This window comes from Gemmatimonadota bacterium (assembly GCA_016713785.1).
Taxonomy (GTDB): domain Bacteria; phylum Gemmatimonadota; class Gemmatimonadetes; order Gemmatimonadales; family GWC2-71-9; genus JADJOM01.
Genome location: JADJOM010000003.1, coordinates 2,490,433 through 2,677,858, shown reverse-complemented (window position 1 = coordinate 2,677,858; position 187,426 = coordinate 2,490,433). Strand labels below are relative to the sequence as shown.

Sequence of the window (187,426 nt, the reverse complement as noted above, 5' to 3'; positions counted from 1 at the left end):
CTTCGCCTACGACTCAACGGCAACCGCACCAGCCTCACCACCGCCCTGGGGACGGTGAGCAACAGCTACGACGCCCAGGACCGGCTCACCGGAGCGCCACCAGCGGCGGGGTGGTGACGCTCTACGCCTACCGGCTCGAACGGGGAACTCAGACCAAGACCGACTCCGCCACCGGCGCCCAGACCCGCTACCAGTACGACGCCCTGGGCAACCTCCTCCGGAAGGTGGTACTGCCGACCGGCGACAGCGTCGAGTACCGGATCGACGGCCAGAACCGCCGCGTCGGGCGGAAGCTGAACGGGGTGGTGACCCACCGCTGGCTGTACCAGAACCAGCTCAACCCCATCGCGGAACTCCGACAGCGCCGGCGCGCCCGTGAGCCGGTTCGTGTCCGGCAGCCGGGCCAACGTGCCGGACTACCTGGTCCGGGGCGGAGCGGTGTATCGTCTGGTGACCGACCATCTGGGGAGCGTCCGGGCGGTGGTGGACACCGCCACCGGCGCGGTGGCGCAGTGGACCACCTACGATGCCTGGGGGAATGTCCTCGCCGACAGCGGGGCGGGCTTCCAGCCGTTCGGGTTCGCGGGCGGGCTCACCGGACGCGGCGACGGGGTTGGTGCGGTTCGGGGCGCGGGACTATGATCCCGCGGTGGGGCGTGGACGGCGAAGGATCCGGTCGGGTTCTCAGGTGGTGAATCGGGGACATATGCTCTATTCGGCGAATGACCCAGTGGATCTTCAGGATCCATCGGGTGCGGTTGTCCCGATTGTACTTGTTGGGATGGTGGCCGCGTTCATCGCGATCGACATCGCCTGGCAACAGTTCAGGAATGGCTACCAGCTCGCCTGCCTGAACCTGGGGGAGGCTGCCCTTGCTGGGGCGGCGTTGGGCCTCGGGGCCGGGTGCTCGGCGCCAGCTGCAACGGCGTCGAGCCAGCCGACCGTGTCCGTTGGAGCCGCTGGTGGTACACAACTACCCGCTTCGATTAGGCCAATGCGGGCCACGTGTTCCGTAACGCGAGCGGGCACGTCAATCCAACGACCGTGTCCTCAATGCAGCGGTATGCCAGGTCTCTTCGAGCGCGTCGCAGGCGATCCCGCGAACGCCAATCCCGGTCTCCTTGCAGCCCCTGCGCTTCGCGCCGGTGTCAGGATTCAGTCAGGCATTTCGCAGCGGGCAAGTTTGGGTCGAGGTTGGGTCCAAGCGGGAATGATCCGAAATGCAGGTGTTAACCTCCCAGGAGCATTCAGGTGACGCTCAGTGCGGCGCGTGCGTTCGATCGTCAAGATGCGCCCGTCCAAGCCATCGCGGCCCTACGAAAACGCCATCGCGGCGGGCGAGTATGATCTCGCCGTCCTGCTGGATCTCGTGGCGCTCTACTTCACTGTGCTGGACCCCGGCTATGCGGCGGCGAAGGGGTGTCAGGACCCCCTCCGCGACGGTGGCTTCCCGCGGTTGCAGGAGCTTCTCCGGGCTTGCGCAGGCCAGTATGGCAGACGCGAGGGAAGTCGAGTTCTGGCATTTGTTCTCGAGGGAGCGTGTTCTGGCTCAGGAGATAAGAACCGTCTCAGTATCTGGCTCTCATCCGCGAGGATTTCCTATGGCCGTGCCTTCCGCTCCGTAAAGGGGCGGGGGGCGCGATGGGTTGACGAGATGACGCGACTGATCCGCGATGCCGATAAGCGCGACTGCTCGCGGCAGACTGCTATAGCTACCTGCCATTGCGGGAATTTCCACCCAGGCGCGAGTGACAGGCTCATGCCTGTAGTGTTCCCACCAAGGGCCGGGAGGCCCGGCCTCACCCGACCGTTCGCCCACTGCTTCGCGGCCTTCTGGTGGAACGTGAAGGGGGGCGCACGCAGCTGGGCTCCCTGCAATAGGGGCCCCACTGGAGCCATCGTCTCGCGGTAGATGCCGGACAGGGTGGGCCCCGGTCAGGCCTGGAATGGACCAGCCCGATAAGGGCGGGTTGCTCCAATCGGGGGGCTGCTGACCAGCGGCAGCCCGGTGCCTGTGCCCCGCACCGACTCCCTCCAGCTCGGCACAGGCACCAACTGCAGGAGCTGCGGCCGGCTCATCGCGCTGATCGCCAAGAAGGCTCGCAGGTTACTCTACTCCGACAGTGCGAAAGCATGGACGGCGGGCCGTGATGGCGCCCTAGAGGTGTCTCATGGAATGGAGCCCGCACCTTCGTCCTTTTCCATTCATCGGTCACGGTGCGAATCGGGCGCCCTGCTCTCTTGACATCCCCTGTCGCGGCTAACACCCTCCCGCGCAATCAGGTCGTGGCACTCCTTGCACAGTGGCTTGCCACCTGTGCCTTCGCGCAAATTCTCCCGTTCAATGTTGTTGCCAGTGTTGCAGTTGCTGCAGACATGGTGGTGCTCTGCTTGACCGAGTGCCACGGGTTCTTCCGCATCGGTAGGCCCTTCTTGGAGGTTGATCGCGTTCCTCAGACGACAACTAGGGTGCGTGGGCACCGGCGAAAGCGCCACTAGGGCGAACCCTGGCCGCGTCGGCAGTCTCATCAATAGGGCGCCCGCCGCCCTTCAGGCGGGGCGGTGTATCGTCTGGTGACCGACCACCTGGGAGCGTCCGGGCGGTGGTGGACACCGCCATCGGCGCGGTGGTGCAGTGGGCCAGCTACGACGCCTGGGGCAACGTCCTCGCGGACAGCGGGGCGGGGTTCCAGCCGTTCGGGTTCGCGGGCGGGCTCACGGACGGCGCGACGGGCTTCGGTGCGGTTCGGGGCGCGGGATTACGATCCGACCATAGGGCGGTGGACGGCGAAGGATCCGGTTGGGTTCGCCGGGGTTATGGTTCCGCTCTATTCGTATGTCGGATCCAGCCCAGTTGGACGGACAGACATCACCGGGGGCTCTGCATCTGGGATGGATGCCTTGTCGAGTTCATTGGGCTTTCAGTCGCGGCAGCAGCTGCAATCCAAGCTGGATTCCGAAGCGCTCTGCGGCGGCGACCCTACGCGGGGACAATCGCTGGGGCAAAGACTGGTTTGGCACTATCAACGATCGCTGCCTCTGGCGTTCTCGGTGCTGGTGCGCCCTGCCGCTGGCCCTTGGTCCCAGCGTGTCTGCCGATCACATTGTCCTGGGTCTCGCGGAGCATGGCCTTGCAGACGTGGCGGCTTGGTTGGCGGTCGGAGATTGGGTGCCAGAGTTCATTCCAGAGTTGCAGCGAGCATTGCTGAATCCCGCTGCCTCGGGATTACCGCTGAGCGTTGAAGGGATGTCGGGGAGGGACCATCCACATGACCAGGTCATGGGGGCGGCGTGGGGCCTGTCTCAATCCGGCCGATTCACCGACTTTGAAATGGGAATGCTCTATCAGGCCGGTAAGGCTATCACAGGTCACATTCGTGAACCGTGGTGGACAGGTGCTCCTCAATCCCTTTGCGCCGTGAACCGGCTGCCCAACCAACTACGGGATAGGGACCCGCTGCGCCACGGCCGCTCAGGAGCATACCAATGACGGGCGGCTCGTGGGACATTGCTTCAAGTCATGAGTGGGGTGCCCGCCTGAAGTGGGATCGCCCATTCCAAGTGTGGTCCTATTCGGTAAGTCACCGGCTGCTATTGCTTAGAGCACAGCATCTGAAAAGCCGGCCAGGTCGATGTACTATTCGAGGATGTCCGTGCGTTAGCGCTACCAACCAGCCTCCTTGGTCTGGAGATTGAGTTGAGTCGATTGCAAGAGTCTCGTCTCCGGGCCTTGGTGTGCGGAAGCGGTCAAGGGCTTCCCCGTCCGCGCCGGAGACGCTGAAGGCTACGTCATCCGCCCGTCAAGTGCGATCTCGCGCGGGGGAGCGGGGGTACTTCATCGCAGCCCTCATGCCGAATACGCACGCGCCTCTGAAGGGCGGCACACGTTGCGAGGCTTGGACCGCCCGCGGAAGTGTCCTCCCCTCCCTTGGGTACGGGCCGCGAGCGTGGGGCGGTTGGTGCTGCGCCGCCGGTCGCCCGCGCGGTCGTCCTGGTTGCGCTCCCTCCCTGCTACTACGGTTGGTGCTGCCGTTGTTGGCGCCCTGACGAGGGACGCTCTTCCTCGAGCGCGCAGGAGCGCGTTGGCGTCCTTTGGTGGGTCACGTCGGAGGGGCAGTGGGAGTGGGCGGTGGAGAAGGTAGACTCACTCCTTGTCCATGGCGCGCCAGGGCACAAGTACCTGACCGACGAGGGGGTCGACGACGCGCTGATAGAACTCTCGTTCGGTGACAATCCGCTCGGGTGACTCATTCGCCGCGCTGCCCCGGCTGGACCCCGCGACTCGCTCGACGGAACGCTGCACCAGGCCTTCGCCTACGACTCCAACGGCAACCGCACCAGCCTGACCACCGCCCTGGGCACGGTCAGCTCCAGCTACGACGCCCAGGACCGCCTCACCCGGAGCGCCACCAGCGGCGGGGTGGTGACGCTCTACGCCTACGGCTCGAACGGGGAACTCCAGACCAAGACCGACTCCGCCACCGGCGCCCCGACCCGCTACCAGTACGACGCCCTGGGCAACCTCCTCACGGTGGTACTGCCGACCGGCGACAGCGTCGAGTACCTGATCGACGGCCAGAACCGCCGCGTCGGGCGGAAGCTCAACGGGGCGGTGACCCACCGCTGGCTGTACCAGAACCAGCTCAACCCCATCGCGGAGCTCGACAGCGCCGGCGCGCTGGTGAGCCGCTTCGTCTACGGCAGCCGGGCCAACGTGCCGGACTACCTGGTCCGGGGCGGGGCGGTGTATCGTCTGGTGACCGACCATTTGGGGAGCGTCCGGGCGGTGGTGGACACCGCCACCGGCGCGGTGGCGCAGTGGACCGCCTACGACGCCTGGGGCAACGTCCTCGCGGACAGTGGGGCGGGCTTCCAGCCGTTCGGGTTCGCGGGCGGGCTCACGGACAGTGCGACGGGGTTGGTGCGGTTCGGGGCGCGGGACTATGATCCCGCGGTGGGGCGGTGGACGGCGAAGGATCCGATTGGTCTGCTTCCCCCGGACCTCGCCCTGTACGCGCATGTTGGCGGTGACCCGGTGAACCGGATTGACCCGACCGGTTTGTCGTGGTTCCTCCCGCGAGATGGTGAAGCCGCTCTCAACTACTACCGCTCGGTCTTTTGTGATCCATCGGCCTCGGGTCTGCAGCGCGCGGCGGCGTTGGGCGGAGGGCTATTCGCGGCGCTGTGGACGCCGGATACGTGGTGGAAGACCAGCCTTGCCCTTGGTGGTGGGTGGGTTGCCGGTGAGCTTAGCGCGGCCAGATCGGCCACGTCATTCTTCGAGGGCACCAGCTACTCACCCGAGGTCCTGGCAAAGAACCTCAGGGACCCCATCCAACATGGCTTCAGCGAGAGCGTGCATGCGTTTGAGTCAGCCGGTCGGGTATCAACGTTCATTGGAGGTGATGGCGCCGCCTACACGAGCCTGGAAATCCCCGGTGGACTCCGTGTGGGTGGACGGGCGATAGAGGGAGTGTTCCAGTTCTACAAGGATTTCAATGGGGTCATCACCCACCGCTATTTCAACCCCTTCTGAGAGGGTCGGCACCGTGGTCCGGCAACTGTGGGCGTTTCCCAAGAGCTTCGACGCCGCACCAGCCTCACTTCCCAGCGGTGCGGTCGACGAGCCAAGGTACTACTTCCCTGGCGGGTCCAGTGCGACCGGGCACGATGGGATGATCGTGCGCGTCTCGCCGGTCGGCGGTAGGTCCTGGCTTGGCGTGTTCGCGTTCGGATCACCAACCGGAGATGCCTTGGACTTGGTGGCCAGTACCCCTCATCTGCACAGGCTATTGGTTGTGTCCAAGGGATTGGCGGTCGCTGTTCGCACTGACATGCCCCGCGACTGGTTCGAGGTTCCCATCTCCCCGGTTTGTGAGGTCCTCCCTGCTCCGGAGCAGAAAGTCCTTGTGTTGACAGGGTACACCCAACTGGCTGGATTGGGCGAGCAGGGGATACGTTGGGTCAGCGAACGAGTCTCAATCGACGGAATCCGCATCTTGGGCATCCGAGGGAACCACCTCGCCGGTGAGGCTTCCGATCCTACTGGTGGGACCGTCGTACCGTTCTCCGTCGACCTGGCTACTGGCAGGCACCAGGGTGGCTCGGGTGGGCGGTATCAGTAGGGCATGGATTGGGGTACCTGACATCACGTAGGCATCGCCCCATCCGCAGCATCCGATTAGGACGAGAGCAAATGGCCGGGACTACCGAGTTGGACAGGATACTGGAGACGCTCACGACGCTCGGCGCAAGGGACCTCCGCGGCGCCACGGGGAGGCGGGCCGCGGAAGGGGCGATCCATTCTCTTTTGGAAGTGGTGAATGGGCGCGATGACATCCTTCGCGAGAAAGTCAGGAGTCGCATGAACGCTAACATGTCGGCGTTGTTGCTCTGGTTCGCCAAAGAGCGGGCTGCCAGAGCCATAGGATTGCGGTCGTCGGAGGAATTGCAGCAAGGTTTCGCTGCCCTTGCCCTGGAGGACTTCAGTCAAGATCTGCGGGATAGTCTCACGCCACTCGCGCTGTTGTGTCACGCGGCTGCGCGGCTCGACGTGGATCCAGTCTCGGCATTGCGCTCCATAGAGCATTTGGCCTCCCCGGCGGCGGCCCGCCAGATAGTGGCATTCATCAATCGGCCAGCTGAGTTAAGGAGGATCGAGGCATTTGACTACAAAGAAGGTGATGGTTCTCAGCCCTTCGAGTTCGTCCCGTCACGATCGGACTAGCGACGTCTCGCAGGGGAGACAGGGACAGCATCGTCCGGCCCGACTCCATCGCCGTGCGCTTCGGCTACGACACCGCCGGGCGGCCGAGCACCGTGCAGTTCGACCGCGGGACGCTCGGGTTCAGCTACAGCGCCGCCAGCGGCAACCTGACCCGGATCACCGCGCCGGGGAACGACACGCTCAAGTTTGCCTATGACGGCAGCCTCCCCACCAAGGTGACCTGGGCCGGCCCGCTCCGGGACAGCGTCCAGGTGGCCTACGACAGCGCCTTCCGGGTCAAGACCCAGACGGTCCACGGCACGAGCACCGTGAGCTTCAGCTACGACCGCGACGGGCTGCTGGTGGCGGCGGGGGCGCTCCGCCTGGGCCGCAGTGGCACCCATGGCCTGTTGCTGGCCGATACCCTGGGCCCCGTCCGGGGGAGCTACAGCTACACCAGTCGCGGGGAGCTGGCCGGCCTCCACCAGGCCCGGAGCGGCACCACCCTCCTCGGCACCGGTTACGTGCGGGACAGCCTGGGCCGGATCACCCAGCTCACCGACTCGGCCCGGGAGGCCGGGGGCACGCTCCAGGTGCGGCGCTGGAGCTACGTCTATGACGGGGTGGGCCGCCTGCTCCGCGACTCGCTCGACGGGGCGCTGCACCAGGCCTTCGCCTACGACTCCAACGGCAACCGCACCAGCCTCACCACCGCCCTGGGGACGGTCAGCTCCAGCTACGACGCCCAGGACCGGCTCACCCGGAGCGCCACCAGCGGCGGGGTGGTCACCCTCTACGCCTACGGCTCGAACGGGGAACTCCAGACCAAGACCGACTCGGCCAGCGGCGCCCAGACCCGCTACCAGTACGACGCGCTGGGCAACCTCCTCAAGGTGGTGCTGCCGACCGGCGACAGCGTCGAGTACCTGATCGACGGCCAGAACCGGCGGGTGGGCCGGAAGTGGAACGGCGCGGTCACCCACCGCTGGCTGTACCAGAACCAGCTCAACCCCATCGCGGAGCTCGACAGCACCGGCGCCATGGTGAGCCGCTTCGTCTACGGCAGCCGGGGCAACGTGCCGGACTACCTGGTCCGGGGCGGGGCGGTGTATCGTCTGGTGACCGACCATTTGGGGAGCGTCCGGGCGGTGGTGGACACCGCCACCGGCGCGGTGGCGCAGTGGACCACCTACGATGCCTGGGGGAATGTCCTCGCCGACAGCGGGGCGGGCTTCCAGCCGTTCGGGTTCGCGGGCGGGCTCACGGACGCGGCGACGGGGTTGGTGCGGTTCGGGGCGCGGGACTATGATCCGGCAGCGGGGCGGTGGACGGCGAAGGATCCGGTGGGGTTCCTTGCCGGCGGAACAAACCTTGTCGCGTATGCCGCACAAGATCCCATCGATCTCCTCGATCCCTCGGGCACCGAGTGGCAGTTCTCTGGCGGCAGCTCCGGGCTTATCGGCGGGCTTGCGCTGATTCCTGGGCCATTTGTCGGGGGCGGCGTCACCGGCGGGTTTACCTCGTCGGGCCAGTTGTTCGTCACCTTCACAGCGTCAGCTTCATATGGTGGTGGAGCGTTCGCTGGTGTAGGTGCAACAGGGGGCCTCTCCAGCTCAAGCGGTGACCTGCCCGTTGGAATCAGTGAGGCGAGCGCGGTCGTTGCTCAAGCAAACGCTGGGCTTGGGTGGAGCGGGGGCATTGCCGCCACTCGTGATGAGAATGGTGACTATGGGCTGGGCTCCGGGGTATTTCCGAGGTTTGGGGCGGGAATCGGGGTGCAGGCATCGATTGGAGTACAGAAGGCCACCACGATTGCCTCACCGCCAATTTTCAGGGTCCTGCGCGATCTGTGGAGGCGGTTCTTCGGACGCCGCCCCACGATTATTGGTGGGCTCTGTCTCACCTAACTCGCGGTCAGTCGCGTTGTCGGTTGTTGCCAACGCTGGGAGGAATAGGTATGCGTGTGCTAGGCCGTCCGCTTCCCGACCCCCGTTCCGCAGGCATGATGAGTGGGGCCTTCTATGCTCTCAGTACGGTCATTGCAGCGCTGGTCGGAGTCGGTGGCTATTTCCTCGGCTGTGAGTTGCTACTACTGGCCTCCGCCCCGTTTGTGTTGTGCGGTGTCTTGGGAACCTGGATCTGGATTGGCGCCTCGTTGTACAGGTGGCTTATGAAGACGGCGCACAGGCCGTTCCGGGGATCGAGACGTCCAAAGGAGTGACCCATTGCTCGATGGAGGCGTCGCCCACAGGGGCTGGTGACCTTTCCCCCGTTTCAGGGCCGCTCAGGATCGGAGCCTCGGAGCTGAGGGCGGACCTCCCCGAACTAGGACCACTAGGAAGCGCAGACCGGCAAGCGGTTCGGGCCTGGGATGTCGTGCCCCCCATGCAGCGCGGCGGCCGGCGCTGGTCCGGCACCCGCTAGTCCTCCCGCACCTCCGCGCCCGCCGGCGCCACCGCCACTGGGCGCGCGGGTGGGGTCGGCACCGCCACCGCCGGCTGCCCCCCGGTGACCCGCCCGGCACGGGTGGCCGGAAGCGCGGCCGCCGCCGCGCGGAGCGCCTGCCAGTCCTTCCCATGGAGCATCCGGCGCCACCAGGCGGGGCGCGGCTCGATCCCCTGCAGCGTCGCGCTCGCCGGGCCCCGCGCCGGGTGGACCGCCACCACCAGGGCAAACGCGCGCCGCCCCACCAGGCGACCAAGCCCCGCGGCGTGCCGGGCCAGGAACTCCGCCGCGGCGATGGTGCCGGCGTCGCCCAGGCCGGTGACCAGCAGGTAGCTCCGCCGCACCCCGGTCCGCTCTCCCTTGTAGATCAGCCCGAAGTCGAGTCCCTCCCGCGCCTCGAACACCGTGCCCGACCCCAGCAGCCGCACCGATGCCGATGGACGGACGCTGGCCAGCCGCGGGGCGCAGCCATCAAGGACCTGGTAGGCGAGGTGGTGCGGTCCCACGATGATCCCGTGCTCACCCCACGCCGGACGGCCCGGCTCACCAGCCTCGAGGGTGGGCACCACGCGGGGACAGGCCGCGGCCAGGAGGCGCAGCAGCGTCGTCGCCGCCTGCACGTCGGCCGCCGCATGCACCCCATCCACCCGCGCCCACTTGTGGACGGTCAGCCCCCCCGCGGGATGGCGCGGGTCCTCCGGGGCCCGGCTGTAATACTCGTGGCCCGGCACGAACAGCCCCCGCAGGTAGATCGCGAGCCGCCCGTCGGCGCCCGCCAGCGGATGCAGCAGCGCCCGCACCGATCGGTGCGCCAGCCGCGCCCGGGCCACCCCCGCCAGGAGGGCCAGGGCCAGGCCGGCGACGATGCCGGCCACGAGCATCCAGGGGATGGAACCGTCCGCCAGGAGCACGTGCATGACCGCCATGGATGGGGGACAGGCGCAGGGATCTCCGCAATAGAGCGCCCGGGACCGCCCGCCGCGCGGTCACCCGTCACAGCGCGCCCTCCGCGACTGCCGCGGCGGCCGTGCCACACTCGCCCGCGCCGGCCCGGTGCGCCGCCGCAATCGCTTGTGCCGCCCGGCGTTCCCGTCCCGGGCCGGATTCCGGGCCGCGGCGTCGGCACGCTCGCAGAATGCAAGCGCTCGCCTGTGATCCAGCCCACCGGTGTCCACACGTCCTTCGCCGTACTCTGTGGGTCCGCGTCGGCAGCCGCCGGCCGGTCTCCCGTGCCGCCCGATCCCCGAGGACTCCAGACCCATGTCCACCTTTCTCAAGACCCTGCGCGGCGGTGCCTCCGCCGAAGAGCTGGCCCAGCTCGCGCAACTCGTCAGCCGCCTCGACACCCAGCGGGCCAGCCTCGAGCAGCTGGTGCAGCACGCCGATCGCTCGATCGGCCAGCTGCAGCGGCTGAGCACGCTCGGCGAGCGGGTGAGCACCATCGAGCGGCAGCTGGCGGGGGTCGAGGAGCTGGCGGGACGCTTCGGCGCGGCGGAACGGCAGCTCGCCACCCTGGTGGGCACCCGCAACCAGCTCGAGTCGGACCTGGCGGACATCGGCCGCGGGATCGAGCGCACCCGCGGCGAGGCCGCGCTGGTGCAGGAGCAGGTGGCGCGCACCATGGCGCTCAAGGACGACCTCGCCGGCTTCCTGGCGCTCGAGGGCCCCTTCCGCCAGCTGCGGGGCGAGATGGACACCCTCTCCTCCCAGGGCGAGGCCTTCCGCGGCGAGCTGGCCCGGCTGCGCGAGCAGCACGAGAAGACGCTGGGCCAGTACAAGGCGGCCAGCGGCCGGATCGAGTCCTTCGACGGCGACTGGCAGCGCATCGCCCGGACGCTGGGCGAGACCGAGCATCGCATCGCCGGCATGGAGCAGCTGCTCGCCGACCTCGGCCCGATGGCGGAGTCGGTGGCCCAGACCCGGCGCCAGCTCGCCGGCGTGCGCGCCACCGCCGACCAGGTGGGCCAGAAGGTGGCGCTGCTCGACCAGCAGCGGGACCAGATCGACCGCGCCACCGCCAAGCTCGAGCACCTCACCAGCCTCATGCAGCGCGCCGACCAGGGCCTGGAGCGCCAGGCCGACATCACCCGCACCCTGGGCGACCTCCGCGCCGAGCTCGACCAGCTGGCCGAGCACCACTCGGGGATGCACGACCGCACCCTGCAGGTGGCCGAGCGGCTGGACCGGATCGAGTCGGGGCAGTCGGGCGCCGATCGCTCGCTCGCGCTGCTGCGCGAGGCGCTCGAGCAGCACGCCGAACGGATCCAGCTCGAGAGCCGCGGGATGGAAGGGGTGTCGCAGCGGGTGGGCGACCTGCGCCGCAACCTCAATGAGTGGGAAGGCCGCTTCTCCGCCCTCGCCGCCGGCGCGGAGGCGATCACCGGCGCCGCGGCACGGGCCGACGCGCTCACCGCGCAGGTCGGCGAGCTGGGCGGCGAGCTGGGCCGCATCACGGAGCTGGGCGCGCGGGCCCGCGCCGGGCTCAGCGACCTGGAGCGGCTGGAGGAGAACATCGGCGGGCTCACCGAGCGCACCTGCCGCCTCGAGGAATCCCGGCCGGTGCTGGAGCGCACCGTCCGCGACCTGCAGTCCCTCTCCGCTACCGGGGAGGCCATCCGCGACGCGCTGGAGCAGCTGCGCACCGCGCGGCAGGAGATGACCGACACCCGCGGCCGCGTGGAGGGCACCCGCACCTGGCTCGGCGAGGCCGAACGCCAGATGGCCGCCCTCAAGGGCGACCTCACCGGCCTGGACCGCCAGCGCACCCTGCTCGACACCCTGCGGCGCGAGGTGGACCAGCTGGCCGCGTCGCTCAACGTGGTCGAGACCCGGCGCGGCCTGGTGGAGGAGGTGCAGCAGCAGCTGGGTGGCGTGTCGCAGCTCGGCGCGTCGATCGAGGAGCGGGCCCGCGCGCTCACCGAGCGCCTGGCCGGCGCCGAGGACCGGCTCGACACCATGGGGCCGCGGCTCGACGAGGTGAACCGCACCGGAAACCAGCTGGTGAGCGTGAGCGCGGAGCTGCGCGAGATGGAGCAGCGGGTGCGCGAGGTCGAAGGCACGGTGAGCGGGGTGGAGCACAAGGCGAAGGGTCTCACCCAGCTCTCCGACAAGATGCACGACCTGGCCCGCGAGGTGGACCAGCGGCAGGCGGCGCTGGCCCGCGCGGCCGAGCACCTGGAGCGGGCCACCACCCTTCGGCAGGAGGCGGCGGAGGCGGCGCAGCTCCTCGCCACCCGCACCCACGAGATGGACGAGGTGCTCACCCGGGCGGGCGAGCGGCTGCAGGCCACCGAGGTCCTGGCCCGCGAGCTCGATGGCCGGGTGGCGTCGCTCTCCACCATGCAGGAGCGGCTCAACGGCTTCGAGGCCCGCCTGGCCGAGTGGCGGGGCGCGGAGCAGCAGCTGGCGCAGGCCATGGAGCAGGCCTCGGTGCGGCAGGCCACCATCGGCGCGCTCCAGGGCGAGATCCGGGCGCTGTTCGAGGTGGCGGAGCGCACCCAGGCCGACGCGCGCGCGGTGGTGGAGGCCCATCCGCAGCTGGCGCGCACCCGCGCCGAGCTCGACGGGCTGCTGGAGCGCCTCGGCGACGCCGGCGGGATGCTGCGCACGCTCGAGGAGCGCCGCCGGCAGCTGGACCGCACCGAGGAGCGGCTGGCCCACGCCGAGACCCTGGTGATCGACGTCCGCGGCGCGCTGGAGACGCTGCTGGCCCAGAAGGCCCAGGTGGACCACTTCCTGGAGAAGGCCGCGGCACTCGCGCTGGAGACCCGCCGCGCGGAGGGGCTGCTGGAGACCCTGCGCGAGGAGCGGCGGATGACCGACCGGATCCAGGCCTCGCTGGCCGACCTCCGGCGCCGGGACGAGGGGGCGGTGGCGCCGGTGGCGTAGCAACAACGGGGGGAAGCGGGAAGCGGGAAGCGGGAAGCGGTGGCGTGGGGATATGTTCCCTGCACCGGTTCCCGCTTCCCTTTTCCCTTTTCCCGTTTCCCGTCAGTTCACATGACCCCTGCTGATCTTCGGGCCCTCCAGGCCCCCCTCAAGGACCGCTACCGCCACGACCCCGCCACGGCGCGGGTCACCTCGCGGGCCACCGCCACCCTGGTCCCGGGCACGGTGAGCTGCGACGTGACGATGGGCGGGCAGGTGGTCCGCGCCGGCCTCCATCCCGCCACCGGTGGCGACGGCACCCTGCGCTGCTCCGGGGACATCGTCCTCGAGGCGCTGGCGGCCTGCGCCGGGGTCACGCTGAGCGCCGTGGCAATGGCCATGGGGATCCCGATCCGCGCCGGCGCCATCCATGCGGAAGGGGACTGGGACGCGCGGGGCACCCTCGGCGTGAGCCGGGAGGTGCCCGTCGGGCTCACGGCCGTCCGGCTCCGGGTGGAGCTGGACAGCGATGCCACGCCCGAGCAGCGGCAGAAGCTGCTGGAACTCACCGAGCGCTACTGCGTGGTGGCGCAGACGCTGACCCACGGAGTCCAGGTCGGGATCAGCTGAGGAACGTGGGAAACGGGAAGCGGGAGGTGGGCCTGGTTCCCGTTTCCCTTTTCCCGTTTCCCTTTTCCCTTTTCCCTTCTCCCGCTTCCCGTTTTCTTCCGGCATGCGCACCCGCTTCGCCCCCGCTCCCACCGGCTACCTCCATCTCGGGCACGTCGCCAACGCGCTGACCGTGTGGGGTGAGGCGCGGGCCCGCGGCGCCGAGGTGCTGCTGCGGATCGAGGATCATGATCGGCAGCGCTGCCGGCCCGGGTACGAGGCCGCGCTGCTCGAGGACCTCGAGTGGCTGGGCTTCGTGCCGGACATCGCGCCGCCGGCGGTCTTCCGTCGCGGCCCGACACCCTATCGCCAGAGCGACAACGGCCCCGCCTACCTGGCGGCGCTGGCGCAGCTCGAGGCGGCCGGGCATCGGGTGTACGCCTGCGACTGCTCCCGCCAGGACGTGATGGCGCGCGCACCCGCCGTGGTCAGTGCCGACATCGAGGTTCCCTATGACGGCTATTGTCGAGATCGTGGCCTGAGTCACGGACCGGGCCGCGCCACGCGAGTACTGTTGCGTCCCGGTGTGGTGCGCTTCCATGATCTCCGACTGGGGACGCAACACCAGGAACCGGCCGCCCAGTGTGGCGACCTCACGCTCCGGGATCGCCTGGGCAACTGGACCTACCAGTTCGCGGTGGTGGTGGACGACCGGGACCAGGGCGTGGACCTCGTCATCCGCGGGATGGACCTGCTGGCCTCGACCGGACGGCAGCGTGCCCTGGCCCGGCTGCTCGGCGTCGCGAACCCGCCGCGTGTCCTGCATCACCCGCTCCTCCGCAAGCCCGGCGGCGCCAAGCTGAGCAAGTCGGATCACGACACCAGCGTGCGCGACCTGCGGGAGCAGGGCCGGTCACCCGCCGACCTCTTCGGCCTCGCGCTGCACGGACTGGGCAGGCCCGGCCCCGGTGCCCTTCCGCTCGAGGACGCCCTGGGCCTCTTTTCACCACCCGCCTGACCGGTGTGCATGGACTGAAGCGCAACGCGGGGCGGGGAGCACCTGGCTCCCCGCCCCGCATCGTGCCGGCTCCCGCGCCGGCCGTCGGTGCCTGCCCGGTCAGTTCCCGGTGCTTCCGGTGAAGATGCCGTGCCGGATGCGCTGGGCCTTGGCGCTCGCGTCCGGGTCGAGGACCAGGCGCTGCTGGGTGAGCACCACCAGGCGGACGGTGCCCGTCAGGGTGAGTTCCTGGTCGCCGCGGCGTACCCGGATCGGCAGGCTGGCCCCGTCCTTGTCGCCGTAGGTGGCGCGGAACTGCTGGAAGGACGGCTCCCCGGTGATCGCGATGTCGCCGAGCGCGAGCAGGATGTCGCCCGCCTGCACGCCCGCGGCCCCGGCGGCGCCGTCGGGGGCCACCGCCATCACGCGGGTGCCGGTGGAATCGGTGCTGGTGTTGATGCCGAGCCGCGCCGAACGCATGCTGTCGGTCACGAGCCGGAGCCCGGCGAGGGGCAGCACCGTGTCGTACGGGAACGGCTCGCGGCCGTCGATGTAGCGGTCGTTGAAGCCGTCGAAGCTCCGGCCCCCGGCGGCCCGGCGCACCGCGCCCCACCACTCCGCCGCCCCGAAGCCCTTCCCCTTCTTGAAGGTGCCGCCGTAGGTCTCGCGCATCACGGCGTCGAGGCTCTGCCGGTTGTCGCTGGCGTCGCGGATGATGATGTCGAGCAGGAACCCGGCGAGCGAGCCCTTGGGGTAGTACAGGTAGCCGGTGCCATCGGTGGGGTGGATCCAGGTGGAGAGCGACGCATCCTCCAGCGCCACCGCCGGGGACTGGTTCACCTGGGCGATCTTGCCGCCGGTGGTGGCGAGGAACCCCGCGGAGTCGATCACGCCGGCCCGCACCATCGTGAGGTCGGCGTAGTAGTCGGTGATCCCCTCGCTGACCCACAGCCAGACCGTCGGCTGCGACACGTCGTAGCGGTAGGGCACCATCTCCGCCGGCCGCAGGCGCTTCACGTTGAAGGCGTGGAACATCTCGTGGGCGGTGACCGAGGCCACCCACTCCTGCCCGATCCCCTCGGGGGTGTAGATGCCGAGGTGGCTGTTCTGGTGCTCCAGGGCGGAGCCGCCGCCGAAATCCTTCGGGAACACCATGAGGGTGGTGTAGCTGTCGTACGGGGTCTCGCCGAACACCCGGACCTGGGGCGCGAACAGCGGCCGGTACTGGTCCCAGAAGGCGCTGCGCGCGGCACCCGCGAGCGTGCCGGCGGGGTAGGTCGCGAGCCGCACGGTCAGGCCGTTGACGGTGGCGCTGTCGAGGTCGAAGCGGCCCACGAAGAACGGCATGTCCACCAGGTCGTGGTAGCTGCGCTCGCCGTAGCTGCCGTCGGGGCGGCGGTGCATCCCGGTGGCCACCAGCCACTCCGACTCGGTGCGGATGCGCACCGTGGCCGGGAACTCGAGGCTGCGACCCTCGGGGTACGGGAAGAGGTTGGTGCCGTTGAAGAACGCGAAGTCCTCGCGGCTCCAGGCCATGGCGTTGTCGAGCGAGTCGGCGTACACCATGAAGCGCACCGACACCTGTCGGGCGCCGCCGGTGCGGATGCGCCAGGTGTCGTAGTCCACCTTGTCCCAGCGCAGCGCCTGGCCGCCGGCCACGGCGCTGAACTCCGACACCCAGCGGGCGAAGTTGGTCACCTCGTAGGCGCCCGGGGTCCAGGTGGGGAGCGAGAGCAGCACGTCGCCGCTGCCCGAGACGTCGAACCGCATGCCGACCTCGAGGCTGCGCCGGGCGGCGGTCTCGCGGGTGAAGCTGACGTCGTAGGTGATGTTGGTGATCGGGGCGCTGACGGCCGGCGCCCCGGTGGCGAGGGCAAGCAGGGCAAGACTGGCAAGCATGACGCGGGAATCCTGGGATGGGGGACGCCCCCTAGACGGCCGGGGGCGGGATTTGGTTGCAGAGGTGAAACGTGCGCGGGGCCCCCCGGGGGGGGGGCCGGGGGCCCCGCCGCCGGGCCCGGCGCCCCTAGTGGCCGGCCGCCGGGGTCGCCGCCGCCACGGCCGGGGGAGCCGGCGGGCCCCACTCGCCTTCCCACTTGGCCATGGCCGCGGAGGCCAGGCAGTTGCCGAGCAGGTTGACGGAGGTCCGGGCCATGTCCATCAGGGCGTCCACGCCGAGGATGACGGCGATGCCCTCGAGCGGCAGCTGGAAGTGGGTCAGGGTGCCGGCCAGGATCACCAGCGAGGCCCGGGGCACCGCGGCCACCCCTTTGCTGGTGAGCATGAGGGTCAGCATCATGAGGATCTGGGTGCCGATCGGCATGTCCACCCCGGCCGCCTGCGCCACGAACACCGAGGCCACCGCCAGGTACAGGGTGGAGCCGTCGAGGTTGAACGAGTACCCGGTGGGGAGCACGAACGACACGATCCGCTTCGGGACCCCGAACTTCTCCATGTTCTCCAGGGCCAGCGGCAGCGCGGCCTCCGAGGAGGCGGTCGAGAAGGCGATGAGCCACGGCTCCTTGGCCCAGCGCCAGAACTCGCGGATGGGAATCTTGAAGAGCAGCGCCACCGGGATGAGCGCCACCAGCACGAACACGATCAGCGCGCCGTAGAGCGTGCCCACCAGCTGGGCCAGGTTGCCCAGCACGCCCAGGCCGTTCCGCCCCACGGTCACCGCCACGGCGGCCCCGATGCCGATCGGCGCGAACAGCATCACCACCCCGGTGAACTTGAACATCACCTCCGACACCCCCTCGAGGAATGAGAGGACGGTGTGCTTGTGGGGGCTCTTCACCTGCGCCAGGCCGATGGCGAACAGGATCGCGAAGAACACGATCTGCAGCACCTCGTTCTTGGCCGCGGCCTCGAAGAAGCTGGCCGGCACCGTGTGCTCCAGCACGCTGGCCAGGGTCGGGGTGTTGCTGGTGAACTGCTGCACCTGGGTGGAGTCGACCTGGACGTTGAGGTCGATGCCGACGCCGGGGCGGGTGTAGTTGACCGCGATCAGGCCGATGGCCAGCGCGATGGTCGTGACCACCTCGAAGTACACCAGCGAACGGAAGGCCAGCCGGCCCACCCGCTTGAGGTCGTCGCCGTGCCCCGCGATGCCCACCACCAGGCTCGCGAAGACCAGCGGGGCGACGATCGACTTGATCATCCGCAGGAAGATCGAGGAGAAGGGCTGCAGCCAGGGCGTGAGGTCGGTGGCGGTCCAGACCGAATGGTCGAAGTGGCCGATGACCACGCCCACGACCATGGAGATGATGATCCACCACGTCAGGGAGATGCGCCGGAGGAAGGCGAACATGAGCCCGGGAGGGTAAGGGGAATTGGCCAGAGGGCAACGGGAAGCGGGAAACGGGAAACGGGAAACCGGCCCACGGGGCCGACTGCCCTCCCCGCCTCGCCGAACGTAAGATGTCACCTGACGTTCCCGGCCGCCACCGTGCCGATCGTCGGCAAGCCGCTTCCCGCTTCCCGCTTCCCGCTTCCCTTTCCCCGCTTCCCTTTTCCCACTTCCCGCGTCCCCCCTATTCTCCATCCAACCCGTTGCCGGGACGCCCATGCCCATCGACTACCTCCGCAGGAGCCTCAACGCCCGCGTCTATGACGTGGCCATCGAGAGCCCGCTCGAGGCCGCGCCGGCGCTGAGTGCCCGGCTGGGCCACCGGGTGCTGCTCAAGCGGGAGGACATGCAGCCGGTGTTCTCCTTCAAGCTGCGTGGCGCCTACAACAAGATGGCCGGCCTGGCCCCCGCCGCCCTCCGCCGCGGCGTCATCGCCGCGTCCGCCGGCAACCACGCCCAGGGGGTGGCCCTCGCCGCGCAGCGGCTCGGCTGCCGCGCGGTGATCGTCATGCCCGTGACCACCCCGCGGATCAAGGTGGAGGCGGTCCGCGCCCGCGGGGCCCGGGTGGTGCTGCATGGCGATACCTACGACGAGGCCGCGGCCGAGGCGCGGCGGCTGGAGCGGGCCAAGGGGTACGCCTTCGTGCACCCCTATGATGATCCCGACGTGATCGCGGGGCAGGGCACCGTGGGGCTCGAGATCCTGCGGCAGGCCCCGGCCGACCTCCACGCGGTGTTCGTGGCGGTGGGCGGCGGCGGGCTGATCGCGGGCGTGGGCGCCTGCGTGAAGGCGGTGCGGCCGGGGGTGCGGGTGATCGGGGTGGAGCCGGTCGACGCCGACGCCATGGCCCGCTCGCTTCGGGCCGGCCGGCGGGTGACCCTGGACCAGGTGGGGCTCTTCGCCGACGGGGTGGCGGTGAAGCGGGTGGGGGCGGAGCCGTTCCGGCTGGCCCGCCAGGTGGTGGACGAGATGATCCTGGTCGACACCGACGCGATCTGCGCCGCCATCAAGGACGTCTTCGAGGAGACCCGCAGCATCCTCGAGCCGGCGGGCGCGCTGGCCATCGCGGGGGCCAAGGCCTGGGCGGCGCGGCATCGCGGGCCGGCGCGGACCGTGGTGGCGATCGCCTGCGGCGCCAACACCAACTTCGACCGGCTGCGCTTCGTGGCCGAGCGGGCCGAGGTGGGCGAGGCGCGCGAGGCCATCCTGGCGGTGACCATCCCCGAGCGCCCCGGCAGCTTCCGGCGCTTCTGCGCCGCCATCGGCCCGCGCAGCATCACCGAGTTCAATTACCGCATGGGCGATCCCGACCGCGCCCACGTCTTCGTCGGGCTCGAGGTGCAGGGCCGGCCCGAGGCGCGGCGCATCGCCGCCACGCTCCGCCGCCGCGGCTTCCCCACCCTCGACCTGAGCGCCAACGAGATGGCCAAGCTGCACCTGCGCCACCTGGTGGGCGGGCACGCGCCCGGCGCCCGGCACGAGGTGCTCTACCGCTTCGAGTTCCCGGAACGGCCCGGCGCGCTGCTGCGCTTCCTCGACGCCATGCGCTCCGACTGGAACATCAGCCTGTTCCACTACCGGAACCACGGGGCCGACTCGGGGCGGGTGCTGGTGGGGATGCAGGTGCCGCCCGCCGAGGCCCGCGCCTTCCGGCGGTTCCTCGACGAGCTGGGCTATCCGTGGGTGGAGGAGACGCGGAACCCGGCGGCGCGGCTGTTCCTGGGCTAGACCAGGACCGCGGCCTTCTTCTCGATCACGGCGAGCAGCGACGCGAACGACGCCGCGAACGAGCTCACCCCCTCGGACTCGAGGATCGGGGTGATGTGCTCGAGGTTGATGCCCTGCCGCGCCAGGTCGGCGAGCACGGCGGGCGCGGTGGCGACGGCCTCGTGGATGCGCCGGGCCGGCTGGCCATGGTCGCGGTAGGCGGCGAAGGTGGCCGGCGGCAGGGTGTTCACGGTGCGGTCGCCCACCAGCGCCTCCACGTAGTACACGTCGGGAAGGCTCGGGTCCTTGGCGCTGGTGGAGGCCCACAGCGGCCGCTGCACCATGGCGCCCACCGCCGCGAGCCCCTGCCACCGCGGCGTGGCGAACAGCTCCTCGAACGCCTGGTAGGCCAGCGCCGCGTTGGCGATCGCCGCCTTGAACCCCGGCACCTTGCCGTCCACCCGGCTCACGAAGAAGCTCGCCACCGACGCGATGGCGCCGATCGGCCGCCCCGCGCGGTGCCGCTGCTCCAGCCCGCCCATGAACGCCTCGACCACCTCGCGATAGCGCTGCACCCCGAACAGCAGGGTGACGTTCACGTTGATGCCCTGCGCCAGGCAGTGGGTGATCGCCGGGAGCCCCTCGCGGGTGCCCGGGATCTTGATCATCACGTTGGCCCGCTCCACCCGGTGCCACAGCCGCTCGGCCTCGCGGATGGTGCCCTCGGTGTCGTGCGCCAGCGTGGGCGAGACCTCGATCGAGACCAGCCCGTCGAGCCCCCCCGACGCCTCGTACACCTCGCGGAAGAGGTCGCACGCGGCCTGCACGTCGGCCACCGCCAGCGCCTCGAAGATCTCGGCCGGGGTGCGCCCCTCCGCCGCCAGGCGGCGGATGTCGGCGTCGTAGAGGTCGCTCCCCGCGATGGCCTTCTCGAAGATCGTGGGGTTGGTGGTCATGCCCCGCAGGCCGTCCTCGCGGATCAGCCGCCCCAGCTCGCCCGAGGCGATGAGGTCGCGGGTGATGAAGTCGTACCAGGGGCTCTGGCCGTGGGCGCCGAGCTGGCGGAGGGGATTGGTCATGAAAGCACCCGTGTGACCGCGGCAACGATGCCGTCGGCGGTGAACCCGAATTCCTTGAACAGGCGGTCCGCCGGGGCGGACGCGCCGAAGTGGTCGATCCCGACGACTTCGCCCCGCTCCCCCACCCACCGGTGCCAGCCGAAGCTGGTCGCCGCCTCGACGGCCACCCGCGCACGCACCGCCGCCGGGAGCACCGCCTCACGATAGGCGGCGGGCTGCGCCGCGAACAGTTCCCACGACGGCAGCGACACCAGCCGCGCCGCCACCCCCGACGCCTGCAGCCGTTCCACCGCCGCCAGCGCCAGGTGCACCTCCGCCCCGGTGGCCATGACGATGGCCGCGGGGGTGCCGCCGGGGGCGTCGAGCAGCACGTATCCGCCCCGCGCCGCGCCCTCCGCCGGCGCGTACCGGGTCCGGTCGAGGATCGGCAGCTTCTGCCGCGAGAGCACCAGCACGGTGGGCCCGTCGGCGCGACGCACCGCGGCCTTCCAGGCCTCGACCGTCTCGTTCGCGTCGGCCGGCCGGATCACGGTGACGTTCGGCGTGGACCGCAGCATCGCGAGCTGCTCGATCGGCTGGTGCGTCGGGCCGTCCTCGCCCAGGCCGATGGAGTCGTGGGTGCCGATGTAGACCACCGGCAGCTGCATCAGCCCCGCGAGGCGGATCGACGGCTTGCAGTAGTCGGTGAAGATCAGGAAGGTGCTGCCGAAGGGGCGGATGCCGCCGTGCGCCGCCATCCCGTTGAGGCAGGCGCCCATGCCGTGCTCGCGCACGCCCCAGTGGACGTTCCGGCCGGTGCCGGTGGCCGAGAAGCTGCCGCCGCCCTTGATGTCCGTGCCGGTGCTCTCGGCCAGGTCGGCCGAGCCGCCCATGAGGTTCGGGAGCTTTGCCGCCAGCGCGTTGAGCACCTTGGCGGAGGCCTGCCGGGTGGCCAGCTGGCCGTCGGCGGGGGTGAAGCCGGGGAGCCCGTCGTCCCAGCCCGCGGGGAGCGCACCCGAGAGCCACTGCTCCAGCTCGGCGGCGAGCGCGGGGTGGGCGGCGCGGTAAGCCGCGAAGCGGGCGGACCAGTCCGCGTGCGCGGCGGCACCCCGCCGCCGGGCGGCATCGCGCCAGGCCACGGTCTCGGGCGCCACGTGGAACGGGGTCTCGGGCCAGCCGAGGATGGCCTTGGTCTTCGCCACCTCGTCCTTGCCGAGGGGCGCGCCGTGGGCGGCGGAGGTGTTCCCCTTGGTGGGCGCGGGGTCGCCGATCTTCGTGCGCAGGACCACCAGCGTCGGCCTGGCCGCCTCGGCGCGGGCCGCGGCGAGCGCCGCCGCGATCGCGGCCAGGTCGTTGCCATCGGCCACCCGCAGCACGTGCCAGCCGTAGGCCTCGAAGCGGCGCCCCACGTCCTCGGTGAAGCTGAGCGCGGTGTCACCGTCGATGGTGATGTGGTTGTCGTCGAAGATCAGGGTCAGGCGCCCCAGCCCCAGGTGCCCGGCGAGCGAGGCGGCCTCGCTCGCCACGCCTTCCATGAGGTCGCCGTCGCTCACGAAGCCCCAGACCCGGTGGTCGATCACCTCGTGGCCCGGGCGGTTGAAGCGCTCGCGCAGCACCCGCTCGGCGATGGCCATGCCCACCGCGTTCCCCACGCCCTGGCCCAGCGGGCCGGTGGTGGTCTCCACGCCGACGGTGTGGCCGCGCTCCGGGTGCCCCGGCGTCTTCGATCCCCACTGCCGGAACTGGCGCAGGTCCTCGAGCGTGAGCTCATACCCGCTCAGGTGCAGCAGCCCGTAGAGGAGCATCGAGGCGTGGCCGCAGGAGAGCACGAAGCGGTCGCGGTCGGGCCAGGCGGGGGCGGCGGGATCGAACCGGAGGCACTGTTCCCAGAGGACGATCGCCGCCGGGGCGAGGGCCATCGGGGTGCCGGGATGGCCCGACTGGGACTGTTCCACGGCGTCCATGGCGAGGACGCGGAGGGAGTTGATGACCTGCCAGGTGGCGTCGGACGAGGCGGCCTCGGTGGCCGGACGGGTCCGCGTCGCGGGGGTGCTCAGGACTGGGCTCCGGTAAAGACGGCCAAACATAGCGGGTGCTGGCGGGACCGTGTGAGGGGGCGCTATACTTGTTCAACGATTTTTGTGATAACCTTGAACAAACAAACGCCCCCGACGCCATGACCGCCATCGCGCCCAACCGCACCTACGAGATTCACGAAGTCGCCGAGCTCACCGGCCTGCAGACCGCGCGGCTGCGCGCGTGGGAACGGCGCTATGAAGTGGTCCGGCCCCGCCGCCTGCCCAACCGCTATCGGGTCTACACCAGCGAGCAGGTGGCGCTGCTGCGCGCCTTCGGGCGCCTGTGCGCGGCGGGGGAGCGCATCGGCGACCTGGTCCGGGAGGCACGCGAGTCGGTCATCGCCCGGGCCGAGGGGCGGGCCACCGACGGCTCGCCGCTTTCGCTCATGCTCGAGGCCATCCGCCGGCTCGACCGGGAGCAGCTCACCCAGCTGCTGCAGGAGCAGCGCCAGCGGCTCGGCGGGCTCCGCTTCGGGCGGGAGATCGTCCTCCCCCTGAGCGAGGTGATCGGTGATCTCTGGGCCCTCGGCAAGCTCAACGTGGCGGCCGAGCACCTCGCCAGCGAGGTCGTGGTGCAGCAGCTCAAGCAGGAACTCGCCGGCGGCCCGGCCACCGGCCCGGTGCTGCTGGCCGCGTGCATGCCGGGCGAGCACCATGAGTGGGGCTTCCTGGTGACGCTGGTCGAGATGCGGCAGGCCGGCTGGCGGGTGCAGTACCTCGGCGCCGACCTGCCGCTCAAGGATCTGACCGACGCGGCGTGGACGGTGGTCCCCGCCGTGGTGGCCATCTCCGCCGTCAATCCGGACAACGTGCTCGCCCGGCTGGTGGAGCTGCGCCGGTTGCCGCGGCTGCTCCCGCCCGGGACCCGGGTGGTGCTGGGTGGGGCGGGCGCGGATGCCAACGGCGCGCGGTTGCGCCGGGCGGGGCTCAAGGTGGGCGCGGGCGCGATCCCGGCGCCGGGCGCGGCGCCGACGCCCCTGCGGGTGGTGCTGGCGTGAGCGCGCTGGGGACATCGCCGTGATCCTCGATCCGCTGGAACGGAGCTACGCCGAGGCGGAAGCGCTCACGGCCACCTGGGCCAAGAGCTTTCACTTTGCCAGCCGGTTCCTGCCCGCGGCCAAGCGCCGTGCCGTGTGCGCGCTCTATGCCTATTGCCGCCACGCCGACAACCTGGTCGACGACCGCGGCGACCGGCCGGAGGCGCAGGCCCGCGCCGACCTCGCCGCACTCGCGGCGCAGGTCCGGGCCATGCACGCGGGCACCCCGCCGACCGACGACCGCTGGCTGGCGTTGCACGACACCCTGCGGCGCTATCCCGTACCGCTGGACCCGCTGCTCGAGCTGCTGGAGGGCGTGGCCCTGGATCTCGAGCCGGTGGCCATCCCCGACGTCGCGGCGCTCGAGCGCTATTGCCGCCAGGTGGCCGGGGGGGTGGGGCTCGCGGTGGCGCCGATCCTCGGCGCCCAGCCGGGGGAGGAGGCTGCCGGGCTGCAGCTCGGGCTCGCCATGCAGCTCACCAACATCCTGCGCGACGTGCGCGAGGACCTGGACCGCGGCCGGCTCTACTTTCCCGCCACCGAACTCGCCGCGTGGGGAATCAGCCGGGCGGATCTGGAGCGGCGCACGATGACGCCGCGGCTCCGGCTGTACGTGGCCTTCCAGATCTGCCGGGCCCGGGAGTACTTCGCGGCGGCGGAACCGGCGATCGACCGCTTTCCGGACGACGGCTCCCGCCTCACCGTGCGGCTCATGCAGCGCACCTACGCCGGGATTCTCGATGAGATCGAGCGGATGGACGGTGACGTCTTCCGCGCCCGGGCGCACGTCCCCTTCCGGCGGAAGCTGGTGATCCTGGGACGCGCCATGCTGTCCCGCGGGCCGCGCCAGTCGCTGCTCGACACCACCCCGGCCTGAGGCCTCGCGCCGGCGACCATCTGGCCGGTCGCCGCGTGGGCAGCGTACCTTTCCGCGATGGACCTGCACCTGCCCGGCACGCCCCCGCTCACCCCGCGCCCGGCCCCGGCGCGCCGCCCGCCTGCCCGGCGGCGTGGCCCGACCGAGGCCCGCCATGGTTGACTACCTCGTCATCAAGTCGCTCCACCTGCTGGGCGCGGTGCTGCTGCTCGGCAACGTGACCGTCACGGGCGTGTGGTCCTACTACCTCTACCGTCATTGGCGTGACGGCACGGTGCCGTTCCGCCCGATCGCGCGGGCCATCCTCTGGACCGACCTGGCCTTCACCGCCGGGGGCGGGGCGGCGCTCACGGTGAGCGGGGTCTGGATGATTCTCCGCATGGACTACCCGGTGCTGGCCACGCCGTGGCTGCTCAAGGGCATCGTGGCGCTCTCCCTCAGCACGCTCTCGTGGCTGGTGGTGCTGCTCCCCGACCAGGTGCGGCTCGAGAAAAGCGACGACCCGGCGGTGATCCGGCGGCTGTTCCAGCGCTGGTCGGTGGTGGGCTGGGCCTCGACGGCGCTGCTGTTCTACGCGTTGTGGGTGATGGTCACCAAGCGCTGACCATGGCATCGTGCCGCTGGGCCCACATGCTGGCACTGCTCACGGCCGCGCCGCTGGCGGCCCAGGCCCAGCCCGGGTGGTCGCTGGCCCAGGCCGCAAAGAACGGCTTCGCCGACCTCTGGGACGCCAGCGTGGCCGACCGTCGGGAGTATGTGGCCTGCCTCGGCGGGTGGCTGGAGGGGGATACCGTCCACGTGACGGACGTCCTCCCGCTCGAGGTGGCGCAGGCCGACAGCCTCACTGCGGAAGCGCAGGCGTCGATCGAGCGCTGCGGCCCGCCCGGGTGGATCGGGACCATTCACACCCACATCCGCTCCACCGACGACGAGCGTCCCTCCGGGTTCTTCAGCCCGTCCGACCGGGCCGTGATGTCGGCCTGGGTGAGCCGCTGGGGGCAGCAAGGCGCCTTCTGCCTGCTCCACAGCGACCGGGCCGCCAAGTGCGAGGTGTACCCGCCGGGGCTCCCGCTCCGCCCCCGCCGGGAGTAGCCGGGCGCCCCCCCGTTCCCCCATGCTGCATCAGGGTTTATCTTGCCCCTCCCCAAGAACAGACCGTCGCCAGTCGGAGAACGAGCCGTGTCAGACGAGCCGGAGTACCTGAAGGCCCTCAAGCGGAACCAGGAAAAGCAGAAGGCGGGCAGCGCGGCCAAGTCCGCGACCGTCACCAAGGGCGGGACCCCCTCCCCTGCCGAGCGGGAAGCCACCCGCTGGGCCCGCGAGGTGGGCGGCAAGGAAGTGCGGATCGCCCCGTCGGTGACGGGGGCCAAGGTGGCGCTGCTGGTCCGGCCCATCACGCCGTTCGGCACCCCGGCGGTGACCCTCGAGGGTCTCGGCAGCCGGGAGGCGCTGGGGGAGCGGGTCAAGGCGGCGGCGGGCGCGGGCGAGGAGGTCCTCGGCTGCTTCGAGCTGACCACGGGGCGCCCCCTGACGGTCGAGGTGCAGGACGGCAAGGCGGTCATCACCGCCGGCGCCCCGCGCCAGATCATGAAGGCGGAGAGCCCGGAGCGGATGATCCGGCTGGCCGCCAAGCAGGCCGAGGAGCTGGCCAAGACCCGCAAGCTCGACGACCGCGACAACAAGGGCGGCCGCGGCCGGCGCTAGCCGCCACGCGGGGCGTGTCATGAAGGCCGGGATCCTCGGATCCCGGCCTTCGTTGTTGCGGGGGATTACTCGGGCAGCGGCGTGCCGGGCCGCCAATCCTGGGCGTAGAGCCGCTCCAGGAGGGCGATCACGCGGCCGCGCTCGGCGTGGGTGGGGAGCACCAGCAGGTCGCCGGGACGGGCCCAGGCGAGCGCGGCGCGCACCGCGAGCAGCTCGGTGGGGTGGCGCTCGACGCTTGCCGGGTCGGCACCGAGGGCCTGAAGCTCCGCGGCCAGGAGGTCGCTGGCCTCGCCGGGCTGCCGGCCCCGCAGGTAGTGCTCCATCTCCTTCAGCAGCACCCGGTCGGGGCGCAGCGCCCAGGCGCTGCGCGCCAGCTGGCGGATGGCGTCGTCGTCGCGGTCGCCGGCCTGCCCCAGGATTACCAGGCGGCGGGCGGCGGGGAGGGCGCGCGCCAGCGCAATCAGCGCGTCCATGCCGTGCGGGTTGTGGGCGAAGTCCACGATGGCCGTGGCGCCGCCCAGCTGGTAGAGGTTGAGGCGGCCCGGGTTGTCGTGGCTGGTGCCGTGGAACTGGCGCAGGCCGGCGCGGATCGCGTCGAGTGGCAGGCCGGCGACGGCCGCGAGCGCCACCGCGCCGAGGGCGTTGTAGACGTTGTGCCGCGCCGCGCCGCCGATGGTCATCGGCGCGTCCGCCACCGGCAGCACCTCGGTGCGCGCGCCGCCCTGCGCCAGCACGATCATCCCGTCTTCCACCCAGCAGGCATCGCCTCCCGTGGCCCGGTGCGCGGCGAGGACCGGCGCGCCCGGATCGAGGGAGGTCCACAGGATCGGGGCGCGGGCCAGCGGCGCCACCGCCACCAGGTGCGCGTCGTCGGCGTTGAGCACCAGGCGGCCGCCGGGCAGCACGGCGCGCCCCACCACCAGCTTGGTCTCGGCCAGGGTGCGCAGGTCGCCGACGCCCCACTCGCCCACGTGGTCCTCGGCGATGTTGGTGACCATGGCCGCCACGGCGCGGGTGGCGGCCAGGCCGCGGCGGAGGATCCCGCCCCGCGCGGTCTCGAGCACGGCGAATTCCACCCGGCGATCACGCAGCACGAAGCGCGCGCCGGCGGGGCCGGCCCAGTCGCCGCGGTCCATCACCTCGCCGCCGATGGTCACGGTATCAGTGCAGCTCAGCCCCGTGAGGCGCCCGGCGGCGGTGGCCATGGCCGCGAGCAGCCGGACGGTGGTGGTCTTGCCGTTGGAGCCGGTCACGAGCACCACGGGGATGTCATGGATGCCGGCCCAGTCCACCTGCGCCGGTGCCGGGAGGGCGCCGACCGCCCAGGTGCGGGAGCCGGTGCCGGCGCCCACCGAGACCTCGTCGGGATCGTGCAGGCAGGTGAGGCCGCGGGCGGTGGCCTCCCGGTAGAGCGCCAGCAGGGCGGGGCGGGCCTCGGCGCGCATCCGCTCCCGCAGGTCGGCGGCGGCCACCGCCTCGATGGGGGCCGCCGGGCCGCCGAGGTGCTCGGTGGCCGCGGCGATGGCCCACTCGTTGATCTCGGTCGCGGTGAAGAGGAGGTCGATCGGGGCGCTCACGGCCACGCTGGCGCCGTGCGCAAAGCGGCGGGCCGTGAGCGCCTCCGTGGTCCAGCCGAGCCGGTCGAGCATGCGCCGCGCCGCCTCCCGCCAGGCGGCGAGGAAGCCGTCGAGCAGCTCATCGGGGCAGGTGACCTCCGCCACGGCCCCGGGGCGGTCCCAGAGGAGGCCCGGTCCGGGCACGCGGCGCGAGTCGGCGAGGGTGATCGCCGGCGCGCCGGTGGGCGTGGTGGGGGGGGTCACGGCCGGCTCAGTCGTCCCGCTCCTCGCGCGCCAGCCGGACGCCGCGCGCGTCACGGACCACCTGGTCGCTGTCGAGCAGCACCGGCTCCGCCAGGGGCGGCGCCTCGACGTACGCCGGGCGGCTCGGCTCGGGGCGGGGGGCGGCGTCGGGCTGGAACTGGACCACCTGCTTCCAGCTGCGGGTGATCTGGTCCACGAAGATGAGCAGCACGTCGCCGGGCTGGCCCCAGCGGAGCGCGGCCTCGATGGCCTCGGTCTCCTCCGGGACGCAGGCCACCTGCGCCGCGGGTACCCCGTGGGCGAGCAGCGCGTCACGCAGCAGCGCGGGCACCTCGTCGGGCCCCCGGCCACGGGTGCGGTCGTCGCGGCGGCAGATATAGTGATCGAAGTGCCCGGCGCAGATCCGGCCGATCTCCCGGATGTCCTCGTCGCGGCGGTCGCCCGGGGCGGCCACGACCACCAGGCGGCGGCCCGGCGGCTCCAGCCGTTCCACCAGGGTGACCATCGCCTCGACGGCGGAGGGGTTGTGGCCGTAGTCGAGGATCACCTTGAACGGGTGGTCGTCGTACACGTTCATCCGGCCGGGCGCCTGGAAGAACGTGGTGTCGAAGGTGCGCAGGCCGTGCCGGATGTCCTCCAGCTTCACCCCCATGCTGAAGGCCATCGCCGCGGCGAACATCGCGTTCTGGACGTTGTGGGTGGCCTTCCCCTCGAGGGTGGCGGGGATGAGGTGGCTCCACAGGAGCGGGATGTGGGTGCCGCGGTCGTACAGCGTGATCATCTGGCCGTTGATGCCGGTCTCGAGGCAGGCGGCCCGCCCGCCGGCGCGGATGTGCTCGCGCACCAGCGGGTGGGAGGGGTGCATGGTGACGTAGCAGAGGTTCTTCGCGTCGGTGTAGTCGGCCATGCGGAGCACCAGCGGGTCGTCGGCGTTGAGCACCGCGGTGTCCTGGGCCACCTCCACCGGGATCCGCTTCACGGCGGCGAGCTGCTCCAGGGTGTCGATGCCCTTGAGGCCGAGGTGGTCGGACTGGACGTTGAGCACGGCGCCGACGTCGATGAAGCGGGTGCCCATCCCGGCGCGGAGCAGGCCGCCCCGCGCCACCTCCAGCACCGCCACCTCCACGTGCGGGTCCTTGAGCACCATCCGGGTGGCCACCGGGCCGGTCATGTCACCCTTCACGGTGCACTGCCCGTCGATGTACACCCCGTCGGTGGTGGTCAGCCCGACGCACTTGCCCGAGAGCTTGTGGATGTGGGCCAGCATGCGCGCGGTGGTGGTCTTGCCGTTGGTGCCCGTCACCGCCGCGATGGGAATGCGCGAGGGGGCCCCCGCCGGGAACAGCATGTCGATCACCGCCCCGGCCACGTCGCGCGGCTTCCCCTCGCTCGGCGCCACGTGCATCCGGAAGCCCGGCGCCGCGTTGATCTCGCAGATGCCGGCGCCGTTCTCCTTGTAGCTCACCGCGATGTCCGGGCTCAGGAAGTCCACCCCGCCCACGTCGAGGCCGATCGCCTTCACCGCGCGCACCGCCATCTCCTCGTTGTCGGGGTGCACCAGGTCGGTGACGTCGATCGCGGTGCCGCCGGTGGAGAGGTTGCCGGTGCTGCGGAGGTAGACCACCTCGCCCGCGGCGGGCACGGTGGCGCGGCCGTAGCCGCGCTTGGCCAGCAGCGTGTCGGCCTGGTGGTCGAACTCGAGCCGGGTGAGCACCTTCTCGTGCCCCACGCCGCGGCGCGGGTCGGCGTTGACCCGCTCCACCAGCTGCTCGATGGTCCGCGCGCCGTCGCCCACCACGTGCCCCGGCACCCGCTTGGCCACCGCCACCAGCCGCCCGTTCACCACCAGCATGCGATGGTCGTCGCCGGTGAGGTAGGTCTCCACGATCACGCTGCGGCTGTGCTGCTGCGCCACCCCGAACGCCACCTGCACCTGCGCGTCGTCGGTCAGGTGGATCGAGACGCCCCGCCCGTGGTTGCCGTTGTACGGCTTGAGCACCACGGGGTAGCCGATCTCGCGCGCGGCCCGCACCGCCTCGCCCTCCGACTGGACCAGCCGCTGCCGGGGCACCGGCAGGCCCAGCGTGCCGAGGATCCGGTTGGTCTCTTCCTTGTCGGAGGCCAGCTCCACCGCGATGTGCGGGGTGTGGCTGGTGACGGTGGCCTGGATCCGCTGCTGCCAGCGGCCGTGCCCGAACTGCACCAGGCTGTACTCGTTGAGCCGGATCCACGGGATGCCGCGGTCCTGCGCCACCCGCACCAGCGACGCGGTGCTCGGCCCGAGGTCGCGCCGCTGCGCGAAGCGGATGAAGCTCTCGCGCGCCCGGGTGAAGTCGAAGCCCTCCGGCACCGCGCCGGGATCGCGCAGCTCCGGCGGCAGCAGCGACTGCAGCAGCGTGAGCCCGAGGTTTGCCGCCTCGAGGCCCACGGTCTCTTCCTCGTACTGGAACACCACCTGGTACCACCCCGGCAGGTCCAGCGAGCGGGTCTTGCCGAAGGTCACCTGCCGGCCGCTCGCCTGCTGCAGCTCGATGACCACGTGCTCCAGCACGTGGCCCAGCCAGGTCCCCTCGTCCTCCCGGCAGCGGCGCAGGAAGCCACCGGGCTCGCCGTAGGAACAGCCGTGCTCCGCCAGGCCGGGCAGCGCCTGGACCAGCGCGTCGGTGAACGCGGGGCCCAGGCGCGCCGTGGGCCACGCCTCCAGCGCGCCGAGGTCCACCTCGAGGCGGATCACGGGGAAGTGGGCGTACAGGCTGGGACCGATGTAGACGGAGCGGTCTGCGATGCGCATCGTGGGACTCGGGGGCGGGCCGACGGGCGACGGAAAGCCCGCGGAGGTCCGCGGGCCGTGAACACCGTAGCGATAGGCTACCGCGCGAACGGGATGCGCGGAAGGGCTGTCTAGCCTTTCACCGTCGCGACGCTCCCGGGCAGGGCCGCCCGAGTATGAAGATTGAACGTGGCGCCCCGGACAAGAATGTGCAGCCGGACCCCCAGCAGGCACACCGGCTCGTCCCGGCTGGCCTGGTCCATCGAGGAGAATTCGATCTCCGAGGGGTCCACCACGGTCACGCCGCCCGAGCCCATCACTTCGACAATTTCGTCGGGCCCGATGAAGGCGGCCGTATCCTCGTCCAGCCCGAGTCCCACGGCAAAGGGGTTGTAAGCCAGCGCGGTGAGCAGCCGGCCCAGCCGGTCGCGCTGCCGGAAGTGCTGGTCGATCACCACCCGGTTGGTCAGCCCCAGCCCCGGCGAGAGCGTCACGCTCCCGGCACGGGGGCTCGCCCCCTCCTCGCCGAAGGCGATCATGTGCTCGGACAGGAACGCCGCGCCGGCCGAGGTGCCCGCCACGTGCACCCCGCGGGCGTTGAGGATGCGGATGGTCTTCGCGATCGGGGTGCCCCCGAGGTGCGTGGCCAGCCGGAGCTGGTTGCCCCCCGTGAGGAACACGCCCGTGGCGCGCTCCAGCTGCTCCAGGGTGTCGGCGTCCTCGCAGTCGGTGCGGCTCTCCAGCGGCAGGGCCACCGCGGACCGCACCCCGAGGTCGTCGAACAGCGCCTCGTAACGCCGGCCCGTGTCGGAGGCCAGCGAGGCGGTCGGGATGATCGCGATCCGCGCCTCCCGCCCGCCGCACAGCTTGGCGAACCGCTTGAGGATCGCGGGATCGTGGATCTTCTCTTCCGCGCCGCCGATCGGGATGATGTACCCGCGCGGGTCGTCGCCGCTGGGGCGTGAGGGACTCATGCCTCTGCTCCTTCAAAGGTTCCACGCACCGCCGGCACGCCGTCCACCACCTGCCAGCGGCCCCGCGCCATCACGTCGGTGACGCCGCCCCGCGGGTCGAGCACCACGAGGTCCGCGTCCGCCCCCACCGCCAGCCGGCCCTTGCCGGCCAGGCGCAGCAGCCGCGCCACGTTGCTGGTAAATGGCGGCAGCGCAGCGGCCAGCGGCCTGCCGCGCTCCACCAGCTCCCGCAGGGTGTCGGCCAGCGCCCCGGGGCGTCCCACGTCCATCGCCTCGACCCGCCCCTCGGCATCGAACACCGGCAGGCACCCGCCCCCGTCCGAGCTCACCGTGATCCGCTCCGCCGGCAGGCCGGCGGCGAGGTAGCGGTCCACCGCCTCCGCGGCGGACCAGGCATCCTCGCCCTCCGCCACCGGGAAGGCGGTCACGTCGATGGTGGGGCCCCGGGCCACCAGGGCGCAGGCCTCGGTGAACAGCGCCCGCCGCCGGTTGACGTGGGTCGGATTGTAGACCCGGGCGGGAATCTCCGCCGTGTCGAGCGCCTGCCCGATCAGCGCCAGCCCGCGGGGGCCATCCCCCACGTGCAGGTGCACGATGCCCGCCTTGCCGGTCATCATCCCGCCCACGTGCGCCTCGCCCGCGAGCTTCACCAGCTCCTCCAGCGTGAGCTGGCTGGAGCGGTGGTCGCTGATGGCGATCTCGCCCACGCCGATCACCCGGTCGAGGTGGACGATGTCGCCCCGCACCGAGCCGGTCACCGTCACCGGCGGGTAGTGATAGCCGCCGGTGTGGCACCAGGCGGAGAGGCCTTCGGCCTCGAGCCCGCGGGCGGTGGCCACCAGGCCGCCGGGGGTGCGGGTCACGTCGTCGGTGCCGAGCACGCCCACCACCGAGGTGATCCCGGCGGTGGTGAAGCGGGTGAGCGGCACCGGCGGCACCCGCGTCTCGTACCCCGCCTCGCCCCCGCCGCCGGTGAGGTGCACGTGGGCGTCGATCAGCCCGGGGATCACCCGCTGCCCGTGCAGGTCGCGAACCGTGACGCCCAGGCTCCCATCCAGCATCGGCCGCTCCCCGCCGATCCAGAGGATCCGGCCGCCGCCCAGGAGCAGGTGCCGGCGGCCCAGGGAATCCGGGGCGTACAGGTCGGCGTTGAGCAGGAGGGTGAGCATTGCCGCGGGAAAGGTAGCGACCGCCCGGGGGCGGCTCCAGCCGGTCCGCGGGAAGAAGCCTTCATGTGGCGTTGACATCGGCCGGGCAGGCTGGCATCCTGACCCCATGGCCAACCCCAAGACTCCCCGCAAGCGCTTCACCCGGAAGACGATCGTCGCCCTGCTGCTGTTCCTCGCGGTGCTGGGCGGCCTGGCCTGGGACGGCAGCCCCCTCGGCAGCCTGGCGCTGCGGCAGGCGGTGCGGCTCAAGTTCCGTGACGTGCGGCAGGTGTCGCCGACGGAGCTGGTCCAGTGGACCCGCGATCCCAACCGGCCCCCGCCGCTGCTGGTCGATGCCCGGCCCGCGGCGGCCTTCGCGCTGAGCCACATCGAGGGGGCGGTGAACATCGATCCTGCCCAGCCCGACCTGGCGCCGCTGGCGCACGTGCCCCGCGACCAGCCCATCGTGGTCTACGACGGTCCCGGGGTGGTGAGCGCGGCGATGGTCGTGGGGATGAGCCAGGCCGAGTTCACCCGGCTCTCCTCGCTCGAGGGGGGGCTGTTCCGCTGGGTGAATGAGGGGCACCCCGTCGTCGACGCGCGCGGGCCCGCCACGGCCGTCGAGCCCCTGAGCTGGGCCTGGGGTCGCCTGCTCAAGTCGCGCTTCCATCCGTGAGCGCCGGCCGCTGGGCCGCCGGCCTCACGCTCCTCGCCCTCACCGGCGTGAGCCTGGTCCGGCCCGGCCCCGCGCCCCGGCTGGGTCCACTGCTCGATCCCGTCCACGGGATCTGGAGCGTGGCCGCGAGCGCCGATCCCCCGGCCAGCGCCCTGGTGCGCATCCCCGGGCTGGTCGCCCCGGTGCAGGTGGCCTTCGACGACCGCGCCGTCCCCCACATCTTTGCCCGCAATGAGCTGGACGCCCTCCGCGCCCTGGGCTACGTGGTGGCGCGCGACCGGCTGTTCCAGCTCGAGCTGCAGTGGCGGGCGGGCGCGGGTCGCCTGACCGAACTGGTGGGCGCGGCGGCGCTGCCGGTGGACCGCGAGAGCCGCGGCCTCGGGCTCCCCGACGCCGCCCGCGCGCGCTACGCGGCGCTCCCCCCGCAGGCGCGCGACCGCCGGCTCCTGGAGGCGTTCAGCGAGGGGGTGAATGCGCGGATCACCGGGCTCACCGCGCGCGAGATCCCGCTCGAATACCACCTGCTCGATCGCCGGCCGGCCCCCTGGGAGCCGGTGGATTCCTACTACCTGCTGGCGCGGATGGGGTGGACCCTCGCGTACAGCGACCTCGAGGACACCCGCGCCCGCGCCGCCGCGCTGGTGGGCGATGCCGCCGCCGACGCCCTCTACCCCCGCGAGAGTCCGATCCAGGAGCCGATCCAGCCCAACGGGGCCGGGGCGCCGCGCTTCGACCTGCCGCCGCTGCCCCCGCCGGGTCTGCCCAGCGTGACACGCGCCGCGACGCCGCCGCCGCTGCTCGCGGCGGCGCGCCGACGGCCCGACGGCCTCGAGGCCGATGCCATCGGCTCCAACAACTGGGCGGTGGCCCCCATCCGCAGCGCCGATGGCAACGCGCTGCTCGCCGGCGACCCGCACCTCGAGCTCACCCTGCCCTCGATCTGGTACGAGGCGCACCTGGTGGTGCCCGATTCGCTCGATGTGTACGGGGTGACCATCCCCGGCGCCACCGGCATCGTGATCGGGTTTACCCGCGCGCTGGCGTGGACCTTCACGAACGCCGAGGCCGATGTCCTCGACCGCTACGCCGAGGTGGTGGACGCGCCCGACGCGCCGACGCGCTACCGGGTGGACGGCGCCTGGCGACCGCTGCGGGTGGTCACCGAGGAGTACCGCGACCGGCGCGGCGCGCTGCTCCGCGCCGACACGCTGCGCTACACCCATCGTGGCCCGCTGCTCCGGGCCGCCGACGGGTGGCAGTCGCTCCGCTGGACCGTGCTCGAGGCCGGCGGGGAGCAGGGGATCTTCGGCCGGGCGGCGCGCGCGGCCGATGCGCGTGCCTGGCTCGACTCCATGGCCGGCTACCGCGCCCCCGCGCAGAACATGCTGGTGGCGGATCGCGGCGGGAGCATCGCCATCCGGTCCACCGGCCACTTCCCCCTCCGGCCCGGCGACCGCGGCGACCTGGTGCTCCCCGGCGACACCAGCGCCAGCGACTGGACCGGGGAGTGGTCGGCGGGCGAGATGCCCCAGGCCATCGCCCCCGCGCAGGGGTACCTCGCCTCGGCCAACCAGCAGCCGGTGGATCCGCGGGCCGACCCGCGCTACCTGGGCGCCAACTGGTACTCTCCCTGGCGGGCCCTGCGCATCAATGCGCTGCTGCGCGCCGACAGCGCGGTCACCCCGGACGCCATGCGGCGCTACCAGACCGACCCCGGAAGCGCGGCCGCCGACCTCTTCGTGCCGGCCCTCCTGGCCGCGGCCGCGCGCAACCCGGGACGCGACTCCGTGGCGCTCGCCGCGCGGCTGCTCGAGGAATGGGACCGTCGGTACACCCGCGACAACACCCGCGCCATCCTGTACGAGACGGTGCTGCGCGAGCTGGGCGACCGCCTCTGGGATGAACTGGAGCCGTCCCGCGCGCGCGGCGAGCTGCCCAGCCCCGGCTATGCCGTGGTGCTCGGCCTGCTGCGCGACTCGACCAGCGCCTGGTGGGACGATCGCCGCACCGCGACGGTGGTGGAGCAGCGGGATCACATCATCGCCGACGCCCTGGCCGCCGCCCTGCACGAGGTGAGCGACCGCTACGGCAACCCCGAGGGCGACGGCTGGCGCTGGGATCGCGTCCGGCACGCCCGGATCAATCACCTGCTGTACCTGCCGGCCCTCTCGGCGCCCGGCATCCCGGTGCAGGGGGGGCAGTCGACGCTCAGCCCCACCAGCGGCTCGGGGAGCTTCGGGGCCAGCTGGCGGATGGTGGTGGAGCTGGGACCGCAGGTGCGGGCCTGGGGCACCTACCCCGGTGGACAGTCGGGCAACCCGGCCAGCGCCCGCTACGACGACCGCATCCGGCAGTGGAGTGAGGGGCAGCTGGATACCCTGCTCGTACCCGCCACCGTGGACCAGGTGCCGGGTTCGGGAGCACGCATTCGGTTCGACGTAATGGGCAACGACTGATGGCGCGCGCCGCGCTGCAGCTCCTGCTGCTCGCGCTCCTCGGCGCCGCGGGCACCTGGTTCGGCGGCTGGTGGGCGCTGCCGATCATCGGCGGCGTCTACGGCTGGCGCGGCGGCCGACCCCTGCTGGCGGGGCTGGGGGCGGCGCTGGCGTGGGGCGCGCTCTTCCTGATGCTCCCGGCCGCACCCGTGGGCCGGCTGCTCACCCGCCTCGGCGCGCTGGCCCACCTGCCGGGCCCCGCGCTCATCGCCCTGACGCTCCTCTTCGCGGGCCTGCTCGGCTGGAGCGCCGCCCGCCTGGTGGCCCCGGAGACCCGACCGTCGCGCTGACTACTCCGCGGGCCTGGGCATCGCGAAGGTCACCAGCGCCCCGCTCGGCTCGCGGACGGTGAACTCCTCCATCCCGTAAAACGTGACGTGCCGCGCCACCGCCCGCGGCACCCCCGCCAGCGCGCGATCCACCGCGCCGATGTCGTCCACCTCGATGAACAGGGTGATGGAGTGCCCCGTGGGGCCTGCGGCCAGCTCCGGATGCTCCGCCTTGAGCGCGGCCCAGGTCTGGTACATCACCTCGATCCCGTCCTTGACCAGCAGGACAAACTGCGGCTGGCCATCGGGGCCGGGCACCTCGGCGACGTTGGCGAAGCCGAGCTGCTCCACCCAGAAGGGGAGGCAGGGGGCGATCCGGTCCACGAAGAGGACCGGCGTGAGCTTGCGGACGGTGGCGGACATGGGGGGCCTCCGGGCGGGGGCGGCGCCGCCGAGAAGGCAGAGCGCCAGCAGGCAAAGGGTACGACGGGTCATGGGATTAGTCTCGATTGGACTAGACACTAGTATAAACGAGACTATATTGAGCGTCAAGATGCCGACCGCGCTGACCCTCCCCGATCTCGTGGTGATGACCCTGCTGGCCGAGCGGCCGATGCACGGCTACGAGCTCGACCAGGAGCTGGAGCGCCGGGACGCGCGCGACTGGGCCGGGATCTCGCGGCCGCAGGTCTACTATTCGCTCAAGAAGCTGGCCGCGAGCGGCCACTTGGCACGGGCGGCCGCCGGGCAGCGGGGCGGCGCCGGGCCGGAGCGGCAGGTCTGGCGGCTGGCGGCGTCGGGTCGGCGGGCGCTCACCGAGGCGCTGGCGCGGCCCGATTGGGCGGAGCAGCGCCCGCCGGCGCCGTTCCTGACCTGGCTGGCGCTGTCGGCCTTTGCCGAACCGGCAGCCCGTGCCAGCCTGATCGACCGGCGACAGGCCTTCCTGGAGGCAGAACTGGCCCGGGAACGGGCCACCCTGGCCGCTATCCGGGCCGATACCGGGGCCATGGTCCCGGCTGCCGAGTTGATGGTGGAGCTGGTCATCCGCCAGTGGGAGTTGGAGTTGGCGTGGCTGGCGGAGGTCCGGGCGCGGCTGGTGCCGGCCGGGGGCCCGTAAATCGGCCGGCGGGGCCCCAAAGTTGCTAGGCAAGGGGCATGGGTCTAGGTTTGAAGGGCCCTACAACCGCGGAGGAACCCCTGTTCTTCGCTGCACCCTGCTTTCTGAAGGAATAGTTTGTGTCACGAGCTGATCGTCGTCGTCCGTCCTCCCGTCCGACCACCAAGGACCGCAGCCTCGGTCGCCGCTCGATGGATGCCCATCGTCGCTGGCTGATTGACCAGTACGGCTCCGTCTGCGCCTACTGCGGGGTCGAGATCCCCGAGGACCGTACCACCCTGGACCATGTCTATCCCCGCAAGGGACAGACGGCCTATGACCGGCCCGACAACCTGGTCATCGCCTGCCAGCCCTGCAACTCCGCCAAGGCCGACACCCCGTTCGTCGCGTTCATCGCCCAGCGCCGCGCCCGCGGCGTGTTCCTGCTGCACTACGGCGAGCATCTCTCCGACTGGGTGAAGGACCTGGTGCGCCAGACCTCGGAGCGGGACCTGCTCCCGCCCGCCCGGCCCCAGTTCGTGCACCACAACGGGCACGGCAACGGCAACGGCAAGCACTAGCGGCAGGCGAGTAGGTGAGACGAGCAAGGGCCGGATTCTCCTAGGGGAGTCCGGCCCTTCATCGTTCGGCTCGGCGGCTCGGCCTGCCCGCCTTACCGCCTTACCGCCTTACCGCCCTACCCCAGCGCTTCCGCCACGATCCGCTTCTGCTCCGCCGCGTGCGCCGTGGCGTAGCCTTCCGCAGGACTGGCCCGGTCGGGGCGGCCGGCGTAGCGGAGGGTGAGCCCAGGGCCGAGCAGCGCCCGGAGCCTCGGCTCGACGTAGGTCCAGGCGCCCATGTTGCCGGGTTCCTCCTGGGTCCAGACCAGCTCGGTGGCGTGGGGGTAGCCAGCCAGCATGGCCCGGAGCTCCTCCTCGGGGAAGCTGTAGAGCTGTTCCAGCCGCACCAGGGCCAGGCGGGAGCGGTCCATCCCCGCCGCGCCGGCAAGCAGGTCGTAGGCCACCTTGCCGGAGCAGAGCACCACCCGGCGGACGGCGTCACGGTGCTCCCGCGCCACCGGGTCGTCGAGGACCGGGAGCCAGTAGCCGCTGGCCAGCTCCTCGAGGCGGCTGGTGGCCTGCGGCAGCCGCAGCAGGCTCTTCGGCGTCATGACCACCAGCGGGCGCTGCCGGCTGCGCTTGGCCTGGCGCCGCAGCAGGTGGAAGTACTGGGCGGGCGTGGTGGGATTGGCCACCCGGATGTTGCCCTCGGCGCAGAGCTGGAGGAACCGCTCCAGGCGCGCGCTCGAGTGCTCCGGTCCCTGGCCCTCGTAGCCATGCGGGAGCAGCAGCGTGAGCCGGGTGGTGAGCCCCCACTTGGACAGGCCCGAGACGATGAACTGGTCGATGATGACCTGCGCGCCGTTGACGAAGTCGCCGAACTGGCCTTCCCACATCACCAGCGTCTCGGGGGCGGCGGCGCTGTAGCCGTACTCGAAGCCGAGCGTGGCCAGCTCGGAGAGCGGACTGTTGTGCAGCTCGAGGCTGGCCAGCGCGCCGGGGAGCTGCTTCATCGGCGTATGGGCCACCCCGCTCACCGCGTCGTGCAGCACGGTGTGCCGCTGGCTGAAGGTGCCGCGCTCGGTGTCCTGCCCGGTCATGCGGATGGGCACGCCTTCCACCAGCAGCGCGGCCAGGGAGAGCGCCTCGGCGTGGCCCCAATCGATCCCTCCCTCGGGGCCGAGCGCGGAGCGCCGCCGCTCCAGCTGCTTGACCAGCTTGGGGTTGACCGTGAAGCCCTCGGGCCACGCGAGCAGCTGCTCATTGAGGGCGCGGAGCAGGTCGGCCGGCACGGCGGTCTCCGGTTCCACGCCGGAGGAGCGGTCGGGGGCGCGGGCGTGCTCCTTGGCCACCTGGCCCAGGTTGGCCTTGAACGCCTGCTGGATGTCCACCAGCCGCTGGTAGCCCGCTTCGTACAGCTGCTCCGCCTCGCCGGGCGCCACCGCGCCGCGCTGCTCCAGCAGCCGGGCGTACTGCTGCCGCACGGTCGGCAGGTGCTTGATCCGCTCGTACATCTGCGGCTGGGTGTACGACGGCTCGTCGCCCTCGTTGTGCCCGTGCCGCCGGTAGCCCACCAGGTCGATCAGCACGTCCTCGTGGAACTTCTCCCGGTAGGCCATCGCCAGGCGCACCGCGGAGAGGCAGGCCTCGGCGTCGTCGGCGTTGACGTGGATGATCGGGACGTCGAAGCCCTTGGCCAGGTCGCTCGCGTGCCGGGTGGACCGGCTGTCGAACATGTCGGTGGTGAAGCCGACCTGGTTGTTGGTGATGAGGTGCACCGTGCCGCCGGTGCGGTACCCCTTGAGCGCGCCGAGGTTGAACGTCTCGGCCACGACGCCCTGGCCGGCAAAGGCGGCGTCGCCGTGGATGATCACCGGCACCGCGGCGGTCGGGTCATGATGCGCCTCCCGCCCCTTGCGCGTGGTCTGCTCGGCGCGGGCGCGGCCATCGACCACCGGTCCCACGAACTCGAGGTGGCTCGGGTTGGGCGACAGCGTCACGGTGACGACCTTGCCGCTGCGCGACTTGTACGCCCCCTCCGCGCCGTGGTGGTACTTCACGTCGCCGGTGCCGCCATCGGGCCGGCTGAGCCCCACGTCGGCGTTCTTGGCCCCCTCGAACTCGGCGAAGATGGTCTCGTACGGCCGTCCCACGGTGTGGGCCAGCACGTTGAGCCGTCCCCGGTGCGCCATGCCGATCACCACCTCGCGCGCGCCCTGCTGCGCCGACAGCTCGATGACCAGGTCGAGCATCGGCACCAGCATGTCCACGCCCTCGATCGAGAAGCGCTTCTGGCCCAGGTAGGCCTTGTGCAGGAAGCGCTCGAACGCCTCGACGTCGATCAGCCGCTGGTACAGCCAGCGCGCCTCCTCCGGCGCGATGGTCTGCCGGTGGTACCCGGTCTCGATCATCTGCCGGAACCAGACCCGCTCGCCGTGGTTGGAGATGTGCTCCAGCTCGTAGGCCATGGTGCCGCAGTAGGCGTCCTGCAGCCGGGGCAGCGCCTCGGCGAGGCTCTGCCCGGGGGTGTTGATCCGCAGCACCGCGGTGGGGATGGTGTGCATCACGTCGGGGGTGAGCCCGAGCGGCTGCGGGTCGAGCGCCGGGTCGCCGACCGGCACGCTGCCGAGCGGGTCGAGCCGGGCGGCCAGGTGGCCGTGGGTCCGGTGGGCCTTCACCAGCGCCATCGCGGCGGCCACGTGATAGAGGTCGGCCTGGGACTCGACCACCGGGATCGAGCCGCGGCTGGGGCGGCCCGAGGGCGGGGGCGGGGGCGCCTCCGCGCCCGGTGCGGCCAGCCCCAGGCTGGCAAACGCCTCCTCGTAGAACCGGTCCTCGCCCTGCAGCAGCTGGTCGACGGTGCGCAGGAACTCGCCCGACTCCGCCCCCTGGATCACCCGGTGATCGTAGGTGCTGGTGACGGTCATGACCTTCGAGACGCCGAGCTCGCGCAGCCGGTCGTCGCTGACCTCGCTGAAGGCGGGCGGGTAGTCGATGGCGCCGACCGCGATGATGCTCCCCTGGCCCGGCATCAGGCGGGGCACCGAGGCCACCGTGCCGAGTCCCCCGGGATTGGTCAGGGTCAGGGTGGCGCCGGCAAAGGCGTCGGGCAGCAGCTTGTTGCCGCGCGCCTTCTCGACCAGCGATTCGTACACCTGGTGGAACTCGGCGAACGACTTGGCGGCGGCCTCGTGGATCACCGGCACCACCAGCCCGCGGGTACCATCCTTCCGTTCCACGTCCACGGCGATCCCGAGGTGCACCCGGCCGCCCGGCAGCTTGTGCGGGGCGCCCGGGACGTCCACGAACACGGTGGTGAGGGCGGGGTGCTTCTGGGCGGCGCGCGCAATGGCGTGGCCGATCAGGTGGGTGAACGAGACCTTCTCGCCCCGGCCCGCGGCGCGCAGGGCGGCGTTGAGTTCCCGGCGCCGGGTCTCGAGGGTGGCCACCGACAGCTCGCGGAAGCTGGTCGCGGTCGGGATCGACCGGCTGTCGTTCATGTTGGCCACCAGCTTGGCGGCCGGGCCGGTGATCGGCACGGCGCCGGGCGGCACCGGCGCCGGGGCGCCATCGGCGGCGCGGGCGGGGGCCGGGGGCGCCGCAGGGGTGGGGGCGGCCGGGGCCGCGCCCTGGGCTGGCCGCGCATCGTGCACCGAGGGGTGGTGCCCGTTGCCCTGTTCCGGCGTCAGGCCCGCGTTCCCGGTCTGGAAGTAGCGGCGCCACTCCTCCGACACCGCCGCCGGGTCACGCAGGAACTCCTCGTACATGATCTGGGCGAAGCCGGCGTTCGCGGTCTCGAACACGTTCGGTTCCACGGATCGTTCGCAGCCTTTCCACTGATGGGTGGTGCCCCGGGTCGCCCCGGTCTCACGGCAAGATAACCAGCGGGCCGGGGGTCCGGTGAGGCGGTGTGTCCCCGCAGGCTTGTGCGGACGTCCCTACGACGTAGGATACACCGGTTTCCCACCCCCTCACCCTCTCGGCCCCCCGCCCGGACCTCCCCGCGGGCGCCGAGACCTTTCGGAGGTTGCATGCGAAGGACAGCCTGGCAGGGCGCGCTGCTGGGAGTAGCCGCGGCGCTCATCGCCGCGTGTGGCGGCAGCGGTGGCGGCGGCAGCGGCAACAATCCCACCCTCACGATCGCCAAGGCCGCCGTGGCCAACGGCGACAACCAGGTGGCGGCGGTCGGCACCGCCCTGGCCAACAACATCCGCGTGGTGGTGACCGATGACGGCGACCCGGTGGAGGGCCAGGTGATCACCTGGGCCACCGGCAACGGCTCGGTGACCCCCACCCAGAGCACCACCGACCAGAACGGCATCGCCACCACCAACTGGACCCTGGGGAACATCGCCGGCGCCCAGTCGCTGTCGGCTTCGCTCAGCGGGGCGGTCAATTCCCCCCTGGCCTTTGCCGCCACCGGGACGCCCGGCGCCATCAGCACGTTCTCCGCGATCAGCGGGTCGGAGCAGTTCGCGGCGGTCAGCACGGCCTTCGGCCAGCAGGCCACGGTGAAGGTCGCGGACCAGTTCGGCAACGGCATCCAGGGCGTGGTGGTGACGTGGGCCGTGGGCAGCGGCAGCCTCACCCCCTCGGTGGGCTTCAACAGCACCGGCACCAATGGCCAGGCCTCAGTGACGGTGGTGGCGGGCGCGTCGGCGGGTCCGGCGCTGCTCAACGCCACCATCACGGCGCTCGCCACGGTGATCCCCTTCACCCTCACCGTGGTGCCCACCGCCCGGCAGGTGAACGTGGGCAGCGACTTCTTCACCAGCGTGACCAACGGGACCTCCGATCCCGCGGTGGACACCCTGGTGGTCGGGCAGTCGATGCAGTGGAACCTGGTCGGCGGCACCCACACGGTGCACTCGATCGGGCAGGGGTTCACCAGCAGCGGGAACCTCACGGGGGCGGGCTACACCGTGCAGTTCACCAACGCGGGCACGTTCACCTACGACTGCGCCATCCACGGGGCCCAGATGACCGGGACCATCGTGGTGCAGTAGCCGGCCGGCGGTGTCGATGGGGCAGGGCAGCCGCCGGCGCTCGGATGCGCCGGCGGTTTGCGTTGCGGACCTACGCGGACGGGAGCGGGTCGGTGGCCATGGCGTGGTAGCGGAGCCGTTCCTTCTCGATCCGTTCCGCGCTCCACCCCAGCTCCGCGCCGAGCAGCTCGGCGGTGCGGCCCGCCGCGCCCGCGCCCCGGTCGGTGGTCTCGTAGTAGAGGTGCAGCCGCCGCACCAGGACGTCCTCGACCAGCCGGGCGAACTCCCGCCGCGCCACGTGCACCACCTCCGCCCCGATGGCGGGGTGATCCGGGCTGAGCGGCGCCGCCAGGCCGCGCTCCTCCCGGACCAGGTTGAAGACCGCGGCGCACTCGGTGCCGAAGGTGCGCACGATGTGATCCACCGCGGCGATCGGCAGCCCGAGCTCCAGCCCCGCCTGGCCCAGCGGCTCGAGGTCGGGCACCTCGCCGCCGGGGAGCGGCTCGCGGTCGGTGGCGGGGCGCGGGGCACGGGGGCGGCCGTCGAGCGCGTGCAGCGCGGCGGTCACCTCGTCCACCAGCTCCGCCGCCATGGTGCGATAGGTGGTGAGCTTGCCGCCGGCGATCGACAGCATCCCCCCGGGCCCGGTGACGATGACGTGCTCCCGCGGGATCTGGGAGGCGCCGACCCGGTCCGGCGGGGCGATCAGGGGCCGGAGCCCGGCCCAGGTGGCGATCACGTCGCGCGCGTCGAGGTGGGCATTGGGGAAGGCGGCGTTGGCGGAGCGGAGGAGGTACACCACGTCGTCCGCCGTGGCGCGCACCGCGTCGGGGCCCTCGGTGGTGTCGGTGTCCGTGGTGCCGATGTACGAGAACTCCCCCCAGGGGAGCACGAACATCACCCGGCCGTCGATGGGGCTGGTGAGGGTCACCGCCGCCTCATGGCCCAGGCGGTTCCGGCGGACCACCACGTGGGTCCCCTTGGTGGGGCGGAGCAGCGGGGTGGCGGCGGGATCCTCGAGCCGCCGCAGCTGGTCGCACCAGGGGCCCGTGGCGTTCACCACCACGTGGGCCTGGATAGTGCCGGTGGCGCCGGTCAGGCGGTCCCGGATGCGGGCGCCCCGGACCCGGCCGTCGGCCTTCAGTAACTCCTCTACTGCCATGTAGTTCGCCACCTGGGCGCCGTGCCGGATGGCGCTCCGCGCCGTGGCCACCACCAGGCGGGCGTCATCGCACTGGGCATCGTAGTAGCGGGCGCCGCCCTGCAGGCCCTTGTCCCGCAGCATCGGCTCCAGCTGCAGCAGTCCGCGCTTGCCGAGGAAGCGGTGGCGCTTCACATTGCGGAAGGCGGCCAGCAGGTCGTACAGCCAGATGCCCGCCCAGATCTGCCACAGCGGCACCCGGTCGCCCTGGTGCACCGGGAAGACGAACGGCAGCCGATGCACCAGGTGGGGCGCGATGGTGAGCAGCACCTTCCGCTCCGCCAGCGCCTCGAAGACCAGCTTGAGGTCCCCCTCCTCGAGGTAGCGCAGCCCGCCGTGAATCAGGCGGCTGGAGCGCGAGCTGGTGCCGAAGGCCAGGTCGTGCTGTTCCACGAGGATGGTGGACAGGCCGCGCATCGCCGCATCCCGCGCGATGCCGGCGCCGGTGATGCCGCCGCCGATGATGAGCAGGTCCACCGGCGACGCGCTCAGTCGCTCGATCGAGGGTCGATGCCAGATCTCACCCGCGGGGCGCCCCCGCCCGTCCTGTACCTTCCCCGGCCCAGCACCTGGCTCGTGTGGCACGACTACCTCATCCGTCCGGGGATGCGGGTGCTCGACCTGGCCTGCGGGGAGGGCCGGCACGCGCTCAAGGCGGCGCAGTGGGGCGCCACGGTCACGGCGCTGGACCACGACGACGTCAAGCTGGAGACGGGCCGCGAGGCGGCCGTCCGGCTGGGCGTGCAGGTGGACTTCCAGGCGGTGGATCTCACGGGCGAGTGGCCGGCGCTCGGGCGCTTTGAGGTGGTGCTGCTGTTCAACTATCTTGACCGCGAACGGATGGAGGACGTCCAGGAACTGGTGGCGCCCGGAGGGCTCCTGATCATGGAGACCTACCTGGACTGGCAGCGGGCCCTCGGCTGGGGCCCGACCAGCGACGACCACCTGCTGCAGCCGGGGGAACTGGCCCGGCTGGTGAGCCCGTTCGAATCCCTCCACGGCCGGGAGGTCTTCGAGCCCATCGAGGGCAACAAGGTCCGCGCCGTCGCCTCGATCGTGGCCCAGCGGGCATAGCATAAGCGCGCACCGCGGTGCGCGGCAACGGTGCCGGCTCCCGGGCCGGCGCCCCGAGTACCCCGAGAACCTGCCATGGCTTCCCCCCGTCGTCCCGCGATCGTCTCCGGCCTGCGCACGCCCTTCGCCCGGAGCGGCACCGTCTTCAAGGATGTCACCGCGGTGCAGCTGGCCCGCCGCGTCACCCAGGAGCTGCTCGCGCGCACCGCGCTCGACGGCGCCCTGGTCGATGAGGTGGCCTTCGGGCAGGTGGTGGCCTCGGTCCTCGCCCCCAACGTGGCGCGCGAGGTGAGCCTGCTGCCGCAGCTGCCGCGCACCGTCCCCGCCTTCTCCATGAACCGCGCCTGCGCCTCCGCCGGCCAGGCCATCACCTACGCCGCGGACCAGATCACCCTCGGGCACGCCGACGTGGTGCTGGCGGGCGGGGTCGAGTCGCTCTCCGACATCCCCATCCTGCACAGCAAGCGGATGACCCAGATCCTGCTCGAGGCGAGCAAGGCGAAGACCCTGGGCCAGCGGGTGGGGACCTTCCTCAAGATCCGGCCCCGGGACCTCATCCCGGTCTCCCCCGCCATCGCCGAACCCTCCACCGGCGAGTCGATGGGGCAGTCGGCGGAGAAGATGGCCAAGGAGAACGGCATCACCCGTGAGGCGCAGGACCGCCTGGCGCTGCTGAGCCACCAGCGCGCCGCCGCCGCCACCCAGAGCGGACGCCTGGCGCAGGAGATCGCGCCCTGGTTCGGCGGCCGCGGGATGGACGAGGTGGTCACCACCGACAACCTGGTCCGCGGCGACACCTCGCTGGAGCAGCTGGCCAAGCTCAAGCCGGTGTTCGACCGCCGCTATGGCTCGGTCACCGCCGGCAACGCCTCGGCGCTCACCGATGGCGCCGCGGTGGTCCTGATGATGAACGAGGAGAAGGCCCGCGCCCTCGGCTACCGGCCGCTGGCGGTGGTGCGGAGCTACGCGGTGGCCGCCGTGGATCCCGGGTGGCAGCTCCTGATGGGGCCGGCCTACGCCGTCCCGAAGGCGCTCGACCGCGCCGGGATCACCTGGAAGGAACTCGGCCTGGTGGAGATCCACGAGGCGTTCGCCAGTCAGGTGCTCTCCAACGCCCAGGCCTGGGCCAGCCCGGCGTGGGCCACGAAGCTGGGCCGCAGCGGGCCGGTGGGCGAGGTCGACTGGGAGCGGACCAACGTCCATGGCGGCTCCCTCGCGATCGGCCATCCCTTCGGCGCCACCGGCGCCCGCATCGCCACCACGCTCGCCAACGAGATGGTGCACCGCGACGTGCAGTTCGGCCTCATCTCCATCTGCGCCCAGGGCGGGATGGGCTTCGCCATGGTGCTGGAGCGCGTATGACCGCCCTGACCCTCCGGACCCACGGCCGCGTCGCCGTCCTCACGCTCGACCTGCCGGGCGAGCCCGTCAACAAGCTCAACGCCCAGGTCAAGCAGGAGTTCGAGGCGGCGCTGGAGCAGGTGCGCGGCGACGCCGCGGTGCAGGCGCTGGTGATCACCTCCGGCAAGCCCGACAGCTTCATCGCCGGCGCCGACATCGAGGAATTCACCCGGCTCGCGGGCCAGGAGGCGTTCACCCGCCTCTCCCGCGAGGGCCAGGCGATGCTGCAGCGGCTGGACGACTTCCCCAAGCCGGTGGTCTGCGCCATCCACGGCGCCTGCCTCGGCGGCGGCTACGAGCTGGCGCTGGCCTGCGACTGGCGCGTGGCCACCGACCACCCCCGGACCCAGATCGGCCTCCCCGAGGTGCAGCTGGGGCTGCTGCCCGGCGCGGGCGGTTGCGTGCGGCTCCCCCGCCTGATCGGGCTCTCCGCCGCGCTCGGGATCATCATGCCCGGCAAGACCGAGGGCGGGTCCAAGGCCTTCAAGCTCGGCATGGTGGACGAGCTGGTGCCGAAGGCCATCCTGCTCGACACCGCGCTCGCGGCGGCGGAGCGGCTGCTGGCCGCCGGCGTCCCCGCGCGGCCGGCCAGCCGGCCCGCCCGCGGCGGGCTCATGGGGGCGATCTTCGACCGCAGCATCCCCGGGCGGATGTTCGTCTATCACAAGGCGCGCAAGGACACCCTCAAGAAGAGCGGCGGTCATTACCCCGCGCCCCTCGCGGCGCTGGCGGCGGTGAAGGCCGGCCTCGAGGGCGGGCTCGCGCGCGGGTTCGCGGTGGAGCACCAGAAGTTCGGCGAGCTCGCCGCCACCGACGTCTCCCGCAAGCTGATCGGGATCTTCTTCGCCACCACCGCGCTCAAGAAGGACGATGGCCTCCCCGAGGGCGTGACGGCCACCCCGCGCACGGTGGAGCGCCTGGCGGTGATCGGGTCCGGATTCATGGGGGCGGGCATCGCGGGGACGGCGGTGAGCAGCGCCGGCGTCGACGTGCGGGTCAGGGACACCGAGCTGGCCCGGGTGGGGAAGGGGCTCAAGGCCGCCACCGACATCCTCCACGGCCGGCTCAAGCGGAAGCGGATCACCCGGTTCGAGTACGAGCGTCTCGCGGCGCTGCTCTCGGGCGGCACCGACTTCACCAGCTTCCCGCGCGCCGACCTGGTGATCGAGGCGGTGTTCGAGGACCTCGACGTCAAGCGCACGGTGCTGGCCGAGACCGAGGCGGCCACCCCGGCCACGACGATCTTCGCCACCAACACCTCGACCATTCCCATCGCCGACATCGCGGCCCGGGCGGCGCGGCCGGCGAGCGTGCTCGGGATGCACTTCTTCTCGCCGGTGGACCGGATGCCGCTGCTCGAGGTCATCCCCACCGACCGCACCAGTCCCGACGCCATCGCCACCGCGGTGCAGTTCGGCCGCAAGATCGGCAAGACCGTGATCGTGGTCCGCGACCGGCCCGGCTTCTGGGTGAACCGGATCCTGATCCCCTACATGAACGAGGCCGGCCACCTCTTCAGCGAAGGGGTGCCGATGGAGCTGCTCGACCGGCTGATGACCCGCTTCGGCTTCCCGGTCGGGCCCATCACCCTGCTCGACGAGGTGGGCCTCGACGTGGGCGCCAAGGCAGGCACGGTGATGCACGCCGCCTACGGCGACCGGCTCAAGCCCTCGGAGCTCATCGGCAAGCTGCTCGCCGACCAGCGGCTCGGGCGCAAGAACGGCAAGGGGTTCTACCACTACCACAAGGGACAGAAGACCGGCCCCGACGAGTCGGTCTACGACCTCCTCGGCCTCAAGCCGCGCGCCCCCGCCGCCACCACCGACGCCGAGCAGCGCCTGGTCTACAGCATGCTCAACGAGGCCGCGATGGCCATGGGCGAGGGGGTGGTCCGCAGTCCGCGCGACGGCGACATCGGCGCCATCTTCGGGATCGGGTACCCGCCGTTCCGCGGCGGCCCGCTCCGCTACATCGACGACCTCGGCGCGCCACGGGTGGTGGAAGTGCTCCGCGCGCTCGCCGCCGTCCACGGCCCGCGCTTCACGCCCTGCGACACCCTGGTGCGGATGGCGGAGGCGGGCGGGAGGTTCTACCCGGCGTGAGCCGCGGCGACGACCCCTCCGCCGCCGACCCGCACGACTCGCTGGAGGCGCTGCGCGCGGCGCTGGCCGGCCGGTACGACCTCGAGGCCCCGATCGGGCACGGCGGGATGGCGGTCGTGCTCCGCGCCCAGGACCGCCGCCACGGCCGGCCCGTCGCCATCAAGGCGATCCGGGCCGGCCTGCTCGCGTCAGGGGAGTCGGCCGACCGCTTCCTGCGCGAGATCCGTTACGCCGCCCAGCTGGGCCATCCCCACATCCTGCCGCTGTACGACTCGGGCGAGCTGCCCGGCCCGGGCGGCGCCGCGCTGCTGTTCTACGTGATGCCGCTGGTGGCGGGCGGTTCGCTGCGCGACCTGCTCCGCGCCGAGGGCCGCCTCCCGGTGGGCCAGGCCATCCGCCTGGTGCGCGCGGTCGGGGCGGCGCTCGACTACGCCCACCGCCGCGGCATCCTGCATCGCGACATCAAGCCGGAGAACATCCTGCTGCAGGAGGGGGAGCCGGTGGTGGCCGACTTCGGCGTGGCGCGCGGCCTGTGCGACGCCTGCGAGCCGGCCGGTTCGGTCACGGCGCCGGGCATGGCGGTCGGCACCCCGGACTACATGAGCCCCGAGCAGGCCAGCGGCGACCCGGTGCTCGATGCGCGCAGCGACCAGTACGCGCTGGCCTGCGTGCTGTACGAGCTGCTCACCGGCCTGCCGCCGTTCACCGGCTCGGGGCCGCGCGCCACGATGGCCCGCCACGCCACCGAGCCGCCCCCGCCGCCGCGGGCCCGCCGGCCTGAGGTCCCGGCGCCGGTGGAGCAGGCGCTGCTCCGCGCCCTGGCCAAGGAGCCGGCCGACCGCTTCGCGACCGTCGCGGAGTTCTGCGAGGCGCTGGTGACCCCGCTCTCCGGGCTGCCGGACTACGCCAGCGCCGCCGCGCGGCGCGCCATCGCCGTGCTGCCGTTCACCAACGCGAGCCCGGACCCCGACAACGAGTACGTGAGCGACGGGCTCACCGAGGAGCTCATCCACGCCCTCGGCGCCGTGGAGGGGCTGCGGGTGGCGCCCCGCAGTTCGGTCTTCGCCATCAAGGGACGGCACCAGGATGTGCGCGCCATCGGCGCGCTGCTCGGGGTGTCGATCGTGCTCGAGGGGAGCGTCCGCCGCGTGGCCGACCGCTTCCGCGTCACCGCCCAGCTCTCCGATGCCACCGACGGCCGCCTGCTCTGGTCGGAGCGCTTCGACCGCGAAGGCCGCGACATCCTGGCGCTCGAGGATGAGCTGGCCCGTTCCATCGTCGGCACGCTCCGCACCCAGCTCGGCCTGGTGGGCGACCCCGGGCGCCGGCGCGCCGCCACCAGCCCGCGCGCCTTCCACCTCTACCTCCGCGGCCGCCACGCCTGGAACCAGCGCACCGGTGCCGGGATGGAGCAGGCGGTGCGGTACTTCGAGCAGGCCATCGCGGAAGACCCCGGCTTTGCCCTGGCGTACACCGGGCTGGCCGACGCCTACGCCCAGCACGTGGACTACCGCAACATGCCCGTGGCCGAGGGGCTGGGCCGGGCGCGGCGCGAGGCGCGGAAGGCCATCGAGCTGGACGACACCCTGGCGGAGGCGCACACCTCGCTCGCGTGGGTGCTGTTCATCCATGACTGGGACTGGCCCGCCGCGGAGCGGGAGTTCCGCCGCGCCATCGCGCTCGATCCGCGCTACGCCTCGGCCCGGCAGTGGTACTCCTGGTACCTCGCCGCCCTGGGGCGCACCCGGGAGGCGATCCTTGAGGGGCAGCGCGCGGTGGAGCTGGACCCGACCTCGGTCTCCATCCGGCGCAGCTGCGGCTGGCTCTACTACTACGACCGCACCCCCGAGGCCGGCGTGCCCTACCTGCAGCAGGCGCTGGTGATGAACCCGGAACAGTCGGACACCTACCTCAACCTGGCCGTGCTGCTCACGCTGGCGCGCCGGGTCGACGAGGCCGGCGAGGCCATCCAGAGCTGCCTCGACCTGAGCCCCGACGACGCGCAGGCGCTGCAGACGCAGGCCCAGATCGACCTGCTGCGCGGACGGGAGGCCGCCGCCCACGCCACGTGGGAGCGCTTCGGCGCGCTGGCCACGGAGCGGTATGTCTCGCCCACCAACTGGGCCCGGCTGGCGCTCACCCTGGGCCGCACCGACGACGCCTTCCACTGGCTGGAACAGGCCCGGGCCGAGCGGCGCGGCTGGCTCACCTACCTGCGGGTGGACCCGCTGTTCGACCCGGTCCGCGCCGACCCGCGCTTCCGCGCGCTGCTCGAACACCTCAAGCTCGCGTGATCCGCGCCCTGCTCCTGGTGCTCGGCGTGGCTGCCGCCGGCTATGTCGCCATCCTCGTCTGGCTGGTGGGAAACGAGGACCGGATCGTCTTCCAGCCCGAGCCGGGACCGGTGCCGGTGCCCGCGCTCGACGACGGGACCGTGATCGAGGCGGTGCAGTTCCCCAGCGGCGATGGCACCCCGCTCACGGCGTGGAGGCTGGCCCCGTCGCCGGCCGCTCCCGCCGGGCGCTGGGTCCTGGTGCTGCACGGCAACGCCGGAAACCTGGCCACGCCGGGCCGCCCCGAGCACGACCAGCAGCTCCACGGGCTCGGCCTCGGGGTGCTGGCGCTGGACTACCGGGGCTATGGCCTGAGCGGCGGCGTGCCCAGCGAGGCGGGGCTCTACGCCGACGCCACCGCGGCGTACCAGTATCTGCGCGACACCCTCCGGGTGCCGCCGGCGCGGATCCTGATCTATGGGCACTCGCTCGGCAGCGGGGTGGCGGTGGAGCTCGCCACGCGGGTGGAGGCGGCCGGGCTCATCCTCGAGGGGGCGTTCACCTCGGTTCCGGATCGCGCGGCGGAGGTCTATCCCTGGCTCCCGGTGCGGTGGATCGGGCACAACCGGTTTCCATCGCTGGCGCGGATCGGCGCGGTGCGGATGCCGGTGCTCATCATCCACGGCCGCGACGACCAGACCATTCCCATCGGTCACGGGCGCCGCCTCCATCAGGCGGCCCGGGCGCCCCGGACCTTCCTGGAGGTGGCCGGCGGGCACGACGACGCCTTCGAAACCGGGGCCCGGGAGTATGAGGCGGGCATCCGGCACTTCCTCGCGGGGCTGCCCTGAGCCTTTCCGGGGCACCGCTGCGGGTTCCGATCTGCCAGCCCTCCAAGCACTTAGCGCGGACTGTGACGGGACCGCTTGTTTCCGGCGTTCCCGGGGTCGAGCTTGGGGCGTCCGCCCCCCGGCCCGGGGGCGGCTTTCCGTCACCCCCGGGGGAGCGACACCGCGTGTCCGTACCGAGCGAGATGCCGATCCGGCAGTTCCCGCGCCCGCTGCGCACCCAGGTGCGGGTGGCGTACGCCGTGGCGTGGGAGGCGCTGGTGGCCAGCCACACCGAGCAGGCGCTGCAGTTCGTGGGGGAATTTTCGAGCCGCGTGTCGCCGCTGGAGGCGCTGGAGCTCTACCTGACGGTGGTGCCCGTCTCGGCGATGATGCACGAGCCGATCCGGACCCGGACGCTGGCGGCGCTGGAGCTCGACCACCTGCCCGCGCAGGCCGCCCTGCCGACGCTCCGGGGGTGGCGCGTGCTCCGGCTCGACCTGGTGGTGAAGCTCATCCGCTACCGGCGGGCCTACCAGGAGCGGACGCTCGAGCTGGCGCGGATGGTGGGGGCGCGGGCGTCGGAGGCGGTGACCGCCACCCACATCCGCAACGCGCAGGCCTTCGCGGAGCTGCTGGCGGGGCACCTGCCGGTGGGCCGCGCGGTGGTGGAGTACGTGCGCGCCTTCCACATGTCGCTCGGGGCGGGGCAGGTGGTGATGCAGCGGGTGAAGGCGGCGGCGGCGGGGAGCGAGCTGGCGCTCGAATACACCAGCCCCGCGCAGCCGGACGCCGACCTGCTGGAGGCGGCGCCCGAGGGCGAGCTCAGTCTACCTGCGCCACCAGCTCCGCATTCGTCGCCGAGCGCCGCATCAGCGTGAGCACCTGTTGCATGGCGTCCACCGGAGTCATCGGCGCGGTGCGGCTGCGCAGGGTGGTGGCCACGGCGAGGAGCGGCGGCGGGAGCAGCAGCTCCTCGCGCCGGGTGCCGCTGGCCTTGAGGTCGATGGCGGGGAAGATCCGTCGCTCGGCCAGCTCGCGACTCAGGGTGAGCTCGCTGTTGCCGGTGCCCTTGAACTCCTCGTAGATCACCTGGTCCATCTTGGACCCGGTGTCGATCAGCGCCGTGCCGATGATCGTGAGCGAGCCGCCGCCCCTGGATTCGTCGATGCGGCGCGCGCTGCCGAGGAAGCGCTTGGGCTTCTCGAGGGCCGAGGAGTCGAGCCCGCCCGTCATGGTGCGCCCGGTGCCCCGCTCCACCGTGTTGTAGGCCCGGGCCAGCCGGGTGATCGAGTCCAGGATCAGCACCACGTCCTCGCCCATCTCCACCCGCCGCCGGGCCCGCTCCAGCGTGAGCTCCGCCACCGCCACGTGCCGCTCGGCGGGGAAGTCGAAGCTGGAGCTCACCACCTCGCCGAAGCCGATCATCTCCATCTCGGTGACCTCCTCGGGCCGCTCATCCACCAGCAGGATGAGGAGGAGGGCGTTGGGGTGGTTCTTGGCGATCCCCTCCGCCACCGCCTGGAGCACCATCGTCTTGCCCGCCTTGGCGGGGGCCACGATCAGGGCGCGCTGCCCCTTGCCGAAGGGGCAGAGCAGGTCGATCACCCGGTTGGTGTAGTCGGGCTGGCCGTAGCGGCGCAGGCCGCAGTCGAGCCGGAGCGGGGCGTCGGGGTGGATCGCGCCGAGGCTGCCGAAGGCGGGCCGGCGGCGCATCTCGTCGGGAGGCCGGCCATTGACCAGCGAGAGGGACTCGACCGGCGCGGCCTTGCCGCGGCCGGGGGAGCGACCCAGCTCCCCCCAGAGCTCATCGCCGGTCCGCAGGCCGTACTGGCCCACCAGGCGGGGGGGGACGTAGTAGTCGCCGTCTTCGGGGAGGTAGCTGCACTGCCGCCGCCGGACGAAGCCGGCGCCGCGGTCGCTCAGCTCCAGGATGCCAAGTGATGGGGGGGTGGTCATGGGATGGCGCAATATACCAGTTTGGGTGTCATGCGGACGTCATTCGCGCGTCTTCAAGGCACCCTTCACCCCTGGGACCCGCCCATGACCCCGGCACCAGACCTGATGTTCTACGATGGCGGCTGCGGACTCTGTCACCGGTCGGTGAAGTTCGTGCTGGCGCGGGACCTCGAGGGCACCCGGTTCCGCTACGCCCCGCTCCAGGGGAGCACCTTCCAGGCGGCCTACGACCCGGCGCGCCGGGGCGAACTCCCAGACAGCGTCATCGTGCGCACTGCCGACGGGCGGACCCTGGTCCGGTCGCGGGCGGCGCTCCATATCGCGGAGCGGCTGGGCGGCGGGTGGCGGGTGCTGGCCCGGATCCTGGGGCTGCTCCCCACCTGGCTGCTCGACGGGGGCTACGACGGCATCGCGCGGGTGCGCGGGCGGCTCTTTGCCCGGCCGGAAGGCTCCTGCCCGATGCTGCCCCCGGAGCTGCGGGGGCGGTTTCTCCCCTAGCCGCCGGCCCGGGCCCTCAGCCCGCCACCACCGTGCCCTCGCGGCCGGTGAGTTCCCGGAACAGGGCGGCGAGCCGCTCGGTGATCGGGCCCACCGTGCCCGCACCGATCCTCCGGCCGTCGATCGTCGTCACCGCGGCGAGCTCCCCCATGGTGCCGGAGCAGAAGGCCTCGTCGGCGCGGTAGGCCTCGGTGAGCGAGAGGTCGGTGATCTCGAGCGGGAGGCCGTGCTCCTGGCAGAGTTCGATCACCGTGGCGCGGGTGATCCCCTCGGGGCAGGCCACCGTGCGCGGGGTGCGGACCCGGCCGCCCTCCACGAAGAACAGGTGGGTGGCGTTGGTCTCCGCGATGAAGCCGCGGGTGTCGAGCATCAGGGCGTCGTCGGCCCCGGCGACGTTGGCCTCGATCTTGGCCAGGATGGACTGCAGCAGATTGTTGTGGTGGATCTTGGGATCGAGGCAGTCGGGCGGAAAGCGCCGGATCGAGGCGGTCACCAGGCTGAGCCCCGAGGTGGCATAGACCGGCGGCTTGTGCTCCGCCAGGACGATGAGCGTGGGGCCGGCCTGGTTGAGCCGCGGGTCCATGCCGCTGGTCACCTTGATCCCGCGGGTGAGCGTGAGCCGGATGTGGACCCCGTCGGTCATGCCGTTGGCGGCGAGGGTCTTCCGGATCTCCTCGGTGATGGCGGCCGCGGCGGGGATCTGGGTGAAGGCGAGCGCCAGCGCCGAGTGCCGCAGCCGCTCGAGATGCTCGGTGAGGCGGAAGATCCGCCCCTGGTAGAGCCGCAGCCCCTCCCATACGGCATCGCCCCCCTGGACCACGGAGTCGAAGGGGCTCACCCCCGCCTGGTCGCGGTGCATCAGGGCGCCGTTGATGTTGACGAGGAGGTCGCGATTGCGGGGGTCGAAGCGCTGTTGCATGGGTCGCGGGGTTGGGGGGTGGAGGATGTTCCCGTGAGGTGGATCGGGGCGCAAGTGGCCGGTCTCCGGGCAGAACCCGCCATAGCCGATTGACAGCCTCGGCATTCCGCCGTATGATGAACCCGTGCCAAATTCACCTGAGAATCGTTCTCAATGTCCCATCCCCAAGACGGGGCGTCGCTGGATGACCGCGGCGTTCCTGTTCTTCCTGATCAAGGGGCTGCTCTGGCTCGCCGCCGGCACGGGACTCACGCTCTTCGCCTGGAATCGCTGATGACCACCACCGCCGCCGTTTCCATCATGGATCAGCTCCGCGAAACCACCGCCGTGGCGCACCGGGCCGCGGAGGCCCGCCCCCTGATGCGGTCGATCGGGCGCGGGACCATCGCGCGGGCCCCGTATGTCGCCAACCTCGAGCAGCTCCTGCTGGTGCATCGGGTGCTCGAGGCGGCCCTGGTGCGCGCCGCCGCCGCCCACCCGGCCTGGGCCGGGCTCGAGGTCGCGTCCCGCCTCCGGGTGCCCGACCTGGAGGCGGACCTGACCCATTTCGGCGGCTCGCTCCGGCCCGAGCCGCTCCCGGCGACCCTCCTCGCCCACGCCTGGATTGCGCAGGCGACGCCCGAGGAACTGCTCGGCGCGTTCTACGTGACCGAGGGCAGCACCAACGGCGGGCGGTTCCTGGTGAAGATGGTGGCGCGTGGGCTCGAACTCCCGGAGGGCAGCCGGGCCGGGCTGCAGTCGCTGGACCCGTATGGGACGGTGCAGCCCGAGCGCTGGGCGGCCTACAAGCAGGCCATGAACGGCCTGTCGCTGGCGGCCCCGGCGCGCGAGGCAGTGGTGGCGGCGGCCCAGGCGATGTTCGCGCACCTGGGTGCGGTCGCCGATCAGGTCGCGGCGCAGCACGCCATGTGATCGCCGCCCTCCCGGGGGCCGGCCCTCAGGCGCCGGCCCCCAGGCGGTGCCGGTACAGCTCCTCGTAGAGCGGCAGGCACTCCGCCAGCAGCGGCTCCAGCTCCGGTCCCACCTGCCGGGGCCGCGCCTGCCAGGGCTCGAACCCGGTGGAGCGCTCCACCGCCTCGTACCAGTGCCGGGCCCAGATGCCGTCGGTGGCGCGGCGTCCCGCCGGCCACGCCAGCATCCGCTCGCTGAACGGCACCTCCATTCGAGCGCAGAACTCCCCCAGCAGCCCGCGCGGGTCCCGGAGCACGTCCTCGGCGTCGAGCACCGGCGGGGTGACGCCGGTGCGGGCCCGGACAAAGCGGAACAGCTCCAGCTGCTGCGGCAGCCCGGTATCGCGCAGGATGGGGAGCCCCATCTTGGCGCTCAGCGACGGCAGCATCTCTGCCGGATGACGGATGAGGAAGGCGTTCCGGAGCGCCAGCAGCCACTCGCCCTGCAGGTGGGGGAGCCAGTGGTGCGCCATGTGCTTCTGGTAGTAGATGGCCCGGCCGTGGGGGATGGGCCCGGTGAGGCCGGCGACCACCAGGCGCCAGTCGGTCTCGTGGTGGCCGATGACCTCGTCCACGCCCGGGTGCGCCACCGCAACCTGGGTCAGGTAGTGGGCGTAGAGGGGTTCGTCCACCACCCAGGCATCGGGGCGGTTCTCCCACGCGCGCATCATGGCGGTGGAGATGTTGCGCGGGCCGGACCACATCGCGATCCGGACGGGGTCAGCGCGCATGATTATTCATCGCTTGTAGGCGTCGCGGCCGCCGGATATCGTTCTGCCCCCATGCACGCCCCCTCGAGGATGTCCTGACATGATGCGCACCGGCCTACTCTGGCTCTCGGAGCAGCCGCAGGTGTTCCGCTTTGTCCGCAGCAACCCGCTGGCCCGGAAGTTCGCCTCGCGCTTCGTGGCGGGGGAGACCGTGGACACCGCGGTGGAGGCGGCCCGTGAGCTCAACCGGCGGAAGATCACCGCGACGCTCGACCTTCTGGGCGAGAGCATCACCCGGGAGTCGGAGGCCGCCCAGGCCCGGGACACCTACCTCCAGATGCTCGACCGGATCGGCGAGACCGGGGTCGATTCCAACGTCTCGGTGAAGCTCACCCAGATGGGCTTCGACATCAGCGCCGACGCCTGCCTGGCCAATATGACGGCGATCCTCGAGCGGGCCAAGGCGCGCGGCAGCTTCGTCCGGCTGGACATGGAAGGCTCCGCCTACACCCAGCGGACGCTCGACTTCTTCTACCAGAAGGTCTATCCTGCCTTCGGGCCGCACGTGGGGGTGGTCATCCAGTCGTGCCTGCGGCGCTCCACCGAGGACGTGGCGCGCCTGGTCGAGGCGAAGGCACGGGTGCGGCTCTGCAAGGGCGCGTACCTCGAGCCGCCCGAGGTGGCCTTTCCCGACAAGGCCGACGTGGACCGGCACTACGTGACCCTGATGGAGCAGCTGATGCTCCGGGGCAACTACCCGGGCCTGGCCACCCACGACGCCGCGATCATCGCCCATGCGCGGAGCTTTGCGAAGGCGCAGGGGATCGACCCGGCGCGGTTCGAGTTCCAGATGCTCTACGGGGTCCGCCGGGACCTGCAGGACGAGCTGCGGGGCGCCGGGTTCAACGTGCGGGTCTATGTTCCGTTCGGGACGCAGTGGTATCCCTACCTGATGCGTCGCCTGGCCGAGCGGCCGGCGAACATCGCATTCATCCTGGGCAACGTGATGCGCGAGGCGGTGCGGCACTAGCGATGTCCGAAGCCACCCTGGGCGGCTACATGGACCGGCACGGGCGGGCCGCCGCGTTCACCGGGCACGACGGCCAGCCCTACTCGGTCGGCATCTACGTGGACGACGCGCCGGACGAGCTGGGCCGGCACGGCGCCTCCCTCCTCTTCGTGCGCTGGTCCGAGGCCGGTGACCGGCCCAGCGGGCATGTCGAGACCGGCATCCTCGCCTGGGGCCGCAGCGCCCCCGAGGCCGAGGAGCGGATCCGCGCCCTCTCCCTCTACGACGTGAAGGCCGCCCTGGACGACGCCATCGGTCGCGATCCCGGCACGTGGTAAGCGGGACGGTGCTCGAGCGCGACGGCGCCGCGTACCGGGTGCTCACCGCGGACGGCGAAGTCCGCGCGGTGCTCCGGGGCAAGGTGAAGCGGGACACCCCGCGGGTGGTGGTCGGCGACCGGGTGGGCCTGGACCTCGAGGGCGAGGGCGGCATGATGGGCATCGCCGTGGTAGAGGAGCGCCGGAGCCTGCTGGCGCGCCGGGTGCCCGAGGGGCGCGGCACCCGCCCGGTGGCGGCCAACATCGACCAGGTCCTGGTGGTCACGGCGACCATCGACCCGGTGCCCATCCCGCAGCTGATTGACCGCCTGCTCGTGGTGGCCGAATCCAACGACCTTCCCGCCGCGGTGATCCTCAACAAGACGGACCTCGAGCCCGGCACGGTGCTCGCCACGCGGCTGGAGGGCGCGGGGTACCGGGTCTTCCGCACCAGCGTGCGGACCGGCGAGGGTCTCGAGGCGCTGCGCGCCGCCCTCGCTGGCCGCGTCAGCGTGGTGACGGGGCCGAGCGGGGCGGGGAAGTCGAGCCTGCTCAATGCGCTCGAGCCGGGGCTCGGGCTGCGGACCGGGGAGATCAGCGAGCGCATCCGCCGGGGCAAGAACACCACGGTAAGCGCGGTGATGGTGCCGCTCGAGGCGGGCGGCTTCCTGGTGGACACGCCGGGGTTCAGCGAGGTGGGGCTGTGGGGGCTCGCGCCGCGCGACCTGGCGCACTGCTTCCCCGAGTTCCGCCCCCGGGTGGACGGGTGCAAGTACGCCGACTGCAGCCACACCCACGAGCCGGGGTGCGCGGTCCTTGGCGCGGTGGCGGCCGGCGCCATCGATCCCGGCCGTCACGAGAGTTACCGGGTGCTGCTGGCCGAGCTCCAGAGCGCCCCGGCCGACTGGGAGTAGCGCCGGCCTACTTCGGCTCGCCCGTCACCCGCGACAACGCGTCCTTCACCTCTGCCACCCGGGGCGCGAGCGCCGGGTCGGCCTTGTCCCACATCGCCAGGAACTGGGCGTATGCCTCGGCCGCCGCCGGGCGGTTGCCGGCGGCCTCTTCGGCGCGCCCCAGCGCGTACGTGGCGAGCGGCGCGAGGCCGAGATCGGTGACGAAGCCGTGGCGGAGCAGGCGACGCCCCGCGTCGCGCGTCTCGGGCCGGAGCGCCATGGCGGCGGCCATCTGCAGCCGCAGCGGGGCGGTCATGAAGCTGTTCCATCCGGCGCCCACGTCCTCGAGGGCGCTCCGCATCGTCGCGAGGCCGCCGACGGTGTCCCCCGCCATCATGGCCGCCCATCCCCGCGTGGCCCGCAGCACGTCGTAGATCTTCGGCGGCATCTTCGGATCGCGGTGCGCCAGGAGGCTGTCGAGCAGCCGGGTCCCCTCGGTCCGCTCGCCCAGGTTGAGCGCGACCGCCGCCTGGTAGTACACCTGGAACGGGTTCTGGCGCGGCGCGGCCAGCATGCGCTGCCGCACCTCGGGAGCGTAGTCTGCGGGGGCAAAGCCCTGCAGCAGCGGGAAGAGCAGGATGCCGTACGCCTGGTCCTGGTTGGTGGTCCGGACGGTGTCGAAGTCCGCCCGTGCCGCCGCGAGCTGGCCCAGGCTGGCGCGGAGCAATCCCCGGCCGGTGTAGTACTGGACCATCCCGAGCCCGCTGACCGACACGAACTGCCGTATGGACTCGAACCGGGCCAGCAGGCTGTCCGAGGAAGGGTCGCCCTGCTGGATGCTGAGCTGGGCGGCCCCGATGCTTGCGGCATAGCGCAGCATGGCGCGCGCGGTGGCGCTGTCCACCAGGCCATCCCCGAACACCAGGCGGCCGGCTCCCGCATAGGCCTGGTTCTCCACCGCATTGTCCGAGCTCTGGAGCACCCGCAGGTAGGTCTCGTAGCGCGGGCGGTCGCGGGTGGAGAGCGCCGTCTCCACCAGGTGGATGGACGCCGGGGTGAGCGAGGAGTCGCGGGCCAGCACGCTGTCGAACGGGGCCCGCAGCTGGTCGGGGCTGTACCCGACGAGCTGGCGGGAGTGGAACTGCGTCTCGCCGAGGAGGAACCAGCCGTCGACGTCATCGGGGTACTTGGCGACGTAGGCCCGGGCGGAATCGATGGCTTCCAGCCGCTGGTGGGAGAACAGGTTGTAGGCGATGACCAGGGAGTGCTCGCGCGGGGGGAGGCGGTTGCCGAAGCGGCGCGCGGCGTCGCTGGCCTCGAGCCCGGCCGCCACCCCGATCCCGCCCGACCAGCCGAGGGTGGCGGCGAGCCGGTAGTGGGCCAGCGCGAAGGTCGAGTCCTGCTCGATGGCGCGGCGGAAGGCCGCCGCCGCGGAATCCCAGGCGGAGCGCCGGTAGTGCTGCTCGCCGGCGAGGTATTCCCGCATGGCGGCGAGGGAGCCGGTGGTGAGCCCGCTGACCCGGACCGAGGGCACCGGCTCGTTGGAGCGCCAGATCTCGCGCACCAGGCGCAGGCTCAGGCTGTCGACGAGGGCGAGCACGCTGTCGCTGGAGCCATCCACCTGGGCGCGGGCGAGGCTCTTCCCGCCGGACCCGTACAGGTCGGCGCTGAGGCGCACCTGGGCGCCAGTGGCCACGATGCTGCCGAGGATCACGGCCTGGGCCTTCACGCTGCGCCCTACGGCGAGCGCGCCCTCGAGGTCGGAGGCGTCGGTCCCGCGCTTCCGCCAGGCGGCCAGCACGGCCCGAGGCTCCGCGGCCTGGATGCCACCGACCGCGTTCAGGTTGGTGGTGAGCAGGTCCACCATGCCCTCGCCCATCAGCTCCACGCCGGCGCCGGAGGCGTGGAACGGCAGCACCGCGATCCGTTCCGCCCCCTCCACCACCACGCCCCCGCGGGGCACGAAGAACCAGGCCACGGCCGCCACCGCCGCCACCGCCAGCGGCAGCCCCACCACCAGGCGGCGGAGGCGCCGACGCTCGGCCATGCCCCCCGCGCCGCCGCCCGCCGCCTGCTCGAGCGCGGCGGCGAAGCTGGTGACGGAGTCGAAGCGCTTCGCGGGGTCGGCGTCGAGGGCGCGCGCCACCGGGGCGTCGGCGTCGGCCGGGGCCTCGCGGTTCACCTTGCTGAGCTTCGGCCGGGGCCCGGTCAGGCTCTTGGCCAGGACGGCCTGCACCGTCTGGCCGGCGAAGGGCATGGCGCCGGTCACCATCTCGTAGAACACGCAGGCCAGGGCGTACTGGTCGCTGCGGCCGTCCACCTCGCTGGCCGTGGCCTGCTCGGGACTCATGTACGCGGGGGTGCCGATAGCGAAGCCGATGCCGGTCAGGTTGCCGCCGCCCCCCTGCTGGGCGGCGCTGAGCGCGCGGGCGATGCCGAAGTCGGCCACCACCGCGTGCCCGCCGGAGAGCATGATGTTCTCGGGCTTGATGTCGCGGTGGACGATGCCGCGCTGGTGGGCGTAGGCCAGGGCGCTCGCCGTCTCGCGCGCCAGGGTCACCGCCTCGGCGAAGGGGAGGCGCCGCTCCCGGGTGAGCCGGTCGCGCAGCGATTCGCCCTCGACGAAGGGCATCACGTAGTAGAGGATGCCGTCCGCCTCGCCCGAATCGTAGAGCGGGACGATGTGGGGGTGCTGCAGCCGGGCGGAGACCTCGATCTCCTGCAGGAAGCGCGGCCCGCCGATGGCGGCAGAGAGCTCGGCCCGCAGCACCTTGATGGCCACGGCGCGGTCGTGCTTGAGGTCCCGGGCGCGATAGACGGTGGCCATGCCCCCCTGGCCGGCCTGGCCCTCGATCCGGTAGCGGTCGCCGAGCGCGGCGGCGAGGCGTTGTGCGAGCGGGTCCATCGCGGGCTACTCCTGGGCCGGGGCGGGGTGGCCGCCCTTCCGGGTCCAGCGGGTGGTGTCGCGCTGCTCCACCTTGGCCATCATGCGGCCGAAGGCCGCCTCGAGGTCAATCCCCTCGCGGTTGGCCATGCAGATGAGCACGAACAGGATGTCGGCCATCTCCATGGCCAGGTCGCCCGGCGCCTCGTCGGCCTTCTTGGTCTTCTGGCCGAAGCGGTGGTTCACCTCCCGGGCCAGCTCGCCCACCTCTTCCGTCAGGCGGCAGAGGTTGGTGAGGGGGTGGAAGTACCCCTCCTCGAACTGGCTGATCCAGGCGTCCACGCGGCGCTGGTGGTCGGTGAGCGGCATCGGGGTCCGGGGCGGAAGGTGGTGCTGGGTCAGTGCTGGGCGCGGAGCGCCGTGAGGAAGGCGCGCATGAAGTGGCCCAGGTCGGCCGGGGTGCGGGAGGAGATCAGGTTGCCGTCGACCACCACGGGGGCGTCCTCCCAGGTCATGCCGGCGTTGACCAGGTCGTCGCGGATGGCGCCGACGCTGGTGCCGCGGCGACCGCGCACGATGCCGGCCGAGATGGGCACCCACCCCGCGTGGCAGATGAAGCCGACGGGCTCACCGGCCGCGAAGATCTCCCGGGTGAGGCTCAGGACCTTGGCGTGCCGCCGCAGGATGTCGGGAGCGTAGCCGCCGGGGATGATGAGGCCGTCGAACTCCCGGCTGCTCAGCTCGTCGACGTGGGCGTCGACAGTCACCGGGTACGCGCCACGCTTGCCGAGGCAGGTCTTCTCCCCGACGCCCGCCACCACGGTGGTGACCCCTTCCTCTTCCAGCCGGATCTTGGGGTACCAGAGCTCGAGCTCCTCGTAGTGGCTCGCCGCGAAGATGAGGACCTTCCTGCCGGACAGCGTCACGTGCCCTTCCGTTCCTGGAACCAGCGGGTGAGATGGGTGACCAGCCACCGCGGCGACAGCCTGCCGGCGAGGATGGTGAGCTGCATGACCAGGCCGGGAATCACCACCGGGCGCCCGCGCCGCATGGCGCGGTACCCGGCGCGGGCCACGGCGGCGGCGTCGAGCGCGCCGGGCAGGGCCTGCAGGTTGACGCCCTGCATCCCGGCGGCCTCGCCGAACCCCGTGGCCACGGGGCCGGGGCAGAGCGCGGTGACCGTCACCCCGGTGCCCCGCAGCTCGTTGTGGATGGCCTCGGAGAAGTGAATGACGTACGACTTGGTGGCAAAGTACACCGCCATGAGCGGTCCCGGGGCAAAGCCGCCCGCCGAGGCCACGTTGAGCACCCGGCCGCGATGGCGGCTCACCATCCCGGGGAGCGCCAGCCGGGTCAGGTGGGTGAGGCTGGTCAGGTTGAGCTGGATCAGGTCGAGCACCTGCTGCATGTCCTGCCGGCCGAAGAGCCCCCAGAGGCCCACGCCGGCGTTGTTCACCAGCACGTCCACCACCAGGCCCCGGCGGCCCACCTCCTCCATGATGGCCACCGGCGCCTCGGCGTCGCGCAGGTCGGCCACGATCACCTCGGCCCGGACGCCGTACATCCCGGCGAGGTACTTCGCGGCCTCCTCGAGCTTCTCGGCGGTCCGCGCCACCAGGACCACGTCGTGCCCGTCCTTGGCGCAGAGCCGCGCCAGCTCGAGCCCGATGCCCCCCGAGGCGCCGGTGATGAGCGCGGCGGGGCGGGGGGTGGCGGGTGCGGTCACCGGATCCGCCCGGCGCGGCGCAGCAGTGCCAGCACCTGGTCGGTGGGGAGGGCGTGCACCCGGAAGCCGTCGCTGCCGGTCATCGTCTCGGCCGCCACCATGGCGTTGACGATCGCCTCCTCGGTGGCGTCCACCGCCGCCTCGAAGACGGGGTTGATGGCGTCGTTGGGAATGAAGCGCGCCGTCGCCAGGGAGTCGACGCCGCCCGCGGCCGCGTTGGCCGTGGAGAAGGCGATGAAGATGTCGCCTGAGGAATCGCCGCCGATGCCGCCCATGCGGCCGATGCCGAGCGCGATCCGCCGCGCCACCCGCTTGAGCTGGTGCGGCAGCAGCGGCGCGTCGGTGGCGAGCACCACGATGATCGAACCGAGCTCCTCCCGGACGGTGGCGGCCGGGCCGTCGCCCCGCGCTGCGCCGCAGCGCGGCACCTCGCGCAGCCAGGATTCCGCCGGGTCGGGCAGGGTGAGGCAGGGCTCGAACCCCTGGATCTCCGGGCCCACCGGCACCCCGGCGATCGAGAGCCGGCGCCGCCCGCCGTAGTTGCACTGCACCAGCACGCCGACGGTGTACCCGCCCTCGAGCACCGTGAAGCGGCGGGAGGACGTGCCGATGCCGCCCTTGAACTGGTGGCACACCATCCCGGTGCCGCCGCCCACGTTGCCCTCGGCCACCGGGCCGGTGGTGGCGCCATCGAGCGCCTGGAACGCGTGCTCGCGGGTGACGTGCATCCCCTTGATGTCGTTGAGGCCGCCATCGTAGGTCTCGGCCACCACCGGCAGGGCCCACAGGAAGTCGTCGTAGCTCCGCGCCACCGCCCAGCTGATCACCGCGTCGCGGACCACGCCCACGCTCAGGGTGTTGGTGATCATCACCGGGCCCCACAGGAAGCCCGATTCCTCGAGCCAGGTGGTGCCGGTCATCTCGCCGTTGCCGTTGAGGGTCCACCAGGCCGCCATGACCGGGACGCTCGACTTGCCGCGCGGCAGCACCGCCGTCACGCCGGTGCGCACCGGGCCGTTGCCCACCCGCAGGCGGCCCTCCCCGCGGATCAGCGTGACCTGGCCCACCTCCACCCCCGCCACGTCGGTGATGGCGTTGAGCGGACCGGGGGTACCGGTGAAGGGGATGCCCAGGGCCCGGGCGCGCGGCTTCTGGGCGGCGAGGCCGCCGGCGAGGACGACCGGCAGGAGGAGCAGGAGGGGCAGGCGCATGGTGGCAGCGGGGGAAAGGTTGCTGTAAGCTACACCCCACCGCACGTCACGCTAACCTCCACGGCCGAGCCGCCGAGCCGCCGAGCCGCCGAGCCGCCCCCTGCCCATGCGCTCCCGAGACCAGATCCTCGCCAACCTCGAAACGGCCTACCGCGAGCAGTATGAGCGCGCTCGGGCCGACCAGCAGGCCCGCCGCATGGAGGAGCTCGATGCCGGGTACCTCCGCGACCAGCTGATGCTCGAGGTCCTGATGGATATCCGCGACCTGCTTGCCAACCCGCGCCCCCGCGCCTGAGGGTCCTGCCCATGCTCCGCCGCCCCGGTGTCACGCTCCTCCTCCTGCTGGCCGCCGCCTGCGCCCCGGGCACCCCGCCCGCCGACCTCGTGGTCTTCGGGAAGGTGTGGACCGGGGATTCCGCCCATCCGCTCGCCGCCGCGGTGGCGACCCGGGGCGATACCGTGGTCGCCGTCGGCGACAGCGCTACCGTGGCGCGCCTGGTGGGGGACAGCACCCGGGTGCTCCATAACCCCGGCGGCCTCGTGGTGCCCGGCTTCATGGATGACCACGTCCACTTCCTCGATGGCGGCTTCCAGCTGGCCAGCGTGGACCTGCGCGACGCGAGCAGCCCCGAGGAGTTCACCCGCCGGCTCCAGGCGTTCGCGCTGGAGCGCCGGCCGGGCGAGTGGATCCTGGGCGGCGACTGGGATCACGAGAAGTGGCCCGGCACGCCGCTGCCCCGGAAGGAGTGGATCGACTCGGTTACCCCGAACAACCCGGTGTTCGTGTCGCGGCTGGACGGCCACATGGGACTGGCCAACAGCCTGGCGCTCAAGGCGGCGGGCATCGCCAGGGGAACGAAGGACATCCCCGGCGGCACGATCGTGCGCGACCGGCGCGGCGAGCCCACCGGCGTGCTCAAGGACGAGGCGATGAGCCCTGTCTTCGGCGTGGTGCCCGAGCCCAGCGAGGCGCAGGTCGACGCCGCCCTCGGCCGGGCGATGCAGCACGCCGCCTCGCGCGGGGTCACGGCGGTGGCATCGGTGAGCGCGGGGTGGGGCCAGTTCGCGGGGCTGCTCCGGGCCCGGGAGCGCGGGGCCCTCACCCTGCGCGTGACGCTCTTTCCGGGGCTGGCGGGCTGGCGCCGCGTGGCCGACACAGTGGCCGCGCGCGGCCCGGGCGACGACTGGATCCGGCTGGCCGGCGTGAAGGGCTTCGTGGACGGCTCGCTCGGCTCGACCACCGCGCTCTTCTTCGAGCCCTACGCCGATGACCCGTCCACCAGCGGCCTGCTGGTGACGCCGGAGGAGTCGCTCCGGGCCCAGATCGGCGGCGCCGACTCGGCCGGCCTGCAGGTGGTGGTGCACGCCATCGGCGAGCGGGCCAACGCGCTCGTCCTCGACATCTTCGACAGCGTGGCGCAGGCCCACGGCCCCCGCGACCGCCGCTTCCGGATCGAGCATGCGCAGCACCTCCGCCAGGCCGAGGTGGAGCGCATGGCCGCGCAGGGCGTGGTGGCGTCGATGCAGCCCTATCACGCCGCCGACGACGGCCGCTGGGCGGGCAAGCGCCTCGGCGACCGGGTGGGCGACAGCTACGTGTTCCGCTCCCTGCTCGACGCGAAGGCCCACCTGGTCTTCGGCTCCGACTGGACCGTGGCCCCGATCGACCCGCTGCTCGGGATCTGGGCCGCGGTGACCCGGCGGACGCTCGACGGCAGGAACCCCGGCGGCTGGCTGCCGGAGCAGAGGATCACGGTGGAGGAGGCGCTGCGCGCCTACACCAGCGAGAACGCCTGGGCGGTGTTCGCGGAGGGCACCCGCGGGAAGCTCGCGCCGGGGTACCGCGCCGACCTGGTGCTGCTCGACCATGACCTGCTCACCATCGCACCCGAGACGCTGGACCAGGCCACGGTGCGGGCCACGGTGGCCGGGGGCCGGGTGGTGTACCAGGCGCCGTAGCCCCGACTGGCGCCCCGCACCCCTCGGCGGCATACTGAGGCCATCCCATCCGGACCTGGCCGCCCCGATGGCCGTACCGATTGCAGCACTGCGCTGGATCCCCTGCGCCCCGCTCCTCGCGGGAGTGCTGGCCGTGCGCGGCCTCCCTGCCCAGCAGTCCCCTCCCCATGTCCCAACCTTGTCCCGCGCATCCTGCGCCGGTGCCGCCGGCCGCCACCCCCGCGCTCAGCGCCTGGCCCGGCTGCCCTGACGAGTGGAGTCCCGATGCGCGTCCTGACCCCGTGCTGCCTGCTCGCCCTGGCCCTGCTGTCCGCGCCGCTCGCCGCCCAGCGGGTGCGGATGGTGGTGCCGCTCAACGCGCTGGTGGAACGGGCCCGGGTGGACTCCAACGACGCCCCGACCCACTACGAGGTGGCCCTCGGCTACTGGCTCGCCAAGCGCTACGACGAGGCGGAGTTCCACCTGCGGCGCGCGATCGCCATCGAGCCCGCCACGGCCGCGGCCTACCTGGCGCTGTCGTACCTGCCCTACGCGCGGCGCAACAAGCTCTGGAACGAGGAGGCGGAGGGGAAGGTGCCGGCCGAGTGGCAGCCCAGGGTGGAGGAGGCCTCTGCCTTCCGCCGCCGGGCCTTCCTGCTCGACCCGCTGGTGGACCTCAAGCCGCTGGCGCTCATGATCCCGCCCGCCGGGGTCTTCGGGCTCAAGGGCAACGCCGAGGCGGTCTACACCTACCTGATGAACGGCTTCGGGAGCTTCTGGGACGGGCAGTACGCCAACGCCTACGCCTTCTTCCGGGAACTCGCCGGGGCGGCCACCGACCAGGACCGGCGGGAGAAGTTCGGCAGCTGGTTCCTCTGGTACGAGGCGCTCGCGGCGGCGCACACCAACGACTTCCCGCGGGCCACCGCCAACCTGCGCCTCCTGCTGGCGCGGGCCGAGGCGACCGCGGCCCTGGGCGGCGGCGCCACCCTCGCCTTCACCGACGCCACGCACTATCGCTACACCCTGGCCTGCATCCTGGACCTGGCGGGGGAGAGCCGCGAGGCGGTGACGCTGCTGCAGCAGGCGCTCACCGATGACGTGGGGCTCTACCCCGCGCACGTGCGGCTGGCCCGGATCTACGAGGACCAGCATCGAACCAACCCGGCGCTCGAGGAGCGCCGTCGCGCCGTGGCGTCCAATCCGGACGACCCGTCCCTGCTGTTCGACCTGGGCGAGTCGCTGGCCCGCGCCGGGGAGCTGGTGGAGGCGCACGGGGTGCTCCGCCAGGCGGTGGCCGCCAACCCGCGCAGCCACCGCGCGCTGTACGTGCTGGGGTTCGTGGCGCAGCAGGTGGGCAGCACGGAGGAGGCCCGTGCCGCCTACACGACGTTCCTGGCGCTGGCCCCGAGCCGCTTCAATGACCAGAAGACCGAAGCCCGCCGCCGGCTCGCGGCGCTCAACTGACCCGGAGGATCCGCATGCCTTGCTGTCGTCTGCTGCCGCTCGCCGTGCTGCTGGCCGCCGCGCCGCTCGCCGGGCAGCGGCTCAAGATCTCGGTCCGCCTGCCCGAGCTGGAGCAGCGGGTCAAGGCCGACTCCAACGACGCCGCGGCGCACTACAACGTGGCGCTCGGCTACTGGCAGGAGAAGCGCTTCGACGACGCCGAGCGGGCGCTCCGGACCTCCGTGCGGATCGAGCCGCGCTTCGCGCCGGCGCACCTGGCGCTGGCCTACCTCCCGTTCGCCCGGCGGCCGAAGCTGTGGGACGAGATCGTCAACGACGAGGTGCCGGCCGACCAGGTGGCCGCCCTCAAGGAGTCCGACCGGGAGTACCGGCACGCCTTCCTGATCGACCCGATGGTGGACCTCCGGATCCTCGGCGCCGCCGAGTGGAAGAAGCCCGATTTCGGCGACGCCCGGGACTACCTCGGCGAGGCGTGGGCGCTGTTCTTCCAGGGGTTCGCCGACTGCCAGGAGGGGCACTATGAGGAGTGCCACGGGCGCTTCGCCAGCCTGATCCGCGAGATCGACGGCGACCGGTACGCCGACCGGATCCCCACCTCGGTGCTGTGGTACAAGGGCATCGCGGCCGCGCACCTGAACAAGAATGACATCGCCGCCACCCACTTCCGGACCTTGCTGACCCGCGAGCACGCGCGGGCCGATTCGGCGGAGCGGAAGGGGGAGTTCTCCCGCGTGCCGCTCAAGGAGAACGAGTACCGCTACGTCCTGGCCACGATCCTGCAGGCCGACGGCAAGACCGGCGAGGCCATCACGATGTTCCGCCAGGTGCTCAGCGAGGACGTCGGGTACTACATGGCGAACGTGCGGCTGGCCAACATCTACGAGGCCCAGCGCGACTTCCCCAGCGCGGTCGCGCAGCGCCAGTTCGCCGTGAACATCAATCCCGACGACGCGAGCCTCCTGCTCGACCTCGGCGTCACGCTCGGCAAGGCGGGGATGATGCCCGAGGCCGAGGCGAAGCTGCAGGCGGCGGTGGACGCCAACCCCCGCGACACCCGGGCCTGGTACTGGCTGGGCGTGGCCCAGCAGGCGGAGGGCAAGCGGGCGGAGGCGAAGGCCACGTTCGAACGGTTCGTGGCGCTCGCGCCCAGCCGCTACGGCCCCCAGATCGCGATGGCAAGGGAACGCCTCGCCCAACTGCAGTAGGAGCCCCGGTGCCCCATCTCCGGCTGTCCCGACCCGCCGCCCGCCGGGCCTCCCTGCTCCTGGCGGCGGCGCTGCTGCTCCCCGCGCCGGCCCGGGCGCAGGGCGCCTCCTACGAGCAGCTGCAGACCTTCTCCAGCCTGCTCAACCAGATCCGGATCAACTACGTCGACTCGGTGAGCTACGCCCAGCTGGTGCGGGCGGCCATCGACGGCGTGCTGGGCTCCCTCGACCCGCACAGCCGCTTCCTCCGCCACGCCGATGGCGAGCGTGAGATGGCCTACCAGGCCGGCCTGCTGGCCGGCCTCGGCATCACCTTCGACGAGGTCGACGCCCAGCTGGTGGTGGTGACCGTCTACCCCGGCGGCCCCGCCGCGCGGAAGAGCATCGCCCCCGGCGACCGGCTCATCACCATCAACGACACCTCGGTGGCCGGGCTGTCGCCCGCGGACGCGGGGCTCCGCCTGCTGGGCGAGAAGGGCAGCAAGGTCCGCCTGCTGCTGGAGCGCGGCTCGCGGTTCGAGCCCGAGAGCGTGGCGGTCACGCTCAAGTACGACTTCATCCAGCCCCGGTCGGTGGTGGGCAGCTACCTGCTCGACGCCACCACCGGGTACGTGCGGCTGGCCGAGTTCTTCGTCAAGGCGGGTGACGAGACCGAGCGCGCCATCAAGGACCTCAAGGGCAAGGGGGCCCGGCGGGTCATCCTCGACCTCCGCGGCAATCCCGGCGGCGCCGTGGTGGGGGCCTCGGACGTGGCCGGGCTCTTCCTGCCCAAGGGGACGCTGGTGTTCCGCACCGTGGGGCGGCGGCGGGTGATGACCGACCAGGTGCTTACGACCCGCGACGGGCCGTTCCGCGACCTGCCGCTCATCGCCCTGGTCGACGAGGGCAGCGCCAGCGCCTCCGAGGCGCTGGTGGGCTCGCTGCAGGACCACGACCGGGCGCTGGTGATCGGCCGGCGCAGCTTCGGCAAGGCGCTGATCATGTATCCGCTGGAGATCCCGCCGCAGGGCGACATGGTGATGCTCGTCGTGGGGCGGGTGGTGACGCCCAGCGGGCGCATCATCCAGCGGGCCTATCATGGCATGAAGGCGGAGCAGTACTACGATTTCGCCGGCACGGCCGGGGCCGGCCAGGATACCCTCGCGGTGTTCCGCACCGGCAACGGCCGCGAGGTGCGCGGCGGCGGGGGGATCGCCCCCGACGTGACGCTGCCGGAGGGCGTTCGCATCCCGGCCTGGTTCAGCACCGCCGCCGACAGCGGCTGGATCGAGGCGGTCAGTGACAGCGTGGCGGCGCTGCTGCCCAGGGAGCCCGCCGGCCGCCAGGCGTGGCTGGCCGCGCCGGCCGAATGGCAGACCCGGCTGGTCGAGCCCTTGCTGGCCCGGGTCACGGCGCGCCTCCAGATGACCCGCCCACCGGACGAGGCGATCCGGGCGCGGATCGGCCGGGTGCTGGCGTATCGTGCCGCGGAGGTGCGCTGGGGGCCGGAGGTGGCGGACGAGCTCTGGCTGCGCAGCGACGCGGGCCTCGCCACCGCGATGGGCTACTGGGACCAGCTGCCGCGGCTCCTGACCAGTCACTGACCTCCCGGCGGAACCCCGCCGGGCCTGGTCCCGTAGGTGGCGCACCCCTCCCGCGGAGCCATCCATGCAGCTGTCCGACCGCACCGGGCTGACCGCCCTGCGCGTCCTTGTGGCCACCCAGCTCGTCATCCACGGCAGCTACCGTACCCTGGCGGGTGGGGTGGTGCCCTTCGGCGGCTGGCTGGCGGAGCAGGGCGTGCCCTTCGGACCCCTGGCGGCCGGCCTGCTGACCGCCATCGAGGTGCTGGGGGGGCTCGCGCTGATGTCCGGCCGCCTGGTCCGTCCGCTGGCGGCCTGGTTTGCGCTCCAGCTGCTGCTGGGCATCGTCATGGTGCACTGGCCCGAGGGCTGGTTCGTGGTGGGGGGCGGGCGGAACGGGATGGAGTACAGCGTGGTGCTCATCGGCGGGCTCGGCATCGTGGGGCTGACCGCGCCGCCGGCGCCACGGCCGCGCGGCTCGGGCGGCGCATGAGCCGTGAACGGGCCCGGCCCTACCGCCGGGCCCCCCCGGACACGATCTTTGGCCCATGGCCTCCCGCACCCGCAGCGCCCCGAAGACGGCCCGAACGCTCGCCAAGGCCGATCTGCTCGACCTCTACCGCATCATCCTGCTGTCCCGCCGCATTGACGATCGCGAGATCCAGCTCAAGCGCCAGAACAAGATCTTCTTCCAGATCTCCGGCGCGGGGCACGAGGCGCTGCTCGCCGCGGCCGCGAAGGTGTTCAAGCCCGGCTACGACTGGTTCTACACCTACTATCGCGACCGCGCCCTCTGCCTCGGCCTCGGGATGACCGCCACCGAGATGCTCTTCTCGGCGGTGGCGGCGGCCGACGACCCGAACTCCGGCGGGCGGCAGATGCCCTCGCACTTCGGGCACAAGGACCTGAACATCGTCAGCGCCTCGAGCCCCACCGGCACGCAGTTCCTGCAGGCGGTCGGCTGCGCCGAGGCGTGGCTGCGCTACTCGAAGGTGCAGGGCATGGCCGATGGCGTGACCGGCCCCCACGGCGACGAGGTGGTGTTCGTCTCCTCGGGCGACGGCACCACGAGCGAGGGCGAGTTCTGGGAGGCGATCAGCAGCGCCAGCAACCTCCGGCTGCCGGTGGTCTTCGTGATCGAGGACAACGGCTACGCCATCTCGGTGCCGGTGGAGGTGAACACCCCCGGCGGCTCCATCTCGAAGCTCGTGACCGGCTTCCCGGGGCTCTACATCCAGGAGGTCGATGGCTGCGACCCGGTGGCGTCGTTCGAGGTGCTGCAGAAGGCGGTGGACTACTGCCGGGCCCGGAAGGGGCCGGCGCTGGTGCACGCGCACGTGATCCGGCCCTACAGCCACTCGCTCTCCGACGACGAGGTGCTCTACCGTCCCGCGTCCGAGCGCCAGGCCGACGCCGAGCGCGACCCGGTGACCCGCTTCCCGCTGGCGCTGGTGGAGCGGGGCATCGCCACCGCGGCGGAGATCGAGGCCATCAAGGCGGAGGTGGAGGAGGAGCTCACCGTCGCCACCGAGACGGCGCTCGCCGCGCCGCAGCCCGCCACCGACACGATCTACGACTTCGTGTACTCCCCGACGGTGGACCCCACCGCGGCGGCGTTCGACACCGAGGACGCGCCGCGCTTCACCGGCGACCCGACCACGATGGTGGACCTGCTCAACGCCTGCATGAAGGACGAGATGGCGCGCGACCCGCGCATCGTGGTCTTCGGCGAGGACGTGGCCGACGCGAGCCGGGAGGAGGTCCTGGAGCAGGTGAAGGGCAAGGGCGGGGTCTTCAAGGTGACCTGGGGGCTGCAGCGCGCCTTCGGTGGCGACCGAGTGTACAACAGCCCGCTGGCCGAGGCCAACATCGTGGGACGCGCCATCGGGCTGGCCACCCGCGGCATCAAGCCGGTGGTCGAGATCCAGTTCTTCGACTACATCTGGCCGGCGTACATGCAGCTGCGCAACGAGCTCGCCCTGATGCGCTGGCGCTCCAACAACGCCTTCGCCTGCCCGGTGGTGGTGCGGGTGACGTACGGCGGCTACCTCAAGGGCGGGGCGGTCTACCACTCGCAGACCGGCGCCGCCGTGTTCACCGGCGTGCCGGGCCTCCGCGTGGTGTGCCCGTCCACCGCGCTCGACGCCAACGGCCTGCTGCGCACCGCCATCCGCTGCGAGGACCCGGTGCTGGTGCTGGAGCACAAGCACCTCTACCGCCAGACCTACAACAAGGCCCAGAACCCGGGCCCCGACTTCATGATCCCCTTCGGCAAGGCGCGCACGGTGCGCGAGGGGAGCGACCTGACGGTCATCACCTACGGCGCGGTGGTGCAGCGCGCCCTGGTGGCGGCCAAGGAGCTGGAGGAGAGCACCGGCACGTCGGTCGAGGTGATCGACCTGCGCTCGCTCTCGCCGGTGGACTGGGAGGCCATCTACGCCTCGGTCCGGAAGACCAGCCGGGTGCTGGTGGCGTACGAGGATTCGCTGTCGTGGGGCTACGGGTCGGAGATCGCGGCGCGCATCGCCGACGAGGCGTTCGAGTGGCTCGACGCGCCGGTCCGGCGGCTCGCCGCCACCGACACCTTCGTGGCCTACGCCCCCGAGCTCGAGGACGTGATCCTGCCGCAGGTGCACCACCTCCGCGCCGCGATGGCGGAGCTGGCGGCGTACTAGGGGCGGTGGGTGCCCCTCAGCGCGACGCGGGGCCGGCCTCCGGGCCGGCCCCGTGTGCGTCCCGGGGCGGGATGCCGTCCACCGGGTAGCCCAGTTCCTCCCCGAGCCGGCCATACGCGAAGCCGGCGATGAGGTCGTAGAGCAGGTGCACCGCCATCGCCACGTACAGCGAGCCCGCCAGCAGCACCAGCCCCTGCAGCCCGAGCGAGATCGCCCCGATGGCGAGCACGCCGCGTGCGCCCTGCACCGCGTGCGCGGCGCCGAACAGCGCGGCGGTGGCCACCGCCGCGGTGAGTGGATCGTGGGTGAGTCGCAGCAGCAGCGCGTACATCACGCCGCGATAGGTGACCTCCTCGCTGACCGCCGCCGCCAGCGACACCCCCACCCACAGCCGCCGCTCCCCGGCATCCCGCGGCATCACGAAGTGCACCCGGGGCTCCCGCCGCGCCACCGCCTCCCGCCACCGGGGCCGCAGCGCCACGGTGCAGCCCACCACCATCACCGCGCCGAGTCCCAGGGCCAAGGGGGGCGGGACGGTGCGCGGGAACAGCGCGATGCCCTCCACCGCCGCCACCCGGAGCGAGATGAGCAGCGCTACGCCCTGCACCACGAGCACGGAACGAAAGTGGCCCTTGCGGGGGCGCTGCGATACCGAAGGCAGGGCCCGGGCGCTGCGGGTGGCGAGCCAGGGCAGGACGACCCCGAAGACGGCCAGGTGCAGCCAGCCCGACGAGCCGATCGCGTGGGGGGTGCTAGGCATGGGGCCGGACGGGATCCGGTGCGGTGCTGGATGGGTCGGACGCCCCCTCGCCCGTGCGCTTGACCAGGGGGGGCCGGGCCGAGGTCAGTCCCGGCCCAGCGCTTCGCGAATCTCCGCGGCGGCGACGATGGCGTTGTCGACGTCGCGGGAGAGGGCCCGGGCCTGCTGGGTGGCCATGGTGAGGTCGCCCAGGGCGGCGGCCGCGTCCGCGGAGCGCAGGCGCAGCAGGTCGAAGCGGACGTTCTGCATGGCGAGGATGCAGCTCTCGAGCTGGCTGGCAATCTGGTCCCGCCGGCCGCGGAGGTCCTCCAGCGTCTTCTTCTGCCGCTCGAGCAGCCCCAGCCGGCGCGCCCGCTCGTCGTCCTCCGGCTCGCGCTCCAGGGCCTTCATGCGCTGGTCCAGCCGGTCGAGCCCCTGACGGTCGAGGTTAGAGTCCATCGAGTGCAGCGTCTTGGCCAGGTCGGTGGCCCGCTGGTACAGCCCGTCCACGGTGGCCTGCACGTCGTCGGGGAGCATCTGCCGCTCCGCCGCCGACATGCGCTCCATCAGCTTGAGGATGGCCAGCCGGTCGGCGTGGGCCTGGTTGATCAGGCCGAGCTGCTGCCCGTACTCGTCGGACCGCGGGGCGGGGAGGGCGCGCGCCATCTTGCCGCCCTTGCCGCTGGGCACCAGCACCGCGTCCGGTGCGGCGGGGCGGCTGAGCACGTCGCGCCAGGTGTAACCGGCCTGCCAGAGCTTGGCGTAGCTGTTCACCAGCCCGAAGCCCATGCCGGCCATCGGGAAGAGGAACCAGGGCTCACCGATGCCGGTGGCCAGGTTGATCATGAACAGGCCGCCGGAGACCGCCGCCCACCGCGCGAACTGCGCCCGGGTCTTCTGCACGATCATCGGCTCGCCGGTGTCGGGCACCGGGAGCGGCGTGTCGGCGCCCTTGCCGCTGCGCCGGTCCATCTGGCGGCTGGCCCGGTCCATGTGCCGGTCGAGCCGGCCCCGCCAGTCCTCGCTCCCCGGCCGGCGCGCCAGCGGGCGCGGCGGGGACGGCGGACCGCCCTGGTCGCCGGCCGCCCCGGTACCGGTGGAGCGGCGCGGCGCGGGCGCCCCGCCCAGCGTGCCGCGGCCACCCGCCCGGGTCTGCCCGGTGGGACGGTAGCCGGTCACCACCCGCGACTCGAGCGCCCGCCGCAGCGCGTCGGCGGAGGGCCAGCGGTTCTCGGGGTCCTTCTCCAGGCAGCGGGTCACCGCCAGCGCCAGGTCCTCGGGGCAGTCGGGCCGCCTGTCGGCCACCGGCGGGGGCAGCTCGGTGATCTGCTTCATCAGGATCCCGGCCACCGTCGGCGCGGTGAAGGGCAGCTCGCCCGTCAGCATCTGGTAGCTCAGGATCCCGAGGCTGTAGAGGTCGCTCCGCCCGTCGATCTCCTTCTCGCCCGCCGCCTGCTCGGGGCTCATGTACTGCGGCGTGCCGATGGCCACCCCGGCGCTGGTCAGGGTGCCGCCCGAGCCGCCGGACATCGCCTTGGCGATGCCGAAGTCGGTGACCATCACCCGGCCCCGGGTGCCGTCGAGCAGGATGTTGTCGGGCTTGATGTCGCGGTGGATGACCGACATCGCGTGGGCGGCGCTCAGCGCGTCGGCGGTCTCCTTCATGATGCGCCGGACTTCCTCCACCGGCAGCTTGCCGCGGCGCTTGAGCCGCCCGCCGACCGACTCGCCGTCGACGTAGCCCATCACGAAGTACACCAGCCCGTTGCCCTCGCCGACGGTGTAGATCGGGACGATGTGCGGATGGGAGAGGCGGGCGGCGGTCTCCGCCTCCCGCGTGAAGCGGGCGCGGATCTCCTGCTGGAAGGCGAGCTCCGGCGGCAGCACCTTGATGGCCACGCGGCGCTTGAGCTTCTCGTCCCGCGCGCGATAGACCACGCCCATGCCCCCACGACCGATCTCGCCCTCGATAGTGAAGGCGCTACCAAGGGCTTCGCTGAGGCGTGGCGCGAGGGGACTCGTCGGTTCGGTCATCGGTTATCCGGAGAAGCGTCATAGATTTAGCGACCTCGGACGGGGGGGACAAGGAGGGTCCTGTCCCGGCCCCGCTGACCGTCCCGACAGAACGGCAGTCGGGCTGCGACCCCCGGACGAAGTGGCAGCCGCCCGTGTTTCGATTCGGGACGCGCTCCCGAGCGCGGCGGGTCGCACTCCCCCATCTTCCCCTCGGGAGGGACGCCGCGCCCCGGGCCCGCCGCGAGTGGCATGTCCGGTGCACCCAGTAGCGCCACACGCTGGCCCCTCTGCCATTTCGCCAGCCGAACCGGAGTGTACCGCCATGACTGAGCGTTCCGAACGCCTCGTGCTTCCCGTGCTGCCCCTCCGGGAAGTCGTCCTCTTTCCCGGGACCACCGCGCCGATCGGCGCCGGCCGTCCCGGCACCCTGCGCGCCATCGAAGCCGCGCTCAACACCCCCGACCGCCTGATCTTCGCCGTCTCGCAGCGGCAGAACGTGGAGCAGGTGACCCCCGAAGGACTCTTCACCATCGGCACCATCGCCCGCATCGGGCAGATGCAGCGCGGCCTGGCCGGGATGCAGCTGCTGCTGCACGGCGAGCGGCGCGGCATCGCCATGCACGTGGGCGAGAAAAACGGCTTCCTGGAGAGCATCGTCCGCGAGGCCGAGGAGATGGCCCCCCTCGACCCCGAGGACGCGGCCTTCGTGGCGCTGCACCGCGAGGCGCGCACCCGCGCCGGCGAGCTGGGCCAGAAGAGCGGCCTCCCCGAGGAGGTGGTGCAGCAGGTGCTCGCCGGCGTGCACGACCCCGGCAAGTTCGCCGACCTGGTGGCGGGCTACCTCGACATCGCCCCGCCCGACCGGCAGGCGCTGCTGGAGACGCTCTCGGTCGAGGAGCGGCTGCGCCGGGTGCTGGTGCACATGCAGCGCCAGATCAGCGTCCTGGACGCGCAGGAAGACATCAAGTCGCAGGTCCAGGAGGAGCTGGGCGAGCGGCAGCGCGAGATGTTCCTGCGCGAGCAGCTCAAGCAGATCCGCCGCGAGCTGGGCGAGGATGACGAGCGGGGCGACCAGGAGGAGCTGCGCGAGACGCTCGAGCTGCTCGAGCTGCCGCCCGAGGCGCGCAAGGAAGTCGATCGCGAGCTGGCCCGCCTGGAGCGGATCAGCAAGGAGTCGATGGAGGCCCAGGTGGTGCGGACCTTCCTCGAGACGGTGGCCGAGCTGCCCTGGAACGAGCGCAGCGAGGAGTCGCTCGACCTGGTGCGGGCCCAGGCCATCCTCGACGAGGATCACTACGCCCTGGGCGACGTGAAGGACCGGGTGCTGGAGTTCCTGGCGGTGCGGCAGCTCAAGGCGGAGACCGCCCGGCGGCCCGGCGACCCGGCGTCGGACGAAGCCGCCGCCCCGGAGCTGACGGCGAGCGCCGGAGGTGCGCCAGCGGGACTGCCGAGCCGTCCCGCCGTCGAGCCGCCCAAGGGCAACCCCGACGAGAAGGCCACCAAGGGCCCGATCCTGCTCTTCGTGGGCCCGCCCGGCGTGGGCAAGACCTCGGTGGCCAAGTCGATCGCCCGCGCCATGGGCCGGAAGTACGTGCGCATCTCCCTGGGCGGCGCCCGCGACGAGGCCGACATCCGGGGCCACCGGCGCACCTACGTCGGCGCCATGCCCGGGCGCATCATCCAGGGGATGAAGCAGGCCGGCACCCGCAACCCCGTCTTCCTGCTCGACGAGGTGGACAAGCTCGGCGTCTCCTTTCAGGGCGACCCCGCCAGCGCGCTGCTCGAGGTGCTCGACCCGGCCCAGAACGACAGCTTCGTCGACCACTACCTCGGCGTGCCGTTCGACCTGAGCGAGGTGCTGTTCATCTGCACCGCCAACTTCCTGCAGAACATCCCGGCCCCGCTGCTGGACCGGATGGAGACGGTGGACTTCGCCGGGTACACCGAGCGCGAGAAGCTGATGATCGCCCGGAACTACCTGGTGCCGCGCCAGCTCACCGAGCACGGCCTCGACGTGGCGCAGATCGCGCTGCCGGACGAGGCCGTGGCGGAGGTCATCGCGAGCTACACCCGCGAGGCCGGGGTGCGCCAGCTGGAGCGCGAGATCGGGAAGCTGTGCCGCAAGGTGGCCCGCAAGATCGCCACCCGCGAGGTGGAGCGCCTGACGATCACGCGGGACATGGTCGACGACCTCCTCGGCCGCCCCAAGGTCCACCCGGAGCGCGCCGCCCGCGAGGACCAGATCGGCGTGGCCACGGGGATGTACTACACCCCCGTCGGCGGCGACATCATGTTCGTCGAGGCCAGCGTGATGAAGGGCAAGGGCGAGCTGCTGCTCACCGGCCAGCTCGGCGACGTGATGAAGGAATCCGCCCGCGCCGCGCTGACCTACGCCCGCTCCCACGCCGCCGGGCTGCACATCCGCGAGGATGTCTTCGGTGAGCATGACGTGCACGTGCACGTCCCCGCCGGCGCCATCCCCAAGGACGGGCCGTCGGCGGGCGTGACCATGGCTACCGCCCTGGTCTCGGTGCTCTCCGGCCGGCCGGTGCGCAACGACATCGCCATGACCGGCGAGATCACCCTCCGGGGCGAGGTGCTGCCGATCGGCGGGGTGAAGGAGAAGGTCCTCGGCGCCGTGCGCGCCGGCATCGGGCGGATCATCCTGCCCAAGAAGAACGAGCCGGACCTCGAGGACCTCCCCGAGGAGGTCCGCACGACCATCGAGATCTACCCGGTGGAGAACCTGGGCCAGGTGCTCGCCCTGGCGCTCCGCGGCGCCACCTTCCGCGAAGGCCGCCTGCTCTTCGGCGACCAGGTCCCCGGCGACGTGGCCCCGCTGCAGGCGTTTCACCACTAGCGGTAAAGGCGGTAGAGGCGGTAAGGGCGGTACCGCCTTTGCCGCCTTTACCGCCCTTACCGCCCTTACCGTCCTACCGCGTCTTCAGGTACGCCCACACCGCGCTGATCTCCTCGTCGGTCATGAGCCGGGTCAGGCGCCAGGGCATGAACGGGTTGATCACGCTCCCGTCGGGCCGCACCCCCTCCCGCAGCGCCTTCCGGAAATCCTCCTCGCTCCAGCTTCCCATCTTCCCCGCCGGCGTCAGGTCGGCGGAGGCGGGGACCTCGGGCGGGCCCTCGTGGATGCCGCCCTTGAGGTCCGCCCCATGGCAGGAGGTACAGCCACCGATCTCCGTCAGGTACCGGCCGTACTCCGCGGTGGGCCCGGCGGGGATGGCGTCGGGGAACGGTGCGGCATGATCGATCGCCGACGCGGCCAGGAGCTTCTCCGGCGTCCGGGCCAGCACCAGCCGCGCGATCGGGCCGAGCCGGGTGGGCGGCAGCACCGTGTCCACCGGCGGGACCGACTTGAGGTAGGCGATGAGCGCGCCGAGGTCGGCCTCGGTCATGGGGTGGTAGGCCAACGACGGCATGAACACCAGCGGGCGCCCGCCCGCGCCGACACCATGCCGGATGGTGCGCACCCACTCGGCGTCGCTGCGCGCCGGGCTGCCGCCCCGGCCGGTGGTGAGGTTGGGCGGGGAGAAGGTCCCGAAGGGCCCCATGTCCATCACGGTGCCGCCCAGGTTCTCCCCGTGACAGTCCACGCACTTGCCGATGGCGGTGGCGAGGTGGCGCCCCCGCGCCAGCGCGGCGGAGTCGGTGGGGATGGTGATCGGTGCCGCCGTGACGTCGTACCGGCGCGCCAGCGCCCGGTTGCTCAGCAGCCAGAGGGTGCCCGTCGCGAGCACGACCAGCGCCACGAGGGCGGCGCCGATCCTGAGGACCCAACGCATGAGGAGACTCCGAGGGGTGAGGGGAGGAGTATCGCGCAACGTGTGCGACTCTCGAGCCGCCGAGCTACCAGCTCGCGCCGCGCACCACCAGCTCTGCCGCCTGGTCCCGCCAGGCCTGGGGATCGCCCCAGCGGCGGGTGATGGGATGCACCGCGAAATAGCCCAGCATCAGCAGCAGCGCCAGTCGGGCATGGGCCTCGGCATCGACGTCATCGCGGAAGAAGCCGGTGGCCTGGCCGTCGCGCAGCAGCTCCACCACCGGGCGCACCGCCTGGTCGGCCCAGGTGCCCGCGTCGTCGGCCTGCACCAGCACCGCGGTGTGGTCGGGGTGGGCCAGGAAGAAGTCGAACTGCCCCCGGACCAGGCGCCGCAACCGCTCCACCGCGGTGAGGCCCACCAGCGGCAGCCGCGCCAGGGCGCCCGCCACCGCCTGGGCGGCATGGTCGAGGACGGCGGTGTAGAGCCCGCCCTTGGTCCGGTAGTAATAGTGGATGAGCTGCTTGTTGACGCCAGCGAGGGTGGCGATGCGCTGGGTGCGGGCACCGGCGCGGCCCGCCGCGGCGAACTCCCGGAGCGCGGCCTCGAGCAGCCGGTCAGGGGCGGCGGGGCCACGGTGACTCAAGCCGACTGGGCCCGAATCTCCCGGGTGTACTCGATCCGGTCGCGGCCGGCCGCCTTGGCGCGGTACAGCGCGGCGTCGGCCAGCTGGGCCAGCTCGCCCGCGGTGCCGGCATCATCGGGGTAGGCCGCGATCCCGATGCACACGCGCACCGGGATCAATTCGCCCGCGGCGATCAGCGCCGGCTGCTCCGCGAGCGCCTGGCGGAGCTTCTGCGCCAGGATCCCCGCGCCCGCCCGGTCGGTGCGCCGCAGGATCATCCCGAACTCCTCCCCGCCGTAGCGGCCGATCAGGTCGCTGGCGCGCGCGGTGGTCTGGAACACCCGCGCCACGTGCAGCAGCACCTGGTCCCCCGCGATGTGCCCGTAGCGGTCGTTGACCCGCTTGAAGTGATCGACGTCGATCATCAGGAACGCGAAGGTCTCGCCGTGCCGCCGCGCGTACTCCACGGCGTGCTCCAGCTCGGCCATGAGCGTGGCGTGGTTGAGCAGCCCGGTGAGCCCGTCACGGTGCACCATCTCCCGCAGCCGCCGCCCCCGCTCCGCGCGGTTCACCACCAGGTGGGTGAGCAGCTCCCGGTCCACCGGCTCGATCAGGAAGTGGTCGGCCCCGGCGGAGAGCGCCTCGATCTGCTCCGCCACGGTGTCGTTCGAGGTCAGGAACACGATCGGCGTGAGGCTGAAGCGCGAGTCCTGCCGGACCAGCCGGGCGAGCGAGAAGCCGTCGAGCCCGGGCAGCCGCGTGTCCATCAGGATCAGGTCCGGGGTTTCCTTGATCATGGCTTCCCGGGCCGCGTGGCCGTCCGCGCAGTGGGTCACCTTGGCGTTGGCCTGCTCCAGCCAGCCGCAGATGAGCTCCGTCTGCGCGGGGTCCGCCTCCACGAACAGGACCCGGGGCGGCGGGCTGCCGATGCGGGCCAGGGTCTTGGCGTAGGTCGGGAGGTCCACCGTCACGCGGCCGGCCGGGATGACGGTGTCGATCCCGCTGGCGAGCGCGCGCACCCGGTCGGCCGAGTCGCGCTGGGTCACGAGGACGATGGCGCGGGGCCGCACCGGGCCGGCGCCGGCCCACGCGGTGGCCGTCGCGAAGGCGTCGGCGCCGGCCGGGTGCTCGATCACCACCAGCAGGTCGGGCCGCTCCGAGAGCTTGATCTCGCGCGGCTCGCCGGCGCCGCTCTCCGTCCGCACCAGGAAGCCGGTGTTCACCAGCGCGGCGGACACCTCCTGCCGCAGCGGGTGCTCCGGGCCGATCACCAGCGCCCGCCAGCCGAACTCGGTCACCGCCGGCCCGCGCGGCGGGAGGCCCAGCTCCCGCGCCGCCGCATCGAACGCGGCGGCCAGCCGGTCCACCAGCTCCTCCAGCCGCCGCGCGTTCACCTCGGTGGGCGCCGGTTGCTCCGTGGTGAGCCAGCGCTCCCCCCCGCGGGCGATCTCGCCGATCTCGGGGAAGCCGTAGGAACCCCCGGAGCCCGCCAGGCGGTGGAACCGCCCGACCAGCGAGGCGACCGCGTCGGTCTCGCCGGCGCGGAAGGCCGCCACGTCCTTGCGCAGCTCGGCCAGGCGGCCAGGGGCGTCGAACAGGTATTCGCGCCGCAGCTCGGCGAGCGCGTCGTTCAGGGCGTCGGTCATGTTGGGTTCCGCAGGCGTTCGAACGTGAGTCGCGCCGCAGCCACGAAGGGCGGCGCGCTGCTCCAGTGCCCCTCGACCTCCGCACCCTGCCGGCCCGCGATCACCGCGCTGCGGTCATCGATCACGGCCACCAGCGGGACCCCCGGCCACGCATGCCCGTCGGGGGCCATCTCCACCCCCGCGAAGGGCAGGGTGACCACGCCCGGCGAGACCAGCGCCAGCGCGAGTCCGGCGCTCGCGGCCCGGCGCAGCACCGGCGCCAGCAGCGGATACGCCTCCACCGGGGCATAGAGCCGCACCGAACGCTCCGCCCGCCCGATCTCGTGACTGAGCAGTTGCAGCATTCCCTTGGGGCTGGTCAGCTCCACCACCCGCGGCGAGGCCGGCGCGCCGAAGCCGTCCAGCGCCCGCGTCAGCCGCTCCAGCGCCTCGCCCTGGTGGTTGGCGATCCGCGCCAGCACCCCCGCCGGCGGCTCCGCCCGGAACACCTTGGGCTGCCCCTCATCCGCCCGCGCCGCTCCCTTGGCCACCAGCCCCTCGAGCGCGCTGTACGCGTTGGCCCGGGCCAGCCCGGCGCTGCGCGCCACGGCGTAGCCCGTGCCGGGCCCCCCGGTCAGGAGGACCTCGTAGACCTTGCTCTCGGTCGGGGTGAAGCCGAAGGGGGTGAGGTCGAGTTCGGCCATGGTAGTAGTATCGGATACTGAGGCGCCCAACGCAACCGGGCACCACGGAAAACGGAAAACGGGGAACGGGCCCTGGCCCGTTCCCCGTTCCGCCTGCCCTGGCGCTCGCTACTCAGACGTACTCGATGCTCCATCCCAGGGTCCTGGCGATCAGGGCCAGCCGGAAGGTCACGTCCACCTGCCGGTACTCGGCCGCCTTGGTTTCGGCGTCGAGCGGAAAGCTGTGGTAGCTCATCTTGTTCACCGCCTTGGGCAGGACGCGGATCCCCTTGGGGGCCCACACCCCCTGCGTGTCGCAATCCTTGAGCAGTCGCGTCAGCACCTTGGTGGCCGGCGGCGAGGCCGCGAGGCCGCCGGTGCGGGCCAGCAGCTCGAGGAAGTGCAGCGCGAGCGGGATGTCCTTCGGCAGCCCCTTGCTGTCGGCCTCGATCGGGTCGCCGAGCAGCAGGTGGCCGGGCTTCACCTTCTTCTTGCCGGCCGCGATGGCGTAGGCCTTCTTGGGCTGCGGCTGGGCCAGGTAGTGGTTCAGCCGCTCGGTGAAGCCGGCCCGCTCCCGCTGCAGGTTCGGCATCGCGGCCATGATCGCGAGGGTGTACCAGGTAGGCGGATTGGCCTCGGGATGCAGCACCGCGCCGGTGCCCGCGCGCACCAAGGGCTTCTCCGCGAGCGGGCTGCGCAGGAACTCGGAGACATCCGACGCGATCTTGTGCGCGGCGCCCCGCACCCGCGGGTCCTCGATCTGGCCCGCCTCGGCCAGGGCCGCGGTGGCGGCCTCCCGGACCAGCGCGCGGGCCCAGAGGGTGTAGCCCTCATCGCCCTTGGCCGGCTTCTGGTACTCGAAGAGCAGCGCCGGATCCTCGTCCCGGGAGAGCAGCCGGAACAGGAGCCGGTCGGCGAGCTTGTAGGGCCGGGCCGCCGTGGGCAGGCCGAGCTGCAGCAGGCGACGGTACTGGGGGATGGTGCCGACGTCCTTGATGCCCTGCGCCGCCGCGGGGGCCACGCCGAGCAGGTTGCCGCCCCAGGTGCCGGTGTCCTTCTGCTTCTTGATGACCGCCTGCGTGGCCTTGGAAGCCTCGATGCTGCCACGGGCGTGTTCGATGGTTTCCGACGCCACCGTGCCGGCAGGCGACAGTTCGGAAAAGACCCGGAACCGGACGGACTCGCCCCCATGGGCGAGGAGCCATCCGAGCGGGATTCGGTGAGTGTTCGGGAGATCCAGGTGCGCCCCCGTCAGCGGAGTGTGTCGACCGGAAAATTCGGGCGCAATAATAGTTGCGGGTGACGGGTTCCGCTACGTCGGCGTGACGTGCAATATCCAAAGCATTGCAAGGCAACGACTTGACCATTTCAGCCTGGACCGCTCAGGCTCCGGGTGAGCCCTCCCCGTCTTCGTCGATGATCTCGCAGGCCTCCAGCCGGTTCCCGTCGGGGTCATAAAACGAGAAGAACCGCACGCCGCCCCCCTCCTGGATCGGGTCCACCCGGGCCCCGCGCTCCAGCAGGATGGCGTACGCCGCCCCGGCGTTGCGGGTGGCGAAGATGGGGAACGGCCCCGCGGCTGTGGCGGCGGCGGGCTGCTCCTCCGCCGAGAGGGTGTAGAGAGTGATGCTGGTGCCGTGTCCGAGCCCCAGGACGGCCAGTTCATCCTCCGGGTCCTCGAAGACCACCGGCAGCCCGAGCACCCGCCGGTACCACTTGAGGGCGGCATCGAGGTGCCGTACCCGAAGGATGATCGTGTCGAGGCGATCGAACAGGGCGGTCATCGGCGGCGGGCCTCGCCGGCGGCGCGGAACTCGGAGCCGGTGTTCCAGGTGGGCTGCGCCGGCGCGGTGGCGGCGGCCACCGCCGTCCGCAGGATCACCCGCAGCTGCTGCAGCGCGCCGTCCATGGAGAACCAGGGGAGCAGCTCGTCCTGGGGCTGGTGGTACCGGTGCGCGGTGTACTCCTCGCGCTGTTCCTCCCCCCAGCCGGCGGGCCGGCCCACGAAGTCGCTGCCGCTCTCGAGCGAGAGCGCCGGGACGCCGGCCCGCGCAAACGGGAAGTGGTCGGAGCGGAAGAAGCTCCCGCGGATGAGCGAACCCGAGTCGGTCACCACGCGCAGCCCCTCCGCCGCGGCCGCGGCGGTGAACACCCCGCCCAGGCTCGACTGATCGGTACCCAGGGCGGCGATGTCGCGGGTGCGCCCATACAGGTTCATCACGTCGAGGTTGAGCACCGCCGCGATGTTCCTGAGCGGCACGGTCGGCGCCGCGGCGTACGCCTGCGAGCCGAGCAGCCCGCTCTCCTCCGCGCCGAACGCCATGAACAGGATCGCGCGCGGGGTCTCCACCCGGCTCTGCACGAACGCCTCCGCCGCGGCGATCACCGCGGCGGTGCCGGAAGCGTTGTCCTCGGCGCCGTTGTAGATCGAGTCGCCGTTGACCGGGGTGCGGATGCCGAAGTGGTCGTAGTGCCCGCCGATCAGGATCGCCTCGTTCGCCAGCCGCCCGTGCCCGGGGAGCCGGCCCACCACGTTCGAGGTGGCGGAGCGGCGCAGGGTGCTCTGCACCGAGGCCTCCAGGCCAAAGGGCAGCGCCAGGCCGCGGAAGCCGGCCCGCCCGGCCTGCTGCAGCAGCGCGGACAGGTCGAGGCCGGCGCCCTGCACCAGCGGCGCCAGCGTCTCGTCGCGCATCCAGCCCGCCACCACCAGCGAGCTCGGCGCGCGTTCGATCCGCACCTGCTCCCCCGTCCACGACCCGGTGACGGTGGTCCACGGATAGGTGGCGCTCTCGGTGGTATGCACCAGGATGATGCCCGCCGCGCCCTGCCGCTCGGCTTCCTCGATCTTGTAGGTCCAGCGGCCATAGTAGGTCAGGATGCGGCCGCGGAAGATCGCCGGGTCGTGCAGGCCGGGGTCGTTCACCAGGCAGAGCACGATCTTGCCCCGCACGTCGAGCCCGGCGTAGTCGTCCCAGTTCCACTCCGGGGCCACGATGCCGTAGCCCACGAACACCACCGGCGCGGCCACGTTGACCTGGGTCTCGTTGCGCATGGACCAGAGCACGTAGTCGTCGCGGTAGCGCAGCACCGCCGGGGCGGGGCCCGTCACCCGGAGCGTCGGCTCGGGGGTGTGGGCGATGATCGGTACCCGGTGATAGTAGGTGCCGCTGTCCCCCGCCGGCTCCAGGCCGAGCCGCCGGAACTGGGTGGCGATGTACTCTGCCGCGAGGCGCCCGCCCCGGGTGGCGCTGCCGCGGCCCTCGAGCAGGTCGCTCGCCAGCAGGCCGAGGTGCGCCTCGTAAGCCGCGGCGTTCGCCGCGCGGGCCACCCGGGTGGCGGGGCTCAGGGTCTGCGCGGTGAGGGGGGCGAGCGGGCCGGCGGCCAGCAGCAGGAGCGCGAGCGCCCGGGGAGCGGCGCGGCCGGCGGAGCATGCGGGGAGCATCACCAACTCCGGGAGGACGAAGAAGAGAGACAACTTACCACGATTTGGCGCTTCCGATACGTGGTGCCGGCGCCCGGATCCGGCCCGGCTAGGGGCAGGCCGGACGGGCCAGGAAGCGGGTCATCTCCGCGGCCACGGTATCGGGCAGGGTCTGGTGGGGGCGGTGCAGCGCGGCGAGGCTCACGAAGCGCCGGCAGGGCAGCCGGGCGGCCACGGCCTCGCCGATGGTGTACGGGATGGTCGGGTCCTGCTTGCCCCAGATCAGGAGCACGGGCTGGTGTACCTCGCGGAACCGATCGCCGATGGCCGCGAAGTCGAACTGGGCCAGCACGGCGCGGGCGGTGCGCGCGACGGCGGTATCGCCACCGTCCGGGGCCTCGCCCTCCGCGTCCCGGAGCCAGGCGCTGTCGTGCACCGGCAGCACGAAGCTCAGGGCGGAGGCCACCCACGCGGTGGCCGGCGAGGCGACGCCGCCGGTGTCGGTGAGCATCGGGTTGATGCCGTCGCCCGCCGGGGCGATGAGCACCAGCGCCCGCACCCGATCGGGCCGGGCCAGGGCCACGCCCGTGGCGAGCTGCCCGCCCATCGAATGCCCCACCAGCACCACCGGCCCGCGGGTTGCCTGGTCCAGGAGGTGGGCCAGGCGCTCCACCAGGGCGGGGTAGTCGTAGGGACCGTCGGGCCGGTCACTCAGGCCGTGGCCCGGGAGGTCCACCGCCAGCACCCGGTATCGGGGGGTGAAGCGGTCGAGCAGCAGCCGCCACGCCATCAGCGACTCGCCATACCCGTGCAGGAAGACCAGCGTGGTGTCGCCGTGGCCGCCCTGCAGCGCGCGCAGCCGGAGCCCATCCACGGTGACCCAGCTGGCGCGGTGGGGCGGGCGGGGCCGCGCGGGGTTGCCGAGCCCGACCCACAGCAGCACGGCGGCGCCGAACGCCACCAGGAACCGGCGCACCAGGCGGCCCAGCCGCCCGCGCCCGCCGCTAGCCGTCACAGCGGACGATATGGATGGGGCCCGGCGCACCGCGCGGGCCGGCCTCGCTGGTGAGCAGCAGCCGCCGGTCGTCGAGCCATTCGACGCCCTCGCCCTGCCGCTCGAGGCCCGCGACGTTGCAGATCACCGGGGTGCCGAGCCGCCCCGCTGGCAGCTGCGGGAAGAGGTAGAGCTCGGTGTAGGTCCGGATGGCCACCCGCCGGCCATCGGGGGCGCGCGCGGCGTCGGTGACCCACCGGCCCAGCGACTGGTCCGGCGCGATCGGCAGGACCTGGAGCAGCTGTGCGTCGACGCCGCCGGCCGCGCCGAAGCCGCTGGCCGGCACCCGGAAGAGGCGCACCCCGCCGCTCCGCCCCTTGGAGACCAGGGCCACGCTGCCATCGGCCTCCACCCACATCGCCTCGACGTCGTGCGGGCCGTCGGGGTAGCGCACCACGGCGGAGTCGAGTCCCAGCGGCGCCGGGTCGGCGGCGCCCCGGAAGCGCTCGAACCGCGCCGGCTCGCGCAGGCGATACAGCACCACCCGCGCGCGCCGCTCGTCGTTGTCGCCGGTATCCCCGATGAACAGGCACGAGCCACCGGGGCAGGGGCCGATGCTGAGGGCCTCCCAGTCGCGGTTGGTCAGGCCCGGCACCCGCCACGAGCCGAGCGGCCGCCCGCTCGAGTCGAAGGCGAATACCTGCGGGGCATTCCCGGAATCGTTGATGGTGAAGAGCACCCGCGGCAGGATCCGGCTGCGGATGACGCCGGAGCTCTCGGTGAGGTCCGGGTCCTGGAAGCTCCCGGTCCGGTCCGCCTGGACCGGGCGCGGGGCCAGCGTCTGCGCCCCCAGCGCGGCGGGCAGCAGGAGGGCAGCGAGGAGCGGGCGCATGCCGAATGGTAGCCGCGGCCGGAGGGGCCGCGCCATCACCGCCCGGTCAGCGCTGCCCGCGGCGCCCCTCGAGCAGGGCGGCCCGCGAGGGCGGGGCCGAAACCGCGACCTGGACCGGCACCGCCGGCTCGCCGTGGCCGAAGATCCGCGCGTCGTACGCCGACCGGGGGTTCCACAGCACCCAGCTCTGGATGCCGAGGTCGGCGGCGGCGCGGATCTGCTCGCGCACGTGCTCGGGGGTGTAGCGCGGCCGGCCCAGGGTGAAGGCCTGCAGGTAGGGCCGGATCTCGGCGGTGGAGCCACCGAGCTCGCGCCCCCGGCGCAGGCCATCGGCGAGCGCGCCCTTCACCACTCGGTAGGGCTCATCATTGGGGCGGGCGGCGCCGTAGATCGCCTGGTAATAGTGGCTGGGGTAGACCATCGGCAGCACCACGTCGGCGGTGGTCACCAGGTCCTCCCAGACCTGCCCGATGCCCAGGTCCACGTCCGCGTTGGTGGTCATGCCGAAGACGTCGATGGTGAACGGCACGCCGAGCGGCTTCACCCGGTCGCGCAGCAGGCGGAGGTTGCGGCTGACCCCGTCGCGCACCGACTCGGTGCCGCGCCGGCTGGGAAAGATGGCGTACGCCATCCGCGCCTTCGGCTCGTCGGGGAAGCGGACGTAGTCGAACTGCACCTCGTTGAAGCCCAGGCGCACCGCTTCCGCCGCGAGGTCGGCGGCGTAGACCCAGACCGAGTCGTTGAAGGCGTCGACCCAGGCGAAGTCCAGCCGGTCCCGCCACAGTCCGCCCCGCCGGTCCTGTACCGACCAGGCGCCCTTCCGGCTGGCGAGCAGCGGGTCCTTGGCCACCACGATCCGCGCGATGGCGTGGATGCCGCGGGCGTGCAGCGCGCGCAGCCGGGCCTGGGTATCCCGGGCGCGCAGCTGGTTGTTGGCCCCGATGGCCACCGCCGTGGGCACCGCCGACCGGTAGGTCAGGTAGCCGGTGTCGTCCTTCACGTCGATGACGAAGCTGTTCACCTCGGTGCTGTCGGCCAGGCGGACCAGGTCCCAGAATCGGGCACCGCCGAAGGCCCAGGCATTCACGTAGAGCGCCCGAACATGCGCCGGGGGGCGCCGGATCGGGGGTGCGGGCCAGTCGAGCGGTTCGGAGAGCCGTGGACCGATGGCCAGCAGGCGTTCCGGGGAGGGCGCGGGCGCAAGTTCGTCGCCCCAGGCGGCCGCCCGGGTCTGGGCGGCGAGCGGGCTGGTCAGGATGAACGCGGCAATCATGGCGCGGCGCATGGCGGATTTCCCCCCAGAACGGTATCGGGGCGGGTCGTGGGACCCGCCCCGATACGGAAGGGCAATCCGCGTGCTATGCGGGGTGTCTAGGGATTGCGGGTGACGCGGATTTCGACGCGGCGGTTGGTGGTCCGGGCGGCTTCCGTGGTGTCGGCCACCAGCAGGGTCTGGGAGCCGCGGCCCACGGCGGTGACCCGGGTCACCGGGACGCCGCGGGCGATGATGTAGTTCCGCACCGCCTCCGCCCGCCGCTGGGAGAGCCGGGTGTTGTCGGCCGGGACCAGCCGGTCGTGGGCAAAGCCATTCACCTCCGCGGTGACGGCCGGGTCGGCCTGCAGCGCCAGCGCCAGCGAATCGAGGACCGGGAAGGCCTCGGGGCTGAGGACCGCCTGCCGGAAGTTCCACACCTCGCCGGGCAGCACCACCGGCCGCTCCGCCGTGGAATCGACGGGGGCGGGTTCCGGCTCGGTGGCGCAGCCGGTGGCATCCACCGTGGCGCCGCGGCGGGTGTCGGGGCACCGGTCGAGGCCGTCGAAGACAACGTCGCCGTCGGCGTCGCCGGGGCAGCCCAGCTGGTCGACGGTGGCGCCCGCGGGGGTCTGCGGGCAACGGTCCAGGCCGTCGAGCACCGCGTCCGCATCCTCGTCACTCGGGCAGCCGGTGCCATCGACCACGGCGCCGGTCGGGGTGTCGGAGCACTGGTCGAGGCCGTCGAGGTAACCGTCGCCATCGGTATCGGTGCTGCAGCCGGCCGGGTCCGGGGTGGCCCCGGCCTGGGTATTGGGGCAGCGGTCGAGACCGTCCGGCACGCCGTCGCTGTCGCGGTCGGTGGGGCAGCCGCGACCGTCCACCAGCGCGCCGAGGCGGGTTCCCTCGCAGGCGTCGTGGCGGTCGAAGACGCCGTCGCCGTCGCCGTCGAGCAGCGGCTGGCTGCCGAGCATCAGGCTCACGCCGCCCTGCAGGCTCAGGTTGGTGAACTTGCGCGTGGTGGTGCTGCGCTGGACCACGCCCTCGTAGCGCATGAAGAGCGTGGGGCCCAGCGCAATGCGCACCCCGGCGCCGCCCTGCACCACGTCGGCAGCGCCGCACGGTCCGGCGCCCGGCACCGAGACGCCGGGGCAGGTGCCGAAACCGAGGTGGCCGTACCCGGCCTTGACCATGGCGAAGGTGCGGGCGCCGAGCGCGAAGTTGCCCACCGCCCACGCGCCAAGCTGCGTGGTGGAGACGGCCTTGTCGAGGCTGGTATTGGTGCGCGGCCGGGCGACGCCGCCCTCGATCTCGATGGAGAGCGGGCCGTAGACCCAGTAGCCCGCGCGCAGGACGCCACCGACCGTGGAGCCGAGCTCGAGCGTGCGGTCGTACTGCTGCCAGGCGCCGGCGGCGCTGACCTCCAGCCGGTAGAGGCGCTGGGCGGCGAGCGGGGCGGCGGGGAGTGCCACGGCCAGGAGCAGCAGCGCGGCGCGGAGGCGGCGGAGGAGCGGGTTCGCGTTCACGGCAGGGATTCTGCGGGTCCTCCTTGGGGCCCGCAAGGGGGCGGCTAGGGCGATGGGGTGGGGTCCATTAGCTTCCCGTCAGTCCGAGCCTTGTCCACCCCCTCTCCCGGCCGAGCGCATGCAGATCCGCATCGAATACTGCGTCGTCTGAAACTACGAGCCCCGCGCCGCCGGTCTGGCGGCGGAGCTGCAACGTGAGGTGCCGGAGGCCATGGTCCAGCTGGTCAAGTCCTCCGGTGGCGTGTTCGAGGTCAGCGTCGACGGCGTGACGCTGTTCTCGAAGAAGGCGACCGGGCGCCACGCGCTCCCGGGCGAGGTGCTCGGGCTGCTGCGCCAGCGGCCGCGATAGTCGTCCCCGACCTCGGTCCTCGAGGACCCTGCATGCGCATTGCGATCAGCACCGGCGGCGGCGACGCTCCCGGCCTCAACGCCGTCATCCGCGCCATCGTCCTCGCCGCGCACACCCGCGGCTGGCAGACCTACGGCATCCGCCGCGGCTACAATGGGCTGCTGGGCGACGACGGCATCATGACGCTCACCCCCGACAAGGTGCGCGGCATCACCCACCTGGGCGGCACCATCCTCGGCACCACCAACCGCGGCAACCCGTTCCGCTGGGTGGTGACCGACGCCGCGGGCCAGGCCACCGAGGTGGACCGCTCCGATGACCTCATCGCCGCCTTCAACGCCAGCGGCTTCGACGCCCTGATCACCATCGGCGGCGACGGCAGCCTGAAGATCGGCTACGACCTCTACCGGAAGGGCCTCCCGGTCGTCGGGGTGCCCAAGACCATCGACAACGACGTCACCGGCACCCTCGCCACCTTCGGCTTCGACACCGCGGTGAGCACCGCCACCGAGGCCATCGACAAGCTGCACTCCACCACCGAGAGTCACGAGCGGGTCATGGTGGTGGAGCTCATGGGTCGCGACGCCGGCTGGATCGCGCTGCACAGCGGCATCGCCGCCAGCGCCGACGTGATCCTGCTGCCCGAGCTGCCGTTCGACATCGACAAGGTGTGCGCCAAGATCACGGCGCGGGAGCAGTCGGGCCGGCACTTCAGCATCGTGGTCGTGGGCGAGGGCGCCCGGCCGCTCGGCGGCGACACCCCGCTGCTGGAGCGGCGCGCCGCCGGCACCGTGGACCGGCTCGGCGGCATCGGCTCGCTGGTGGCCCGCGCCATCAGCGAGCGCACCGGCAAGGAGACCCGCAGCCTGGTCCTCGGCCACCTGCAGCGTGGCGGCTCGCCCACCACCTTCGACCGCCTCCTCGGCCTGCGCTTCGGCGCCGCCGCCGTGCGCGCCGTGGCCGACAAGGCCTTCGGCGTCATGATCGGCTACAACCCGCCCGAGCTCGCGCGGGTGCCGCTCGAGGACGTCATCGGCCGCTCCAAGCACGTGCCCCTCGACTCCGACACGGTGCTCACCGCGCGCCAGCTCGGCATCAGCCTGGGCGACTGAGCCGGCGCGGGCACACCGGTGTCCAAGGGGCGTGGCGCACTGGTGGACCGTTGGCGCTTCATCGGTGGCGCACCGGGGATTCCGTCGCGGCCGCTTTCGCAGTAGCATAGGTGGCCTGCCGTCCCTCCCCTCCCCGCCACGCGCGAGGTCCCACCCGCCATGAGCGCATCGTCGTCCACACCCACCCCGGTGGACATGTCGCATCCCAGCCGGTGGCTCGCGGTGCTGCGGGTCCTCGTCGGCCTGTGGTTCCTCAAGGCACTGACCACCAAGATGGCGTTCATCCTGGCCGGCGGGGTGGTCCCGTTCCTCGGCGTGCAGCAGCGGTGGATCGAGACGATGCCGACGATCATCGCCCGGCAGATGGCGGAGAACCCGATCGTGTGGTATCGCGGCTTCGTGGAGGGCACCGTGCTCGCGAACGTGCCGCTGTTCGCCGTCCTGACCGCGTGGGGCGAGGTGCTGGTGGGGCTGTCGCTGACCCTGGGGCTGGCCGCGGGGCTCGGGGCGCTGGGCGGGTTGTGGCTGAGCATCAACTACGGGCTGGCCACCTGGCACATGGCGCCGGCCTCGCAGGGCTTCCACTACATGCTGGTGATCACGCTGCTGGTGCTGTTCCTGGCTCGCAGCGGGCGGGCGTGGGGGCTCGACGCGTGGATCGCGTGGCGCTGGCCGGGCTCGCCGCTCACCTGGCGGCCGATCGCGTAGGTCGGCGGCCTACCGCCTTACCGCCTTACCGCCCTACCACCTTAGGGCTTCGGCCCGATTGCCACGCCCCACGGGATGGTGCCGGCCGGAATCCGCTTGCGGACGGTCATGGTCTCGGTGTCGAGGACCGTGACGTCGTTCCCGGGACCGTTGGCGGTGTACAGCTTCCGGCCGTCACTCGAGAGCGCGATCCCCCACGGCCGCACTCCCACCTCGACCGTCGCGGTCACCGCGTCGGTGGCGGGATCGATCGCCGAGATGGTCTTGCCGCGCCCGTTGGAGATGTAGATCCGCCGGCCATCCGGGGTCACCACGATGCTCATCGGCCGGCTGTCCGCCGGCATGGTGATCTGCCGCAGGGTCTTCCGCGCCACCATGTCCACCACCGACACCGTGCTGCTCATCTCGTTGGTCACGTAGGCGCGTGAGCCATCGGGCAGGAAGCCGATGGAACGCGGGCGCTGGCCCAGCACGTCGATCCGGGCCACGATGGCGCCGGTGGCGGCGTCGAAGCCGGTGATGTCGTGGTCGGTCTCGCCGGTCACCCAGACGGTCTTCCCATCCGGCGCCACCGTCACGCCCTCCGGTTCATCTCCAACCTTGACGTTGGCCACCGGGCGCCCGCTGGCCAGGTCCACGATCGAGGCGCTGTCGGCGTCCTCGTTGGACACGAACAGCCGGGTGCCGTCGGCGGAGATGTCGAACTCCTCCGGGTCGGAGCCGGCGGGGATGGTCTTGATCGTGGTCCGGGTGGCCACGTCGACGATGGCGACGCCGTCCTTGGACTTGTCCGAGGCCAGCTTCTCGCACTCCTCGTCGGGCATGGTGGGCGGGCACTTGGGGGAACCGGTGAGCGCCACGTACACCGTGCGGCCGTCCGGGCTCACCTCCACGCCGCGGGGCCGGGTGCCCACCGGGATGGTGGCCACCACGCTGTCGGTGGCGGCGTCGATGACGGTGAGGTCGCGGGAGTCCTCGTTGGTCACGTAGACCAGCTCGCCCGACGCCCCCGCGCCCGCGCTGAGCGTGGGCGGCTGGTCGGTCGCGGGCTCCCCCTTGGGGCCGCAGGCGCCCAGCGCCACGGTGAGCAGGGTCAGGCAGGCGGCGGATCGCATCCGGGTCATGGCAGGTCTCCTTGGGTCGTTCATGGTCAACGGTCGAACACCGCCCGGTCCCGGCGGCGGGCCTGGTCCAGGCCGCGCAGGGTCGAGACCCCCCGGGCTCCCAGGAAGCTGGCGCCGTCCAGGTCGGCGAAGGCCAGCTGCACATCAGTGACGTCGGCCCGGGCCAGGTCGGCCTGCACCAGGTCCGCGTTCCGGAGGTCCGCCCCGGTCAGCGTGGCGCCGACCAGGGAGGCATACGAGAGGTCGGCCTTGTAGAGGTTGGCGCCACTCAGGTCAGCGCCGCTCAAGTCCGCCCCGACGAACTGCGCCCGCATCACGCCCATCGACTGGTTCCCCGGATCCGCGCCGATGTTGGCGCCGGTCAGGATGGCGCCCGCCAGGTTCGCCTTGCGCAGATAGCCGATGATCCGGGTCTCGCGCAGGTCGGCCTCGCGGAGGTCGGTGGCCTCGACGATCGTGGCGAAGAGGCTCGCCCGGTGCAGGCGGGCCCGCCGGAGGTCTGCCCGCCGCAAGGTCGTGCCGTCGAGGTTGGCCCCCACCGCGCTCAGGTCCGGCGCCACGGCGTCGGTGAGGTCGCACGCAAAGAGGTCCGCGCCATCGAGCATGGCGCCGGCCAGCCGGGCGCCCACCAGGCTGGCCTTGCGGAAGTCCACGCCCCGCAGGTCGAGCCCGGAGAGGTCGAGCCCGGAGAGGTCCGGCGTCGCGGTGGCCTCGACGCCGGCCAGGTACGCCTTCACCTGGCTGGCGGTCCGCAGCGAATCGGCCGACGGGCGGCCTGCGGCGACGGCGGACGGCGCCACCACGGGCGGCATGGCCGGATCCTGTGCGGCCACCGGGGCCGCGGGCCCCAGCCAGCTGATCATCGCCAGCGAAAGCAGTACGCGCATCGACGCTCCACGTCACGGGGTGCCCGGGGGAGCCGGACCGGGCCCGAAAGGATTCACCCCTGGCGTGGGAAGGGAAGGGGGGAACGACAGCGGGGCCGCGGCGTCGCGCCACGGCCCCGCTGTTGCGTGAGACATCCCCGAGATTCGGGGGACTAGGAGTTCTCGCGGACCGCCGGCCGCCCCGGGCCGATCTTCCCGTCCGCGCGTCCCTTCACGTACAGGTACATGCGCTGGATCTTGTCGATCTCGAGGCCCAGCGCGCACCAGGCGGGCATCCCCTTGTCGGGGCGGCCGGCGCACACGGTGGTGAGGAAGGACTCGGCCGTCGGGATGGTCCCGCCCTCACGCAGGGAGACGATGAGCGCCGGGGCAAAGGAGCTGCCCACCGCATACTCCCCGTGGCAGCGGGAGCAGTTGAGCTCGTACTGCTTCCACCCCTGGTAGGTGTCGTTGTCCACCGTGTCGCGGGGGGCGGGGTGGTATTCGTCGCGAACCTGTGCGGTCACCGAGCCCGCACCCAGCACCAGGGCGGCGGCTACCAGAATCCACGTCTTCATCGCTGTGCGCTTTCCTTTCCGAGTGTAGTCGGCCGATCGCATCCTGCGCCGGCCCGGTGTCGAGATGCAGCTAGCGTGCCGGGCCCGCGGGGCTCCCCCGACCGGTATCGGCCGGGATCGGCAGCAGTGGAATCCCGAACTGGTCGAGGATGGCCCGGATTTCGGCCCCCTTGGTATCGATGAACCCCTGCAGGCTGTCGCGGAAGGCGCGGTCGGCGCGACGGGTGGCCATGCCCATGCTGTAGGCGAACAGCATGCCGCTCACGCTGTCGCGCTCGATGGGGCGGAGCACCAGGTCGGCGCCGAGCTGCCGGGTGTAGTAGCCCGCGATGGGGCCCCAGACGATCGCCACGTCGATGGAATCGGACACCACCGCCTTGATGATGTCCTCGGGCCGGTTCATGCCGCCCGTGTACGTGGTGCTGAACCCGACCAGGTTGCCCACCACGCCGTGCCTGGAGAGGGCCATGGCCGGCGGGGTGTTCTCGCCGTCGGCCGCGAAGAGGTGCACCCCGATCCGCATGGTCTTGAGCGCGGGATCGTCGAGGCTGGTGACCGGGTGCGCCGCGGTGCGGCGCTGCACGATCACGTAGCTGGTGCGGAAGTAGGGGCGGGTGACGCCCGCCATGTCGGAGAGCACCGGCATCTGGAGCCAGACGTCGCAGTAGCGCCCGTTGAGCATCCGCATCATGCCCCGCGGGGCGGCCCAGTAGATGTACTCGAGCCGGGAATTCCAGGTGCTGGCCAGCAGCTCGGCCAGCTTGTTCTCGACCCCTTCGCCCGCCCGGTTGGACATCGGCAGGTTGTCCGGGTCCACGCAGACCCGGAGCACGCCGGGGAGCATGGGGCCGGGTCGCTGGGCCATCGCCGGCGCGCTGACGAGCAGGGCGAGGGCGAGGCCGAGACCGGTGCAGCGGGCGGAGGGCGTAGGCATGGTCTTCCAGTATACCCACCCGGACGGGGTGGTGTTCAGGGATCGGGTCAATTCCGGGATGGTGCACCGGGAATCGCCCGTTGCCGGACAGGACAAGGGCGGGTCCGCGAGCGACCCGCCCCTGTCGATCCCGCTGCCGCCAGCGACCTGGACGGGTCCGGAGACCCGTCCAGGCCGTGGAGGGAACTAGAGCCCGAAGACGGTGAGGACGCCGCCCTGGGTGGAGAACTGGCCCGCATCGCCGAAGGCGCCGAGGGCGCCCAGGCCGGCGGTCGGATCTTCAGCGCCGATGCCCGCGGCGACGCCGATGCCCGCCCAGCCGCCGATGCCGGAGAGGACGGCCACGTACTGCTTGCCATCCGGCCCACGGTAGCTCATCGGGTTGCCGATGATGCCCGACGGGGTCTTGAACTTCCACAGGAGCTTGCCGGTCTTCTGGTCAAGCGCCTTGAGCCAGCCTTCCATGGTGCCGTAGAAGACCAGGCCACCCGCGGTGGTCATCGCGCCGCCGTAGGCGGCGAGGTTTTCCTTCTGGTCCCAGACGACCTTGCCGGCCATCGGGTCCCAGGCGAAGAAGCGGCCACGGTGACCGCCCGGGCCGGGGAACATCCGCACGATCGCGCCGACGTACGGCTGACCGCGGGTGTACTTGACCTCGACGCCCTCGTAGTCCATGCAGATGTGGTTCGCGGGGACGTAGAAGAGGCCGGTGATCGGGGAGTACGCGGCGGGCTGCTGGTCCTTGAAGCCGATGGCGGCCGGGCAGATGCCCTCGCCGTTCTTCTTCGAGGAGGTGCCGTAGCGCGGATCCTTGACCGGGACGCCGGTGGAGACGATGCCCTCGACCGGGGTGCCCGTGCCGGCGTTCTTGGCCCAGTTGATCGGACCGAAGGCGTTGCCGACGATGACCTTGCCGTTGGTGCGGTCGACGGTGTAGCCGATGCCGTTCCGGTCGAAGTGGGCCAGCAGCTTCTGGCCGCCCTTCTCGAACAGGACGTTCTCGTTCACGCCGTCATAGTCCCACTCGTCGTGCGGGGTCATCTGGTAGATCCACTTCGCCTTGCCCGTGGTCGGGTTGCGGGCGAAGATCGACATCGACCACTTGTTGTCGCCGGGGCGCTGGTCGGGGTTCCACGAGCCCGGGTTGCCGACGCTGTAGTAGAACAGGTCGAGTTCCGGATCGTAGGTGTACCAGCCCCAGGTCGTCCCGCCGCCACGCTTCCACTCGTCTCCCTGCCAGGTGCTGATGCCGAGGTCCTTGCCCTTGTGCGAGGGGTAGTTGGCGTTGGCATCGCCCTCGAGCAGCACTTCGCTGTCCGGGCCGGTGGAGTAGCCGGTCCACAGGTGCTTGCCGGTCGCCACGTCGAACGCCGAGACGCGGCCACGGACGCCGAACTCACCACCGGAAATGCCGGTGATGACGATGTCCTTGATCACGATCGGGGCCACGGTGATGGTCGCGCCATCCTTGTAGTCCTGGGCCTCGACCTGGGTCGGGGAGGACTTCGGATGCCGGGCCTTCCACAGCTCCTTGCCGGTCTTCGCGTCGAGCGCGATCAGGTCGCCCTGGAGCGCGTTGATGAAGATCTTGCCGCTCTGGTGATACGCGGTGCCGCGGTTCACCAGGTCGCAGCACGCGATCGGGATCGCGTCGGCGGACTGATTCGGCACGTACTTCCAGATCTGCGGCGCGCCTTCCTTGGACAGGTCGAGCGCGTACACGATGTTCGGGAAGGACGTGTGCACGTACATCACGTTGCCGATGACGAGGGGATTGCCCTCGTGGCCACGCAGGGTACCCGTCGAGAACGACCACGAAGCCTTGAGGTTCGCGACGTTCGACGTGTTGATCTGGGCCAGCGGGCTGAAGCGCTGCATCGAGTAGTCGCGCCCGGGCATCTGCCAGTCGCCTTCCGGGGCGTTACGCGTCCACGCCCCCGAACGCGCCTGGGCATGGGCCGACACCGCGAGGAGCGAAAGCCCCGCGCACAGCCCGCCAGACAACATCTTGCGGGTAATACGGTTCATATGATGACCTCATGATGAAGGGTGACAGCAGCCCTCACGGGTTGCTGACTGCGCGGGAGGCCGCTGGGGCGATCGCGCCGGCGTTCGCGAGCGTGTCCCAGATTTCCCCCGAATCCACTTGCTGCACCTGCATCCTGCCTGAAAACTCCAACGGCCACCCGGGAACCGAATCCCGAATGGCCGTGCATGCTATGCCGTCGCGGCGTACTCCCGATTGTGCCAATTAGTCCCATTCTGGAACGTGCTGTCGGCGCGCCACGCCCAGTCACGCCAAAGGCCCGCGCCCGGCCGCAGCCGGGAAACGGAGACACCACACCCACGGATGGTCATGCTGGAACCGGAGAATCCCACGGCAATCCTCACATCGGCACGACACCAAGCCCCGGAAAACCGGAGCCACGGTGAGGTCGGCATGTGGATGATTGAAGCGGGCTTGTTATCGGTCGGGGAGGGGAGCCCCGACTGTTGCGGCCCCACCGAACTAGCTGGTAGTACCGTTCATCCGCCCCGAAGTTCCCGGACCGGAAACCCGGCGGAAAGCGGAGGGTCAGTATACAGCCAGCCGAATAACCTGTCAATCAGTTTGGAACCCCGGCCAGCCTAGGCCCCGACCCCCGTCCACTCGCTGCTGACCAGCGCCCCCCGCTCGGAGAATGGGGTCTCCAGCACCGTCCCCCGCCCCCCCAACCAGGCGCGAACGCGCTGCCCCAGGTCCTGGGCCGCCTCCTCCTGCGGCACCAGCCCGTACACCGTCGGGCCCCAGGAGCTCTGGCCCACCCCGGCCGCGCCAAACGCCGCCATCCGCTCCACCAGCGCCTCGGTGGGCCCCGGCGAGAACGCCCCCCCCTGGGCCGGGGCGAACCACCCCCCGGTGATCCGCTGGACCTCCGTCAGCGCCGACCCGAAGGCCGTCAGGTCGGCGTCGGCCAGCGCGGGGAGCAACTGCATCAGGACCAGGTGGGCCACCCGCTCCACCTCCCGCTCCGACGGCGGGGGCAGGTCCCGGAAGGCGGCCGCCTCGGCACTGCCGGACAGCCCCGGGTGTCCCTCCGGGATGGCAATGACACAGCGCCAGCTGGGTGGCATCGGCAGGCGGGAGATCAGCGGCGCCACGTCGCCCCCGGCGCGGCGCCCCCCTTCGAGTACAAACCCGCCCAGCGCAAAGGTCCAGGTGCCGATGGCCGAGCGCTGGCCCCGGCCCACGGCCCGGGCCAGGGTGAGGGGGTCGGACGGCAGCCCGAACAGCTCCGCCAGCGCCCGGGCGACCGTGAGGGCCATCTGGGTGCCGGAGCCGAGTCCGGCATGTGCCGGGATGGCGCGCAGGACCCGGAGGTGGGCGCCGGCCGTGATCCCGGTGGCGGCCAGGTACCGCTGGGCGAACTCCAGCGCCCGTCCGGCGTCTGGCCCCTCGGCGGTCAGCCGGTCGTGCCGCGTGGCCTCGAGCACCAGGCTTGGCGAGGGGACGGCGGCGCCGATCCCGCCGAAGCGCCGCCCGCGGTGACCTCGCAGGTCGAGGATGCCGAAATGGAGCCGGGCCGGGGCCTCGACGGTGACCCGGACGGGCAGGCCAGGGGGGCGGGTCATCGGACCGGGGTCCCCACGCCCCGCTCGGCTACCCAGGCGGTGAGCAGCGCCATCGCCTCGCGCTCCCGGGGGCCCGCGGTCTTGTCCACGATCACCTGCAGCCGGGCGTACTCCGCCGCGATCTCTTCTGCCGGGAGCAGGTGGGTCCGCGTGGCCAGGATCGCGGCCTCAAGCACGGCGTGGCGGGCGCGGTGGAAGCCCAGGAACTCCCGCCGGCTCCCCCGGTGCACCACGCGGGTGGTGATCCGGCTGCGGGGCGGGGTGTCGTCGAGGGCCGTCACCTCCACCTCCCGCCAGCTGCACGCCGCCTCCAGCACCCGCCCGGCGATGCGCGCCGCCGGCACCGTCGGCGGGGCGTCGGCGGCGGGATGGTGGATCACCGCCTGGGCAAAGAGCAGCGCGTCATCGGTCAGGTGCACCACCGCGGCCCGCGTGGCGGCGAGGTTCCGGAAGGTGGCGGTCTCGAGGAACGGCCTGATCACCAGCGTCTCCTCCCCCCACTCCACGCCCATCGGGGCGACGTTCAGCGTCCCGGCGGCGTCCTGGGTGGTGAGCAGGGTCTCGATGATCATCGACGCTCCGGCGGGGTCAGGGCAGCGCGGCGCCGAGGAGGTGGCGGCGCAGGAAGTCCACGGTGGCGTAGAACTGGAAGTCCACGTTGGCCTTCTTGCGGAAGCCGTGGCCCTCGTCGCGGGCCAGAAGATACCAGACCGGGCCGCCATTCCGCTCCACCGCGGCCACCATCTGCTCCGCCTCGCTGCGCGGCACCCGCGGGTCGTTGCCGCCCTGGATGACGAATAGCGGCCGCGTGATCCGGTCGGCGCGGTGCAGCGGCGCGATCGACTCGAGGTAGGCCCGCATGGCGGGGTCGCGCTCGTCACCGTACTCCACCCGGCGCAGGTCGCGCCGGTAGCGCTCGGTGTTGGCCAGGAAGCTCACGAAGTTGGAGATCCCCACCACGTCCACCGCCCCGCGGATCCGGTCGTCGTACAGCGTGGCCACGGCGAGCGTCATGTAGCCGCCGTAGCTGCCGCCGGTGACCATCACCCGGTCCGCGTCCAGCTCGGGCCGGGTGCCGATCCAGTCGAGCAGGGCGCCGATATCGCGCACCGACTCCTCGCGCCGCATGCCGTTGTCGCGCTTGACGAAGGTCTTGCCGTACCCGGTGGAGCCGCGGACGTTGGGCAGCAGGATCGCGACGCCGAGCTCCATCAGGAAGTAGTTGGCCCGGCCGAGGAAGCCGGGCGTGGACTGGCCCTCGGGGCCGCCGTGAATGGAGATGAGCACCGGGCGCGGGCCGGCGAAGCGGGCCGGCGGGCGGTACAGGAAGCCCGAGATCTCGAGCCCGTCGAAGCTCGTCCAGCGCACCAGCTCCGGTTCCGGCAGCGCCGCCACGTCGAGGCCGCCGGTCTCGCTCTCGGTCCAGCGCGTGAGGGCCCCCGTCGCGGTGACGAGGCTGTACGCATCGGCGGCGGTGCGGGCGCCGCTCAGCGTGAAGGCCAGCTCGCCGCCCTGGGGCCGCCACTCGAGGCCGCCGACCAGGCCCACCGGCAGCCCGGGCACGGCGCGGAGCCGGCCGCTTGGGGTGTCGAGCAGGGAGAGTCGCGAGCGCCCCGCCTCGTTGGCCACCAGGGCCACCGTCCGGCCGTCGGGCGACAGCGCAAATTCGGTGATGTCCCACGGGATCGCCGGCGTGAGCACCGTGACCCGCCCGCTGGCGAGCTCCTGCCGCACCAGCTGCAGGAACTCGCTCCCCGCGTCGGTGGTGTAGTAGATGGCGCGCCCCTCCGGGCTCCAGCGGGCGCCGCCGCGGGCCACGGTGTCGCCCGGCGCATCGGGGGTGAGCAGGGTCCGCGCGCCGGTGGCCAGGTCCAGGCGCCACAGCTGCGCCTGGTTGACCGAGCGGCCCTCCCGGATCAGCAGCGCCCCGCCGTCGGGCGACCAGTCCTGCACGCTCCAGCCGCCGCCCTGCACCTCGAGGACGCGGTGATCGGTCGCGGGATCGCGCGGGTCCATCACGTACAGGTCGCGGTCCGCGCCGTTGCGGCGGGTGGAGCCGTAGGCGATGCGGTCGCCCGTCCGGGACCACCGCACCCCGCCGTTCTGGGCCGCGCCGTCGGTCAGGAGCGTCACCCCTCCCCCCGGGACCTCCTGCCGGTAGAGCTGGGTGAACTCGTTCCCCCCCGCGTCGCGCCCCAGGACGAGGAACCGGCCATCCGGCGACCAGCTCCCGGCGCCCACCGGCTCGTCGAAGAAGGTGAGCTGCGAGCGGTCCCCGCCCGGCCGCGCCACCCGGTGCAGCTGCGCGGTGTTGCCGAACCGGGTGCTGATCAGCAGTTCGCGCCGCAGCGGATGCCAGTCCACCACCGCCGCGCTGCGGAACTCGGTGTAGCGGCGCACCGCCTCGCGCAGCGCCGCCGGCAGCGCGGGGATGCCGCGCAGCACCAGGTGCTCCGCGGGCACGATCGTGTCCGGGCGCTGGGCCGACAGCGGCATCGCGAGGAGCAGCGCCGCGGCCGGGGCGAGGGCGCGGAGCTTCATGGCGCGAGCACCTGCACCTGCACGTGCGAGGGATGCCGCGTGCTCCGGTACACCCGGTGGGTCTGCGCCCGGAACGCGGTGGCGGGCGCCTCGAAGATGTTGGGCACCCAGGTCTGCGGGTTGCGATCGTACACCGGGAACCAGGTGCTCTGCACCTGGACCATGATCCGGTGGCCCTTCCGGAAGGTGTAGGCCTGCTGGTGCAGGTCCACCGTGAACGGGGTCACCCGGTTGGGCACCAGCGGGGCGGGGCGGTCCCAGCCGGCGCGGTAGCGGCCGCGCAGGATGTCGCCGGTCACCATCAGCTGGAACCCGCCCATGCGGGGCGCCAGGTAGCGCGCCGAATCGGGGTAGACGTCGATCAGCTTCACCACCCAGTCGGCGTCCTGCCCCGTGGTCGAGGCGAACAGGTGCGCCACCACGTCCCCGGCGATGGTCAGGTCGGCGTCGAGCGGCTCGGTCTCCCACGACAGCACGTCGGGGCGGTTGTGCGCCAGCCGCTGGTCCTCCACCTGCCAGGCGGACCAGCTCGAGCCGCGGGGATGGTAGGTCTGCTGGATGGGCCGCGCCCGGTAGGGGACGGGGTGCGCCGGGTCGGAGACGAACGGATCGAACGCGGCGGCCGCCCCGCTCGGCGGCTCGAATGACAGGCGGCCATCCGCGCGGAAGTAGAGCTGCCGTACCGGGGCCTCGGCCCGGGGCGGCCAGTGGTCGAACGCCTTCCAGTCGTTGCGGCCCGCCACGAAGAGCAGCGCCTCGGGCAGCGGCAGCCGGCCCCGGTCCTTGAGCCAGTACGCGAACCAGGGCGCCTGCACCTGCTCGCGGAAGTAGGTCCCGGTGGAATCGGCGAAGCTGATCTTGCCCAGGCTGTCGCCGGCGCCCTGCCACCCGCCGTGATTCCAGGGTCCCATCACCAGGTAGTTGATCCCCGCGGTGTCGAGCTTCTCCAGCGCCGCGTAGGTGGCCAGCGCGCCATAGAAGTCTTCCTGGTCCCACCAGCCGCCGACGGTGAGCGTCGGCACCGACAGCCGCGTCAGGTAGGTGGGGAGCGAGCGCGCCTTCCAGAACGCGTCGTAGGTGGGATGGCGGGTGAAGTTGGTCCAGGTCGGCACCTTGCCGGCCAACAGCGTGGTCAGGTTGCGGAGCGGGCCCTGCGCCAGGTACCAGTCGTAGGTGTCGTAGCGGGTGATCGGCAGCGGCACCGAGCCATCGTTGGAGAGCTCCATGTCGGCGGCGTACTCGAAGCCGTACGACAGGCGGAACGCTCCCTGGTGGAAGAAGTCGTCTCCGATCCAGGTGTCGGTCATGGGCGCCTGGGGCGAGACCGCCTTCACCGCGGGGTGGGGGTTGATCCCGGCCATCGCGGCCAGCCACCCGGGGTAGCTGATGCCGAGCACCCCGACCCGGCCGTTGTTGTTCGGCACCTGATCGAGCAGCCACTCCACCGTGTCCCAGGTGTCGGTGCTTTCGTCCACGCCCTTCGGGTCCCCGGCGTCGTGCAGCGGCCGGTTCATGACGAACGTGCCTTCCGAGCCGTAGCGGCCCCGGATGTCCTGCAGCACCATCACGTACCCGTCGGCTGCCAGCTCCTTGAGGTAGGCCTGGAAGTAGCGCCCCGCCCGGCCGGTGATCCCGTAGGGTGTCCGCACCATCAGGAACGGCAGCGCCTCGTCGTGGCCCGCGGGGCGGTAGATGAGCGTGTGGAGCCGCGCCCCGTCCCGGGTGGGGATCATCGCCTCGCGAACCGCGTAGCCCGCGACGGAGTCGGCGGCGGTCTGGGCCCCGAGTGGGGCCGCGAGGAGGAGCAGCAGCAGGGTGAACGCGCGACGCATGTGGGGATTCCCTCGTGGAGTGACTTACCGCCTTACCGCCTTACCGCCCTATCGCACCAGCTCCGATGACGGCGGCGCGCTCGAGAGGTCCGGCGCCTCACCGGTCGGCGGCACCGAGGCGCCATCGGCGCGATCCGGCACCCGGCTGCCTCGTCCGCCGGTGAGGAACCAGTCGAGCATCCGGTACCCGTACTCGGTCAGCACCGACTCGGGGTGGAACTGCACGCCCACCACCGGGTGCGTCCGGTGCACGACGGCCATGATCTCGCCATCGTCCGCGGTGGCCGTGACCCGGAGCTCCGGCGGCAGCGAGGCCGGGGCAATGACGAGTGAATGATAGCGGGTGGCGACCAGCGGGCTCGGGAGCCCGGTGAAGACCGAAGTGCCGTCGTGCCGGATGGGCGAGGTCTTGCCGTGCATCGGGCGGCCGGCCCGCACGATCTCCGCGCCATAGGCGGCGCCGATGGCCTGGTGGCCAAGACAGACTCCGAGCACCGGGATCGTCGGGCCGAACCGGCGGATGACCTCCACCGAGATGCCCGCCTCGGTGGGCGAGCAGGGGCCGGGCGAGATGATGATGTGCGTCGGTCCCAGCGCCGCCACCTCGTCGGGGGTGAGCGCGTCGTTGCGCCGCACCACCGGCGCCTCGCCCAGCTCGGCCACGTAGCGGGCCAGGGTGTAGACGAAGCTGTCGTAGTTGTCGAGCAGCAGGATCATGGGGTCACCACGCCGCCGGCCAGCGCCTCGATCAGCGCCCGGGCCTTGTGCAACGTCTCCTGATATTCGCTCTCGGGATCGGAGTCCGCCACGATCCCGCCACCCACCGAGAAGGTGACCCGCCCCCCCGCCGCCACGAAGCTCCGGATCACGATGCTCGTGTCCATGGCGCCGGTGACGCTCAGGTAGCCGATCGACCCGCAGTAGATCCCGCGGCGGGAGGGCTCCAGCTCCGCGATGATCTCCATGGCCCGCACCTTGGGCGCGCCGGTGATGCTGCCGCCCGGGAAGGCGGCGGCGAGCAGGTCGGTGGCGTCGCGGTCCGGGGCCAGCGTGCCGGTCACGGCCGACACCAGGTGATGCACCGTGCGGTGCCCCTCCAGCGCGAACAGCTCCGGCACCCGCACGCTGCCTGGGCGGCACACCCGCGACAGGTCGTTCCGCAGCAGGTCCACGATCATCAGGTTCTCGGCCCGGTCCTTGGGGCTGTCCACCAGCGCGCGGGCCAGCGCGGCGTCATGCTCGGGGGAGACCCCGCGCGGCCGGGTGCCCTTGATCGGGCGGGTCTCGACCTGGCCCGACGGCTCCACGGCCAGGAAGCGTTCCGGCGACGCGCTGGCCACCCCGACGCCATCGAACTCGAGGTAGGCGGCGAAGGGCGCCGGGTTGAGGCGGCGCAGCCGCTGGTACAGGCGCCAGGGGTCCTCCTCCAGGGGGCTCTCCAGCCGCTGGCTGAGGTTCGCCTGGAAGATGTCGCCGGCCACGATGTAGTCCACCACCCGCTGCACCGCGTCGAGGTAACCGCGATGGGTGAACGAGGACCGGAGTCCGATGCCCCGCGCGAACTCGGTGCCCAGCACCGGGTACGAGGGCGCCGGCGCTCCCCCGCGCGGCGGGCTGCTCCACACCCGGCCGGTGGCCCCGCCACTCGGGCCCGCGAGCAGCTGCCGCACCCAGGCGAGCCGCTCCGCGGCCCGCGCGGCCCGGCCCGCCCCCAGGGCGGGGAGCCCCGTCGAGACGATCCAGGCGCGTCCCGCGGCGTGGTCCCAGGCGATGACCCAGTCGTACAGGCCGAGCACCGCGTCGGGCAGCATGAGGTCGTCGTAGCGGGTCGGCGGGACGCGCTCGAGGACGGCGCCGTAATCGTAGGCCAGGTAGCCCGCGAGCCCGCCCTGGAACGGCGGCAGGCCGGCCACCGGCTCGGCCCGGTGCTGCGCCAGGGCGGCCCGGGCCTGCGCCAGCGCCGATGGGGCCGCGGGCCCGCGGGTCCGGATCACCGCGGGCGGCGCGGCCATCAGGAACGAATGACGGCCGTGGCGTTCCGGGTCGGTGGCGCTGTCGAGGAAGAGCAGGTGCGGCTGGCCCAGGAACCGCTCCGCGGTGGCCACCGGGTCGGGGGCGGGGCAGAGCTCCTCGACCAGCGGGAGCTCAGGCATCCGGCCCTCCGCCCGCGGGTCGCGGTCGCGCCGTGGGTCGGAAGTGCTCCCGCTTGGGGTCGTCGGCGGGCGTCAGGTAGCCGAACGTGAGCGCCCCCTCCTGGCGGTAGGTCTTGCCGAGCTGGTTCGCGAGCCGCGCCTTGGCCAGCTCCTTCCCGAGGTAGAACCCGTGGGAGGCGTCGGTGACGCCGAGCTGGTCGAAGATCTCCTGGATGTCGGTGCCGCGGACGAAGCGCTCGTGGTTGAAAACGGTGATGACCTCGCCGTCGGTGAAGATGCGGAAGTTGGCGTCGCGCACCCGCGCCTGCACCTCGCGCAGCTCCGCCTCGCTGTAGGTGAGGATGCGCGGGTCCTTCACCGTGACCAGGCGGTCGTCCACGTGCTTCGGCGTCGTCTTCTGGGTGACGGCGTAGTGCATGAGGCGGCGCGCGATGTCGATCTCCCGCACCGCCCCGCGGGCCCACGGGATCACCTCGGTGGTGAGCACCGCCTTCACTCCCACCTCCTGGCAGACCGCGAGCAGCAGGGCGTGCATGCCGGTGGTGTCGGCGCTGGTGAGTTCGGTGATGTTCCCCACCCCCATCAGCTGCGGCACCCCGGGATAGCGGCGGTGGATCTCGGCGTAACGCTCCAGGGAGGCCATGAAGCCGAAGCCGATCGGCTCGACGATCGGGTCGATGAGGTACGGCACTCCCGCGCGCTCCAGCGCGGCGAGCGTGGGCTCCAGGGTCTCGAGGCCGGCGCCGAAGTCGGGGATGGCCACGGCGCGCGCGCCGGTGCCGCGGAGGTCCTCGATGGCCCCGGGGTTGGAGCCGTTGACGCTGAGCACGCACTCCGCGCCGGCCGCCACCGCGGCCTGGATCTCCGCGCGGTCGAAGGTGTCCACGCTCACCCGCATGCCGAGGCCGCGCAGCTCCCGCACCACCTCGCCCAGGTGCGGGAAGGGGACGCCGGGGGTGCAGCCGACGTCGATCAGGTCGGCGCCGGAGGCCTGGTAATGCCGCGCCTCCGCCAGCAGCGCCTCCCGGCTCCGCCGGGGCGCATTGTTGATCTCGGCCAGGATCTCGATGTCCCAGGCGCCGTAGTCGCGCGCCGCGGCCGCCTGCCCGAAGTGGCGCGGGATGTCGCGCAGGTCCTTGGGCCCCCGCTCCGCCGGCACGCCGAACTGCTCGGTGAGCAGCGCCGGGTCGCCCTCGGTGAGGCCGGGGAGCAGGATGAGGTCGGTGCCGGGCGGCACGGTGAGGTACCGGGCGATCCACGGGGTGGTGAGCAGCGCCGCCACCGTGATCCCGAGGACCGCCACCTCCACGGCAAACGGCGGCTGCATCTCCGCCAGCACCCGCCGCAGCGCCGGCTCCGCGAGCTTGCCGGTGACAAAGAGGACGCGGGTCGGCGGCACTAGCGCGGATCGCCCCCGCGGACCCACTTGTTGGGCGTGCCCTCGAGCGCCCCGCCGCTGGGCTTCCACAGGACGGTGTCCTCGATCCGCCGGGCCAGCTCCCAGTCCTTGTCGGTGATGCCGCCGGCCGAGTGGGTCTGCAGCTTCACCCAGACCTTGGCCCAGGTCACGGTGAGGTCGGGGTGGTGGTACGCGGCCTCGCTCAGGAAGCCGATGGTGTTCACCAGCGCCAGCGTGGTGAGCCAGCCGTCGGTCTTGTACTGCCGGCGGATCCAGCCCTCCTCGTAGTACCAGCCCGGCAGCGCCGCGAGCTTCGTGGCGATCTCGGGCTCCGTGTCGATGCGTTCCTTGTCCGCCATGCGCCCTCCCGGTGTGGTGCCTTCGCGCAATCCCGCTGGCGGCGCCGCCGGGCCGCCGAGCCGCCTACATCACGTCCCCGCCGTTGACCATCAGCAGCTGCCCCGTCACGTACCGCGCCTGGTCCGACGCCAGGTACACCGCGGCCGCCGCCACGTCCTCCGGCGTGCCCCAGCGTCCCAGCGGCACCTGGCCGGCCACCCGGTCCTTGAACGCCTGCGGGGCGCCGCTGCCGAACGCGGTGTCGATCCACCCCGGGCCGAGCACGTTTACCCGGATGTGGGGCGCCACCGAGCGCGCCAGCGCGCGGCTGAAGCCGAGGACCCCGCCCTTCACGGCGGCAAAGAGCTCGGGATTCTCGCCCGCCATCCCCTGGAGCACCCGGTCCCACGACATGTTGATGATCACGCCGCCCGCAGGCTGCTGCTGCATCAGCTCCGCCGCCGCCCACGAGGCCTGCATGGTGCCCTTGAGGTCCACCGCCAGCAGCAGGTCCAGCTTGGCCTCGCGCGGCAACTCGGCCCCGGCGCCGGTGAGCACGTCGGCGCCGGCGTTGTTGATCCAGGCGTCCACGCCGCCGAGCGCCGCCCGCGCGGCCGGCACCAGACGGGCCAGGCTCTCCCGCTCGGCGAGGCTGGTCTGCGCCACGGCCGCGCGCCGGCCGAGGGCGCGCACCTCCGCGGCCACGGCCTCCGCCCCCGCCTGGTTGGCGCGGTAGGTGAGCAGGACGTCGGCGCCGGCGCGCGCCGCGGCCACGACGATGGCCCGGCCGATGCCGCTCGAGCCCCCGGTCACGAGGACCCGCTTGCCGGTCAGGGAATGGCCTGCGGAGGGGATGGCGTTGTCGGGGGCCATGGCAGGGCGTAACATACCGGGGCGGGCCGACCGAACAAGGGAGTGCGCGGGTGCGACTGCTGGTGAGTGTACGGGATGCGGGCGAGGCGCGGGCGGCCATCGCCGGGGGCGCGGACATCATCGACGCGAAGGACCCCGCACGGGGCGCCATCGGGGCGGTGGCGCCCGAGGCGCTGGCCGCCATCCGGGCGCTGGTGCCGGCCGAGCTGCGACTGAGCGCCGCGCTGGGCGACGTGGGGACCTACGACGACATCGCCCGCGCCATGGATCGCATCGCGGTGCCGCTGCACTTCGTGAAGCTCGGCTTCCACGGCATCCGCGACGCCGGCCAGGCGGAGGACCTGCTGCGCGAGGCGGTGCGCCGGGCCACCACCCTGCCGGGCCGGCCGCGGGTCATTGCCGTGGCCTACGCCGACGCCGGCCGGGTCCACTCCCTCCCGCCCGACGCCTTCCAGTACTTCGTGCCCGAGGCGGGCGGGGATGGCGTCCTCGTCGACACCTGCCTCAAGGACGGGCAGACCCTGTTCGACTTCGTCGATCCCGCCGCGATCGCGTCCCTGGCGAGCGCCCTGGCCAGCCACGAGATCCCGCTGGCGGTGGGCGGCAGCCTCGGGCCGGGGCAGGTGCGCCAGGCGAGCGAGGCGGGGGCGGCGATCTTCGGGGTGCGTGGCGCCGTCTGCCGCGGCGGGCGCAACGGCATCGTGGACGACGGGCTCGTCCGCGACCTGGCCCAGGCCATCCGGCTGGAGCGGGCCCGCGTGGTCGATTGACCTAGTCCGCGGCGAACGCCTCCGCGCCCACGATCCGCACCGTCATGTCCGCCGGCACCACCCGCGCGAACCAGGCATCGACCAGCTCCGTTCCCCCAGCCACCGGCTTGACCAGCAGCAGCTCCTCCGCGCCGAGGAGGGTGGCCAGGTAGGCGGCCAGGCTGTCGCTGGTCACCTCCCAGCGGTGCGGCAGTTCATCGGCGGCGCGCAGCCAGCGGGAGGGCGCCAGTACCGGCAGCACCCCATCCCGGTGCGCCTGCAGGACGCCTGGCCGGTCGTCCACCAGTCGGCTGCCAGGCACCGCGCCCGCCAGCACCCAGGCGTACTGGTCCATGGCCAGGATGGCCATCCAGTGCGCGGCGGTGGGGGAGAGCCCGTGGGCACGGTCGAACTGGCGCACCTGCTCGGCGAACGGCCCGCCCCCCGGGATCACCACCAGGGGCTGTCCCGTTCCGAGGCGCGCCAGTGCCCGGCCCACCCGCGGCAGCAGGGCGGGGGTGGCCAGCAGGCCGCCGCCCACCTTCACCACCGTCAGCATCCGGGCCCCGTCGCGTCGGTCGGCATGTCCGGATATCTCGCCCGCCCCGGCGGCCGGGACAAGGCCGCCTGCTCGCCCCGCTCCCCTTCCCGGGGTAACTTCTTGCCACGATGGAGTTGATCCCCGTCCTCGACCTCCTCCGAGGCCAGGCTGTCCACGCCCGCGCGGGCCAGCGCAAGACCTACCGGCCGGTCCAGTCCGCGCTCCTTCCGGGGCGCGCCGGCGACGCCGTGGCCTTGGCGCGCGCCTACCACACCATGCTGGGCGCGTGGCGCTGCTACGTGGCCGACCTCGACGCCATCGAGGGGTGGACCCCGCAGTACAAGGTGATCCGTGCCCTCGCGGACCCGGAGCATGGCTTCGGCGAGGGGCTGCTGGTGGATGGCGGGGTGGCCACCCCCCGGGCGGCGGAAACGCTGCTCGCGGCGGGGGCCTCGACGATCGTGGTGGGGCTCGAGACGCTCAAGGGCTTCCGCGACCTCAAGGCCATCGTCAAGGCGGTGGGCGGGCAGCGGGTGGTCTTCAGCCTGGACCTGCTCGACGGCAAGCCGGTGCAGCGCCGCACCCATCGCATCTCCACCCAGGACGCGGTGGGCCTCGAGCTCGGCGCGCGCGCGGCCGAGGCCGGCGTCTCGGCGCTGGTGGTGCTGGATCTGGCGCTGGTGGGGACGGGCTCGGGGCCCAAGAACCTGGACCTGCTGGAGGGGCTCAAGCGCCTGGTGGGACTGCCGGTCTATGCCGGCGGCGGGGTCCGCTCCACCGACGACCTCAAGGTGCTGGAGGAATCGGGGTGCGACGGCGCCCTGGTCGGGTCCGCCATCCACACCGGGGCCATCGCGCCGCCCGCCTGAGGTCAGATCGCCAGGCGGTAGGTCGCCGACTGCCCGAAGCTCTCCTCCACTTCCATTTCGATCGCCGTCAGGTTGCGGATGCCCATCGCCGCGAGCTCCTCGCGCGTCCGGTGGGCAAAGTACTGCGCGATCATCTCCGCCGTCGTGTTCTCGATCGGCATCATGGCGCAGTCCACCATCGGGAAGGTGTAGGTGTGCTCCCCGAAGTAGTCCACCAGCCGGTGCTTCCCCTCCTCCCGGAAGGCCAGCTTCGGGTTCTTCACCGGCAGCAGCACCTTGTGGTCGATCTCGTCGGTGAGCTGGCGGACGATCTTCTTCAGGATCGAGAAGTCCACCACGAAAAGGCACTCGTCGTCCACGCTGCCCTCGACGGTCACCCCGACGCGGTAGTTGTGGCCATGGAGGGTCTCGCACTGGTGCCCGCGGAAGGTGATGAAGTGGGCGGAGCTGAAGACCAGGTAGTCCTTGCTGACGGTCACCTTGAAGTCACTGCGCACGGTCGGTCCTCGAATGCTCGGGCACCCACCCGTCCTCGATCAGTACGGCGAACAGGGCGGCGGCGGTCAGGTCGGCGGTGGTGCCGGGGTTGCGTGTATTCTGCGCGTCGCGGAGGCTCGCGTCAAACACCGCCAGCGCCGCGCGGCCCGCCTCGTCGCGGAGCCCGCCCGCCGCCAGCACCCCGGCGGCGCGGGAGCTGACCTCGGCGGCGGCGTCGGGCCCGAGCTTCCGGGCGATGAGCGTGTCGGGCTGGTGCGCCAGCAGCGCCAGGAAGGTCTCCACCGTCGCGTCGTCCCAGGCCAGGCCGGCGGCGCGGGCCGCCCGCGCCGCCGGCAGCCCGACCTCGAACGTGACCCGGAAGCCGCTGGCGTACTCCGCCGCGATCGCGTCGCGCGCCGCCGCCAGCCGCATCGCCTCGAGCAGCGTGACGGTCGGCGCCGCGGCGAGGTCCTGCTCGGCGGCGCGGCCCAGGCCGCCGGGCTGCGCCTCGCGGATGGCCACGTACGTCTCCGTGGCATCGGCCACGGTGGTGTGCCGCAGCACGGTGCGCAGGCCGTCACGCAGGACGCCGGAGAGCGCCGCGCCGCGGGCCAGCGGCGTGAGCAGCAGGATGATGCCGAGGTTGGTGTTGGCGCGGGTCCAGCGCCGGGTGGCCCGCACCGCGTCGCGGATGGTCTCGCCCAGCGGCCGCTGCCCCGCCTGCGCCAGCACCGGCCCGATGGCGACGGCGCTGGCCACGAAGTCCTCGTAGCGCATGTCCCGGAAGGGCCGCCCCGGCGCCACGTTGCCGGGCTTGGGCGCGCTCGCCTCGAGCAGGCAGGCCAGGGTGCCGTACGCCGAGAGCTCGGCCGGCGCCGCGCTCACGGTCGGCCCGCCTGCAGGAGCTGCTCCACCACCGCGCCCGCCACGTCAATGCCGGTGGCGCCCTGCAGCCCCTCCCACCCGGGGATGCCGTTGACCTCGAGCACGTACACCGTGCCGTCGTCGGCGGGCAGCAGGTCCACCCCGGCGTACTCCGCGCCCACCGCGCGCGCCGCGCGCACCGCGAGGTCCGCCCAGGCGGCGGGGAGCGTGGTGGCGGTGGCCCGGCCGCCGCGCGAGACGTTGGTGCGCCACCCGTCGGCGCGCCGTTCGATGGCCCCGAGCACCCGGTCGCCCACCACGAAGGCGCGCAGGTCCCGCCCGCCGTGCGGCACGAACCGCTGCAGGTAGTACACCCCGCGGATCGTCTCGATGACGCGGAACACCCGCCAGGCCATGTCCTCGTCGCTCACCCGGCTCATGCCGAGGCCCATGGAACCGAACAGCGGCTTCACCACCACGTCGCCCATGGCGTGGAAGGCGGCGAAGGCGTCCTCCGCCCGTTCGCAGGCCACCGTCTCCGGGGTGGGCAGCCCGGCGCGGTCCAGGATGGCGCTGGTCCACGCCTTGTCCACCGTCCGCTCGATGGCGCGCGCGGTGTTCATCACCCGGACCCCGTCCTCCTCCAGGCGGTGCAGCGTGTCCACCCGGTAGATCAGCTGCTCCAGCGTGCCGCTCGGGATGATGCGCGGCAGCACCGCCCGCGCGTCGGCCAGCGCGTGGGCGCCGTTCCGCACCCCTGCGGCGTGCCCCATCCGCCCCACGTTCCCCTCCCAGGGCAGCAGAAGCGGCACGAGCCCGCGCGCGCTCACGGCGCGCACGAGCTCGTCGGTATGCCAGCCGGTGCTGGAGGCGAGGATGACCACGTCCATGCGCGGGGTGGCCGCCGGGGAGGCCCCGGCGGCCCGGGCAGCGGTTACGGCTTGCTGGTCAGGTGCCCGACCAGCGCGGTCAGGCCACCGTCGGCGAACTTGGGCAGGTCATCGCCCACCGCCTTGAAGCCGGCCGTGGCGGTGCCGGCCTGGAGCGCCGCCGCGGTGGGGAAGTACAGCTTGGCCTGGCGGTAGAACGCCGCCGTGCTGCCATCGAGGTTGCGGGAGAACCTGGCCAGCTCCGCCCGGCTGAAGCCGATCTCGGCCGCGCCCGCGCCGACCAGCGGGATGTGGGTGGCCGCGTAGTACGCCTCGAATGCCGCGGCGTCCTTGGGGGTGTTGTAGAGCACGGTGACGAACGCGGTGGTGTCACCGCTGGCCAGCGCGGAGGCATCGTTGGTCTGCTCGCCCACCAGGGCGGTCAGGCCCCCGGTGGCGAAGTTGGCCAGGTCGTCGCCGATCGCCTTGAAGCCCGGGGTGGCGATCCCCTTCTCGAGGTCGGCCATGCTGGGGAACCAGAGCACCGCCTGCCGGTAGTACGTCGGCGCCTTGCCGTCGAGCGTGGCGTCGAACTTGGTCAGCTCCGCCGCCGTGAAGCCCACCTCGGCCTGCTGCTGGCCCACCAGCGGCACGTGGGTCTCCCAGTAGTACTTCTCGAAGGCGGCCGCGCTCTTCGGGGTGTTGTAGATGACGGTCACGAACGCCATCGGCGGCGGGGGCGGCGCCGGCTGGACGGCGGTGGTGTCGGCCGCCGGCTGGTCGGCCGGCTTGCCGCAGGCGGTCAGGGCTGCGAGGCCCAGGACGGCGAGGAGGGAGAGGCGACGCATCGGCGGATCCTTGCAGGACGTGGGGGAACGTGGGACGGCGAAACGCGCGCCCGGGCCGCGCGGCCCAGGTGCTTACTCGGGGTAGAGCGACCGCTGCAGCACCTCGACGTTCACCTGGCCGGCGTGGTGGGTCCGCCCCGAGGTGGCGCTGGTGAGCCACACCTCCGCCGGGCTGAACAGCAGCGGGTCGATCTTGTAGAAGTCCTTGTCGTATCGCTCGAAGATCTCGTAGAACGGCGTGCCGTAGTCCTTGGAGGCGCTGGCCGGGAGCTTCGCCGCGAGGTCGGCCAGTTCGGTGTCATCCGCCTTGACGGTGTAGTGCGCCTGGCCGCCGTACAGGATGCAGTCGTTGGTGCGGCCGATGCCCCGGAGGTCGTTCTTGGCCACCGTGGCGACCGGCGCCGTGCCGATGCCGCTCACCACCTTGCGGACGTCGAATCCGAGCGTCTCCATCTTGTGCAGCCCGGTCTCGAGGATGCGGGCCGAGATCTGGGTGCCGCCGGCCAGGCTCGCCGTCGGGGCAATGATGAACGTGAGCTGTGCCGGCGAGAGCGTGGCCTTCCGCGCCACGTACTCCGCCACCGCGTCGGTCGGGAGGGTGCGCCCCTCCAGCACCAGCACGCCGCACGACGCCTGCTCGGCGTAGTGCAGCTTCTCGAACAGCTCCTTCTCCACCCGGGCGTGCGCCCGCAGCGGCCCGGAGCCCATCGCAAAGTACTTGTCCACCTGGATGGCCCACCCGGCGTACTGCGAGGCCATGCAGGCCACCGCGGGGTGGTCGGTGCGCACCTGCACCGCCGGCCAGTTGGTGCCGCCGAGCGCCACCGAGGCGTACTCCACGTCGCCCAGCCCGCCCATGCAGATCTCGCCCAGCAGCAGGCCGGCGTTGAGTCCGCCGTCGACCGCCACCCCCGCGTCGATCACCCGGGCGCCGCACGCCAGCGTGGTGGTCGCGATCCGCAGGCCCGCGGCATCCTCGGCCATGACGTCCGCGAGGTCGCGGGCGCGTTCATTCATCTGGAGGCTGGTCATCGATGCATCCGTCGGGTCGACACGGGGGTCCCGGCCGCGAGTGACCGGGGCGTCAAGATAATTCCGGCGGGGGACGTTGCCCAGCGTGGCCGGGGTCCGGCTAGGCCCGGATCAGGATCTCGCCCCGGCCGTCGTTGGCCAGGTCGCCCATCAGCCGGCGGACCCGGAGGCCGCCGTCGGGCAGCGCGCCGAAGGGGCCGGGCAGCCCCCGCCACGCGCGCGCCAGCATCGTGAGCATGGTGAAGGGAAACACGCCGCAGTCATTGAAGGTCGGCGGCAGCCCGGCCGGCAGGGTGGACAGGAGCAGGGTCCCCCGTCGCATGCTGGTGCCCGCCCCGTGTCCCACGGCGCCGGCCACTGCGATGGTCCCCGCCACCATCCGGCTGGCGAGGTAGTCCCCGGCGCTTCCGTCGATGAGCATCACGCCCCGGCGCATCCGGTCCCCGGCGCGCGCGCCTACGTTGCCCGCCACCAGCACCAGCCCGCCGGACATCCCCTGGTGATCGCCGGGGATCGCCCCGCCCAGGAAGTCGCCGGCGTCGCCGCCGATCCGGATCTCGCCGCCCTTCATGCCGTTCGCCGCGAAGGCCCCCACCCGGCCCATCACCTCGATGCGGCCGCCCGTCATCCGCTGGCCCAGGTAGTCCCCGGCCGCTCCCTCGACCCGCAACGTGCCGGCCGCGAGCCCCGCGCCGAGCCGGTCGAGCCGGGCGCCGTCCCCGGTGACCACCAGCGTGTCGCCCGGCGTGCCCTCCAGCGCAAAGAGTTCGTCCACCCGGAGGGTCCGGTTGCCCGCCACCAGCGGCAGCGCGGCCACCGCGGCCAGCGTCTGCCCCGCGAGCGGGGCCGCGGTCAGCGGCGCGCAGTCCACCCGCTGGGCGGGGGCGGCCCGGAGGGTCAGGCGCAGGGTGCTCATGACGCCAGGATCTCGCGCAGCTTGAAGTGGTACTTGCCGAGCTTGCCGCCGTAGTTGCCGGCGCTGATGCGGTGGATCCCCTGGGCGCGCCCCAGGGCGGTCACCGCGCGGATCCCGGCCTTCATCGAGGCGGAGATGTCGTCGGCGGTGAGGCCGTCGATGACGATCTCCATCACCGAGCCGATCTCCGGCGAGAGCTGGCTCTTCGTGATGCCCCGGATGGTGGGGCAGAAGGCGTCGTTGGTCGAGGCGCCCAGCGACTTGTACCGCGACCCCACCTTGGAGCCCGAGCGCACCACGCCGCCCGGGAAGGGCATGATCACGTTGGGCACCGTCCGCATGGCGGCGATCGCCGCCTCACAGGCCGCCAGCGCCTGCGGCTGCGACTCGGCCAGCACCAGGAAGTTGCCGCCGCCCACCGCCGGCACCACGCCCGTCGTCTCCTCCACCAGGAACTCGCCATCCATCACCGGCACCCGCCAGTAGCGCTTCCCGGCGATCTGCTTGGAGGCCTGGAACCCGTCGCCGAAGAAGCGCAGGTTCTTGCCCAGCGCCACCGGGTCACCGCCCTCGAGGCCGGCGAACGCGGCGCTGGTCGGGCTGGTGAGCACGCACTGCCCGATGCGCCGCTCCAGCTGCTTGGCCAGTTCCTTCCCCGACATCGCGAAGAGCAGGATGGCCACGCCGGGCCGCCCGTCAGGCGTCTCGGCCGGCGTGAGCTCCCGTTCCACCCCCGCCTCGCAGCCGCAGGCGATCACCGACGTGGCGAACCCCGTGGCGGCGTTGGCCGCGTGGTAGGCCCACGCCAGGTTCTGCGCGGTGATGATCACCCGCGTGGCCTTCATCCCGAAGGCCTCGGCGAACTCGTCGTCGATCGCCACGCCGTTCAGGATCACGGGGTGCCCCCGCGGCAGGGGTGCGTCCGCAGCTCGCCCCCGTGGCCGAAGGCCGCCATCTCGTCGTCCGAGATGCGCAGGCTGTCGGCCCGCATGGTCTGGTAGCGGGCAAAGTGCTCCTCCAGCCGCCGCTCGATGCCCCGGTCGTACGCCGGCGCCACCATGTGGTACCGGCCCCAGGTCACCTGCACCACCTTGCCGTCGCGCACCACCAGCCGGCCGTCCTTGAAGACGTACTCGGGCGCGGTGAACATCCGCTCCCGGTCCGGTTCGTCACGGTAGACCGTGATGTCGGCGGTCGCGCCCGCGCCCAGGTGCCCGATGTCGGGGATGCCGAGCAGCCGGGCCGGCGCGGCGCGGGTGAGGATCGCGATCTCGTACAGCGAGTACTCGCGGTCGATGCTCGCGAGGGTGGAGAGCGCCTTGGCGTCGGCGTGGATGAGGCCCAGCCGCTCGTTCCGGAAGGTCTTGTCCATCAGCAGCCGGATCAGGTGCGGGTAGGTGGTGAACGGCGCGCCATTGGGATGGTCGGTGGTGAGGAACACCCGCCACGGATCGTCCACCAGCAGGAAGATCTCGAGGCCGATGGCCCACTGCAGCGCGTTCACGAAGTTCTGGTCGCGATACTTGAACGGCAGCACCCCGCACCCGGCGTCGCACTCGATGTCCATCACCACGAACTTCTTCGGGCTGGCCAGCCCCGCGTTGCGGTGCTGGGTCATGTTGTCACCCGAGGCGGTGACCGTCTGCCCGAACAGGATCTGCCCCACGTCGCAGCTGGCGTTCGGGGTGCTGTTCACCTTCTCGGCGATCCGGGCCGCGGCGGAGGAGAACTTCCGGTCGCCCTCGGCGCCGTAGCTGTGGAACTGGATGTGCGTCAGGTGGATCGGCAGCCCCTCGGCCGCGTCGATGGTGCCGAGCGTCGTGGGGTAGTTGCCCGGCAGCCCGAGGTTGCTCGAGTGCACGTGCAGCGGGTGCGGCACCCCGAGCTCGTGCACCGCGCGCGAGAGCACCCGCAGGATGTCGCGCGGGGTGACCCCGTAGAACGGGTGCGCCTCATCCAGCTCGAACCGCCGCTGGTTGAACTTGAAGGCGGAGATGCCCCCGGGATTCACCACCTTGATGCCGATGCACCGGGTGGCGTTGAGGGTCCAGCCCACGTAGTCGTTGATAAGCCGCTGCTCCGCCCCCGAGGCCATCAGCCGGAGCAGGAAGTCGTCGCTGCCGAGCATCACGTAGCCGCCCTTGTCCACCAGCGGCGTGTCGCCCATCTCGAGGTGCGCCTGCCGCGCGTTCACCGGCAGGATCGCCGGCTCGAAGCAGGCGGTGTACCCCATCTCGGCGTAGCGGTACCCGGTGGCGAGCGTGCCCGGCGCGGCGTGCCCGCAGCTCCCCCGGGTGAGCGCCGTGCGCGGCCGCGGGTCGCGCCGGTGATCCTCGGGCAGCATCGCGCGCGCGATGTTGAGCTTGCCGCCGCCGATGTGGGTGTGCATGTCGATGGCGCCCGCCATCACCACCCGGCCGGTCAGGTCGTACGTCTGGTCGATGGGGGCGTCGGGCCCCGGGGTCGCCACGATGTGCCCGTCCCGCACCCACACGTCGCGGATCTCGCCGTTGATCCCGTGCGCCGGGTCGTACACCCGGCCCCCCGCCAGGCGGATCAGCATCAGCGGCCCCCCTCGAGGGCGGCCCCGATGGCGTCCAGCGCCTCCGCCACGCTCGGCAGCGCGCTGCCGCGCAGCGCGGCGAGCGGCAGCGCCACCACCCGGTCCGTGCGGAAGAGGTGCCCCGCGTGATCCACGCCCGGCGTGCCCACGGGGATGAACACCGCCGGCTCGGCCGGCAGGGTCATCGCCGCGTGCCCCAGCACCACCGTCGGGACCGTGCTCGCCGGGGGCGTGCGCGCCGGGTCGAAGCTCGAGACCCATACCAGCGCGTCGGCCTCACCACTGGCGAGCAGGCGCGCCGTCGCGTGCTGGTGCAGGTCCTGCGTGGGGCCGCCCGCCCCGAACGCGGCCCGCAGCCCGAAGCCCGTCTGCCACAGCGACACCGCGTCCACGGTGATGTCGCCGTCACTGCCGCCCAGCGGAAGCCCCGAGAACCGGGTGTCGCGGTTGAGGTCCTTCACCAGCTCGCACAGGGTCTGAATCGCCAGCTCGGCGTGGGGGAAGTCGAAGTCGGGCGCCGCCCAGGCGACCACGCCGTACGTCGCGGCGCGCATCCGGTCCGCCAGGCCCTGCCACACCGCGAGCGGCGCCCCCGCCGCGCTGGTTGCCTGCACCGGTCGTCCCGCCAGCAGCGCGCGCAGCAGGCCGAACGCCTGACCCAGCTCCGCCACCTCGCAGCCGATCACCTCGACCGGCCCCGGCAGCGTGACGCCCGCCTGCGGGCCCCGGCCCAGGAATACCGTGGCACACTGGCGGTCGCCGCCGAACAGGGCCTCGGGGGCGGCGATGGTGCGCTCGAAGAACCTCGGGAACCGGCTGGTGATGTCCCCGCCGGCCAGGATGAGGAGGTCGCAGCGATTGCGGATCTCGGAGAGCGTCGTGGTGATCCAGCCGCTGTCCTGCAGCACCAGCAGGTTGCGGATGGCCCCGGCGCCGTTCATGTGATCGAGGACCCCGCCGGTCTGGTCGGCGAGCCGGCAGGCGGCGCGCGCCCCCTGCACGTCGGTGCCGAGCCCGCCGATGAGCGGCCGCCGCGCCGCCGCAAGCAGCCGCGCCGCTGCCGCCGCCGCGTCGGCAAGCGTGGCCGGGGCGCCCGCGATCCGGGGTCCCGTCGTGGCGGTGGCCACCTGGCCGAAGCCACGCGCCGCCACGGCGCAGCCGTTCTCCGTGACGGCGAGCCCCCGCGTGCCGGGACCCACGCGCAGGTCGTCGCACACCAGCCCGCAGAAGGGGCAGGTGACGCCGGGACGATCGGGTGCTGGCATGGGGGAACCGGACATGGTCAACGGAACATAATAGCTGCTAAACTCCCCCGGTGCATATTGATCGCGCGCTCCGTTCCCGGCGTGGGCCGTGACCGCGGACCGCCGGGCCCCGATGCCTTGGCTGGTGGCGGCCATCAGTGGCCGCATGCTCGCGGCCTCGGCGGCGCGCGGGGGACATGCCGTGGTGGTGCTCGACTGCTTCGCCGATCGCGATACCCGGGCGGCGGCGCTGACGGCGCGGGCCGTGGCCGCCGCGGGCGCTCCGCGACTCGATCGCCGCACGCTGCTCCGCGCCGCCCGTGAACTCGCGCCCCTCCACGCCAGCGCGGGCCTGGTCGCCGGGTCGGGATTCGAGGGCCGCACCGCGCTGCTCGCGCGCCTCGCGGAGGGCCGCCACCTCGCGGGCAACCGTCCCGAGGTCGTCGCCGCGGTGAAGGATCCCGACCGGTTCTTTCCATTGCTGGATCAACTCGGGATCCCCCATCCGGAGGTCCGTCGCGCCGCGCCGACGGATCCCGGTGGCTGGCTGCGGAAGCGGGTCGGTGGCGCGGGCGGCGTCCACGTCCAGCCGGCCACCCTCCACGCCACCCGGCGCGACGCCTACTACCAGCGTCGGGAAACCGGCCGCACCCTCTCCGCGCTCTTCCTGGCCAACGGCCACCGCGCCTGCCGGATCGGATGCAGCGAGCAGTGGGTTGCCCCGCAGCACGGGCTGCCATTCCTCTATGGTGGGGCGGTCGGCGGCCTGGTGCTCCCGCCCGCCGTGCTCCGCGCGCTGGACGGGATCCTCGACGCGCTCGCCGCGGCCACGGGCGTGGTGGGGCTCAACGGGCTCGACTTCCTGCTCCAGGAGGAACGCCTCTCGGTGCTCGAACTCAACCCCCGGCCCACCGCGACCCTCGAGCTCTACGATCCCGACTGGGCGACCGGCCTGTTCGACCAGCACCTCCGCGCCTGCGCCGGGGAGTTGCCGGCCGCCGTCCCCCCGCCCGCCGCCGCGCGGGCATCCATGCTCCTGACCGCCTTGGGTGAGTGGTCGCCGGGGCCGGCGTTCACCTTCCCACCATGGTGCCGCGACCTCCCGATGCCCGGCACCCGCTTCCGCGCCGGCGACCCCGTGTGCACCGTCTTCGCCGAGGGGGGCACGCCGCCCGAGGCGACCGCCACCGCGCGCCAGCGTGAGGCGGCCCTGCGCGCCGCCATCCAGGCCGATCCGTCGCCGGCGGGGGCCCCGTGAGGCTCTTCCTCTATGAGCACGTGACCGGCGGCGGCATGCTCGAGGAGTCCCCATCGCCGGCCCTCGTACACGAGGCCGACCTCATGGTGCGCAGTGTCCTGCGCGACCTGGCCGACCTGCCGGTCGAGGTGCTCACGTCCCGGGATCCCCGGCTGCCCCCGCTCGATGGGGTGCATGCCCTCGAGCCCCGGCCGGGCGAATCGCCGCTCGCGCTCTATCGCCGGGGCCTGACCGCGGTCGACGCCGCCTGGCCGACGGCCCCGGAGACCGGCGGCGTGCTGGCGGCGCTCGCCGCGGCCACCCGCGGGGCCGGTCGCACGCTGGTGGGCTCCTCGCCCGAAGCGATCGGCATCGCCGCGAGCAAGTCCGCCACGGCCGCGCGCCTCGCCGCCGCGGGGCTCGCCACCATCCCGACGTTCGGCGCCGGTTCCGCCCTCCCTGGGCTGCCGGGTCCATGGGTGCTCAAGCCGGACGACGGCGCCGGCGCCACCGATACCCTGCAGGTGCCGGACTGGCGCGCCGCCCGCGAGTGCCTGGCGCACCACCCCGGTCGCTGGGTGGCACAGCCATGGCTGGCGGGCGAGCCGCTCAGCCTCTCGCTCGTGGCGCTGCCCGACGGGGTGGACCTGCTGGCGGTGAACCGGCAGCGAGTGGCGGTGCATCAGGGGGCCGTCCGACTGCAGGCCCTGGTGGTGAACGCGCTCCCCGACCGCGATGGCGCGTTCCGCCGCCTCGGAGCGCGGGTGGTGGCGGCGATTCCCGGCCTGGCCGGTCCCGTCGGCGTGGACCTGATCGCCACCCCCGATGGCCCGGCGGTGGTGGAGGTGAATCCGCGCCTGACCACTTCCTGCGGCGCCCTCCGTGAAGCCGTCGGGGTCAACCTCGCCGCGCGGGTGCTCGGGCTTCATGCCTCGCGCGCGGTGGTGGATCGGGCCGTGACCCTCGACCTCGAGGTGGCCCATGCCCGCTGACGCGGTCATCGGGTGGGACCTGGGTGGCGCACACCTCAAGGCGGCGCGCGTGGCTCCGGACGGCCAGGTCGTCGCCGTGGCCCAGGTCGCCTGCCCGCTATGGCAGGGGCTGCAGCACCTCGAAGCGGCGATCGCCTCCGCACTGCCCGTTGTCGGGGATGCGACGCGGCACGCCATCACCATGACCGGCGAAATGGCCGATCTCTTCCCCGGCCGCCGCGACGGCGTCATCGCCCTGGCCGGCGCCATGGGCCGCCTCCTTCCCGCCGCCGACCTCCGGTACTTCGCCGACGGGGCGCGATTCGTCGGCCCGGGGGACGTCCCGAGGTACGCCGACGCGATCGCCTCCGCCAACTGGCTCGCGAGCGCGGCCGTGGTGGCGCGGCGGCTTCCCGCCGCGCTCTTCCTGGACATCGGGAGCACCACCACCGACCTGGTGCCGGTGGCCGGGGGAGCGGTGCGCACCGCGGGCGCCGGCGACTACCGGCGGCTGGTGAACGGAGAACTGGTCTACACCGGCGTGGTCCGCACTCCCCTCATGGCGCTGGGCCAGGCGGTGCAACTGGGAGCCGACCAGGTGCCCCTGATGGCGGAGTACTTCGCCACCACCGCCGACGTATACCGGGTGACCCGCGAACTGCCCGAGGGCGCGGACCTGCATCCCGCCGCCGACGGCGGCGCCAAGGGCATCGCGGAGAGCACGCGTCGCATTGGCCGGATGATCGGCCGCGACCTCGAGTCCTTCACGCGTCAGGAGTGGGAAGTCGTCGCCGGCGAGTTCCGGCGGCTGCAGGTGGAGCGGCTGGCCGGTGCCTGCGCACGGCAGCTGGCCCGCGGGCTGCTGCCGGTCGATGCGCCGCTGGTTGGCGCGGGGGTCGGCCGGTTCCTCGTCCCCGAGCTCGCGCGGCGGGTGGGTCGCCCCGCGCTCGACTTCGCCGCGCTCTTCCCGCGATCGGCGGCCGAGCCCGCCCGCATCGCGGACTGCGCCCCCGCGGTGGCGGTGGCGCTGCTCGCCCTGGAAGTCGATTAGGGCAGCCCGAGCCGCCGACGCGCGTCGGCCGGGGAGATGACGCGCAGGTGGTCGAGCGCGGTGCCGCGCGCCTCCCGCAGGCGCATCGCCGCCACGATGTCCCGGTGCCCCCCGCCGGCCAGGCCGTCCGCCAGCAGCGCCGCTCCCTGCGCCCCCTGCTTGGCCACCGCGGCGAACCCCTCGAGCGCCCGCACCGGCGCCACCCCAGACAGTCGCGCCACCAGCGGGTCCCGCACCGCGGGTGACGTCGCGTGCCGCCCCGAAAGGAGGATCTCCCGCGGCGCCGGCACGGACGCCAGCAGCGACCGCACCGCCTTCTCCGCGCCCTCGAGGTACGCAGTCAGCAGGTCCGGTGCGCCTTCCACCCCGCCCCGGAAGAGCATTTCCTTGGTGACCTCACCGGCCAGGAACGCCACCTCGCCATCCCAGCCCCCGCTCGACCGCCACCCTACGGGGCCGGCCGTGCCTCCGATCCCATCGACGATGGCTCCCCCGGCCACGGCCAGCGCCGCGGTGAACGCGCCGCCCAGCTCGAGCAGGACGAACGACGTTGCCGCGGCGCCGCCGGCGCGACGGGCCTGGTCCCAGACGCCGAGCGCGGCCGCCGCCACCTTGTCGGCGGTGCCGAGGTCCACCCGGTTGAGCTTGCGGTGGGAGGGTATCGTGGGGAGGTGGATGGCCCCCGGCGTGAAGACCATCGGGAGCCCCGCGCCGGTGATGGCCCGCGCCAGGCGCCGCAGGCCGCCGATCCCACCGGTGGCGGCGTCGGCCGCGAGGAAGGCGAGCCGGTAGTCCTCGTCCGTGGCGGTGGCCGCGGTGACCAGCGGCAGGCCGTACCCCGAGGGGCCGGCGACCAGGTCCAGCGGCCCGCCGCTGGTGAGCAGGGCCACCAGGTGCTCGGGCGCGGCGAGGGCCTCGGCGGTCGGCAGCGTCCGGTCCAGCCAGACGCGGCCATCCTCGAGGCCCACGAGATCGAGTGAAACGGTGCCGGGGTCGATGCCGACGACGCGGGTCATCGTGCGCGGCCCTCCGGTGCCGGGTGCAGGCTCAGCCGCCGGTCTGGTGCATCTCCCGGGCGATGTCGGCGATGGTCTCGGCGTCGAGTACCAGGTCGTTGCGCTCGAACAGCCGGGCGATGCAGCGCTTGTGCAGCTTGGTCTTGAAGTTGCCGACGCCGAACGCGCCGTACGCCACCACGCCCTCGCGCCGCTCGCCGGCGTCGTCCACGCCGACCCCTTCGATCCCCAGCGGCGGCACCGCATTGAGGTCCACCGCCACCTTCAGCGACTTGATCGCCGTCCACGCCGACTTGGCCACCATCTGCACCCCGGCCGGGCCGGAATTGAGCAGCACCTCGGCGCCGTCGAGCACCTTGGTGAGCTGGCCCGGGTCGGACAGCGTGGTGGACTCCACCTGCACGTTGAAGCGGGCGCTGATGAACTGGCGCGCCTTCTCGCCCTGCTCGGGCTTCCGCGAGGTGATGGTCACGTGCGCGCCATCGCGAGCCAGCAGGCCCGCGGCGCGCTGGCCCACCGGGCCGGTGCCGGCCAGCACCACCACCTTCTTGCCCTTCAGGTCGCCCACCGCCTGCTCGATCTTGACGACCGCGGCCACTGCCGTGGTGTTGGAGCCGTTGGAGTCGAGCATCACGGAGACCGTGAGCGGCGGGAACATCGCGTCGACCGCCATGGCGAGCAGCTGCTCACCCTGCGACATGTTGTTGCCGCCGATCCAGACGGCGGTGTGCCGCAGGTCCTTGGCGCCACGGGTGAACATGCAACCGTGGATCAGGTCGCGGACGTCCTCGGGGGTCACGCCCCCGTAGCTCATGATCTCGTCCGCGCCGCCATCATAGGCGACGACCTGGTCGAACACGCTGGCGTGCCGGGAGCTGTCGAGCTGGAGCAGGAGGTTGCGCATTACGCGGTCATCCGGATCGGGGCGAGGCGGGACCCGAGGGTCCCCGGTGCGGTGGCGGCCGTCGTGGCACGCCACCCGTGTGAACGGCAAGAGGGGCGGGGGGGATCCCCGCCCCTCTCTGGACCAGCCGGGAAACCCGGCTCAGGCGTTGTCGACGCCCGAGAACGGATGCCGGGCGGTCTTGGCGCCGGCGAGGACCGAGTCCACGGTCGGCAGGCCCTTGAGCGCCCGCTCGATGGACTGCTTGGTGGCCTCGTAGTTGAACTGGTAGATCTTCTTATCGTCGGCGGCCTGCCAGTGAATGAACACGCCGACCAGGATGCACCAGTCGTTCGCCTTGTCCTTCGGGATGACGCCCGACGCCACGCTGTCCACGACCGCGCGGGCCACGGCGGCCTGCGCCGGGCCGAACATCTGCACCGCCTGCTTCGCGCCCTTGATCGTCACCTTGTTGAACATGATGGTGTCGGGCTTGCAGGGGAGGTTCGGGGTCACGACGGCGAGGAGGGTGGTGAACCCATCCTTGTTGTTGGCAAGCGCGTTCACGAACGCCGCGCCGGCATGGCCGCTCTTGCTGCCGATGACCAGGTCGATGTGGGCAATCTCGTTGCCCTCACCAACCAGCGACTCGCCAAGGAAGAAATCCGCTGCCATACCTGCCTCCGCTTGCGGGGAAGAAAAGAAAGTGAGGATCTCGCGCCACATCGACATAGGGGGATCCATGGGCCTGAGGGTAGACCGGACGCCGCCCAGTCCTGGGGTGGTCCGCGCGGTCCAGTCGAGTCCCGCGAGGAGGCCACAAAATGCCGGTGGGTCGGAGCACTGTCAAGGTGGCGCGCCGGACCGCCGCGCATGTTTATGCGAAGTGCACGACCTCCCTCCGGACTGACCGCGCCCGTGGACACTCGGGGTGCCGAGTGTCCACGATCCCGGACGGTCTTGCCGGGCCACAACGGCGTAACCCCTTGCGGCGCAAGCAACTCGCCATGTGGCACGACACTGGCTTCTGGACCGGGCATCCTCACCGTCGGAGCGCCAGATGCTGACACCCCGTCCGTTGCTCGTCGCCGCCGCCCTCCTCACCATGCCGGCCGCGGCCCAGGCCCAACACATCGTCGCCGAGATCGGTATTCAGCAGGGGCCGGTCAGCGGGCAGGTCGTGATCGGCCGCCCGGGATACGTCCGGCCCCGCGCCCACATTGAGATCCGCCCGGTCTACCACCCCTCCCACGCGGCGCGCACGGTCGTGGTCTATCGCCGGAGCTATGGACGTGATTGGTATCACCGGCGCGGGTATCGCACGGTCCGGGTCTGGTACGACGGCGATCGCGACCGCTACTACGACCGCTACGATGAGCGTTGCGCCGGCCTGCGGGAGGTGGAGGTCTACGAACACGCAGGCCGCTACTACCGCGACGACGCGCGCAATGACTTTCGCGACCGGACGCGCGACGCTGGCCAGCGGCGGCGCATCAGGGAACGGTATGACGATGATGATCGGGAGCGCCGCTAGTTCCGGGCGTTCCCCGCAGATGGGGTGAGCCGATCCTTCCTTACGGCCTCTCTTGCTGTACCCCCGGCTCACCCAGCAGGTCAGGGCTCCCCGCCCTGGCCGCCACCCCCGCCAACCGGCGGGGGTGGTTTTTTATCGGAGCTGGATGTCGAGCCCGCTCAGCGTGGCACCGTCGCGGTTCCCGGCCACGGTGAAGCGCAGCACGGGGGCGGTGGCGCGGTAGATCTCCAGGCACTTGGCGTCGACCGACAGCTGCCACTCCCCGGGCCGGACGCCCAGGAGGTAGTACGTCCCGTCGTTGAAGGTCCGCACCAGCCGCTGCTCGCCGCTCTGCGGGTGGGTGAGCACCAGGGTGGCCCCCGCGGCCGGCAATCCGCTCGCCGTGGTCACCCGGCCCTCGAGGACCCCGCCGGGCAGCACCGGCACGTCCAGCGTCCGGTACCGGTTGGGCGACGGCTCGATGCTGGCCATCGCGAACGCGGGGACCCACAGCGGTGAGCCGAGGCTCAGCGAGTCCACGGTCACGGCGGTCGGTTCGTAGGGCAGGAGGTCCCACACCCGGTAGGTGCCGTCGGCATCGGACATGGCAAAGACCGGCCCCACGACCACCCGGACGCCCTCGAGCGGCTCCTCGCCGCGATCGAAGCGACCGTTGCCATTGAGGTCCAGGAACACCCGGCCGGTGACGCCGCCGCGGGCCAGCCCAGGGCTGCCGGAGAAGTCCACGCCGCCGCGGGCAGGATTGTAGATGGCGGAGCCGGTGACGTACTGGATCCCGCGCGCCTCCTGGCCACCGCCGGCCGTCATGGTGGTGTAGGAGCGGACCGAGGGGAGCTCCGCGGCAAAGAGCAGCGAGAACTCCGGGCCCCGGAGTCCGCGGTACCAGCTGGTGCCGACCTCCGCCCTCAGGCCCCGCGTCAGGGTCCGGCTCAGGTAGGCTGAGGCGGCGGCGGCGCCGACTCCCTTCTCGTACTCCAGGGAGGCGCGCGCGGTGACGCCCCCAAGCGCTGGCCCGAGGCTCGGCTGCGGGAGGATGAAGGCATTCACCCCGAGAAAGGTCTGGTGCTGGACGGGTCCGGCGCCGTGCTGCTGCTGCAGCCGCACCGCCGGCACCACGCGGACGCCGGCTACCTGGACCGAGCCGCCGAGCCGGGCGCTGGTGAGGTCCCCGCCATCGGCGTGGATCCGGTCGAGGCTGGCGTCGAAGTAGGTGCTGCCGCGGGCGCCCCAGGGACGGAAGAAGGCGTTGACGGTCACCTGGTTCCGGCGCCCCGCTGGGGTGAGGATCGGCGCCTTAACCCCCTGCGCAAACCGGTTGGCCTCCACCCCGACCTGCAGGTTGACCGACGGCTCGAAACGCACCGCGCCCCGGACCACCGCGTCCTGCACCGCCTCGCCCTCCACCAGGATGGCGTTGGTGAGCGCGCCCAGCGCGCCCACGTAGCCGTGGGTGAGGCCGCCGGCGCTGTCACGCCAGAACTGGTCCACGCCGGCCCGCAGCGTCCATCGGGTGGTGAGGCCATAGCGCACGTCCACGTTGCCGCTGGCGGTGCAGAGCCGGGTGCGGCACTGGCCCGCGGAGATCCCGTACTCCAGGCGGCGCGCGGGGAGCCCGTCGGTCAGGGCGCGATAGGTCTGGTTGAACTCGCGCACCTCGCCGAAGGGGCCGTAGGCCACGAAGTCGACCGGGTTCTCGCCGTACTGGATCGGCACGTCGAAGGAGAACTGGCCCAGCGCGTTGACCGAGTCGAAGCCGATGAGCCGCCCGCCGCGATAGGCCTCGACGGTCCAGCCCTGGCCGAGCATCCCGGAGAAGGGCAGGCTGCCCAGCGTGGCCGGGCGGACGTAGGGACTGTTGCCCATCGAGAAGCCGCGCAGGTTGCGGCCCCGCGGCCCGGTGGCGAAGCCGTCGCCCAGCCGGAGCTGGGACAGCCACGGATTCTCGCGCCAGATGCCGGTCCACGAGGCATCCATCCGCGGGCTCCGCGAGGCGCTCCCCTGGCTCTGCAGCCCGAGCGCCAGCGATCCGCCGAGCACGTCCAGGCCGAGGTTGGTGGCGTAGGAGGTGCCGTCGAGGCTGTTGGTCGGGGTGAGCACCGAGTAGTCGAGCACCAGGCCGTCCACGCCCGCGCGCGGCACGCCAAGGCGGAGCCCGGTGTAGGCCGCCTCGCTGGCGTGCGACAACCGTGCCCGCATCATCGTCTCCCGCCGCAGCCGCCGGGCCACCGGCAGCGCGCTGGGCTCCACGACCACCACCTGCAGGTCGGGCCAGCTCACGTCAAACTCCAGCCCGAAGGCGCCCGCCAGCACGTCGGTGCTCACGAAGAGGTCCTGCGCGCCGACCACCAGCTCGTCCGCGGCCAGCACCCGGCGCGTCTTCCCCACGTGCAGGGTGCGGCTTGCCGGATCGAGGACCAGTGGCACATTCCCCGGCTGGACCACCGCCTCCAGGCTCCCGTCCGGACGGCGGGTGCCGCGCAGCTCGGCCATCTCGAGGAAGGCGGAGAGCGGGATCAGGGCCCGCTGGCCGATGCGATACCCCTCCACCGTGCGGCTCGCGATCCGGCCCAGCAGCAGCTCGAGGATGATCGGGTCGGGGTCGCCGCGGCGCGTGGCGCGGGGGGCGGCCGGCGTGAGGTGCGCGTCGAGCGCCGTCGAGAGCGGCCGCCCCGCGCTGCGCCGGGCCGGGGGCACCGTGTCGACCGTGTCATGCGGCAGCGCCACCGGGCGCACCAGGGTCACGTCCGTGCCGGCCACGAGGGGCACCGGGGCGGCCGGGGTGGAGGGCACCGGCCCGTCGGTGTCGGCCGCGAAGACCGCCGGCCGAAGCTGCACCGCGCGGCGCGTACCGGCCGCGCGGCGCAGGGGCCGGATCGCGAGCGGCGCGGTGAGGCGCGGGGCCGTTGACGCGGCGGCCGTCGGCTCCGCGGGCGCGGCGGACCGCCGCCCCTGGCTGTCACCGGCCGCCGCCGCGAGCAGCAGCAGCAGGAGCAGCAGCAGCGGGAGCAGGCGGCGCGGGGTCATCAGGGGAGCTGGACGGTGAGCGAGTCGCGCACCACGGGGGCGCGGAGGATCTGCTCGGGCATCAGGTCGGCCCGCTCGGTCAGGAACTCGAGCACCAGCTGGTACGTGCCCGTGGGGAGCCCGGCCACCGGCAGGCTGAGCACCGGATCGGCGTCGTAGTAGATGGCGAGCGGCAGGTCAAAGCTCGCGGCCACCTTGCCGCCGGGCGCCCGGAGCGCGCCGCGCGCGGTCCCGATCCAGGCGCCGCTCCCCTGGCGCGAGAGATGGGCCCGCACCTGCAGCGAGTCGCCGGCGCGCGTGGCGGTGAGCGACTGGACGGCGAGGGCGGTGTTCAGCTGGCCCTTGCGGTAGAGCAGCGGGATGATGGTCCGGATCTCGAGCGTGAGGCCGATGGTGATCCCGCTCGAGTCGGCGGCACCGCTCACCGGGACCGTCCCCCCCTGGGCGGAGATGACCACGCGGGACCAGTATTCCCCGTCGGCGAGCCCCTGCGGGGGGCGCGCGAGCAGCCGCACCGTCTGCCGCTCCAGCGGCGCGATGGTCATGCGGCGGGGGAACGCCTCGACCCAGCCGGTGGCCGCGGGCATGCCGGGCTCCACCGAATCGGGGAGGAAGAGCGTGAAGTGCCCGAGCGAGTCGGTCACCGGGTAGCCGTACACCGAGGAGATGGTGACCTCGGCCGGCTCGGCGCCAGGATTGTAGAGGGTGATCGCCGCGCTGCGGGTGCGGTGATCGAGGTAGACCGCGTGCGGGGCCACCAGCACCCCCTGGGCGGCGGCGTCCGCCGCCCGGGCCAGCAGTGCGAGCAGCACCAGGCCGATGCCGCGGAGCACCATCAGAAGAAGGTGACGGTGAGGGTGACCGTGCCGGTGTAGTTGCCGGTCGCCTGGGCCGCGGCCGGCGTCACCCGCCCGCCGAGGTTCACGTGGAAGTCGGCGCTGGTCACCAGCGTGAAGGTCTGCGCCGCGTTCGGGTTGAACACCACCGGCACACTGCTCGGGGCCGTGCCCTGGGCGATGCCGTCCGTGGTGCCGAAGGTGATGGGCAGGTTGCCGCCGCCGCCCACCCGCGTGAGCCGCGTGGGCAGGGTGAACTGGATCCGCACCTGCCGGTTGAGCCGGTGCCGGACGTAGAACCGGCCGCTGCGCACCGGATCGCCGGGCGCCACGCTGGCCGGCACGCCGCGGATGACCGGCCCGAAGGCCAGGTTCCGGAGGCCGGTGACCTGGGACTGCGCTCGGAGCGGCAACGCCGCGATCAGCGCGAACAGGAGCAGGGAGAGACATCGGCGCATGCAGGGAGTCCGGGGGCAGGCCCCACGGGTGAAGGACACGCGCAAGATAGCCGTGTCCAGGTCACCCGTGAGTTGCCCGGAGCGCCCTCGTCGAGAGCCTAGAAGTACGCGGCAGTCAGGGTGACGACGCCCGTGTACGCGCCCGCCGCCTGGTTCGCCGCCGGGGACACGGTGCCACCCACCCACACGAACAGGGCGCCCGCGCCGCTCATGGCGGTCGGCGTGGCCGAGGCCGAGGGCGTGAAGCTGGTGCAGCCCGCGGTGCTGTTGGTGGGGTTGGTGCAGCCGGTCCAGGTGCCGATCGGCAGGTTGTTGGCGCCGCTGGTCAGGTTGGTCGGCAGCGTGAAGCTGACGTTGACGTTGGCCGACGCCTGGCCGGTCAGGTCGAAGCGGCCGCTGGTCGCGTCGCTGACCACGATGGACTTCGCCACGCCCGGGAAGACGCTCCCGAAGTCGAGGGCGCGGGCGCCGGTGACGGTCAGCGCCTGGTAGACGGTGGCCGTCGCGTTGATGTTGGCGCTCTGGGCGCTGGCGCCGGCGGCGCTCAGGCTCAAGATCGCGGCCAGGGCGGCCGATACTCGGGTGAACGTGCGCATTGCCCTTCCCCCTCTGTAGGTAACGGTGTGGTCGAGTCGGACTGCAGGTTCCTGGGAGTGGCTGCTCCCGGAGCCAGGGGAAGGGCAACCTGTGTGCCGCGTGTTTAGACGTCGGTGTCTACATGCGGTAAGTCCTTACAGAATGGCGACTTCAAGGTGTCTATCTCTTGTACACCTTGAGTGGCCTTCTGGTCACCTCTCCCAGGCCACATCCGAGGGCGCAAGTGCCGACGCCCCAACGGTTTTACCATCGTAGGAGTGGCCCGGACGGTGACATCCGTCACCTCGGGTCGGCCGCCGCTCGCCCCTGCGGCCCATGCAGGGTGGCCCACGCCGTGGCCGCGCTCCTCGCGTTCGTCGCCCTGACCGGGGCACCCTTGCGTCTCGCGGCGCAGGCAACCGCGCGCCTGCCGGTCGCGGCGCGGGTCCTCGACCTGTCCCCGAGCCGCCTGGCGCTGGCCGCGGTCCGAGCGGGCCTCACCCACAACCGCCGCCCGGAACAGACCACCCTGGCCAGCATCCGGGTGGACTCGATCCCGGCCGATGCGTCGGCCCGGCCCCGTCGGCGGGTGACGGTCGGCTTCCTCCACAACTAGGGCCGTCCGCACAGCCCCCGCACTCCGGCACGCCCTTACATTACGGGCGTGCCCCCCTCACGCGATCACCTGCTCCCCCCCGACCTGGACGCCTGGCGACACGCCGCCCATCCCCACGGGCGGATCCTCGTCATCGCCCCCACCCGCGCCGCCTGCGAGACCATCGAGCTGGCCCTCGGACTGACCGGGGTGGAGACGCTCCTCGAGCGGCAGCACGGCGCCGAGCTGCGCGCCCTGGCCGCCTCGGGGAAGGGCTTCGGGATCGTGGCCGGCACCGGGACCGGCAAGACGCTCGGCATCCGGCCCATCGCCGAGTCAATCCTGCAGGCGCCGCTGCGGGTGGGGGTGGTGAACCGGGAGCGGGAGGCCACGCCGGAGACGCCGGGCTGGAACGTGGTGATCGTCACCACCGGCATCGCGCGGCGCTGGTTCGAGGACAACCTCATCACCCGGCACGACACCCTGATCGTGGATGAGATCCACCAGACCTCGGCCGAGCTGGAGCTCTGCCTGGCCCTGGGCAAGCGCGCCGGCTGCCGGTTCATCTGGCTCTCGGCCACCGTGGACCCGTCGTTCTACGCCCGCTACCTCGAATCGGCCGAAGTGCTCGAAACCACCGCGTTCGACCCGGCGCTCAAGGCGCGGGTGAAGGTGCTGCCGCAGCGCGCCGACGAGTTCCTCGATGACAAGTTCGTGCGGCACCTGATCCGCGAGAAGCGCGGGGTGGCGGTCTTTGTCCCTACCCGCGCCGAGGTGGAGCAGCTGGCCCGCGGCCTCGGCGAGCGGTGGCCCAGGCTGCACGCCGCGTTCTACCACGGGGGCGAGCCGATCCGGGTGATCCGCCCCTTCCTCGAGGGGGAGGCGCACCGACCCTTCCTGCTGGCCATGACCGCCGCGGGACAGTCGGCGCTGAATATCCGCGGGCTCGACACGGTGGTGATCTACGACGCCCGCTACGCCAACGTGGTGGACCGCGGCCGCAATGTGCTGCACCGGCTCTATCTCGGCGCCAACGAGATCCTGCAGATGGCGGGGCGGGTGCACGGCCGGGTGCCCGACGGCGAGGTGTTCATCCTCTCCGACCGGGAGCTGGTGTTCGAAAAGCTCCGGCCCACGCCCCCCGAGTTCCAGCTCGCCGGCGACGCCGAGCGGGTGGCGGTGACCTGCGCGGCGCTCGGGGTCGACGCGAGCGAGCTCGACCTTCCGGTGCCGATCGACCGGACCGCCTACCGCAAGGCGGTGGCGCTGCTCACCGACCGTGGGCTGATCGAGCAGGGGCGGCTCACCCGCTACGGTCGCGAGGTGGAGGCGATGCCGGTGGAGCGGCACTGGGGCGAGCTGCTGGTGCATGCCAGCGGGCCGCTGGTGCCGGTGGTGGCGGTCTGCGCCAACATCGACTCGCTGCACCGGATGACCCGCGAGGAGCGCGACCTCGAAGGCGCCCGGGTGAACGGCAGCGACCACCTCACCGCCTACAACCTCTTTGCGGAAGCGGTGAACCGGCACGCCCACCTGGGTGAGGTGCACGGCCTGCCGCGGCACCTCTTCGACGAGGCGGGGCTGGCGGAGTGGGCCGAGGCGCGCGGGGTGCTGGTCAAGGCGATCGAGGACATCGCCCTCGGGGCGGCGTCGGTGTACCGCGCGCTCGAGCTGCCGCTGCCGGGGAAGCTGCCCTACGCCGGCCGGGAGCTGCGGGACCTCTGGCTCGAGCTGGTCGCCCGGATCATGCCGTTCGACCTGGTGATCGACGAGCACACCGCCGACGGCCAGGAGGCGCGGGTCTCGCGCAACTCGGTGGCGGGCACATGGGGGGCCGTGGCGGGTGGCCTGCGGTTCTTCGCCGACCGGTTCGGCGTGCCGCGCGCCGCCATCGAGGGGACCACGCTGGGCTACGACCTGATCCGGCGCTGTGCGCGGCGCAGCCGCGCGGAGATCGAGGTGGGCGGGCCGCGCAAGCACCAGGGGCTCGTGGTCCGGCAGCGGCTGGAGTATTTCGGCTTCGAGCTCGACGCGCTGGTGGAACCGCTGGAGGATCCGGTGCCGCCCGAGTTCCGCGAGCCACTGGCGGACGCGCTGGCCGGAATGCTCCTCGCCGGCGAGACGGTGCACCCGAGCCAGGGCCGGATCCGGCGCGCGGCGCAGGAACTGGGCGAGCTATGGCGCCGCTCCGGCGGTACCCTCACGGCCGCCGCCCCGGAGACCATCCGCGCCCGGCTGCGCGAGCGGCTCTCCGGCGTGACCGGATGGCGCGGCTTCCTCGGCACGCCGGTGGAGCTCGACGTCGGCGCCGTGGACGAGGGCACGCGGGCGCGGCTGCTGGAGCTGCCGGGCAGCGCCCGGGTGTTCGGCGACCAGGTGCCGCTGCGCTACGAGGTGACGGCCGCCGGACCGGCCGTCCGCCTGGAACTGCGTGAGGGGCAAGCCCGCCGGCTCCAGCCGGATGACCTGCCGGCGGTGGACCGGCCGCTCGCCTTCGCAGTGGTGCGCGGCAACCGCCCCGCGCTCCACGCCGACACCCTGGACCAGCTCAAGGCGCTGCTGCGCCAGGCCGACCAGCAGGAGAAGCGGGCCCGCTTCAAGCCGCCCCGGCACCGGCGCCGGTGAAGCCCGTCGCCGGCAGCCGGGGGCCGTACCTGGCGCTCATCGTGGTGCAGGTGCTCTTCGCCAGCAACGCCATCGTGGGCCGGCTGGTGCTGGCCACCGTCCCGGCCGGGCTGCTGGTGGGCTGCCGGGTGGTGGGAGCCGCCCTCGCGCTCGGGCTGCTCAACCTGGCCCGCGGCGGCCCCTGGATCCGCGACCGCCGCACCCTGGCCCACGTGGCGCTCTGCGGCCTGCTCGGCGTCACCGGCAACCAGTCGCTCTTTGTCTTCGGGCTGAGCCACACGACCGCGGTGAACGCCACCATCCTCACGACCACCGCCCCCGTCTTCACCGTGCTGGGCGCGCTGCTCCTGGGGCAGGAGCGCCCCTCCGCGGGCAAGCTGTGGGGCATCGGGGTGGCGGGGCTCGGCGCCATCTACCTGGTGGGGCCGGACCGGCTCTCGTTCGCGCCCGGCGTGGCGCTGGGCAACCTGCTGATCCTCCTCGCCATGCTCTGCTACGCCGGCTACTTCCTGCTGTCCAAGCCCTTGCTCCGCCAGCTCGACGCGCTGACGGCCTCCACCTACATCATGGCGTTCGCGATGGTGGGGACCCTGCCGATCGCGGCGCCCTCGCTGCGCGGCGGCGCGGTGGCGGCGGTGACCCCGGGGGCATGGGCGCTGGTGGGGTTCATCGTCCTCTTTCCGACCATCCTGGCCTACCTGCTCAACCTCTGGGCGCTGCGGCGCGTATCACCCCAGACCGTGGCCTCCTTCATCTACCTTCAGCCGCTGCTGGCGGCGTTGGTGGCTCCCTTGGTCCTCCCCGACGAGGGTCTCTCGGGCCGGACCCTGGCGGCGGGGCTCCTGATCTTCGCCGGGCTCGGGCTGGTGATTCACGCCGAGCGGATGGAGGGCGCCGGCCCAGGGGTGGGGGCCGGCATCCCGGAGTAGGGCCGGGGGTGGGTGTCCATGCGAGCCCCCCGCCAGTCGTCACCGGGATGGAAGCAGACTGAAACCCCTTTCCGAACGCTACCGTAGACTCGACCATGCCGGATAACCATACGCCTGCACCCTCCATTTTCTCGCCGCTCGCCAAGGCCCTGCTCGACGGGTTCAGCGAGGGCGTGGTCGTGTTTGATCCGCAGGGGAGGGTCTTGTACGCCAACGCCCAGGCCCGCGACGGACTGGCCGACCTCCTCGATCCCGCCGAGGATGCGCAGAACCTGCTGCCCCGCCTGGCGGCCATGGGCGGCCGGCTGCGGCCCCTGCGCGTGGGCGGGCTGGAGCTCGGGGAGGCGATGTTCGTGCCCGGCGTCGACGGCCCGAGCACCCTCGCCGACCGCGAACGGGATGCCATCGTCCGCACCCTTGACCAGCATGGCTGGAAGCTGGCCGAGACCGCCAAGCACCTCGGGATCAGTCGCACCACGCTGTGGCGCCGGCTCAAGGCCTACGGGCTGCATCGCGACGGCCGCAGCCGCTGGGCCAAGACGGCCACGGGCAGCGAGCCGATCGCCTGACGACCGGCGGGACCCGGGTGGGACACCGAATGGGGCGGGCTCTCGGGCCCGCCCCGCATGCGTCCCGGCCTGAAACCGCGTCAGCGGCGCCACCGTCCGAGCCCCCGTCACCCTTCCGAACCGGTACCACACATGCTGCCGCTCCTGCTGCTGTTGGCCCACGCGCCGGCCGACACGACCCCCTACGCCGACGCCGCCACCGAAGCCCTCGTGGGTCGCGCGATCGCGCGGCACGCGGCGGAGGACGCCGGGGTCGCGGACTACGCGGCCAGGTTTCGCTACCGGCTCTCGTTCGGCATCGGGCGGCGCCGCTGGGCGGCGGTGCCCAACGCCGCCGTGGAGGAACAGGAGGGCCGGGTGGAGTGGGCCCGGCCCAACGACCTGCGGGTGGAGATCCTGGGCCGTCGCGCCGTGGCCAGCAGCAGCAACCTCAAGCTCAACAGCACCTTCGACCAGCCGTGGTTCTTCCCCCGCGGCCTCGGCGACTCCATCCGGGTCTTCGGCAACGACATCCCGCCCCGCGGCGCCCTCCACCCCCTCGCCGCCGATGGTCCCGCGTGGTACCGCTACGAGATCACCGACAGCGTGCAGGTCTCGACCCCCGAGGGGCGGCGGCTGAAGCTGATCGCGGTGCAGGTGATGCCGCGCCGCAAGGGGCCGGCGCTGGTGGCGGGGCGGCTCTGGTTCGACGCCGCCGAGGCCGACCTGGTCCGCTTCACCTTCCGCTTCGTGGGGACCGAGCTGTGGTACGACCCCGACGAGGAGGGGGAGAAGGACGCCCGGCGCATCAACCGGATCGTGAGCCGGATCCTCACCCTCGACGCCGACCTCGAGTACGCGCTGCAGGGGGAGCGGTTCTGGATGCCGTACCGGCAGGTGGTGTCGGGTCGGGTGGAGCTGCCCTGGCTCGGCAGCCTGGTGGTGCCCTTCGAGGCCCGCACCACCTTCGACGACTACGTGCTCAACCGGGGCACGCCGATCGCGTTCACCGTGCCGCTCCCCCCGGAAGGGGGCGACCCGCTCCACCTGGAGGAGCTCGCCCGCCTGCGGCGCGATTCGCTGCGCGAGGACGGCCGGCGGCGGCGCAACGGGGAGGAGATCCCCGAGGATTCGCTGCCGCACACCGAGGCGGGCCGGTGGGAGAACGGCCGCTTCGAGATCCACCGCGCGCCGGGCGACTCGCTCGCGGCCTACGGCGGCTGGGGCGACACGCTCACCCTGGCCGACGACCCGGGGACCGACCGGGTGTTGCGCGACGTCCAGTCCGACCTGGAGCGGCTGACGGTGGACCTGCCGTCCGAGCTCACCGGGCGGCCGCGGCACGGTTTCCTGTGGGAGCGGATTCCCGAGATGATGCGGTACAACCGGGTGCAGGGCGCCGCCCCCGGCTTCGGCTACATGTGGCAGCTGCCGGCCGACCGGTTCACCACGCTCCGGGTGGACGGCCGCTTCGGGTTCGCCGACCAGCGGGTGATGGGCGGGCTCACCGTGGTGCGCGAGGCGCCGGGGGCGCGGTGGACCCTGCGCGGCGTCCGTGACCTCGCCAGCAACGATCCCTTCGGGCGGGGGAACGCCTTCGGCAACAGCCTCAACGCGCTCTTCGCCGGCCACGACGACGCCGACTATCACCTGGTGCACGGGGGATCCCTGCGGCGCGAGGGCGCGCTCGGGACGGGGCTCGAGTTGACCACCACCCTGCGGGTGGAGGACCAGCGCAGCGTGCGGCGCGAGGCCCGGTCATGGCTCAACGACGCCCTGGGCGGCACCGGCCGCTTCCCCCGGAACCCGGCCATCACGGAGGGGACCTACGCCGGCGCCGAGGTGCGGATCGACGGGGGCACGCTCGGGCCACGGTGGAGCCTCGCCGCCGACGTCCTCGGCAACGCGGCGCGCGGCACGGCGCGGCTCCACGGCCAGCTCCGCTGGCCGCTGTGGCGCGGGCGCGCGGTGCCGGTGCTCACCCTGCGCGGGGGCCTCGCCACCGGCGCCCCGCTGCCGCAGCAGGCGTTCCGGCTGGGCGGGCAGCAGACCGTGCGCGGCTTCGACTACGCCACGCGGGGCGGGCAGGCGCTGTGGGCGGCCCAGCTCGACCTGCCGCTGCGGCGCGGGAGCCTCCGGCCGGTGGTGTTCGTGGATGCCGGCCAGTCGGCCCGGGCGGTCGACCTCTTCGGCTCGCGGGTGCTCGCGGGCGGCGGGGCGGGGCTGGCGCTGCTCGGGGACCTGCTGCGCTTCGACCTGAGCCACCCGATCAGTCGCGGCGGCGACGGGCTGCGCTTCGACCTGGTGGTGCGGAGCCTGTTCTAGCCGGCGGGCTTACCCGCGCCCGGACCCCCGGATAGCTTCGGTCCATGCTCCTCTCCCGGACCAGCGAGTATGCGCTCCAGGCCCTGATCCACCTGGCGGTGCAGCCGACGGGTCAGCCGGTGCTCAACCGCGACGTCGCGCGCCACCTCGGCCTGCCCGCTCCCTACCTCACCAAGATCCTGAAGGGGCTGGTGCAGCGCGGCCTGGTGCAGTCGCACAAGGGCCGCGGCGGCGGCTACGCGATCCAGCGAGCCGCCCTCGACGTCACGGTCCGTGAGGTCGTGGAGCTGGTCGAGGGGCCGTCGGTGTTCCAGGGGTGCCTGCTGGGCCTCAAGGTGTGCGCCGACGCCACCGCGTGCCCGGTGCATCACGCATGGGCGCCCCTGAAGGCCAGCATGCTGGGGCTGCTCGACCGGCGTACCGTCGGCTCCATGGCGGACGCGGTGCGCGCCGGGAAGTACCGGCTGGTGCCGCCGCCGGGGGGAGCGGCGCCGCGCCGCCGGGGGGCGGGGCACGCGGGGAAGCGTCGCGGGCATTCTAAAGGGATCTAACGGTCTTTTGACCTCGTCTTCATACTCGCTTCAGCCGCGCCCGGCAAGTTCCGCTCAACCTTTCTTCCCTGGAGCGGATATGCGTGGTGTGCGCGTCGGCCTTACCCTCGGTCTTGCCCTGCTCGGTGCCGCCAGTGTGCAGGCGCAGGAGCATCACCCCTGGCTCATCCGGGCCCGCGGCGTCGTGATCGCCCCGAGCGCCTCCAGCAAGCCGAAGGGGCTCGACGTCAACACCAACGCGACGATGGAAGTGGACATCGGGCGGATGCTGACCCCGCACCTCTCGATCGAGCTGATCCTGGCGACGTCCGGGCACGAGGTGAAGGCCGGCAACACCAGCCTCGGCAGCGCCAACGTCCTGCCCCCGACCCTGCTGCTGCAGTTCCGCCCGCTGGCCAGCGGCGCCTCGCCGTACATCGGCGCGGGCGTGAACATGACCTATTTCTACGGGCAGTCCGGCGGCCTGCAGGACCTCGACCTGACCACCAGCATCGGCTACGCCGGCCAGGCCGGGATCGACATCCCGCTGGGCGGCCGGGGCTCGTTCAACCTCGACGCCAAGTACGTGTACATCAAGACGGACGTGAAGTCCGGCAGCACCAAGGTCTATGAACTGAAGATCAACCCGCTGGTGATCGGCGCGGGCTTCGGGTACCGCTTCTAGTCCCTCCCGCATCGCCCACGGCGCCCGTCGGGCTTGACGCCCGGCGGGCGCGGTGGCCGATCATGACACCGACGCCGCTCCCCTTCCGCCGGCCGACCCGTCCCCCCTAGGTTCCCGGCCATGCGTCCGGCCTCCCTCCCCGCGGCATCCCTCGCGCTCCTGATCGCCTGCACCGCCTGCCAGTCCGACGCCCCGTCCGGCGCTCGCCTCGAGGCGAGCTGGACCGCGACCGACACCAACCTCGCCGCCGGGAAGCTCGCGGCCGGCGCCCAGTCCGCCTGGTGCCCGGTGGCCGCGCGGCTGGAGGTCACGGCGGTCCGGGAGGACCAGGGGCTGGGCCTGGCGCTCTATCCGGAGCAGGCGATCGGTCCCGGCAGCTACCCGGTGTTCGACCCGGGGATCGACACCCTCACCCCGCGCCCCGGGGCGGCGGGGGCGCTGCGCTGGTTCACCGAGCAACGGCTCGAGGCGTTCCAGAGCGACTCCGGCACGGTGGAGCTCACCGCCGCCGGCGAGGGCTTCGATGCCCGGTTCGGGCTGCGGCTGGTCTCCCTGGACCGGCCCGAAACGCTGCGGGTGACCGGCACCGCCACGGGCCTGGTGGCGGGTCCCTGCCCGGTCGACTCGATCCCGCCCACCGCGCCGCGCACCGACTCGGCGGCCGCGCTGGATTCCGCCACCGCCCGGACCGCCGTGCCCCGCCGCCGGGCGGAGGGTCGCCCGGCCGCCGATGAGTTGCTGCCGGCCGACACCGCCCGCCGCGGCGCGGTGCCGCGGGCGCCGTCGGCGCAGTAGCTTCCCTCGCATGACCGCCTCGTACTTCCGGAAGGGCTTCGGGCTCAAGGCCGCGATCGAGGGCCAGCTCACCGCCGACTACTCGAGCGCGGTGGTCGACGCCTTCCGGGCGGGCGACTACCGGCTGGGCGCCGGCCCGCTCGAGTTCCGGCTGGCGCGCGAGTTCGGCTTCTGCTACGGGGTGGATCGCGCGGTCGAGTACGCCTACGAGACCCGCACCAAGTTCCCCGACCGGCGCCTCTTCCTGGTGGGCGAGATCATCCACAACCCGCACGTCAACGCCAAGCTCACCGCCATGGGCATCACCATCCTGGCGCGCGCGGCCGACGGCGGCTTCGACTTCAGCCCGGTGGGGCCCGCCGACGTGGTGATCCTCCCCGCGTTCGGGGTGACGGTGCAGGACTTCGCCCGGCTGCGCGAGATCGGCGCGGTGCTGGTGGACACCACCTGCGGCTCGGTGCTCAACGTCTGGAAGCGGGTGGAGGCTTACGCCCGCGACGGCTATACCGCGCTGATCCACGGCAAGTACTTCCACGAGGAGACCCGGGCCACGGCGAGCCAGGTGACCAAGTACCCCGGCGGCCGCTACCTGGTGGTCTTCGACATGGACGAGGCGCGGCTGGTCTGCGACTTCATCGAGGGCCGCGGCGACGAGGCGGCGCTGGCCGGGCGCTTTGCGCACGCCATGTCGCCGGGGTTCGACTTTGCCCGGGACCTGGTGCGGGTGGGACTCGCCAACCAGACCACGATGCTCTCGGGCGAGTCGATGGCGATCGCCAACGAGGTGCGGGCCAGCATGGGCCGCCGCTACGGCCAGGACACCCTGGGCGAGCACTTCCGCACCTTCGACACCATCTGCTCCGCCACCCAGGAGCGCCAGGACGCGGTGCTCAGGCTGCTCGAGGAGCCGCTCGACCTGATGCTGGTGGTGGGCGGCTACAACTCGAGCAACACCACCCACCTCGCCGCGCTGTGCCGCGAGCGGGGGGTGCGCACCTACCATATCGAGGACGCGACCTCCATCGACGTCGCCACCGGCGGGCTGCGGCACCAGCCGCGCATCAAGGCCGCCGAGGAGCAGGTGGCGCCGGGGTGGCTCACCGGGGCGCGACGCATCGGGATCACCGCCGGCGCCTCGACGCCCAACAACAAGATCGGCGAGACGGTGCTGCGCCTCTGCGCCGTGGCGGGCGTGGAGCCGGACCTCCCCGCCTGAGCCCCGCCCCGGGGCGCGGACGCCTCCCATGCCCTACCGTCAGCTGACCGTCGCGGGCCTCCCCGCCGTGGCGCTGTACAACGACACCCTCGAGCTCATCGCCGTCCCCGGCGCCGGGGCGCGGATCACCAACCTGCGCCGCCGCGCCGGGCGCGAGTGGCTGTGGCGGAACCCGCGCCTCCCCCTCCGCCTGCCCGCCGATCCGCCGCCGGACGGCCCCACCGCGTACGTCGACGGCTACGACAGCGGCGGATGGGATGAGTGCTTCCCCACCATCCAGCCCGGCCGCACCGCCGACGGCCGCATCCTCCCCGACCACGGCGACCTCTGGGGCGCGCGCTGGCGGCACGACCTGCTCGCCTCGGCCGAGGCCACCAGCTGGCGCAGCACCACCACCACCCGGAGCGTGGCGGCGGAGTTCTCCCGCGAGGTGAGTGTCGGCGCCGATGGCGTGGCGAGCGTGAGCTTCCGCTACCTGCTGCGCGGGCAGGAGCCCGCGCCGGTCCCCTACTTCTGGTCGGCCCATCCGCTGTTCGGCATCCAGCCGGGCACCCGCCTCACGATCCCGGGAGTGTCGCGGGCACGGGTGGCATCGGTGCACGGCCGCGACGACTGGCGTGTCGGGGAGGAGATCCCCTGGCCGGTCGGGGGCGCGGAGGGGTTCACCGTGCCGGAGACGGGCGGCTGGGCCGCCATGCTCCTGGTCACGCCGCCACGCGACGCCGCGGTGGAACTGCGCGACCCGACCCGCGGGGAAACGCTTGCCATGCATTGGGATGCGGCGGAGATCCCGGCGATCGGGCTGTGGCTCAACTGTGGCGGCTGGGCCCCCACAGGGGAGCCGTACTGGAACCTCGCGGTGGAACCCTGCCTGGCCCTGACCACCGCGATTGCCCCCGGGCAGCCGGGGGCGGAACTGGCCCCGATCCTGCCCCCACATGGGGAGCGGAGCTGGGGTCTTACGGTCACTCTTCGGGACTGATCGCGCTGGCGGACCCGGCCCCCGGGTGGTACGTTTGCCACCCTTTTTCCAGCCTCACGGACCGGGAGCGGATCAGTGGCGCGCACGCGGAGCGATGCGTACGAGGTCGTGCAGGCGGCGATTCGTGCCATGCCGGAGGTGACGACCAAGCGGATGTTCGGGGCGGAGGCGTTCTTCACCCACGGCCGCATGTTCGCCTTCCTGTTCGACGAAGCGATCGTGCTCAAGCTCCCGGAGGCCGAGCGACAGGCGGTGCTCGACACCCGCGCCGCGCGGCCGTTCCTCACCGGCGAACAGGCGCCCTTCGGCCGCTGGGTCGAGGCCTCGGTGCACGGCAGCCACGCCGCCAGCCGCGCCATCTCCCTCGCCGCCTCCGCCCACGCGCTGGCCCAGAGCCCGGTCGAGGAAGGTCCCCGCAAGCGTCGCGCGGTGGTGCGCCGCCGCAGCCCGGCCCGCCGCGCCTCCGCCTAGCTCCGCGCCGTTGGGCCACGCCCCCTGGCCCAGGCGCGCCGAACCCCTTCTCCACCATGCGTGGGGGAGGGGTTCTTCCTTTGAAGCGGGAAGCGGGAAGCGGGAAGCGGGAAGCGGGAAGCGGGAAGCGGGAAGCGGGAAGCGGGAAGCGGGAAGCGGGAAGCGGGAAGCGGGAAGCGGGAAGCGGGAAGCGGGAAGAGGGAAGAGGGAAGAGGGAAGAGAGAAGGGGGAATCGGGAAAGGGGAAAGAAGCAACGGGAGGGGGAAAAGAGGTGGGGGAGTGGGGACGGGCGTTACTTCACGAGCAGGGCGGCGATGGCGGCGATGGTCTTGGGCGCGCTCCCCTCGGCGCGGTTGTTCACCAGCACGTAGGCGGGGATGCGGAGTTCGGTGGCCATGCGGATGAGCCGCGCCACGTCGGCGCGGAGCTCGGGGTTCTGGTCCCGGATCTCGTGGTAGGGCGCGAAGGCGTCCACCGCGTCGTTGTAGGTGCGGCCGGGCCGCAGCAGCACCCGCGCCACCGTGAACGGCGCGCTCATGCTGCCCGGCAGGTCGAGCTGCTCGCCGATGGCGGGCATCCGGGTCCAGCTGTTGAAGACGTGGGCCACGTTGTGCTCCCGCAGCACCGCGAAGTAGGGCGGCACCAGGTACTCCTGGTTGCGGAGCTCGACGGCGTAGGGCACCTCGCGCGGCAGCCGGGAGAAGAACCGGTCGAGCAGGTCGGCGAAGGCCTGGCCGGTGAGCTTCGCCGAGCGGGCGATGGTCTGGAATTCGAAGACGAACGGCCCCAGGTGATCACTGAAGTGCTCCAGGCAGGGGCCGAGCACCTCCGCCGTGAACAGCTCGGCGTTGAGGAAGTCGGGGTTGGCCTCGCCCCCCTGCGTCTTGTAGCGCGCCTTGGGCAGGGTGTGGACCGTGATCCGGTCCCACACCTTGCTCACGCAGCGGAAGCCGGGGGGCAGGGCCCGCGCGTAGCTCTCGAGGACCTTCGGGCTGGCGGGGTTGTAGAAGGTGGAGTCGATGCCCACCGTCCGGAACAGCGGATAGCGGGCGTACTCCTCGAGCATCCGGGCCGCCGCGCCGGTCTTGGGATAGTCCCGCTCGTAGACCAGCCCCTTCCAGCCGGGGTAGTTCCACGACGAGGTACCGAACAGCGCCTGCGGTGGCAGGCGGTCGGCGAGGTCCTGCAGGTCGGCACGGTCAGGGGCGTCGGACATGGGCGCGGAGGAGGGGTGCAGAGAACCTAACCCCCGCGCCGCCGCCCGTCAGCGGGCCACGATCCGGTGCACCCCGCCCCCCTGGGTGAGGATGTACAGCTCCCCCCGCGCATCCTCACCGAAGCTGGTGATGTTCCCCCCGGGCTCGAGCTCTGGCCGGTCGAGCCGTGCGGTGGCCCCCCCACCCGACCAGCGGAAGCTCCGCACCCAGCCGTTGCAGTAGTCGGCGTAGAGGTAGGTGCCCTGGAGCGACGCGATGTCCTGGCCGCGGTACACGTAGCCGCCGGTCACCGAGCAGCCCTGCCCATGGCTGTAGTCCAGCACCGGCAGCGTCAGGCCCGCCGGGTTGCAGGGGGTGGCGTCGGGGTAGCAGTGGGTGCCTTCCATGGTGTTCCAGCCGTAGTTCTCGCCGCCGGTGCTGGCCGCCGGCGTCACGTCGATCTCCTCGTAGTCTCCCTGGCCCACGTCGCCGATGTAGAGGTCGCCGGTCACGCGGTCGAAGCTCCAGCGCCACGGATTGCGCAGGCCGTAGTTCCACAGCTCCTGCCGGAACGCGGTGCTTCCGTGGTACGGGTTGGTGCCGGGAACCGTGTAGGTGGCGCCGCTCACGTCGAGCCGGAGCATGGAGCCGAGCAACTCGTCGCGCCGCTGGCCGTGGCCGTCGGGGTCGCCGCCGCTGCCGCCATCGCCGAGGCCGTAGTAGAGGTAGTTGTCGGGCCCGAACGCGATGCCGCCGCCGTTGTGGTTGGAGTAGGGCTGCGGCACCTCGAGGATGGTGACGCCCGAGGCCTCATCGGCCACGTCGGGATCGCCGGAGGCGGTGTAGCGGGCCAGGCGGCTGTCGCCGTTCTGGCGGGTGTAGCTCACATAGAACCGGCCGGTGGCGGAGTAGTCGGGGGCGAAGGCCAGGCCCAGCAGCCCCTGCTCGTTCCCGGTGCTCAGGGAGTCGTGCAGGTTGAGGAATGGCGTGGCCAGGACCGTGCCGTTCTTGATGATCCGGATGGCGCCGCTCTGCTCCACCACGAACAGCCGCGTGGTGTCGCCGGGGGGCGCCGTCAGGAAGATGGGGTTGTCGAACCCGGAGGCGATGGTATCGAGGCCGAGTGCCGGTTCGTTGCCCGTCACGGTGAGGGTCACCGAGGCGTGGCCGGTGAGGCCGGCGGTGTCGGTGGCGCTCAGGGTGATCGTGTGGTGGCCCGGGGTGAGGGTGCTGAGCACCACGCTGTCGCCGGCGCCGAGGGCCCCGTCGATGGTGCTCGACCAGAGCAGCGCGCTGTCGGCGATGGTCGCGCCGTCGTCATCCACGGCCCCCCCGGCGAAGAGCACCGCGGTGCTCTCCGCCACGCTCGCGTTGTCGGCGGGGCTGGTGATGGTGACCACCGGCGCGTTCGGGTCGGGCCCCGGGCGCGGATCGGTGGAGGAACAGGCCACGGCGATGGCCAGCAGGCCCGTGAGGGCGGATGGGAACATGCGACGCATCGGGATAGGGACCACCATGGGATGCCGCGCGTGGGACGGAAGTTGCCTGAAGACTAGCATAGGCTCCGCCCGGCCGCGCGGCTGGTGACGGCCCTCACCCCGGGGTGCGTCGAGGGACCCCGGGGTCCCGCCCCGTCAGCGGACCGGCCGGAACAGCAGGTCCTGGTAGTCGAAGCTGAAGTCGGTCGAGGGGAGCACCGGCGCCATCGTCATGCGCTCGATGGAGCCGTCGGGCGCCCGCGCAAAGGTGATGAGCGCGGCGGCGGTCATCGCCTTGCTGTTGCTGGCCACCTGGAAGCTGGTGTGCTCGTTCACCTTCTCGGGGCGGCCGACGGTGCGGACGCCCCAGCCCTGCTGGAACACCACCTTGCCGTCCCGGACTACCGCGATGGCGGCGCCCGGCTGGTGGAACTGCTGCAGGATGCGGGTGATGCTCGCGTCGAGCTCCTTCGGGGCGGCCTGGGCGGGGAGCCCGGTGGCCAGGAGCAGGGCGGCCAGGCCGAGGAATCCGGGCGCGGTCCGGCGACGTAGCATGGGAGCACACCTCAACGAGGATCGGATGACCCGCTGGAGCACCACCGCCGCCCTGGCCGCCACCCTGCTGGCCGGCCCACTCACCGGCCAGGACCGGTTTGACCACAGCCCCTTCGACGGCCTGCTGCGCGCGCACGTGCGCGAGGGGATCGTGGACTACGCCGCCTTCCGCGCCGCGCCCGCGTTCCCGCAGTATCTGGCCCAGCTGGCGGCCTTCGACCCGGCGCCGCTGCCGCGGGAGGAGCAGCTGGCGTTCTGGATCAACGCCTACAACGCCTACACGATCCAGCTGATCCTGGCGCACGACGAGACGCGGTCCATCCGGAACATCAACAAGACCGGCGGCATCATCAAGGGCTATGGCCCCTGGACCGAGAAGCTGGCGGTCGTGGGCGGGACGGCGTACGGCCTGGACCACATCGAGCAGAAGATCATCCGCCCCACGTACCAGGAACCCCGGATCCACTTTGCCCTGGTCTGCGCGGCCATGGGGTGCCCGCCGCTCCGGAGTGAAGCGTACAGCGGCGCCCGGCTCGAGGAGCAGCTCGAGGACCAGGGGCGGACCTTCCTCCGCGGCTCCCCCGCCAAGAACCGGGTGGAGCTGGCCACGCGGTCCGTGTACGTGAGCCAGGTCTTCAAGTTCCGGGACTACGCGAAGGACTTCGGCGGGAGCAGGGAGGCCGTGGCGCGGTTCATCGCCCGGTGGTACGAGCCCGGCCCGGAACGGGACCTGCTCGAGGGCGGTGCCTGGAAGACGTTCGAGTACACCGACTACGACTGGACCCTCAACAGCGTGGAGCAGGCGGCCCGCCTCGCCGCCGGCCGGCGCTAGGCCGCGGGCTGGGCCGCGGCCCCGCCTAGCAGCACGCCCCGGCCGCCGGGGCCTCCCCGCCGGATTCGGCGAAGGGCAGGCTGGTCCCGCACCCGGCAAAGATGCCGTAGTGGCGGGTGGTATCGCCGAAGCAGCTGAACCACCGGGCCAGCCGGGTCTCGGCCAGCATCCGCCAGCTGTTGCCGCACACGGGGACGATCTTCCCGGCCTCGAAGGGATGGTGCCCATCCAGGTGCACCAGCGCCTCGGCGCCGGGGATCCCGCCATGGTACCGCACCGCCTGGCCGTAGTCCTCGCAGGCGGGCTCGAGGCCCTCCAGCTTGAACAGCCGCCAGGTCGCGGCATAGAAGCGGGCCGGCGCCAGCCGGGCGGCAATCCGATCGTCCCTGATGCCGAGTCGGCGGCTGGTCACCAGCCGCGGATCGCCGAAGCCGGCCGCGCGGGCCAGGGCCAGGAAGTCGTTCCAGTACAGCGCCCCGGCGAGGCACTCGCCCACCAGCTCGGGGTCATCGAGCAGGGCGCGGGGCAGGCGGCGGTCGGCGTAGACGTCGGAGAAGTAGAACTCGCCGCCGGCACGCAGCAGGCGGTGCACCTGCCGGAAGGCCGCGCCCTTGTCGCGCAGCAGGTTGAAGACGCAGTTCGACACCGCCACGTCCACGCTGCCCGCCTCGAGCGGCAGGGTCGCCAGGTGGTCGAGGTCGTGCTCCACGAAGGCGACGTTTCCCCTGGCATACCCGAAGCGCTCCCGGTGCCACTCCAGGTGGCGGCGCGCCACGGCGAGCTGCTCGCGCGTGGCGTCCACGCCGATCACCCGGCCGCCCTCGCCCACCAGTTGCGCCAGGGTATACGCATCGCGCCCGGCGCCGGAGCCCAGGTCGAGGATGGTGGCGCCCTCAATGGCCTCGGGGGCCACCAGGCCGCAGCCGTAATAGCGTTCCAGCACCTCGGGGTGCACCCGCGCCAGCGCGGCCGCCAGGCGTGGCGCGGGCGACTCGGCGGTGGTGCAGGCGTCGGTGCGGAGGTCCGCGGAGGAGCGGAGCCGGGCGCCGTAGTAGGCCTGCACCTGCTCCAGGCGCTCGGGGGTGGCGACGTCGGTCATCAGCGGAAGATCCGGAACCAGGTGGAAAAGAGGCGGCGCACGGTGGGCGTCAGCTTGCCGCGACGCCAGGCGTCGGCGGCCTTGCGGAGGATCTCACCGCGCGTGGGGTAGGGGTGCATGGTCCGGCCGATGGCGCCGAGGCCCAGCCCGCTGGTCATGGCCAGGGTCACCTCGCCGATCAGGTCGCCGGCGTCGGCGCCCACGATCGTGGCACCGAGGATCCGGTCGCTGCCACGCGCCAGGACGACCTTGGCGAAACCCCGCGTCTCATCCTCGAGCACCGCCCGGTCGAGGTGCTCCACCCCGACCTGGACCACGTCGTGTGCCACCCCCTGGGCGGTGGCCTCGGCCGCGGTGAGTCCCACCTGCGCCACCTCGGGGGAGGTATAGCTGCACCAGGGGGTCACCAGCCGGCTGGCGCGGGCACGGCCAAAGAAGAGGGCGTTCTGCACCACCAGCCGCGCCTGGAAATCGGCGCTGTGGGTGAACTGGAACCGGGAGCAGACATCCCCGACGGCGTAGACCGCGGGGTTGGTGGTGCGGAGCCGGTCGTCAACGGTGATGCCGGTCGGCGTGGCGGCGATCCCCGCCTGGTCCAGCCCGAGCCCCTCCAGGTTGGGGCGGCGGCCCGCGGCGACGAGGACCTGGTCCACCGCCAGCCGCAGTGGGCCGCCGGGGTGCTCCAGGGACAGCTCACGCCAGTCGCCGACCCGCGCGACCCCGAGGACCCTGGCGGAGGTGACGAGGTGGATGCCCTCGCTCACGAGCTGGTCGGCGAGGAGGGCGGCGGCGTCTTCGTCGTCACGGGGGAGGAGGCGGGGCGCGGCGTCGACGAGGGTGACCTCGGCGCCGAAGCGGCGGAACGCCTGGGCCAGCTCGCAGCCGATCGGGCCGCCGCCGATGACCGCGAGGCGGCGGGGCAGGGTGGTGAGGGTGAAGACGGTCTCGTTGGTGAGGAAGCCCGCCTCGGCCAGGCCCGGGATCGGCGGCACGCCGGCGCGGGCGCCGGTGGCGATCACCGCGCGGCGGAAGCGGAGGACGTGGTCACCGACCGCGACGGTGTCGCGTCCGGTGAACCGCCCCTCGCCGAGGAAGACGTCCACGCCGAGCGCGCGGAAGCGGGCCGCGCCGTCGATCGGGGAGAGGCCAGCGCGGAGCCGGCGCATCCGTTCCATCGCCGCCGCGAAGTCCCCGGGCCCGCTGACCACGGGCCCGCCGAACCGCGCCGCGGCCTCGCGGGCGCCGTGCCACGCGCGGGCCGCGCTGATGACCGCCTTGGAGGGCACGCAGCCGACGTTGAGGCAGTCCCCGCCCATCAGGTGCCGCTCCACCAGCGCCACCTTGGCGCCGAGCCCGGCGGCGGCGGCTGCGGTGACGAGGCCGCCGGTGCCGGCGCCGATCACCACCAGGTGATAGCGATCCTTCGGGATGGGGTTCCGCCAGTCGCGCGGGTGGACCTGCGCGGTGAGGGCGTCGTCGTGCAGGTCGCCGCTGAGCAGCTGGGCGGTCATGCGCCGGCCTCCGCGAGGGCGCGGCGGGCGGTGCGGGTGACGAGCACCGTCACCCCGATCGTGGCGGCCAGGCCAAGGGCCAGCACGGCGTAGTGGCCGGCGCCCCGGGCGGGGGCGGCGCCGCTGGCCAGCGCGGCGACGTCGCCCGCGACCTTGCCGTAGTACACGTAGAGGATGGTGCCGGGCAGCATGCCGAGGGAGGCCACGAGGTAGTCCACGAAGCGCACGGTGGTGAGGCCGAGGCCGTAGTTGAGCAGGTTGAAGGGGAACACCGGGGAGAGCCGCAGCAGGAAGACGATGCGGCGGCCATCGCGCCCGATGGCCCGGTCGATGGCGGCGAAGCGCGGGTTGGCCGCGACGGCCTGCGCCACCCGCGCCCGCGCCACGTAGCGGGCAATGAGGAACGCGAGCGAGCCGCCCAGGGTGGCGCCCAGGAGCACCACGACGACGCCCCGTCCCAGGCCGAAGGCGGCCCCGGCGGCCAGGGTGAGCAGCGAGCCGGGAATGAACGCCACCACCGCCGCGGCGTACGCCAGCATGAACACCACCGGCGCGAGCGGGCCGAGGGCGGTGACCCGGGCCACGAAGGCGGGGATCAGCCCCGCGAGCTGGCGGCCGCCGAGCACCAGCACGGCGAGCCCGGCGGCCACGAGCGCCACGCGGAGGAGGAGCGTACGGCGGCCGGGCTCAGCCATCGAGCGCGCCGCCGCAGCTCGAGCCGCCACCGGCGGTGCAGCCGAAGCAGTGGGGCGCCACGGCGACGCGGCGCCCGGCGAGCGCGGCCGCCTCGAACTCGAAGATGGTGCGCGGCACCCGCGACTCCACCGGCAGGTCGAGCTGCTGGTTGAAGTCGCAATCGTAGAGCCGGCCGTCCCAGCCCACGGAGAGGGTGGTGCGGCACATCACGCCGGCCGCGGCGGCGGGGTTGAAGGCCTGCGCCAGCCGGGCCAGGTATGCCTCGGTTTGCTGGCGCTCGTCGAGGTGCTCGAGGAACCGGCTCACCGGCATGTTGGTGATGGTGAAAAGATGGGTGAACACCACCCCGTGCTGCCGGCCCAGCCGCTCGCGCCACTCCCGCTCCGCCGCCGCCTGCGCCGGCGGCAGGAACGCCCCCACGGGGTTGGTGACGAGGTTGAGCACCAGCCCCGTTCCCGGCTGGCCGTAGCCCAGCGCGTTGAGCTCCTGCAGGGCCGCGATGGACTCCTCGAACACCCCGTCGCCACGCTGGGTGTCGGTCTGGCGCGCCTGGTAGTACGGCAGCGACGCCACGATCTCCACCTGGTGCTCGGCCAGGAAGGCCGGCAGGTAGCGGTAGTTGGGCAGCCGGGTGATCGTCAGGTTGCAGCGGTCGATCACCCGGCGCCCGAGCCCGCGCGCGGTGGTCACCAGGCGGCGGAAGGCGGGGTGCAGCTCCGGCGCGCCCCCGGTGATGTCGAGCGTGGGGATCGGATGGTCCCGCAGGACGGCGAGGCAGGCCTCCAGCACGTCGTCGGGCATCATCTCGGTGCGGTCGGGCCCGGCGTCCACGTGGCAGTGCCGGCAGGTCTGGTTGCACTTCTTGCCCACGTTCACCTGCAGGATGTCGATCCCGGTGGGCTGCAGCGGCCACAGGCCGGCGCCGTCGAGCGCGCGGGGAAAGCTCCGCTCCAGGCGCACCGCGTGGAGCCGCGCCAGCTGCGCGGCGCCCGTCGCCAGCGGGTGCTGCTGCTTCTGGAGCGTGGGAAGCACGGTCACGGCTGCATGCCCAGCTGGTGGAGGTGGTTCCGCATCTGCACCCCGTGGACCAGCGAGGCGCCGCCCCGGATGGCCGCCGCCACGTGCACCGCCTCGGTCATCTGTTCCTCGTTGGAGCCGTGCTCCAGGGACGCGGTGCTGTAGGCGTCGATGCAGTAGGGGCACTGCACCGCATGCGCCACTGCCAGCGCGATCAGCGCCTTCTCCCGCTGGGAGAGCGCCCCCTCCGCGAAGACCGCGCTGTACCAGCCGAGGAACTTCTGCCACAGCTCGGGATTGCCCTGGCCCACCTCCGCGAAGCGGGCCAGGTCGGGGGCATGGTAGTAATGCTGGTGATCGGTCATGGCTCGGTGCTCGTGCGTGATGAGGTACGTGGGCCAGCGCGATTCGGATCTCCGGGCCGCTCAGTCGCCCCGGAGGGGCGGAGGCAGCAACAGCCTTGCCGGCCACCCGTAGGAATGCACCAGGGAGGTGGAACGTTCGGTGGCGTCCACCAGCGGCAGCCCCGCGATGGCCCAGCCGAAGATCCCGCCTTCGAGGCTTCGGACGTCGGCCCAGCCCTGGCGCTCGAGGTCCCGGGCCAGGCGGCTGCTGCGGTAGCCCACCGAACAGTAGACCACCGCGGCGGTGCCCGGGGTCGGGGGCGAGGGGATCACCGCCCCGGCCTCGACATCCAGCAACCGGGCGCCGGGCAGGTGGCTCACCGCAAACTCCGCCGCGCGGCGGGCATCGAAGACCACCGGCGGGGTGCTGCTCGCGAGGGCCCGCGTCAGTGCGTCCGGCGTGACCGTGGCCGTGCCGGGGAAGCCGAGCCGGAGCAGGCCCAGGGTGAGCCACCAGGCGAGCGGGCGGCCGCCCAGCGAGAGCGCCACCAGGGCGATCGCCAGCCCCGCGCCCCACGCCGCCCGGCGGGTCATCTCATCCCGCCGGGGCGGCCACCGGGGCCTCCCCGCGCGACCGGCTCAGCTCCGCGTAGTACGCCTCCCGCACCCCCATGGTGTTCACCTCGCACATCGGCACCAGCCTGCCGTGGACCGGCACATGGAAGACGCACAGGTCCAGCCGCTCCCGGCCCCGCGGGGTGTCCACCTCCGCCCGGCTCATGAAGTGGTGGCTCACGATCACCAGCGAGCGGAGCCGCGCCCGCCGCCGCAGCAGGCGCCACAGGAACCGGAGCGGGTGCGCCGGGTCCGCCTGCCGGGCCAGCAGCCGCAGGTAGGGGCCGAGGCCTCCCAGCACAAAGCGCGGCTCCCGCGCGGCCAGCGCCACCATCCGGACGGCTTTCTCCAGCGGTGTATCGAGCCGGAAGCTCACCCCGCCGAAGCGTTCGAGGAAGCCGTCGTAGAAGCGCGCGCTCGCCTCCCCCTCGGTGCGGGCGGGGTGGAAGGCGGGCGCGCGCCCCTGGTCGCAAGACACCATGCCGGGAAGGTAGCGGGTGCAGTCGGGGTGCCCCACGTGGACGTATGATCGTTCCAGCCACTCCACCTGCTCCGCGGAGCCGCCGAGCCCCTCGGCGATCTTCCGCCACAGCGCCTCGACGCTGACCCCGCCGCCCAGCCCCTCGACGGTGCGCCCCACCTGGGCCACCGGCTGGAAACTCACCAGCCGGAAGATGTCGGCGTTGTGGGTGAGCCAGCGGATGACGGCCGGCACGCCGGCGAGGTTGTCGGCGGTGACCGTCATGGTGGTGGCCGGCCGGAGGGGGCGGCCGGTGGTCCGGGCCACCGCGCGCAGCATCCGGGCGAACTCCTCCCGGAGCGGCATCAGCGCTTCTTCGGTCCGCGCGTGGCGGTAGTCCTCGCCCAGCCGGCCGCGCTGGGTGGTGTCGATGTGGATGCTCACCTCGACCAGCCCGCCCTCCAGCACCAGCCGCTCCAGGAGGCCGGGCCGGCGGCGGAAGGCGTCGCCATGGGTCATGAGCATGGGGATGAGGCCGAGCGAGCGAGCGTAGCGCAGCAGCTCGATCACCTCGTCCACGGGGCGGAGGGTGACTTCGCCATCGGTGAGCTGCAGGTTGCCGGCGTTGCCCAGGGTGGGGCGGAGGGCCCGCATCTGGGCCTTGATCTCCGCGAGCGGGGCCGGGGGGATCCGGTTGGCCTCCTCGCCGAGGTAGCACCCCACGCAGGCGAAGTCGCAGCGGGGCATGGCGCCGATGGTGGCGCCGCAGCCGTTGCCGCCGCGACCGAGCATCTGGCGGGGACCCTGCAGCGGGACCGGCACGCGGGCCCGCGACCGGGCGAGGTTCTGCCGGGTCTCCTCGAGGATCGGTTCCCTCAGGATGCGCCACAGCGACATGCGGACTCCGGGAGGGGGAGGGGGCCCGGGAGGGCTCTCGGGTACTCTCCGGATACGCCGCCGGGCGTGGTTTGGATCCCTGGGTGCCCTGCCTATGGGCTCCGCGGTCGCAGCCGCTCCAGCCGGTCGAGGCTGGTGATGGTCAGCGTCACCGCGCCGAACTCCTGTTCCACCTTGCCGCGGAAGACGAACGGCCCCTGGTCGAACAGCACGTGGCCCCGCTTTCTGTATATGTCGGGGAAGAGCACGGCCTCGATCAGCCCGGCGCCGTCGTCGAAGGTGGCGAACTCCATCGGCTCGTCCTTGACGGTGGAGACCGGCTTGGCGGTGGTGAGCAGCCCGGCGCAGAGCACGCTGTGCCCCACGTGCTCCGCCAGGCTGGTGCTGGGGGTGATCCGGAGCCGGGCGAGCAGGTCGCGGTAGAGCGCCATCGGGTGGCTGTCGGTGGTGAAGCCGAGCAGGGCGTACTCGGTCTGCCGGCGGCGGTCGGGGGTGTACTCCTTCAGGGTGGGGATGGCGGGCCGGGAAGGGGAAGCGGGAAGCGGGAACCGGACATTGCCCGCTCCGCTTCCCGTTTCCCGCTTCCCGCTTCCCGCTGTTCACTGTCGATCGCCCACAGCAGCATCGGCCGGGACATCCCCCCGCGATGGTGTCGCAGGCGCCCACCTGCACCAGCAGCCGGAGGTCGTCGGGCGTGATGCCGGTGCGGGCGCGGAGGTCGTCGAGGGAGGTGAAGGGGGGCCGGCGCGTCGGGGCTGGCCGATGGGCCGGCCGGCTCCGGCAGCACCGAGACCACCCCGCCGCCGCCCCGGTGCGGTGGTGCCTCCGCCGAACGGCCCATCGGCCCCGCTTCCCGCTTCCCGTTTCCCGCTTCCCCTTTCGCCGTCTCGATCCGCTCCACCGCATCAGCCGACAGCCCCTTGATGAACTGGAACCCGATCCGCACCTCGCGGCCGCCCCCGGTGGTGCGGAAGCGGCTGGCGTTGACGTCAGGGGGCCGGACGGTGAGGCCCATGCGCATGGCCTCCGCCACGTACGCGAACGGCCGGTAGAACCCCCCGCCGTTGGCGAGCACCGCCGCCATGAACTCGGCGGGATAGTGGGCCCGCAGGTAGCAGGAGTGCTGCGCCACCTTGATGTAGGAGCAGGAGTGCCCCTTGCAGAAGCTGTAGCCGGCAAAGGAGAGCACCATCTCCCACACCTTCGTGGCGGTGTCCGGGTCGCGGCCCAGCCGCGCGGCGCCGGCGAAGAACTCCGCCGCGTACGCCGCCAGCGCCTTCACCGGCCGCTTCTTGGAGAGCGCCTTGCGCACCCCGTCGCCGGTGGCGAGCGGCAGCCCCGCGAAGGCGGCGCAGACGTTCACCACGTCCTCCTGGTAGACCATCACCCCGAAGGTCTCGGCCAGGGTGTCCTGCAGCGACGGGTCGAGCGGCTGGTAGGGCGCGCCGTGCAGCCGCTCCAGGTACACCCGGATGAAGCGGTTGGAGGCGGGGCGGATGATGCTGGTGTTGAGCACCAGCAGCTCGAAGCTCTCCGCCCGCGACTTGGCGCACAACAGCCGCGAGGCCGGGCTCTCGGTGTAGAAGACGCCCATGGTCTGGCCGGTGCGGAAGAGGGCGCGGGTGGCCGCGTCGTCGTCGGGGTCGTCGGCGGTGTAGTCGATCCGCCGCCCGGTGTGGACCCGCACCTCGGCGATGGCGTCGCGGATCACCGCCAGCGAGCGGTTGCCCAGCAGGTCGATCTTCACCAGCCCCGCGTCCTCCGCGCCGTCCTTCTCGAACTGGATCACCGGCACCGCGAGGTCGGGGTGACCGTCGAGCCGCTTGGCCGCCGGCTCCAGCGGCACGTAGTCGGTGAGCGCCTGCGGCACGATCACCACCCCGCCGGGGTGCAGCGAGAGGTGCCGCGGCGTGCCCACCAGCGGCTCCGCCGCCCGCGCCAGCTCCTGCCACACCGCCGGGAGGTTGAGCCCCTGGAAGTTGGGATGGGTGGCGAGCAGCTGGCCGATGGACTCGTCCTCGCTGAACCAGGGGAAGCGGCGGGTGACCTCGCGGATCTCGCCCGGCGGACGGCCGTACACCTTGGCCACCTCGCGCAGCGCGCCGCGCAGCCGGAAGCAGTTGTGGTTGGCCACCATGGCCGCGCGGGGCCGGGGATAGCGGCGGAACACCCAGGCCAGGATCTGGTCGCGCTCGTCCCACGGGAAGTCGAGGTCGATGTCGGGCGGGTCCTTCCGCTCCGGGTTGAGGAAGCGCTCGAACAGGAGCCCGGCGCCCAGCGGATCGACGTGGGTGATGCCGAGGCAGTAGCTCACGATCGAGTTGGCCACCGAGCCGCGGCCGCAGTGGGTGGGGCCGTGCTGCACGATGTCGTGCACCACCAGGAAGTAGTCGGCGAACCCCTTCTGCGCGATGATCGTGAGCTCGTGCTCCAGCCGGTCGCGGGTGATCGGCGCCACCATCCCGTAGCGCCGCTCCGCCCCCCGCCACGCCAGCGCCCGCAGCCGCAGCAGCGCGTCGGTCGTGTCCGCGAACCGCGGCGCCACCACCCGCGCCCCCACCGGGATCCGGTACCCGCACCGCTCGGCCAGCTCCTCCGCCCGCAGCATCGCGTCGGGCCGGTCGGGGAAGTGCCGCGCCAGGTCGTCGGCGGGGCGGAGCCAGTCGGACGGTAAGGCGGTAGGGCGGTAGGGCGGTAACGTGCCCTCGCCACTGGTACCGCCGTACCGCCGTACCGCCGTACCGTCTTCGTCCTCCTCCAGCCCCGCGTTCCGCGCGATCGCCACCCGCAGCCGGTGCCGGGCCCAGTCCTCCGCGTTGGCGAACATCACCCCGCCGGTGACCACGCACGAGAGGCCGAGCCGCTGGGCCGCCGCGAGGACGGCGTGCCGATGCTTCCCGGGCCGCAGCTCGCCGTAGACATCCACCGGGCCGGAGCGGCGGACCAGGTCCTCCAGGAAGGCGATGTCCTGGGAGAGGAGCAGGAGGCCGGCGCGGTCGGTGGCGAGGAGCGCCGACAGGTCCCGGGAAACGGGAAGCGGGAAGCGGGAAGCGGAACTGCCTCGCGGCAAGGGTTCCGCGCCCCGATTGGCGGGCGTCCCCGTTTCCCGTTTCCCGTTTCCCGCTTCCCGGTGCTCATCGGTCCAGTGGATGTGCGTGATGGCCCGGCACAGCGCCGCCCATCCCCGCTCGTCGGTGGCCAGGGCCACGACCTCCTGCCCGCCGTGCACCAGGTGCGCGCCGTGGATGGGCCGGAGGCCGTGGGCCAGCGCCGCCTGCTGGAACTCCACCGCGCCGTAGACGCCGTTGGTGTCGGTGCAGGCCAGCGCCGTGAAGCCGCGCGCCGCCGCCTGCCGCGCCAGGACCTCGGGACTCGAGACCCCGGCGCCGAAGGAAAACCAGGAGTGGACGTGGAGGTGGGTGAACATCGGAACCACGGGAAGCGGGAAGACACCGGGAAACGGGAAGCGGACAGCGGCTACCGTTTCCCGCTTCCCTTTTCCCGCTTCCCGTCGGTTCCCGCCCACATCGGCCGCGCCCGCAGCACCTTCCGGTACACCGGGCACGCCTCGTGGTGCGCCCCCGGCAGCCAGCCGGTGCTCATCAGGAACTCGCCCACGATCTCGCCGCCGGTGAAGCGGAAGGTCTTCTTGAAGAGCTTCACCCACTCGTCCTTGGGCAGCGGGTGGTGCGCCGCGAGCCAGCCGTGGAAGCCGCCGTGGCTCTCGCGCAGCCGGAGCAGGGTGCGCGCGTTGTCCACCGCCGCCTCCACCTTGAGCCGGTTGCGGATGATGCCGGCGTCGGCCAGCAGCCGCTGCACGTCACGCGCGCCGAACCGCGCCACCACCACCGGGTCGAAGCCGCGGTACGCCGCCTGGAACGCCGCCCGCTTCTTGAGGATGGTGAGCCAGGAGAGCCCCGCCTGGTTGATCTCCAGGATGAGCCGCTCGAACAGCTCCGCGTCGGTGGTGAGCGGGAAGCCGTACTCGCCGTCGTGATACGGACCATGCCACTCGTGGCCGGGGGCGATGTCGCAGTAGGTGGGCATGGGGCTGCTCGCGGTACGATTCGGGAAACGGGAAACGGGAAACGGGAAACGGGAAACGGGAAACGGGAAACGGGAAACGGGAAGAGGGAAACGGGGACCGGCGCCGCGCCGAGCTCGGCGCCACGATCGACGATCACATTTGGTAGAAAAGCCGTCGGGGCCCGTGGGCTTCGGCGTTTCTTCGGTATAGTACAGGTCGGTACGCCGCTCCGCAAGCTGGCCCCCGGTGACCGGTCCTGGGCCGCCATCCGGGGGGCTGTGCGCGGCTGTTACCTTCGTGCCATGCGCGCCATCCGCTACACCGCCGCCGGCGGCCCCGACGTCATCCAGCTCCGCGACGCCCCGACCCCCGAACCGGGGCCGCGGCAGGTCCGGGTGCGGGTGCACGCCAGCGCCCTCAACCGCGCCGACATCCTGCAGCGGCGCGGGCGCTACCCCGCCCCCGCCGGGTGGCCGGCCGACATCCCCGGCCTGGAGTACGCGGGCGAGGTGGAGGCGCTCGGACCCGGCGTGACGCGGTGGCAGGTGGGCGATCGCGTGATGGGCCTCGTGGGCGGCGGCGCCCACGCCGAGTTCGTGGTGGTGCACGCCGACGAGACGATGGCCATCCCGGAGGGGATGCCGTTCACCGACGCCGCCGCCATCCCCGAGGCGTTCCTCACCGCCTGGGACGCGCTGGTGGCGCGGGGACGGCTGGTGGCGGGGGAGCGGGTGCTCATCCACGCGGTGGGGAGCGGCGTGGGCACCGCCGCGGTGCAGCTGGCCCGGCGCCTCGGCGCCACGGTGGCCGGCACCTCGCGCAGCGCCGCCAAGCTGGCGCAGGCGCGGGCGCTGGGCCTCGACGAGGCCATCGACACCTCGGTGCGCGGCTTCGGCGAGCAGCTCGACCAGTCGGTGGACGTCATCCTCGACGTCTTCGGCGCGCCGGCCTTCGCCGCCAACCTCGACGCCCTCACCCCGCGCGGCCGGCTGGTGCTGCTCGGCTTCCTGCAGGGCGCCACCGCGGAGCTGTCGCTGGAGCCGATCCTGCGCAAGCGGCTCGAGGTGATCGGCACCGTGATGCGCACCCGGAGCCTCGAGGAACGGATCCCGCTGGTGGCGGCGTTCGCGGCGGAGGTGGTGCCAGGGTTCGGCGGCCCGGCGGCTTCCCTGAAGCCGGTGGTGGCACAGGTGTTCCCCTTCGCCGACATCGTGGCCGCGCACGCGGTGATGGAACGCGACGAGAACTTCGGGAAGGTGGTGCTGGGCTGGTAGAGGGACTGCGGGAACTGCAGAACTGCGGGAAGCGGGAAAGGGAAGAGGGAGCGGCATCCCTCGGTCGCTACGCTCCCTCGGGATGGCAACGCGCCGTTCCGCTTCCCGCTTCCCCTTTCCCCCCCCCTTCCCCGTTCCCCCCTGCGCTCCTCCATCGAGGTGTGGGCATGGCCGAGATCCTCCCCTTCCAGCCCGCGTTCGCGGCCGACTTCCGGCGCATCAACCTGGCGTGGCTGGCGCAGTACTTCACCGTGGAGCCGCTCGACCTGGTGTACCTCGAGGACCCGCAGGGGAAGATCCTTGATCCCGGGGGCGACGTGTTCTTCGCCGTGGAGGACGGCATGGTGCTCGGTACCTGCGCCGCGATCCCGCACGCGCCGGGGGTGCTCGAGCTGGCCAAGTTCGCCGTGGTGCCCGCCGCGCAGGGCAAGGGACTCGGCACTGCGCTGGCCCAGGCGGTGCTCGACTTCGCCCGCCGCCGCGGCGACCACACCGTGATGCTCCTCTCCAATCACCGCCTCACCCCCGCGCTCCGCATCTACGAGCGGCTCGGCTTTGTCAGGCTGCCGTTCCCCGAGCCGTCGCCCTACGCCGATGCCGATATCTATATGGAGATTGCGGTGTAGGGTGGGGCGGGAAGCGGGAAGCGGGAAGCGGGAAGCGGGAAGCGGGAAGCGGGAAACGGGAAACGGGAAGGGGGGCCGGCCTACGTGCTGTTCCGCTTCCCGCTTCCCGTTGTTTTTCTCATCTTCCCACCCGCACCCCCTTGGTTCCCCATCGTCCGCGGATGCGATCCATCGCGGCCTGGAGCTCGGCGGCTCGTCCGTTTCCCGCGTCCCGTAGCTCCAGCTGGGGACGGCTCGGCGGCTCGTCTGTTTCCCGCTTCCCGCTTTCCGCTTCCCGCGGTTCGAATCCCAGCTCCATCTGCAGGTCGGCCTCCAGGAACCGGTCCACGGTGACCCCGACGGCGCGGAGGGCGACGGTGCGTTCGCGGGCCAGGTGGAAGGCGCGGCGGGCGGCGTCCCACAGCTCGAGGTCGAGGGCGGCGAGGGGCAGGGGCACGCTGCGCCGGGCGGTGGCGTAGTCGGTGTAGGCCAGGTGCACGGTGAGGCGGCGGGCCACGAGGTGGCGGGCGCGGAGCCGGCCGCCGAGCCGCTCGGTGAGGTGGCGCAGCACGGTGAGCAGCAGGGTGCGGTCGTTGCTGTCGTCGGCGAGGGGTGTGGGCGGCGCGGAACTCCGCCTTCACCGCGGGCGGCAGCACCGGCCGCGGGTCGATGCCGCAGGCGTGCTGGTGCAGCAGCCGGCCGGCGGTGCCGAAGACCATGGCCAGCTCGCGGGCGGTGATGGCCTGCACCTCGCCGATCAGGTCGAGCTGGTAGTCGTCGAGCCGCCGCCGCATGCGCGGGTCGAGGTCGGGCAGCAGCTCCACCCGTTCCGGCGCCAGGAACGTCGCCTCGTGGCCCACCGCGACGTCCAGCAGGCCATCCCCCATACCGCCCATACCGCCCTTACCGCCATTACCGTCCTTCGCCACCTCCGCCGCCGCGGCGCTCACCAGCTTGTTCTGCGCGCCGCCCACCGCGAGCGGGAGCCGGAGCCGCTGGGCGGCCTCGCGCTGGATGCGGAGCGCCACGTCCACCGCGGGGCCGAAGAGCCGGCCGGTGCCGGTCAGGTCCAGGTAGGCGTGGCCGTAGCCCTTCGGCTCGATCACCGGCGCGTAGCGGCGCAGGATCTCGTCGAGGGCGCGCGAGGCGCGGGCGTAGAGCTGGGGATTGGGGGCCGGATGATCACGTCGGGGCAGCGCTTGCGCGCCTCGGCCACCGGCATGCCGCGGGTGATGCCGGCCCGCCGCGCCTCGAGCGAGAGCGCCAGCACCGTGGCCCGGTCGGCGCCCGGCGCCGCTACCACCACCGGCCGACTCCGCAGCGCCGGGGCCACCAGCCCCTCCACCGTGGTGCAGAAGGCGGGCGGGTCGACGTAGAGCACCGAGCGGGTCATGGAAAAGAGGGGAAGCGGGAAGAGGGAAACGGGAAGCGGGATGACCGCGCGCTGTTCCGCTTCCCGCTTCCCCTTTCCCCGCAGTTACGGCGTTGCCGGCAGCGTGTAGTCGAGGTCGTACTCGTGCCGGCCCTCGAGGATGCGGATGGTGAGGGTGCCGGCGATGCCGGCGAGCCCGTCGGTGCCGGAGTCGGGGATCACCTGCACCGAGAGGCTGGGGGTGTTGCGGGTCATGGTGCCGATGTGCTGCAGCAGGAAGCTGCCGCGGCGGCCCTGGAGGGTGCCTTCCACCCGTTCGATGGCCACGTAGCCGGCGGAGCCCGGGACCGTGCCCATGCCGGTGAGCATCTCGCCGGTGGCGCCGGCCTCGAGGTCGCCGTGGTACTGCTTCTCGAGCAGCATGCGTCCCATGCCGGTCTCGCGGTCGGCGGCGGCGAGGGACTGGGGGGAGACCTTCACGTCGAAGGTGCCGGTGGCGTGGTGGGTCATGGGGGTCTGTCCGGGGAGGCCGGCGCCCGCCCCGGCCAGGAGGCCGAGGCAGGCGAGGACGAGGGCGCGGAGGGCAGGGCGCATCGTGGGGTCCCCTACTGGGTGTCGGCGGAGGGGCCGTAGGTCTGCGGCAGCGGGACGTCGCGGAGCCGGAGGTACACGGTGAACTGGCCGCGGTGGTGGCAGGTGTGGTTGAGCACCCAGGTGCGGATCACGCCGAGGCGCGGCATCGCGAACAGCGTCTCGCCCCCCATCTTGAGCGCCCAGGGCACCATGAAGTCGGCGTCCTTGGCGGCGGCCAGCGCGGCGCGGCCCTCCTTCACCTGCTGGTCGAAGAAGGCCAGCAGCTCGGCCACGCTGCCGAACGTGGGCGGGGCGTAGGCCGGCCCGTCCTTCGGGGCCAGGTCCCACTCCGTGCCCATCATGGTGCCCGCGACCCACGACGGGATCTCGGCCAGGTGGCTGGCCAGGGCGCCGAGGGTCATGGACTTGGCGTGCGGCTTCCAGGCCCAGTCCGCGAACGGCGCGCGCTCGAGGTGGGTGCGGGTGGTGGCCATTTCGTGATCGTACTCGGGCAGCAGCGACTGGGCGATCGACATGACAGACTCCGGTGGAACGGGAAAAGGGAAACGGGAAAAGGGAAACGGGAAGCGGGAAGCGGGAAGCGGGAAGCAAGGAGGGCTTTCACGTCATTCCCTTTTCCCTTTTCCCTCTTCCCTCTTCCCTTCTTTAAAGCAGCGTCCACTGCTCGGCGTGGTCGGGGATGGCCTGGTCGCGGCGCTGGTAGCCTTGCAGCCGGGCGCGGCCGCTCATCCCCACCGCCGTAGGATAGCCGAATTCCTCCTGCAGCGACCTGATGCGCCGGGCGAGCGCCTCGGTGTAGTCCTTGCCGGCGCCGGTGCGGGCGCCGTAGCGGCGGGCGTAGCGCCGGGTGAGCTCGGGGAACTCCTCGGCCAGGTGGGGAGGAAGCGGGTGCGCGCCGCGGGGCCGAGTCGGAGCGCCGCCCCGACCGCGTAGCGCGCCCCCGCGTCCTTCCCTGCCTGGAACAGCGCGGCGAGCTGCGCGCGGCTGTCGGAGATGCCGGGGAGGATGGGGGCGATGAGGAGGCCGGCGTGGAGCCCGGCGTCGGTGAGGCCCTTGAGGGCGCGGAGCCGCGCGTGCGGCGCCGGCGAGCGGGCCTCGAGGCGGCGCAGCAGGCCGGCGTCGGTGGAGGCGAGCGAGATGTTGATCGACAGCTCGTGCCGCTCCGCCAGCTGGGTCAGCAGGTCCACGTCGCGCAGGATGAGCGGCGACTTGGTGATGAGCCCGAGCGACAGCCCGCGCCAGCCCAGCAGCGCCTCGAGGATCTGCCGCGTCAGGCGGAAGCGCCGCTCGGCCGGCTGGTAGGGATCGGTGGCGGTGCCGATCACCAGCGACGCCCCGGCCAGCCGCGCGGGGAAGAGGGTGCGGGTGAGCACGTGCGCGGCGGAGGTCTTGACGAGGATCTGCTTCTCGAAGGCCGCCCAGGGGGGGAGCACCGCCTTCACACCCGCCTTCTCCGTCACCCACTTGTGGGTCTCCCGCGCGTAGCAGTAGGTGCACCCGAACTCGCAGCCCACGTACGGGTTGAGCGACCAGAAGCCCATGCCGGTGGTGGCGGGGGAGTTGAGGATGGCCTTGACCGGGACCTCATGGAACGACGCGCCGCGGCTGGCGCGCTCCTCGAGCACGGGGAGCGGCGCGCCGGCGCGGCGGTTGGCCGGCGGGTCGAGCAGGGCCAGCTGGTCGTGGTGGGGCATGGGTCACTCTTTCCGTTGGTGCTTTCCCGCACTTCCTCGCGCCCGGGTCGCGGCTTCGCCGCTCCCAAAGGGCGCTCGGTCGCCGCCTAACCGCCGAACCGCCTAACCGCCCAGCACCCTCTTTATCTGCCGCCGATGCACCAGGTCGTGTCCCGCGTACATCCGGAGCATGTGGGCCAGCGATTCCTCGCCCCGTTCGGCGTGGATGGCCACGCGGGCGAGGTCGGCGGGGGTGGCGCGTTCGAGCAGCACCAGGTTCATGCGGCGGAGCGCGGTGAAGTCGGCGATGGACGTGGCCGGGTCGTTGTCCTGGTAGCGGAGCCGCTCGGCCCAGCGGTCCTGGTCGTAGCCGGGGACGGCGGGGCGGTCGTGGGCCAGGACCATGCGGAAGCGGAAGCCGCCCACCAGTTCGCTGTCGGCGAGGTGCTGCAGCACCTGGCGCGCGGACCACTTGCCGGGCGCCTCGGGGCGAGCGAGCGCCTCGGCGCTCCGGCCGGCGATGAGCTGGCGCAGCGCCTCGGGCGTCTCGCGCAGCACCGCGAGGGGGTTCTGGTCGCCGAGCGCGGCGAGGATCGCGGCGGTGTAGGCGCGGGCTTCGGCGGCGAGGTGCTGGGTGGTGCCGGTGGTGGAGGCCATGAGGGGTCCTTGGTGGTTCGGTGGTTCGGTGGTTCGGCGGTTCGGCGGCGACCGAGCCCCCTTTGGGAGCGGCGAAGCCGCGACCCGGGGGCGAGGGAGTGGCGGTTCGAACCTGCGGCCTGTCATCCCGAGGGAGCACGCCCCCGCTGTCATCCCGAGGAGCGGAGCGACCGAGGGATCCCTCCGGGTACGGCTGGGGCTCCGGGGAGATTCCGTTCCGCTTCCCGCTTCCCGCTTCCCGCTTCCCGAAACACCGAACCCCGCCCCGCATGGTGCTACCCGCATCTCCCCCACCCGCACTGCCGGCAGGTGATGCAGCCGGAGTTGTGGACGACGGGTCCCGAACACTCGGGGCAGACCCGGATCGTCTTGGTCAGCAACGGGTTGGGGGCCTGATAGCGGGTGGGGGCGAGCTGGGGGGCCTGGGGTGCCATGGGGACCTCTCGATCACGGGCGGTGCGGGTGGCTGAACCCGAAGATACACCGAAAATCGTGGAGGTCAAGAAGAGCGCGGGTGAGTAGCGTGCAGGCCATGGAAGAGGGCGGGGACCGAACCGGGCGGGTCTGGCCGATGCCTGGTAACACGGGCGCTAGATTCCGCGACATGCGGGAACTCACGCCCGAACGCGCCCTGATCTTCCGGATCACCCACATCCGGAACGTGCCATGGCTGCTGCGCAACGGGGTGTGCTGCCGGAGCGGGGCTCTACATGACCCAGGGTTCGTCGAGATTGGCAATCCCGACCTGATCGCAAAACGACCGCACCGGACGGTGCCGATTCCGCCGGGTGGCAACCTGAGCGACTACGTGCCGTTCTACTTCACGCCGCACTCGCCCATGTTGCTGAACATCCTGACTGGCTATAATGGCGTGGTGCAGCGGACGAAGTCAGAGATCGTAGTGCTGGTCAGTTCGCTTCATCGCCTCGCTGAACGTGGAGTCCCGTTCGTCTTCACGGACCGACATGCCTACATGCTGCCGGCCCGGTACTTCGCTGACCTGGCAGACCTCGCCCAGGTGGACTGGCCGCTCCTGCGGGCCAGGGACTTCAAGCACGACCCGAACGACCCAGGCAAGAAGGACCGCTACCAAGCCGAGGGACTGGTCCATCACGCCGTTCCGGTGGACGCGCTCCTGGCGATTGCTTGTGCAAATGAGCCAGCTGCTGAAGAGGCACGGCGCATGATGACCGCTGCGGGTGTTAGCCTGAAGATCGTGGTCCGGCCGGACTGGTACTTCTGATGATCCAGTACACACGAGGAAACCTCCTCGAGGCGCAGGTCGACGCCCTCGTCAACACCGTCAATGAGGTCGGTGTGATGGGGAAGGGCATCGCCTTGATGTTCCGTGAGGCGTACCCCGAGAGCGCCCGGGAGCATCAGGAGGCAGCAAAGGCCGGCCGGATCCGGGTCGGGCAGATGCACGTGACCCGGAACCACGAGCTCGTGGGTCCTCGGTGGATCATCGACTTTCCCACCAAGAAGCACTGGCGGCATCCGTCCAGGCTGGAGTGGATCCGCGAGGGCCTCCGCGACCTGGCGCGGGTGATCGGGGAGTACCAGATCGCCACTATCGCGCTGCCTCCGCTCGGCTGTGGCAACGGCGGCCTGGAGTGGACCCAGGTGCGTCGAGAGATCGAACTGGCGCTCGGAGACCTGCCCGGCGTTGCCGTGACGGTATACGAACCTTCGGGCCGGTACCAGAACGCTCCCAAGCGTTCTGGGGTCGAGGAGCTGACCCCGGCGCGGGCCCTGATCGCCGAGTTGATCCTGCGCTATCTGGTGCTTGGGAACGACTGCACCAACCTCGAGGTCCAGAAGCTGGTGTGGTTCCTCGATCGGAGCGTGAGGGCGCTTGGGCTGGCCGATCCACTCGAACTGCACTTCGGGGCCAACAAGTACGGCCCCTACGCCGACAACCTGCGGCACCTGCTCGACAATCTCGACGGCAGCTACCTCCACTGCGAGAAGCGCCTCAGTGACGCGGGCCCCTTCGACCTGATCTGGTTCGAGGACACCCGGCGGGTGCCGGTCGAAGCCTACCTCCAGAATGAGGCGGAGCAGTACCTTCCGGCGCTGGAGCGGACCGCCGCCGTCATCGACGGCTTCGAGTCACCCCTCGGCATGGAACTGCTTGCGACGGTGGATTGGCTGCTCCGCGAACGGGGCAGTGAGGCCACCGTGGCCGGAATTCGTGAGGGGCTGGGTGCCTGGCCCGGGGGCAGGGCGGCGGGCCGGCGCAAGCAGGCGCTGTTCGACGACCGGCTCCTGGCACTGGCGCTGGAGCGCCTGGCGGCGGCCCCGCCGGTCTGACGCGCCATTCGGCCCCCCACTCCGCGGGGGTGCCGCCCGCTGGGAACTCCCCGCGATTCCATCGCTGCGTTTGACCACAGCGCCTTATGACGGGTCCTCACATCCAAGGCGCCCCGGCAGGAGGTGCGACGGCACGGGTCGGGGGAGTCACACCGCGTGGTTACCATGAACAGGTGCCGAGCGAGCCCGACCTGATCAAACACGCCACGCACCCTTGCTGGTCGGCGCAGCGGGGGACAGGTTTCCGGGGGGATGTAGTCGTCCGGCACCCATCCTTCCAACCTTCAAGCCCATGGCCCTTCATCCCTCATTTCCTACCTCCCCGTACGCCCCGCTGCTCCCCGAGCAGCGGTGGTTCCCGGCGGATGAGACCCTCCGCACCACCGCCTACGACAAGCTGCTCCCGCCACTCGTGGCGAAGGTTCGGCAGGAAGTCGCGGCTTGGAGGGGAAAGGGATACGCCGGGGCGTCAGCTACCTCCGTAGCCCTGCTGCGCTGGTGGTTCGAGGAGACCCACATGGTGGAGGCGGCCGACGGCTCCCTATCGGAGTTCCGCTACTACTACGCCCAGCGGGAGGCGGTGGAGACGGTCATCTGGCTCTATGAGGTCCGGCGGGCACGGGACCGGTTCGACCTGCTCCGGTTCGATGCCTCCGGCGCTGTCTCTTCCGGCATGTTCGACGAGGAATGGCCCCGCTATGTGCTCAAGCTCGCCACTGGCGCGGGGAAGACCAAGGTGCTGTCACTCCTCATCGCCTGGAGCTTCTTCCACCGGACCTACGAGCCCGATTCCGAGCTGTCGCGCAACTTCCTGGTGATCGCGCCGAACATCATAGTGCTGGACCGGCTCCGGGCCGACTTCGACGGCCTCCGGATCTTCTTCAACGACCCGGTCCTGCCGGCCAACGGACATGACGGGCGCAACTGGCGCGACGACTTTCAGGTCACGCTGCACATCCAGGACGATGTCCGCGTGGCCCGGGACACTGGCAACATCTTCCTCACCAACGTGCATCGAGTTTTCCTCGGTGACGTCGCTGACCCATCGCTGGATGATGACGACCTCCGGGACTACTTCCTAGCCCCCTTCGGTCCCAAGCCCGTCGGTGGCACGACCGACAGTAAGACCGATCTCGGCGAGATCATCCGGGGGGTGGAGGAGCTGGCGGTCTTCAACGACGAGGCCCACCACATCCACGATGCCCGCATGGCATGGTTCAAGTCCATCCAGGACATCCACCATCGGATGTTGCAGAAGGACCGGAGCCTGGCGATCCAGATTGACGTGACTGCGACTCCCAAGCACGACAACGGCGCCATCTTCGTCCAGACGGTGTCCGACTACCCCCTGGTCGAGGCGATCCACCAGAACGTGGTGAAGCACCCGGTGCTGCCCGATGCTCCGAGCCGCGCCCGGCTGCACGAGCGGACCAGCGCGCTCTTCACCGAGAAGTACGCCGATTACCTGGCGCTGGGTATCGAGGAGTGGAAGAAGAGCTACGCCGAACACCAGCCGCTGGGCAAAAAGGCGGTGCTGTTCGTCATGGTGGACGACACTCGCAATTGCGACGACGTCGGTGCCTTCCTGGAGAAGACCTGCCCCGAGCTGCAGGGCGCCGTCCTGGTCATCCACACCAAGAGGAACGGGGACATCTCCGAGGCGGCCTCCGGCAAGAGCAAGGAGGAGCTGGATCTGCTCCGCAAGCAGTCTCGGGAGATCGACTCGTGGAGCTCCCCGTTCAAGGCCATCGTCTCGGTGCTTGTCCTCAAGGAGGGGTGGGACGTCCGCAACGTGACCACAATCGTCGGACTCCGCGCCTACACCTCCCCCGCCAACATCCTGCCGGAGCAGACCCTCGGCCGTGGGCTGCGGCGGATGTACTTCGGCAGCGACACTCGGGAGACGGTTTCGGTCATGGGGACACCCGCTTTCATGGAGTTCGTCGAGTCTATCCAGACGGAAGGTGTGACGCTGGAGCAGGTGCCGATGGGGACCGGATCGGGGCGGCAGGAGTCGCTGATCATCGAGGTGGACTCGGCGAACTCCGCCAAGGACCTCAATGCGCTCGACATTCCGATCCCGCGGCTCAGCCGCCGCTATCACAGGGACTTCAAGGACCTCGACGCATTGGACCCGGCGGCCTTTGGCAATCCGCGGCTCCCGGTCAAGCCGTTCAGCCTGGAGGAGACCCGGGAGATCGTCTTCAAGACCATGCTGGACGACGAGATTCACCACACCGTGGTCCTCGACGGCTCCGGCCCGGCGGACTACCGCTCGGTGGTCGCCTTCTTCGCCCGCCAGCTGCTCAAGGACCTCAGGCTGGTCGGGGGCTATGACGTGCTATATGGCAAGGTGAAGTGCTTCATGCGGGAACGTCTCTTCGACCCCTCGCCGGTGGACCTGGAGGATCCGGTGGTGCTCCGGAACCTGAGCGAGCCGGAGGTGGGGAAGGTGCTGTACGACTCCTTCAAGGCGGCCATCAACGCCCTGACCATCCAGGCGGTGGGCACCACCCGCATTGAGGACCGGATCCGACTCCGGGACACGCGGCCTTTCCGAGTCGACCACCGCCCGTTCCTGGCAGCCAAGAAGTCTATCTTTAGCAAAACGGTGGGGGAAGCCAGCGCAGGTGGCTTTGAGCTCTCTTTCGCCGCCTTTCTTGAGGCGGCCAGTGACGTGACGGCCTTCGCCAAGAACTACCTGGCCATCGGCTTTAAGCTGGACTACGTCAAGGCCGATGGCGATCTGTCCACCTACACCCCGGACTTCATCGTCCGCACCAGGGACGGGACAGTCTGGGTCATCGAGACCAAAGGGCGGGAGGAGCTGGATCTGCCGCAGAAGATGGCTCGGCTCCGCCTCTGGTGTGAGGATGTGACCCCCCTGAGCACTGGCGAAGGCGGTCCGAGCTATCGCTTCGTCTACGTGGACCAGCCGAGCTTCGAGAAGCACCCGCCTACTACTCTGGCCGCGCTGGCCGCCTCCTTCACCGAATACCAGGCCTGATCATGGCGCGCCACCACGCCGATGGCTATGAGCTGAGCGACGCCGAGAAGCGCGACCTCATCAAGCTCATCAATGAGGGACGGCCGTTGCCGGAGAAGTACCGCTTCATCCTGTTCGACGACAAGCGAGAAGTGGAGCTGGTCTGGAACGGGAAGACCAGGGAAGTCTCCACCGCCGTCTTGCCCTTCCAGACTCTGGAGCACATCGACGAGCCGCGGAAGGAGCAAGACGCCGAGTGGGCGCTGGAGCTGGATACCGGTGGCCGGCAGATCAAGGGGTGGACCAACAAGCTCATCTGGGGCGATAACAAACTCATCCTCTCATCGCTCAAGAGCGGAGCGCTCCGGCAGCAGATCGAGGAGGCGGGCGGCCTCAAGCTGATCTACATCGATCCGCCGTTCGATGTGGGCGCCGATTTCAGTATGGATATCGAAATTGGGGGAGAGACGTTTCACAAGGAACGTTCGTTGTACGAGGACATCGCGTACAGGGACACTTGGGGGCACGGTGTGGATTCCTTTGCTTCCATGATTTACGAGCGCTTGCTACTGATGAAGGACCTTCTTGCTGCGGATGGATCGATCTACGTGCATTGCGATTGGCGGGTGAGTGCCATGCTGCGCTTGGCGCTGGATGAAGTATTCGGGCGTCCGAGCTTCCAGCGTGAGATCATCTGGCGCATTGGATGGATTTCTGGATACAAATCAGCTGCTCGCAATTTCATCCGCAATCACGATACGATCTATTTCTACTCAAAGGATCCAAAGGTTTTCACGTTTAACAAGCGGTATATCCCCTACCCGCCCGGGTACGTCCGGCGTGACGGCAATCCTCCAACTGGACAGGGCTACCCGCTCGAGGACACATGGAATTGCTCGGACATGGATACGATGGATTCCATCCAGATCATGAGTTTCTCTGCTGAGAAGACTGGCTACGCCACACAGAAGAATGAGAATCTCGCCGCCCGCATTATTGAGGCAAGTAGCAATGAAGGCGACTTGGTGGCGGACTTCTTCGTCGGGAGCGGCACTACCCCCGCCGTCGCTGAGAAGCTGGGTCGCAAGTGGATCGCTACCGACCTCGGCAAGTTCGGCATTCACACCACCAGGAAGCGCCTGATCCAGGTGCAACGCGAGCTCAAGTCGGCCGGCAAGCCGTTTCGCGCCTTCGAGGTGCTCAACCTCGGCCGCTACGAGCGGCAGGCCTATCTCAACGTGGGTGGCCGGCTCACCGGCCGGAAGAAGGAGCAGGCGCTGGCCCGGAAAGAGCAGGAGTTCCGGGAGCTGATCCTCAAGGCATACCGTGCGGAGCCGCTGCCGGAGACCGGCTTCTTCCACGGGAAGAGCGGCGCCCGCCTCGTGGTGGTGGGCCCGATCAACCTGCCGGTAGGGCGCCTGTTCGTGGAGGAGGTCATCGTCGAGTGCCGGAAGCGGAGCATCACCCGGGTGGATGTCCTGGCTTTCGAGTTCGAGATGGGACTGTTCCCGGCGGTGCTGGAAGAGGCCAAGGGGAAGGGAGTCGACATCGCTCCCAAGACCATCCCGCCGGAAGTCTTCGATAAGCGGGCGGTGGAGAAGGGGCAGGTGCGGTTCCACGATGTGGCCTACATCGAGGTGACCCCGAAGTTCGACAAGAAGGACAAGCTCTCGGTCCGGGTGGAGCTGACCGACTTCTCTGTCTATTACTCCCAAGGACTGATCGACTCAATCACCGCCGAGCTCAAGGAGGGGAAGAGCGAGGTGGTCTGCGAGCAGGGCCAGCTCATCAAGGTGAGCAAGGACAAGAGGGGCATCGTCACCCGGGACGTGCTGACCAAGAAGTGGACCGACTGGGTGGACTACTGGGCGGTGGACTTTAACTATGAGAGCCGGAAGGAAATCATCAAGATGCCCAAGAATTTCGGGGTGGAGGGGGCCCTCCCCGGGTTGGCCGATACCGGTGAGTTCCTGGAGTTCGAGGAGCAGTGGACCGGTGCCTACATCTTCGAGAACGAGTGGCAGAGCTTCCGGACCCGGAACGAGCGGGCGCTTGAGCTCACCAGCGCCCCTCACACCTATCCCGAAGCGGGGCGGTACGTGGTGGCGGTGAAGGTGATTGATATCTTTGGGAATGATACGACGTCGTTGGTGGTGATTACAGCGGGGTAACGCTTCGGCGGCGACATTCGACACCCGCTGGAAGCGAAGCACTGCACTGTCGACTTCCCCGCCTACCTAGTGCGCGTCCGTTGAACTCGCTTCCATGAGTCGATTCGCGAGTCGCGTCCCCACTTCTGGATTCACCGACTTCACGTATTCGATCCTCCCCAAGAGCCGCGTTCTCTGAGAGTCATCGAGAGTTGTGCCGCGGCGAAGCTGGGTCAGCACGAACCTCAAGTCATCAATGTAAGCGCGGTCAATGTTTGGCTTCGCGTTCAGGATGATGCCCAGATACCGATGTTGCGAGTCCCCGTCGTAGAGGCCGCCCTTTTTTCCGAGCACCCACCCCTCCTCGCCAACGATCTTCCTCACCAATGGTTCGAGGCGGGAGACCCGCTGGCCGCCAGAAACAGCGAGGTCGTCAACGTAGCGAGTGTACGTGACGCCCTCCTTCCGGCAGAGGTTCGAGAGCCGCACGTCGAGGCGGTAGAGCACGAGGTTGGCGAGTGCGACGCTCGTGCAGGCGCCTTGTGGCAATTGGCCGTAGGCGGTAGTCAATTGCGCTATCAGCGGGCTGAGCTGGTGCGATTCCCCCCGAGCCTTGAGGCTCTCGGTGACTTGTCCCGGAGAAACGCTCGGAAAGAAGTCCTTGATGTCCAGGTGAAGCAGGTAAGGATGGCGCGCGTGCTTTTCGGCCGCTCTGAGAGCCCCCCGGCGACGCACACAGAAAGATGCGTCATGGATTCGGAGCGCTTCCAATGGGCGCTTCAGGATGACCTGCTGGACCGTCGCGAGGCGCCTGCTGGGGAGGAGCAGCGTTCGGAGTTTGCCGCCCGTGAGTACTTGTCGCTGCCGCCACTCTGCGTCACCCGCGTCCAATAGGGAGATCAGCAGCCTCTCAGAAACACTTAGTCGTGTCGCCAGCGATGCGACGGACGCCATGCGATCCTAGTCGTCAAGCTGAAGAGTGTGTGCAGGACCGGCACCGAGGGAGACGAGCTTGTCGAGAATCGGGCGATATCTGCGTTTCTGGCTTGGTGGGAGATCCGACCATAGCGCCACTGCAAGGAGGAGGCCTGGAGGTACCTTGAGTTCACGGGCGAGAGTTCGGAGGAGCGTGAGGCTTGGTTCGCGGCGGCCCGACTCGACATGCGAGAGGTAGGTAGGGTCCGAATCGACGCGCTCCGCGAGCTCCTTCTGAGTGTAGCCGCCTGCAAGCCGCAGGCGGCGAATCGCTTCACCGAGACTGGCCATCTATTGATTACCCCTTTGGGGGCGTTGGAAAGGCAGTTGCAAGTGTTCTCTAGTTCCCGGATCAGCCAAGAAACCGCTTCGCGAAGTACCGCACCCGTAGCTGCCATCCTGAGTGCGTTGCTTGGCGGCTTCCTCCCGACCAAGCGCTGCAGCCGGTCGAGATCGTCAAGGAGTTCGAGCATCACGGCGTCACTCAAGGGCTCGGTGCCAGGCTGGCCACGGAGCTTCTTCCGAATCGATTCAACCGATTGTTCGGCCTGAGTGTGTTGAGGGGGGCCACGCTTACCCATTGTACTGTCCTTTCTGATCAAGGTAAACTACGAACTGCCGATGAGTCCCGATTTGCCAGCGACGCCGTGATGGACCACGCGAGGAGCGCGATCAACACCTGAACTGATGCGGCCTGCGGCCGCGTCCCCATGCCAGCCTGAGGCTGTGGAGCCCTGTGGGCTCCGCAACGAAAGGGTGGCCGACAAACGGGACGCATCCCGCCTCGAGTCCTCCCGGGCGGGGCAACGGTTCAGATAGCGGGACCCAATTTCCCCCCAACCACTGCTGTCAAAGAGCGCAGGGAGCGGGACTACTCGTTCCCTGGGGTGGAAGTTACGCTGGTTGTCTTATATGTCAAGTCAAGCGCAGGTGCCGGCACCCGCGGAGACGTCATTGACTTGCCCTACGGCAATACGCTTAGTACCCCAGCCCGTGCTTCTGCGCCTCCTCCGCCAACGCCGTCATGGTCTCCTTGCGTCGTGCCTCATCGCGCCGGCGGTACTCCGCCAGGTCCGCGAACATCACCCGCCGGTGGGTACCCACCTTCCGGTAGGGGAGCTTTCCCTCCTCCAGCAGCCGGACCAGGTACGGACGCGAGACGTTGAGGAAGTTCGCCGCCTCCTGCGTCGTCAGCTCCGCATGCACCGGGACGATGGTCACCGCGTTGCCGTTGGCCATCTGGCCCAGCACCTCGAGGAAGAGCGCGAAGGCCTGCCGCGGCACGGTGACCGTCGGCGCCGCCCCATCCGCCGGGCGGACCCGGACGTGCTTCTGGTTGTGGCGCTTCAGGAACGGCTGGAGCTGGCGGAGGGCGGATTCCGCCTCCTCCGCCACCTCCGGGGTCGGGAGTTCAAGGGTTGTGGTCATGGACATAGTTTCGGCAGTATTCGAAATAAGCGCAATAGGCGGAATAACCGCAGCGCCGGAATGAGCCCTGGAGTTGAGTTCTATCGCCTTGTTTTGTAATTGGTTAGGCCGTGATGACGGCGCCGGCTGACGCCAAGGCGGAGGCAGAACAACCGCCGCGCCGCCCCCTCGGACTGACAGGCACCTCCCCGCCCATCCGCGCTATCTCCCGCCCACCTCCCACTTCGTCCCCCGCCCTTTCCCGCTGCGCCGCACCTGGCCCGCCGCGAGCAGCTGCGCCAGCACCCGCCGCGCCTGGTCCAGCCCGCTCCCCGGCACCCGCGCCGCGAGGTCGCGGGTGGTGAAGGGCGCCGGGAATCCGCCGAGCGCCGCCTCCCGCAACGCCTCCTCACGCCCCGGCCCCCGCGCCGCGGGCGGGTCGTAGCGCTGGCCCAGGTCGAGCTCGAGCGCCACCGCCGGTGCCTGCCGCGCCCGCGCCACCGCCTGGAAGTACCGGTAGGTCCACAGGTTCGCGAGCTTGCGGCTGCCCGCGAAGATGATCGGCAGCCGCGGGTGCAGCGTGCTCAGCTCCGCCAGCCGCCGGCCCAGCCGCGCACGGGGAAAGCGGCCCCCCAGCCGCTTGGGGTCGAGGAAGTCGCGATACTGCGCCTCGATGACCAGCGCCGCCCGCTCGAGCCCCGCCAGGTCGGCCAGTTGGTGATGCAGCCCCTGCAGCTGCACCAGCTCCCCAGGAAGTTGGCGTAGCTCTTCCGCTCCACCACCGCCACGGTGCGGGCGCCGTCCATCAGGGCATAGTCGCCCACGGGCAGGCGGCGCCGGTTGACGGTGGCCCGGGGAAAGCGCCACGGATAGCGCTCGCCGCTGTCGATGACCACGTCGAGCGCCACCGGCTCCGCCGACAGCTCCACCTTGCCCCGCGAGCGGTGGGCCCGGATGCCCTGCTCGGTCCGGAAGAAGGTCTGGTCGTAGGCGCCGCCGCCATCCTTGCGCTCCTTCCGGATGGTGAGGAACTCGCACCGCTTGCGATTGCCGCGGTCGAGCACCAGGGCCAGCTTCCGCCCCACCTGGGTCAACTGCGACACCGGCACCCGCTCCAGCTCCTCCAGCGCCTCGTCCGGATCGAGCAGCTCCTCGCGCAGGCAGAAGACCTGCTGCCCCGGGCCCGGCCAGCGGGCCTGCACCCGGAACGCCACCAGCGTCCGGCCCCCCTGCTCGATCACGATCCGATAGGGGAACCGGCGATGGGTGGTCTGCTCCAGGATCCAGGTGGCCGGGGCCACACCAGGCGCAGGCATCGGGGTCATGGGGCAACAATGCGGTTGGGGCGGGGAGGGGGAAGGGGGGAACGGGGAACGGGAAAGGGAAGCGGGAAGGGGGCAGGCGCACCGCCCCGTGCTGTCATCCCGAGGGAGCAACGCGACCGAGGGATCCCTTCAAGTCATCTGCGGACCGGAAGGGATTCCTCGGGCCCTCGGAATGACGACGGGTGGCGGGACGGCGGGTGGCGTCCGTTGGCGCCGCGGCGCGTAGCGCGGATACCCGCCACGGGGCGGGGCACCGGTACCGTGCGGGATGGTGCCCGCGCCGAGTTGCGTCCGCCCCGCCGCCGAGCGTAGCGTATGGTCATGTCTGCCGTGTCGCCGGTTACCACCATCGAGGAGCTGCTGGCGCTGCCGGAGGACGGGCAGCGGCACGAGCTGCTGGACGGGGTGCATGCCGTGACCCCGTCTCCGGCGTACCGGCACCAGGACGTCCTGTCGCGCCTGATGTCCGCGCTCCTCCGGGCAGTGGACCCGCACCCGAGACTCCGGGTGCTGACGAGCCCCGCCGACATTGTGCTCGGCCCGCGCACCCTGGTCCAGCCCGACCTCTTCGTGGTCCGGATCGACCCGGAACATCCCCCGAGGGATTGGAGCGATGTGGGCACGCCGCTGCTCGCCATCGAGATCCTCTCCCCCTCGACCGCCGCCCGCGACCGCGGCGCCAAGCGCCGGATCTACCAGGCCGCGGGCGTCGCGGAGTACTGGATCGTGGACCCGGACGCGCGGCTGATCGAGCGCTGGACGCCGAGCGATACCCGGCCAGAGATCTTGACCGACCGGGTGGTGTGGGAGCCGGAAGCCGGGGTGAGGGTCGAGGTCGGGCTGGAGGGGGTGTTTGGGGTATAGGGCGGGGCTGCGCCCCGCCCGGGAAACGGGAAGCGGGGAACGGGGAACGGGGAAGGAGGCGAGGGAGGCGTGAGGGCGGCGCAGGCGAGGCGCGTGCGCCGCGCGGCGGGCCCACCGCTCCTGTGCGGCCACGCGCCGACCGCGAGCACGCCCTCGCGCCGACGGAGCCTCGGGGGCCTCCAGCACGGGTCAAGGGATTCCTCGGGCCCTGCGGGCCCTCGGAATGACAGCGGGTGGGGGCGATTCGGCCGCGAGCGCTCGGCGGTGGGCCCTGGTCATATACCAACCAGCCGCCGCCCCACTCCCCCGGGACGACGGCTGTTCGGTCCTTCAATTGTAGTGCGGTCACTGCGTCACGCCTTCGACCCTTCCGCCAGCGTGGGCCGCGCCGGCGTGGCGGGCGCCGACACCTCCGTCACCGGCCAGGCGAAGTTCCGCGCGCTGGCCCACGCGCCGAGCACCTCCGGCTGCGCCCGGTAGTGGTACTGCACGATCCCGTCGAGCTGCTTGACCATCCGCATCAGGTCCCGGCCCAGCACCTGCATCTCCGCCCGGGCCCCAGTATGCGCCCGCCGCCCCGCCCCCGCCTCCTTGAGGGCCCCCTCGTAGGCCTCGAGCAGCGCCTTGAGGTCCGTCACCGTCCCCTCCGACAGTCCCTCCTGCTGCAGCAGGGCCAGGTTGGACTCGGCCGTCGCCGCGATCGAATGCACCGTCGCCAGGAAGAGCTCCCCCGACATCTGGTGCACCGACTGCCCGATCGCCGCGGCCACCTGCGGCTGCCCGCCGCCAGCGCCTCCGCCACCCGGGACAGGTGCCGCAACGGTCCCCGGATGATCCGCCGGCGCAGCTCCTGCCGCCGCGCCACCTCCACCTTCCGCGTCACCACCCCCTCCCCCTGCTGCGCCACCAGCGCGCGCAGCCGGGTCACCCCCTCGCCGTAGCGCGTCACCACCCGCGCCGCCGGGCTGTCCCCGAAGGGATAGGCCAGCAGGAAATCCAGGATCCGCACCAGCGTGGTGAGCTGAACCATCATCTTGCCGTCCATGGCACACCTTCCTCTCCCGTGCGGGAGCGCAGTCCACCGCGGGTCGGGGCACGCGGCAGCAGAATGTCCGCAGCACGGCACCGCGCCTCCCCCGACGACGCGCGGCCGGGGACCCCCTGACGCAGGCGGTGTGCCAACGCGCCAGGTGCGCCGCACGCAGCGTGTGAGGCACTTTCTGCAATGCATAAACGGCGCGCAGCATGAATAATCCGTCTGCTGCAGAGCGAAAAACGCGACCGTGGCTGAGTTGTACGCAATCGTCAGCCAGTGATGAACGACGGTCGGTCCGTGATGAACGCGAGGCGCCCCGTGAATGGCGCGCGTGGCGGAGTTATGGTGCCGCGCCGGGCGTGAAACGTGTTGGGGGATGAGAAGTTGACGAAAAGCGGCCCGTGATGGACAGGTGGTGACGAGTTGTGCGAAAAAGACGATTCGTGATGGTCACGAGGAGGCCAGTGAATGATGGGTGGCACCCCGTGATGGACGCGCGTCATGCAGTGATGTTCGCCCGCAGGCCGTGCATGGGCTGCATACAAGAAAATCGTGCCACGCCGCCCCGGGTGTCTCCAGATGAGGACGGTGGTGTCCGGGATCGTGGACGGTGGGGGGGAGGCGGGAGGCGGGAAGCGGGAAGAGGGAAACGGGAAGCGGGAAACGGGAAACGGGAAGCGGGCGATGGCGGCGTGGGGGCGGCGTCCGTTGGTGCCGCGGTGTGTGGCCCTGATGCCAGACGCGGGGCGGGGCACCGGTACCGTGCGGCATGGTGCCCGCGCCGAGTTGCGTCCTTCCTGCCGCCGAGCGTAGCGTATGGTCATGCCGATCCCCGTTGCGATCCGGGCCCGGGGCCCCTACTACACCGTCGACATCCTGGACGAGCTGCCGGCCGACACCTCCCGCTACGAGCTGGTGCACGGGGAGCTGCTGGTGACGCCGGCGCCAACCTTCTGGCACCAGGAGCTTGCGGCTCGGCTCTTCCGGCAGGTGGACCGGTACCTGGAGCGGTACCCGGTCGGCCACGTCATGTTCTCGCCGGCCGACGTGCGATGGGGCCGGGAGACCGGCGTCCAGCCAGACCTGTTCGTGATCCCCCGTGCCGCGGCCCGGTCCATGGACTGGCGCGCCGTCCGTGAGCTCCTGCTGGTGATCGAGGTGCTGAGCCCGGCGACGGCCCGGGCCGACCGGTTCACCAAGCGGCGTCGGTACCAGGAGGCCGCCGTCCCGTGGTACTGGATCGTGGACCCGGACGCCCGCGCGGTCGAGGTCTGGACGCCCATGGCCACCACGCCGACCATCGAGCGGGAACAGGTATCGTGGGAACCGTCCGGGGCTCCCGAACCGCTGGTGATCGGGCTCGATGCACTGTTCCGGCCGGTGGAGTAGGCGGGTCGGAGGGGCCGGGGGCTGCGCCCCGCCCGGGAAGCGGGAAAAGGGAAAAGGGAAAAGGGAAGCGGGAAAGGGGAAGGCGCACCGCGCCCCGTGCTGTCATCCCGAGGGAGCAGCGCGACCGAGGGATCCCTTGAAGTCCGCGCCGGACCCGCAGGGATTCCTCGGGCCCTGCGGGCCCTCGGAATGACGGCGGGCGGCGTCCGTTGGCGCCGCGGTGCGTGGCCCTGATGCCAGACGCGGGGCGGGGCACCGGTACCGTGCGGCATGGTGCCCGCGCCGAGTTGCGTCTTCCCTGCCGCCGAGCGTAGCGTATGGTCATGGCCGCCGTGTCGCCGGTTACCACCATCGAGGAGCTGCTGGCGCTGCCGGAGGACGGGCAGCGCCACGAACTGCTCGACGGGGTCCACGTCGTGACGCCGAGCCCGGCGTACCGCCACCAGGACCTGGTGGGCAACCTGCTCGTCCTCCTCCGCGCGGCGCTGCTGCCTCACCCGACGCTCCGCACCCTCACCAGCCCCGCCGACATCGTGCTCGGCCCGCGCACCCTGGTCCAGCCGGACCTCTTCGTGGTGCGGATCGACCCGGAGCATCCGCCCGTGGCATGGGCCGACGCCGGCCTTCCCCTGCTCGCCATCGAGATCCTCTCCCCCTCCACCGCCGCCCGCGACCGCGGCGCCAAGCGCCGGATCTACCAGGCCGCCGGCGTGGCGGAGTACTGGATCGTGGATCCGGACGCGCGGCTGATAGAGCGCTGGACGCCGGGCGAGGCCCGGCCGGAGATCATCACCGACCGACTGGTGTGGGAGCCGGAAGCGGGGGTGAGGGTCGAGGTTGGGGTGGAGGGGGTGTTTGGGGATAGGGCGGGGCTGCGCCCCGCCCGGGAAGAGGGAAGAGGGAAGCGGGAAGCGGGGAAGGGGGAAGGGGAAGGGGAGTCGCGCCCCGTGCTGTCATCCCGAGGGAGCAGCGCGACCGAGGGATCCCTCCAAGTCCGATGCGGACCCGAAGGGATTCCTCGGGCCCTGCGGGCCCTCGGACTGACGGCGGGTGGGGGCGCCCCTTACCCCTTGAGCGACGCCAGGTCGATCACGAAGCGGTACTTCACGTCGCTCCTGAGCATCCGCTCGTAGGCCGCGTTGATCTGCTGGATCGGGATCACCTCCACGTCCGAGACGATGTTGCGGTCGGCGCAGAAGTCGAGCAGCTCCTGCGTCTCGCGGATGCCGCCGATGAGCGACCCCGCCAGCCGCCGCCGCCGCATGACCAGCGGGAAGACGCCCGGCGCCGGGTGCGGCCGGTCGGGGACCCCGACCAGGCAGAGGGTGCCGTCGCGCTTGAGCAGGGACAGGTAGGCGTCGAGGTTGTGCGGCGCGGCGACGGTGTCGAGGAGGAAGTCGAACCGCCCCGCGTGCCGCGCGAGGGCGTCGGGCTCGCGGGTGAGGATCACCTCGTCGGCGCCGAGGCGCCGGGCGTCGGCCGCCTTGCCGGCGGAGGTGGTGAAGAGCGACACCCGGGCGCCGAGGGCGTGGGCGAGCTTGACGCCCATGTGGCCCAGGCCGCCGAGGCCCACCACGCCCACCCGCTGGCCCGGTCCCACCCCCCAGGTGCGCAGCGGCGACCAGGTGGTGATCCCGGCGCACAGCAGCGGCGCCGCGCCGGCGGGGTCGAGGTGCTCCGCGACGGACAGCACGAAGTCCTGGTCCACCACCACGTGGTCGGAGTAGCCGCCCTGGGTGGAGCCGCCCAGGACCCGGTCGGGGCTGTTGTAGGTGAAGGTGAGCGGGCCGTCGCAGTACTGTTCCTCGCCCTCGCGGCAGCTGCGGCAGGCGCGGCAGGCATCCACCATGCAGCCGACGGCCACCCGCTGCCCGGCGGTGAAGCGCGTCACCTCCGCGCCGACCGCCTTCACCCGCCCCAGGATCTCGTGCCCGGGCACCATCGGGAAGGTGGACCCGCCCCACTCGTTGCGCACCTGGTGCAGGTCGGAGTGGCAGACGCCGCAGAACTGGATCTCGATGTGGACGTCCCGGGGGCCGGGGACGCGGCGCTCGAAGGCGAAGGGCGCGAGCGGGGTGGTGGCACTCTGCGCGGCGTAGCCGCGGGCGGGGAGGCGGGGCATGACGGGTGGTCCTTGCGCGGCGGGAGGTGGAGGGCGGATCGTCGGACGGGGCCCGGAGGCGGGAGGTGCACCGGTGGCCGGTCCGTGATACAATAGTAGCCGCCCGCTGGACGTTGCCCTGCCCTCTCCCCCCCCCGGTCCCATGCGCCTCCATCGCCTTGCCCCCATCGCCACGCTGCTGTTGCTGCCCCTCGCGCTCGACGCGCAGGCCCCGGCCCGCGCCCCCCGCCAGCTCACCGCGGATGACTACGCCCAGGCGGAACGCCGGCTGGGGCAGACCACCTTCGGTTTGGTGAGCGGCACGGCGAGCCAGGTCACCTGGCTGCCCGACGGCCGCTTCTGGTACCGCGCCGCCACGCCGGAGGGGGCGACGTTCCTGCTGGTGGACCCGAAGAAGAAGACCCGGGCGCCGGCGTTCGATCATGCCGCGATGGCGGCGGCGCTGGCCAAGGCCACGGGGCGTCCGGTCAAGGCGGAGCGGCTGCCCTTCGGGAGCTTCGCGCTCTCGGCCGATGGCAGCGCGCTCACGCTGTCGTGGGGCAAGGACCGGTGGCGCTGCGACCGGGCGGGGACGGCGTGCACCGCGCTCAGCCCGCGCCCGGAGGTGCCGCCCGACGCGAGCCTCTCGCCCGACAGCAGCACCGCGGTGTTCATCCGCGACCACAACCTCTGGGCGAAGCAGCTCAGCAGCGGGGTGGAGACCCAGCTCACCACCGACGGGGTGAAGGACTACGGCTACGCCACCAACAACGCCGGCTGGGTGCATGGCGATGACCCGGTCGTCACCTGGTCGCCGGACAGCCGCCGGATCGCCACCTTCCAGCACGACGGCCGCGGGGTGCGCGACATGGTGCTGGCCCGCACCACGCCGGGGGCGCCGGTGCTGGAGCAGTGGAAGTACCCGCTGCCGGGTGACAGCGTGGTGTTCCGCATCGAGCGGGTGATCATCGACCTGTCGGGGGACGCGCCGCGGGTGGTGCGGCTCCGCATGCCGCCCGACTTCCACCGCTCCACCGTGAGCGACCACGTGGCCTGCGGCCGCGGGCTGTGTGACGCGCAGTGGTCGCCCGACGGCACCCGGCTGGCGTTCATCTCGAGCTCGCGCGACCACAAGGACGCCTGGCTCCGCGTGGCCGACGCCGCCACCGGTGAGGTACGCGAGGTGCTGCACGAGCACAGCGCCACCCAGGTGGGCGACGCCTCGATGCCCGAGGACCTCTGGAAGGTGCTCCCCGCCACCAACGAGGTGATCTGGTGGTCGGAGCGTGACAACTGGACCCAGCTCTACCTCTTCGACCTGCAGCGGGGGGCGCTCAAGTCCCGGATCACCAGCGGCGAGGGGAACGTCACCCGGCTGGTGCGGGTGGACGAGAAGGCGCGGCAGGTCTGGTTCCTGATGAACGGCCACGAGCCGGGGCGCGACCCGTACTTCCAGCACTTCTACCGGGTGGGCTTCGACGGCAAGGGCCTCACCCTGCTCACCCCCGACGTGGGCCACCACAGCGTGTCGCTCTCGCCGGACGGGGCGTACTTCACCGACACCTGGTCGACCCCGAATACCCCGCCGGTGACGGTGCTGCGCGACGCCGCCGGCAAGGTGGTGCTGCCGCTCGAGAAGGCCGACATCTCGCGCCTGCTCGCCACCGGGTGGCGGCCGCCGGTGCCGGTGACCGTGAAGGGCCGCGACGGCACCACGGACATCTACGGGCTGATGTACCTGCCGAGCACCCTGGACTCGACCCGGAAATACCCGATCGTCAACAACATCTACCCCGGGCCGCAGTCGGGCAGCGTGGGGACCCGCGCCTTCGCCCCCGCCCGCGGCGATCACCAGGCGCTGGCGGAGCTCGGCTTCGTCGTGGTGCAGCTCGACGGCATGGGGACGCCGGGGCGGTCGAAGGCGTTCCACGACTTCTACTACGGCCGCATGAACGACAACACCATCCCCGACCAGGTGGCGGGGATGCAGGAGCTGGCGCGGCGCTACCCGTTCATCGACATCGACCAGGCGGGGATCTGGGGCCATTCCGGGGGCGGGTTCGCCACGGCGGCGGCGATGTTCGCCTACCCCGACTTCTTCAAGGTGGGGATCGCCGAGAGCGGCAACCACGACAACCGGGTGTACGAGGACGACTGGGGAGAGCGCTACCAGGGGCTGATGGTCACCGCGGCCGACAGCGCCGGCTACATCGCCGCCGCGAACCAGACCCACGCCGCCCGGCTCAAGGGGAAGCTGTTCCTGATCCACGGCATGATGGACGACAACGTGCCGCCCTACAACACCCAGCTGGTGGCGCAGGCGCTGATGAACGCCAACAAGGACTTCGACCAGATCATGCTGCCCGACGCGCGCCACGGCTACGGCAAGGACACGCCGTACATCATGCGCCGGCGCTGGGACTACTTCGTGGAGCACCTGCAGGGGAACATCCCGCCGAAGGAGTACCGGATCGGCGGGCCGCGCCGGGTGGAGGGGACGCCGTGAAGCGGTAAGGCGGTAGGGCGGTAGGGCGGTAGGGCGGTACGGCGGTACGGCGGTAGGTGCCGCCCCTACCGCCCTACCGCCTGTGACTCCCCTCACCGCGCCGCCGAGCGGGATGTGCGAGCCTTGGGCCTCTCCCCACATCAGAGTGCCCCATGGTTCGTCCGCTCCTGGCCGGCGTCCGCTGGCCGCTGGTTCCGTTCCTCGCCGCGCTGGCGCTCGCCGCCTGCGGTTCCGAATCCAATGGTCCAGGCACGCCGCGCTACGCCGTCGGCGGCACCCTCGCGGGGCTGCTCGCCGGGACGTCGGTGGCACTCGAGAACAACGGCGCCGACGGCACCACGCTGTCCGGCAACGGACCCTTCACCTTCGCCGCCACCCTCACGGATGGCACTGACTACGACGTGACCGTGGCCACGCAGCCGGCGGGGATGTTCTGCGGGGTGACCAACGGCGGCGGCACCGTGGCCGGCGCCGACGTGACCGACGTGGCGGTGGACTGCGCGGCGGTCACCACCGCGCTCGACACCACCTTCGGCGCGGGACACGACGGGCTGGCCTTCTTCGACCGGGGCGACAACCTCGACGACTCGGGCAACGAGGTGGCGCTCGACGGCAGCGGCCGCCTCGTGGTGGTGGGCCACAGCCGCAACGCCGCCACCGGCGCGCTGGAGCTGGCGCTCTGGCGGCTCACCACGGCGGGCGCGCTCGACGGCGGCTTCGGCAGCGGGGGCCAGGCGTTCCACCCCGGCGAGATCGTGGCCGACACGCTGCTCCCCGAGGTGGTGGGCACCAGCGTGGCCATCGACGGCAGCGGGCGGATCGTGGCGGCGGGGTACGACATCGACGCCCACGGCATCTGGGGCGTGGCGGTGTGGCGCTTCCTGGCCAACGGCACGCCCGACAACACCTTCGGCACCAACGGCCTGGCGCGCCTGACGAGCCCGCAGGCCGGCGGGGTGGGGGTGGCGCTCGACGGCAGCGGGCGGATCGTGGTGAGCGGCTTTGCCTGGAACGGCTTCGACTGGGACGCGGCGGTGTGGCGCTTCACCGCCGCCGGGATCCCCGACTCGAGCTTCGACGGCGACGGCCTGGTCACCGCCAATTACTCCGCGGGCTCCGGCGTCGCCACCGGTGAGGACATCGGGGTGGGGATCGCCGTGGACGGCAGCGACCGGATCGTCATGGCGGGCTACAGCAGCAACGCCTCCGGCAACCAGGACATGACCGTCTGGCGCTTCCACGACGACGGCACCCCGGATGCCGGCTTCAACGGCACCGGCCGGATGACCCACGACAACGCCGCCGGCGGCAACGGCAACGACGTGGGGCGGACGGTGACCTTCCACGGCGGCGCCATCCTGGTCTCCGGCTGGAGCCCGAGCGCCGCCGGCGGCGACGACGCGGCGGTGTGGCGGCTCACCAGCGCCGGCGCCCTCGACCTGACGTTCAACGGCAGCGGCTACGCTACCGTGGGCGGCACTGCCGGTGGCAACGGCACCGACACCGGGCGCGACGTGGCCGTCGACGGCGCCGGACGGGTGTACCTGGTGGGCGAGAGCGCCAACGGCGCCGGCAACCAGGACATGGTCATCTGGCGCTTCACCGCCGGCGGCATCCTCGACGGGCTCTTCAACGGCGGCGGCGTCCTGGTGCATGGCCAGGCGGCGGGCGGCAGCGGCAACGACGGCGCCCGCGGCGTGGTGCTCGACGGCAGCGGGCGGGTGGTGGTGGCCGGCCGCAGCGTGGGCGGGGCGGGGACGCAGGAGGTGACGGTGTGGCGGGTGGAGCCGTAGGCGGTAGGGCGGTAGGGCGGTAAGGCGGTAAGGCGGTAAGTACCGCCTTACCGCCTTACCGCCTACCGCGCCACGACGGTGAAGTGCGCCGTGCAGGTCTCGGCGATCGTGCCGCCCGGGAGGGGGAGCCCGGTGGTCGGATCGAGCGGGCGCTTGGTGGCGAGGAAGGTCAGGTTGTAGGTCCCCGGCAGGACGCTGCGGCCGAGGTTGGTGACCTGCATGCTCGGGGTGACGAGGCCGACGCCGGTGCCGTAGCCCATGATGAGGGCGGCCGTCGCGTCATCCTTGATGTTGACGTCCCACCAGCCGCCCAGGCTGGTCTGGGGGAAGGTGCTGGGCGGGATCGGCGGACCCACCGGGGTGGGCGAGGCGACCCAGTTCATCGTCACGTTGATGCGATCCTGGAAGCCACGGTCGAGGGTGACGCTCACCGAGGTGCCGGCGTCGCAGACCGCGGCCGCGGAGACCCGCGAGATCCGTCCCGGCTTGGGCGTTCCGCCGCCGCCGCCTCCACCACCGCCGCCACCGCCACCGCCACCGCCGCCCCCACCGCCGCCCGACCCGCTCGCCGAGGCGGTCGGGGTGCCGGTGGGTGAGGTCATCTCGCTGCTGCAGGCGGTCGCGAGGGTCGCGACCAGGGCGAGGCCGAAGACGGCCGGTAGACGACGGTGCATCGAGGGGACTCCGTTCAGGGAGGTGGGAGGAATGCGGCACTCGGGGTCCTGTCAGGGCAGGGCCCGCGCCAGCGCCGCGGGATTGGCTAAGCCCTCACGGCCGTTGGGATTACATGACGCGTCATGGATTGCCGTGAACGCCGCGGCTCACTCGAAACGAGCGGGGCTGTCCCGAAGCGGGACGGTCGCGGAACTCGGACACCCGGGCTTGCGGCCGGGTGGAGTCGCGGTCCTCACGGCGCCGACCGTTCCCCCCGGCTGGCAACCCCGGTCCCTACGCCCGCAGGCGGGCGGTGGTGGGCTGCTCCTCCCGGGGGATGAAGGGTTGGGAGGGACGGGTCGCCGGTGGCTCGGCGCTGACCGGGGCGCTGCCATGTTCGTCGAGCCAGCGGAGGAGGCTGCGGATGCTCCCGGTGGCCAGCGCGATGCAGGTGTCGGCCGCGCCATAGTAGAGGAACAGGGTGTCGCCGTCGGACCCGACGGTGTAGCCGCAGGGAAAGGCGACGTTGCCGACGTCCCCCTCGCGCTCGTAGCGGGTCTCGGGGCCGAAGACCCACATGTCGCCGCGGAGCAGGACCTGGTCGGGGCGCTCGCGATCGAGCAGCGCGAGCCCAAGCCGGTAGAGGCCGCCGGAGGCGGTCTGCCGCACGCCGTGGTAGATCATCAGCCAGCCTTCCGGCGTCTCGATGAGCGGCGGCGAGAGTCCCACCTTGTTGGCGTCCCACCACCCACCGCGCCGGGCCGGCAGGAC

Annotated in this window: 163 protein-coding genes and 3 pseudogenes (1 of these 166 cut by a window edge); 74 read left to right on the top strand and 92 right to left on the bottom strand. The window is 71.9% G+C overall.

The genetic code is table 11. The features are described from left to right. The 7 genes and pseudogenes from IPJ95_20100 to IPJ95_20070 all read left to right on the top strand — a co-directional run. The coding region (locus tag IPJ95_20100) for a hypothetical protein (protein ID MBK7925908.1) at positions 1 to 117 on the top strand (117 nt) is incomplete at its 5' end. Further along, complete coding sequence (locus IPJ95_20095) at positions 114 to 695, top strand: hypothetical protein (protein MBK7925907.1); 582 nt, start codon at positions 114 to 116, stop codon at positions 693 to 695. The genes IPJ95_20100 and IPJ95_20095, both read left to right, overlap by 4 nt. A gap of 1,812 nt (positions 696 to 2,507) precedes the next feature. After that, positions 2,508 to 3,243, top strand: a pseudogene (locus tag IPJ95_20090) (RHS repeat-associated core domain-containing protein). Between the two features lie 1,006 nt (positions 3,244 to 4,249). Beyond that, a pseudogene (locus IPJ95_20085) lies at positions 4,250 to 4,420 on the top strand (RHS repeat protein). A 3-nt stretch (positions 4,421 to 4,423) separates the two neighbouring features. Then, on the top strand, positions 4,424 to 5,536 hold the full coding sequence (locus tag IPJ95_20080; protein ID MBK7925906.1) for an RHS repeat-associated core domain-containing protein: 1,113 nt from the start codon (positions 4,424 to 4,426) through the stop codon (positions 5,534 to 5,536). A 660-nt stretch (positions 5,537 to 6,196) separates the two neighbouring features. Further along, positions 6,197 to 6,727, top strand: a complete 531-nt coding sequence (locus IPJ95_20075) for a hypothetical protein (GenBank protein MBK7925905.1) — start codon at positions 6,197 to 6,199, stop codon at positions 6,725 to 6,727. 53 nt (positions 6,728 to 6,780) lie between these two features. Continuing rightward, complete coding sequence (locus IPJ95_20070) at positions 6,781 to 8,613, top strand: hypothetical protein (GenBank protein ID MBK7925904.1); 1,833 nt, start codon at positions 6,781 to 6,783, stop codon at positions 8,611 to 8,613. Between the two features lie 513 nt (positions 8,614 to 9,126). Here IPJ95_20070 and IPJ95_20065 read toward each other — a convergent pair. Beyond that, a complete protein-coding gene (locus IPJ95_20065; protein ID MBK7925903.1) occupies positions 9,127 to 10,068 on the bottom strand; it encodes a hypothetical protein in 942 nt (313 codons plus the stop codon). Positions 10,069 to 10,411: 343 nt separating this feature from the next. Between IPJ95_20065 and IPJ95_20060 the strand changes: the two genes are divergently transcribed. From IPJ95_20060 to IPJ95_20050, 3 genes are all read left to right on the top strand, one after another. Next, positions 10,412 to 13,039 carry a hypothetical protein gene (locus tag IPJ95_20060; protein MBK7925902.1) on the top strand — a complete coding sequence of 876 codons (2,628 nt, stop codon included), beginning with the start codon at positions 10,412 to 10,414 and terminating at the stop codon, positions 13,037 to 13,039. Positions 13,040 to 13,150: 111 nt separating this feature from the next. After that, positions 13,151 to 13,648, top strand: a complete 498-nt coding sequence (locus IPJ95_20055) for an OsmC family protein (GenBank protein MBK7925901.1) — start codon at positions 13,151 to 13,153, stop codon at positions 13,646 to 13,648. Positions 13,649 to 13,751: 103 nt separating this feature from the next. Then, a complete protein-coding gene (locus IPJ95_20050) occupies positions 13,752 to 14,645 on the top strand; it encodes a hypothetical protein (GenBank protein MBK7925900.1) in 894 nt (297 codons plus the stop codon). Positions 14,646 to 14,744: 99 nt separating this feature from the next. Here IPJ95_20050 and IPJ95_20045 read toward each other — a convergent pair whose 3' ends face one another. Beyond that, positions 14,745 to 16,523, bottom strand: a complete 1,779-nt coding sequence (locus IPJ95_20045; protein ID MBK7925899.1) for a M61 family metallopeptidase — start codon at positions 16,521 to 16,523, stop codon at positions 14,745 to 14,747. Between the two features lie 127 nt (positions 16,524 to 16,650). Continuing rightward, positions 16,651 to 17,934, bottom strand: a complete 1,284-nt coding sequence (locus IPJ95_20040; GenBank protein ID MBK7925898.1) for a dicarboxylate/amino acid:cation symporter — start codon at positions 17,932 to 17,934, stop codon at positions 16,651 to 16,653. Between the two features lie 256 nt (positions 17,935 to 18,190). Between IPJ95_20040 and ilvA the strand changes: the two genes are divergently transcribed. Continuing rightward, complete coding sequence (ilvA, locus tag IPJ95_20035) at positions 18,191 to 19,702, top strand: threonine ammonia-lyase, biosynthetic (protein ID MBK7925897.1); 1,512 nt, start codon at positions 18,191 to 18,193, stop codon at positions 19,700 to 19,702. Here the strand turns inward: ilvA and tal are convergent. Next, a complete protein-coding gene (gene tal, locus IPJ95_20030; GenBank protein ID MBK7925896.1) occupies positions 19,699 to 20,760 on the bottom strand; it encodes a transaldolase in 1,062 nt (353 codons plus the stop codon). The genes ilvA and tal overlap by 4 nt on opposite strands. Next, entirely contained in the window at positions 20,757 to 22,826 is a 2,070-nt protein-coding gene (gene tkt / locus IPJ95_20025; GenBank protein MBK7925895.1) for a transketolase, read from the bottom strand. Before tkt ends, tal begins: the two co-directional genes overlap by 4 nt. An 89-nt stretch (positions 22,827 to 22,915) precedes the next feature. Between tkt and IPJ95_20020 the strand changes: the two genes are divergently transcribed. The 5 genes from IPJ95_20020 to IPJ95_20000 all read left to right on the top strand — a co-directional run bounded on the left by IPJ95_20020 (position 22,916) and on the right by IPJ95_20000 (position 26,435). Next, positions 22,916 to 23,815, top strand: a complete 900-nt coding sequence (locus IPJ95_20020) for a MerR family transcriptional regulator (GenBank protein ID MBK7925894.1) — start codon at positions 22,916 to 22,918, stop codon at positions 23,813 to 23,815. A gap of 19 nt (positions 23,816 to 23,834) precedes the next feature. Continuing rightward, a complete protein-coding gene (locus tag IPJ95_20015) occupies positions 23,835 to 24,731 on the top strand; it encodes a phytoene/squalene synthase family protein (protein MBK7925893.1) in 897 nt (298 codons plus the stop codon). A gap of 154 nt (positions 24,732 to 24,885) precedes the next feature. Beyond that, on the top strand, positions 24,886 to 25,335 hold the full coding sequence (locus IPJ95_20010) for a DUF2269 family protein (GenBank protein MBK7925892.1): 450 nt from the start codon (positions 24,886 to 24,888) through the stop codon (positions 25,333 to 25,335). Between the two features lie 26 nt (positions 25,336 to 25,361). Continuing rightward, positions 25,362 to 25,823, top strand: coding sequence for a hypothetical protein (locus IPJ95_20005; protein MBK7925891.1), 462 nt, complete (start codon positions 25,362 to 25,364; stop codon positions 25,821 to 25,823). 87 nt (positions 25,824 to 25,910) lie between these two features. Beyond that, on the top strand, positions 25,911 to 26,435 hold the full coding sequence (locus IPJ95_20000; protein ID MBK7925890.1) for a hypothetical protein: 525 nt from the start codon (positions 25,911 to 25,913) through the stop codon (positions 26,433 to 26,435). A 65-nt stretch (positions 26,436 to 26,500) separates the two neighbouring features. Here IPJ95_20000 and IPJ95_19995 read toward each other — a convergent pair whose 3' ends face one another. The 4 genes from IPJ95_19995 to IPJ95_19980 form a co-directional block, all read right to left on the bottom strand. Continuing rightward, positions 26,501 to 28,255, bottom strand: a complete 1,755-nt coding sequence (locus IPJ95_19995) for a Mur ligase (protein ID MBK7925889.1) — start codon at positions 28,253 to 28,255, stop codon at positions 26,501 to 26,503. 7 nt (positions 28,256 to 28,262) lie between these two features. Then, on the bottom strand, positions 28,263 to 31,046 hold the full coding sequence (gene cphA, locus IPJ95_19990) for a cyanophycin synthetase (GenBank protein MBK7925888.1): 2,784 nt from the start codon (positions 31,044 to 31,046) through the stop codon (positions 28,263 to 28,265). 110 nt (positions 31,047 to 31,156) lie between these two features. Continuing rightward, complete coding sequence (locus IPJ95_19985; GenBank protein ID MBK7925887.1) at positions 31,157 to 31,999, bottom strand: cyanophycinase; 843 nt, start codon at positions 31,997 to 31,999, stop codon at positions 31,157 to 31,159. Next, positions 31,996 to 33,168 (bottom strand): beta-aspartyl-peptidase, encoded by a 1,173-nt coding sequence (locus IPJ95_19980; protein ID MBK7925886.1) that lies wholly within the window; start codon positions 33,166 to 33,168, stop codon positions 31,996 to 31,998. Before IPJ95_19980 ends, IPJ95_19985 begins: the two co-directional genes overlap by 4 nt. Before the next feature lie 106 nt (positions 33,169 to 33,274). On the opposite strand from IPJ95_19980, the gene IPJ95_19975 reads away from it, so the two are divergent. Genes IPJ95_19975 through IPJ95_19965 form a run of 3 tightly spaced genes read left to right on the top strand, consistent with a single transcriptional unit; the run spans position 33,275 to position 36,608 of the window. Then, positions 33,275 to 33,823, top strand: coding sequence for a rhodanese-like domain-containing protein (locus IPJ95_19975; protein ID MBK7925885.1), 549 nt, complete (start codon positions 33,275 to 33,277; stop codon positions 33,821 to 33,823). Next, the gene (locus tag IPJ95_19970; GenBank protein ID MBK7925884.1) at positions 33,820 to 36,279 is read left to right on the top strand and encodes a penicillin acylase family protein; all 2,460 of its coding nucleotides are present in this window, start codon (positions 33,820 to 33,822) and stop codon (positions 36,277 to 36,279) included. The genes IPJ95_19975 and IPJ95_19970 overlap by 4 nt, the downstream gene beginning before the upstream one ends. After that, complete coding sequence (locus IPJ95_19965; protein MBK7925883.1) at positions 36,279 to 36,608, top strand: hypothetical protein; 330 nt, start codon at positions 36,279 to 36,281, stop codon at positions 36,606 to 36,608. Before IPJ95_19970 ends, IPJ95_19965 begins: the two co-directional genes overlap by 1 nt. Here IPJ95_19965 and IPJ95_19960 read toward each other — a convergent pair whose 3' ends face one another. After that, on the bottom strand, positions 36,609 to 37,010 hold the full coding sequence (locus IPJ95_19960) for a hypothetical protein (GenBank protein ID MBK7925882.1): 402 nt from the start codon (positions 37,008 to 37,010) through the stop codon (positions 36,609 to 36,611). Between the two features lie 130 nt (positions 37,011 to 37,140). Here IPJ95_19960 and IPJ95_19955 point away from each other — a divergent pair, with 130 nt between their 5' ends. Together IPJ95_19955 and IPJ95_19950 are read left to right on the top strand one after the other, a co-directional pair. Next, on the top strand, positions 37,141 to 37,704 hold the full coding sequence (locus IPJ95_19955; protein ID MBK7925881.1) for a PadR family transcriptional regulator: 564 nt from the start codon (positions 37,141 to 37,143) through the stop codon (positions 37,702 to 37,704). 191 nt (positions 37,705 to 37,895) lie between these two features. After that, positions 37,896 to 38,264, top strand: a complete 369-nt coding sequence (locus tag IPJ95_19950) for an HNH endonuclease (GenBank protein ID MBK7925880.1) — start codon at positions 37,896 to 37,898, stop codon at positions 38,262 to 38,264. A gap of 116 nt (positions 38,265 to 38,380) precedes the next feature. Here IPJ95_19950 and IPJ95_19945 read toward each other — a convergent pair whose 3' ends face one another. Next, positions 38,381 to 42,046 carry a multifunctional oxoglutarate decarboxylase/oxoglutarate dehydrogenase thiamine pyrophosphate-binding subunit/dihydrolipoyllysine-residue succinyltransferase subunit gene (locus IPJ95_19945; protein MBK7925879.1) on the bottom strand — a complete coding sequence of 1,222 codons (3,666 nt, stop codon included), beginning with the start codon at positions 42,044 to 42,046 and terminating at the stop codon, positions 38,381 to 38,383. A 228-nt stretch (positions 42,047 to 42,274) separates the two neighbouring features. On the opposite strand from IPJ95_19945, the gene IPJ95_19940 reads away from it, so the two are divergent. Continuing rightward, positions 42,275 to 43,249, top strand: coding sequence for an Ig-like domain-containing protein (locus IPJ95_19940; GenBank protein ID MBK7925878.1), 975 nt, complete (start codon positions 42,275 to 42,277; stop codon positions 43,247 to 43,249). Positions 43,250 to 43,319: 70 nt separating this feature from the next. On the opposite strand, the gene IPJ95_19935 is transcribed toward IPJ95_19940, so the two are convergent. Next, on the bottom strand, positions 43,320 to 44,906 hold the full coding sequence (locus IPJ95_19935) for a glycerol-3-phosphate dehydrogenase/oxidase (protein ID MBK7925877.1): 1,587 nt from the start codon (positions 44,904 to 44,906) through the stop codon (positions 43,320 to 43,322). Positions 44,907 to 44,939: 33 nt separating this feature from the next. On the opposite strand from IPJ95_19935, the gene IPJ95_19930 reads away from it, so the two are divergent. The 6 genes from IPJ95_19930 to IPJ95_19905 all read left to right on the top strand — a co-directional run bounded on the left by IPJ95_19930 (position 44,940) and on the right by IPJ95_19905 (position 52,987). Continuing rightward, positions 44,940 to 45,503: a class I SAM-dependent methyltransferase gene (locus tag IPJ95_19930; protein ID MBK7925876.1), complete on the top strand. Its 564-nt coding sequence runs from the start codon at positions 44,940 to 44,942 to the stop codon at positions 45,501 to 45,503. Between the two features lie 75 nt (positions 45,504 to 45,578). Continuing rightward, the gene (locus IPJ95_19925) at positions 45,579 to 46,865 is read left to right on the top strand and encodes an acetyl-CoA C-acyltransferase (GenBank protein ID MBK7925875.1); all 1,287 of its coding nucleotides are present in this window, start codon (positions 45,579 to 45,581) and stop codon (positions 46,863 to 46,865) included. Beyond that, positions 46,862 to 49,006, top strand: coding sequence for a fatty acid oxidation complex subunit alpha FadJ (fadJ, locus tag IPJ95_19920; GenBank protein MBK7925874.1), 2,145 nt, complete (start codon positions 46,862 to 46,864; stop codon positions 49,004 to 49,006). The genes IPJ95_19925 and fadJ overlap by 4 nt, the downstream gene beginning before the upstream one ends. Beyond that, a complete protein-coding gene (locus IPJ95_19915) occupies positions 49,003 to 51,300 on the top strand; it encodes a protein kinase (protein ID MBK7925873.1) in 2,298 nt (765 codons plus the stop codon). The genes fadJ and IPJ95_19915 overlap by 4 nt, the downstream gene beginning before the upstream one ends. After that, positions 51,297 to 52,130 carry an alpha/beta hydrolase gene (locus tag IPJ95_19910; GenBank protein ID MBK7925872.1) on the top strand — a complete coding sequence of 278 codons (834 nt, stop codon included), beginning with the start codon at positions 51,297 to 51,299 and terminating at the stop codon, positions 52,128 to 52,130. Before IPJ95_19915 ends, IPJ95_19910 begins: the two co-directional genes overlap by 4 nt. Positions 52,131 to 52,294: 164 nt before the next feature. After that, entirely contained in the window at positions 52,295 to 52,987 is a 693-nt protein-coding gene (locus IPJ95_19905) for a hypothetical protein (GenBank protein ID MBK7925871.1), read from the top strand. On the opposite strand, the gene rho is transcribed toward IPJ95_19905, so the two are convergent. Next, a complete protein-coding gene (gene rho / locus IPJ95_19900; protein ID MBK7925870.1) occupies positions 52,932 to 54,065 on the bottom strand; it encodes a transcription termination factor Rho in 1,134 nt (377 codons plus the stop codon). The two genes, IPJ95_19905 and rho, sit on opposite strands and share 56 nt — an antisense overlap. An 84-nt stretch (positions 54,066 to 54,149) precedes the next feature. Between rho and IPJ95_19895 the strand changes: the two genes are divergently transcribed. Then, complete coding sequence (locus tag IPJ95_19895; GenBank protein ID MBK7925869.1) at positions 54,150 to 54,563, top strand: DUF393 domain-containing protein; 414 nt, start codon at positions 54,150 to 54,152, stop codon at positions 54,561 to 54,563. A 16-nt stretch (positions 54,564 to 54,579) separates the two neighbouring features. Here the strand turns inward: IPJ95_19895 and IPJ95_19890 are convergent, their stop codons facing one another. Continuing rightward, a complete protein-coding gene (locus IPJ95_19890) occupies positions 54,580 to 55,482 on the bottom strand; it encodes an aminotransferase class IV (protein ID MBK7925868.1) in 903 nt (300 codons plus the stop codon). Positions 55,483 to 55,755: 273 nt separating this feature from the next. On the opposite strand from IPJ95_19890, the gene IPJ95_19885 reads away from it, so the two are divergent. After that, positions 55,756 to 56,394 (top strand): biliverdin-producing heme oxygenase, encoded by a 639-nt coding sequence (locus IPJ95_19885; GenBank protein ID MBK7925867.1) that lies wholly within the window; start codon positions 55,756 to 55,758, stop codon positions 56,392 to 56,394. Positions 56,395 to 56,419: 25 nt separating this feature from the next. Here IPJ95_19885 and IPJ95_19880 read toward each other — a convergent pair whose 3' ends face one another. After that, the gene (locus IPJ95_19880; protein ID MBK7925866.1) at positions 56,420 to 57,136 is read right to left on the bottom strand and encodes an HAD family hydrolase; all 717 of its coding nucleotides are present in this window, start codon (positions 57,134 to 57,136) and stop codon (positions 56,420 to 56,422) included. A gap of 106 nt (positions 57,137 to 57,242) precedes the next feature. Here IPJ95_19880 and IPJ95_19875 point away from each other — a divergent pair, with 106 nt between their 5' ends. The 3 genes from IPJ95_19875 to rsgA are packed head-to-tail and all read left to right on the top strand — an operon-like array spanning position 57,243 to position 59,382. Then, positions 57,243 to 58,172, top strand: a complete 930-nt coding sequence (locus IPJ95_19875) for a proline dehydrogenase family protein (GenBank protein MBK7925865.1) — start codon at positions 57,243 to 57,245, stop codon at positions 58,170 to 58,172. Positions 58,173 to 58,174: 2 nt separating this feature from the next. Continuing rightward, complete coding sequence (locus IPJ95_19870) at positions 58,175 to 58,489, top strand: hypothetical protein (GenBank protein ID MBK7925864.1); 315 nt, start codon at positions 58,175 to 58,177, stop codon at positions 58,487 to 58,489. Next, complete coding sequence (gene rsgA / locus IPJ95_19865) at positions 58,483 to 59,382, top strand: ribosome small subunit-dependent GTPase A (GenBank protein MBK7925863.1); 900 nt, start codon at positions 58,483 to 58,485, stop codon at positions 59,380 to 59,382. Before IPJ95_19870 ends, rsgA begins: the two co-directional genes overlap by 7 nt. Before the next feature lie 7 nt (positions 59,383 to 59,389). On the opposite strand, the gene IPJ95_19860 is transcribed toward rsgA, so the two are convergent. Genes IPJ95_19860 through IPJ95_19840 form a run of 5 tightly spaced genes read right to left on the bottom strand, consistent with a single transcriptional unit; the run spans position 59,390 to position 65,182 of the window. Beyond that, positions 59,390 to 62,266: a protein kinase gene (locus IPJ95_19860; GenBank protein ID MBK7925862.1), complete on the bottom strand. Its 2,877-nt coding sequence runs from the start codon at positions 62,264 to 62,266 to the stop codon at positions 59,390 to 59,392. Positions 62,267 to 62,272: 6 nt separating this feature from the next. Further along, positions 62,273 to 62,614 (bottom strand): nucleotide pyrophosphohydrolase, encoded by a 342-nt coding sequence (locus IPJ95_19855; GenBank protein MBK7925861.1) that lies wholly within the window; start codon positions 62,612 to 62,614, stop codon positions 62,273 to 62,275. A 29-nt stretch (positions 62,615 to 62,643) separates the two neighbouring features. Further along, positions 62,644 to 63,171: a type 1 glutamine amidotransferase gene (locus tag IPJ95_19850; GenBank protein MBK7925860.1), complete on the bottom strand. Its 528-nt coding sequence runs from the start codon at positions 63,169 to 63,171 to the stop codon at positions 62,644 to 62,646. Continuing rightward, entirely contained in the window at positions 63,168 to 63,971 is an 804-nt protein-coding gene (locus tag IPJ95_19845; protein MBK7925859.1) for an SDR family oxidoreductase, read from the bottom strand. Before IPJ95_19845 ends, IPJ95_19850 begins: the two co-directional genes overlap by 4 nt. Continuing rightward, positions 63,968 to 65,182 carry a P1 family peptidase gene (locus tag IPJ95_19840; GenBank protein MBK7925858.1) on the bottom strand — a complete coding sequence of 405 codons (1,215 nt, stop codon included), beginning with the start codon at positions 65,180 to 65,182 and terminating at the stop codon, positions 63,968 to 63,970. The genes IPJ95_19845 and IPJ95_19840 overlap by 4 nt, the downstream gene beginning before the upstream one ends. A gap of 106 nt (positions 65,183 to 65,288) precedes the next feature. Here IPJ95_19840 and IPJ95_19835 point away from each other — a divergent pair, with 106 nt between their 5' ends. From IPJ95_19835 to IPJ95_19805, 7 genes are all read left to right on the top strand, one after another. Then, a complete protein-coding gene (locus IPJ95_19835) occupies positions 65,289 to 65,477 on the top strand; it encodes a hypothetical protein (GenBank protein ID MBK7925857.1) in 189 nt (62 codons plus the stop codon). 11 nt (positions 65,478 to 65,488) lie between these two features. Beyond that, complete coding sequence (locus IPJ95_19830) at positions 65,489 to 67,141, top strand: amidohydrolase (protein ID MBK7925856.1); 1,653 nt, start codon at positions 65,489 to 65,491, stop codon at positions 67,139 to 67,141. Between the two features lie 264 nt (positions 67,142 to 67,405). Beyond that, positions 67,406 to 68,587, top strand: coding sequence for a tetratricopeptide repeat protein (locus IPJ95_19825; GenBank protein MBK7925855.1), 1,182 nt, complete (start codon positions 67,406 to 67,408; stop codon positions 68,585 to 68,587). A gap of 14 nt (positions 68,588 to 68,601) precedes the next feature. Continuing rightward, positions 68,602 to 69,792: a tetratricopeptide repeat protein gene (locus IPJ95_19820; protein ID MBK7925854.1), complete on the top strand. Its 1,191-nt coding sequence runs from the start codon at positions 68,602 to 68,604 to the stop codon at positions 69,790 to 69,792. Positions 69,793 to 69,800: 8 nt separating this feature from the next. Further along, a complete protein-coding gene (locus IPJ95_19815; protein ID MBK7925853.1) occupies positions 69,801 to 71,375 on the top strand; it encodes a PDZ domain-containing protein in 1,575 nt (524 codons plus the stop codon). Positions 71,376 to 71,439: 64 nt separating this feature from the next. Then, positions 71,440 to 71,847: a DoxX family protein gene (locus IPJ95_19810; GenBank protein MBK7925852.1), complete on the top strand. Its 408-nt coding sequence runs from the start codon at positions 71,440 to 71,442 to the stop codon at positions 71,845 to 71,847. Between the two features lie 55 nt (positions 71,848 to 71,902). After that, on the top strand, positions 71,903 to 74,029 hold the full coding sequence (locus tag IPJ95_19805) for a dehydrogenase E1 component subunit alpha/beta (protein ID MBK7925851.1): 2,127 nt from the start codon (positions 71,903 to 71,905) through the stop codon (positions 74,027 to 74,029). A gap of 16 nt (positions 74,030 to 74,045) precedes the next feature. On the opposite strand, the gene IPJ95_19800 is transcribed toward IPJ95_19805, so the two are convergent. Both IPJ95_19800 and IPJ95_19795 read right to left on the bottom strand, forming a co-directional pair. Further along, complete coding sequence (locus IPJ95_19800) at positions 74,046 to 74,789, bottom strand: CPBP family intramembrane metalloprotease (GenBank protein MBK7925850.1); 744 nt, start codon at positions 74,787 to 74,789, stop codon at positions 74,046 to 74,048. 84 nt (positions 74,790 to 74,873) lie between these two features. Beyond that, positions 74,874 to 76,802 carry a protein kinase gene (locus IPJ95_19795; GenBank protein ID MBK7925849.1) on the bottom strand — a complete coding sequence of 643 codons (1,929 nt, stop codon included), beginning with the start codon at positions 76,800 to 76,802 and terminating at the stop codon, positions 74,874 to 74,876. 304 nt (positions 76,803 to 77,106) lie between these two features. Here IPJ95_19795 and lon point away from each other — a divergent pair, with 304 nt between their 5' ends. Beyond that, complete coding sequence (gene lon, locus IPJ95_19790) at positions 77,107 to 79,644, top strand: endopeptidase La (GenBank protein ID MBK7925848.1); 2,538 nt, start codon at positions 77,107 to 77,109, stop codon at positions 79,642 to 79,644. A gap of 73 nt (positions 79,645 to 79,717) precedes the next feature. Here the strand turns inward: lon and IPJ95_19785 are convergent, their stop codons facing one another. The 11 genes from IPJ95_19785 to IPJ95_19735 form a co-directional block, all read right to left on the bottom strand. Continuing rightward, positions 79,718 to 80,581, bottom strand: coding sequence for a cytochrome c (locus IPJ95_19785; protein MBK7925847.1), 864 nt, complete (start codon positions 80,579 to 80,581; stop codon positions 79,718 to 79,720). 64 nt (positions 80,582 to 80,645) lie between these two features. After that, a complete protein-coding gene (locus tag IPJ95_19780) occupies positions 80,646 to 81,203 on the bottom strand; it encodes a TetR family transcriptional regulator (GenBank protein ID MBK7925846.1) in 558 nt (185 codons plus the stop codon). Next, complete coding sequence (locus IPJ95_19775; protein MBK7925845.1) at positions 81,200 to 82,828, bottom strand: diguanylate cyclase; 1,629 nt, start codon at positions 82,826 to 82,828, stop codon at positions 81,200 to 81,202. Before IPJ95_19775 ends, IPJ95_19780 begins: the two co-directional genes overlap by 4 nt. Continuing rightward, the gene (locus tag IPJ95_19770; GenBank protein ID MBK7925844.1) at positions 82,825 to 83,511 is read right to left on the bottom strand and encodes a hypothetical protein; all 687 of its coding nucleotides are present in this window, start codon (positions 83,509 to 83,511) and stop codon (positions 82,825 to 82,827) included. The genes IPJ95_19775 and IPJ95_19770 overlap by 4 nt, the downstream gene beginning before the upstream one ends. Positions 83,512 to 83,623: 112 nt before the next feature. Then, positions 83,624 to 84,625, bottom strand: coding sequence for a hypothetical protein (locus IPJ95_19765; GenBank protein ID MBK7925843.1), 1,002 nt, complete (start codon positions 84,623 to 84,625; stop codon positions 83,624 to 83,626). Positions 84,626 to 84,872: 247 nt separating this feature from the next. Continuing rightward, the gene (locus IPJ95_19760) at positions 84,873 to 85,274 is read right to left on the bottom strand and encodes a VOC family protein (protein MBK7925842.1); all 402 of its coding nucleotides are present in this window, start codon (positions 85,272 to 85,274) and stop codon (positions 84,873 to 84,875) included. After that, on the bottom strand, positions 85,271 to 86,932 hold the full coding sequence (locus IPJ95_19755) for a M28 family peptidase (protein ID MBK7925841.1): 1,662 nt from the start codon (positions 86,930 to 86,932) through the stop codon (positions 85,271 to 85,273). The genes IPJ95_19760 and IPJ95_19755 overlap by 4 nt, the downstream gene beginning before the upstream one ends. An 88-nt stretch (positions 86,933 to 87,020) precedes the next feature. After that, positions 87,021 to 87,926 carry an alpha/beta fold hydrolase gene (locus tag IPJ95_19750; protein MBK7925840.1) on the bottom strand — a complete coding sequence of 302 codons (906 nt, stop codon included), beginning with the start codon at positions 87,924 to 87,926 and terminating at the stop codon, positions 87,021 to 87,023. Then, positions 87,916 to 88,797: a hypothetical protein gene (locus IPJ95_19745; GenBank protein MBK7925839.1), complete on the bottom strand. Its 882-nt coding sequence runs from the start codon at positions 88,795 to 88,797 to the stop codon at positions 87,916 to 87,918. The genes IPJ95_19750 and IPJ95_19745 overlap by 11 nt, the downstream gene beginning before the upstream one ends. Positions 88,798 to 88,843: 46 nt before the next feature. After that, the gene (locus IPJ95_19740) at positions 88,844 to 90,082 is read right to left on the bottom strand and encodes a GTP-binding protein (protein ID MBK7925838.1); all 1,239 of its coding nucleotides are present in this window, start codon (positions 90,080 to 90,082) and stop codon (positions 88,844 to 88,846) included. An 86-nt stretch (positions 90,083 to 90,168) separates the two neighbouring features. After that, positions 90,169 to 91,575 carry an OmpA family protein gene (locus IPJ95_19735; protein MBK7925837.1) on the bottom strand — a complete coding sequence of 469 codons (1,407 nt, stop codon included), beginning with the start codon at positions 91,573 to 91,575 and terminating at the stop codon, positions 90,169 to 90,171. A 175-nt stretch (positions 91,576 to 91,750) separates the two neighbouring features. On the opposite strand from IPJ95_19735, the gene IPJ95_19730 reads away from it, so the two are divergent. The 3 genes from IPJ95_19730 (at position 91,751) to IPJ95_19720 (ending at position 93,744) form a co-directional block, all read left to right on the top strand. Further along, positions 91,751 to 91,924 carry an Rdx family protein gene (locus tag IPJ95_19730; protein MBK7925836.1) on the top strand — a complete coding sequence of 58 codons (174 nt, stop codon included), beginning with the start codon at positions 91,751 to 91,753 and terminating at the stop codon, positions 91,922 to 91,924. Positions 91,925 to 91,956: 32 nt separating this feature from the next. Beyond that, complete coding sequence (locus IPJ95_19725; protein ID MBK7925835.1) at positions 91,957 to 93,036, top strand: ATP-dependent 6-phosphofructokinase; 1,080 nt, start codon at positions 91,957 to 91,959, stop codon at positions 93,034 to 93,036. A gap of 159 nt (positions 93,037 to 93,195) precedes the next feature. After that, positions 93,196 to 93,744, top strand: a complete 549-nt coding sequence (locus IPJ95_19720) for a hypothetical protein (GenBank protein MBK7925834.1) — start codon at positions 93,196 to 93,198, stop codon at positions 93,742 to 93,744. A gap of 41 nt (positions 93,745 to 93,785) precedes the next feature. Here IPJ95_19720 and IPJ95_19715 read toward each other — a convergent pair whose 3' ends face one another. The 14 genes from IPJ95_19715 to IPJ95_19650 form a co-directional block, all read right to left on the bottom strand. After that, positions 93,786 to 94,868: a beta-propeller fold lactonase family protein gene (locus IPJ95_19715; protein MBK7925833.1), complete on the bottom strand. Its 1,083-nt coding sequence runs from the start codon at positions 94,866 to 94,868 to the stop codon at positions 93,786 to 93,788. Positions 94,869 to 94,894: 26 nt separating this feature from the next. Next, a complete protein-coding gene (locus IPJ95_19710) occupies positions 94,895 to 95,755 on the bottom strand; it encodes a pentapeptide repeat-containing protein (protein MBK7925832.1) in 861 nt (286 codons plus the stop codon). Between the two features lie 152 nt (positions 95,756 to 95,907). After that, positions 95,908 to 96,312, bottom strand: coding sequence for a c-type cytochrome (locus IPJ95_19705; GenBank protein ID MBK7925831.1), 405 nt, complete (start codon positions 96,310 to 96,312; stop codon positions 95,908 to 95,910). Between the two features lie 70 nt (positions 96,313 to 96,382). After that, positions 96,383 to 97,246, bottom strand: coding sequence for a quinoprotein dehydrogenase-associated putative ABC transporter substrate-binding protein (locus IPJ95_19700; protein MBK7925830.1), 864 nt, complete (start codon positions 97,244 to 97,246; stop codon positions 96,383 to 96,385). A gap of 186 nt (positions 97,247 to 97,432) precedes the next feature. Next, positions 97,433 to 99,274 (bottom strand): methanol/ethanol family PQQ-dependent dehydrogenase, encoded by a 1,842-nt coding sequence (locus IPJ95_19695; GenBank protein ID MBK7925829.1) that lies wholly within the window; start codon positions 99,272 to 99,274, stop codon positions 97,433 to 97,435. Positions 99,275 to 99,874: 600 nt separating this feature from the next. Then, positions 99,875 to 100,858 (bottom strand): hypothetical protein, encoded by a 984-nt coding sequence (locus IPJ95_19690; GenBank protein ID MBK7925828.1) that lies wholly within the window; start codon positions 100,856 to 100,858, stop codon positions 99,875 to 99,877. Then, complete coding sequence (locus IPJ95_19685; GenBank protein ID MBK7925827.1) at positions 100,855 to 101,430, bottom strand: DUF447 family protein; 576 nt, start codon at positions 101,428 to 101,430, stop codon at positions 100,855 to 100,857. The genes IPJ95_19690 and IPJ95_19685 overlap by 4 nt, the downstream gene beginning before the upstream one ends. Before the next feature lie 16 nt (positions 101,431 to 101,446). Further along, on the bottom strand, positions 101,447 to 103,399 hold the full coding sequence (locus IPJ95_19680) for a S9 family peptidase (protein MBK7925826.1): 1,953 nt from the start codon (positions 103,397 to 103,399) through the stop codon (positions 101,447 to 101,449). Next, on the bottom strand, positions 103,396 to 105,231 hold the full coding sequence (locus tag IPJ95_19675; GenBank protein ID MBK7925825.1) for a CocE/NonD family hydrolase: 1,836 nt from the start codon (positions 105,229 to 105,231) through the stop codon (positions 103,396 to 103,398). The genes IPJ95_19680 and IPJ95_19675 overlap by 4 nt, the downstream gene beginning before the upstream one ends. A gap of 48 nt (positions 105,232 to 105,279) precedes the next feature. Next, the gene (locus tag IPJ95_19670) at positions 105,280 to 105,948 is read right to left on the bottom strand and encodes an aminodeoxychorismate/anthranilate synthase component II (GenBank protein MBK7925824.1); all 669 of its coding nucleotides are present in this window, start codon (positions 105,946 to 105,948) and stop codon (positions 105,280 to 105,282) included. Next, on the bottom strand, positions 105,945 to 107,384 hold the full coding sequence (gene pabB, locus IPJ95_19665) for an aminodeoxychorismate synthase component I (GenBank protein ID MBK7925823.1): 1,440 nt from the start codon (positions 107,382 to 107,384) through the stop codon (positions 105,945 to 105,947). The genes IPJ95_19670 and pabB overlap by 4 nt, the downstream gene beginning before the upstream one ends. After that, complete coding sequence (locus IPJ95_19660; protein MBK7925822.1) at positions 107,377 to 108,783, bottom strand: dihydropteroate synthase; 1,407 nt, start codon at positions 108,781 to 108,783, stop codon at positions 107,377 to 107,379. Before IPJ95_19660 ends, pabB begins: the two co-directional genes overlap by 8 nt. Next, complete coding sequence (locus IPJ95_19655; GenBank protein ID MBK7925821.1) at positions 108,783 to 109,142, bottom strand: 4a-hydroxytetrahydrobiopterin dehydratase; 360 nt, start codon at positions 109,140 to 109,142, stop codon at positions 108,783 to 108,785. The genes IPJ95_19660 and IPJ95_19655 overlap by 1 nt, the downstream gene beginning before the upstream one ends. A gap of 64 nt (positions 109,143 to 109,206) precedes the next feature. Further along, entirely contained in the window at positions 109,207 to 109,995 is a 789-nt protein-coding gene (locus IPJ95_19650; protein ID MBK7925820.1) for an SDR family oxidoreductase, read from the bottom strand. Between the two features lie 50 nt (positions 109,996 to 110,045). Here IPJ95_19650 and IPJ95_19645 point away from each other — a divergent pair, with 50 nt between their 5' ends. Further along, positions 110,046 to 110,765, top strand: a complete 720-nt coding sequence (locus tag IPJ95_19645; GenBank protein MBK7925819.1) for a hypothetical protein — start codon at positions 110,046 to 110,048, stop codon at positions 110,763 to 110,765. Between the two features lies 1 nt (position 110,766). Here the strand turns inward: IPJ95_19645 and IPJ95_19640 are convergent, their stop codons facing one another. Then, a complete protein-coding gene (locus IPJ95_19640) occupies positions 110,767 to 111,303 on the bottom strand; it encodes a hypothetical protein (protein MBK7925818.1) in 537 nt (178 codons plus the stop codon). A 116-nt stretch (positions 111,304 to 111,419) separates the two neighbouring features. On the opposite strand from IPJ95_19640, the gene IPJ95_19635 reads away from it, so the two are divergent. After that, positions 111,420 to 112,154, top strand: coding sequence for a hisA/hisF family protein (locus IPJ95_19635; GenBank protein MBK7925817.1), 735 nt, complete (start codon positions 111,420 to 111,422; stop codon positions 112,152 to 112,154). Positions 112,155 to 112,156: 2 nt separating this feature from the next. Here the strand turns inward: IPJ95_19635 and IPJ95_19630 are convergent, their stop codons facing one another. The 9 genes from IPJ95_19630 to IPJ95_19590 all read right to left on the bottom strand — a co-directional run bounded on the left by IPJ95_19630 (position 112,157) and on the right by IPJ95_19590 (position 120,988). Beyond that, positions 112,157 to 112,651: a 6-carboxytetrahydropterin synthase gene (locus IPJ95_19630; protein MBK7925816.1), complete on the bottom strand. Its 495-nt coding sequence runs from the start codon at positions 112,649 to 112,651 to the stop codon at positions 112,157 to 112,159. Continuing rightward, complete coding sequence (locus IPJ95_19625) at positions 112,641 to 113,516, bottom strand: triphosphoribosyl-dephospho-CoA synthase (protein ID MBK7925815.1); 876 nt, start codon at positions 113,514 to 113,516, stop codon at positions 112,641 to 112,643. Before IPJ95_19625 ends, IPJ95_19630 begins: the two co-directional genes overlap by 11 nt. Then, the gene (locus IPJ95_19620; protein ID MBK7925814.1) at positions 113,513 to 114,385 is read right to left on the bottom strand and encodes a RimK family alpha-L-glutamate ligase; all 873 of its coding nucleotides are present in this window, start codon (positions 114,383 to 114,385) and stop codon (positions 113,513 to 113,515) included. The genes IPJ95_19625 and IPJ95_19620 overlap by 4 nt, the downstream gene beginning before the upstream one ends. 44 nt (positions 114,386 to 114,429) lie before the next feature. Further along, positions 114,430 to 115,092 carry an EthD family reductase gene (locus tag IPJ95_19615; protein MBK7925813.1) on the bottom strand — a complete coding sequence of 221 codons (663 nt, stop codon included), beginning with the start codon at positions 115,090 to 115,092 and terminating at the stop codon, positions 114,430 to 114,432. Between the two features lie 192 nt (positions 115,093 to 115,284). Next, positions 115,285 to 116,244, bottom strand: a complete 960-nt coding sequence (gene mch, locus IPJ95_19610; protein ID MBK7925812.1) for a methenyltetrahydromethanopterin cyclohydrolase — start codon at positions 116,242 to 116,244, stop codon at positions 115,285 to 115,287. Between the two features lie 100 nt (positions 116,245 to 116,344). Beyond that, positions 116,345 to 117,160 carry a formylmethanofuran dehydrogenase subunit C gene (locus tag IPJ95_19605; protein ID MBK7925811.1) on the bottom strand — a complete coding sequence of 272 codons (816 nt, stop codon included), beginning with the start codon at positions 117,158 to 117,160 and terminating at the stop codon, positions 116,345 to 116,347. Continuing rightward, on the bottom strand, positions 117,157 to 118,056 hold the full coding sequence (gene fhcD, locus IPJ95_19600; GenBank protein ID MBK7925810.1) for a formylmethanofuran--tetrahydromethanopterin N-formyltransferase: 900 nt from the start codon (positions 118,054 to 118,056) through the stop codon (positions 117,157 to 117,159). Before fhcD ends, IPJ95_19605 begins: the two co-directional genes overlap by 4 nt. Beyond that, a complete protein-coding gene (locus IPJ95_19595; protein ID MBK7925809.1) occupies positions 118,053 to 119,723 on the bottom strand; it encodes a formylmethanofuran dehydrogenase subunit A in 1,671 nt (556 codons plus the stop codon). Before IPJ95_19595 ends, fhcD begins: the two co-directional genes overlap by 4 nt. After that, positions 119,723 to 120,988, bottom strand: a complete 1,266-nt coding sequence (locus IPJ95_19590; protein MBK7925808.1) for a formylmethanofuran dehydrogenase subunit B — start codon at positions 120,986 to 120,988, stop codon at positions 119,723 to 119,725. Before IPJ95_19590 ends, IPJ95_19595 begins: the two co-directional genes overlap by 1 nt. A 112-nt stretch (positions 120,989 to 121,100) precedes the next feature. Here IPJ95_19590 and IPJ95_19585 point away from each other — a divergent pair, with 112 nt between their 5' ends. Genes IPJ95_19585 through IPJ95_19575 form a run of 3 tightly spaced genes read left to right on the top strand, consistent with a single transcriptional unit; the run spans position 121,101 to position 124,226 of the window. Further along, complete coding sequence (locus IPJ95_19585) at positions 121,101 to 122,225, top strand: ATP-grasp domain-containing protein (protein ID MBK7925807.1); 1,125 nt, start codon at positions 121,101 to 121,103, stop codon at positions 122,223 to 122,225. Beyond that, positions 122,222 to 123,196, top strand: a complete 975-nt coding sequence (locus IPJ95_19580) for an ATP-grasp domain-containing protein (protein ID MBK7925806.1) — start codon at positions 122,222 to 122,224, stop codon at positions 123,194 to 123,196. Before IPJ95_19585 ends, IPJ95_19580 begins: the two co-directional genes overlap by 4 nt. Further along, positions 123,186 to 124,226, top strand: a complete 1,041-nt coding sequence (locus tag IPJ95_19575; protein MBK7925805.1) for a tetrahydromethanopterin biosynthesis protein — start codon at positions 123,186 to 123,188, stop codon at positions 124,224 to 124,226. Before IPJ95_19580 ends, IPJ95_19575 begins: the two co-directional genes overlap by 11 nt. Here IPJ95_19575 and IPJ95_19570 read toward each other — a convergent pair. The 3 genes from IPJ95_19570 to fae all read right to left on the bottom strand — a co-directional run bounded on the left by IPJ95_19570 (position 124,223) and on the right by fae (position 126,857). Further along, a complete protein-coding gene (locus IPJ95_19570) occupies positions 124,223 to 125,242 on the bottom strand; it encodes a DUF1464 family protein (protein MBK7925804.1) in 1,020 nt (339 codons plus the stop codon). The genes IPJ95_19575 and IPJ95_19570 overlap by 4 nt on opposite strands. Before the next feature lie 31 nt (positions 125,243 to 125,273). After that, positions 125,274 to 126,146 carry a saccharopine dehydrogenase NADP-binding domain-containing protein gene (locus IPJ95_19565; protein MBK7925803.1) on the bottom strand — a complete coding sequence of 291 codons (873 nt, stop codon included), beginning with the start codon at positions 126,144 to 126,146 and terminating at the stop codon, positions 125,274 to 125,276. Positions 126,147 to 126,287: 141 nt separating this feature from the next. After that, complete coding sequence (fae, locus tag IPJ95_19560; protein ID MBK7925802.1) at positions 126,288 to 126,857, bottom strand: formaldehyde-activating enzyme; 570 nt, start codon at positions 126,855 to 126,857, stop codon at positions 126,288 to 126,290. Positions 126,858 to 127,185: 328 nt separating this feature from the next. On the opposite strand from fae, the gene IPJ95_19555 reads away from it, so the two are divergent. Beyond that, entirely contained in the window at positions 127,186 to 127,659 is a 474-nt protein-coding gene (locus IPJ95_19555) for a hypothetical protein (protein MBK7925801.1), read from the top strand. A gap of 132 nt (positions 127,660 to 127,791) precedes the next feature. Here the strand turns inward: IPJ95_19555 and IPJ95_19550 are convergent, their stop codons facing one another. From IPJ95_19550 to IPJ95_19535, 4 genes are all read right to left on the bottom strand, one after another. Further along, positions 127,792 to 130,683 (bottom strand): carboxypeptidase regulatory-like domain-containing protein, encoded by a 2,892-nt coding sequence (locus IPJ95_19550; protein ID MBK7925800.1) that lies wholly within the window; start codon positions 130,681 to 130,683, stop codon positions 127,792 to 127,794. Further along, a complete protein-coding gene (locus IPJ95_19545) occupies positions 130,683 to 131,519 on the bottom strand; it encodes a hypothetical protein (GenBank protein ID MBK7925799.1) in 837 nt (278 codons plus the stop codon). Before IPJ95_19545 ends, IPJ95_19550 begins: the two co-directional genes overlap by 1 nt. Further along, on the bottom strand, positions 131,519 to 131,977 hold the full coding sequence (locus IPJ95_19540; protein ID MBK7925798.1) for a DUF4402 domain-containing protein: 459 nt from the start codon (positions 131,975 to 131,977) through the stop codon (positions 131,519 to 131,521). The genes IPJ95_19545 and IPJ95_19540 overlap by 1 nt, the downstream gene beginning before the upstream one ends. A gap of 98 nt (positions 131,978 to 132,075) precedes the next feature. Beyond that, positions 132,076 to 132,573 (bottom strand): DUF4402 domain-containing protein, encoded by a 498-nt coding sequence (locus IPJ95_19535; protein ID MBK7925797.1) that lies wholly within the window; start codon positions 132,571 to 132,573, stop codon positions 132,076 to 132,078. A 335-nt stretch (positions 132,574 to 132,908) separates the two neighbouring features. Between IPJ95_19535 and IPJ95_19530 the strand changes: the two genes are divergently transcribed. The 11 genes from IPJ95_19530 to IPJ95_19480 all read left to right on the top strand — a co-directional run bounded on the left by IPJ95_19530 (position 132,909) and on the right by IPJ95_19480 (position 144,254). Then, on the top strand, positions 132,909 to 133,169 hold the full coding sequence (locus IPJ95_19530) for a hypothetical protein (GenBank protein ID MBK7925796.1): 261 nt from the start codon (positions 132,909 to 132,911) through the stop codon (positions 133,167 to 133,169). 48 nt (positions 133,170 to 133,217) lie between these two features. Beyond that, the gene (locus IPJ95_19525; protein MBK7925795.1) at positions 133,218 to 135,773 is read left to right on the top strand and encodes a DEAD/DEAH box helicase; all 2,556 of its coding nucleotides are present in this window, start codon (positions 133,218 to 133,220) and stop codon (positions 135,771 to 135,773) included. Next, positions 135,770 to 136,702, top strand: a complete 933-nt coding sequence (locus IPJ95_19520; protein ID MBK7925794.1) for a DMT family transporter — start codon at positions 135,770 to 135,772, stop codon at positions 136,700 to 136,702. Before IPJ95_19525 ends, IPJ95_19520 begins: the two co-directional genes overlap by 4 nt. 95 nt (positions 136,703 to 136,797) lie before the next feature. Next, the gene (locus IPJ95_19515; GenBank protein ID MBK7925793.1) at positions 136,798 to 137,271 is read left to right on the top strand and encodes a helix-turn-helix domain-containing protein; all 474 of its coding nucleotides are present in this window, start codon (positions 136,798 to 136,800) and stop codon (positions 137,269 to 137,271) included. Positions 137,272 to 137,403: 132 nt separating this feature from the next. Next, the gene (locus tag IPJ95_19510; GenBank protein ID MBK7925792.1) at positions 137,404 to 139,575 is read left to right on the top strand and encodes a hypothetical protein; all 2,172 of its coding nucleotides are present in this window, start codon (positions 137,404 to 137,406) and stop codon (positions 139,573 to 139,575) included. Between the two features lie 44 nt (positions 139,576 to 139,619). Continuing rightward, positions 139,620 to 140,126 (top strand): Rrf2 family transcriptional regulator, encoded by a 507-nt coding sequence (locus tag IPJ95_19505; GenBank protein MBK7925791.1) that lies wholly within the window; start codon positions 139,620 to 139,622, stop codon positions 140,124 to 140,126. Between the two features lie 79 nt (positions 140,127 to 140,205). Then, a complete protein-coding gene (locus IPJ95_19500) occupies positions 140,206 to 140,790 on the top strand; it encodes an OmpW family protein (GenBank protein MBK7925790.1) in 585 nt (194 codons plus the stop codon). 120 nt (positions 140,791 to 140,910) lie between these two features. Further along, the gene (locus IPJ95_19495; GenBank protein MBK7925789.1) at positions 140,911 to 141,585 is read left to right on the top strand and encodes a hypothetical protein; all 675 of its coding nucleotides are present in this window, start codon (positions 140,911 to 140,913) and stop codon (positions 141,583 to 141,585) included. A 10-nt stretch (positions 141,586 to 141,595) separates the two neighbouring features. Next, the gene (locus tag IPJ95_19490) at positions 141,596 to 142,801 is read left to right on the top strand and encodes a 4-hydroxy-3-methylbut-2-enyl diphosphate reductase (protein MBK7925788.1); all 1,206 of its coding nucleotides are present in this window, start codon (positions 141,596 to 141,598) and stop codon (positions 142,799 to 142,801) included. A gap of 28 nt (positions 142,802 to 142,829) precedes the next feature. After that, positions 142,830 to 143,783: a hypothetical protein gene (locus IPJ95_19485; protein MBK7925787.1), complete on the top strand. Its 954-nt coding sequence runs from the start codon at positions 142,830 to 142,832 to the stop codon at positions 143,781 to 143,783. Positions 143,784 to 143,858: 75 nt separating this feature from the next. Further along, positions 143,859 to 144,254: a TfoX/Sxy family protein gene (locus tag IPJ95_19480; protein MBK7925786.1), complete on the top strand. Its 396-nt coding sequence runs from the start codon at positions 143,859 to 143,861 to the stop codon at positions 144,252 to 144,254. A 292-nt stretch (positions 144,255 to 144,546) separates the two neighbouring features. On the opposite strand, the gene IPJ95_19475 is transcribed toward IPJ95_19480, so the two are convergent. From IPJ95_19475 to IPJ95_19465, 3 genes are all read right to left on the bottom strand, one after another. Next, a complete protein-coding gene (locus IPJ95_19475; GenBank protein MBK7925785.1) occupies positions 144,547 to 145,470 on the bottom strand; it encodes a DUF72 domain-containing protein in 924 nt (307 codons plus the stop codon). Between the two features lie 48 nt (positions 145,471 to 145,518). Beyond that, positions 145,519 to 146,940, bottom strand: a complete 1,422-nt coding sequence (locus IPJ95_19470) for a PQQ-dependent sugar dehydrogenase (protein ID MBK7925784.1) — start codon at positions 146,938 to 146,940, stop codon at positions 145,519 to 145,521. Positions 146,941 to 147,084: 144 nt separating this feature from the next. Further along, complete coding sequence (locus IPJ95_19465) at positions 147,085 to 147,483, bottom strand: beta-lactamase family protein (GenBank protein ID MBK7925783.1); 399 nt, start codon at positions 147,481 to 147,483, stop codon at positions 147,085 to 147,087. A 25-nt stretch (positions 147,484 to 147,508) separates the two neighbouring features. Here IPJ95_19465 and IPJ95_19460 point away from each other — a divergent pair, with 25 nt between their 5' ends. Next, positions 147,509 to 148,315, top strand: coding sequence for a DUF547 domain-containing protein (locus tag IPJ95_19460; protein ID MBK7925782.1), 807 nt, complete (start codon positions 147,509 to 147,511; stop codon positions 148,313 to 148,315). A gap of 25 nt (positions 148,316 to 148,340) precedes the next feature. On the opposite strand, the gene IPJ95_19455 is transcribed toward IPJ95_19460, so the two are convergent. The 10 genes from IPJ95_19455 to IPJ95_19410 form a co-directional block, all read right to left on the bottom strand. Further along, positions 148,341 to 149,414, bottom strand: a complete 1,074-nt coding sequence (locus IPJ95_19455; protein MBK7925781.1) for a methyltransferase domain-containing protein — start codon at positions 149,412 to 149,414, stop codon at positions 148,341 to 148,343. Further along, positions 149,414 to 150,925 (bottom strand): mercuric reductase, encoded by a 1,512-nt coding sequence (locus IPJ95_19450; protein ID MBK7925780.1) that lies wholly within the window; start codon positions 150,923 to 150,925, stop codon positions 149,414 to 149,416. The genes IPJ95_19455 and IPJ95_19450 overlap by 1 nt, the downstream gene beginning before the upstream one ends. Beyond that, entirely contained in the window at positions 150,922 to 151,620 is a 699-nt protein-coding gene (locus IPJ95_19445; protein MBK7925779.1) for a TVP38/TMEM64 family protein, read from the bottom strand. Before IPJ95_19445 ends, IPJ95_19450 begins: the two co-directional genes overlap by 4 nt. Further along, positions 151,613 to 152,653: an arsenosugar biosynthesis radical SAM protein ArsS gene (gene arsS / locus IPJ95_19440; GenBank protein ID MBK7925778.1), complete on the bottom strand. Its 1,041-nt coding sequence runs from the start codon at positions 152,651 to 152,653 to the stop codon at positions 151,613 to 151,615. Before arsS ends, IPJ95_19445 begins: the two co-directional genes overlap by 8 nt. Positions 152,654 to 152,655: 2 nt before the next feature. Continuing rightward, a complete protein-coding gene (locus tag IPJ95_19435; protein ID MBK7925777.1) occupies positions 152,656 to 153,003 on the bottom strand; it encodes a carboxymuconolactone decarboxylase family protein in 348 nt (115 codons plus the stop codon). Positions 153,004 to 153,063: 60 nt separating this feature from the next. Next, positions 153,064 to 153,576: a rhodanese-like domain-containing protein gene (locus tag IPJ95_19430; protein ID MBK7925776.1), complete on the bottom strand. Its 513-nt coding sequence runs from the start codon at positions 153,574 to 153,576 to the stop codon at positions 153,064 to 153,066. Position 153,577: 1 nt separating this feature from the next. Then, positions 153,578 to 154,954 carry a radical SAM protein gene (locus IPJ95_19425; protein MBK7925775.1) on the bottom strand — a complete coding sequence of 459 codons (1,377 nt, stop codon included), beginning with the start codon at positions 154,952 to 154,954 and terminating at the stop codon, positions 153,578 to 153,580. Positions 154,955 to 155,046: 92 nt separating this feature from the next. Beyond that, positions 155,047 to 155,385 (bottom strand): hypothetical protein, encoded by a 339-nt coding sequence (locus IPJ95_19420; protein ID MBK7925774.1) that lies wholly within the window; start codon positions 155,383 to 155,385, stop codon positions 155,047 to 155,049. A 71-nt stretch (positions 155,386 to 155,456) separates the two neighbouring features. Next, positions 155,457 to 158,381 (bottom strand): DNA polymerase III subunit alpha, encoded by a 2,925-nt coding sequence (locus IPJ95_19415; protein MBK7925773.1) that lies wholly within the window; start codon positions 158,379 to 158,381, stop codon positions 155,457 to 155,459. Positions 158,382 to 158,431: 50 nt separating this feature from the next. Next, the gene (locus tag IPJ95_19410) at positions 158,432 to 159,001 is read right to left on the bottom strand and encodes a DNA-3-methyladenine glycosylase I (protein MBK7925772.1); all 570 of its coding nucleotides are present in this window, start codon (positions 158,999 to 159,001) and stop codon (positions 158,432 to 158,434) included. A 282-nt stretch (positions 159,002 to 159,283) separates the two neighbouring features. On the opposite strand from IPJ95_19410, the gene IPJ95_19405 reads away from it, so the two are divergent. Both IPJ95_19405 and IPJ95_19400 read left to right on the top strand, forming a co-directional pair. Then, positions 159,284 to 160,255, top strand: a complete 972-nt coding sequence (locus IPJ95_19405; protein ID MBK7925771.1) for an NAD(P)H-quinone oxidoreductase — start codon at positions 159,284 to 159,286, stop codon at positions 160,253 to 160,255. A gap of 167 nt (positions 160,256 to 160,422) precedes the next feature. Beyond that, the gene (locus tag IPJ95_19400; protein ID MBK7925770.1) at positions 160,423 to 160,881 is read left to right on the top strand and encodes a GNAT family N-acetyltransferase; all 459 of its coding nucleotides are present in this window, start codon (positions 160,423 to 160,425) and stop codon (positions 160,879 to 160,881) included. A gap of 118 nt (positions 160,882 to 160,999) precedes the next feature. Here the strand turns inward: IPJ95_19400 and IPJ95_19395 are convergent, their stop codons facing one another. The 7 genes and pseudogenes from IPJ95_19395 to IPJ95_19365 all read right to left on the bottom strand — a co-directional run bounded on the left by IPJ95_19395 (position 161,000) and on the right by IPJ95_19365 (position 165,156). After that, on the bottom strand, positions 161,000 to 161,431 hold the full coding sequence (locus IPJ95_19395; protein MBK7925769.1) for a hypothetical protein: 432 nt from the start codon (positions 161,429 to 161,431) through the stop codon (positions 161,000 to 161,002). Positions 161,432 to 161,795: 364 nt separating this feature from the next. Continuing rightward, positions 161,796 to 162,056: pseudogene (locus tag IPJ95_19390) on the bottom strand (DNA polymerase IV). Further along, on the bottom strand, positions 161,963 to 162,253 hold the full coding sequence (locus tag IPJ95_19385) for a hypothetical protein (GenBank protein ID MBK7925768.1): 291 nt from the start codon (positions 162,251 to 162,253) through the stop codon (positions 161,963 to 161,965). The pseudogene IPJ95_19390 and the gene IPJ95_19385 overlap by 94 nt, the downstream one beginning before the upstream one ends. An 84-nt stretch (positions 162,254 to 162,337) precedes the next feature. Next, positions 162,338 to 162,742, bottom strand: a complete 405-nt coding sequence (locus tag IPJ95_19380; protein ID MBK7925767.1) for a DUF3224 domain-containing protein — start codon at positions 162,740 to 162,742, stop codon at positions 162,338 to 162,340. Positions 162,743 to 162,837: 95 nt separating this feature from the next. Next, a complete protein-coding gene (locus tag IPJ95_19375; protein MBK7925766.1) occupies positions 162,838 to 163,341 on the bottom strand; it encodes a DinB family protein in 504 nt (167 codons plus the stop codon). Positions 163,342 to 163,551: 210 nt separating this feature from the next. Continuing rightward, the gene (locus tag IPJ95_19370) at positions 163,552 to 164,520 is read right to left on the bottom strand and encodes a radical SAM protein (GenBank protein ID MBK7925765.1); all 969 of its coding nucleotides are present in this window, start codon (positions 164,518 to 164,520) and stop codon (positions 163,552 to 163,554) included. Positions 164,521 to 164,622: 102 nt separating this feature from the next. Beyond that, positions 164,623 to 165,156 (bottom strand): DinB family protein, encoded by a 534-nt coding sequence (locus IPJ95_19365; GenBank protein ID MBK7925764.1) that lies wholly within the window; start codon positions 165,154 to 165,156, stop codon positions 164,623 to 164,625. Positions 165,157 to 165,760: 604 nt separating this feature from the next. Here IPJ95_19365 and IPJ95_19360 point away from each other — a divergent pair. From IPJ95_19360 to IPJ95_19345, 4 genes are all read left to right on the top strand, one after another. Further along, a complete protein-coding gene (locus IPJ95_19360) occupies positions 165,761 to 166,399 on the top strand; it encodes a DUF4433 domain-containing protein (protein MBK7925763.1) in 639 nt (212 codons plus the stop codon). Continuing rightward, entirely contained in the window at positions 166,399 to 167,469 is a 1,071-nt protein-coding gene (locus tag IPJ95_19355) for a macro domain-containing protein (protein ID MBK7925762.1), read from the top strand. Before IPJ95_19360 ends, IPJ95_19355 begins: the two co-directional genes overlap by 1 nt. A gap of 292 nt (positions 167,470 to 167,761) precedes the next feature. Further along, entirely contained in the window at positions 167,762 to 170,476 is a 2,715-nt protein-coding gene (locus tag IPJ95_19350) for a DEAD/DEAH box helicase family protein (protein MBK7925761.1), read from the top strand. 2 nt (positions 170,477 to 170,478) lie between these two features. After that, a complete protein-coding gene (locus tag IPJ95_19345) occupies positions 170,479 to 172,626 on the top strand; it encodes a site-specific DNA-methyltransferase (GenBank protein MBK7925760.1) in 2,148 nt (715 codons plus the stop codon). A 66-nt stretch (positions 172,627 to 172,692) separates the two neighbouring features. Here the strand turns inward: IPJ95_19345 and IPJ95_19340 are convergent, their stop codons facing one another. The 4 genes from IPJ95_19340 to IPJ95_19325 all read right to left on the bottom strand — a co-directional run bounded on the left by IPJ95_19340 (position 172,693) and on the right by IPJ95_19325 (position 176,312). Continuing rightward, positions 172,693 to 173,559, bottom strand: coding sequence for an RNA-directed DNA polymerase (locus IPJ95_19340; GenBank protein ID MBK7925759.1), 867 nt, complete (start codon positions 173,557 to 173,559; stop codon positions 172,693 to 172,695). Between the two features lie 6 nt (positions 173,560 to 173,565). Further along, complete coding sequence (locus tag IPJ95_19335; GenBank protein MBK7925758.1) at positions 173,566 to 173,871, bottom strand: helix-turn-helix transcriptional regulator; 306 nt, start codon at positions 173,869 to 173,871, stop codon at positions 173,566 to 173,568. A 687-nt stretch (positions 173,872 to 174,558) separates the two neighbouring features. Next, on the bottom strand, positions 174,559 to 175,008 hold the full coding sequence (locus tag IPJ95_19330) for a helix-turn-helix domain-containing protein (protein MBK7925757.1): 450 nt from the start codon (positions 175,006 to 175,008) through the stop codon (positions 174,559 to 174,561). A 563-nt stretch (positions 175,009 to 175,571) separates the two neighbouring features. Continuing rightward, positions 175,572 to 176,312 (bottom strand): hypothetical protein, encoded by a 741-nt coding sequence (locus IPJ95_19325; GenBank protein ID MBK7925756.1) that lies wholly within the window; start codon positions 176,310 to 176,312, stop codon positions 175,572 to 175,574. Positions 176,313 to 176,633: 321 nt separating this feature from the next. On the opposite strand from IPJ95_19325, the gene IPJ95_19320 reads away from it, so the two are divergent. Beyond that, positions 176,634 to 177,176, top strand: a complete 543-nt coding sequence (locus IPJ95_19320; protein ID MBK7925755.1) for a Uma2 family endonuclease — start codon at positions 176,634 to 176,636, stop codon at positions 177,174 to 177,176. 353 nt (positions 177,177 to 177,529) lie between these two features. Here the strand turns inward: IPJ95_19320 and IPJ95_19315 are convergent, their stop codons facing one another. Next, entirely contained in the window at positions 177,530 to 177,913 is a 384-nt protein-coding gene (locus IPJ95_19315; protein ID MBK7925754.1) for a hypothetical protein, read from the bottom strand. Between the two features lie 3 nt (positions 177,914 to 177,916). Between IPJ95_19315 and IPJ95_19310 the strand changes: the two genes are divergently transcribed. The 3 genes from IPJ95_19310 (at position 177,917) to IPJ95_19300 (ending at position 180,734) form a co-directional block, all read left to right on the top strand. Next, a complete protein-coding gene (locus tag IPJ95_19310; protein MBK7925753.1) occupies positions 177,917 to 178,117 on the top strand; it encodes a hypothetical protein in 201 nt (66 codons plus the stop codon). A 917-nt stretch (positions 178,118 to 179,034) separates the two neighbouring features. Beyond that, complete coding sequence (locus tag IPJ95_19305; protein MBK7925752.1) at positions 179,035 to 179,601, top strand: Uma2 family endonuclease; 567 nt, start codon at positions 179,035 to 179,037, stop codon at positions 179,599 to 179,601. A gap of 323 nt (positions 179,602 to 179,924) precedes the next feature. Further along, positions 179,925 to 180,734 carry a Uma2 family endonuclease gene (locus IPJ95_19300; GenBank protein ID MBK7925751.1) on the top strand — a complete coding sequence of 270 codons (810 nt, stop codon included), beginning with the start codon at positions 179,925 to 179,927 and terminating at the stop codon, positions 180,732 to 180,734. Here the strand turns inward: IPJ95_19300 and IPJ95_19295 are convergent. Next, entirely contained in the window at positions 180,665 to 181,723 is a 1,059-nt protein-coding gene (locus IPJ95_19295; GenBank protein MBK7925750.1) for an NAD(P)-dependent alcohol dehydrogenase, read from the bottom strand. The two genes, IPJ95_19300 and IPJ95_19295, sit on opposite strands and share 70 nt — an antisense overlap. Before the next feature lie 142 nt (positions 181,724 to 181,865). Here IPJ95_19295 and IPJ95_19290 point away from each other — a divergent pair, with 142 nt between their 5' ends. Together IPJ95_19290 and IPJ95_19285 are read left to right on the top strand one after the other, a co-directional pair. After that, positions 181,866 to 184,208: a DPP IV N-terminal domain-containing protein gene (locus tag IPJ95_19290; GenBank protein MBK7925749.1), complete on the top strand. Its 2,343-nt coding sequence runs from the start codon at positions 181,866 to 181,868 to the stop codon at positions 184,206 to 184,208. 152 nt (positions 184,209 to 184,360) lie between these two features. Next, on the top strand, positions 184,361 to 186,001 hold the full coding sequence (locus tag IPJ95_19285; GenBank protein ID MBK7925748.1) for a hypothetical protein: 1,641 nt from the start codon (positions 184,361 to 184,363) through the stop codon (positions 185,999 to 186,001). Positions 186,002 to 186,063: 62 nt separating this feature from the next. Here IPJ95_19285 and IPJ95_19280 read toward each other — a convergent pair whose 3' ends face one another. Continuing rightward, on the bottom strand, positions 186,064 to 186,675 hold the full coding sequence (locus tag IPJ95_19280) for a hypothetical protein (protein ID MBK7925747.1): 612 nt from the start codon (positions 186,673 to 186,675) through the stop codon (positions 186,064 to 186,066). Between the two features lie 274 nt (positions 186,676 to 186,949). Then, positions 186,950 to 187,426, bottom strand: partial view of a glycosidase gene (locus IPJ95_19275; GenBank protein ID MBK7925746.1) — the 3' portion only. It continues 564 nt past the right edge of the window; the window shows 477 of its 1,041 coding nt (coding positions 565-1,041); its start codon lies off the right edge, out of view — the gene reads right to left on this strand; the stop codon is at positions 186,950 to 186,952.

Bases quoted from the DNA above. Each gene is read 5' to 3' on its own strand.
- IPJ95_19315 (MBK7925754.1), bottom strand. From the start codon at position 177,913: ATGTCGGGGGAGCTCTTCCTGGCGACGGTGCATTCGATCGCGGCGACG.
- IPJ95_19385 (MBK7925768.1), bottom strand. From the start codon at position 162,253: ATGACCCGCTCGGTGCTCTACGTCGACCCGCCCGCCTTCTGCACCACG.
- IPJ95_19535 (MBK7925797.1), bottom strand. From the start codon at position 132,573: ATGCGCACGTTCACCCGAGTATCGGCCGCCCTGGCCGCGATCTTGAGC.
- IPJ95_19430 (MBK7925776.1), bottom strand. From the start codon at position 153,576: ATGACCCGCCGGGCGGCGTGGGGCGCGGGGCTGGCGATCGCCCTGGTG.
- IPJ95_19425 (MBK7925775.1), bottom strand. From the start codon at position 154,954: ATGTCGCTGTGGCGCATCCTGAGGGAACCGATCCTCGAGGAGACCCGG.
- IPJ95_19305 (MBK7925752.1), top strand. From the start codon at position 179,035: ATGCCGATCCCCGTTGCGATCCGGGCCCGGGGCCCCTACTACACCGTC.
- IPJ95_19445 (MBK7925779.1), bottom strand. From the start codon at position 151,620: ATGGCTGAGCCCGGCCGCCGTACGCTCCTCCTCCGCGTGGCGCTCGTG.
- IPJ95_19465 (MBK7925783.1), bottom strand. From the start codon at position 147,483: ATGCTACGTCGCCGGACCGCGCCCGGATTCCTCGGCCTGGCCGCCCTG.
- tkt (MBK7925895.1), bottom strand. From the start codon at position 22,826: ATGTTTGGCCGTCTTTACCGGAGCCCAGTCCTGAGCACCCCCGCGACG.
- IPJ95_19745 (MBK7925839.1), bottom strand. From the start codon at position 88,797: ATGCGCCCGCTCCTCGCTGCCCTCCTGCTGCCCGCCGCGCTGGGGGCG.
- IPJ95_19545 (MBK7925799.1), bottom strand. From the start codon at position 131,519: ATGGTGCTCCGCGGCATCGGCCTGGTGCTGCTCGCACTGCTGGCCCGG.
- IPJ95_19875 (MBK7925865.1), top strand. From the start codon at position 57,243: ATGATGCGCACCGGCCTACTCTGGCTCTCGGAGCAGCCGCAGGTGTTC.
- IPJ95_19415 (MBK7925773.1), bottom strand. From the start codon at position 158,381: ATGTTCACCCACCTCCACGTCCACTCCTGGTTTTCCTTCGGCGCCGGG.
- IPJ95_19300 (MBK7925751.1), top strand. From the start codon at position 179,925: ATGGCCGCCGTGTCGCCGGTTACCACCATCGAGGAGCTGCTGGCGCTG.
- IPJ95_19715 (MBK7925833.1), bottom strand. From the start codon at position 94,868: ATGACCCGGATGCGATCCGCCGCCTGCCTGACCCTGCTCACCGTGGCG.
- IPJ95_19855 (MBK7925861.1), bottom strand. From the start codon at position 62,614: ATGCCGCTCACCGACCACCAGCGCCGCGTGGACGCCTGGATCAGCCAG.
- IPJ95_19330 (MBK7925757.1), bottom strand. From the start codon at position 175,008: ATGACCACAACCCTTGAACTCCCGACCCCGGAGGTGGCGGAGGAGGCG.
- IPJ95_19370 (MBK7925765.1), bottom strand. From the start codon at position 164,520: ATGCCCCACCACGACCAGCTGGCCCTGCTCGACCCGCCGGCCAACCGC.
- IPJ95_20045 (MBK7925899.1), bottom strand. From the start codon at position 16,523: ATGCTTGCCAGTCTTGCCCTGCTTGCCCTCGCCACCGGGGCGCCGGCC.
- IPJ95_19565 (MBK7925803.1), bottom strand. From the start codon at position 126,146: ATGCGCAACCTCCTGCTCCAGCTCGACAGCTCCCGGCACGCCAGCGTG.
- IPJ95_20055 (MBK7925901.1), top strand. From the start codon at position 13,151: ATGACCCCTGCTGATCTTCGGGCCCTCCAGGCCCCCCTCAAGGACCGC.
- IPJ95_19975 (MBK7925885.1), top strand. From the start codon at position 33,275: ATGGCCAACCCCAAGACTCCCCGCAAGCGCTTCACCCGGAAGACGATC.
- IPJ95_19585 (MBK7925807.1), top strand. From the start codon at position 121,101: ATGCCTTGGCTGGTGGCGGCCATCAGTGGCCGCATGCTCGCGGCCTCG.
- IPJ95_19280 (MBK7925747.1), bottom strand. From the start codon at position 186,675: ATGCACCGTCGTCTACCGGCCGTCTTCGGCCTCGCCCTGGTCGCGACC.
- IPJ95_19405 (MBK7925771.1), top strand. From the start codon at position 159,284: ATGCGCGCCATCCGCTACACCGCCGCCGGCGGCCCCGACGTCATCCAG.
- IPJ95_19720 (MBK7925834.1), top strand. From the start codon at position 93,196: ATGAGCGCATCGTCGTCCACACCCACCCCGGTGGACATGTCGCATCCC.
- IPJ95_19295 (MBK7925750.1), bottom strand. From the start codon at position 181,723: ATGCCCCGCCTCCCCGCCCGCGGCTACGCCGCGCAGAGTGCCACCACC.
- IPJ95_19550 (MBK7925800.1), bottom strand. From the start codon at position 130,683: ATGACCCCGCGCCGCCTGCTCCCGCTGCTGCTGCTCCTGCTGCTGCTG.
- IPJ95_19490 (MBK7925788.1), top strand. From the start codon at position 141,596: ATGACCGCCTCGTACTTCCGGAAGGGCTTCGGGCTCAAGGCCGCGATC.
- IPJ95_19880 (MBK7925866.1), bottom strand. From the start codon at position 57,136: ATGTGGTCCGGCCCGCGCAACATCTCCACCGCCATGATGCGCGCGTGG.
- IPJ95_19640 (MBK7925818.1), bottom strand. From the start codon at position 111,303: ATGCTGACGGTGGTGAAGGTGGGCGGCGGCCTGCTGGCCACCCCCGCC.
- IPJ95_19335 (MBK7925758.1), bottom strand. From the start codon at position 173,871: ATGGCCAGTCTCGGTGAAGCGATTCGCCGCCTGCGGCTTGCAGGCGGC.
- IPJ95_19450 (MBK7925780.1), bottom strand. From the start codon at position 150,925: ATGACCGCCCAGCTGCTCAGCGGCGACCTGCACGACGACGCCCTCACC.
- IPJ95_19965 (MBK7925883.1), top strand. From the start codon at position 36,279: ATGGCGCGCGCCGCGCTGCAGCTCCTGCTGCTCGCGCTCCTCGGCGCC.
- IPJ95_19800 (MBK7925850.1), bottom strand. From the start codon at position 74,789: ATGCCTAGCACCCCCCACGCGATCGGCTCGTCGGGCTGGCTGCACCTG.
- cphA (MBK7925888.1), bottom strand. From the start codon at position 31,046: ATGCGCATCGCAGACCGCTCCGTCTACATCGGTCCCAGCCTGTACGCC.
- IPJ95_19470 (MBK7925784.1), bottom strand. From the start codon at position 146,940: ATGTTCCCATCCGCCCTCACGGGCCTGCTGGCCATCGCCGTGGCCTGT.
- IPJ95_19555 (MBK7925801.1), top strand. From the start codon at position 127,186: ATGCTGACACCCCGTCCGTTGCTCGTCGCCGCCGCCCTCCTCACCATG.
- ilvA (MBK7925897.1), top strand. From the start codon at position 18,191: ATGCCCATCGACTACCTCCGCAGGAGCCTCAACGCCCGCGTCTATGAC.
- IPJ95_19350 (MBK7925761.1), top strand. From the start codon at position 167,762: ATGGCCCTTCATCCCTCATTTCCTACCTCCCCGTACGCCCCGCTGCTC.
- lon (MBK7925848.1), top strand. From the start codon at position 77,107: ATGACTGAGCGTTCCGAACGCCTCGTGCTTCCCGTGCTGCCCCTCCGG.
- IPJ95_19675 (MBK7925825.1), bottom strand. From the start codon at position 105,231: ATGCGTCGCGCGTTCACCCTGCTGCTGCTCCTCCTCGCGGCCCCACTC.
- IPJ95_19690 (MBK7925828.1), bottom strand. From the start codon at position 100,858: ATGACCCGCCCCCCTGGCCTGCCCGTCCGGGTCACCGTCGAGGCCCCG.
- IPJ95_19285 (MBK7925748.1), top strand. From the start codon at position 184,361: ATGGTTCGTCCGCTCCTGGCCGGCGTCCGCTGGCCGCTGGTTCCGTTC.
- IPJ95_19410 (MBK7925772.1), bottom strand. From the start codon at position 159,001: ATGCCCACCTACTGCGACATCGCCCCCGGCCACGAGTGGCATGGTCCG.
- IPJ95_19890 (MBK7925868.1), bottom strand. From the start codon at position 55,482: ATGCAACAGCGCTTCGACCCCCGCAATCGCGACCTCCTCGTCAACATC.
- IPJ95_19755 (MBK7925841.1), bottom strand. From the start codon at position 86,932: ATGCTCCCCGCATGCTCCGCCGGCCGCGCCGCTCCCCGGGCGCTCGCG.
- IPJ95_19955 (MBK7925881.1), top strand. From the start codon at position 37,141: ATGCCGACCGCGCTGACCCTCCCCGATCTCGTGGTGATGACCCTGCTG.
- IPJ95_19820 (MBK7925854.1), top strand. From the start codon at position 68,602: ATGCCTTGCTGTCGTCTGCTGCCGCTCGCCGTGCTGCTGGCCGCCGCG.
- IPJ95_20020 (MBK7925894.1), top strand. From the start codon at position 22,916: ATGACCGCCATCGCGCCCAACCGCACCTACGAGATTCACGAAGTCGCC.
- IPJ95_19615 (MBK7925813.1), bottom strand. From the start codon at position 115,092: ATGGCGTTCGTGACCGTCATCTACAACACCCCGAAGAGCGCGGCCGCC.
- IPJ95_19500 (MBK7925790.1), top strand. From the start codon at position 140,206: ATGCGTGGTGTGCGCGTCGGCCTTACCCTCGGTCTTGCCCTGCTCGGT.
- IPJ95_19835 (MBK7925857.1), top strand. From the start codon at position 65,289: ATGCGCTCCCGAGACCAGATCCTCGCCAACCTCGAAACGGCCTACCGC.
- IPJ95_19670 (MBK7925824.1), bottom strand. From the start codon at position 105,948: ATGATCCTGCTGCTCGACAACTACGACAGCTTCGTCTACACCCTGGCC.
- IPJ95_19775 (MBK7925845.1), bottom strand. From the start codon at position 82,828: ATGACCGACGCCCTGAACGACGCGCTCGCCGAGCTGCGGCGCGAATAC.
- IPJ95_19650 (MBK7925820.1), bottom strand. From the start codon at position 109,995: ATGGCCCCCGACAACGCCATCCCCTCCGCAGGCCATTCCCTGACCGGC.
- IPJ95_19515 (MBK7925793.1), top strand. From the start codon at position 136,798: ATGCCGGATAACCATACGCCTGCACCCTCCATTTTCTCGCCGCTCGCC.
- IPJ95_19605 (MBK7925811.1), bottom strand. From the start codon at position 117,160: ATGAGCACCCTGCGCCTGACCCTCCGGGCCGCCCCCGCCCAGCGGGTG.
- IPJ95_19770 (MBK7925844.1), bottom strand. From the start codon at position 83,511: ATGGCCGAACTCGACCTCACCCCCTTCGGCTTCACCCCGACCGAGAGC.
- IPJ95_19325 (MBK7925756.1), bottom strand. From the start codon at position 176,312: ATGACCCCGATGCCTGCGCCTGGTGTGGCCCCGGCCACCTGGATCCTG.
- IPJ95_19710 (MBK7925832.1), bottom strand. From the start codon at position 95,755: ATGCGCGTACTGCTTTCGCTGGCGATGATCAGCTGGCTGGGGCCCGCG.
- IPJ95_19700 (MBK7925830.1), bottom strand. From the start codon at position 97,246: ATGCCTACGCCCTCCGCCCGCTGCACCGGTCTCGGCCTCGCCCTCGCC.
- IPJ95_19320 (MBK7925755.1), top strand. From the start codon at position 176,634: ATGTCTGCCGTGTCGCCGGTTACCACCATCGAGGAGCTGCTGGCGCTG.
- IPJ95_19840 (MBK7925858.1), bottom strand. From the start codon at position 65,182: ATGCGCCTGCCCCTCCTGCTCCTCCTGCCGGTCGTCCTCGCCGGCGGC.
- IPJ95_19860 (MBK7925862.1), bottom strand. From the start codon at position 62,266: ATGGACCCGCTCGCACAACGCCTCGCCGCCGCGCTCGGCGACCGCTAC.
- IPJ95_19510 (MBK7925792.1), top strand. From the start codon at position 137,404: ATGCTGCCGCTCCTGCTGCTGTTGGCCCACGCGCCGGCCGACACGACC.
- IPJ95_19575 (MBK7925805.1), top strand. From the start codon at position 123,186: ATGCCCGCTGACGCGGTCATCGGGTGGGACCTGGGTGGCGCACACCTC.
- fadJ (MBK7925874.1), top strand. From the start codon at position 46,862: ATGACCGCCCTGACCCTCCGGACCCACGGCCGCGTCGCCGTCCTCACG.
- IPJ95_19655 (MBK7925821.1), bottom strand. From the start codon at position 109,142: ATGGCGGACAAGGAACGCATCGACACGGAGCCCGAGATCGCCACGAAG.
- IPJ95_19420 (MBK7925774.1), bottom strand. From the start codon at position 155,385: ATGGCGCTCTACCGCGACCTGCTCGCCCGGCTCCGGATCACCCCCAGC.
- IPJ95_19380 (MBK7925767.1), bottom strand. From the start codon at position 162,742: ATGACCCACCACGCCACCGGCACCTTCGACGTGAAGGTCTCCCCCCAG.
- IPJ95_19805 (MBK7925851.1), top strand. From the start codon at position 71,903: ATGGCCTCCCGCACCCGCAGCGCCCCGAAGACGGCCCGAACGCTCGCC.
- IPJ95_19950 (MBK7925880.1), top strand. From the start codon at position 37,896: ATGGATGCCCATCGTCGCTGGCTGATTGACCAGTACGGCTCCGTCTGC.
- IPJ95_19895 (MBK7925869.1), top strand. From the start codon at position 54,150: ATGACCCCGGCACCAGACCTGATGTTCTACGATGGCGGCTGCGGACTC.
- IPJ95_19505 (MBK7925791.1), top strand. From the start codon at position 139,620: ATGCTCCTCTCCCGGACCAGCGAGTATGCGCTCCAGGCCCTGATCCAC.
- IPJ95_19345 (MBK7925760.1), top strand. From the start codon at position 170,479: ATGGCGCGCCACCACGCCGATGGCTATGAGCTGAGCGACGCCGAGAAG.
- IPJ95_19740 (MBK7925838.1), bottom strand. From the start codon at position 90,082: ATGCGCCGCGCCATGATTGCCGCGTTCATCCTGACCAGCCCGCTCGCC.
- IPJ95_20040 (MBK7925898.1), bottom strand. From the start codon at position 17,934: ATGTTCGCCTTCCTCCGGCGCATCTCCCTGACGTGGTGGATCATCATC.
- IPJ95_19980 (MBK7925886.1), bottom strand. From the start codon at position 33,168: ATGCTCACCCTCCTGCTCAACGCCGACCTGTACGCCCCGGATTCCCTG.
- IPJ95_19365 (MBK7925764.1), bottom strand. From the start codon at position 165,156: ATGGCCTCCACCACCGGCACCACCCAGCACCTCGCCGCCGAAGCCCGC.
- IPJ95_19825 (MBK7925855.1), top strand. From the start codon at position 67,406: ATGCGCGTCCTGACCCCGTGCTGCCTGCTCGCCCTGGCCCTGCTGTCC.
- IPJ95_19930 (MBK7925876.1), top strand. From the start codon at position 44,940: ATGCCAGATCTCACCCGCGGGGCGCCCCCGCCCGTCCTGTACCTTCCC.
- IPJ95_19620 (MBK7925814.1), bottom strand. From the start codon at position 114,385: ATGGACGTGGTCATCCTCGCCTCCAGCACCGGCTGGCATACCGACGAG.
- tal (MBK7925896.1), bottom strand. From the start codon at position 20,760: ATGACCAATCCCCTCCGCCAGCTCGGCGCCCACGGCCAGAGCCCCTGG.
- IPJ95_19360 (MBK7925763.1), top strand. From the start codon at position 165,761: ATGCGGGAACTCACGCCCGAACGCGCCCTGATCTTCCGGATCACCCAC.
- IPJ95_19695 (MBK7925829.1), bottom strand. From the start codon at position 99,274: ATGAACCGTATTACCCGCAAGATGTTGTCTGGCGGGCTGTGCGCGGGG.
- IPJ95_20065 (MBK7925903.1), bottom strand. From the start codon at position 10,068: ATGCACGTGCTCCTGGCGGACGGTTCCATCCCCTGGATGCTCGTGGCC.
- IPJ95_19435 (MBK7925777.1), bottom strand. From the start codon at position 153,003: ATGACCGATCACCAGCATTACTACCATGCCCCCGACCTGGCCCGCTTC.
- IPJ95_19455 (MBK7925781.1), bottom strand. From the start codon at position 149,414: ATGACCGACGTCGCCACCCCCGAGCGCCTGGAGCAGGTGCAGGCCTAC.
- IPJ95_19290 (MBK7925749.1), top strand. From the start codon at position 181,866: ATGCGCCTCCATCGCCTTGCCCCCATCGCCACGCTGCTGTTGCTGCCC.
- IPJ95_19785 (MBK7925847.1), bottom strand. From the start codon at position 80,581: ATGCGTTGGGTCCTCAGGATCGGCGCCGCCCTCGTGGCGCTGGTCGTG.
- IPJ95_19495 (MBK7925789.1), top strand. From the start codon at position 140,911: ATGCGTCCGGCCTCCCTCCCCGCGGCATCCCTCGCGCTCCTGATCGCC.
- IPJ95_19570 (MBK7925804.1), bottom strand. From the start codon at position 125,242: ATGACCCGCGTCGTCGGCATCGACCCCGGCACCGTTTCACTCGATCTC.
- pabB (MBK7925823.1), bottom strand. From the start codon at position 107,384: ATGCCTGAGCTCCCGCTGGTCGAGGAGCTCTGCCCCGCCCCCGACCCG.
- IPJ95_19705 (MBK7925831.1), bottom strand. From the start codon at position 96,312: ATGAAGACGTGGATTCTGGTAGCCGCCGCCCTGGTGCTGGGTGCGGGC.
- IPJ95_19400 (MBK7925770.1), top strand. From the start codon at position 160,423: ATGGCCGAGATCCTCCCCTTCCAGCCCGCGTTCGCGGCCGACTTCCGG.
- IPJ95_19960 (MBK7925882.1), bottom strand. From the start codon at position 37,010: ATGTCCGCCACCGTCCGCAAGCTCACGCCGGTCCTCTTCGTGGACCGG.
- IPJ95_19810 (MBK7925852.1), top strand. From the start codon at position 71,440: ATGCAGCTGTCCGACCGCACCGGGCTGACCGCCCTGCGCGTCCTTGTG.
- mch (MBK7925812.1), bottom strand. From the start codon at position 116,244: ATGACCAGCCTCCAGATGAATGAACGCGCCCGCGACCTCGCGGACGTC.
- IPJ95_19795 (MBK7925849.1), bottom strand. From the start codon at position 76,802: ATGACCGAACCGACGAGTCCCCTCGCGCCACGCCTCAGCGAAGCCCTT.
- IPJ95_19760 (MBK7925842.1), bottom strand. From the start codon at position 85,274: ATGACCGCCCTGTTCGATCGCCTCGACACGATCATCCTTCGGGTACGG.
- IPJ95_19940 (MBK7925878.1), top strand. From the start codon at position 42,275: ATGCGAAGGACAGCCTGGCAGGGCGCGCTGCTGGGAGTAGCCGCGGCG.
- IPJ95_19985 (MBK7925887.1), bottom strand. From the start codon at position 31,999: ATGAGTCCCTCACGCCCCAGCGGCGACGACCCGCGCGGGTACATCATC.
- IPJ95_19870 (MBK7925864.1), top strand. From the start codon at position 58,175: ATGTCCGAAGCCACCCTGGGCGGCTACATGGACCGGCACGGGCGGGCC.
- IPJ95_19680 (MBK7925826.1), bottom strand. From the start codon at position 103,399: ATGAAGCTCCGCGCCCTCGCCCCGGCCGCGGCGCTGCTCCTCGCGATG.
- IPJ95_19460 (MBK7925782.1), top strand. From the start codon at position 147,509: ATGACCCGCTGGAGCACCACCGCCGCCCTGGCCGCCACCCTGCTGGCC.
- IPJ95_19685 (MBK7925827.1), bottom strand. From the start codon at position 101,430: ATGATCATCGAGACCCTGCTCACCACCCAGGACGCCGCCGGGACGCTG.
- rho (MBK7925870.1), bottom strand. From the start codon at position 54,065: ATGACCACCCCCCCATCACTTGGCATCCTGGAGCTGAGCGACCGCGGC.
- IPJ95_20050 (MBK7925900.1), top strand. From the start codon at position 13,752: ATGCGCACCCGCTTCGCCCCCGCTCCCACCGGCTACCTCCATCTCGGG.
- IPJ95_19590 (MBK7925808.1), bottom strand. From the start codon at position 120,988: ATGCCAGCACCCGATCGTCCCGGCGTCACCTGCCCCTTCTGCGGGCTG.
- IPJ95_19540 (MBK7925798.1), bottom strand. From the start codon at position 131,977: ATGCGCCGATGTCTCTCCCTGCTCCTGTTCGCGCTGATCGCGGCGTTG.
- IPJ95_19595 (MBK7925809.1), bottom strand. From the start codon at position 119,723: ATGCTGATCCGCCTGGCGGGGGGCCGGGTGTACGACCCGGCGCACGGG.
- fae (MBK7925802.1), bottom strand. From the start codon at position 126,857: ATGTCGATGTGGCGCGAGATCCTCACTTTCTTTTCTTCCCCGCAAGCG.
- IPJ95_19355 (MBK7925762.1), top strand. From the start codon at position 166,399: ATGATCCAGTACACACGAGGAAACCTCCTCGAGGCGCAGGTCGACGCC.
- IPJ95_19725 (MBK7925835.1), top strand. From the start codon at position 91,957: ATGCGCATTGCGATCAGCACCGGCGGCGGCGACGCTCCCGGCCTCAAC.
- IPJ95_19885 (MBK7925867.1), top strand. From the start codon at position 55,756: ATGACCACCACCGCCGCCGTTTCCATCATGGATCAGCTCCGCGAAACC.
- IPJ95_19830 (MBK7925856.1), top strand. From the start codon at position 65,489: ATGCTCCGCCGCCCCGGTGTCACGCTCCTCCTCCTGCTGGCCGCCGCC.
- IPJ95_20010 (MBK7925892.1), top strand. From the start codon at position 24,886: ATGGTTGACTACCTCGTCATCAAGTCGCTCCACCTGCTGGGCGCGGTG.
- IPJ95_20005 (MBK7925891.1), top strand. From the start codon at position 25,362: ATGCTGGCACTGCTCACGGCCGCGCCGCTGGCGGCCCAGGCCCAGCCC.
- IPJ95_19485 (MBK7925787.1), top strand. From the start codon at position 142,830: ATGCCCTACCGTCAGCTGACCGTCGCGGGCCTCCCCGCCGTGGCGCTG.
- IPJ95_19475 (MBK7925785.1), bottom strand. From the start codon at position 145,470: ATGTCCGACGCCCCTGACCGTGCCGACCTGCAGGACCTCGCCGACCGC.
- IPJ95_19340 (MBK7925759.1), bottom strand. From the start codon at position 173,559: ATGGCGTCCGTCGCATCGCTGGCGACACGACTAAGTGTTTCTGAGAGG.
- IPJ95_20060 (MBK7925902.1), top strand. From the start codon at position 10,412: ATGTCCACCTTTCTCAAGACCCTGCGCGGCGGTGCCTCCGCCGAAGAG.
- IPJ95_20075 (MBK7925905.1), top strand. From the start codon at position 6,197: ATGGCCGGGACTACCGAGTTGGACAGGATACTGGAGACGCTCACGACG.
- IPJ95_19925 (MBK7925875.1), top strand. From the start codon at position 45,579: ATGGCTTCCCCCCGTCGTCCCGCGATCGTCTCCGGCCTGCGCACGCCC.
- IPJ95_19375 (MBK7925766.1), bottom strand. From the start codon at position 163,341: ATGTCGATCGCCCAGTCGCTGCTGCCCGAGTACGATCACGAAATGGCC.